The sequence below is a fragment of the Actinomyces lilanjuaniae genome (assembly GCF_003606385.1).
GTDB lineage: Bacteria > Actinomycetota > Actinomycetes > Actinomycetales > Actinomycetaceae > Actinomyces > Actinomyces lilanjuaniae.
Window position 1 is genome coordinate 802,604 of the sequence record NZ_CP032514.1, and the last position, 230,686, is coordinate 1,033,289.

The 230,686-nt window shown below is 69.7% G+C and carries 172 protein-coding genes, 3 tRNA genes, 20 pseudogenes and 1 riboswitch (1 of these 196 only partly in view); of the genes and pseudogenes, 92 read left to right on the forward strand and 103 right to left on the reverse strand.

Annotation, left to right across the window (positions count from 1 at the left end):
- Positions 1 to 105 precede the first annotated feature (105 nt).
- Both D5R93_RS03520 and D5R93_RS03525 read right to left on the reverse strand, forming a co-directional pair.
- The gene (locus D5R93_RS03520) at positions 106 to 405 is read right to left on the reverse strand and encodes an Rv3235 family protein (protein WP_119835956.1); all 300 of its coding nucleotides are present in this window, start codon (positions 403 to 405) and stop codon (positions 106 to 108) included.
- 493 nt (positions 406 to 898) lie between these two features.
- Positions 899 to 1,657 carry a LysM peptidoglycan-binding domain-containing protein gene (locus tag D5R93_RS03525; protein WP_120203846.1) on the reverse strand — a complete coding sequence of 253 codons (759 nt, stop codon included), beginning with the start codon at positions 1,655 to 1,657 and terminating at the stop codon, positions 899 to 901.
- 180 nt (positions 1,658 to 1,837) lie between these two features.
- On the opposite strand from D5R93_RS03525, the gene D5R93_RS03530 reads away from it, so the two are divergent.
- The gene (locus tag D5R93_RS03530) at positions 1,838 to 2,377 is read left to right on the forward strand and encodes a Fis family transcriptional regulator (protein WP_119835901.1); all 540 of its coding nucleotides are present in this window, start codon (positions 1,838 to 1,840) and stop codon (positions 2,375 to 2,377) included.
- Positions 2,378 to 3,380: 1,003 nt separating this feature from the next.
- Here D5R93_RS03530 and D5R93_RS03535 read toward each other — a convergent pair.
- Positions 3,381 to 3,620: a helix-turn-helix domain-containing protein gene (locus tag D5R93_RS03535; RefSeq protein ID WP_119835900.1), complete on the reverse strand. Its 240-nt coding sequence runs from the start codon at positions 3,618 to 3,620 to the stop codon at positions 3,381 to 3,383.
- 349 nt (positions 3,621 to 3,969) lie between these two features.
- On the opposite strand from D5R93_RS03535, the gene D5R93_RS03540 reads away from it, so the two are divergent.
- From D5R93_RS03540 to D5R93_RS03550, 3 genes are read left to right on the forward strand one after another with little or no spacing between them, the layout of a single operon-like run.
- Entirely contained in the window at positions 3,970 to 4,440 is a 471-nt protein-coding gene (locus tag D5R93_RS03540; protein ID WP_243106920.1) for a hypothetical protein, read from the forward strand.
- A complete protein-coding gene (locus D5R93_RS03545; protein WP_205570088.1) occupies positions 4,437 to 6,281 on the forward strand; it encodes a CpaE/TadZ family protein in 1,845 nt (614 codons plus the stop codon). The genes D5R93_RS03540 and D5R93_RS03545 overlap by 4 nt, the downstream gene beginning before the upstream one ends.
- Positions 6,282 to 6,325: 44 nt before the next feature.
- On the forward strand, positions 6,326 to 6,796 hold the full coding sequence (locus tag D5R93_RS03550) for a DUF6912 family protein (protein WP_119835899.1): 471 nt from the start codon (positions 6,326 to 6,328) through the stop codon (positions 6,794 to 6,796).
- 37 nt (positions 6,797 to 6,833) lie between these two features.
- Here D5R93_RS03550 and D5R93_RS14470 read toward each other — a convergent pair whose 3' ends face one another.
- From D5R93_RS14470 to D5R93_RS03570, 4 genes are all read right to left on the reverse strand, one after another.
- Entirely contained in the window at positions 6,834 to 10,172 is a 3,339-nt protein-coding gene (locus D5R93_RS14470) for an AAA family ATPase (protein WP_120203848.1), read from the reverse strand.
- A complete protein-coding gene (locus D5R93_RS03560; RefSeq protein ID WP_120203851.1) occupies positions 10,169 to 11,521 on the reverse strand; it encodes a metallophosphoesterase family protein in 1,353 nt (450 codons plus the stop codon). The genes D5R93_RS14470 and D5R93_RS03560 overlap by 4 nt, the downstream gene beginning before the upstream one ends.
- 143 nt (positions 11,522 to 11,664) lie before the next feature.
- On the reverse strand, positions 11,665 to 12,504 hold the full coding sequence (locus D5R93_RS03565) for an undecaprenyl-diphosphate phosphatase (protein WP_119835896.1): 840 nt from the start codon (positions 12,502 to 12,504) through the stop codon (positions 11,665 to 11,667).
- 176 nt (positions 12,505 to 12,680) lie between these two features.
- Complete coding sequence (locus D5R93_RS03570) at positions 12,681 to 13,535, reverse strand: inositol monophosphatase family protein (RefSeq protein WP_120203853.1); 855 nt, start codon at positions 13,533 to 13,535, stop codon at positions 12,681 to 12,683.
- 356 nt (positions 13,536 to 13,891) lie between these two features.
- Between D5R93_RS03570 and D5R93_RS14475 the strand changes: the two genes are divergently transcribed.
- The 3 genes from D5R93_RS14475 to D5R93_RS03585 all read left to right on the forward strand — a co-directional run bounded on the left by D5R93_RS14475 (position 13,892) and on the right by D5R93_RS03585 (position 16,413).
- Positions 13,892 to 14,608, forward strand: coding sequence for a TetR/AcrR family transcriptional regulator (locus tag D5R93_RS14475; protein WP_120203856.1), 717 nt, complete (start codon positions 13,892 to 13,894; stop codon positions 14,606 to 14,608).
- A gap of 94 nt (positions 14,609 to 14,702) precedes the next feature.
- A complete protein-coding gene (locus D5R93_RS03580) occupies positions 14,703 to 15,248 on the forward strand; it encodes an NAD(P)H-dependent oxidoreductase (protein WP_119835954.1) in 546 nt (181 codons plus the stop codon).
- A 208-nt stretch (positions 15,249 to 15,456) separates the two neighbouring features.
- The gene (locus D5R93_RS03585) at positions 15,457 to 16,413 is read left to right on the forward strand and encodes a hypothetical protein (protein WP_119835894.1); all 957 of its coding nucleotides are present in this window, start codon (positions 15,457 to 15,459) and stop codon (positions 16,411 to 16,413) included.
- A 107-nt stretch (positions 16,414 to 16,520) separates the two neighbouring features.
- Here D5R93_RS03585 and D5R93_RS03590 read toward each other — a convergent pair whose 3' ends face one another.
- The 9 genes and pseudogenes from D5R93_RS03590 to D5R93_RS03630 all read right to left on the reverse strand — a co-directional run bounded on the left by D5R93_RS03590 (position 16,521) and on the right by D5R93_RS03630 (position 31,274).
- Positions 16,521 to 17,543 carry a zinc-dependent alcohol dehydrogenase family protein gene (locus D5R93_RS03590; protein ID WP_119835953.1) on the reverse strand — a complete coding sequence of 341 codons (1,023 nt, stop codon included), beginning with the start codon at positions 17,541 to 17,543 and terminating at the stop codon, positions 16,521 to 16,523.
- 336 nt (positions 17,544 to 17,879) lie between these two features.
- Positions 17,880 to 19,148: pseudogene (moeB, locus tag D5R93_RS14930) on the reverse strand (molybdopterin-synthase adenylyltransferase MoeB); the annotation flags it as partial.
- 87 nt (positions 19,149 to 19,235) lie between these two features.
- The gene (locus D5R93_RS03600) at positions 19,236 to 21,518 is read right to left on the reverse strand and encodes an ABC transporter permease (RefSeq protein WP_243106921.1); all 2,283 of its coding nucleotides are present in this window, start codon (positions 21,516 to 21,518) and stop codon (positions 19,236 to 19,238) included.
- A 116-nt stretch (positions 21,519 to 21,634) separates the two neighbouring features.
- Positions 21,635 to 22,696, reverse strand: coding sequence for a molybdate ABC transporter substrate-binding protein (gene modA, locus D5R93_RS03605; protein WP_243106922.1), 1,062 nt, complete (start codon positions 22,694 to 22,696; stop codon positions 21,635 to 21,637).
- Positions 22,689 to 23,474 (reverse strand): respiratory nitrate reductase subunit gamma, encoded by a 786-nt coding sequence (narI, locus tag D5R93_RS03610; protein ID WP_119835891.1) that lies wholly within the window; start codon positions 23,472 to 23,474, stop codon positions 22,689 to 22,691. Before narI ends, modA begins: the two co-directional genes overlap by 8 nt.
- Positions 23,471 to 24,268, reverse strand: a complete 798-nt coding sequence (gene narJ / locus D5R93_RS03615) for a nitrate reductase molybdenum cofactor assembly chaperone (protein WP_119835890.1) — start codon at positions 24,266 to 24,268, stop codon at positions 23,471 to 23,473. The genes narI and narJ overlap by 4 nt, the downstream gene beginning before the upstream one ends.
- 1 nt (position 24,269) lies before the next feature.
- A complete protein-coding gene (gene narH, locus D5R93_RS03620; protein WP_120203862.1) occupies positions 24,270 to 25,979 on the reverse strand; it encodes a nitrate reductase subunit beta in 1,710 nt (569 codons plus the stop codon).
- Positions 25,979 to 29,825 (reverse strand): annotated as a pseudogene (locus tag D5R93_RS14480) (nitrate reductase subunit alpha). The gene narH and the pseudogene D5R93_RS14480 overlap by 1 nt, the downstream one beginning before the upstream one ends.
- A gap of 111 nt (positions 29,826 to 29,936) precedes the next feature.
- Positions 29,937 to 31,274, reverse strand: coding sequence for an MFS transporter (locus D5R93_RS03630; RefSeq protein WP_119835887.1), 1,338 nt, complete (start codon positions 31,272 to 31,274; stop codon positions 29,937 to 29,939).
- A 499-nt stretch (positions 31,275 to 31,773) separates the two neighbouring features.
- Between D5R93_RS03630 and D5R93_RS03635 the strand changes: the two genes are divergently transcribed.
- The 3 genes from D5R93_RS03635 to D5R93_RS13895 all read left to right on the forward strand — a co-directional run bounded on the left by D5R93_RS03635 (position 31,774) and on the right by D5R93_RS13895 (position 33,715).
- Complete coding sequence (locus D5R93_RS03635; RefSeq protein WP_423243327.1) at positions 31,774 to 32,277, forward strand: MogA/MoaB family molybdenum cofactor biosynthesis protein; 504 nt, start codon at positions 31,774 to 31,776, stop codon at positions 32,275 to 32,277.
- Positions 32,278 to 32,534: 257 nt separating this feature from the next.
- Positions 32,535 to 33,128: an MFS transporter gene (locus D5R93_RS13890; protein ID WP_243106923.1), complete on the forward strand. Its 594-nt coding sequence runs from the start codon at positions 32,535 to 32,537 to the stop codon at positions 33,126 to 33,128.
- The gene (locus D5R93_RS13895; protein ID WP_243106924.1) at positions 33,125 to 33,715 is read left to right on the forward strand and encodes an MFS transporter; all 591 of its coding nucleotides are present in this window, start codon (positions 33,125 to 33,127) and stop codon (positions 33,713 to 33,715) included. Before D5R93_RS13890 ends, D5R93_RS13895 begins: the two co-directional genes overlap by 4 nt.
- Here the strand turns inward: D5R93_RS13895 and mobA are convergent.
- From mobA to D5R93_RS14935, 3 genes and pseudogenes are all read right to left on the reverse strand, one after another.
- Positions 33,620 to 34,534, reverse strand: coding sequence for a molybdenum cofactor guanylyltransferase (gene mobA, locus D5R93_RS03645; protein WP_120203868.1), 915 nt, complete (start codon positions 34,532 to 34,534; stop codon positions 33,620 to 33,622). The genes D5R93_RS13895 and mobA overlap by 96 nt on opposite strands.
- 82 nt (positions 34,535 to 34,616) lie before the next feature.
- Positions 34,617 to 35,129 (reverse strand): annotated as a pseudogene (gene moaC / locus D5R93_RS03650) (cyclic pyranopterin monophosphate synthase MoaC); the annotation flags it as partial.
- A 984-nt stretch (positions 35,130 to 36,113) separates the two neighbouring features.
- Positions 36,114 to 37,214, reverse strand: a pseudogene (locus D5R93_RS14935) (molybdopterin molybdotransferase MoeA); the annotation flags it as partial.
- Between D5R93_RS14935 and D5R93_RS03660 the strand changes: the two are divergent.
- The gene (locus tag D5R93_RS03660; protein ID WP_182911345.1) at positions 37,111 to 37,587 is read left to right on the forward strand and encodes a molybdenum cofactor biosynthesis protein MoaE; all 477 of its coding nucleotides are present in this window, start codon (positions 37,111 to 37,113) and stop codon (positions 37,585 to 37,587) included. The pseudogene D5R93_RS14935 and the gene D5R93_RS03660 sit on opposite strands and share 104 nt — an antisense overlap.
- Positions 37,588 to 37,624: 37 nt before the next feature.
- Here the strand turns inward: D5R93_RS03660 and D5R93_RS03665 are convergent, their stop codons facing one another.
- The 4 genes from D5R93_RS03665 to D5R93_RS03680 form a co-directional block, all read right to left on the reverse strand.
- Positions 37,625 to 38,446 (reverse strand): carboxymuconolactone decarboxylase family protein, encoded by an 822-nt coding sequence (locus D5R93_RS03665; RefSeq protein ID WP_120203871.1) that lies wholly within the window; start codon positions 38,444 to 38,446, stop codon positions 37,625 to 37,627.
- 144 nt (positions 38,447 to 38,590) lie between these two features.
- Entirely contained in the window at positions 38,591 to 38,878 is a 288-nt protein-coding gene (locus tag D5R93_RS03670) for a MoaD/ThiS family protein (protein ID WP_119835881.1), read from the reverse strand.
- A gap of 157 nt (positions 38,879 to 39,035) precedes the next feature.
- Positions 39,036 to 40,223, reverse strand: a complete 1,188-nt coding sequence (gene moaA, locus D5R93_RS03675) for a GTP 3',8-cyclase MoaA (RefSeq protein WP_120203873.1) — start codon at positions 40,221 to 40,223, stop codon at positions 39,036 to 39,038.
- A gap of 4 nt (positions 40,224 to 40,227) precedes the next feature.
- The gene (locus tag D5R93_RS03680) at positions 40,228 to 40,530 is read right to left on the reverse strand and encodes a DUF2249 domain-containing protein (protein WP_120203876.1); all 303 of its coding nucleotides are present in this window, start codon (positions 40,528 to 40,530) and stop codon (positions 40,228 to 40,230) included.
- A 181-nt stretch (positions 40,531 to 40,711) separates the two neighbouring features.
- Between D5R93_RS03680 and D5R93_RS03685 the strand changes: the two genes are divergently transcribed.
- A complete protein-coding gene (locus D5R93_RS03685; RefSeq protein WP_243106925.1) occupies positions 40,712 to 41,989 on the forward strand; it encodes a hypothetical protein in 1,278 nt (425 codons plus the stop codon).
- A gap of 48 nt (positions 41,990 to 42,037) precedes the next feature.
- Positions 42,038 to 43,771: a multicopper oxidase domain-containing protein gene (locus D5R93_RS03690; RefSeq protein WP_120203879.1), complete on the forward strand. Its 1,734-nt coding sequence runs from the start codon at positions 42,038 to 42,040 to the stop codon at positions 43,769 to 43,771.
- A gap of 133 nt (positions 43,772 to 43,904) precedes the next feature.
- Here the strand turns inward: D5R93_RS03690 and D5R93_RS03695 are convergent, their stop codons facing one another.
- The 5 genes and pseudogenes from D5R93_RS03695 to D5R93_RS03715 all read right to left on the reverse strand — a co-directional run bounded on the left by D5R93_RS03695 (position 43,905) and on the right by D5R93_RS03715 (position 50,583).
- Positions 43,905 to 44,639 (reverse strand): helix-turn-helix transcriptional regulator, encoded by a 735-nt coding sequence (locus tag D5R93_RS03695; RefSeq protein ID WP_119835877.1) that lies wholly within the window; start codon positions 44,637 to 44,639, stop codon positions 43,905 to 43,907.
- A gap of 516 nt (positions 44,640 to 45,155) precedes the next feature.
- Positions 45,156 to 46,250, reverse strand: a complete 1,095-nt coding sequence (gene rsgA / locus D5R93_RS03700) for a ribosome small subunit-dependent GTPase A (RefSeq protein ID WP_119835876.1) — start codon at positions 46,248 to 46,250, stop codon at positions 45,156 to 45,158.
- Complete coding sequence (aroA, locus tag D5R93_RS03705) at positions 46,250 to 47,803, reverse strand: 3-phosphoshikimate 1-carboxyvinyltransferase (RefSeq protein WP_120203881.1); 1,554 nt, start codon at positions 47,801 to 47,803, stop codon at positions 46,250 to 46,252. The genes rsgA and aroA overlap by 1 nt, the downstream gene beginning before the upstream one ends.
- A gap of 4 nt (positions 47,804 to 47,807) precedes the next feature.
- Positions 47,808 to 50,036 carry an NADP-dependent isocitrate dehydrogenase gene (locus D5R93_RS03710; protein WP_279221385.1) on the reverse strand — a complete coding sequence of 743 codons (2,229 nt, stop codon included), beginning with the start codon at positions 50,034 to 50,036 and terminating at the stop codon, positions 47,808 to 47,810.
- 69 nt (positions 50,037 to 50,105) lie between these two features.
- Positions 50,106 to 50,583 (reverse strand): annotated as a pseudogene (locus D5R93_RS03715) (DoxX family membrane protein).
- Between the two features lie 1,874 nt (positions 50,584 to 52,457).
- Here D5R93_RS03715 and D5R93_RS03720 point away from each other — a divergent pair.
- The 3 genes and pseudogenes from D5R93_RS03720 to D5R93_RS14940 all read left to right on the forward strand — a co-directional run bounded on the left by D5R93_RS03720 (position 52,458) and on the right by D5R93_RS14940 (position 53,761).
- A complete protein-coding gene (locus D5R93_RS03720) occupies positions 52,458 to 53,132 on the forward strand; it encodes a sigma-70 family RNA polymerase sigma factor (protein ID WP_120205781.1) in 675 nt (224 codons plus the stop codon).
- Between the two features lie 20 nt (positions 53,133 to 53,152).
- Positions 53,153 to 53,539: pseudogene (rsrA, locus tag D5R93_RS03725) on the forward strand (mycothiol system anti-sigma-R factor); the annotation flags it as partial.
- Between the two features lie 147 nt (positions 53,540 to 53,686).
- The gene (locus D5R93_RS14940) at positions 53,687 to 53,761 is read left to right on the forward strand and encodes a 50S ribosomal protein bL37 (RefSeq protein ID WP_396027229.1); all 75 of its coding nucleotides are present in this window, start codon (positions 53,687 to 53,689) and stop codon (positions 53,759 to 53,761) included.
- 179 nt (positions 53,762 to 53,940) lie between these two features.
- Here D5R93_RS14940 and D5R93_RS03730 read toward each other — a convergent pair whose 3' ends face one another.
- The 6 genes and pseudogenes from D5R93_RS03730 to D5R93_RS14945 form a co-directional block, all read right to left on the reverse strand.
- Complete coding sequence (locus tag D5R93_RS03730; protein WP_119835872.1) at positions 53,941 to 54,912, reverse strand: carbohydrate ABC transporter permease; 972 nt, start codon at positions 54,910 to 54,912, stop codon at positions 53,941 to 53,943.
- 1 nt (position 54,913) lies between these two features.
- Complete coding sequence (locus D5R93_RS03735) at positions 54,914 to 55,885, reverse strand: carbohydrate ABC transporter permease (RefSeq protein ID WP_205570089.1); 972 nt, start codon at positions 55,883 to 55,885, stop codon at positions 54,914 to 54,916.
- Positions 55,882 to 57,219 (reverse strand): ABC transporter substrate-binding protein, encoded by a 1,338-nt coding sequence (locus D5R93_RS03740; RefSeq protein WP_120203886.1) that lies wholly within the window; start codon positions 57,217 to 57,219, stop codon positions 55,882 to 55,884. The genes D5R93_RS03735 and D5R93_RS03740 overlap by 4 nt, the downstream gene beginning before the upstream one ends.
- Positions 57,220 to 57,462: 243 nt before the next feature.
- Positions 57,463 to 58,050, reverse strand: a complete 588-nt coding sequence (locus D5R93_RS03745; protein ID WP_119835870.1) for a GDSL-type esterase/lipase family protein — start codon at positions 58,048 to 58,050, stop codon at positions 57,463 to 57,465.
- A gap of 61 nt (positions 58,051 to 58,111) precedes the next feature.
- The gene (locus D5R93_RS03750; protein ID WP_423243328.1) at positions 58,112 to 61,771 is read right to left on the reverse strand and encodes a multifunctional oxoglutarate decarboxylase/oxoglutarate dehydrogenase thiamine pyrophosphate-binding subunit/dihydrolipoyllysine-residue succinyltransferase subunit; all 3,660 of its coding nucleotides are present in this window, start codon (positions 61,769 to 61,771) and stop codon (positions 58,112 to 58,114) included.
- A gap of 295 nt (positions 61,772 to 62,066) precedes the next feature.
- A pseudogene (locus D5R93_RS14945) lies at positions 62,067 to 62,570 on the reverse strand (hypothetical protein); the annotation flags it as partial.
- Here D5R93_RS14945 and D5R93_RS03755 point away from each other — a divergent pair.
- From D5R93_RS03755 to D5R93_RS03770, 4 genes are all read left to right on the forward strand, one after another.
- Entirely contained in the window at positions 62,554 to 63,957 is a 1,404-nt protein-coding gene (locus tag D5R93_RS03755; RefSeq protein ID WP_182911344.1) for a hemolysin family protein, read from the forward strand. The pseudogene D5R93_RS14945 and the gene D5R93_RS03755 sit on opposite strands and share 17 nt — an antisense overlap.
- Positions 63,954 to 65,078 (forward strand): hemolysin family protein, encoded by a 1,125-nt coding sequence (locus D5R93_RS03760; protein ID WP_120203889.1) that lies wholly within the window; start codon positions 63,954 to 63,956, stop codon positions 65,076 to 65,078. The genes D5R93_RS03755 and D5R93_RS03760 overlap by 4 nt, the downstream gene beginning before the upstream one ends.
- 1,101 nt (positions 65,079 to 66,179) lie before the next feature.
- Positions 66,180 to 67,538, forward strand: a complete 1,359-nt coding sequence (locus D5R93_RS03765; RefSeq protein ID WP_243106926.1) for a M23 family metallopeptidase — start codon at positions 66,180 to 66,182, stop codon at positions 67,536 to 67,538.
- 67 nt (positions 67,539 to 67,605) lie between these two features.
- Positions 67,606 to 68,379, forward strand: coding sequence for a glycerophosphodiester phosphodiesterase family protein (locus D5R93_RS03770; protein ID WP_182911343.1), 774 nt, complete (start codon positions 67,606 to 67,608; stop codon positions 68,377 to 68,379).
- A gap of 57 nt (positions 68,380 to 68,436) precedes the next feature.
- On the opposite strand, the gene D5R93_RS03775 is transcribed toward D5R93_RS03770, so the two are convergent.
- A tRNA-Arg gene (locus D5R93_RS03775) sits at positions 68,437 to 68,512 on the reverse strand.
- Positions 68,513 to 68,691: 179 nt separating this feature from the next.
- On the reverse strand, positions 68,692 to 70,188 hold the full coding sequence (locus tag D5R93_RS03780; protein WP_119835867.1) for an Nramp family divalent metal transporter: 1,497 nt from the start codon (positions 70,186 to 70,188) through the stop codon (positions 68,692 to 68,694).
- A 158-nt stretch (positions 70,189 to 70,346) separates the two neighbouring features.
- On the opposite strand from D5R93_RS03780, the gene argS reads away from it, so the two are divergent.
- The 19 genes and pseudogenes from argS (at position 70,347) to D5R93_RS03870 (ending at position 93,894) form a co-directional block, all read left to right on the forward strand.
- The gene (argS, locus tag D5R93_RS03785; RefSeq protein ID WP_120203891.1) at positions 70,347 to 72,023 is read left to right on the forward strand and encodes an arginine--tRNA ligase; all 1,677 of its coding nucleotides are present in this window, start codon (positions 70,347 to 70,349) and stop codon (positions 72,021 to 72,023) included.
- A 124-nt stretch (positions 72,024 to 72,147) separates the two neighbouring features.
- Positions 72,148 to 73,649: pseudogene (lysA, locus tag D5R93_RS03790) on the forward strand (diaminopimelate decarboxylase).
- A gap of 513 nt (positions 73,650 to 74,162) precedes the next feature.
- Positions 74,163 to 74,795 (forward strand): Ig-like domain-containing protein, encoded by a 633-nt coding sequence (locus tag D5R93_RS13900; RefSeq protein WP_243106927.1) that lies wholly within the window; start codon positions 74,163 to 74,165, stop codon positions 74,793 to 74,795.
- Positions 74,774 to 75,904: a DUF7926 domain-containing protein gene (locus D5R93_RS13905; protein ID WP_243106928.1), complete on the forward strand. Its 1,131-nt coding sequence runs from the start codon at positions 74,774 to 74,776 to the stop codon at positions 75,902 to 75,904. The genes D5R93_RS13900 and D5R93_RS13905 overlap by 22 nt, the downstream gene beginning before the upstream one ends.
- Positions 75,905 to 76,274: 370 nt before the next feature.
- On the forward strand, positions 76,275 to 77,636 hold the full coding sequence (locus tag D5R93_RS03800) for a homoserine dehydrogenase (RefSeq protein WP_182911341.1): 1,362 nt from the start codon (positions 76,275 to 76,277) through the stop codon (positions 77,634 to 77,636).
- 1 nt (position 77,637) lies between these two features.
- Positions 77,638 to 78,537 carry a homoserine kinase gene (gene thrB, locus D5R93_RS03805; protein WP_119835862.1) on the forward strand — a complete coding sequence of 300 codons (900 nt, stop codon included), beginning with the start codon at positions 77,638 to 77,640 and terminating at the stop codon, positions 78,535 to 78,537.
- Between the two features lie 136 nt (positions 78,538 to 78,673).
- Complete coding sequence (locus tag D5R93_RS03810) at positions 78,674 to 79,822, forward strand: CE1758 family FMN-dependent luciferase-like monooxygenase (protein WP_119835861.1); 1,149 nt, start codon at positions 78,674 to 78,676, stop codon at positions 79,820 to 79,822.
- A gap of 20 nt (positions 79,823 to 79,842) precedes the next feature.
- The gene (locus tag D5R93_RS14695; RefSeq protein ID WP_119835860.1) at positions 79,843 to 80,229 is read left to right on the forward strand and encodes a hypothetical protein; all 387 of its coding nucleotides are present in this window, start codon (positions 79,843 to 79,845) and stop codon (positions 80,227 to 80,229) included.
- A 312-nt stretch (positions 80,230 to 80,541) separates the two neighbouring features.
- Complete coding sequence (gene rho, locus D5R93_RS03820) at positions 80,542 to 82,698, forward strand: transcription termination factor Rho (protein WP_120203893.1); 2,157 nt, start codon at positions 80,542 to 80,544, stop codon at positions 82,696 to 82,698.
- A gap of 335 nt (positions 82,699 to 83,033) precedes the next feature.
- Positions 83,034 to 83,246: a 50S ribosomal protein L31 gene (gene rpmE / locus D5R93_RS03825; RefSeq protein WP_119835858.1), complete on the forward strand. Its 213-nt coding sequence runs from the start codon at positions 83,034 to 83,036 to the stop codon at positions 83,244 to 83,246.
- A gap of 174 nt (positions 83,247 to 83,420) precedes the next feature.
- Entirely contained in the window at positions 83,421 to 84,500 is a 1,080-nt protein-coding gene (gene prfA, locus D5R93_RS03830) for a peptide chain release factor 1 (protein ID WP_120203896.1), read from the forward strand.
- Between the two features lie 81 nt (positions 84,501 to 84,581).
- A complete protein-coding gene (locus D5R93_RS03835; RefSeq protein ID WP_243106929.1) occupies positions 84,582 to 85,571 on the forward strand; it encodes a N5-glutamine methyltransferase family protein in 990 nt (329 codons plus the stop codon).
- A 248-nt stretch (positions 85,572 to 85,819) separates the two neighbouring features.
- On the forward strand, positions 85,820 to 87,235 hold the full coding sequence (locus D5R93_RS03840) for a sugar porter family MFS transporter (protein ID WP_119835943.1): 1,416 nt from the start codon (positions 85,820 to 85,822) through the stop codon (positions 87,233 to 87,235).
- A gap of 129 nt (positions 87,236 to 87,364) precedes the next feature.
- A complete protein-coding gene (locus D5R93_RS03845; protein WP_119835856.1) occupies positions 87,365 to 88,534 on the forward strand; it encodes a Gfo/Idh/MocA family protein in 1,170 nt (389 codons plus the stop codon).
- 338 nt (positions 88,535 to 88,872) lie between these two features.
- The gene (locus D5R93_RS03850; RefSeq protein WP_120203898.1) at positions 88,873 to 89,976 is read left to right on the forward strand and encodes a LacI family DNA-binding transcriptional regulator; all 1,104 of its coding nucleotides are present in this window, start codon (positions 88,873 to 88,875) and stop codon (positions 89,974 to 89,976) included.
- Between the two features lie 190 nt (positions 89,977 to 90,166).
- Positions 90,167 to 91,072, forward strand: coding sequence for a TIM barrel protein (locus D5R93_RS03855; RefSeq protein ID WP_120203900.1), 906 nt, complete (start codon positions 90,167 to 90,169; stop codon positions 91,070 to 91,072).
- Positions 91,073 to 91,347: 275 nt separating this feature from the next.
- Positions 91,348 to 92,112: an NAD(P)H-binding protein gene (locus D5R93_RS03860; protein WP_162933812.1), complete on the forward strand. Its 765-nt coding sequence runs from the start codon at positions 91,348 to 91,350 to the stop codon at positions 92,110 to 92,112.
- 359 nt (positions 92,113 to 92,471) lie between these two features.
- Entirely contained in the window at positions 92,472 to 92,900 is a 429-nt protein-coding gene (locus tag D5R93_RS03865) for a nuclear transport factor 2 family protein (protein WP_119835852.1), read from the forward strand.
- A gap of 175 nt (positions 92,901 to 93,075) precedes the next feature.
- The gene (locus D5R93_RS03870) at positions 93,076 to 93,894 is read left to right on the forward strand and encodes a TrmH family RNA methyltransferase (protein WP_147392846.1); all 819 of its coding nucleotides are present in this window, start codon (positions 93,076 to 93,078) and stop codon (positions 93,892 to 93,894) included.
- Between the two features lie 11 nt (positions 93,895 to 93,905).
- On the opposite strand, the gene D5R93_RS03875 is transcribed toward D5R93_RS03870, so the two are convergent.
- The 4 genes from D5R93_RS03875 to D5R93_RS03890 all read right to left on the reverse strand — a co-directional run bounded on the left by D5R93_RS03875 (position 93,906) and on the right by D5R93_RS03890 (position 95,810).
- Positions 93,906 to 94,370, reverse strand: a complete 465-nt coding sequence (locus D5R93_RS03875; protein ID WP_120203905.1) for a MarR family winged helix-turn-helix transcriptional regulator — start codon at positions 94,368 to 94,370, stop codon at positions 93,906 to 93,908.
- Complete coding sequence (locus tag D5R93_RS03880) at positions 94,351 to 95,031, reverse strand: DJ-1/PfpI family protein (protein WP_120203907.1); 681 nt, start codon at positions 95,029 to 95,031, stop codon at positions 94,351 to 94,353. Before D5R93_RS03880 ends, D5R93_RS03875 begins: the two co-directional genes overlap by 20 nt.
- Positions 95,032 to 95,164: 133 nt before the next feature.
- Positions 95,165 to 95,515, reverse strand: coding sequence for a HepT-like ribonuclease domain-containing protein (locus tag D5R93_RS03885; protein ID WP_120203910.1), 351 nt, complete (start codon positions 95,513 to 95,515; stop codon positions 95,165 to 95,167).
- The gene (locus D5R93_RS03890; protein ID WP_119835847.1) at positions 95,505 to 95,810 is read right to left on the reverse strand and encodes a nucleotidyltransferase family protein; all 306 of its coding nucleotides are present in this window, start codon (positions 95,808 to 95,810) and stop codon (positions 95,505 to 95,507) included. Before D5R93_RS03890 ends, D5R93_RS03885 begins: the two co-directional genes overlap by 11 nt.
- Positions 95,811 to 96,028: 218 nt before the next feature.
- Between D5R93_RS03890 and D5R93_RS03895 the strand changes: the two genes are divergently transcribed.
- A complete protein-coding gene (locus tag D5R93_RS03895) occupies positions 96,029 to 99,244 on the forward strand; it encodes an ATP-dependent helicase (protein ID WP_120203912.1) in 3,216 nt (1,071 codons plus the stop codon).
- Here the strand turns inward: D5R93_RS03895 and D5R93_RS03900 are convergent.
- The 5 genes from D5R93_RS03900 to D5R93_RS03920 form a co-directional block, all read right to left on the reverse strand.
- Positions 99,220 to 99,819, reverse strand: coding sequence for a hypothetical protein (locus tag D5R93_RS03900; protein WP_119835845.1), 600 nt, complete (start codon positions 99,817 to 99,819; stop codon positions 99,220 to 99,222). The two genes, D5R93_RS03895 and D5R93_RS03900, sit on opposite strands and share 25 nt — an antisense overlap.
- A gap of 492 nt (positions 99,820 to 100,311) precedes the next feature.
- The gene (locus D5R93_RS03905; RefSeq protein ID WP_147392845.1) at positions 100,312 to 100,818 is read right to left on the reverse strand and encodes an ImmA/IrrE family metallo-endopeptidase; all 507 of its coding nucleotides are present in this window, start codon (positions 100,816 to 100,818) and stop codon (positions 100,312 to 100,314) included.
- 164 nt (positions 100,819 to 100,982) lie between these two features.
- Positions 100,983 to 103,076 carry a glycoside hydrolase family 84 protein gene (locus tag D5R93_RS03910; protein WP_120203915.1) on the reverse strand — a complete coding sequence of 698 codons (2,094 nt, stop codon included), beginning with the start codon at positions 103,074 to 103,076 and terminating at the stop codon, positions 100,983 to 100,985.
- A gap of 182 nt (positions 103,077 to 103,258) precedes the next feature.
- Complete coding sequence (locus D5R93_RS03915; protein WP_243106931.1) at positions 103,259 to 104,971, reverse strand: MDR family MFS transporter; 1,713 nt, start codon at positions 104,969 to 104,971, stop codon at positions 103,259 to 103,261.
- Positions 104,972 to 105,129: 158 nt separating this feature from the next.
- Positions 105,130 to 105,477 (reverse strand): hypothetical protein, encoded by a 348-nt coding sequence (locus D5R93_RS03920; protein ID WP_162933813.1) that lies wholly within the window; start codon positions 105,475 to 105,477, stop codon positions 105,130 to 105,132.
- A gap of 650 nt (positions 105,478 to 106,127) precedes the next feature.
- Here D5R93_RS03920 and D5R93_RS03930 point away from each other — a divergent pair.
- Positions 106,128 to 107,219, forward strand: coding sequence for a hypothetical protein (locus D5R93_RS03930; protein WP_120203922.1), 1,092 nt, complete (start codon positions 106,128 to 106,130; stop codon positions 107,217 to 107,219).
- 211 nt (positions 107,220 to 107,430) lie between these two features.
- On the opposite strand, the gene D5R93_RS03935 is transcribed toward D5R93_RS03930, so the two are convergent.
- On the reverse strand, positions 107,431 to 110,154 hold the full coding sequence (locus tag D5R93_RS03935; protein ID WP_243106932.1) for a glycoside hydrolase family 31 protein: 2,724 nt from the start codon (positions 110,152 to 110,154) through the stop codon (positions 107,431 to 107,433).
- Positions 110,155 to 110,480: 326 nt separating this feature from the next.
- Between D5R93_RS03935 and D5R93_RS13915 the strand changes: the two are divergent.
- Positions 110,481 to 112,404 (forward strand): annotated as a pseudogene (locus tag D5R93_RS13915) (alpha-glucosidase).
- Positions 112,405 to 112,880: 476 nt separating this feature from the next.
- On the opposite strand, the gene D5R93_RS03945 reads toward D5R93_RS13915, so the two are convergent.
- From D5R93_RS03945 to D5R93_RS14490, 8 genes and pseudogenes are all read right to left on the reverse strand, one after another.
- Positions 112,881 to 113,222, reverse strand: coding sequence for an ArsR/SmtB family transcription factor (locus D5R93_RS03945; RefSeq protein ID WP_243106933.1), 342 nt, complete (start codon positions 113,220 to 113,222; stop codon positions 112,881 to 112,883).
- A gap of 654 nt (positions 113,223 to 113,876) precedes the next feature.
- Positions 113,877 to 115,076, reverse strand: coding sequence for an MFS transporter (locus tag D5R93_RS03950; protein WP_120203927.1), 1,200 nt, complete (start codon positions 115,074 to 115,076; stop codon positions 113,877 to 113,879).
- Positions 115,077 to 115,116: 40 nt separating this feature from the next.
- Positions 115,117 to 115,611 (reverse strand): hypothetical protein, encoded by a 495-nt coding sequence (locus D5R93_RS13120; protein ID WP_162933816.1) that lies wholly within the window; start codon positions 115,609 to 115,611, stop codon positions 115,117 to 115,119.
- Entirely contained in the window at positions 115,608 to 116,834 is a 1,227-nt protein-coding gene (locus tag D5R93_RS13125) for a glycosyltransferase family protein (RefSeq protein ID WP_162933817.1), read from the reverse strand. Before D5R93_RS13125 ends, D5R93_RS13120 begins: the two co-directional genes overlap by 4 nt.
- A 10-nt stretch (positions 116,835 to 116,844) precedes the next feature.
- The gene (locus D5R93_RS03955; protein WP_162933818.1) at positions 116,845 to 117,555 is read right to left on the reverse strand and encodes a DapH/DapD/GlmU-related protein; all 711 of its coding nucleotides are present in this window, start codon (positions 117,553 to 117,555) and stop codon (positions 116,845 to 116,847) included.
- Positions 117,556 to 117,743: 188 nt separating this feature from the next.
- Positions 117,744 to 119,723, reverse strand: a complete 1,980-nt coding sequence (locus D5R93_RS03960) for a prenyltransferase/squalene oxidase repeat-containing protein (protein ID WP_120203932.1) — start codon at positions 119,721 to 119,723, stop codon at positions 117,744 to 117,746.
- A gap of 561 nt (positions 119,724 to 120,284) precedes the next feature.
- Positions 120,285 to 120,461, reverse strand: a complete 177-nt coding sequence (locus D5R93_RS14485) for an IS110 family transposase (RefSeq protein WP_162933819.1) — start codon at positions 120,459 to 120,461, stop codon at positions 120,285 to 120,287.
- Positions 120,458 to 120,682 (reverse strand): annotated as a pseudogene (locus D5R93_RS14490) (IS110 family transposase); the annotation flags it as partial. The gene D5R93_RS14485 and the pseudogene D5R93_RS14490, both read right to left, overlap by 4 nt.
- Positions 120,683 to 121,230: 548 nt before the next feature.
- On the opposite strand from D5R93_RS14490, the gene D5R93_RS03970 reads away from it, so the two are divergent.
- From D5R93_RS03970 to D5R93_RS03995, 6 genes are all read left to right on the forward strand, one after another.
- Positions 121,231 to 121,473, forward strand: a complete 243-nt coding sequence (locus tag D5R93_RS03970; protein WP_120203937.1) for an ATP-binding cassette domain-containing protein — start codon at positions 121,231 to 121,233, stop codon at positions 121,471 to 121,473.
- Between the two features lie 267 nt (positions 121,474 to 121,740).
- Complete coding sequence (locus tag D5R93_RS03975; protein ID WP_120203940.1) at positions 121,741 to 121,923, forward strand: hypothetical protein; 183 nt, start codon at positions 121,741 to 121,743, stop codon at positions 121,921 to 121,923.
- Complete coding sequence (locus D5R93_RS03980) at positions 121,920 to 122,678, forward strand: response regulator transcription factor (RefSeq protein ID WP_120203942.1); 759 nt, start codon at positions 121,920 to 121,922, stop codon at positions 122,676 to 122,678. The genes D5R93_RS03975 and D5R93_RS03980 overlap by 4 nt, the downstream gene beginning before the upstream one ends.
- A 135-nt stretch (positions 122,679 to 122,813) precedes the next feature.
- Positions 122,814 to 123,662 carry a DMT family transporter gene (locus D5R93_RS03985; RefSeq protein WP_243106934.1) on the forward strand — a complete coding sequence of 283 codons (849 nt, stop codon included), beginning with the start codon at positions 122,814 to 122,816 and terminating at the stop codon, positions 123,660 to 123,662.
- Positions 123,652 to 124,065: an NUDIX hydrolase gene (locus tag D5R93_RS03990; RefSeq protein ID WP_120203946.1), complete on the forward strand. Its 414-nt coding sequence runs from the start codon at positions 123,652 to 123,654 to the stop codon at positions 124,063 to 124,065. Before D5R93_RS03985 ends, D5R93_RS03990 begins: the two co-directional genes overlap by 11 nt.
- Positions 124,059 to 125,006 (forward strand): HAD family hydrolase, encoded by a 948-nt coding sequence (locus tag D5R93_RS03995; protein ID WP_120203949.1) that lies wholly within the window; start codon positions 124,059 to 124,061, stop codon positions 125,004 to 125,006. The genes D5R93_RS03990 and D5R93_RS03995 overlap by 7 nt, the downstream gene beginning before the upstream one ends.
- Before the next feature lie 119 nt (positions 125,007 to 125,125).
- Here the strand turns inward: D5R93_RS03995 and D5R93_RS14950 are convergent.
- Positions 125,126 to 127,467 (reverse strand): annotated as a pseudogene (locus tag D5R93_RS14950) (6-phosphofructokinase).
- Positions 127,468 to 128,120: 653 nt separating this feature from the next.
- On the opposite strand from D5R93_RS14950, the gene sucC reads away from it, so the two are divergent.
- The 4 genes from sucC (at position 128,121) to purN (ending at position 132,510) form a co-directional block, all read left to right on the forward strand.
- Complete coding sequence (gene sucC / locus D5R93_RS04005; RefSeq protein ID WP_120203952.1) at positions 128,121 to 129,356, forward strand: ADP-forming succinate--CoA ligase subunit beta; 1,236 nt, start codon at positions 128,121 to 128,123, stop codon at positions 129,354 to 129,356.
- Positions 129,353 to 130,291 (forward strand): succinate--CoA ligase subunit alpha, encoded by a 939-nt coding sequence (sucD, locus tag D5R93_RS04010; RefSeq protein WP_119835832.1) that lies wholly within the window; start codon positions 129,353 to 129,355, stop codon positions 130,289 to 130,291. Before sucC ends, sucD begins: the two co-directional genes overlap by 4 nt.
- The gene (locus D5R93_RS04015; protein ID WP_120203954.1) at positions 130,288 to 131,652 is read left to right on the forward strand and encodes a cell division protein PerM; all 1,365 of its coding nucleotides are present in this window, start codon (positions 130,288 to 130,290) and stop codon (positions 131,650 to 131,652) included. The genes sucD and D5R93_RS04015 overlap by 4 nt, the downstream gene beginning before the upstream one ends.
- 129 nt (positions 131,653 to 131,781) lie before the next feature.
- Entirely contained in the window at positions 131,782 to 132,510 is a 729-nt protein-coding gene (gene purN, locus D5R93_RS04020) for a phosphoribosylglycinamide formyltransferase (protein ID WP_243106935.1), read from the forward strand.
- A gap of 110 nt (positions 132,511 to 132,620) precedes the next feature.
- Here the strand turns inward: purN and D5R93_RS04025 are convergent, their stop codons facing one another.
- The 4 genes from D5R93_RS04025 to D5R93_RS04035 are packed head-to-tail and all read right to left on the reverse strand — an operon-like array spanning position 132,621 to position 134,929.
- The gene (locus D5R93_RS04025; protein ID WP_162933822.1) at positions 132,621 to 133,904 is read right to left on the reverse strand and encodes a polymorphic toxin type 15 domain-containing protein; all 1,284 of its coding nucleotides are present in this window, start codon (positions 133,902 to 133,904) and stop codon (positions 132,621 to 132,623) included.
- Entirely contained in the window at positions 133,891 to 134,115 is a 225-nt protein-coding gene (locus tag D5R93_RS14505) for a hypothetical protein (RefSeq protein ID WP_162933823.1), read from the reverse strand. Before D5R93_RS14505 ends, D5R93_RS04025 begins: the two co-directional genes overlap by 14 nt.
- Positions 134,112 to 134,594, reverse strand: coding sequence for a T6SS immunity protein Tdi1 domain-containing protein (locus D5R93_RS04030; protein WP_120203959.1), 483 nt, complete (start codon positions 134,592 to 134,594; stop codon positions 134,112 to 134,114). The genes D5R93_RS14505 and D5R93_RS04030 overlap by 4 nt, the downstream gene beginning before the upstream one ends.
- Complete coding sequence (locus D5R93_RS04035; protein WP_120203961.1) at positions 134,558 to 134,929, reverse strand: GAD-like domain-containing protein; 372 nt, start codon at positions 134,927 to 134,929, stop codon at positions 134,558 to 134,560. The genes D5R93_RS04030 and D5R93_RS04035 overlap by 37 nt, the downstream gene beginning before the upstream one ends.
- Before the next feature lie 178 nt (positions 134,930 to 135,107).
- Positions 135,108 to 135,196: riboswitch (ZMP/ZTP riboswitch) on the forward strand.
- Positions 135,197 to 135,221: 25 nt separating this feature from the next.
- Between D5R93_RS04035 and purH the strand changes: the two genes are divergently transcribed.
- The 3 genes from purH to D5R93_RS04050 all read left to right on the forward strand — a co-directional run bounded on the left by purH (position 135,222) and on the right by D5R93_RS04050 (position 138,942).
- Positions 135,222 to 137,009: a bifunctional phosphoribosylaminoimidazolecarboxamide formyltransferase/IMP cyclohydrolase gene (gene purH / locus D5R93_RS04040; RefSeq protein ID WP_205570091.1), complete on the forward strand. Its 1,788-nt coding sequence runs from the start codon at positions 135,222 to 135,224 to the stop codon at positions 137,007 to 137,009.
- A 53-nt stretch (positions 137,010 to 137,062) separates the two neighbouring features.
- Positions 137,063 to 137,362 carry a DUF3017 domain-containing protein gene (locus tag D5R93_RS04045; RefSeq protein ID WP_119835828.1) on the forward strand — a complete coding sequence of 100 codons (300 nt, stop codon included), beginning with the start codon at positions 137,063 to 137,065 and terminating at the stop codon, positions 137,360 to 137,362.
- 173 nt (positions 137,363 to 137,535) lie between these two features.
- Positions 137,536 to 138,942, forward strand: coding sequence for a dicarboxylate/amino acid:cation symporter (locus D5R93_RS04050; protein WP_119835827.1), 1,407 nt, complete (start codon positions 137,536 to 137,538; stop codon positions 138,940 to 138,942).
- A 69-nt stretch (positions 138,943 to 139,011) separates the two neighbouring features.
- Here D5R93_RS04050 and D5R93_RS04055 read toward each other — a convergent pair whose 3' ends face one another.
- Positions 139,012 to 140,988: an ATP-binding cassette domain-containing protein gene (locus tag D5R93_RS04055; RefSeq protein ID WP_341466843.1), complete on the reverse strand. Its 1,977-nt coding sequence runs from the start codon at positions 140,986 to 140,988 to the stop codon at positions 139,012 to 139,014.
- Positions 140,985 to 142,748: an ATP-binding cassette domain-containing protein gene (locus tag D5R93_RS04060; RefSeq protein ID WP_120203964.1), complete on the reverse strand. Its 1,764-nt coding sequence runs from the start codon at positions 142,746 to 142,748 to the stop codon at positions 140,985 to 140,987. The genes D5R93_RS04055 and D5R93_RS04060 overlap by 4 nt, the downstream gene beginning before the upstream one ends.
- Positions 142,749 to 143,101: 353 nt before the next feature.
- Between D5R93_RS04060 and D5R93_RS04065 the strand changes: the two genes are divergently transcribed.
- Complete coding sequence (locus D5R93_RS04065; protein ID WP_119835825.1) at positions 143,102 to 144,088, forward strand: malate dehydrogenase; 987 nt, start codon at positions 143,102 to 143,104, stop codon at positions 144,086 to 144,088.
- Positions 144,089 to 144,740: 652 nt separating this feature from the next.
- Here D5R93_RS04065 and D5R93_RS04075 read toward each other — a convergent pair.
- Positions 144,741 to 146,255 carry a coiled-coil domain-containing protein gene (locus D5R93_RS04075; protein WP_243107031.1) on the reverse strand — a complete coding sequence of 505 codons (1,515 nt, stop codon included), beginning with the start codon at positions 146,253 to 146,255 and terminating at the stop codon, positions 144,741 to 144,743.
- Between the two features lie 329 nt (positions 146,256 to 146,584).
- Here D5R93_RS04075 and D5R93_RS04080 point away from each other — a divergent pair, with 329 nt between their 5' ends.
- The 3 genes from D5R93_RS04080 to D5R93_RS04090 all read left to right on the forward strand — a co-directional run bounded on the left by D5R93_RS04080 (position 146,585) and on the right by D5R93_RS04090 (position 150,931).
- Positions 146,585 to 148,753: a hypothetical protein gene (locus tag D5R93_RS04080; protein ID WP_162933824.1), complete on the forward strand. Its 2,169-nt coding sequence runs from the start codon at positions 146,585 to 146,587 to the stop codon at positions 148,751 to 148,753.
- Complete coding sequence (locus D5R93_RS04085) at positions 148,750 to 149,769, forward strand: DUF8094 domain-containing protein (protein WP_120203969.1); 1,020 nt, start codon at positions 148,750 to 148,752, stop codon at positions 149,767 to 149,769. The genes D5R93_RS04080 and D5R93_RS04085 overlap by 4 nt, the downstream gene beginning before the upstream one ends.
- A 172-nt stretch (positions 149,770 to 149,941) precedes the next feature.
- Positions 149,942 to 150,931 carry a tetratricopeptide repeat protein gene (locus tag D5R93_RS04090; RefSeq protein WP_120203971.1) on the forward strand — a complete coding sequence of 330 codons (990 nt, stop codon included), beginning with the start codon at positions 149,942 to 149,944 and terminating at the stop codon, positions 150,929 to 150,931.
- Positions 150,932 to 151,086: 155 nt separating this feature from the next.
- On the opposite strand, the gene D5R93_RS04095 is transcribed toward D5R93_RS04090, so the two are convergent.
- The 3 genes from D5R93_RS04095 to D5R93_RS04100 all read right to left on the reverse strand — a co-directional run bounded on the left by D5R93_RS04095 (position 151,087) and on the right by D5R93_RS04100 (position 154,855).
- Complete coding sequence (locus D5R93_RS04095; RefSeq protein WP_162933825.1) at positions 151,087 to 151,296, reverse strand: hypothetical protein; 210 nt, start codon at positions 151,294 to 151,296, stop codon at positions 151,087 to 151,089.
- 52 nt (positions 151,297 to 151,348) lie between these two features.
- Entirely contained in the window at positions 151,349 to 151,918 is a 570-nt protein-coding gene (locus D5R93_RS13145; RefSeq protein WP_162933826.1) for a hypothetical protein, read from the reverse strand.
- Positions 151,919 to 152,488: 570 nt separating this feature from the next.
- Positions 152,489 to 154,855, reverse strand: coding sequence for a glycogen/starch/alpha-glucan phosphorylase (locus tag D5R93_RS04100; RefSeq protein ID WP_119835819.1), 2,367 nt, complete (start codon positions 154,853 to 154,855; stop codon positions 152,489 to 152,491).
- A 518-nt stretch (positions 154,856 to 155,373) separates the two neighbouring features.
- Between D5R93_RS04100 and D5R93_RS04105 the strand changes: the two genes are divergently transcribed.
- The 7 genes and pseudogenes from D5R93_RS04105 to deoC all read left to right on the forward strand — a co-directional run bounded on the left by D5R93_RS04105 (position 155,374) and on the right by deoC (position 163,308).
- On the forward strand, positions 155,374 to 156,252 hold the full coding sequence (locus D5R93_RS04105; protein WP_243106936.1) for a BMP family lipoprotein: 879 nt from the start codon (positions 155,374 to 155,376) through the stop codon (positions 156,250 to 156,252).
- A gap of 75 nt (positions 156,253 to 156,327) precedes the next feature.
- Positions 156,328 to 157,992 (forward strand): ABC transporter ATP-binding protein, encoded by a 1,665-nt coding sequence (locus D5R93_RS04110; RefSeq protein WP_120203976.1) that lies wholly within the window; start codon positions 156,328 to 156,330, stop codon positions 157,990 to 157,992.
- A complete protein-coding gene (locus D5R93_RS04115; RefSeq protein ID WP_243106937.1) occupies positions 157,989 to 159,290 on the forward strand; it encodes an ABC transporter permease in 1,302 nt (433 codons plus the stop codon). Before D5R93_RS04110 ends, D5R93_RS04115 begins: the two co-directional genes overlap by 4 nt.
- A gap of 3 nt (positions 159,291 to 159,293) precedes the next feature.
- Complete coding sequence (locus D5R93_RS04120; RefSeq protein ID WP_119835816.1) at positions 159,294 to 160,580, forward strand: ABC transporter permease; 1,287 nt, start codon at positions 159,294 to 159,296, stop codon at positions 160,578 to 160,580.
- Positions 160,581 to 160,621: 41 nt separating this feature from the next.
- Positions 160,622 to 161,029 (forward strand): annotated as a pseudogene (locus tag D5R93_RS04125) (cytidine deaminase); the annotation flags it as partial.
- Positions 161,030 to 161,148: 119 nt separating this feature from the next.
- Positions 161,149 to 162,511, forward strand: a pseudogene (locus D5R93_RS04130) (thymidine phosphorylase).
- 77 nt (positions 162,512 to 162,588) lie between these two features.
- A complete protein-coding gene (gene deoC, locus D5R93_RS04135) occupies positions 162,589 to 163,308 on the forward strand; it encodes a deoxyribose-phosphate aldolase (RefSeq protein ID WP_119835814.1) in 720 nt (239 codons plus the stop codon).
- Positions 163,309 to 163,451: 143 nt separating this feature from the next.
- On the opposite strand, the gene D5R93_RS04140 is transcribed toward deoC, so the two are convergent.
- A complete protein-coding gene (locus D5R93_RS04140) occupies positions 163,452 to 165,176 on the reverse strand; it encodes a phospho-sugar mutase (RefSeq protein WP_120203979.1) in 1,725 nt (574 codons plus the stop codon).
- Positions 165,177 to 165,402: 226 nt separating this feature from the next.
- On the opposite strand from D5R93_RS04140, the gene D5R93_RS04145 reads away from it, so the two are divergent.
- Together D5R93_RS04145 and D5R93_RS04150 are read left to right on the forward strand one after the other, a co-directional pair.
- On the forward strand, positions 165,403 to 166,212 hold the full coding sequence (locus D5R93_RS04145) for an LOG family protein (protein ID WP_119835812.1): 810 nt from the start codon (positions 165,403 to 165,405) through the stop codon (positions 166,210 to 166,212).
- A gap of 14 nt (positions 166,213 to 166,226) precedes the next feature.
- Positions 166,227 to 166,394 carry a DUF3117 domain-containing protein gene (locus D5R93_RS04150; protein ID WP_119835811.1) on the forward strand — a complete coding sequence of 56 codons (168 nt, stop codon included), beginning with the start codon at positions 166,227 to 166,229 and terminating at the stop codon, positions 166,392 to 166,394.
- 166 nt (positions 166,395 to 166,560) lie between these two features.
- Here the strand turns inward: D5R93_RS04150 and D5R93_RS04155 are convergent, their stop codons facing one another.
- Positions 166,561 to 167,196: an O-methyltransferase gene (locus D5R93_RS04155; protein WP_119835810.1), complete on the reverse strand. Its 636-nt coding sequence runs from the start codon at positions 167,194 to 167,196 to the stop codon at positions 166,561 to 166,563.
- A 197-nt stretch (positions 167,197 to 167,393) separates the two neighbouring features.
- On the opposite strand from D5R93_RS04155, the gene D5R93_RS04160 reads away from it, so the two are divergent.
- On the forward strand, positions 167,394 to 168,248 hold the full coding sequence (locus tag D5R93_RS04160) for a twin-arginine translocase TatA/TatE family subunit (RefSeq protein WP_119835809.1): 855 nt from the start codon (positions 167,394 to 167,396) through the stop codon (positions 168,246 to 168,248).
- 76 nt (positions 168,249 to 168,324) lie between these two features.
- Here the strand turns inward: D5R93_RS04160 and D5R93_RS04165 are convergent, their stop codons facing one another.
- The 3 genes and pseudogenes from D5R93_RS04165 to D5R93_RS04175 all read right to left on the reverse strand — a co-directional run bounded on the left by D5R93_RS04165 (position 168,325) and on the right by D5R93_RS04175 (position 171,419).
- Entirely contained in the window at positions 168,325 to 169,470 is a 1,146-nt protein-coding gene (locus tag D5R93_RS04165) for an Mrp/NBP35 family ATP-binding protein (RefSeq protein WP_119835808.1), read from the reverse strand.
- Between the two features lie 9 nt (positions 169,471 to 169,479).
- Positions 169,480 to 170,136 (reverse strand): DUF1003 domain-containing protein, encoded by a 657-nt coding sequence (locus tag D5R93_RS04170; protein ID WP_119835807.1) that lies wholly within the window; start codon positions 170,134 to 170,136, stop codon positions 169,480 to 169,482.
- Positions 170,129 to 171,419: pseudogene (locus D5R93_RS04175) on the reverse strand (magnesium transporter MgtE N-terminal domain-containing protein). Before D5R93_RS04175 ends, D5R93_RS04170 begins: the two are co-directional and overlap by 8 nt.
- A 78-nt stretch (positions 171,420 to 171,497) precedes the next feature.
- Here D5R93_RS04175 and D5R93_RS04180 point away from each other — a divergent pair.
- Both D5R93_RS04180 and D5R93_RS04185 read left to right on the forward strand, forming a co-directional pair.
- Positions 171,498 to 172,334, forward strand: a complete 837-nt coding sequence (locus D5R93_RS04180) for a YflT domain-containing protein (RefSeq protein ID WP_243106938.1) — start codon at positions 171,498 to 171,500, stop codon at positions 172,332 to 172,334.
- A gap of 3 nt (positions 172,335 to 172,337) precedes the next feature.
- Complete coding sequence (locus tag D5R93_RS04185) at positions 172,338 to 173,192, forward strand: sugar phosphate isomerase/epimerase family protein (RefSeq protein ID WP_119835805.1); 855 nt, start codon at positions 172,338 to 172,340, stop codon at positions 173,190 to 173,192.
- A gap of 61 nt (positions 173,193 to 173,253) precedes the next feature.
- Here D5R93_RS04185 and D5R93_RS04190 read toward each other — a convergent pair whose 3' ends face one another.
- From D5R93_RS04190 to D5R93_RS04205, 4 genes are all read right to left on the reverse strand, one after another.
- Complete coding sequence (locus D5R93_RS04190; RefSeq protein WP_396027225.1) at positions 173,254 to 174,378, reverse strand: cation diffusion facilitator family transporter; 1,125 nt, start codon at positions 174,376 to 174,378, stop codon at positions 173,254 to 173,256.
- Complete coding sequence (locus D5R93_RS04195) at positions 174,375 to 174,788, reverse strand: ArsR/SmtB family transcription factor (RefSeq protein WP_119835804.1); 414 nt, start codon at positions 174,786 to 174,788, stop codon at positions 174,375 to 174,377. The genes D5R93_RS04190 and D5R93_RS04195 overlap by 4 nt, the downstream gene beginning before the upstream one ends.
- Before the next feature lie 117 nt (positions 174,789 to 174,905).
- Positions 174,906 to 176,576 carry an aminopeptidase P family protein gene (locus D5R93_RS04200; RefSeq protein ID WP_120203982.1) on the reverse strand — a complete coding sequence of 557 codons (1,671 nt, stop codon included), beginning with the start codon at positions 176,574 to 176,576 and terminating at the stop codon, positions 174,906 to 174,908.
- 87 nt (positions 176,577 to 176,663) lie between these two features.
- Complete coding sequence (locus D5R93_RS04205) at positions 176,664 to 177,812, reverse strand: Gfo/Idh/MocA family protein (RefSeq protein ID WP_119835802.1); 1,149 nt, start codon at positions 177,810 to 177,812, stop codon at positions 176,664 to 176,666.
- Positions 177,813 to 177,949: 137 nt separating this feature from the next.
- Between D5R93_RS04205 and D5R93_RS04210 the strand changes: the two genes are divergently transcribed.
- Positions 177,950 to 178,795, forward strand: coding sequence for a PHP domain-containing protein (locus D5R93_RS04210; protein ID WP_119835801.1), 846 nt, complete (start codon positions 177,950 to 177,952; stop codon positions 178,793 to 178,795).
- Positions 178,796 to 178,875: 80 nt separating this feature from the next.
- Here the strand turns inward: D5R93_RS04210 and D5R93_RS04215 are convergent, their stop codons facing one another.
- Positions 178,876 to 180,765, reverse strand: a complete 1,890-nt coding sequence (locus D5R93_RS04215; protein ID WP_396027224.1) for a DEAD/DEAH box helicase — start codon at positions 180,763 to 180,765, stop codon at positions 178,876 to 178,878.
- 339 nt (positions 180,766 to 181,104) lie between these two features.
- On the opposite strand from D5R93_RS04215, the gene D5R93_RS04220 reads away from it, so the two are divergent.
- Positions 181,105 to 181,824 (forward strand): ferritin-like fold-containing protein, encoded by a 720-nt coding sequence (locus tag D5R93_RS04220; protein WP_119835800.1) that lies wholly within the window; start codon positions 181,105 to 181,107, stop codon positions 181,822 to 181,824.
- A gap of 91 nt (positions 181,825 to 181,915) precedes the next feature.
- Here D5R93_RS04220 and D5R93_RS04225 read toward each other — a convergent pair whose 3' ends face one another.
- Positions 181,916 to 182,131, reverse strand: coding sequence for a DUF3107 domain-containing protein (locus tag D5R93_RS04225; protein WP_119835799.1), 216 nt, complete (start codon positions 182,129 to 182,131; stop codon positions 181,916 to 181,918).
- Positions 182,132 to 182,480: 349 nt separating this feature from the next.
- On the opposite strand from D5R93_RS04225, the pseudogene D5R93_RS13935 reads away from it, so the two are divergent.
- The 3 genes and pseudogenes from D5R93_RS13935 to D5R93_RS04235 all read left to right on the forward strand — a co-directional run.
- A pseudogene (locus D5R93_RS13935) lies at positions 182,481 to 183,206 on the forward strand (AAA family ATPase); the annotation flags it as partial.
- Positions 183,207 to 185,001: 1,795 nt separating this feature from the next.
- The gene (locus D5R93_RS13940) at positions 185,002 to 186,003 is read left to right on the forward strand and encodes a RecB family exonuclease (RefSeq protein ID WP_243106939.1); all 1,002 of its coding nucleotides are present in this window, start codon (positions 185,002 to 185,004) and stop codon (positions 186,001 to 186,003) included.
- A 242-nt stretch (positions 186,004 to 186,245) separates the two neighbouring features.
- Positions 186,246 to 189,506 carry an ATP-dependent helicase gene (locus D5R93_RS04235; protein ID WP_243106940.1) on the forward strand — a complete coding sequence of 1,087 codons (3,261 nt, stop codon included), beginning with the start codon at positions 186,246 to 186,248 and terminating at the stop codon, positions 189,504 to 189,506.
- A 120-nt stretch (positions 189,507 to 189,626) separates the two neighbouring features.
- Here the strand turns inward: D5R93_RS04235 and D5R93_RS04240 are convergent.
- From D5R93_RS04240 to D5R93_RS04250, 3 genes and pseudogenes are all read right to left on the reverse strand, one after another.
- Positions 189,627 to 190,229: pseudogene (locus D5R93_RS04240) on the reverse strand (DUF2625 family protein); the annotation flags it as partial.
- A gap of 180 nt (positions 190,230 to 190,409) precedes the next feature.
- Positions 190,410 to 191,402: a phosphotransferase gene (locus tag D5R93_RS04245; RefSeq protein ID WP_423243316.1), complete on the reverse strand. Its 993-nt coding sequence runs from the start codon at positions 191,400 to 191,402 to the stop codon at positions 190,410 to 190,412.
- 343 nt (positions 191,403 to 191,745) lie between these two features.
- On the reverse strand, positions 191,746 to 192,360 hold the full coding sequence (locus tag D5R93_RS04250) for a DNA-3-methyladenine glycosylase I (protein ID WP_205570092.1): 615 nt from the start codon (positions 192,358 to 192,360) through the stop codon (positions 191,746 to 191,748).
- A gap of 473 nt (positions 192,361 to 192,833) precedes the next feature.
- Between D5R93_RS04250 and D5R93_RS04255 the strand changes: the two genes are divergently transcribed.
- The 7 genes from D5R93_RS04255 (at position 192,834) to D5R93_RS04285 (ending at position 197,904) form a co-directional block, all read left to right on the forward strand.
- Entirely contained in the window at positions 192,834 to 194,087 is a 1,254-nt protein-coding gene (locus D5R93_RS04255; protein ID WP_119835795.1) for a TadA family conjugal transfer-associated ATPase, read from the forward strand.
- Positions 194,087 to 194,938 (forward strand): type II secretion system F family protein, encoded by an 852-nt coding sequence (locus D5R93_RS04260; protein WP_119835794.1) that lies wholly within the window; start codon positions 194,087 to 194,089, stop codon positions 194,936 to 194,938. Before D5R93_RS04255 ends, D5R93_RS04260 begins: the two co-directional genes overlap by 1 nt.
- Positions 194,935 to 195,870: a type II secretion system F family protein gene (locus D5R93_RS04265; RefSeq protein WP_119835793.1), complete on the forward strand. Its 936-nt coding sequence runs from the start codon at positions 194,935 to 194,937 to the stop codon at positions 195,868 to 195,870. The genes D5R93_RS04260 and D5R93_RS04265 overlap by 4 nt, the downstream gene beginning before the upstream one ends.
- Before the next feature lie 172 nt (positions 195,871 to 196,042).
- Positions 196,043 to 196,252, forward strand: a complete 210-nt coding sequence (locus D5R93_RS04270; RefSeq protein WP_119835792.1) for a hypothetical protein — start codon at positions 196,043 to 196,045, stop codon at positions 196,250 to 196,252.
- 88 nt (positions 196,253 to 196,340) lie between these two features.
- On the forward strand, positions 196,341 to 196,715 hold the full coding sequence (locus D5R93_RS04275) for a TadE/TadG family type IV pilus assembly protein (RefSeq protein ID WP_243106941.1): 375 nt from the start codon (positions 196,341 to 196,343) through the stop codon (positions 196,713 to 196,715).
- Positions 196,712 to 197,263 (forward strand): hypothetical protein, encoded by a 552-nt coding sequence (locus D5R93_RS04280; protein WP_243106942.1) that lies wholly within the window; start codon positions 196,712 to 196,714, stop codon positions 197,261 to 197,263. Before D5R93_RS04275 ends, D5R93_RS04280 begins: the two co-directional genes overlap by 4 nt.
- A complete protein-coding gene (locus D5R93_RS04285; RefSeq protein WP_341466844.1) occupies positions 197,263 to 197,904 on the forward strand; it encodes a glycosyltransferase in 642 nt (213 codons plus the stop codon). Before D5R93_RS04280 ends, D5R93_RS04285 begins: the two co-directional genes overlap by 1 nt.
- 266 nt (positions 197,905 to 198,170) lie before the next feature.
- On the opposite strand, the gene D5R93_RS13150 is transcribed toward D5R93_RS04285, so the two are convergent.
- Positions 198,171 to 198,377 carry a hypothetical protein gene (locus D5R93_RS13150; protein WP_162933828.1) on the reverse strand — a complete coding sequence of 69 codons (207 nt, stop codon included), beginning with the start codon at positions 198,375 to 198,377 and terminating at the stop codon, positions 198,171 to 198,173.
- Between D5R93_RS13150 and prfB the strand changes: the two genes are divergently transcribed.
- Positions 198,370 to 199,491, forward strand: coding sequence for a peptide chain release factor 2 (prfB, locus tag D5R93_RS04290; RefSeq protein WP_119835789.1), 1,122 nt, complete (start codon positions 198,370 to 198,372; stop codon positions 199,489 to 199,491). The genes D5R93_RS13150 and prfB overlap by 8 nt on opposite strands.
- Before the next feature lie 31 nt (positions 199,492 to 199,522).
- Here prfB and D5R93_RS04295 read toward each other — a convergent pair whose 3' ends face one another.
- From D5R93_RS04295 to D5R93_RS04310, 5 genes are all read right to left on the reverse strand, one after another.
- Complete coding sequence (locus D5R93_RS04295) at positions 199,523 to 200,551, reverse strand: MFS transporter (protein ID WP_205570093.1); 1,029 nt, start codon at positions 200,549 to 200,551, stop codon at positions 199,523 to 199,525.
- Positions 200,548 to 200,772 carry a hypothetical protein gene (locus tag D5R93_RS13505; protein ID WP_205570094.1) on the reverse strand — a complete coding sequence of 75 codons (225 nt, stop codon included), beginning with the start codon at positions 200,770 to 200,772 and terminating at the stop codon, positions 200,548 to 200,550. The genes D5R93_RS04295 and D5R93_RS13505 overlap by 4 nt, the downstream gene beginning before the upstream one ends.
- Positions 200,773 to 200,944: 172 nt before the next feature.
- A complete protein-coding gene (locus D5R93_RS04300) occupies positions 200,945 to 201,766 on the reverse strand; it encodes a DeoR/GlpR family DNA-binding transcription regulator (RefSeq protein ID WP_119835787.1) in 822 nt (273 codons plus the stop codon).
- Positions 201,720 to 202,691, reverse strand: a complete 972-nt coding sequence (locus D5R93_RS04305) for a ribokinase (protein WP_119835786.1) — start codon at positions 202,689 to 202,691, stop codon at positions 201,720 to 201,722. Before D5R93_RS04305 ends, D5R93_RS04300 begins: the two co-directional genes overlap by 47 nt.
- A gap of 33 nt (positions 202,692 to 202,724) precedes the next feature.
- Positions 202,725 to 203,657 (reverse strand): sugar phosphate isomerase/epimerase family protein, encoded by a 933-nt coding sequence (locus tag D5R93_RS04310; RefSeq protein ID WP_119835785.1) that lies wholly within the window; start codon positions 203,655 to 203,657, stop codon positions 202,725 to 202,727.
- Positions 203,658 to 204,096: 439 nt separating this feature from the next.
- On the opposite strand from D5R93_RS04310, the gene ettA reads away from it, so the two are divergent.
- Positions 204,097 to 205,779, forward strand: coding sequence for an energy-dependent translational throttle protein EttA (ettA, locus tag D5R93_RS04315; protein ID WP_119835784.1), 1,683 nt, complete (start codon positions 204,097 to 204,099; stop codon positions 205,777 to 205,779).
- A gap of 58 nt (positions 205,780 to 205,837) precedes the next feature.
- On the opposite strand, the gene D5R93_RS13155 is transcribed toward ettA, so the two are convergent.
- The 4 genes from D5R93_RS13155 to ptsP form a co-directional block, all read right to left on the reverse strand.
- Positions 205,838 to 205,990, reverse strand: a complete 153-nt coding sequence (locus tag D5R93_RS13155; protein ID WP_162933829.1) for a hypothetical protein — start codon at positions 205,988 to 205,990, stop codon at positions 205,838 to 205,840.
- A gap of 641 nt (positions 205,991 to 206,631) precedes the next feature.
- Positions 206,632 to 207,081, reverse strand: a complete 450-nt coding sequence (locus D5R93_RS04325; RefSeq protein ID WP_120203996.1) for a P-loop NTPase family protein — start codon at positions 207,079 to 207,081, stop codon at positions 206,632 to 206,634.
- Between the two features lie 374 nt (positions 207,082 to 207,455).
- Positions 207,456 to 208,454 carry an acyl-CoA thioesterase gene (locus D5R93_RS04330; RefSeq protein WP_119835781.1) on the reverse strand — a complete coding sequence of 333 codons (999 nt, stop codon included), beginning with the start codon at positions 208,452 to 208,454 and terminating at the stop codon, positions 207,456 to 207,458.
- Entirely contained in the window at positions 208,451 to 210,145 is a 1,695-nt protein-coding gene (ptsP, locus tag D5R93_RS04335) for a phosphoenolpyruvate--protein phosphotransferase (protein ID WP_119835780.1), read from the reverse strand. Before ptsP ends, D5R93_RS04330 begins: the two co-directional genes overlap by 4 nt.
- Before the next feature lie 227 nt (positions 210,146 to 210,372).
- On the opposite strand from ptsP, the gene D5R93_RS04340 reads away from it, so the two are divergent.
- Together D5R93_RS04340 and malQ are read left to right on the forward strand one after the other, a co-directional pair.
- On the forward strand, positions 210,373 to 210,600 hold the full coding sequence (locus D5R93_RS04340) for a PTS sugar transporter subunit IIB (protein ID WP_119835779.1): 228 nt from the start codon (positions 210,373 to 210,375) through the stop codon (positions 210,598 to 210,600).
- A gap of 248 nt (positions 210,601 to 210,848) precedes the next feature.
- A pseudogene (gene malQ, locus D5R93_RS04345) lies at positions 210,849 to 213,090 on the forward strand (4-alpha-glucanotransferase).
- Positions 213,091 to 213,127: 37 nt separating this feature from the next.
- On the opposite strand, the pseudogene pepN reads toward malQ, so the two are convergent.
- From pepN to D5R93_RS04370, 5 genes and pseudogenes are all read right to left on the reverse strand, one after another.
- Positions 213,128 to 215,760: pseudogene (pepN, locus tag D5R93_RS04350) on the reverse strand (aminopeptidase N).
- A 273-nt stretch (positions 215,761 to 216,033) separates the two neighbouring features.
- Positions 216,034 to 217,176, reverse strand: coding sequence for an LCP family protein (locus tag D5R93_RS04355; protein ID WP_120203999.1), 1,143 nt, complete (start codon positions 217,174 to 217,176; stop codon positions 216,034 to 216,036).
- A gap of 42 nt (positions 217,177 to 217,218) precedes the next feature.
- Positions 217,219 to 218,004: a hypothetical protein gene (locus D5R93_RS04360; RefSeq protein WP_120204002.1), complete on the reverse strand. Its 786-nt coding sequence runs from the start codon at positions 218,002 to 218,004 to the stop codon at positions 217,219 to 217,221.
- Between the two features lie 8 nt (positions 218,005 to 218,012).
- Positions 218,013 to 218,231 carry a hypothetical protein gene (locus tag D5R93_RS04365; RefSeq protein WP_120204004.1) on the reverse strand — a complete coding sequence of 73 codons (219 nt, stop codon included), beginning with the start codon at positions 218,229 to 218,231 and terminating at the stop codon, positions 218,013 to 218,015.
- Between the two features lie 310 nt (positions 218,232 to 218,541).
- Entirely contained in the window at positions 218,542 to 220,539 is a 1,998-nt protein-coding gene (locus D5R93_RS04370) for a M13 family metallopeptidase (protein WP_243106943.1), read from the reverse strand.
- A 284-nt stretch (positions 220,540 to 220,823) separates the two neighbouring features.
- Here D5R93_RS04370 and D5R93_RS04375 point away from each other — a divergent pair, with 284 nt between their 5' ends.
- A complete protein-coding gene (locus D5R93_RS04375) occupies positions 220,824 to 221,348 on the forward strand; it encodes a ribose-5-phosphate isomerase (RefSeq protein ID WP_120204009.1) in 525 nt (174 codons plus the stop codon).
- A 3-nt stretch (positions 221,349 to 221,351) separates the two neighbouring features.
- A pseudogene (locus tag D5R93_RS04380) lies at positions 221,352 to 222,406 on the forward strand (Fpg/Nei family DNA glycosylase).
- Between the two features lie 38 nt (positions 222,407 to 222,444).
- On the opposite strand, the pseudogene cysE reads toward D5R93_RS04380, so the two are convergent.
- From cysE to D5R93_RS04395, 3 genes and pseudogenes are all read right to left on the reverse strand, one after another.
- Positions 222,445 to 223,019: pseudogene (gene cysE / locus D5R93_RS04385) on the reverse strand (serine O-acetyltransferase).
- Between the two features lie 115 nt (positions 223,020 to 223,134).
- Positions 223,135 to 224,064 carry a cysteine synthase A gene (gene cysK, locus D5R93_RS04390; RefSeq protein WP_119835770.1) on the reverse strand — a complete coding sequence of 310 codons (930 nt, stop codon included), beginning with the start codon at positions 224,062 to 224,064 and terminating at the stop codon, positions 223,135 to 223,137.
- Between the two features lie 706 nt (positions 224,065 to 224,770).
- Positions 224,771 to 225,631 (reverse strand): IMPACT family protein, encoded by an 861-nt coding sequence (locus tag D5R93_RS04395; protein WP_341466845.1) that lies wholly within the window; start codon positions 225,629 to 225,631, stop codon positions 224,771 to 224,773.
- Positions 225,632 to 226,182: 551 nt separating this feature from the next.
- On the opposite strand from D5R93_RS04395, the gene D5R93_RS04400 reads away from it, so the two are divergent.
- Both D5R93_RS04400 and D5R93_RS04405 read left to right on the forward strand, forming a co-directional pair.
- Positions 226,183 to 227,307, forward strand: a complete 1,125-nt coding sequence (locus D5R93_RS04400; protein ID WP_120204014.1) for a radical SAM protein — start codon at positions 226,183 to 226,185, stop codon at positions 227,305 to 227,307.
- The gene (locus D5R93_RS04405; RefSeq protein WP_120204017.1) at positions 227,304 to 228,422 is read left to right on the forward strand and encodes a methyltransferase; all 1,119 of its coding nucleotides are present in this window, start codon (positions 227,304 to 227,306) and stop codon (positions 228,420 to 228,422) included. The genes D5R93_RS04400 and D5R93_RS04405 overlap by 4 nt, the downstream gene beginning before the upstream one ends.
- Before the next feature lie 163 nt (positions 228,423 to 228,585).
- On the opposite strand, the gene D5R93_RS13945 is transcribed toward D5R93_RS04405, so the two are convergent.
- From D5R93_RS13945 to rpmF, 6 genes are all read right to left on the reverse strand, one after another.
- Positions 228,586 to 228,840 carry a toxin gene (locus tag D5R93_RS13945; protein ID WP_120204020.1) on the reverse strand — a complete coding sequence of 85 codons (255 nt, stop codon included), beginning with the start codon at positions 228,838 to 228,840 and terminating at the stop codon, positions 228,586 to 228,588.
- Positions 228,833 to 229,102, reverse strand: coding sequence for a ribbon-helix-helix protein, CopG family (locus tag D5R93_RS04415; RefSeq protein WP_120204022.1), 270 nt, complete (start codon positions 229,100 to 229,102; stop codon positions 228,833 to 228,835). The genes D5R93_RS13945 and D5R93_RS04415 overlap by 8 nt, the downstream gene beginning before the upstream one ends.
- 45 nt (positions 229,103 to 229,147) lie before the next feature.
- Positions 229,148 to 229,384 (reverse strand): hypothetical protein, encoded by a 237-nt coding sequence (locus D5R93_RS04420; RefSeq protein ID WP_162933830.1) that lies wholly within the window; start codon positions 229,382 to 229,384, stop codon positions 229,148 to 229,150.
- Between the two features lie 82 nt (positions 229,385 to 229,466).
- Positions 229,467 to 229,542, reverse strand: a tRNA-Pro gene (locus D5R93_RS04425).
- A 50-nt stretch (positions 229,543 to 229,592) separates the two neighbouring features.
- Positions 229,593 to 229,663 (reverse strand) — tRNA-Gly (locus D5R93_RS04430).
- A 30-nt stretch (positions 229,664 to 229,693) separates the two neighbouring features.
- Entirely contained in the window at positions 229,694 to 229,858 is a 165-nt protein-coding gene (gene rpmF / locus D5R93_RS04435; RefSeq protein ID WP_119835768.1) for a 50S ribosomal protein L32, read from the reverse strand.
- 535 nt (positions 229,859 to 230,393) lie between these two features.
- On the opposite strand from rpmF, the gene D5R93_RS04440 reads away from it, so the two are divergent.
- Positions 230,394 to 230,686, forward strand: the 5' portion of a protein-coding gene (locus D5R93_RS04440) for an SdpI family protein (RefSeq protein ID WP_120204026.1). The gene runs 118 nt beyond the window's last position; the window shows 293 of its 411 coding nt (coding positions 1-293); its start codon is at positions 230,394 to 230,396; its stop codon lies off the right edge, out of view.

The following is a 230,686-nucleotide window of genomic DNA, read 5'->3' on the forward strand; positions in this document are numbered from 1 at the left end:
TAGTGTCTGCGAAGGCGCGGTGGTCGGCTGCCTGCCGGGGTGGGGCCTCGGCTCCTCGTGACCCTGTGCGCAGGTCCTCTGCACGTGGGTGCCGGGGTGGGGTGCTCACGCGATCTCCAGGTTGGTCAGCACCCACTGGCCGTGCAGCGGCTCCAGGCGGGCGGCGGCGGCCCGGACCCGCTCCCCGTCCTCGATCAGGACCGTGGCCTCGCAGGCGCCGTGCAGCGTCGCCTGGGTGCGCACGGAACGGGTCCTTGGCCTGGCTCTGCGCCTGCCTGGCCCCAGGACCCGGGAGGCCAGTCCTGCGCGGCGCGACAGGGCGCGGAACAGGGCGGGGGTGGTCCATCGGGCCAGGTGGTCGACGGGGCGTGAGCCCATGAGGACCTCTGCGGCGGCGGTGACCACGGTAGCCGCGGTGCGTGCGGGGAGGGTGGAGGCTGTTGCTGGGGCGCCCCGGTCGTGCCCGGGTGGGGCGGCGGCGCCGGGGCGTGCGCGACACCGTCGGTACCGTGCTCGCCGCAGTACGCATAGTGGTGGTCTCCGGGGGCAGGCGGGGGCTAAAGCTGAGCAGGTCTCCCGCGCGCGTGCCCCGGGTGGTACCTGGGGGCGGGGTGCTGGCTACAGTCCCTGGGGCCGGCCGGTGGCGGGACGTCCCGGGGTGGGGCGGGTCGGGCGCGGGTGAGTGCTGGTGCGAGGGCCGGAGGGGCCGACGGCATCGGCCTTCCTGGCGGTTGTGGCGGTGTCGGTGGCCATGGCTGCCTGCTCTCTGGTCAGTGGTGGGTGGGCCGGTCTGCTACCCGCCCGGCGCTGTCCGGGATCGGGCGAGAGCCGGAGCGGCGTCGGGGCGGTGGGGTCAAGGCTGTGGGGCTGGTCCTGCTGGGGCTAGAAGGATGAGCGGCTAGGGAGGTGAGGGGCGGGTGTCCTGTCCCTCCTGTGGTACCTGGGTCGTAGCGGTCCACTCCGGCAGTGTCAGGGTGGTACCGGGGCGGAGGACTGCGGGGTCGGGGCCGATAACCTCCCGGTTGGCCTCGTAGAGCGCGGGCCAGGCGGCGGAGATGTCCTCGGCGCTGCTGCCTGCGGGGAGGCTGTGCACGGTGACGGACCACAGTGACTCCCCCGGCGTGACGGTATGGCTGCGCGGCGGCGACCCTGGTGGCTCCGCCGGCTCCTGCGGGGTGCTGCCGACCTCCTGTGGTCGGGGATCGGTGGGCTCCGGAGTGGTGGAAGCGGGGGTCTCCTGGGTCGCGGAGGATGCGGGCCTCCAGCCCAGGTCGTTCGGTGGCGGGTCGGGCTCGGCGGCCAGGGCGGGCGCTGTGCTGAGGCCTGCCACCACCGCGCCCACAGCGACTCGTCTGACAAGGGGCGCGCCCCAGCGCTGAAGAAGCCGCGACGCTACGTCGCTGGCGGGGTGCCCTCGCCCCCCGGCGCCCGGCAGGGCCGCCAGAGCCGCTGCTGCCGACACGGCGTGCCACAGCGCCCCGGCTGCTCCGGCCCCGCTGGCAAGAGCGACGACGGCGCTGGTGAGCTGGCTGCCTCCCCACAGGGAGAGAGGAGTCTCTTCCAGGGTGCGTACAGAGCTGAGTAGTGCCACGCATAGGGCTGCTGTCAGCGCTGCGGACGCTACCGCCAGGACCGTCAGACCGGTTCGTTGAGTCATGGCACCTCTCTAGGTCATTAGATGATGTTTGATGATGTTAGATATACATCGCTGCGACTGGCCTGTCAATAACCTGTGTGTGAGGTGCGCTCGTGGTGGAGTAGCTGGTGGGGAGATCTGGTGGGATTGCGGTGTGTGCCGTTACCTGCCGGGCGCGACCGCCTGTGGTGGGCTTGGGGTGTGGACTGGGAGTCGATGCTGGCTGACCTGGAGAGCCGCTTTGAGGCGGAGAGGCGCACTGAGCTGGCTGTCCACAGTGCCGAGCTGGCGGAGGCGGAGACGGCGGCTGTTACTGCTGCCGACCGGCTCCGAGGCGCGGTGGGCAGGGCTGTGCGCCTGCGCACCCGTAGCGGCCTGCCTGTGGACGGCGTCGTGCGCCGGGCCGGTTCCGCCTATGCCGTGGTAGACGAGGGGCAGGGGCTCCAGGCAGTGGTGCCCGTGGACGGGCTGGCCACGATGGCTCCCCTGCCCCGGCCCGCGCCTCCTGAGGTCCGGCGACTGCCCACCCTGGGCTCCCTACTGCGCGAGATCGCCCGGCGTGGTGTCCGGGTGCGCCTGTACACCAGCGCCGGGGAGGTGGTTGGTCGGCTGGTGCGCGTGGGTGCCGACCACGTCGATGTCGCCCTCGACCCGGAGGGGGCTGGGCGGCCGGGGTACGCTGCGGGAGCGCTCGTCACCACCGTCATGCTCTCGGCCGTGGAGATCCTCCGCAGCCGTTGACGGCTCTTGCGGCTCTGTGCTCGCGCGGTACCCATGAGGTCCTGCCCGTACGTCATGAGTCTGGTCGCCCTGGTGCCGGTGGTGGTGTGGAGTCTGTGCAGGTGGGCTTGGCTCTGCCGTTCTCCTGGCTGTGCCGTCCCGGCAGTTAGTCGACTGGTCTCCTGGCGCGCTTGGTCATATGGGATCTATCACGTCTTTGGGTGTGGGGTGCAGGGTGTGTTCGGGCGGTTCCATCTTGGCGAGATCTGCGGGAAGTGGGCTGGTGCCGATCACGCTGGAAAGGAACTTGTTGATCTGAGCCAAATCTGTGCCATCCTGGCTGTCCTGCGCCCTCGCCTGTCTGGCGATGGTGGCTATGTCGTCTGGTGCGCTGAGGGGAACGGAATCCGCGCCATCCTGTCTCGCCCCGGGTGCGTGAGCCTGGCGTCGCAGGACCAGGCCGACCCTACCGCCGTCGGTGTCTCGTCCCGGGTGCGTGAGCCTGGCTGGCGCTGATCACCCTGAGCGCGACGATTTCCACCTGCGCGCAAATCGCGCTAAATAGGCTCGCGCTGCTCCACCGTACCTGGAACAGCTGCTACAGATACATACGAGGGCGATGCATACGCGGACCTTGGGTGGGAGGTTTGGCGGGAGGTTGGGCGAGGCCCTCCTGGGCGTAGCAGCGGAACTTGACCGCCTCACGGTTCTGCGTGGCGATGGTGTCCTGATGGGTGCCAGGCGGTCGACGATTGCTGTCGAAATATTGGCGAGTGCTGCCTGGTGCCAGCGTCCGGCGACTACAGCGTTCGACGACTACAGCGTCCGGCGAGTACTGCGTGTGCACCGTGCCTGGGGTGGTGCTGACCGGTGCCGGGCGGCCTGGGCGGCGAAGGTGGTGGGTGGTTCCGGCGGGTGCTGGGGGCCAGGTGCGTGGGCGCCTGGCACTGGGCGCGCCAGGTGCAGGTTCCGCGCCCGGGCGGTCAGGTGGGATTCAGGAGTGGGAGTCGGGAGCAGGAGGTGGTCAGGCCCTCTGGTCCGCGTCCTCGTCCTCGCTGAGTGTCCCTGCGGCGACCATGGCGCGGGTGGAGGCCAGCTGGCGCTGGATGTAGTCCTCCAGGGCCTGGTCCTCGATCCGCCACAGCCTGCGCGCTCCTACCTGGATGGCGGGCAGGTCGCCGGAGCGGATGAGGGCGCGCACTCCCTGGGCGGAGAGCTGGAGTTGCTCGGCGACGTCGGCGATGGTGAGGAAGCGTGCGCTCATGAAGTGATGATCTCACTCTCGCGCCCAGGACGCCATCATCGAATAGTTCTGTGGATAACCTTGCTTTATTGGCGTGTGTCGAGGATGATCTTACGCGACCAAGGAGGATGCCATGACGCCGCCCCGCCCTCAGTCCCACCATGTACCCCACCGCGCGGGCACCCAGCGCCGCGCCCCGACAGCCCCTGGCGCCGTCCTGCCTGGAAGGACCCGCGGCTCTCCGGCGGCATCGCCCTCATCGGTGCCGCTGTCGCCCTGGGGCCTGGGCGGTTGACGCGGCGGCAGACACCACGCAGGTATACGTCCTCAGCCAGGACGTGCCTCCGGGTACCGACCTGGAGGTGGAGGGGTGCTCACCACCGTGGCGGCCCACCCGGGGACCCAGGCCTACGTCGAGGTCGGTGACCTGCCCCAGGGCGCGGTGGCCACGCGCTCCCTCAGCCGCGGCGAGCTGCTGCCACGCCAGGCCGTGGGCTCCAGTGAGGACCTGGAGCTGCGTCGGGTGGTCCTGGAGGTGGCCACGCCCCTGACCACGGGCACGGGACCCGGCGACGAGGTGGATCTGTGGCTCCTGCCGGACGACACCCGGGGGCAGTCCGCCTCCCAGGAGTCCCAGGAGGAGCAGTCGGCCCAGGCAGAGGAGGTCGCCACAGGCCTGGTGGTCGTCGAGGTCACCGAGGCCTCGGCAGCCATGGTCGGGCTGCCCGGTACCAGCGTGGAGGTGGCCGTTCCCGACTCTGTGCTGGCCTCGGTACTGACCTCGGTGGGCCAGGGCAGGTCACTGGCCCTGGTTCCAGCGGGCCAGGAGCCGGTGCGGTGAGCACGCCGCGCGCCGGCGTCCTCCTGGCCCTCAGTGGTGAGGACGCTGAGATCGTGCGGGCGCTGGACCAGGCGGGCAGCGGGCTGAGCGTGGTGCGCCGCTGCGCCGACCTGCCCGAGCTGCTGTCGGCGGGCATGGCAGGGCTGGCCTCCCTCGTCGTCCTGGACACCGGCTTCGAGGAGATCGACCGCACCGTCCTCGACAGGCTGGGCCGGGCAGGCCTGAGCGGCCTCCTGCTGGTCGAGCCGGGTGAGCAGGAGCGCTGGCGCAGCGTGGGCTGGCTCGTGGAGCGCCGTGACGCCCCCGCTACACAGGTGCGTGGCCTGCTCCAGGACCTGGCCCGCTCACGTGCCGGGCAGCCCGAGCAGCCTGGCCGAGCTGAGCAGCCTGGCCAGGCTGGTCAGCTCCAGGACCACTGGCCTGCACAGGCGGGCGAGGCGGTGCAGGGGGCTGGAGCGCCTCTCGTCGCGGGTTCCTCGTCCACCCCCGGCTCCCGGCTCTCGTCCCTGCCACCGGGGCTGCACTCGCCCGCACCCGCCCCGGGAGGACCTGGAGCCGCGTCGGGCGTCCCGGAGGAGGTCCCCTGGTCACCGCAGGCGCCCGTGGCGGGGTCGGGCGGTGAGGGGGTGCCTCCCGGTGAGGCCCTGGGCAGGCTCGCTGTCGTATGGGGGACCCACGGCGCCCCCGGGCGCTCCACGGTGGCGGCCTCCCTGGCGCACGGGCTGGCCAGCGCCGGAGGAGCAGTCCTTGCCGACGCCGACGTGGAGGCCCCCTGCCTGGTCCAGCTCCTGGGCATGCCAGACGACTCCTCGGCGCTGGCAGGTGCTGCCCGCCTGGCCACCCACGGCAGGCTGGACGCAGAGTCCTTCAGCAGGTTCCTGGCGTCGGCGGGCACCAACCTCCACCTTCTGGCCGGGCTGGGTCGTGCCGGGCGGTGGCGTGAGCTGCCTGCGGCCTCCATGACCGAGGTGTGGCTCCAGTGCCGCCGGGCCGCCGCCTGGACCGTGGTAGACGTGTCCGGCGGTCCCCTTGAGGACGAGACCGACGGCTTCACCTTCGAGCCGGGGCGCTCGGCGGTCGCCTGCGACCTTGTGTCGGCGGCCGACGTCGTGGTCGTCGTGGGGGCGGCCGACCCGGTCGGGGTCAGGCGGCTCGTCCAGCTCCTGGCCGACCTGGACACCGTCACCACCACGGGGACCAGGACGGAGGTCGTGGTCAACCGGGTCCGGGCCTCCGCCGCCGGACCCGCTCCTCACCGGGCTGTTCGTGAGGCTGTGGAGCGCTACGGGGGCGTGAGCCGGGTCGTGCTGCTCCCTGAGGACGCGGCCGCTGCTGACAGGGCGTTGCTTGAGGGGCGCAGCGTCCTGGACGCCGCCCCCACCAGTGCCCTGGGACGGGCGTTAGCCGATTTGGTGGACCGGGTGGACCCGCGTGCGGGCGCAGCCGCTCGTGCGCGGGGGCAGTCGCAGGGCCGGGGGCCGCGCAGGCTGTGGGCAGCGCTGCGAGCCCGGCAGGGGCAGGTGCCGGGGTGGCAGAGGACCCGCCAGGAGCCACGAGCGCGGGCACGACGACGACCCGCAGCGATGGTGAGCCAGTGGGAGGCACCTCCTCCTGATCCGACAAGCCCGCCGGAGCCGACAAGCCCTCTTGGGCCACCACACCCGCCTGAGCCGCCGCCACCACCCCTCCAGCCGGGACCGCCGCCTCCGCCCCCGCCTGAGCCGCCCGGGACGCTGCCGGTGGCCGAGGACCTCTCCGGGTCCTCAGGGCCACCCGGTGGGCAGCTGGTCAGGGATGCGCAGGCCTCCCTGGAGCGTCGTCGAGGACGCCACCGCCGCTGACGGTACCGTTCCCGGCCCGGTACCGCCTCAGGCACACTAGGGGCATGCGTGTCTTCCTTCCCGCCACCGCGACGGACCTGCGGGCCGAGTCTCTCAGCCCCCGCCTGGCCCACGCCGCCACCCCCACCCTGGCCCGGGCACTGCCGGAGGAGGACCAGGAGGGCCTGGAGGTCGCAGCCTCCCTGTGCGCGGCGGACGCCTCCCTGCTCCTGCTGGCCCAGCCCGGTGCGGCCCGCCACGCAGACCGGCGCGTGGTCATTGCCGCCGACGCCGCCGACGATACTGTGCGCGAGCTGGACCCCGGCCAGGACGTGCTCCCGGGGACGGTGGAGGTCACGGTCGCGGTCGACTGGCAGGACGTGGCCGCGATCTTTGTCGACGACGCCCAGGCGCAGGCTGACGTGCGGGCCGCTCGACACGGCGACGAGGAGGCCTTTGAGCGCGCCGCGCAGGCGGACCTCCTGTGGTACGACGTCACCGAGCGCGACCACCTGGCTGACGACCTCGGTGCCTGAGCGCATAGGTGCCACCTGGCGGGCTGCCTCACCGACCTCACCGCACGACCCTCAGCGTGGACCCGCCGGAGGGCGAGCGGCGCACCTGAACCTGGTCGGCGACCTGGTGGCGCAGCTCCTCGACATGGGAGACGATGCCCACGGTCCTGCCCCCGGCGCGCAGACGCTCCACCTGGGCCATGACAGCCTGGAGCGTCTCCGGGTCCAGGCTGCCGAAGCCCTCGTCGATGAACAGCGTGTCCAGGGTGGTACCCCCTGACTCTGCGGCGACGACGTCGGCCAGTGCCAGCGCCAGGGCCAGGGAGACGTAGAACGTCTCCCCGCCCGACAGAGTCCGAGGGTCGCGACGGTGCTCGCCCGCCAGGTGGTCGGTGACAGCCAGCCCCAGCCCCCTGCGGCGGGAGCGCGAGCCGGTCTCCTCCGCGACCCGGACCAGCTCGTAGCGGCCGGAGGACATCTGTGCCAGCCGCTCGTTAGCGAAGACGAGGACTTCCTCGAAGCGGGTCTGGAGCACCCAGGTGGCCAGCGGGGTTGCCTGGGGGTTGTCCCCCCTGGCCAGCCTGGCGACCTGGCGCAGGGGGGCGTGATGGCGCAGCGCCTCCTGGTAGGCGCGGGCCGCGGACTCCACCCCCTGGCAGCCGCGCTCCAGGTGGGCGCGGGCCTCCTGCCTCCTGGCGTGGTGGTCTGCAGCCTCCTGGTGGCGGGCCTGCGCGAGCCGGAGGAGCCGACCGGCCTCCTGCGGGTCGGCCTCCTCGGCACCGGTGAGGGTGGCGACCTGCGGGTCAGCCAGCCCCGCCCTCACACGCTCCCGCTGCGCGTGAGCGTCACGCACCCTGGTGGCCAGGGCCTGGCGGGCACCGGGGTCCAGGAGGGCCAGCCGGACCTCCTGGGTGGTGGTAAAGCCCTCCTCCTCCAGGGCCTCCACCAGCTCCTCACCAGCCTGCGCGGCTGTCTCCAGCGCGACCTGCGCCTGCCTGACCGTCAGGGAGGCGGTCTCCGCGGCCTCGGCCTGCGCCAGAACGGCTGCGGCCCTGGCCGCCACGCTCGGCCAGGAGCCGCGGGCCTGCTCGTAGGAGCTCCTGTCCTGCTCCAGCTGGCTGCGGTCGGCCTCCAGCCTGCTGCGTGAGGCGGTCAGGGCGGTGCGCGCACGGTCGTGCTCGCTGCGCAGGCGCTGGCTGGCGGCGTCGAAGTCGGCCAGGCGCGACGCGGCGACCTGGGCCTGGCCTGCCAGGACACGGGCCTCCTCCAGGGCCTGGCGGGCCTCCTCCAGGCGGGTCTGCGCCTCCTGCAGGCTCAGGCCCGCCGTGGCCTGGCGGGTCTCCTCCAGACGGTCCTGGCAGGTCCTGACCAGCTGACGGGCCTCCACCAGGTTGCTGTCCGCCTGGTCCTGGTAGGCCTCGGCCTCCTCGACCTGCTCGCGCGTGGTGCCCTGGTCAGCACCTGGCGCGGGGTCCGGGTGGTCCAGGGAGCCACAGACCGGGCAGGGGGTGTCCTGCCTGAGCTCGGCCGCCAGCGCCCCCGCAGCCGAGGCGATCCACCGCACCCGGGTGTCCTGGACCCGGGCGGCGGCCTGCAGGGCCGCCTGACTCGCCGTGGCCAGGGCCTGGTTGTGGTGGTCCAGCCGGGCCTCCAGCCGAGGGAGGTCGCTCACCGCCTGGTACTGCTCCTGGCACAGGCTGTAGCGGTGCTCCAGCTCAGTGAGGCGGCTGCGGGCGTCGCGGGTGGCCTCAAGATCCTCGACCAGGGCTGAGCGCTGCTCCGGGTGACCGGCCAGGGCCTTGGCCTGGTCGGTGAGCTCGCGCTCCTGGCGGGCAAGGTCGTGGCAGCGCTCCTGGAGGTCCAGCTCGCGTGCCGTGAGGTCGGCCTCCTGGGCGGCCAGCGCCTCCAGGTGACCGTGCTCCTGGCGCAGCCGGTGGGCACGCCGGTCCACGGCCCGGGTGCTCAGGGCGGTCTCCTCCGGGCCGGTGCCGGTGCTTGCGGGGGCTGAGGTGCTCAGCGCGCGGAGGCGACGTCGTGCCTCGCGGCGCACGGGTTCCAGGAGGGCGTCCAGCGTCTCCCCTCCGGCCTCCTCCACGGCCCCCGCCGGTATCTCCTCCACGGCCTCCACGGCCTTGCCCGGGCTGGGGGCCTGACCCGTGCCGGGCTGCGCCCCCGCCTCCTCCAGGGCGCTGACGGCGGTGGACGCCCTGGCTCGGGCGGCCTCGGTCGAGCGCAGCACCGCGACGACGCGGTCAGCCCTGGCAGCGTCCTCCAGATGCCTGGCAGCCTCCGCGTCCTGGTCGGCACGCTCGTCAAGGGCCTGCTGGTCGGCCAGGAGGGCACGGCGGCGCTCCAGACGCTCGTGGAGGCTGCGCGCCTCCTCGTACCTGTGCTGGGCCTGCTGCAGCTCCTCCTGGGCCGTCTGCGCCGTGCTTGCGGCCAGGTCGACCACCTGGAGGGACAGCGTGCGCAGCCTGGCGGTCACGTGGCACAGTGCCTCAGGATCGGGCTCGGCCGCGGCGAGCGCGGCCTCCAGCTCCTCTGCCAGCGCACCGGCCCAGGCTGCGTGGGCTGCCGGAGGCTCGGGCGCAGCCTCCCCGGTGGTGGGGGCTGCGACTGGGCAGGTCCCGGCTGTCGACGCCTCCGCCGGCCCTTGTGCTGATCCCTGGTCTGCTGATCCCTGTGTCGGCTGTGGAGCCTGCGGGGTACTGAGGAGTGGCTCCAGCCCCAGGGCTAGCGTGCGGCCCTGGGCCCGCAGGGCGGTGGCAGCCTCCTCCACCGCCCTGGTCCCCGCCCTGGAGGCCTCGGCCAGATGGGACTGGAGGGAGTCGTACACGCCGGTGCCGAAGACGTCCTGGAGAAGCTCCTGGCGCTGCGAGGAGTCGGCACGCAGGAATCGGGCGAACTTTCCCTGCGGCAGGACGACGGTCTGGGTCAGCTGCTCCCGGCTCAGTCCCACGACACGCCTGATCTCCGCGTCTGCCTCGCCGACACGGGTCACGGGCTCCTCCACGGGCTGGCCCTGTGGGTGGGCGAGGCGCCACAGCCTGACGGTCCCGTGCTCGGTGGTGGTGCCCTGCCCTCGCTTCTTGGGCCGCTCGTAGCCGGGGGTGCGACGTATGCGGTACACGCCTGCGGTGGTGGAGATGACGAGCTCGACGGCGCTGCCCGCCTGCGGGGGCAGGAGGGTGGAGCGTATCCGCTGCCTGGAGGAGTCGGAGGTGTCCGCCACGTCACCGTAGAGGGCGAAGACGATGGCGTCGATGACAGTGGACTTGCCCGAGCCCGTGGGACCGGTCAGCAGGAAGCGCCCCGAGTCGCTGAAGGCGTCAAAGTCGATGGTCTCGGTACCTGCGTAGGGTCCGATCCCGGTCATGGTCAGGTGGTGGATCCTCACGAGCCGCTCCGCTGCTGGGCCAGGACGGCCTCGTAGGCGTGCCACACGGCGGAGCGCTCGGCCTGGTCCGGGGGGCGGCCGCCTACGTCGGTGAGAAATCTGGTGGCCACCTCCACAGGGTCCGCGGCGGCGGTGACACCCACCTGCTCTCGCAGCCCGGGTGCGGGAGCCTCGTGGTGGAAGGCCAGCAGCCCGGGGAAGCGGGTCCGCAGGGTCGCCAGGGCGCCGGGCGGGCGCTCCCCCCGCAGAACGACGCGCACCCACGAGTCCGTCCCGGTGGCGTCCTGGGTGGCGGGGGAGAGGAGCTCGTCCATCGTGCCCTCCACGGTGCGGACGTGGTGGCGGACCGGGACGGGGACGCGCTCCAGGGCGGTGACACCGCGCGGGCCGACGTCGAGCAGCACCGAGGACTTGGCGGCGTCGGCCTCCTCAAAGGACAGGGCCAGCGGGGAGCCGGGGTAGACCAGGCGCGGTCCCGGCCCCGCCGCCCCGGGGGCGGGAGATACCTCCTGGGGGCGGTGCAGGTGCCCCAGGGCCACGTAGTCGATGCCGCCGCAGGCCTGGGCCAGCGGCGAGCCGCCTGCAGTGGTGAAGACCTGCGCGGGTACTGCGTCCACGCCCCCCACCCGGATGTCCCGCTCGGACTCGCTGGCCCGGCCGCCCACGACGAAGGTGTGGGCCATGACCAGGCTGGGCAGACGCCGCGAGCGGGCCGAACGCGTGCGCTCCAGGTCGGCTGCGACCAGGCGAAGCGCGGCGCTGACGACGGCCTCGTGGGAGCGGGGCAGGAGCGGGGGGCCGTCGGCAGCCGCTGCGGTGTCCCGACCACTTCCCTCCTCAGGACTGGCCTGGCCCGGCTCCTGGAAGGGGCCACGGGCGTCCTGCCTGCCCGGGCGCTCGCCCAGGAGCTCAGCCAGCACAGGCGGCAGTGACTGCCGGGCGGCGTCGGGGTCCAGGTAGGGCAGGGCGTGCACCACCGCCGCCTCGTGGCCCTGCGCGTCGGGCAGGACGACGCCGCGGCCCACGTCCGTGGCACGGGCACGGATAAGGAGGTGGTCGGTCATGAGGTCGGCGGCGAAGCCCAGGCGACGGGCCGAGTCGTGGTTGCCGGGTATGAGGACGACCCGGGTGATCTCGGTCAGGCGACGCAGCGCCTCATCCAGGAGGCTGACGGCGGCTGCGGGCGGCAGGGCGCGGTCGTAGACGTCCCCGGCCACGAGCACGGCGTCCACGAGCTCCTCTCGCGCCAGCGTCACCAGGTGGTCGATGAAGGCGGCGTGGTCGTCGTCAAGCACCTGGCCGTGGAAGCTGCGCCCCAGGTGCCAGTCCGAGGTGTGGAGGATCCGCATGACGGCACCCTCTCACAGGGTGCCGACACCAGTGGGCAGCGCGCGGGGGCCGGGCAGGAGGGGCGTGCCGCCCCGGGGCAGGTTCGACCCGTAGGCGGCCTGGTGCGAGGCGTCCTGCGGACAGGCCTGTGGGGTCAGGCCTGTCAGGCGGCGACGACGCCGGTGCCCACCAGGACCATGATGACCGCCCCGAGGGCCACGCGGTAGATGATGAAGGAAGTGAACTTGTTGGAGGAGACGAACTTCAGCAGCCAGGCGATAGTGGCGTAGGCCACCACGCCGGACACGAGCGTGGCAATGAGGGTGGCGCTCCACCCGATGCTGGAGTGGCCGATCTCGCCCGCTGCCGTCACCGCCTCCAGCAGCCCGGCGGCCACCAGGGCAGGTATCCCCATGAAGAAGGACAGCCTCGTAGCCGTCACCCGGTCAAAGCCCAGCAGCAGGCCTGCCGAGATGGTCGCGCCCGAGCGGGAGATACCGGGGAAGACGGGAGCCAGGGCCTGGAAGACGCCGATGGTCAGGGCGTCTCGGATGCCCACCTGCCGCATCCCCTTGCTGAGGTTCCTCTGCCGGTCCGCCAGCCACATGACGCCTGACCAGACGATGAGTGCCCCGGCGATGATCCACAGGGAGCGGGCCGTGACCTCGATAAAGGGCCGCAGGACCAGGCCCGCCACCGCAACGGGAAGCGTGCCCAGGATGATTCCCCATCCCAGCGTGTAGTCGGGGTTGCTGCGGGCGCTGCTGTCCCTCAGGCCCTGCAGCCAGGCCGCCACGATTCGCACGATGTCGTCCCAGAAGTAGATGATCGCGGCGATAATTGCGCCGATCTGGATGACCGCCGTGAAGGCGGTCATTCCTACCGAGTCAATGTCGTATCCGAGAAGCCGCTCCACAATATTGAGGTGGCCGGTGGAGGATACCGGAAGGAACTCGGTGACACCCTCGACGATGCCGAGGATGATGGCGTGCAGCCAGTTCACGGGGACTCCCTGGGTCAGTTGGGTTGGTTGTATGGCAGAGGCAGGCTACCGGGAGAGCCGTAGCTGCCCTATCCTCCTGGATGTGGATCCCACCTCAGCCGGTCCCCCGTCAGCAGGCCCCGGCCAGTCGACAGGCAGGTGGTCGGCGGCTGGCCGGCAGGCCGTCGGTCAGCTCGTCAGTCGGTCAGCGTGCCCAGGTACTGCGTGGCAGCCGGGTGCAGAAGCGTGTTGGAGGCCAGGGCGCTGCCCCCGAAGGGGCCGGCCTGCCCCTCCAGCGAGGTGAAGGTGCCCCCGGCCTCGGTGACGATTGGGACCAGGGCGGCCATGTCGTAGAGCTCCAGCTCCGGCTCGGCGGCCAGGTCCACTGCTCCCTCGGCCAGCAGCATGTAGGACCAGAAGTCCCCGTAGGCGCGGCTGCGCCAGCAGGACTGGATAAGCGCCAGCATGCCACGCAGGCGCCCGGTGCCGGCCCACCCGGACAGGGAGGAGTAGGACAGGGAGGCGTCCGTGAGCTCGGCGACCCGCGAGACCTGGAGACGGCGCGCCGAGCTCAGGGACCGGCCGGTCCAGGCGCCCCCGTCCGTCGTGGCCCACCAGCGTCGGCCCAGTGCCGGCGCCGACACCAGTCCGACGACGACCTGTCCCTCCTCCACCAGCGCGATCAGCGTGGCCCACACCGGTACCCCGCGCACAAAGTTCTTGGTCCCGTCGATCGGGTCCACCACCCACTGGCGCGCCGTACTGCCGGTACTGCCGGTACTGCCCGTGGTCGGCATCTCCTCGCCCAGGACCGAGTCGCGCCCGCGGGCACGTGACAGCCGTTCGCGGATGGCGCGCTCCGCCTCGCGGTCGGCCTCGGTCACCGGGGTCAGGTCGGGTTTTGTCTCGACGGTGAAATCACGAGCATCGAAGCGTGCCTGGGTCAGCCGGTCCACCTGGTCGGTGATCGTGTGAGCCAGGCGCAGGTCGTCACGCCAGCGGCGCCTGGTCTCCGGGGACGCGGGACGTGAGGTGGCGGAGGTCTCGCTCATGACACCACGGTAGCGGCTCAGCGGACGCTCGCCAGGGTCCTCGCTGGTGCTCGTCGGCTCGTGGCGTGATGTCGCGGGCGTCGGCGCGGGCTGTTTGCAGGCCCTCCACTATTTGTGAATACCCGCAAACTATTGTTGTCTGGCTCGTTGTTTAAGACGGGGCTGTCGGGTGGTGCAGCGGCACGGAAAGTGTCGTGTCCACGATAACGTGTGCGTAAGAGCGGGCGGTAGAAGAAGAGGGTGCGAGATCGGGTCTGCTGCTGGTGCCTGGTCGGGCGTGGCTGGACGCGTAGGAGATAGGCGGAGCCCGGGGATTCGATTTGGCATTCGTGTTACGCCATCGTTACTGTATGCGTATGACACACCATGCGGGGAACAGCGAGCCCGTAGGCGGGTTCACGCGGGACGATGTCGTCGCTGCCGCGCTGGACATAGGGATCGACACCTTCACCCTAGGAAAGGTGGCCAGGCGTCTCGGGGTGCGTCCAAGTGACCTCAGGCGCGCGGTCAGCTCGCGGGAGGACCTGGTGAGCGCCTGCCTGGAGCGGGTCACCTCGGATCTGCGCCTGCCCCGGGCCGGCCTGGCCTGGCCTGACTACCTCCGCCACCTGGCGGACGCGCTGTGGGCGGTCTTGGAGCGGCACCCGGGCCTGGACCACACGCTTGTCGACCTGCCCTGGGCCTACCTTCCGTTTGTCCCGGTGGCAAAGAAGTCCCACGCGGCGCTGGTGGCCGGGGGGCTGGGTCCTCACGAGGCCTACCTTGGCCTGGACTACCTAGTCGCCACCGTGCTGACGGCGCACCGGCGCGCCTCGGCGATGCGTGCCCCGGTGGAGGACGTCGCCGGAGCCCAGGAGGGGCTGCGCGGGGTCGACGTCGCCACTAGGATGTGGGACGAGCGCTTCGGCCAGCCTGGCGCCTCCTTCGGCACGGAGGTGCGCGACTCCTCCTCGCCGGGCGGCGGGGCGACACGGACGTCCCTCTACGTCCGGAGGACTCCTGGCTGGAGGGCGGCGCTCTCCAGGACCAGGTGGAGGTCCTCATCGAGGGGTTGCGCGCGCTCGGGCAGGTGACGGCGGGCGCGTCCGCCGCGACCACCCACTCGGGGCGTCCTCCCGCGGCTACTCCACCCAGCAGACCCAGCAGACCCGAGGAACGGAGAACCCTGTGAAAACCCTAGTTCTTGTCTTCCACCCCCACATGGAGAGCTCGCGGGTCAACAAGGCCCTGGCCGACAGGGCGGAGTCCGCCGGGGAGAACGTGACGGTGCGCTACGTCTACGACCTCTACCCGGACTTCAAGATCGACGTCGCCGCTGAGCAGGCTGCGCTGCAGGACGCCGACCGCATTGTCCTGCAGTTTCCCATGTACTGGTTCTCCAGCCCCGCGCTGCTCAAGCAGTGGGAGGACGACGTCCTCACCTACGGCTGGGCCTACGGGGAGGAGGGGACGGCTCTGCACGGAAAGGAGCTCCTGCTTGCCGTCAGCCCCGGTGGCAGCGCCTACGGGCGCGAGGCGGCCCACTCCTACACGCTTCACGAGCTTCTGCGCCCCTTCCAGGGCTCGGCGCGGGTCATCGGCACCAGGTACGCGGTTCCGTTCCTGACGGTGGGGGCGCTGGAGATCAGCGACGCAGCCCTGGCTCAGCGGGCCGAGGAGTACGCCGCCACACTCGTGGCGGACCGGCTCCCGACGCTGGACACCTTCGGCTGAGGGTCGTCGTGGCAGTGGTGCCCAGCGCCCTGACGAGACGGGTTCCCTGCCTTGTCAGGGCGCTCCTGTGTCCGCGCCTGCCCGGCTGTGCGACAGGTCGTGGGAAGTGCGGTGTCTCAGTAGGAGGAATTCGGCGGGACGCACTATATTACGGCACAGTAACGTCATGGTGAGGTGGCCGGACCGGTCCACCGGAACAGGAGCAGCAATGTGCAGCACACCGCGTTCGGAGACGCTTGGTGACCGCGTCGCAGGTGTTGTGGATCCGGGGGTCGAGGGCGTCTACGCCCGCCACCTTGACCACGTGGTCGACGCGGCAGACACTTTTCTCGGACCGTGGCACGGCTACGACGCGCTCAGCGTTGTCACGGAGGTGGACGGCGACGGCTCGGCGCGTACTACGGTGGCCTTCCGCGGCGGGGAGGGCTGGCAGGACCCGGAGGAGGTCCGGGCCTGCCGGGGCCGGGGCAGGGAGGACATCACGCGCTTCCTGCAGGAGGTCAACGGGACTACCAGCCTTCTCCTGGCCTCCAGGCTCAGGTCGGCGGGAATGCTGCCCAACCGGGTGAGCAGCCTGGTCCTCTTCCGGCTGGGGTACCGTGAGTCGCAGTGGGACTATGGGCCCCTTCTGGATCCCGCGGACAGCGAGTACCAGAAGCGCAACTGGAGTCTGGAGGACAGGTGCCGTGTGGCTGACACCCTCTGGTCGGACTACCTGGAGGCGTGGTCCGGCTGGTGGCGGAGATTCCTGGACGGGGCCACCTGCTGCGAGGCCGTCACCTACGTGCATATGGGACGCGGCACCCACAATGCTACGACGCGCTTTATCTGTGATGACTACTGGGTCATGAACCACAGTGAGGCCTACGCTCACCGCAGCAGTGGGGTGGAGGGCTCCGGAGAGATGGCTGGCTTCCAGGACCTCATGGAAGCCTCCTGGGACGTGGCCGACCAGCACGACCTGGGGGTGGTGCGCCGGGCGTTGGAGAACGTGGGGCGCGTGCCCTGCGACGTCGTCGTGCGCTACGACCCCGCGACCGGCAGCCTCAGCGAGGAGTGGCTGGCGCCGGACGGGGGCCTCAGCGGTGCCAGGATTGTCGGCTCGCGCTTTGAGCGGTGGCTGTCCGACCACGGCTACGTCCGGTATCAGGAGGGGTTGGCCTGAGTGCCCCACGAGCGGTCTGCGTGCAGGGCAGAGGCGTGCCCCCGGCGTGCGTCCTCAGACGCCGCCGGGGGCACGGTCGCGGTTGTGGCTGTTGCCGGCGCCCAGGCTCAGGGCCGCAGGAGTACCTTGATAGCGCGGCGCTCGTCCATGGCCCGGTACCCCTCGGCGGCCTCCTCCAGGGGGATGCGCATGGTGAAGACCTTGCCCGGGTTGATCTCGCCAGACAGGATGCGGTCGATGAGGTCGGGCAGGAAGCGGCGTACCGGGGCTGGCCCGCCTAGCAGGCTGACCTCGGCGAAGAACAGTTGCTCGCCGGGCAGTGCCACGCCGTGGGCCACGCCCACGTAGCCGACGTGCCCGCCGGGACGCGTGGAGGCGATCGCCTGCATCATGGACTCCTGGGTCCCCACAGCCTCGACCACGCCGTGGGCACCGTAGCCGCCGGTGAGCTCCTTGACCTTGGTGGCCCCTTCCTCGCCGCGCTCGGCGATGACGACGTCGGCGCCGAACTCACGAGCCAGCTCGGCGCGGTCCTCGTGGCGGGAGAAGGCGATGATCTTCTCCGCGCCCAGGGCCTTGGCGGCCAGGACCGCGCTCAGGCCCACGGCACCGTCGCCGACCACGGCGATGGTGCGGCCCGGCCCAGCGTTGGCGGCCACGGCTCCGAACCACCCGGTTCCCAGGACGTCGGAGGCGGCTAGAAGGGAGGCGATGACGTCCTCGTCCTGGGGCCTGCCCCCGGGCACGGTCACCAGCGTCCCGTCGGCCAGGGGCACACGGGTGTACTGGGCCTGGGTGTCGCCCATGAAGCCACCGTTGGCGCAACGAGACTGGAAGCCGTCGGCACAGATCTCGCAGGTGTTGTCGCTCAGGCAGAAGGAGCCCACGACGAAGTCGCCGACCTTGACGCTGCTGACGGCTGAGCCGGTCTCGACGACGGTGCCCACGTACTCGTGCCCCATGGGCCGGGGCTCGGTGACCTCGTCCACGCCGCGGTAGGGCCACAGGTCGGAGCCGCAGATGCAGGCTGCCTCCAGCCTGATGACGGCATCGGTGGGTTCCACGACGCGGGGGACCTCACGGTCCTCCACCCGCACGTCGCGGGTGCCGTGCATGACCACACCACGCATGGTGGTGGGAAGAGGCTGCTGTGTGGTGGTCACAAGGACTCCTTTCTTGACGGCTGGTCCCTGCTGCTCCTCCACCATAGACCCGCGCGGATGCCGGAGAAAGGCTCTGACAGGGCCTCCCGGCCCCGCGTGTCCGGGCCCCACCCTGGGTGCACTAGTACCGCCGCCCGTACTGGGCACCTAGCACGCTACCTCCTACACGGCTTCCTTCTCATGGACTCAGGCACCGGAAACGTCATAGGACAACACGGCACCGTGTTGTCCTATGACGTTTCCGGTGCCTGAGGTGGGTTTACGCGATCCTTATCCCTATCCCTAGTGCCTCCTACGCTCCCTCCAGGCGCGCGCACCGCCTTCCAGGCTGGCCAGCCTGCCCGTGAAGCCAGCGGCCCGCAGCATCTCGACCGCCCTGGCAGAGCGGGTTCCGGCAGCGCACACCACCACCGTAAGCCGTTCGGTGTCAAGCTCGTCCATGTGCTCAACCACCTCATTCAGGGGGATGTGCCGGGCGCCCGGCAGGGGAGCGCCCGGAAGGGGCTCCATGACCGTCTCCACCTCCTCACGCACGTCCAGGACGGTCACGGTCTCTCCCTGGCCACGGTGCTCCTCCAGCCACTCGGGCGTCACCGTGGGCACAGGCCGGGGTGCAGGCCCGGCAGGGGCGTGGGCGGCCTCCTACCTATGGCTGCGTGGGCTGCCGTGGACGGCGCGGCGGGCGGGGTACCAGGTACGGGGCAGGCTGGCTCGGGCTGGCCACCCGCCGGGCTAGCTAGCCTGGGCTGTGCAGAGCAGGCGGTAGGCGCGGACGTGGGGGAGGTAGCGGCCGGTGCCGAGGAGCTGTCCCCGCAGGTGGGGCACTGCGGGTTCCGCGACACCGGCACCTCCCGGATCTGCCCGCCCCAGGTGTCCACCACCAGGAGCCGCCCGATCAGCGGCCGGGCCCCGCCGACGACGAGCTTGAGGGCCTCGGCGGCCTGCATAGCCCCGATGATCCCCGGCAGCACGCCCAGGACGCCGGCCTCGGCGCAGGAGGGTACCGAGCCCGGTAGCGGGGGAGCCGGGTGCAGGCAGCGGTAGCAGGGGCCGTGGCGGGAGTCAAAGACCGCGACCTGCCCGTGGGAGCGCAGCACCGCCCCGTGCACCAGAGGCAGCCCGAGCATGGCGGCGGCGTCGTTGAGCACGTAGCGGGCGGCAAAGCTGTCCGTGCCGTCGATGACCACGTCCCACCCGCGCAGCACCTCCACGGCGTTGGAGGCGGTGACCCGCTCCCGGTAGGTGCGGACCTCCACATCAGGGTTGAGCGCGCAGAGAGCCTCGGCCGCCGAGTCCACCTTGAGACGGCCCACACCGGCGGTGGTGTGGATGACCTGGCGCTGGAGGTTGCTCACGTCGACCTTGTCGTCGTCCACCACCCCAGGTGCCCGGTCCCAGCCGCAGCCAGGTAGAGGGCCGCGGGCGAGCCCAGGCCCCGGCTCCTACCAGGAGGATCCTCGCGGCCCGGATGCGCTGCTGGCCTGCCACCCCGACCTCGGGGACCAGGGCGTTGCGGTGGTAACGGACCAGCTCGTCGCGGCTCAGCGGTGCCAGCCGGTCGTCGCCGACCACCGGGGCCGCAGCGGTGGGGTGGTGGAGTCAGGCGGGCGAGCCGGTACGGACAGCCGGTCGGGACTAGGGGTCATGGTTGTCTGCTCCTCATGTCTGCTCTCGGTCCGAGGAGGGCGAAGGTCGTGAGGGCCTTGAGGGCTGTGTCCCGACAGTGCGCGGGACCTGCGGAAGCTCGGCGGCGGGAGCCCGGCGGGGCACGATACGCACCTCGACCGCCTTGACCACCGCCCACAGCTCCTGGTCGGCCTCGATTCCTAGGTCGGTCACGGCCCCTGCTGTCACGGTGGCTCTCAGCCGCTGGCCCGCAGCGACCTCGACCTGCACCTCCACCAGGGCGCCGACACGCTCCAGGCTCCTCACCGTCCCGGCCAGCACGTTACGAGGGCTGCCCTGGGGGGCGTTGCGGTAGAGGGCGACCGCGTCGGGCGGTACGAGGGCCGTACCCGGTAGGCCCGGCTGGAAGCCCTCGATCGCCTCCTCGGGTCGTCCGTGGACGATGGTGCGAGGGCCGTGTCCGGGCCACTGTCCAGACCCCTGCTCGGACCTCTGCTCAGCGGTCCACTCTGCTGTGGCAGCAGCATGGACGGCACCTGTACGAGAAGTCGGCTCGCTGTCCGGTACCGTGGCTGGATGTGTGGCTGGACCAGCACTCAGCTCCACCGCCGGGGCCTGCGGCGACCCCGCCAGGGTCCCGGTCAGCACTGCCGTGCCGGTCAGGCGCGCGGTGAAGTCGGAACCAGGACACGACAGCACATGGTCCGTCTCACCTGTCTCAACCACCCGCCCCTGCTCCAGGACGACGACAGTGTCGGCCAGCGCTGCGACGTCCACGACGTCGTGGGTCACCAGGAGCACAGTCAGGCCCTCCTCCCGCGCGCGTCGGGACACCAGGTGGCGCAGCTCCTGGCGGGCGGATACGTCCAGGGAGGCTGTCGGCTCGTCCAGGATGAGGACCCGCGGCCGGATGGCCAGTGCACGGGCCAGGGCCACCCGGGCCGCCTGCCCGCCGGAGAGAGTCCCGCACGGGCGGTCGGCCAGGTGGGCCGCACCGACGGCGGCGAGCTCGGAGCGGGCCAGGCTGCGAGCCTCGCCGCGCGGCAGCCCCCGGCAGCGGGGGCCGAAGGCCACGTTGTCCAGCACGCACATGTGGGGGAACAGCGTCGGCGCCTGGCCGAGCAGCGCTACCTCCCGGCGCCCCGCAGCCACGAAGTCCTCGGGCCCGTCCAGGATCCTGCCGCCCAGGGACACTCTTCCGGCCGTGGCGTCCAGCAGCCCGGCGGCCACGGCGCACACCGTGGACTTACCTGAGCCGTTGGGACCCAGGAGTGCCGTGACTCTCCCGGCGGGCGCGAGCAGGTTGACGACGACGTCGCGCTCAGGGGAGGAGAAGACCACCTCCAGGTCCTCCCCGCGGCTGGTTGAGACGCCGGAGCCGGGACCGGGGCCGACGGTGGTGCTGCGGGTGGCGGCGGGACAGGTGCCGTTGCTGTCAGGGGTGCTGCGGGTGGCGTCAGAGGTGGCGGTGCTGGTACTGATGGGGGCGTCGCACGGGTCAGGCCTCTCAGCGCCTGGGGGTGGCCAGGTGCGGGTTGCCCGGGCTCCTGCGCCTGGGCAGGCGGCTGCGAGCAGGCGGTCCCAGCGCAGGGTGGTCGCGCCCACCACCGCGAAGGACACGGCGATGAGGAGCACCGCCAGGGCCAGGGCCGTGGGGGTGTCGCTCTCCCGGGCCAGGTAGATGGCCAGGGGCATGGTGCGTGTGACCCCCTCCCGGGACCCGGCGAAGGCGAGGGTTGCCCCGAACTCGCCCAGGCTGCGCCCCAGGGCCAGCGCGGTGCCCCGGGCCAGCGCCGGTGCCACCAGGGGCAGGGTGATGCTCAGCAGGACCCGCCAGGGCCCGGCCCCCAGGGTGCGTGCCACCGTCTCCGGCCGGGTGTCGCGGGTGCGCAGCGCCGCCTCCAGGGTTACCACCAGGTAGGGCAGGGAGACGAACACCTGGGCGATGACCACCGCCGTCGTGGAGAAGGCGACACCCACCCCCCAGGCCTCCAGCCGCGCGCCCAGCAGGCCACGCCGTCCCAGGGTAGACAGCAGGGCGATCCCGGCTACCACCGGCGGCATGGTCATGGGTAGGACCGCCAGCACCCGGGCCAGGCGCACCCCCGGCCACTGCCGGGCCAGCACCAGGGCCAGAGGCACTCCCAGCACCACGCAGGCCGCGGTGGAGGCCAGGCAGGTGCGCAGGGACAGCAGCAGGGCGCTACGGGCGCTGTCGGAGGCGAGCAGGTGCGGCAGCTGGCCCCAGCTGACCCGGCTGCCTAGGCCCAGCAGGGGCAGGGAGAGGGCGCAGGCGCCTGCCAGCGCCAGGAGCACGACGATGGTAGGCAGGGGGGTGCGACCCGTGCGGGGGCGCCGGGGGAGGAGGCGACGGGGGCCGGTGCCTGGTCGGTGGTCGGGAGCCGCTTGTGCCCGCCGGAGGAGAGGGCTCACTACTGCCCGGCTGGTGAGGACTCGGAGGAAGCGGGTGGGGCTGTCCCCGGGGCGGCCTGGGAGGTGCCAGCGGGCGGGGAGGCCTCGGTGCTGGCAGTGGTGCTGGAAGTGTCCCCGGGGCTGGCGGAGGCTCCGGGGGCGTCGGACTCCCCGGACCCGGCTGGCTCCTCAGGGCTGCTGTTCCCGGGTGCCCCGAACCCGTAGTCAGCCAGGACGGCTTGTCCCTCCTCTCCCGTGACGGCGTCGATGAAGACCTGGGCGGCCTGCGGGTTGGAGGTCTGTGAGGTGGTGGCGACGGGGTAGTGGTTGACGACCCCGTTGTCGGGGACGTCGAGGCGCTCCACGCCGACGGCCGCGGCGGCGTCGGTGGCGTAGACGATGCCCGCCTCGGCCTCACCGCTCTCCACCTTGCCGCGCACGTCGGTGACCTTCTGCTCCTGCGAGACCGGGTCCAGGGTCACGCCCAGGGCCTCGGCCAGCCTGACGGTGGCCTCCCCGCAGGGGACCTCGGGGGCGCAGACCACCAGGTCAGCCCCATCCAGGGAGGAGTCCAGGCCGGTGACGTCCGCCGGGTTGCCCTCCGGGACGATGAGGGCAAGCACATTGGTGGCGAACTCGGTGGGCTCACCCACCAGGGACTGGGAGACGGCGTCCTCCATGGTGGTGGTGCTGGCGGTGGCCAGGACGTCGGCGGGAGCGCCTTGGGCCAGGGAGGCTACCAGGTCCTGGGAGCCCTGGAAGTCGAAAGTGAGAGTCAGGCCCGGGTTGTCCTCCTCCACCGCGGCTCCGATCTCCTCGAAGGCCTCCTGGAGGGAGGCGGCAGCCAGGACGGTCAGCTCTGCGGAGGCGGCGGTCGCGGAGGATCCTGTCTGGGTAGCCGTGTCCGTGGCTGCCTGGGGTCCCTCGGCGGGTCCTGCACAGGCGGCCAGCAAGACAGTGGCGAGGTAGGCGGCGGCCAGCCGGATCGTGGCTGCCACAGCCGCTGGGCGGGCGGTGCGGGCCGTGGCGCGCACGGTAGCGTGGACGGGTTGGGAGGCTGGGCTCATGGAGACCTCAGGCACCCTGGGAGGGGGCGATGTCGTTGGCCCCCTGGTTGCCCGTGCCCTGAGTGCGCACTAGTGCCCAGCCCCGGCGCTGGGAGGGCGTGGCGGTAGCCTCACGGGAGCGGTAGACCACGTAGGGGCGGGTCGTGTAGCCCACGGGTGCTGACACCGCGTGGACCAGGCGGGTGAAGGGCCAGATTGCCAGCAGCAGGAGGCCAGCCACCACGTGGAGCTTGAAGGACAGGGGGACCTCTGCCATGAGAGCCGGCTGGGGCTGGAAGACCAGCACCGAGCGCAGCCAGGGGCTGATTGTCTCCCGGTAGTTGTAGCCGTGGGCGTCCAGGAGCTGGTTGGTTACTGTGGCGAAGGTGCCCAGGAGCACCGGGACGGTGAGGAAGCAGTACATGACGACGTCGTTGCGGGTGGTGGCCAGACGTACGGACCTGACCACTACCCGGCGGTAGATGAGGCCCACGAGCCCCAGGATCGTCAGTACCGCCGCTAAGGTGCCCAGGTAGGTGGCGCCCAGGTGGTAGACGTGCTGGCTCACCCCCACCGCCTCGGTCCAGGAGCTGGGCACCATGAGGCCCACCAGGTGGCCGCCGATAATCATGAGGAAGCCCAGGTGGAAGACGGGGGAGGCTAGGCGCAGTATCCGCGACTCGTTCCACTGGGAGGACCGTGAGGTCCACCCGAACTGGTCGGTCCGCCAGCGCCAGACCATGCCCGCCACCAGGAGGACCAGGCAGGCGTAGGGCAGCGCCACCCACACGAGGTTCTGCTCGACCGGGCTCATGTCAGGACCTCCTGGCGGGGTGATCGTGTACGCGGGGAGTGGGGTCCGGTGTCGGCCTCGGCGGCGGGGTAGGACACCGGCAGGGTGGGGAAGGGGAGCATATCCGTGACACCGACGGTCTCCGTGGGCGGCCCGGCCGCGACCAGGGCCTGCACCCGGGCGGCGGTGGCCTCGTCAACGGGAGGCAGCGTCATGGACACCGCCTCCACCAGGTCGGCGTAGGGGGAGCCGATGTCCGTCAGGGCCGAGCGCAGCACCTCAATGCCCTCGCGGTGGGCGGACAGGAGGACCTGGGCCACCTCGTCGTTGCTGCGGGCGCTGAGCTCCAGGACCACGGGCAGGTAGTCGGGCAGCTCCTCACCCGACGTACCGGCCATCTCGTAGCCCGTGGCTGCCAGCGCCTGCTTGAAGGCCAGGATGGCCGCGCCCCGGTGACGGGTGTCGCCCACCGCGTAGTAGGTCAGGTACAGGCAGCAGCGGCGACGGCGGTCAAAGGTCTCTACGTAGTGCTCTGCCATGGTGCGCTCGCCGTGGCGGCGGGCAGTGTCCACGAAGCGCCTCAGGGGGGCAGCCACGGCCTGGGGCACCGCCTCCGGGCTGCTCGCCAGGGCAGCCTCCACGGCGTCCAGACGCTGGCTGAGCGCCCCCTCCTGCGGGTAGTCCAGGAGGAGGGAGGCGGCCATGTGGACGATGGAACGCCCGGTGGCGTCCAGCGCGACCACCGGCGGGGGCTGGAGCACCCGGGGGGCACGGACGAAGGGGGCCGCACCTGCTGTGCCACCTCTGCCCGCCATGTCAGGACTCCCCGCCCGGCGTCGTCGGCGCTGCTGCGCTTGCGCCCGGCGCCGCAGACACACCTGCGGCGGTGCCCGTGGCGGGGACGTCGGTGCCGATTGGCCGGGGCACGCCCACCGGGGAGGTGCCCGGGCCTGCGGCGGGGACCGGCTCCCTCCTGATGGTGGGCACAGGTAGAGTCACCCTGGTAGCCCCGGACGCGCCGTGGAAGGAGGCGACGTCGGAGCCGCAGCCTGCGGGAGCACCCTCGCCCAGCAGCAGGCGCACGTCGTGGTCCGCGCCCTCCACCCCGGCCATGCCCCGGGGCACCTCCGGCTTGGCAGTAGGGATGACGTAGCGGTCGTCGTACTTGGCGATGGCCAGCAGCCGGTACATGGACTCCAGGCGCTGGGCATCCAGGCCCACGCTGGTGGCGATGGCCGGGTCCGGCTCGCGGTCTAGGCGGACCTCGCGCATGTGGGAGCGCATGGCGGCCAGGCGCCGTAGCACCAGCTCCACCGTGTTGGTCTCACCCGCCGTGAACAGACCTGCCAGGTACTCCAGAGGGATACGCATCTCGGAGACGGCGGTCAGCAGGACCTTGTGGTCCTCCCCGTCCAGGCCTGCCGCTGCTACCTCGTCCACAATGGGGGACAGGGGCGGGATGTACCAGACCATAGGCATGGTCCGGTACTCCGGATGCAGGGGCAGGGCTACCTCGTAGGTGTCGATAAGGTCCCACACGGGGGAGGCCTGGGCGGCCTCGATCCAGCTGTCGGGAACACCCTGTGCCCGGGCCCCGGCCACGACCTGCGGGTCGTGGGGGTCCAGCAGGATCTCCCGCTGGGCGGCGTAGAGGTCCTGGGGGTCCTTGACGGCGGCCGCCTGGGAGACCCGGTCGGCGTCGTAGAGGAGGACGCCCAGGTAGCGCAGGCGCCCCACGCAGGTCTCGGAGCACACCGTGGGCTCGCCTATCTCCAGGCGCGGGTAGCACAGGGTGCACTTCTCCGCCTTGCCGGTGGCGTGGTTGAAGTAGACCTTCTTGTAGGGGCAGGCTGACACGCACATGCGCCACCCGCGGCAGGCGTCCTGGTCTACCAGGACGATGCCGTCCTCGGTGCGCTTGTACATGGCGCCGGAGGGGCAGGCCGCCACGCAGGTGGGGTTGAGGCAGTGCTCGCAGATGCGCGGCAGGTAGAACATGAAGGCGGACTCGATGTCCGTGCGCACCTTGGTGCTCATGCCGGCCAGGACCGGGTCCTCCGACAGCGTCTCGGTGGAGCCGCCCAGGTCGTCGTCCCAGTTGGGTCCCCACTCGATGGTGGGGATGTACTCGCCCGTCAGCTGGGAGCGGGCCCGGGCCACCGGGACGGTGGGGGAGTCCTTGGGGGCCGACAGCAGGCGGTCGTACTCGTAGGTCCAGGGCTCGTAGTAGTCCTCGACCGTGGGCATGTCCGGGTTGGCGAAGATCTGGGCCAGCCGACGCAGACGACCCCCGGAGCGCGGCCGCAGGCGCCCGCTGGCGGTGCGCTCCCAGCCGCCGCGCCACCGGTCCTGGTCCTCCCAGCCGCGGGGGTAGCCCACGCCCGGCCGGGTCTCCACGTTGTTGAACCACATGTACTCAGTGCCCTCGCGGTTGGTCCAGGCCTGCTTGCAGGTTACCGAGCAGGTGTGGCAGCCGATGCACTTGTCAAGGTTCATCACCATCGCGATCTGGGCCATGACCTTCATCAGAACGTCACCTCCTGGTTGCTGCGACGACGGATGAGGGTGACCTCATCGCGGTTGTTGCCCGTGGGGCCGATGTAGTTGAAGGCGTAGGCGAGCTGGCCGTAGCCCCCGGCAAAGTGGCTGGGCTTGAGCACGATGCGGGTCAGGGAGTTGTGGGTGCCTCCGCGCCTGCCGCTGCGCTCGGTCAGGGGCGTGTTCATGGTGCGTTCCTGGGCGTGGTGCATGAACACCATGCCCTCGGGGATGCGGTGGGACACGACGGCGCGCGCGGCCACGATGCCGTTGCGGTTGTAGGCCTCGACCCACTCGTTGTCCCGCACCCCGATCTTGTCCGCGTCCTGAGGACTCATCCAGATGGTCTGGCCGCCGCGTCCCAGGGTGAGCATGTGGAGGTTGTCGAAGTACTGGGAGTGGATCGCCCACTTGTTGTGGGCGGTGATGTAGCGCACCGCCACCTGGGCGGTGCCCTCCTGGCTGGTGCCCACTGTGCCGGGAGGGGTCTCTCCGTAGAGGGCGTGGAAGTCCAGGGGCGGGCGGAAGACGGGCAGGGACTCGCCCATGTCGCGCATCCAGTCGTGATCCAGGTAGTAGTGCATGCGCCCAGTCAGGGTGTGCCAGGGCTTGGCGTGCTCCACGTTGACCACGAATGCCGAGTAGCGCCTACCCCCGTGCTCAGAGCCGGACCACTCCGGGGAGGTGATGACTCCCTGCGGCTTGGTGCGGGTGTCCTCAAAGGAGATGATCTTGGCGGCCTCCTCCGCGCTGAGCCCGACCATCTCGGTGCCGGTGCGGGTGGACAGGTCCTGCCACCCCTGGGTGGCGATGCGCCCGTTGGCCGTGCCCGACAGGGTCAGGATGGCGTCGGCCGCCCGGATGTCGGTGTCGAGGAGGGGGCGGCCTGCTGCCTGGCCCGAGGAGGAGGTCCCGTGGTTGCGGGCTAGGCGCTCCACCTCGGGGCCGGGCTTGAGCATGATGCCCTTGCAGGGCAGCCCCAGCCTCTCCGCCAGCGGCCCCAGCGTGTCGAACTTGGCCCGGATCTGGGTGTAGTCGCGCTCGACGGGGACCAGCTTGGGCATGGTCACCCCGGGAACCCACTCGCGGGGCAGGCCGGAGACATCGCCGTGCGCCATGGTCAGGGCGTCGGGGGTGTCGTGGTTGAGCGGGGCGGCCACGACGTCGGTCTGGGTGCCCAGGTAGCGCGGCGCCCAGGCGGAGATGAGCCCGGCCAGGTCCTGGAAGATCTGGAAGTCTGTGCGTGCCTCCCACGGCGGGTCGATGGCGGCGTTGAAGGAGTGCACGAAGGGGTGCATGTCCGTGGAGGAGATGTCGTGCTTCTCGTACCAGGTGGCGGCAGGAAGGACGACGTCGGAGTGCAGCGTGGAGGAGGTGTTGCGGAAGTCTGAGGTCCACAGCAGGTCCAGCTTGCCCGTGGGTGCCTCCTCCCGCCAGGTCACCGAGACAGGGCGGTCCTCGGGGCGGTCTCGGCGGCGTTCACGTCGTTGTCGGCTCCCAGCATGTGGCGCATGAAGAACTCGGTGCCCTTGGCCGAGCTGCCCAGCAGGTTGGTGCGCCAGTTGCACACGATGCGGGGGAAGTTCTCCGGGCGTCAGGGTCCTCGCAGGCGAAGCGCAGGGTGCCCGCCTGGAGCTCCTTGACGACGTAGTCGGCGGGGTCCATGCCCTCGGCCGCCGCCTGCTGGCCCAGCAGCAGGGGAGAGCGGCTGAAGGTGGGGTAGGACGGGGTCCAGCCGCGCTTCATGGCCTCCACCATGGTGTCGGTGGTGGTCTTGCCCGCCATGGTGCCCGGCCCCAGGGGGGAGGCCAGTCGCTCGGCGGAGGTGGAGTCGTAGCGCCACTGGTCTGTGGTGAGGTACCAGAATCCCGTGGAGATCATCTGCCGGGCTGGGCGGTGCCAGTCCAGGGCGAAGGCGTACTGCTGGAAGCCGCAGATGGGGCGGACCTTCTCCTGCCCCACGTAGTGGGCCCAGCCGCCGCCGTTGACGCCCTGGGTGGCACACATGGAGGTCAGTGCCAGGATGGTGCGGTAGATCTGGTCTGCGTGGTAGTAGTGGTTGATGCCCGCGCCCATGAGGACCTGAGATCGTCCGCCCGACTCGACGGCGTTGAGGGCGAAGTCCCGGGCCACCCTGATCATGGCTGGTCCGGGCACGCCGGTGACCTCGCTGGCCCACGCCGGGGTGGCCGGGACGGTGGCGTCCTGGTAGCCCTCGGGCCACTGGCCGGGTAGGCCGGGGCGTGCCACCGCGTACTGGGCCAGCAGCAGGTCGTAGACCGTGGTCACCAGCCGGTCGCCCACCCGGGCGACGGGGACGCCACGGCGCACGACCCCTCCGCCCACGCTTCCCTGGGGAGTCTGCGAGCCCGGCAGGTCGAAGCGGGGCAGGAGCACCTCGGCTGCCTGCACCGGGAGGTGCGCGGCAGAGGCCGGGTCAGACCCGTCGGCGGGCGGTGCGGACGTCCCGGTCCCGGTGGCACCGGGCTCGTGGAGGTCCAGGATGCTCATGACCGGGTCCACCCCGTCCATGAGCAGGTTCCACCGGCCCTCGCCCTCGGGGGTGAAGCGGTCCGCCAGGGTCCCGCCTGGGTCGGCCGGGCCGCGCTGACGGTCCCACACCAGGGGGCGGAACTCGTTCTTCGGTGCGCCCTGGGCCACGCCCTCCACGTCTGAGGCGGTGAGGAACCGCCCGGGCACCAGGCCGGTGCCGTCAGGTGAGGCCTCCAGGGTGATGAGGAAGGGTGAGTCGGTGTGGCGGCGCATGTAGTCCAGGAAGAAGGGCTCGCGCCTGCCCACGTGGAACTCGGAGAGGATGACGTGTCCCATGGCCTGGGCCAGGGCGCCGTCGGTTCCCGGCGCCACCCGCAGCCACTGGTCGGCGAACTTGGTGTTGTCGGCGTAGTCGGGGGAGACGGCCACGACCTTCTGGCCGTGGTAGCGGGCCTCGGTCATGAAGTGGGCGTCGGGGGTGCGGGTCAGGGGCAGGTTGGAGCCCCACATGATGAGGTACTGGGAGTTGTACCAGTCCCCGGCCTCGGGCACGTCGGTCTGGTCACCGAAGACCTGGGGGGAGGCCGGCGGCAGGTCGGCGTACCAGTCGTAGAAGGAGAGCATGGTGGCGCCGATGAGTTCGTGGAGGCGGGCCCCGGCACCGTAGGACACCTGGGACATCGCGGGGATGACGGAGAACCCGGCGATACGGTCCGGCCCCCAGGTACGGATGGTGTGGACGTAGGCGGCGGCCACGATCTCCATGGCCTCCTCCCAGCTCACCCGCACCATGCCGCCCTTACCGCGGGCTGACTTGTAGGCCCGGGCCGTGTCCTCCTCGCCGGTGACCTGTGCCCAGGCGGCCACGGCGTCGCCGTCATTGGCGGCCTTGGCGGCACGGAAGGAGTCCAGCAGGACGCTGCGCACGTAGGGGTAGCGGATGCGGGTGGGGGAGTAGGTGTACCAGGAGAACGCCGCCCCGCGCGGGCAGCCCCGGGGCTCGTACTCGGGCATGTCCGGGCCGGTGGTGGGGTAGTCGGTGGCCTGCTTCTCCCAGGTGATGACCCCGTCGGAGACATAGACCTCCCAGGCGCACGACCCGGTGCAGTTGACCCCGTGGGTAGAGCGGACCATCCGGTCGTGACTCCACCGGTGCCGGTAGAAGGTGTCGGCGTCGCGCCCGCCCTCCAGGAACAGCCTGCGGGCGTCGGCCGAGGGCTGTCCCCGGCGCAGGTAGGAGCCCAGGGCGAACAGTCCGGGGACGTTCTCGACCTGGGTGCCGGGTCCGGGGACGGTGGGACGGTTGTCCTGGGGGCTGCCTGCGGGGCGGGTGATGGTCATTGCTGCTCCTGGGTGCGTCTGTCGTGCTCGTGGCTGCTGCGGGCTGACCTGTGCCCGGCTGGTAGCCCCGGCGGCCGCGCCACGAGCCTGGCTGCGGCCGTGGGCGGGTGGTCACCCGGGGCGCTTGGCTCCCGGCCTGGCATAGCGGACCCAGGTGATGACGGCGCACACCACGCAGAAGACGGAGCAGCACCAGAAGAAGGTGGCAGCGGGCAGCACGGACAGCGCCACCCCGACCAGGAAGGGGCCCAGGGCGGCGACCGCTGCCGTAAACCCGATGGCACCACCCGCCTGGCGGCGGGGCATGATCATAGGCATCTGCTTGAAGGTGGAGGCGTTGCCGACCCCGGCGAAGAAGAACATGGCAAGCATCCCCCACAGGAAGGGGGTGAAGTCGCTGGGGTGGTCCGGGCTGGTCAGCTGGACCGCGCAGAAGGCCATGGTGGCGGCCATCCCGACAGCGGAGACCAGGGTCCACACCGCACCGCCGAAGCGATCACACAGCGGTCCCCAGGCAAACCGGAGGAAGGAGCCGATGAGGGTGCCCAGGAACGCGTAGGAGGCGCCCGCCGGCAGCTGCGAAGCGGGGAAGGAGTCGGCCAGCGGGGAGCTGGCGCCGAAGCTGTTGTTGATGATGAGCGCCGTCTGGGCGGCGAACCCGGAGAACAGTCCGAAGGTCATGATGTAGATGACGGTCATGAGCCAGGTGTCGATGTTGCCGAAGACGTCGAGCTGCTGACGGATGTTGGCCTTGACGGGCACGTCCTTGAGGTAGGTGAAGGCCAGGAAGGCGGCCAGCAGCGACCAGGGCAGGAAGAAGACGGTGGCGTTGACCACCATGGGGGCGTCGTCGTCGAAGGGCTGGACCCAGGTCAGGCCGAAGAGGCTGGCGCTCATGAGGAAGGGAGCGGCCAGCTGGATGACGCTCATGCCCATGTTTCCCAGGCCGCCCTGAAGCCCCAGGGCGGTGCCGGACAGCCTCTTGGGGAAGAAGAATCCGGTGGAGGGCATGTAGCCGGAGAAGGTGGCGGCGCCGATGCCGCAGGTGAAGGCCAGCCCCAGCAGCACCGGGAAGGAGGTGGAAGGGTTCTGGACGGCGAAGAACCAGCCCAGCATGGGCAGGACGTAGAGCAGAGAAGATGCCCCCACCATCATGCGGGTGCCGATGGTGGCCGGCAGGAACATGTAGACCAGGCGCAGGAACCCGCAGGACAGCCCCGGCATGGAGGTCAGCCAGTACAGCTGTTCCCGGGACAGGTCGAAGCCGACCTCGCCCAGCCGTGGAGCGATGGCGCTGGGGAGAAACCAGACCGTGAAGCCCAGCATGAGGGAGAAGGTGGTGATGGCCAGCGTGCGCCAGGCGATGGTGGCCGACCAGCGGCTCGGGTCCTCGGGGTCCCAGTCGGTGAGGACCCGGCCCGGTGTGTCGGCGACGGTGGATGTAGGCATCGTGCTCCTGGGGGTGGTGTCGGGCGGGTGGTCCTGCTGGCCTGCTGCCGGGACGCGTGACCGACGACGTCGACGTGCCACGCAAGTCTGCCCGGATCGGTGCAGGTCGCACCACGAAAGCCACTTTTTCATAGAATAGCAAGGAAAAACGAGGCTCAGCCGACGAGGCGCGGCTAGTTATTGCGTCAACGTGATGTCCCGCAAATCGGGGAGCGGGTCAGGCGGGAGGCGCGGAGGGCCGAGGTCGTGGGCCGGGAGTGGTGGTGCCGGGAGGCGGTGGCTACCGTTGGGTGCCATGAGCGACCCCCGTGCCGACTACGTATCTGACCGGGTGCCCGACCAGGTACCCGGTCAGGTTTCCGACCAGGCGTCCCCGGCCTGCGGACGTGCTCCTGCCTCCCCTACCGTCGCTGCATCGGATGTCGCTGTGTCCGATGTCGCTGCGTCGGGTTCGGTGTCGGCTCCTGCGTCGCCTTCTGGGCCTGCTGGGTCACGCGGGGTGCGCACCCTGTCGGAGCCGGTGAGGGGCGCCGTGGTCACGGTGTCGGACCGCTGCGTGAGCGGGGAGCGCCAGGACGTCTCGGGCCCGCTGGCGGCCGAGCTCCTGGGTCGGCACGGCGTGGTAGTGGACGAGGTCGTCGTGGTGCCCGACGGCGTGGACAGCGTCCGCGAGGCGATCACCGACGCGCTCGCCTCGGGCGCGCGCGTGGTGCTGACCACCGGAGGCACCGGGGTCATGCCGCGCGACCTCACCCCGGAGGCCACCGCGCCGCTGCTGGCCACCCGCCTGGAGGGGGTCGAGGCACAGGTGCGCGCCCACGGGCTGGCCAGCACCCCGCTGGCCGGCCTGTCGCGCGGAATGGTGGGGGTCACCTCCCGTGAGGCCGACGGCGCCCTGGTAGTCAACGCCCCGGGGTCGCGCGGCGGGGTCAGGGACACCGTCGCCGTTATCGGTCCCCTGGTGCCCCACGTCCTGGACCAGCTCGGCGGCGGGGACCACTGAGGGCGTCGGGCGTGCCGGGTGCCCCGGGTCTCCCGCAAGGCTCCCCGTCTGCCGTGGTTGTTGTGCCGCAGCAGCACACCGCCGCTGCCTGAGTTCCGGAGCGGTGGCGGCTACTGAAAGCAATGACCGTCATCGCCACTAGTCGCAGATGACACGACGCGGTCCTGGAGCCTGTTGAGCTCCGGTGACCCCGACGCGCGGGCCGCGCACAGGCCAATACGGAGTCCCTTCTACAGACCAATACGGAGTCCCTTCTCATGAAGAGTCATAATCCTGCCCTGGAACTACAGGGCACCTCTGCCACCAGCGCGCTTGTCGTGGGGTCGATAGCCCTGTTCACGGACATGCTCGTGGTAGGCCTTGCCGTCCCGGTGCTCCCGCTGCTGCCCTCGGTGCTGGACGCCGGCCCGGCAGCCACAGGAGTCCTGTTCGCCTCCTACGCCGTGGCGATGGTCATGGCGACCTTTGCCGCCGGACGCGCCGTGGACCGCTACGGCCCCAGGAGCCCGCTACTGGTCGGCCTTGTCGGACTGGCGGCCGCCACCCTGCTCTTTGCCGTAGGCGGCCCTTACTGGCTCCTCCTCGTCGCACGGTTCTGCCAGGGGATCGCGGGGGGAATGTCCTGGGTCGCCTCGCTGTCCCTGATCGCGGCCACAACTCCCATGGACAGGCGCGGCCAGGCCATGGGGACCGCGCTGTCGACAATCACCCTCGGTGTCCTCGTCGGCCCGGTCCTGGCCGGGTTCATGGTGGAGCACCTCAGTACCGCCTCCCCTTCCTGCTCGCGGCCTGCGTGGCCTGCCTGGACGGGGTGCTGCGCGTCGTCCTGGTCAAGGACTCCCCACGCGTGAGCGACGACGCCGCAGGTCCGCTCGCCGTCCTGAGAGTCCCCGGCTCTGTGCCAGTCACGGTGGCCATCCTCGTGGGGGCCGCGGTCCTGTCCAGCCTGGAACCGGTTCTCCCCGTCCACCTCGGCACCAGCGCCCTCAGCGTCGGCCTGCTGTTCGCCCTGGCCTCGCTGGCCGGAGTCATCGCCAACCCGGTGGTCGGCTCCTGCGTCGGCACGGTGTCCGCCCGGCTGCTGACCGCGCTTGGACTGGCTGCCGTGGTTGCTGCGCTTGTCACCGTCGGTGTCGCCACCGAGCTGTGGCTCACAGGCGTGGGGATGGTCTTTCTGGGCCTGTCCTCCGCACTCCTCCTCGTCCCTGCCACGGCGCTGGTCGTTGACCAGGGCTACGCCGCAAGACCGCCGACGCTTGGCGGCTCCTTCGCCCTGTACAACCTCGCCTACGCTGGCGGGATGGCTGTCGGCCCGCTGCTCACCGGCTTCGGAGTACAGCGGCTAGGTTTTACGCCGGCCCTCGTGGCTGCCGCGGTCGCGCTCGCGGTCCTGGGCGGCGCCTCTGTGTCCAGGCTGCCCTCGGGCGTCACGCGGTGACGTCTGCTGGTCCCAGGCGCGGACTTCCTCCCAGGTGTCCAGGTCGTGGGCGGCCCGGGGGTGCCGCCTCAGCGGCACGGCCCGGATGTCCATCCTGCCCAGGGCGCGGCGCACGGCCGTGTCCCGCAGCGCCGTCCCGCCCGGGGCGACGGCCTGCTCCAGCGCACCGGTGTGGTAGACCCCCAGGAGGTACTGGACGTAGCCGTCCTGGAGCGCGCACGCGCCCTGAGCAGCTGCCTGCGGCCGACCGGGCTCGTCGGCGGTGCCGTCGGGGCTGGTCGCGGTCTCCGTGCAGGCGCGGAGGAGCTCGGGCAGCGCCCGCCAGCCCTGTGGCGCGTCACAGGTGAGGACGGCGGTCAGCGGCGCTGGTCCGCCCGGTCCGGTTGCGGGCAGGTCCGCGCAGGTCCTTGCTGCCTGGTGGCCCTTGTCAGCCCGGGGTGGTCGTGCGCGGCTCAGCCTGGCCAGGCCCGCAGCGACGCCGGCCACCGGGCCACCCAGGGGAGGGTCCTCCAGGGCACGCAGCACGCCCTGAGGCAGGGCCACCGTCTGCGGGGCGACGACGCACACCAGTCCCATCGGCACACCGTCGTGGCGCAGCTGGTCCAGGCCGCGCAGGACGTGGTCGAGCAGGCGGGCGCCTCGTGCCACGACGTCGGGCTTGGAGGCCCCGCCCAGGCGCCGCCCCGTGCCCCCGGCCAGGACCACGGCGTCGAGCGTGGGAGCGCTCCCGAGGCAGCCGACGGCCTCACTCCCGACCTGTGTGCCGACAGCCTGCGGAGGGACCCCGGGCTGGCGCCCGGTAGGCTCAGGACCTGCCACAGTGCCTGTCCTGCTTTTCCTGGCTGATCCGGCTGCTGCCAGTGTCTTCTGTGTCCTGTGTGCCGCCGGTGTCGTCTGCGCTGGCGGGACGGCTCCAGTCTCCTGAGCGGCCCCCGGACTTGGCCACGACCCTGGCGTCGCGCAGCGCCACGTCGCGGTCCACGCCCTTGACCATGTCCACCACCGCCAGCCCGGCCACGGTGACGGCGGTCAGGGCCTCCATCTCCACCCCCGTACGGTCGGCAGTGCGTACCGTGGCCTCCACGCGGACCCCCTCCTTGATGACCTTCAGGTCCACCTGGCAGCCGTGGACCCCGATGACATGGGCCAGGGGGAGCAGGTCGGGCACCTTCTTGGCGGCGGCGATCCCGGCCACGCGGGCCACGGCCAGCACGTCACCCTTGGGGACGCTGCCCGTGCGCAGCGCCTGGACCACCGGCGCCGAGCAGGTCACGAGGGCGGTGGCCCGGGCCTGCCGGACGCTGGGCGCCTTACCGGTGACGTCAACCATGCGTGCCGCGCCTGCCTCGTCCAGGTGGGTGAGGACGACCTGCCGACTGCCCCGGGGGTCCTGACTGCCCTCAGGACTGGGGATGTCGGCGTGGGGTGCCAGGCTGCCGCCCTGGGGCACTGCTCCGGGTGGCGTGGGGGCAGGTGGCACGCTGTCGGCCTGGTTCCGGGGCAGGTCTGCACGGGTAGGGGCGGCAGGAGTCGGCAGGGGTAGGAGCTCCAGCTCGTCACCCACGGCGACCTCGGTGACCCCGGCGGCGTCGGCCTCCACCACCGCCAGCGCCTGGGCGGCGGGCAACGAGGCGACCAGGTGGGAGCCCGACCCCAGCCTGTGGGTGGGCGCGACCCAGGCCGTCCCGCTCGTTGCGGGGGCCTGCCGCGTGTCTGCCCAGCCAGCCTGCTCCGGTCGGCGCGCCCGGTCAGGGGTGGTCTCCCGCGGCGGTGAGGATGCTGCAGCCGGGGGTGGCGCCACCAGCTGCACCGGGACGTACTGGCGCCGACCCCGCGGTGTCGTCCAGCTGGTGGCCGCCCGCGCCCGTCCTGGCAGGACCGTGACACGGGCGGCACCAGCCTGCGTGCCCGGGGGGTCGGCGGGCTCGGAGGCTGCTCCGTGGCCTGCCGGGCCGGGGGCGGCGCTGTCACCTGGTGGCGGGCTGTCCCGCTCTGCGGGTCGGCCGCTGTCGTAGCCCCCCAGCCGGGCCAGGACCGGGACCACTAGCGTGGTGAAGGAGACTAGGACGCTGACGGGGTTGCCCGGCAGGCACACCAGTGGCACCTCCCGGCCGTCCTCAGCGCGCACCCACCCGTGCCCCTGCGGCTTGCCCGGCTGCATCGCCACCGCGCTGCGGCGTAGGCGCACTGGGGCCGGGGCTGGCGGAACCAGGTCGGTCTCCAGGCGGCTCGGGGGAGGGCTACCTGGGGTCGGCCCTGCGGGGGCCGACCCGTCCGCCGCCGGGCCGCTGCGGCCTGCCCCCGTAGTGTCCGGCGCACTGTCCAGGGTACTCAGGGGGTCGAAGGCCCCGGCGGAGACGCCGCCGGAGGTGACCACCAGGTCCGCGTGGCACGCGACGCGGCGCAGGTGGCCGACCAGCTCCTCGGCGTCGTCGCCGCTACGGGTGGTACTGGTGCACCGGGCGCCGTGCTCGGCCACCAGACCCTCTAGCAGCAGCCCGTTGGAGTCAGGCACCGTGCCCGCAGCCAGCTCCCGACCGACGTCGCACAGCTCGGCTCCGGTGGAGACCACGGCGACACGCACCTGCGGGACCACGCTGACGCTGCCCAGGCCAACCGAGGCCAGGGCGGCCACCCCGGTCGCGGACAGGACGGTGCCCGCTGCCAGCACCGGGGCCCCAGTGGTGACATCCTCCCCGGCCTGGCGCACGTTGGCACCTGCAGCCACGGCTGCGCGGATCTCCACCGCCCCGGGCAGAGGGCGGGGACCGGGGGCCTGGTCGGTGTCCTCTACCCTGACCACCGCGTCCGCGCCGTCGGGCAGCACGGCACCGGTCATGATCCGCTGGGCGGTCCCGGGCTCCAGGGGCGGGGGTACGGTACCCGCCGGGACGTCGCCCGCGACCGGCAGCCGCACGGGGGAGCCTGCCCGGGCGCCAACGGTGTCACCGGCGCGTACCGCGTAGCCGTCCATGGCGGAGTTCCTCCACGGCGGCACCGGGAGCCGGGCCGTGACGTCGCGGGCCAGGACGCGCCCGTGGGCACGGTGCAGCGCCACCTCCACAGGCGCCAGGGGGGTGAGGTCCTCCAGCACCTGTGCCAGGTACTCCTCGGGGCGAGCATCGGCATACGGGCCTCCTTCCGTGAGGGCTCGCGCGGAGGCTCCGCGCAGGTGAGGGTTGGACGCGGCGTCATTGTCCCCCGGTTGTCCCCCGGCGCGGCCGCGCCGGGGGCTGCGGCGGCCGCCGCTGGTTCCTCTGGTCCTTCCCGAGGTCTCCCCACGCTCTCCCCGCCCCGCAGGACAGCCTCCCGGCCCGCAGGCCGGGGTGGTGCCAGCGGGTAGCCTTGGGGCTGCTGCCAGGCAGGGGCAGGACGGGAGGCGATGGAGGATCGTGATGACCGCTTGCGAGCAGAGCCCTGGGCCGTGTGCCGCCGCACCCGGTGGGAGCCGGGCGCGCGTGGTGCGAGCCGAGGTCACCACGGCTCCAGTCAGTGTCACCGACCTGGCGGACCTGGTTGAGGACCCCGCCGCCGGAGCCCTCGTCACCTTCACCGGTGTGATACGCAACCACGACGGCGGCCGCGGGGTCACCGGGATCCACTACGCCTGCCACCCCACGGCCGGGGACGTCATCGCCCGGATCGCCACCGAGGCAGGGGTGCGCCACAGCGTGCGCGCCCTGGCGGTCGTCCACCGTGTCGGGGACCTGGTGGTGGGTGACACCGCGCTCGCCGTGGCAGTCAGCGCCGACCACCGCGGACCCGCCTTCGCGGCCCTCAGCGAGCTGGTCGAGGAGGTCAAGAGGAGCCTCCCGGTGTGGAAGCACCAGCGCTTCGCCGACGGGACCGCCCAGTGGAGCAACCTGGGCTGAGGAGGCAGGACAGTCAGGACAGTACTGTGGCTTATTACTACCCTCGACAACCTGGGCTGCCCGCGACCGCTGAGGGAACCTCCTGCTCGGCCAGCACTGCCCGCAGCTGGGTGAGGGCGTTAAGAGCCGCGGGGAAGCCAGCATAGACGGCCATCTGGATGATGATCTCGATGAGTTCCCCGGTGGTTCCGTCAACGTTGAGGTAGCCCTGCATGTGAATACGCAGCTGCGGTGCACACGTACCCAGAGCAGTACAGGCGGCGACGGTGACAAGTTCACGCAGTCGTAGGGACAGCCCCGGCCGGGCATAGACGTCACCAAAGGAGTACTCGACGATAAAGCGCCCGAGGTCGGGGGCGATGTCGGCCAGGGAGTTGATGACTGCCGTGCCACCTGTGCCGTCAATCCTCTCCAGGAGCGTTGAGCCTGTGTCAAAGCGGGACAGGGCGTCAGTCTGGTGGTGCGTGGGCGTGGGGACGACGCCTTGATCCGCGAAGACGTCTCGCGCTGCCGACACCGCATTGAGAGCGGCTGGGAACCCGGCGTAGACAGTAAGCTGTATCAGGGACTCGATAATATGCTCCGGGGCGCAGCCGACGTTGAGCGCGCCCCTGATGTGGAACCGGAGTTGACTGGGAGCGTTGCCCAGGGCTGCGAGGGCGGCGACGGTGGCGAGCTGACGCTCCGGCCGGGAGAGGCCGGGACGGTCGAGCACGTCGGCGTAGCAGAACTCGACGGCCAGCCGCTCAAGATCCGGGCAGAAAGCGGCAAGGTCGTCCAGGACCGAGCCTCCGGGGTCGTTCTCGATCTCCGAGAGAACGTTTCTGCCGCGCTCGTACCTGCTTCTCTCCTGAGACATGCGCCCACATTACGCCACATCTTCACGGCGCAGCCAGCCGTAGTGCTGGAGCAGCTGCGCGTAACGACTGCCGCAGCCAGCGCCCTAAAGATGTGCAGCAACAGGGCGAGGGGCCTGGCTGCCTCCACCGTGACAAGCGGCGGCTCACCCGCCCGCAAAGGGAGGCAGGACGTCAACGGCGTCCCCGTCCGCCAGGGGCGTGAGCGCGTCCGCAGGGGTGGACAGGGAGTTGACCAGGTAGCTGGACACCGAGACCACCTGCGCCATAGCCAGGCTCCTGCCAGCCAGCGCCTCGCGCAGCCCGGCCAGGGTCGTTCCAGCGGGGACCTCCAGGTGCTCCTCCATGCACCCGGCCGCGTCGGCGGCTGCTGCGAAGTAGCGCAGCGTCAGGGTGACAGCGTCGGCAGCAGGGTCAGAAGAGGGGGTGGTCATCAGGGCTCCGTAGGGTGAGACGTCGTGGGTCGTGACATCCTAGCCGCGGCACAGGATCAGCACTCAGAGCCCGGGGAAGAAGCCGCGTCTCCAGGCCTGAGACTCCGCCAGCGGACGGGAGAGGGTCTGCCAGTCAGGTTGCCTGTCCACCGGGCGGCTACCCGCCGATAGCCGACATGGTCCTCAGCGGGCGGGCAAAGCCTCCTGACCTGTCACTGGTCCCTGTCCTGCGGCCGGTCCCTGCCTCGGTCGTGTCGGGCGTGCTGGAGGTGCCGTCCGCTGCCGGGCTCACCGTGTCTGACCCATGAGCCCTCGGCTTGAGCCACATGGCGCCTGCCCAGATACGGATCAGCTCGTCGTCGTCGGCGCCGGCGCGTAGCGGGCCACGCAGGTCGGTCTCCTGGGAGGAGAACAGGCACGGCATGACCCTGCCGTCGGCCGTGACCCGGGTGCGGTCGCAGTCCTGGCAGAAGGGCGCGGTGACAGAGGCGATGATCCCTACGTCCCCCGCCGGGTGGCCCGCCCCTGCGGCCACGTGCCACAGGGCGGCCGGACGGCTCCCTGGGCGCCCCTGCTCGGTCAGCTCGAATCCTGCTCCGCGCAGGGCTGCCAGGACCTCCTCCGCGCTGACGACGCCGTCTGCCCGCCAGGAGCCCTGCGGCCCCAGCGGCATATGCTCGATGAACCGCAGCTGCCACCCTCGGCGCAGGCACTCGCGCAGCAGCCGGGGCGCCTGCTCCTCCACGGTGCCTGGCAGCGCCACTGCGTTGACCTTGAGTGGGGACAGCCCGGCGGCCTGTGCCGCCTCGGCCCCAGCCAGGACGTCGTCCAGCCGGTCCCGGCGGGTCAGCTCGGCGTAGCCCCGGGGGTCCAGGGTGTCAATGGAGATGTTGACCCGGTCCAGACCAGCCTGCCTCAGGGCGGCGGCACGTCGGTGCAGGCCCAGCCCGTTGGTGGTCAGGGCGATGTCGGGCCTGGTCCCTCGGCTGGTCCGCAGTCCGGATAGTGCCCCCACGATGGCCTCCAGGTCGCGGCGCATGAGGGGCTCGCCCCCGGTCAGACGGATCCGTTCCACTCCCAGGCGCTCCACGGCCAGCTGCCCCAGACGGGTGATCTCCTCCGTGGTCAGCAGGAGCGGGCCGGGCAGCCATTCCAGGCCCTCGGCAGGCATACAGTAGGTGCACCGCAGGTTGCAGCGGTCGGTGACCGACAGCCTCAGGTCGCGCACCGTGCGCCCGTAGCGGTCGGTCAGGCGCTCCGGCACGCCGTCAGGCAGGAGGGGGCGTGGACGCACGACGGGCACGGGCAGCGCGACCCGGGATGCCGCCACCCGGTGGTGCGCCATCCTGTCAGGCTGTGCGCAGGATCTCGACGCGGGCATAGCCCTCGCTCTGCTCCAGCACCGTGTACTGGAAGGTGACAGGTAGCTCGTCAAGCTGGTTGAGCAGCGGGGTGGGCATGTGTGGGGCGATGAGGTCGAAGCCCTCGCCCACCTGCAGGGAGGAGGCGGCGCCGATGACGGCGGGGTGGCGCAGCCGGTGCGGGATCGTACGCACGTCCAGAGCCAGGCGCTCGGCGTGCTCCGCGCACCCGCAGGAGTTGCCTGAGGAGGTGGTCTCGGTGACGGGGATGAGGTTGGGAGGCTGGCTCATGGCGGTGTTCTCTCCTTGCTGCGTGCGGCCGCCTTGTGTGGCGGCACTCGCGAGCCTACTCCCGGTCCGGGGCGGAGGGGACCCTGGGCCCAGGTGCGCGCGAGCCGTCCCAGGTCGGGACGGTCCTCACGCCTGTGTCTGACGATTGCGCGCACGGGCAGGCGCCCACTACGGTAAGGCGGTGAACGTCGCAGGGGTGTCGGCAGGGCGGTCCGGAGGCGCCAGGCGCAGTGCTGGGGCCTCTCGCCGTACCACCCAGGTACGTCGCAACGCTGTCGTCGTGGCCTGGCTGGTCACCGCTGCCGCCCTCACCGGGCTCACTGTCATCGGCCCGCTGGCCCGGCTGGGGACCTGGCTGCCGCTGCACGCCCTGCTCCTGGGCGGGATCGGTTCGGCGATCACCACCTGGTCCGCCCACTTTGCCGACACTCTCCTGCACCGCCCTGCCCTGGGCGGCGCCGCCCTGCTGGACGCGCGCCTGTGCGCCCACACTGTTGGCACGGTCGTGGTCCTGACTGGCGTGACCATCGGCCGGGCTGAGGTCACCGTGGTCGGGGTCGCCGTCATCATGGCTCAGGCCCTGACCGGGGTGGTGGCTATCGGGGTGCAGTACCGCCGCGCCGTCGCCGCGAGGATGGCCCCCCTGGCTATGCACTACGCCGTGGCCCTGGTGCTCCTGGCCCTTGGGGCCGCTCTGGGATACCTCACCTCCTGGGCCGACACCACGGGCAGGGCAGACCTGGCCGACGTCTTCTACCTGGCACACACCATCACCATGGTCCTGGGGTTTGTCGGGACCACCGTGCTGGGCACCTTGACGGTGCTGTGGCCCACTATGCTGCGCACCAGGATGGAGCCGGAGGCAGCCCGCTGGGCGCACCGCGGCCTGCCGTTCCTGGTGGTGGGGACGGTGCTGATGGCTGGTTGCGGGGCGTGGCGGCCGCTGGCACTGTCCGGTGTCCTGGTCTACGTTGCCGGGGCCTGCGGGGTGGTGGTCCCCGCATTCAAGACGGCGCTGCGCGTCCCCCCGACTTCCTTTGCCACCGCCTCGGCGGCGGCAGCGATCTCCTGGCTGCTAGGGTGCATCGGCTTCATCGGTCTGGGGACCTACCTGGCCGACGACCTCGCTGCCGCCCGCGAGACCATCCACGTGGTCCGCCTGGCCCTGGGCGCAGGCTTCGCCCTCCAGGTCCTGGTGGCCGCCCTGAGCTACCTCACCCCGGTCATGCTCGGCGGCGGCCCCGCGATGGCGCGGAGGACCAACGCAGTCATGAACCGCTTCGCCTCCTACCGGGTCACGGCGGCTAACACAGGCCTCCTGCTGGCGGTGGTCGCCCTCCTCCCCTGGGAGGTGCGCCTGGCTGGTGGCGTCCTGGCAGGAGCGGTCACCGCCTACCTGCTCGCTGGGATGGGCCGCTGCCTGTGGCTGGTAGCGGGGCGAGGCTCTCGTAGGAATTAGGGGGAGGCTGACCGTGAGGCCCGACACTACCCAGGACAGGAGCTGACCATGACGCATCGCAGCTCACCGGCCGTCGACAGTCCCGGTGATCCTCAGCATCCGCAGGACGAGACGCAGCCGGGGCTGCCCACGCCCGCGTCCGACGAGGTGGCGCCGGACGAGCCTGAGCAGGCTGTAGCGTCGCCGGACGACGGGGCGTCGCAGGAGGGCGAGGGCGGCCCCGCTGACTCTGACGGTCCTGACGCCCCGGCCCGTCGCAGTGCGGTCACGGCGGGGACTCTCCCCGCTGTGGGCAGGGGAGCCCGCCTGTCTGCCCGGGCGGCAGGCTCCGGCAAGGACTCGGCGGCCGGTGCCGGGGGGCGTCGTGGTGAGCACGGTGCGGGGTCCTCCGGCCGACGTGGTGCTCTGCTCGGTCTGCTGACGGCCTGTGCCGCCGTCGCAGCAGGAGGCGCGGCAGCGGTCTACCGCTCCCGCCGCGCCAGCAGCCCGGGCCGCGACGGCAGCGCACCTGTCTCTGCGAGGAGCTCCACGGGCAACACGGTGGAGGCTACCGTCGCCGTGGAGGGGATGCGCTTCGTCCCCGATACGGTTGACGTGGCAGTAGGGGACCGTCTCCTCATCACCCTGGACAACACCGGGGATATGGTCCACGACCTGGTCCTGGAGACCGGGGCCACGACCGGGCGGGTACCTGCTGGCCAGTCCGCCGTCCTGGACGCCGGGGTCATCACCTCCGACACGCAGGGGTGGTGCTCTGTCGCCGGCCACCGGGCGCAGGGCATGGTATTTCATGTCACAGTAGGATCTTCCGCAGCCGCTCCCGACGCCTCTGACTCCCAGGACAGCAGCCAGGCCCCGGGCGTCGGCGCAGAGCCCGACGCCGTCGCGGACTACGAGGCCGACCTGCCTGAGGACTTCACCGCCTTCGACGCCGTCCTGCCCGCAGCGCCCGCAGACCCTGCGGGGCCGGTAACCCACCGTCACACCTTCACCGTGACTGAGAAGGTCATGGCGGTCGGCGGCGGCGTCACCCAGGCGCGCATGACCTTCAACGGCCAGGTTCCCGGCCCCGTGCTGCGCGGCAGCGTTGGCGACACCTTTGAGATCACCCTGGTCAACGACGGCACGATGAGCCACTCTATCGACTTCCACGCCGGGATCACCCCACCCGACGACGCCATGCGCTCCATCGCCCCCGGGGAGTCCCTGGTCTACACCTTCACCGCGCAGCACTCGGGCATATGGCTCTACCACTGCTCGACGGCTCCCATGAGCCTGCACCTGGCCTCCGGAATGCACGGCGTCGTCATCATCGACCCGCCCGGTCTGGGGCAGGTGGACCGTGAGTTCGTCATCGTCCAGTCCGAGCTGTACCTGGGGCCGGAGGGGGGAGAGACCAGCAGTGCCAAGGTCTCCGCCAAGACCCCGGACCTTATGTCCTTCAACGGGGTGGCCTTCCAGTACACCCACCAGCCTCTTCAGGCCAGGGTCGGACAGCGGCTGCGCTTCTGGGTGCTTGACGCCGGACCGTCCCTGCCCAGCTCCTTCCACATTGTCGGGCTCCAGTTCGACCAGGTGTTCCTTGAGGGCGCGTGGACGCTCGGTGGTCCCAGCCGCATCGGTGCCCAGTGGGCCGCAGGCTCCCAGGCCCTGGGGCTGCACCCGGCCCAGGGAGGGTTCGTGGAGTGTGTTCCCGCCGAGCCGGGCCACTATGTGATGGTCACCCACTCCTTCGCAGACATGGAGAAGGGGGCCAGGGGTGTGCTGCACGTAACCGAGTAGCCGGTGGTGTCTCCCTGGCAGTCCTCATGGGGAGGGCAGGCGCCGCGGCGCCTGCCCTCCCCCATGACCGGTCCAGCCGGTGTCATCGTGTGTGGTCAGTATCTGTGGAGAGCCTGGTGCTCCGGTCGAGCGCTCAGGCCTCAGCGTTCTTGGCCGCGAGCACGTTGGCCCGCAGGTGGCAGCCGTCCCCGGCGAAGGGGATGACGCGGATCCGCTCCGGCACGGTGTTGGGGTCCCTGTCGGAGGGCTCGTCGTCCAGGTCGGCCACGGCGCGAAGGAAGCCCTCATGCATGGTGCACAGGAGAGAGTGAGGCGTGTGGCCCTGGGTCACCAGCGGACAGGAGCGCAGCACGATGTCGTCACCGTTGACCTCCGGGGCGAAGCCCATCATGGCCAGGTGAGGCAGGAGCGCGGTCATGCGCTCCTTGACGGTGTTGCCTGCTGCGGTGGCCGTCTCCAGGACCACAGGAGTGTGCTCGGCCCAGAGCCTGCCGATCTCCAGTGCCATGGCGCGGGCGTCCTCCCGGCTGTCGAGAGTCTGGGCGATGGAGTCCAGGAGGTGCACGTAGGACTCGACAACCTGACGCGGGTCCGGGGCTGTGGAGGAGTAGCGCAGGGCGGGCCGTCCCCGCTTGCCCGTGGGGCGTGTGGACACGGCGATGAAGCCGGCGGCAGCGAGCGCGTCGAGATGCTCGCGGACCGTGTTGTGGTGGAGGTTGAGGGCGTCCGCGATCTGGACCGCGGTCATGGGCTCGGCAGAGGCCTCGACGATCTCAAGAACGCGCCGACGCGCGGCGGACAGGTCGGCGCGCGCGGACAGGTCGTTGAGTGCCGGGCGGGGCAGCGATGTCAGACTGCTGTTGTGCATGGCAGGAGAATAACGCGCCTTTGGTTGTGGAAACGACCAAAGAGACTTAGTAGCTGAACCTTGCAATGGACCTGTTATTCCTATGCAGGTACGTTGCGGGGTATGGCGGACGCTCCCGTGAAGGCCGCTTTTCTCTGGTATCGCTGGGCAAGATGGGAGTGTAGTCGCCTCTCCCAAGGGTGGTTGCCCATCGGCTCGATGGTGCTGAGGGCCGTCTAACTGTGACACAGGGGGAGTAGTGATTTTTGACACGCAATGGCGTGGTGTGGGACGGAAGGCCCGGGAATGAGGTGTATGGGGAGCTGGTCGACGACCCGTCGTCGACACGGTGGTCGGCCTGGTGCCCGCCCGTGTCCCGACGTATCCAGGGCCGGGCCTCGCAGCTGCTGGAGGGGCGCGGGTACTGGAAGGCTGCTGCGGTCCCGGGGGATACCGGGCGCCGGGCTGGTGTCCTGCAGTCGGCGCCCAGGCTGATCCGGGCTTGCCCGGGTCTTAGGAGGCGGGCGCTAGGACGTGCTAGGACCTCGTCGGGTCCTGCGCCTGGAGGGAGGGCACCAGCAGACGACGGAAGGAGCCCACGCGGAAGCGGCGCTGCACCGCTGTCGCTGGCTTGGGTACCTCGTCGCAGGCCGGGGGTAGCGCCGACGCGGTCGGCTCCTGGGACGCCCAGGTGTCCAGGGCGCAGTCCCGGGCGCCTTCCAGGTGCGTGCAGCCGCGCGGGCACTGCTGTGCTGCTGCTGCCAGATCGGGGAAGGCGCGAAGCAGGTCGTCGGCCTCGACGTGCGAGACCCCGAAGGACCGCACCCCCGGGGTGTCGATGACCCACCCGCCTCCCGGCAGCTCCAGGGCCTGCAGGCTTGTAGAGGTGTGGCGTCCCCGCCCGGTCACCTCGTTGACGTCTCCGGTGGCCCGGCCCGCGCCAGGCACCAGGGCGTTGACCAGGGTGGACTTGCCGACCCCTGAGTGCCCGGCCAGGACCGAGACCCGCCCGGCCAGGGCCTGGCGCACCGCCCCCACGCCCCCGTCGGGGTACAGGTGCGTGGTCAGCGTGGTGAGCCCAAGTGGGTGGTAGGTGTCCAGCAAGGGGCTGGGGTCTGCCAGGTCTGTCTTGGTCAGGACCAGGAGCGGCTCCATGTCGGCCTCGTAGGCGGCCACGAGGTAGCGGTCGATCATGCGAGGACGCGGCTGCGGGCGAGCCACGGAGACAACGACCACCAGCAGGTCGGCGTTGGCTACCACGGGACGCTCGCTGCCCGCGGCCTCCCCGTCCTCGGTGCTGCGACGCAGAAGGGTGCGGCGCTCCTCCACCCGGACCATGCGAGCCAGGCTGCCCGCCCGCCCGGACACGTCACCGACCACGGCCACACGGTCGCCGACCACCACCTTGCCCCGCCCCAGCTCGCGAGCCTTCATCGCCGTCACGTCTCCGCTGCCGTCCAGGGTCAGACCGCGCTCTTCCAGGCGGATGCGGTAGTGCCCCCGGTCGATGCGGGTGACCATGCCCAGGTGGGCGTCGGCGTGCGCGGGGCGCTGCTTGGTGCGTGGGCGCGAGCCCCTGCCCGGGCGCACACGCACCCGAGGGTCGTCAGTACCGGTGTCCCTGCGCGCCATCAGTCCTGGGCGTCCCGGGCAGTCCTGGCACCGGCGCCACCCGTGTCCCGGTGCCCCTCGCCGCGAGGCTCCCCCTGGTCCCTGCGGTGCCCCTCACAGCCTCTACGGCCTGTGCTGTCGAGCATGGCTTGCCACATCCCGGCAAAGCCCGGCAGGGTCTTGGAGGTGCACTCCACGTCGTCAACCTCTACGCCCGGCACGGCCAGGCCCACGACGGCGGCAAAGGTCGCCATCCGGTGGTCGGCGTAGCTGTGCAGCCGGGCGGCGTGCAGGCGGGCGGGGCGGATGACCAGGCCGTCGTCCGTCTCCTGGGCGTCACCCCCCAGGCGGCGGATCTCGGTGGCAAGGGCGGCCAGACGGTCCGTCTCGTGGCCGCGCAGGTGGGCGATGCCGGTGAGCCTGCTGCCGCGCCCCTGGTGGGCGGCCACCGCAGCCAGCGCGGCGACTGTGGGAGCCAGCTCCCCCACGTCGTAGAGGTCGGCGTCGATGCCGTGTACCTGCCCGCTCCCGTGCACGGAGAGCACAGGGAGCACTTGACCGCCGACGGGGCTGGCGGCCAGGGCGACGCTGCCACCCATGCGTGGCAGCAGGGTGCGCCAGGCGTCTCCAGCCTGGGTGGTCGACGACGGCCAGCCCAGCACCCGCACCGTGCCACCCGCTACGAGGGCGGCGGCCAGGAAGGGGCCCGCGTTGGACAGGTCCGGCTCGATGGAGAGCCTGCCGCCGACGGGCCGCCCGGGGAGGACTCGCCAGGTCGCCCCCGGGCCGGGCGTGTCCGGCTCCTCCACCGTCACGCCACGCTGCCGCAGCGACTCCACCGTCATCCGCACGTGCGCCATGGAGGGGACGCTCCCTGTGGTGGTGACCTCCAGCCCACCGGGTAGCAGGGGTGCCACCAGGAGCAGGGCGGAGAGGAGCTGGGAGGAGCTGGAGGCGTCCACCTTCACCCGGTGAGGCTGCCCGAGGGCCGGGCTAGGCCTACCCGTCCCGGGGCGCAGGAGGCGGTCGGCGTCCGGCTTTATGCGCACCGGCAGGAACCCCGGACGTCCCAGGTAGGTGACCGTGGCCCCTAGGGTGGACAGGACCTCCAGGAGAGGCGCCATCGGGCGCAAGCGCGCTGCCGGGTCCCCGTCGAGCACGACCGGGGCGTCGGCCAGCACCGCCAGGGCCGGGACGAACCGCATGACCGTGCCTGCCAGGCCGCAGTCCACGCTCCCCCCGGGCGCTACGTGGAGCGGCAGGGACGACGGCGTGACCCGCAGGCGGGTGCCAGCGCCCGTGTCAGCCGTTGCGGGGAGTGCCTCGGCGTCGGTGGCAGTGGCATCAGCGACCTCGGTGATGCCGGCACCCAGGGTGCGCAGGGCGCCAGTCATGAGGTCGGTGTCACGCGAGCGCAGCACACCGGTCAATGTGGTGGGCTCGCGGGCCGCTGCGGCGAGCACGAGGGCCCGCGCGGTCAGCGACTTTGAGCCGGGCAGACTCACAGCCGCGTCCAGCAGCCCGGAGGCGGTGGGGGCAGGCCACCAGGAGCTGGCCTCGGGGAGTGTCTCCATCGTGTCAGAGCGCGTCGACAATAGCGTTGAGCGTCGTGCTGGGGCGCATGACCGCGTCGGCGGCCTGGGGGCCGGGGCGATAGTAGCCTCCGATGTCGGCAGGTGAGCCCTGGACGGCTACGAGTTCGGCCTGGATCGTCTCGATGTCGGCCTCCAGCCGGGCGGCTACGGGGGCGAAGACCTCAGCCAGGGTGGTGTCGGCAGCCTGGGCGGCCAGCTCGCGCGCCCAGTACAGGGCCAGCCAGGCGTGGGAGCCCCTGTTGTCGGTACCTCCCAGGTGGCGCGACGGCGAGCGGCCCTCCTCCAGCAGCGTGGTCGTGGCCGTGTCCAGGGCGTCAGCCAGCACCGTGGCCCGGGGGCTCCCGCCGACCTCGGCCACGTGGCGCAGAGCCTCGGCCAGGGCCAGGAACTCGCCCAGGGAGTCCCAGCGCAGGTAGTTCTCCTCCAGCAGCTGGCGTACGTGCCTGGGGGCCGAGCCCCCTGCGCCCGTCTCGTAGAGGCCGCCGCCGTTCATCAGCGGCACTACCGAGAGCATCTTGGCGCTGGTACCCAGCTCCAGGATGGGGAACAGGTCGGTGAGGTAGTCGCGTAGCACGTTGCCGGTTACCGAGATGGTGTCCTTGCCGCGCCGGGCACGTTCCAGTGACAGGCGTGTGGCTGCCACCGGGTCCAGGACCCGTACGTCCAGGCCCAGGGTGTCCTCCTGGGCCAGGTAGCGCTCCACCAGGTCGGCTAGGACGGCGTCGTGGCTGCGGGCGGGGTCCAGCCAGAACACGGCAGGCGCGCCGGTGGCCCGGGCGCGGGCCACAGCCAGGCGTACCCAGTCGCGTACGGGGGCGTCCTGGGTGGTGCAGGCCCGCCAGATGTCACCGGCGGCCACCTCGTGGGACAGCAGCACGGTACCGGCGGGGGAGCCGGTGCCCTCCGCGACCACCACCTCCACGGTGCCGGGCCGGTCGATGAGGAAGGTCTTGTCGTGGGAGCCGTACTCCTCGGCCTTGCGGGCCATGAGGCCGACGTTGGGCACTGAGCCCATGGTGGTCGGGTCCAGGGCGCCGTTGGCCTTGCAGTCCTCGATGACGGCGGCGTAGACACCGGCATAGGAGGAGTCGGGAATGACGGCCAGGGTGTCGTCCGGCTGCCCGTCCGGTCCCCACAGGCGCCCCCCGTTCCTGATCATGGCGGGCATGGAGGCGTCGACGATGACGTCGCTGGGCACGTGCAGGTTGGTCACCCCGCGGTCGGAGTCCACCATGGAGATCCGCGGGCCGGCGGCAAGCTCTGTCTCGACGGCGGAGCGGATCTCCTCGCCCTGGGGGAGGGTGTTCAGGCCGGTCAGGACGGCTGCCAGGCCGTCCTCAGCGCGCAGCCCTGCCGCCGCCAGCACCTCCCCGTAGGCGGCGAACACGCCGGGCAGCGCCGCGCGCACGGCGTGGCCGAAGATGAGGGGGTCGGACACCTTCATCATGGTGGCCTTGAGGTGAAGGGACAGGAGCACGTCGTCGTCCTTGGCGGCGGTGACCTGCCGGGCCAGAAAGTCGTCCAGGGCGGTGGCTGACATGAAAGTGGCGTCCAGGACCTCCCCGGCGGTCACCGGCAGGGGCTCGCGCAGCACCACCGGCTCTCCGCCGTCGGCCGGGCGCAGGCGGATCACTACGGCCCCTGCCTCGGGCACGACCACGGTGCGCTCGTTGTGGCGGAAGTCTCCGGAGTCCATGGTGGCCACGCGGGTCCGTGAGTCGGGGGACCAGGCCCCCATGGAGTGGGGGTGGGAGCGGGCGTAGGCCTTGACCGCGGCCGGTGCCCGCCGGTCGGAGTTGCCCTCGCGCAGGACGGGGTTGACGGCGCTGCCCTTGACGGCGTCGTAGGCGGCGCGCGAGCGGTGCTGGGCTGCGGTAGCGGGGGAGTCCGGGTAGTCGGGGACGTCGTGGCCCTGGGCCTGGAGCTCGGCGATGGCGGCCTTGAGCTGGGGCAGGGACGCGGAGATGTTAGGGAGCTTGATGATGGTGGCCTGCGGGGAGCGGGTCAGGGCGCCCAGGGCTGCCAGGTCGTCATCAACCAGACCGAAGGCCGCCAGGATCCTCCCGGCCAGGGAGATGTCGGCCGTGTCCACCTCAATGCCGGCACGGCCCAGGAAGCCGCGCACGACAGGAAGGAGGGAGCGGGTCGCCAGCATGGGCGCCTCGTCGGTCAGGGTGTAGACGATACGCGGCTTGTCGGATGTCTCAGGCACAGGTACTCCCTCACGATTCGGGCGGGGCCTGCGAGGGCCCCATGTCTGGTCCAGTGTGGTGGGCAGAGACTAGCTGGTCTGCGTTGCCGCCCTGGCCGCCTTGCTCCGGTGGTGGGCGCTGCGCAGCCTCCAGGCCAGGGAGGGCTTCCCCTGGCGGTCCACAGTGGCTAGTACCAGGCCTGCACCCACGGCTGCCCCGCGCAGCAGCCCGGAGACGCTGTCCCTGCGCTCGGCCGGGTCGTGGGCCGTCCACACCGGGTAGTTGACCAGCGTCAGCGGAGTGTTGACCACCGCGAGGACGGCGGCACTGGTACGTGGTGCCCTGCCTGAGGCCAGCCCGAGGCCGGCTAGCAGGCTGGCTGCCCCGACAGGCGGGTCAGCAGCCGGGTGTCGGAGGTCAGGAGGGGCGGGAGTCCGGCCCGCTCCAGGGTGGGGCGACTTTCTCAAATTTCTCCACATGCCGTTGGGGACGGGTGACGGCGTCAATCCCGTCGGCGATGAAGGGGGCGGCAAGCATTGGTCGGACGAGGGCGCGTAGAAGGTTCATGACACCATCTTGACCCACCTGGCGGCTGTGGGCCAGGACTCAGGTGAGGTGCCGTGCCCCTGTAGTCTGGGGTAGCGGGACCCGCAGGGGCTGCCGTTTGCCCCAGGCACTCAGTACACCGGGTGGCTGGGACCTGCAGGGGCTGCTGGGCGGCAGCGGGCCGGATGCGATGCGGGCCAGGTGGGAGCAAGCCAGACGCGGTGCGGGTCGGGTGTGAGCGGGCCGGACGTGATGCGCAGAGCTCAGCGTGCTGCGGCGAGTCTGGTGCACGCTCCTGCGTGCGCGTTCTCGTCCCGGAGCGCTGTTCTCTCCCAGGAGCACCAGCCTGGCAGACAGTTCAGGTCGGCTCCGACCCACGAATGCCCATCACGCCCAGCCAGCCACACCCCGTGCACACGCCTTGGGCCAGTGCGCCCGCCCTGGGTAGCCACCCACAATGGCACGCGCAGCACATCCCCGCAGACCACACTAGGCTCGCCGGAGAACCCTTGCCGGAGACCGCTGGAGCCACGACAGCCCGCCCCCACCCCTGGCCCGAGTCCCGCCCCCACCCCTGGCCCGGGTCCCGCCCTCACCCCTGGCCCGGGTTTTGCACGTCCGTCTGGTGGTGCGGTTGTGGGCAGCCAGGCGCCGGCTGCGGGCCTGGTGGCACGCTCACCTTTTTGGGCCCGAGGCGGAAACCGCCTGATTCCGCAGGTCCTGCCTTTGCATGTGACCTGAGGTCTGGGCTCCCATGTGCGTTGAGCACCTCAACGCACATGGGAACCGATCAGGCCAGCTGCCCTGACCCGCAAAACGGCGCGGTCCCGCGGACGCGAATAAAAATGGAGCAAGGTGAGCGTGCCATTCATGACTCTGGCAGCGTGGGCTCTTCCTGGGCGCTCACGCCTAGGCCTGGTGTGGTCGTTGATGCGGGGCTTAGCGCAGGAGTTGCGGTGCAGGGCTTGGTGCGGGTGCTGCCCCGCGGCTCCCTGATCCCTGACGGCTCCCTTTCCTGGCGGGCGGTTCGGCCGAGGCGCATGGCTGTTGGCGCGCGAGCGTGAGGCATGTCTCTGTATTGCCTGATTCCAGGCGGGTAGGAGCAGTGCAAGCCGTGCCTCACGGGGTCTTCCGCAGGGGCCTGCCGCGAGCGGACGCCCAGACGGGCTGGTTGTGGTCCGTGGAGATTGCTCTCATCCAGGCCCGTCGCGAGCGGACGCCCAGACTGGTGCGGGCCAGCCTCGCGGGGTTTGCCGGATGTTCGGGCGGGTTTGCGAGACTTTGCAGGGGCTGCCACGGACTCGGCTCCCGTTGGGGCGCTCTAGCCCGGCGTGACCTGTGCCAGCCTACCTGGCACGGATCCCGCAGAGGCAGACTTACTCACACGAACTACCCCGCCCCGATCTGAGAATATGGCAAACAGCACACTTCCGGGCCTCCTCTTGTGGACTGGCAGGCTGGGCGGCCCAGGCTGCGGGCCCGGCTGCTGCGGGCCCGGCTGCTGGGTGGTCGGCTTGTGGATGGTCTGGGCCGTGGCGGTGGGCGGGTTCCGGCCGCAAGGGATGGGCTGGCTGCTGGCAGGGTGTCAGCCTCCTCGGGTGAGCAGGCCCGGGCTGCCAGGAACGGGCTCCGCGCAGCCGGGTGAGCCTCGTCGTTGCTGTGGCAGTCCCCGTGGGACCTCGCGGCCCGGCCCGGGTGGGGTTGTGGCCTGGCCTCGCTGTGCCCTTACAGCCTGAGGTGAGCCGGGAATGAAACCGGTTTCCTCTCCTGTTGTCCTGGTCGTGACGCTTCTCAGTACGCTGTCGGCCCCTGGGGGTCTCGCCCGGGCGGCCAGGGAGCAAGATGCCGGCGCTGTCTACGGCAGCGCACACGCAGGCGGGCTAGGCTCGTGGGTGATGACGGAGACCGACGACCCTGCAGACACCACCCTGGACGAGGGGAGGAGCACGGAGGCGGCGGTGCCGCCTGGCCGTGCTCCCGCCGATGAGGACGACGAGGCCCGTGCCGCCCGCTTCGAGGCCGAGGCCCTGCCCTATCTGGACCAGCTCTACGGCGCTGCCCTGCGGATGACCCGCCACAGGGCTGACGCCGAGGACCTGGTCCAGGACACCTATGCCAAGGCTTTTGGCTCCTTCCACCAGTACCGGCCCGGCACCAACCTCAAAGCCTGGCTGTACCGGATCCTCACCAACACCTTCATCAACTCCTACCGCAAGAAGCAGCGTGAGCCGCTCCAGTCCGACGCCGACGCCGTGGAGGACTGGCAGCTGCACCGGGCTGCCTCCCACGACTCCGTCGGACTGCCCAGTGCCGAGAACCTAGCCCTGGAGGAGCTGCCTGACGAGGAGATCAAGGCTGCCTTGGGCGAGCTCAGCGAGGAGCGCCGTCTGGCCGTCTACCTGGCTGACGTGGAAGGCTTTGCCTACAAGGAGATAGCCGAGATCATGGACACACCGATCGGGACCGTCATGTCCCGCCTGTACCGGGGTCGGCGCCAGCTGCGTGGGCTGCTGGCCGACCATGCCCGCTCCCTGGGCTACATCACTTCGGACGGGGAGGAGGGGCAATGACACCTGACAGGTCCGACGACATGACGCCCGAACGTGGCGCTGATGCGACACCGGAGCCGCCTGACTGCTCCTGCAGCGAGGCGCGCGCCCATCTTGAGGCATTTCTGGACCAGGAGTGCTCCCAGGACCTGACTCAGCGACTTGCTCAGCACGTGGCCGCCTGCGACCACTGCTCCCGCCTGGCGGACGCGCAGACCCACCTGCGTGCGATCCTGCGCTCGCGCTGCGCGGAGGAGGCTCCTCCCGAGCTGCGCGCCCGGGTCCTGGGGCGGCTGTCCCTGATCCGGGCGGCCAGTGCCACCGGTGACACCAGTGTTGCCAGTGTTACCGGCGTAACCAGCGTTACCAGCACTGTCAGGGACTCGGTGACCACGTCGGCCGGTATCACCAGTGTCAGCGCGTCCAGGGCCACCGGGGTCGCGGCCAGGGTCGTGGAGACTCGCTCCGCAGCCACGGGGCTGGTAGGCGGGTCGGTGATGTGGCAGGATTACCGCCGTTCCACGCCCCCTGGCGGGGCGGTGTTGTGAGCCAGCAGCAACTACGAGGAGGCAGGCATGAGCAAGCGCGGTCGTAAGCGTCGTGCACGGGCCAAGAGCGGTGCCAACCACGGCAAGCGTCCTAACACCTGAGCCGTGCTGCGCCTGTGCGCGTTACGGAGGACAGTGGGGGAGCCGACCAGCCACCGCGGTGGCTGGTCGGCTCCCCCACTGTCCGGGGACTGTCGGGAGTTACCGACGGCTGTTGGCGTTGCTGACGGGGACTGCTGGGGATGTCGGCCTGCTTGTAGGCTCTGGCTTCTTCCTGTCAGCTACTCCTTGACAGCCCCCTCGGTCAAGCCTCCCCTCCAGAAGCGCTGGAGCACCAGCATGAGGACGGCCAGGGGGATGACGCTGAGCAGCGCCCCGCCGACCGTGAGCTGGTAGAACTCGGGCAGCCGGTCGGTCTGGGACAGCCATGTGTTCAGGCCCAGGGTCACGGGGTAGAGGCGCTCGTCGGCCAGCATGATGAGCGGCAGGAAGTAGTTGTTCCAGATCGCGACGAACTGGAAGAGGAAGACAGTCACCAGGGCCGGTGCCATCTGCCGCAGCGCGATGCGATGGAAGATTGTCAGTTCGCCAGCCCCGTCTATCCGCCCGGCCTCGATGAGTGAGGTCGACACTGCGGCGTCGGCGTAGATCCGGCACAGGAACAGGCCGAAGGGGGAGACGACCGCCGGTATGAGGACGGCCAGGTAGGTGTTAGTGATCCCGATTCGAGAGAATACGAGGAACAGGGGCAGGGCCGTGGCTGTTCCCGGGACCAGGACCCCTCCCATGACCATCCCGAGCAGGAGGTTCCTGCCCCGGAACCTGTAGGTGGACAGCGCGTAGCCTGCTGCGGCCGCGATATAGGTGGCCAGCAGCGCCCCGGCCCCGGAGTAGAGCAGCGAGTTGAGGAACCAGCGGGGGAAGATCGAGTCGTTGGACGCCAGGACTAGCCGGATGTTCTCCCACAGGACGAAGGTGTCACCGAACCAGAAGCCGTTGGTGGCGAACAGGTCGTCACTAGTCTTTGTGGCGTTGACCACCACCCACAGCACCGGGATGAGGAAGTAGAGGGAGACCACCAGCAGGACACTGGTGACGAAGAAGGTGGTGGAGCCACGAGTGCCTGCTTGACGGTTGTGAGGGCTCCTGCTGCGTAGACGGGTGCCCACCGCGCGTGCGTGTGGGGCGGGCCCGCTGGTGTCCCGGCTGTCCGGCTCGTCCGGAGTAGTGCCCGGGGTCCTGCCTGGGGACATGTCACTGCCCCCTTCGCCTGGTGGTGGCCGTGAGGAAGACGAAGGACAGCGTGAACGCGGTTAGCGCGATGATGACCGCCTCTGCCGCAGCCACCCCGTAGTCGTTGTACTGGAACGCCCAGGTGTAGGCCGAGTAGTTGGGCGTGTACTCGGTGTCGACCGCCGGGGTGATCGTGGCCAGTACCTGGGGCTCGGCGAAGAGCTGGAGCGTGCCGATGATGGAGAACACGATGGTCAGCAGCAGCGCCGGGCGGATGAGCGGGATCTGAATCGAGGCGGCGATGCGTAGCGGCCCCGCTCCGTCCACCTTGGCCGCCTCGTAGACGTCGGAGGGGATCGCCTTGAGCTGGGCGATGATGATGAGCATGTTGTAGCCGGTGTAGGCCCAGGTGACGATGTTGGCGATGGACCACAGGACGTTGCCCTCGGCCAGGAACTCGTACTGGATTCCCACGACCTCCAGGGCGTCTACCACCGGGGACAGGCCCGGGATGTAGAGGAAGGACCACAGGATGGTGGCGATGACGCCGGGCACCCCGTAGGGCATGAAGTACAGGGCTCGGAAGAGCCCCGGCCACCGGGCCGAGGCGGACTCCAGCAGCAGGGCCAGGACCGTGGCCGCGGCGATCATGACGCTGACCTGGACGACGCCGAAGAGCAGCACGCGGCCGATCGACTGGGTGAAGCCCGCGTTGCCCAACGCCGTGGCGTAGTTGTCCAGGCCCGCGAAGACCTGCGTGGTCCCCTCCTGCCCGTAGGTTCCTGCGTAGCGGGTACGGGTGAAGGACTGGACCAGGGCCACGAGGATCGGAATGACAAAGGTCATCAGGAACAGGAGCATGAAGGGGGCCACCAGCAGGTAAGGGGCTAGCGTGCGGTTCCTGAGGCGTCTTCGCCCCGGTCCTGTTCCCGATCCTGGTGGGCTGGCTCTCAGCGGCTCAGGTGGCGTTGCTGGTGTGCGTGCTGTGCTCACTGCTGCGCCTCCCTGGCTGCCAGGCCCTTCCTACGGAAGGCTTGGACGATCTGGGACTGACTGGTGGCTAGGGAGTCCACCAGGGCGGTCCCCTCGCTCAGCTTGCGACGCATGCCGTCGGCAACGATGTTGATGGACTGCTGGCACAGGGGCGGCCACGCCCACTCCAGGTTCTGCTCCTGGGCCATAGGCACCATGACCTCGGTGTTGTAGCTCTGGCCGGAGAAGAACTCGCTGGGACCCTCGCGGGGGGTGCCGATGTGGTCTGCTGCTGGTGACCAGCCGATGCCGCAGGTGGTGATCAGGGCGTCTATGGCCTGGGGATCGGTGTGCAGCCAGACCACGAAGTCCAGGGCCTCGGCGGGGTGCTGGGAGCCTGCCATGACGGCTGCCGTCGATCCGCCCGAGTAGCTGGAGCCGAACCCGTCCTCCCAGCGGGGCATGGGAGCAACCCGGAACTTCCCGGCGCCTCCTGGTACGGACTCGATGAGGGCGTCGGCCCACGAGCCGTTGGTGTGGGTGGCCAGCGTCCCTGCCCCCATGGCGGACAGCCAGGGTGAGGTGAAGGGGCCGAAGGCGGTGGAGACCAGCCCCTCGTCGATCGCGGTGTCCCAGAACTCGGCTACCCGCACAGTGGCCTCGTCGGTGAGGTTGACGACCCACCCGTCCTCCTGGGGGACGAACCACCTGGCGCCTGCCTGCTGGCAGAAGGTCGCCAGGATGTTGCCGTCACCCACGTTGAGGACGTCCATGAACGTGTCGGGCCTGGCGTCCTTGAGGGCGCGGGCCGTCTCCGCCCACTCCTGCCAGGTGGCGGGTGGCGCTGCCCCCACCTCCTCCAGGACGTCGGCGCGGTAGAACAGGGCCACCGGCCCGGTGTCCTGGGGTACGCCGTAGACGCCGTCGGCAATGTCGACGTAGTTCCACGCCGCCGGGTCGAAGCTGGCGCGGGCCTCGCGCGCGCCGTAGAGGGAGAGGTCGACCAGGTCGTCGGCCAGGAGGAACTCCGGGATCATGCGCATCTCTACCTGTCCGACGTCCGGGCCGCCGCCCGCTGCCAGGGCCGAGTAGAGCTTCTGGTAGCCACCCGACGTCGAGGAGGGGATCCAGGTGACCTGGACGCTCACGTCCGGGTTGACCTGGGAGTAGAGGTCGGCGACTTTCTGCAGGTCCTTGAGCCAGGACCAGTAGGTCAGCGTCACCCTGCCCGGGCAGGGGGACGGTAGGGAGGTGCTCGCGTCCTGACGGGTGGGTGAGCAGGACCCCAGGGCTATGGAGGCCGCAGCGCCTGCGCCCAGGGTAAGGGCGGCGCGACGTGAGACCGAGGTGCGCATGACTGCTCCTCGTCTGCTTCTCCTCGTTGAGAAGCCGTTGGGAACCGGGTCCCCTGGCAGGATTGTGGCCGTAGTGGCAGGGCTGCCAGGCAGAGATGTGAATCCCTGTCAGCAACGATACATCCTTGTGAGGGCGTGTGGGAAGCCCCTCTTACGGGCAGGGGCGAGGACCGGGCGGTCTGGTTGCCAGGGGTTCCTCAGCGGTGCGGCCCCGCCTGCCCGGCCTCAGGGGCTGTAGGTCGCTTAAGGTCGCCCGGTACTCAGCCACTCGTACCAGCCTCGATGGAGGACCAGCCAGGCCAGGAGGCCGTAGCCGGCCTGGCCCGGGTGCGAGCCCCCGGCCGCGGTGACGTCGGTGTTCCACTGCTCGTGGTTGCGCAGGGGCTCGAAGGTGTCCACGTAGGGGACCTGCCGACGCTGGCACACCTCGGAGGCGGCTGTGGACAGGCGGGAGGTGGCGTCCGGGTCGGCCTGTGCCAGGGGCGGGGGCCCCACGACGAAGCACCGCCGCTGCTCCGAGGCCGCCGCGTCCAGGATGTTGGCCAGGGCCAGGCGCGAGCGCGCGTAGGACACACCCGCGATGACGTCAGCCACGCCCAGGCCGATGACCAGCCGGTTGCGTCCGTTGGGAGCTGAGCGGCGAGCCACTTCTGCCTGCCACCGCTCGGCCAGCTGCGCTGTCGTCTCACCGGGGACGGCAAGAGTCGTCCATAGGATCGGGACCTCCCGGGGCGTGCGCGCCATCACCCGCCCGGTCCATCCCAGGGCGCGGCCGTCCCCGTAGCCAGCGACCAGCTCGTCACCGATGAAGCTCAGCCTCGTGTCCTCCACGACGCGCCCCTCCCTGACGTCCTCGTCTCAACTGCCGTCTCAGTGCCGTGCCGTCTGCCTGTCAGCGGGCGAAAGCCGCCTCGACCAGCTCGGTCTGCTGCTGCCTGTGGACGCCTGCCGTACCCACGGCAGGGGCGGCGGCCTCCGGCCGGGAGACCAGGCGCGGGAGCACGCCACCGGTGAGCTCGGTGGGCAGGTGGAGCGCCAGGTAGGGCCACGCCCCCTGGTTAGCGGGCTCGTCCTGGACCCACACCAGCTCCGCCCCGGCAAAGGGAGCCAGGGCCGCGGCCACGGCGTCGGTCTCCAGTGGGTAGACCTGCTCCAGGCGCACGATGGCGGTACGCCTGTCGCCAGTGGCCTCCCGGTGGGCGAGCAGGTCGTAGTAGACCCTGCCCGAGCACAGCAGTACCCGGTCCACCTGCGAGGTGCCCCCGGTGCTGGCGCTGGGCGCGCCCTGCTGCGGGGACCGGGCTGCCTGCCCCTCACCTGCTGGCCCCGGCTGGCCGAGCAGCCCCGGGTCGGTCTCGCCGATGACCGGCTGGAACCGTCCAGAGGTGAAGTCCTCCACGGGTGAGGTCGCCGCCTTGAGCCGCAGCAGCTGCTTGGGGGTGAAGACGACCAGGGGACGGCGGGGGCGGCGGTAGGCGTGCTCTCGCAGTAGGTGGAAGTGGTTGGCGGGGGTCGAGGGCTGGGTCACCCACATGTTGTCCTGCGCGCACATCTGCAGGTAGCGCTCCATGCGCGCCGAGGAGTGGTCCGGCCCCTGCCCCTCCTGGCCGTGGGGCAGCAGCATGACCAGCCCGCAGCGCTGCCCCCACTTCTGCGCGGCCGAGGCGACGTACTCGTCGATGACGCTCTGGGCGCCGTTGGCGAAGTCGCCGAACTGGGCCTCCCACAGGGTCAGACCCTCGGGCCGCTCCACCGAGTAGCCGTACTCGAAGGCCAGGGCGGCGTACTCGCTGAGCAGGGAGTCGTAGACCTCAAAGGGGGCCTGGTCCGGGGTCAGGAAGTTCAGAGGCGTCCACTCCGTGCCGGAGCTGTAGTCGTGCAGGACGGCGTGACGCTGGGAGAAGGTGGCGCGCCGAGCGTCCTCGCCCGCCAGGCGCACCGGCACGCCTTCCATGAGGAGGCTGCCCAGGGCGAGCAGCTCGCCCAGCCCCCAGTCGATGCCGCCTGACCGGGTGGCGTCCTGGCGCCGTGACAGCATGCCGGACAGGCGAGGGTGGATGGTGAAGGACTCCGGCCAGGCCACCTGGGCGTCCCCGATGCGCTCGACGACGTCGCGTGGCACCGCCGAGCTCCAGCCGATCATCATGCCCGTCCCCGCCTGCTGGGAGGTGGGCACCTCCAGGGAGGAGCGGGGCAGGCCGACGGTGGTGGGGTCGGCCTGGTCCTGCGACTCCGCCGAGGCCAGGTCGGTGGCGGCCTGCTGGGAGGGCTCGCCCCTGGTGCGCGCCTCGGACAGGATCCGCTCCAGCTCAGCGTGGTAGGCGGCGCTGACCTGCTCCGCCTCCTGGCGGGTGATGTCGCCCCGGCCCACGAGGTTGGCGGTGTAGACCTCCCGTGTGGAGGCCAGGGAGTCGATAAGGCGGTACATGACCGGCTGGGTCATAGAGGGGTCGTCGCCCTCGTTGTGACCGCGCCTGCGGTAGCAGACAAGGTCAATGACGACGTCCTTGTGGAAGGTCCGCCGGTAGCTGTAGGCCATGTGGGCCACGCGGGCCACCGTCTCGGGGTCGTCGGCGTTGACGTGGAAGATCGGTACCTGCAGGCCCTTGGCCAGGTCAGTGGGGTAGGTGGTGGAACGGGCCGAGGCGGCTCCGGTGGTGAAGCCGATCTGGTTGTTGACGATGACGTGGATCGTCCCCCCGGTGCGGTAGGCGGGCAGCTGGCTCATGTTGAGGGTCTCGTAGACGACGCCCTGGCCTGCGAAGGCGGCGTCTCCGTGCACGAGCACCGGTATGACCGTGTAGCCCTTCTCGCCCAGGCCGATACGGTCCTGCTTGGCGCGCACGATCCCCTCCACCACGCCGTCGACGGTCTCCAGGTGGGAGGGGTTGGCAGCCAGGGAGACGCGGGTGGAGACCCCGTCGGTGCCGGTGAACACGCCCTCGGTGCCCAGGTGGTACTTCACGTCCCCGGTACCTGCGCCCTCAATGACGCCGTTGCCGTCGAACTCGTCGAAGACCTGGCTGTAGGACTTGCCCGCGATGCTGGTCAGGACGTTGAGGCGCCCCCGGTGGGCCATACCGATGACTACCTCGTCCAGGCCGTCGTGGGCGCAGGAGTCCAGGAGGCGGTCGAGCAGGACGATGAGGGACTCCCCGCCCTCCAGGCTGAAGCGCTTCTGGCCCACGTACTTGGTCTGCAGGAAGGTCTCGAAGGCCTCGGCCTGCTCCAGCTTGGTAAGGATCCGGCGGCGCTCGGCGGCGTCGATCTCTCGTCGGCCTCCCTCCAGGCGCTCCTGCCACCAGGCGCGCTGGGCGGGGTCCTGGATGTGCATGTACTCGATCCCTACTGTGCCGCAGTAGGTGTCACGCAGCATGTCCAGGATCGTACGCAGGGTGGCCCGGTCCCGGCCTCCCAGGCCCCCGGTGGGGAAGGTCCGGTCCAGGTCCCACAGGCTCAGACCGTAGGAGACGATGTCCAGGTCAGGGTGGCGGCGTAGCCGGTAGGTCAGCGGGTCGGTGTCGGCGGCCAGGTGGCCGCGCTGACGGAAGGCGTGGATGAGCTCGGCCACGCGGGCGTGCTTACCGGTCTCGTGCTCGGGGTCGTAGGTGGTGTCGCGTGCCCAGCGCACCGGCTCGTGCGGGATGCGCAGGGACTCTAGTGCCCGCTCCCAGAAGCCGTCCAGCCCCAGGAGCTTGTGCTCCACCAGGCGCAGGAGCTCCCCGGAGGAGGCTCCCTGGATGACCCGGTGGTCGTAGGTAGAGGTGAGGGTGAGGGTGCGGCCGACGCCGTGGCGGGCCAGGGTCTCGGCGCTGGCTCCGGCGAAGGCCGCCGGGTAGTCCATGGAGCCCACGCCTACGATGAGGCCCTGGCCCGCCATGAGGCGGGGCACGGAGTGCAGGGTGCCGATCGTGCCCGGGTTGGTCAGGCTCACCGTGGTGCCCTGGAAGTCTGCGGGGCTCAGGGCGTTGTCCCGTGCTCGGCGTACCAGGTCCTCGTAGGCGGAGACGAAGCTGGCCAGGTCCATGAGGTCAGCCTGCTTGACGCAGGGCACCAGCAGCCGACGCTGGCCCTGCGGGCCGGGGACGTCGACGGCCAGGCCGAGCCCCACGTGCGCGGGAGTGCGCAGGCAGGGCCGCCCCGCCTCGTCGGTGGTGTAGGAGACGTTCATCTCCGGCATCTGGGCCAGCGACTCCACAAGCGCCCAGCCGATGAGGTGGGTGAAGGACACCTTGCCGCCGCGGGTTCGGGCCAGGTGCGCGTTGATGATGGAGCGGTTCTCGACAAGGACCTTGGCGGGGACCGCCCGTGCGGAGGTGGCGGTGGGCACCGACAGGGAGTCCTCCATGTTCCTGGCGGTGCGGGCAGCCGCCCCCTTGAGACGGGTGCTGGTGGCGCTTGTGGCACTGCTGGCACGAGCACCGTCGGCGTCGTGGCCTGTGCCGTCTATGCTGCTGGCAGCGTCGCTGGTGCTGTCTGCGCCGACGTCTCCGCCGCCGGTGCTGCCGCTGCCTGCCCCGGCCTCCAGGTCGCGGGCCTGCTGGCGGGACAGGCGCCGGGCGTAGGGGGAGGTCGGGGGGCAGTGTCGGAGGGCGGGGCAGGGGGTAGGTCGGAGCGGCTAACGTCCTGGACCGCAGAGGCCTGCTGCCCCGAGGCGGGAAGGGCGTGCGGGGCGGTGATGGTGGCCCGGCGGGCGGCGTCGTGGGGGACGCGACGGACTGCCCTGGCTGCGCGGTCGGCAGCGCTGTCGCGGTCGTGCCCGGGGCGGAGCCCACGACCTGGTGCCGACCCGCCTGCGGGTCGGTCTCGAACAGCTCACGCCACTGGGGGCTTACCGAGGACGGGTCGGCGGCCCAGGAGGCCCGCATCTCCTCCACCATCCACTCGTTGGCGCCGAATCCTGCGGCTCCTGTGGCGCGGTCCTGCGTTGGCACGGCATCTCCTTGTCGGCGGTGGCGGTCCAGGCCTGCTACCGCGCCGTCCTCCGGCCCGGCGCCCCTGGCCGGAGGACGGCGCGCACGGCGCTGGTGGAGAGCCGGTGCCTGGGACCTGGTACATGAGGAGTGGCACAGACTGGTACCACACAGCATGCTACAAGCGGCTCCCGGCATGTGGGGGCGGCACGCAGGGGCTGGGTGCAGGGCGGCAGCGCAGGGCCTGTGGACGGTCGGCCTGACGGCCCGGCTGCCTCCCTCGGTGGTAGCGTGCGCCTTACTATGCGCCGACACGCTCGCCGGGTACGCGGACGTCTGTCTCGCCCGCACCCTGATCCTGACCACTGCTGTCCCCGCTACCTTTCGCGGTGCCCCGTCAGCACCTGCACGGGAGGCCGTGGTGAGTGACTGGCTCATGATCCTTGTCGGCGTCCTGCTCACGCTTGGGACGGCCCTGTTCGTGGCCGGGGAGTTCTCCCTGGTGTCACTGGACCCCTCCACGGTGGAGACCCGGGCAGCCTCCGGCGGGCGTCGGGAGGCTGCTGTCCGTAGGGCGCTCAGCCGGTTGTCCACTCTCCTGTCCGGGGCGCAGGTGGGGATCACCCTGACCACGGTCCTGCTGGGGTACACGATGCAGGCTGCCCTGGCCAGGCTTCTGTCGGAGGTCATGAGCGGGTGGCTGGTGCAGTCGGTGGCGGTGGGCGCTGCCGCAGCCGTCTCACTGGTGGTGGTCAACGCCTTCTCCATGGTCGTGGGCGAGCTCATCCCCAAGAACGCCACCCTGGCCGATCCCATGCGCGCTGCCGCCCTGGTAGCGCCCTTCCTCATAGGCTTCTCCCTGCTGCTGCGACCGGTCATCGTCGTCCTCAACGACACCGCTAACCTGGTGCTGCGCACGATGGGGATCACCCCGGCTGAGGAGATCAGCGGCACCCGGTCGGCCTCGGAGCTGGCTGCCCTGGTGCGTCACAGCGCGCGGGAGGGCACTCTCGACTCCACGACGGCCACCCTGCTGACCAGGTCGATCGGCGTGGGGGCGCTGACCGCTGTCGACGTCATGACCGACCGGGGACGCCTCCACACCCTGGAGTCCGGGGCCACCGCGGAGGACGTGGTCCACCTGGCCCGCGCTACCGGGCACTCCCGTTTCCCGGTGACCGGGCAGGACGTGGACGACATCCTCGGGATCGCCCACCTGCGCCGTGCCGTCGCTGTCCCCTACGCCAGGCGCGCCGAGGTCCCGGTGGTCTCCGCCTCTCTCATGGCGGTCGCGCCACGAGTGCCTGAGACGATGCCCCTGGCGGACCTGCTTGTCGAGCTGCGGGCACAGGGGTCGCAGATGGCGGTCGTGGTCGACGAGTACGGTGGGACCGCCGGGGTGGTCACCCTGGAGGACGCCGTGGAGGAGGTGGTCGGGGACGTCACTGACGAGCACGACCCCCGTCGCTCCGGCGTCCACCTGGACCCAGCGGGCAGCTGGGTGGTGCCCGGCTGGATGCGTCCTGACGAGCTGGCCTCCCGCACAGGCGTCACGGTGCCTGACGACGGCCCCTACGAGACCCTGGGCGGCCTGGTCATGACCGAGCTGGGCCGCATCCCCCAGGTCGGGGACCGTGTCAGCCTGCCTCGGGCGGTCCTGGTCGTGGACGCCATGGAGGACCGCCGTGTCGTCCGGCTGCGGGCTCGCGGTGTCGGTTCTGAGGCAGAGGGGGGAGACTCAGGTGCGGTCGGAGGGCCGACTGGACCTGCCACTGGGCCGGGGACCGCCGACAGGCCTCGACACGGCGGGGAGGGCCTGCGATGAGCACCCCCGCCGCCCTGCTGGTCACAGCCGTGCTCCTGGTCGGCAACGCCTTCTTCGTCGGGGCGGAGTTCGCGGTGACCTCGGCACGCCGCAGCCAGCTCGAGCCCCTGGCTGAGGCGGGTGACACCAGGGCCGTGACGGCGCTGTGGGCACTGCGCCACGTCTCACGCATGCTGGCTACCGCGCAGCTGGGGGTGACCCTGTGCTCCACGGGCCTTGGCGTGGTGGCCGAGCCTGCCATCGCCCACGCGATCGAGCCCTGGCTGGCCCGTCACGGCGCGGGTCAGGCTGGTACCCACGCGGTGGCGGTGCTCATCGCTTTGGTGATCGTGGTCTACCTGCACGTGGTGGCGGGTGAGATGGTGCCCAAGAACATCTCGATCTCCTCCCCGGAGAAGGCGGTGCGGTGGCTGGCTCCGCCCCTGGTACGCGTGGCCACGGTCCTTGGTCCCGTCGTCTCCGGTCTCAACGGCCTGGCCAACGGGGTGCTGCGTCTGCTGGGTATTGAGCCCAGGGAGGAGGTCGCGGCAGCCTTTAACGCCCAGGAGGTGGCCTCCATCGTGGAGCGCTCCACCGCCGAGGGCGTGCTGGAGGACGCCACCGGGCTGCTGAGTGGGGCGCTGGAGTTCTCCGAGGAGACGGCGGGAAGCGTCATGGTGCCGGTGGGGGACCTGGTCACCCTGCCCCTGGACTGCACGCCTGAGGACGTGGAGGCGGCGGTGGCCTCTACAGGCTATTCCCGGTTCCCTCTCGTGGCTGACGTCGCCAGGGCCGAGCGGCCGGGGCAGAAGGGTGTCCGTGAGGTACCAGCTGTCACCGGCTACCTGCACCTCAAGGACGTTCTTGACGCCGACGGCGAGGAGCGCACGCGTCCCGTCCCAGCCTGGCGGGCGCGCGCCCTGGTCCCTGTACGTGCCCACGACGAGATTGAGACGGCGCTGGCGGCCATGCAGCGCACCGGTGCCCACCTGGGACGCGTGGAGGACGCGGCGGGTCAGGTGCTGGGGGTGGTCTTCCTGGAGGACATCCTTGAGGAGCTGGTGGGTGAGGTCAACGATGCCATGCAGCGCAGCGGAGCCCGGTCGGCGGCCGGGCACGACCAGGGTGTGGATACACCGTGATGTGACACGTATCTTGGCGTGATCGGGCTGCCTGGCTATTCTTCTAGAAGACATGCTCCGGTCAACGTCGTATCGTTACCCGGGTTAGCGGATTGGGGACGCTCCCGTGAGGAGCCCTGACCCGGTCCAGATCATCGTGCGAGCAGCCTTGGGAGGCACTAGCGTGAGCTCACAGCCCCTGAGCCGACGGCAGCGTCGTGAGGCTGAGCGCGCCGCAGAGGCCGCTCGCGCCCGGTCTGACGCCCCGGCCCAGAGGCAGGGTGGCGGCACGTCGGGGCATCGGCTTACGGAGGCCGAGGCCGCCAGCGTCCTGCTCGGCGGGCAGGGTGCTCCAGAACCGGGAGCGTACCGTAGGCGTGACCCCCAGTCCGCTTCCGGGACGGTCTCCCCGACAGCGACCACCCGGCAGGCGGGGGACGCAGCGCCTCCGCTGAGCCGTATGGAGCGAAGGCGGCAGGCGGCACCGCACCAATCGGTGCCGCCGACGAGCATCACGACACCAGAGGCCTCCGCCGCCGCCTCATCTGCGACGTCTGGCTCTTCCTCTTCTCCTCTTTCCACGCCCTCCGCCTCTGTGCCCCCCACGGCCTCCGTGGCACCTGCCGGGCCTGCTGGCCACGGCTCCGCTGCACCGCCCGGGGCGTGCGCTCCCAGGAGCCGGGGCAGACCCGTCGCTCCCGGCGTCAGCGCCCGGGCCGGGACCAGGCACCGACGCCGTCGGCGCCCGTAGCCCGGGAGACGGCCGGGGAGGCAGCCCAGGAGCCCTTGTCCCGTGCTGCGGCTTCTGGCGGGTACTCTCCGTCTGGAGAGGCTGCCCCGGCGGCTCAGTCCGGGGGGCGGAGGCGTCTGCAAAGCTCCGAGGCCGTGCAGGTCCCACCTGACCCAGTCACTTCCCCCGCCGCACCATCGCGGTCCCGGGGTGCTGAGGTGCCCTCGCCCGCAGGGACCTGGCCTCCGTCCTCATCCGGAGCGGAGCCCGCCGCCCTGCACCAGTCGGGCCTGCCTGGCGTATCTGCTCCTGAGCGCAGCGTTGCCGAGCGCGATGTTCCCGAGCGTAGGCGGACACGGCGGTCCCAGCGGTCCGGGACCCGGGTCGCAGGTGTGGCGCCGTCTGCCCAGCCTGCTTCCAGGCAGGCGGTCCCAGAAGGCTCAGGGGGCCGGGGAGGGCGCTCCCGGGAGACAGGAGACCAGGCTCCCGATGAGGCCGTTGTCTCCTCGGTGCCCACCGTGACGCTGAGCACCGGCTCGCTGACTGGTACCCCTCCAGGTGCCGCTACAGTCCCGGCAGGGGCCGAGCTGCCCACACCGTTGCCGGTAGGCCTGCCCGGTGCCGCTGCGCAGCCTGTGGGGCAGCCGGTGCCTGCTGACATGCTGGCCGTGTCTGCACAGTCGGCCTCGCAGCCGACCTCGCGGTCGGCCTCGGCGCAGGTCGCGGAACCTGCCGGGTCCGGGAAGGATGCGAGACCGGCTCCGCGCGAGCTTCGCTTCTCCCCGGAGGTACGCGAGCGCCGCAGCGCTGACACCTTGCAGGTTCCGGAGGTGCGTCGGGTTCGGCGTGCTCGGCAGACGGGACGGGAGGCGTCCGCAGACGCGGACACTGCCCGCGACGAGGACGGTCCGGGGACGGAGGCCTCACAGTCCCCCCGGCCCTCGGCACGCCGCCGGGGTGCCGGTGTGGTGGGGCGCAGCGCGGTTCTCAGTGTCCTGGCCGTGGCGACGGTGGTTGCGCCCCTGAGTGGCTACCTGACCAACGCGGCACTGGCCTCGACCCGGTCCTCCTCCCAGCCGGATGACTCCTCCCAGGAGGCGACTGATCGCGCCTCCTCCGTGGCTGCCGCCGTCCTAGGATCGGACGCTGACTGGGACGAGGACACTGACGACCAGCTGTCCAACGTGCCTGACGCCGCCACACTGGCTCGTATCCGTGAGGCCTACCAGAACGCGGTCCAGACCTGCTCCTCTGAGACAGGTGCCTCAGGAGACACGGCTGCCTTCAACGCGACACCGGAGCTCTTCTACCCGATGCTGCCGGGCAGCTACGAGATCTCCTCAGTGTACGGCTACCGCATCCACCCCACCCTAGGCGTCCTGAAGCTGCACGCTGGGCAGGACATGGCCGCGCCGGTGGGCACGGCCATCTACGCCGCGGCTGAGGGGACGGTGACCACCGCAGGAATGGTGGACGGCACGGGTACGGTCACCATCAAGCATGAGATCGACGGCGAGGTCTGGTACACCAGCTACCTTCACATGTACGAGGACGGTATCTACGTCGAGGAGGGGGACACGGTCTCTGCGGGTGACCTGATTGCCGGGGTCGGTAACACGGGCCGGTCCTCGGGTGCGCACCTCCACTTCGAGGTGCGTACTGCTGACGACTACTCCGACGACTCCACTGTCGACCCCTGGGAGTGGCTTGAGAAGCACGGGGCTGTTGAGCTGACGACCGACTGCGCCTGACAGAGCCGGACAGCGCCGGGCAGACGGGTAGAGGCGGGTCGGCCGCATGAGAGAGGAAGGGGACGACATGGCTACCAAGAGGGCTGTGAGCGGCCGCCCGCGAGTGATCCCCCACCGTGGTGGTAGCCGGGAGGTCCCGGAGAACACCTGGAGCGCGGTGGAGCACGTGAGGAGGCTGGGGCTGGAATGGATGGAGACGGACCTGCGTCTGAGCGCGGACGGCGTGCCTGTTCTTTGTCATGACGCGGATCTGCAGCGCCTGGCTGCCGACCCTCGCCAGGTCCGGGAGGTGATGTGGGCAGAGCTTGCCGACCTGGATGCCGGTGACGCTCGCGGGCTTGTCTGCCTGCCTGATCTCCTGGCTGCGCACCCGGACCTGCGTCTCAACATGGACCTCAAGGAGTCCGACGTCGTCCAGCCCGCTCTGCAGGCCGTGCGCGACGCCGACGCTCTGGACCGTGTCCGCTTCGCCTCCTTCTCCGCGCGGCGCCTGGCGGTGCTGCGACGTCAGGAGCCCAGGGCCACCACCTCGCTGGGAAGGGTCGACGTCGTCGGTCTCATGCTGCTGAGTGAGGCCTCGGTGCCGCTGCCGCACACCCGGTGGGGCTGGACCCGTGGTCGGGTGGACGCGGTCCAGGTACCTCTGACCTATCGGGGAGTGACTGTGGTGACTCCCCGCCTCGTTGCCGCAGCGCACAGGATGGGGCTGGAGGTGCATGTGTGGACCGTAGACCTCCCGGAGCAGATGCGTCGTCTGGCCAGGCTCAATGTGGACGCGATCATGACCGACGTGCCCACTTTGGCCCAGGAGGTCCTGGCCGAGAAGAGCAGGTGGAGGTGAGGGCAGGAAGTCCGAGGTGCCCCTGCCTCGGGGACGACAGCGCCCACGGTGGTGGTGTGGTGCCCCGGACAGGATTCGAACCTGCGGCCTTCTGCTCCGGAGGCAGACGCTCTATCCACTGAGCTACCGGGGCACGGCAGGAAACTGTACCAGGCTGTCCGCAGATCCGGAAAAGAGAGACGCGTCTCTGGCTGGTCACCTGAGGTCTCGCCAGACCTCAGCGGTCTCTGGCCTCTGTGGTCTCTGGCCTCTGGCCTCTGTGGTCTCTGGCCTCTGGCCTCTGTCGTGGTGCCCTGTGGCTGCATGCGGCTGTCAGGCCTGCCCGGAGAGCGTCAGGGAGACCAGGGCCAGGTTGAGCGCGACGATAAGCGCCGCTGCGGCCCTGGCCGACCAGCGCAGTGGCGCGCTGTCACGCCACTGGCCCATGACCCGTGCCGAGCCGGTCAGCCGCATGAGCGGGACCACGGCCAGGGGAATCCCGAAGGAGAGCACCACCTGGCTGAGCACCAGCGCCCAGGTCGGCTCGGCACCGACTGCGATGATGACCAGGGCGGGGACAAGCGTGACTCCTCGGCGCAGCAGCAGGGGGACTCGTGTGTGCAGCAGCCCCGCCATGATCTCTGAGCCCGCGTAGGCCCCTACCGAGGTCGAGGCCAGCCCCGAGGCCAGCAGTCCGATGGCGAAGACCGTCCCGACCGCGGGTCCTAGGCTTGCGGTGATGGCTGCGTGCGCCCCCTCGATAGTGTCTGTGCCTCGCGCACCGGCCAGTGCGGAGGCAGCCAGGAGCAGCAGCGCGATGTTGACGGCGCCGGCCACGATCAGGGCCCAGACCACGTCCACCCGGGTAGCGTGAAGGAGACGTGAGGTGCTCCCGGGGCCCGTGGTCGCGGTTGGCGCAGTACACGCGGCATACACGGTCTTGCCGGGGCCTGGGTGCTCCTGCGGCGCCCCCGACGTGCTCGTGGCGCCGACGGCCTGCGACGCCTCTCCGGCTGCCGACAGCTCATGGTTGTGGTCACGCACCAGGGAGGAGTGCAGGTATATGGCGTGAGGCATGACGGTGGCCCCCAGCATGGAGGCTGCTACCAGGAGGCTGCCGGTCCCCTCCAGGCGGGGCACAAGACCGGCGAGGGTGCCGCCCCAGTCGGGGGGAGCCACGACGAGGCCGCCGAGGAACCCGATGGTCACCACGATCAGCAGCGTCACGACGACACCCTCGAAGGTCCGCTGGCTGCGCCGCTCCTGGAGGGCGAGCAGCGCCATTGAGGCTACTCCTACGATGAGTCCACCGGTCAGCAGGGGGAGCCCGAGCAGCAGGTTCAAGGCGATGGCGCCCCCGATGACCTCGGCCAGGTCGGTAGCGGCGGCGACCAGCTCGGCCTGTGCCCAGTAGGCCAGGCGTGCGGGGCGGCCCAGGCGCTCTCCCAGGACCTGGGGCAGTGAGCGTCCGGTGACGATCCCCAGCTTGGCGGACTGGTACTGGATGAGCACAGCCATGGCGTTGGCAGCCACGAGCACCCACACCAGGAGGTAGCCGTAACGGGCTCCGGCGGTGATGTTTGCCGCGACGTTTCCAGGGTCCACGTACGCCACGGCCGCGACGAAGGCAGGCCCCAGGAGGGCCAGCAGCCGGTGCCGCGGGGGTCGCGGGTGGGAGGCAGCGTGACGTGCCGCGATCTGCGCAACGGGGTCGTCGAGCGGGGCACCTGTCGTGGCCCCGTGCTCCGGGCGGGTGCGGGTAGGTGCGCTGGCGCCGTCGAGGGGTGGTGGGGTGGCAGAAGGCGGGGCGGTACCAGGGTTGCTGCTCATAGGACCTCGTGGAGCGGGCTTGGGACAAGAAAACTTCGGACAGCCGAAATCTTAGTCCGTCCGTGGCGTTCGGTCGACTCCGGTCGACGGGTTGGGCCAGCTCCTGCCGAGCCCTGTCGCGGGGTGAGGTGCGACCGACTGCCTGTACGCTTGCGCGCGTGACCCCTGAAGAGCTCGCAGCAGCAGTCCGTACCGTCCTGACGCAGGCCGTCGCCGACGGCTCCCTGAGCCTGCCTGAGGACGAGGTCCCCCAGCCGCGCGTCGAGCGACCCCGCAGCCGGGACCACGGGGACTGGTCCACCAACGTGGCCATGCAGCTGGCCAAGAAGGCGAGGACCACTCCCCGCGCGCTGGCCGAGCTGCTGGCAGGCCGACTCGCTGACGTCGCGGGCGTGGCCCGCGTGGAGGTCGCGGGACCGGGGTTCCTCAATATTCGCCTGGACGCCGCCAGCGCCGGCGTCCTGGCTCGTACGATCGTGGAGGCCGGGTCCGCCTACGGCCGCAACGAGACCCTGGCAAGCCAGCACGTCAACCTGGAGTACGTCTCAGCCAACCCGACTGGCCCTGTCCATCTGGGCGGGGCACGCTGGGCCGCCGTCGGGGACTCCCTGGCCCGCGTCCTGGCCGCGTGCGGCGCCACCGTGACCCGTGAGTACTACTTCAACGACCATGGCGCCCAGATCGACCGCTTCGCCGAGTCCCTACTGGCCTGCGCCAGGGGGCAGGAGATTCCCGAGGATGGCTACGGTGGCTCCTATGTCGGCGAGATCGCCGCCCAGGTGGTGCGCGCCGAGGTGGCTGAGGGACGTCCTGACCCTGCGACCCTGCCTGACGGGGAGGCGGCCGAGGTGTTCCGCTCCCGCGGCGTGGCGCTGATGTTTGAGTCTATCAAGGCCGAGCTCCACGCCTTCCGCAGCGATTTCGACGTCTTCTTCCACGAGGACTCTCTCCACACCTCAGGTGCAGTGGATCGTGCCATCGGTCGGCTGCGTGAGCGCGGCGTCATTGAGGACCGTGACGGCGCCACCTGGCTGCGCACCACCGACTTCGGCGACGACAAGGACCGGGTGCTCATCAAGTCCAACGGCCAGCCCGCCTACTTTGCCGCGGACGTGGCCTACTACCTGGACAAGCGTGCACGTGGGGCCGACTGCTGCATCTTCCTCCTCGGCGCGGACCACCACGGCTACGTCGGGCGCATGATGGCCATGTGCGCTGCCTACGGGGACGAGGCAGGCACCAACATGCAGATCCTCATCGGCCAGATGGTCAACCTGGTCAGGAACGGCCAGCCGGTGCGCATGTCCAAGCGGGCGGGCACTATCGTCACCCTGGAGGACCTGGTCGAGGCCGTGGGTGTGGACGCCGCTCGCTATGCGCTGGCCCGGTCCTCCATGGACTCCATGATCGACATCGACCTGGACCTGCTGGCCTCCTCCTCCTCAGACAACCCGGTCTACTACGTCCAGTACGCCCACGCCCGGACCCGCAGCGTGGCTCGCAACGCCGCCGAGCACGGGGTGAGCCGGGAGGCGGGCTTCGACCCGGCCGCGCTGGGCACCCGGGCTGACGCCGACCTGCTGGGTGTCCTGGCCCAGTACCCGGCCACCGTGGTCCAGGCGGCCTCCCTGCGCGAGCAGCACCGGGTGGCCCGGTACCTGGAGTCCCTGGCGGCTGCCTACCACGCCTGGTACGGGGCCACGCGCGTGACCCCTCGCGGGCAGGACCCGGTGGACTCCGGGCACGTCGCCCGCCTGTGGCTCAACGACGCCGTCACCCAGGTGCTGGCTAACGGGCTGGAGCTGTTGGGGGTCAGTGCCCCGGAGCGCATGTAGGGCCGACCGAGGCTGTGACGTCGGCCGCCTCCTCGGCCCCGGTGCGCCACCGTCAAGCCCGGTGGTCCCTGTCCCTGCTCGTCCGTCCCCGCTCGTAGCCGCTCAACGGCCCCAAGGAGTCTTGATGTCCTCTGCCTGCGCCCCGTTTCCTGCCGTCCCCGCCTCCTCCCAGGTCCCCGTCGGCGAGGCCCCCCTGGGCGCGCTGGTGTGTCCCGAGCCGCAGGAGCGTCCCGACCTGTGGCCAACCACGGCGCAGCGCACCTCCGTGGGTGAGCTGGCCCTGGGTGGTCTGCGAGTCAGTGAGATCCTGGACCAGGCTCTCTCTCCGGTCTTCGTCCTGGATCGCTGTGACCTGCGTGGTCGTGCTGCTACCTGGAGTGCTGCCATGGCCGAGGAGTTCTGGCCCGGCTACGGCATGTCCGGAGGGGAGGCGTTCTACGCGGCCAAGGCCTTCCTCAGCACTGGGGTGGGGCGTGTCGTCCTGGAGGAGGGGATGGGCATCGACACCGCCTCGCGCGGTGAGCTGGCGGTGGGTCTGGACGCCCTGCGGGCGGTCGAGGGGACGGGTCCGTGACGGCGGCACGGCGGCTGGGCCTGCACGGCAACGGCAAGACGCAGGAGGAGGTCTCCGCCGCCGTCTACCACCGCGTGGGGCACCTGGTCATCGACTCGCCTGAGGAGGTCGGCTACGCCGTCGCTGCGGTGCGTCACTGGCGGGAGAGCGGGCACTACGGCCCCCGGGAGCGGGGCGGGGTCATGGTGCGTCTGACCACAGGCATCCACGCCGGAGGCCACGAGTACGTCTCCACAGCCCACGAGGACCAGAAGTTCGGCCTGTCCGTGTCAAGCGGTGAGGCGCTCCGGGTGGTAGAGGCGGTCGCAGCAACCGAGGAGCTGGAGCTGGTCGGCCTGCACTCCCACATCGGGTCCCAGATCATGGACCTGGCCGGCTTCAGGCAGGCGGTCGCCGTGGTCCTGCGCCTGCGTCATGAGGTCGCCGCCAGCACCGGGGTGCTGTGCCCCGAGGTTGACCTGGGCGGCGGCTACGGTATCGCCTACACCGGTAACGACCCCGTGGCGCCCTCGCCCGCTGTCGTGGCCAGGACGCTGGCCCAGGCCGTGCGCCAGACCTGTGCCGAGATGGGCGACTCCGTCCCTCGGGTCTCGGTTGAGCCGGGCCGCAGCGTCATCGGCCCTGCCATGGTCACCCTCTACACGGTGACCGGGACCAAGCGTGTCGAGCTGGAAGCGGGTACCAGTCGGCTCTACGTGAGCGTGGACGGGGGCATGAGCGACAACATCCGGCCCGCGCTGTACGGCTCGGCTTATACCGCGCTGCTGGCCAGTCGGCTGCCGGAGCCAGGGGCAGGGCTGGTGCGCTCCCGCGTCGTGGGCAAGCACTGCGAGAGCGGTGACGTGGTGGTGCGTGACGTGGACCTTCCGGCCGACATCAGGGTCGGGGACGTGCTGGCGGTGCCTGCGACCGGGGCCTACGGCCGTTCCATGGCTAGCAGCTACAACCTGTTCACCCGTCCGGGCGTCGCCTGGGTGGAGGGAGGCCGTCAGGGCTGGGTGCTGCGCCCTGAGACGCTGGAGGACCTGCGTGGGCTGGAGGGGGACCTGTAGAGGACCCGCAAGAAAGCGGGGCAGTCTGGACCTGGTGTCGCCCCTGTATTGTCTGGGGATGCTCTGAAAATAGAGTGACCGACCTAGAGGTCCTTTATTGTTTGGTTTCTAAATAGGGTTGGCCGGGTAGGCTGCTGCAGGGTCCCCGGTGCGCGGAGACTGTTGTCGGCGGTGGCGCCAAGGCTGGTCGACACTCCTGCTGGGACTGGTTTTGCGCCGAGGGCCGTCGGAACGGGAACGGTCTTTCCAGTCGCTGACGATTTCCTGTGAGTATCTAAACTCTTCCTGAATCAACAGAAAAAGGCGGACGCGGTCGCTCCTTGTGACAAGGTGGTTACAATCATTGCGGACATGTCGCGGACGGTGCGCCAGCGGGCGTGCTGCGCTCCTGCGATGAGTGGAGAAGTGACTCCCTCCGTCCTGTGTCCTCAACCCTTTGAACTCGGAGACCTTATGAACACAGTGTCAACGGGCATCGCGTCTCGCCGTGCCCTCGCAGGAGGAGCGGTTGCCGTGCTGGTTGCCGCTCTCGCCCTGGCCCTGGCCGTGGTCACCCCACTGGCCTCCTCCGCTCAGGCCGAGGAGAGCACGGGGATCACCGTCAGCAACATGAGCCTGACCCGCGTCAACGGCAACAACGAGCCGCAGGAGGGAGCGCTGCTCTACTACGACAACGCCCGCCTGACCTTCGACTGGGACGCCTCGGGCGCGGACCTCCAGCCCGGCGACTCCTTCACGATCGACCTGGGAACCTACTTCGAGAACCTTCAGCGGTCTGAGTCACTGCCCATGTCGGTCAGCCACGACGGTGCCGACGTGGAGGTCGGTACCTGCGAGCTTACGACCAAGACCATCGTGTGCACCTTCTCCGAGCAGGTCACCCAGCTACGCTCCGCAGGATTCCACGGGTTCAGGGCCAGGGGCCGCTCTGCTGGCGATCACGGAGACGACCACCTCGGCGACGGCCGACATCACCGCCAACGGCACCGCCTCGGTGGACCTGCCTGGCGGGGAGGCATCGGGACCGGCCCGGGCTACGGCGACTGGGAGATCGACAAGTGGGCCTCCAGCTTCTACAACGACTACTCCGAGCTGACCTGGGGGTCAATTTCGGTTCCAACTACGTGGCTGACCAGCTGGGCCTGACCCTGGACGGGCAGACGCGCCAGACCGTGACCTTCACCGATGAGCTTGGTGCCGGCTCCACCTTCTCCACCGACATGAGCCGCTGGACCCTGGCGCTGAAGTACCTCAAGAACGACTCTGCCGGGGGCGGTGGCTCGGTGCTCACGCGCGCGGACGGTACTGACGACAGCACGCAGCGCGGGGACTTCGACATGGACGTGTCCCTGTCCTCCGACGGTCGTACCGCCACGATCTCGATCACCGGCCCCTTCGAGGCTGACGCCGACTACGCCATGGAGTACCCGGTCTCCTTCGACGGCGGCCAGGCGACCCAGGGGGTCTCCTACACCAACTCCGTGCTCCTGGACGGCACCGCTGCCGGTGACACCGAGACACGCTCCTACGTCCAGTACTTTGACATCTCCGTCGAGATGGAGCGGGGCTTCGGCGCCTTTAACATCACCAAGACGATCGAGGGCGACGTCCCGTTCACTGCTGAGGGCTCCATCTTCGTGGTGGACGTCGCCTACGAGCTCCCGGCCCCGGCCAGCTCCTACTCCGGGTGGAGCGCTCCCGAGGGCGACGCCCCCTCCGGCGAGGAGCGCTCAGGGACCACGTCGATGACGGTGACAGTCGGGGAAAGAACCCAGTTTGACGGGACCTTCCCGGCAGGGACCACCGTTACCCTGAGCGAGCACACCTCCGATGCCACCACTGATCACGCTGGCTACACCTGGGCCGCGCCCGTGTTCGTGGTGGAGGGGGAGGAGACGGACACCTTCACTATCGGTGACCAGGTCTCTACCAGCGTCTCGCTGATTAACACTGTGGTGTCCCAGGAGGACTCCTCCACGATTACCCCGGCACCGGCTGACGACGGGGCCCAGCCGCATCCAGAAGCCAGTGCCACCTCCGAGGGCTCCGAGCCTCCGGCGGGCGGCGGTGAGGACGGTGAGGGCCACAACGCCACCGCAGAGGCTGACCCGGCGCCCGCCACACAGGCGGCGCCCCCCTCCGGGGGAGGCCAGAGCCTGGCCCGTACTGGTGCGAACGTAGCCGCGTTCCTGGCTCTTATCGGAGCGAGTATCGGTGGCGGAACCCTGCTGCTGGCACGTCGGCGGCGGTCCTGAGACCAGGACGCCTTCCCTGGTCTGACCTAGGCGACGGGCCTGGACAGGCGGCCCCGGCAGCGAGACCTCGCTGCCGGGGGCCGCCTTCGTGCGTCAGCGGGTCCTTCCGCCCGGGGCTTTCCTGCGGGACCTGGACCTGGCACGGTGAGCCTGTTCTGCGGCCGACAGCACGTCCTGGACGGGTGAGTCGGCTGCCTGACTGGTGCTCACCAGGCCCTCACGCGCCTATGCTGTGCCGGGCGGAGCTCGTGGAACCGCGCTCCGCCCGGTGCGGGTCATGGCTGCTGCAAGCCGCTGCGACCACCGTGGCTGCCGTGGCGGCACGGAAGCACGACAAGGCAAGACGACACGACAAGGCAGGATGGCAGAGGTGGAACAGGTGACCTCCCAGGCAGGGCGCACTCTCACTGTTGGTGTCCTGGGAGCCGGCACCGTGGGGACACAGGTGATCCGGCTCCTGGCTGAGCAGGCTGACGACTTCACGGTCCGCTCCGGTGCGCGGCTGGAGGTGACAGGCGTGGCCGTGCGTGACACGCGAGCCCGACGTGATCCCGCGGTCCCTCGCGACCTGCTCACTGACGACGCCACTGCCGTGGCAACCAGCAACGACATCGTCATCGAGCTCATCGGCGGTATCGAGCCTGCCCGCACCCTCATCCTGGCCGCCCTCAAGTCCGGGGCCAGCGTCATCACTGGTAACAAGGCGCTTATCGCTGCACACGGCCCGCAGCTCTACGCGGCCGCGGCGGCTGCGGGCACCGACTTCTACTACGAGGCTGCTGTCGCCGGTGCTGTCCCTGTGGTCTACGCGCTGCGCGAGTCCATGGCGGGGGACCGGGTGACCAGCGTGCTCGGCATCGTCAACGGCACCACCAACTACATCCTGGACGAGATGACCACCAAGGGTCTCTCCTTTGCCGACGCCCTGGCCACGGCCCAGGAGCTGGGCTACGCCGAGGCGGACCCGACGGCTGACGTCGACGGCCTGGACGCGGCTGCCAAGTGCGCCATCATCGCCTCCCTGGCCTTCCACACCCGGGTGGGCCTGGACGACGTCACCGTCGAGGGGATCCGGGACATCACCGCCGAGGACATCCGAGAGGCCCATGCCTCGGGCTGCGAGGTCAAGCTCCTGGCGGTCGCCCAGCGCCTGGGGCCGGGTGCCGGGAGCGGCAGCCAGGGCGTCAGCACTACCGGGGATACTGGCGGTACCTCTGGTATCTCTGTGCGCGTCCATCCCGCCCTCGTGCCGACCGACCACCCCCTGGCCAGTGTCCACGGGGCCTTCAACGCGGTCCTGGTGGAGGCTGAGAGCGCTGGCCGTCTCATGTTCTACGGGCAGGGCGCCGGCGGCGCGCCGACGGCCTCAGCGGTCCTGTCCGACGTCGTCGCCGCGGCCGCGCACCGGGTCTACGGCGGCCAGGCGCCGCGCGAGTCCAGCTACGCGGCGCTGCCGGTCCTGGGGCCGGAGGCGGCCGTCACCCGCTACCAGGTCCAGCTGCTCGTCGACGACGCTCCTGGCTCGCTCGCCGTCATGGCCAGCGTCTTTGCCGACAACGGCGTCTCCATCAACTCTGTGCGCCAGAGCGCCTACGTGGGGCAGGAGCGCGCCGTGGTCACGATCGTCACCCACCCGGCTGCCGTGCGGTACCTGGATGCCGCTGTTGATGGGCTCAGGCGCTGCGACCGTGTGGTAGAGGTCGTCTCCGTGCGACGTGTCGAGGGTGACTGAGGTGCGTCTGGCCCACGAGCGTGCCGCCGTGCGTGTCCCGGCGACGACGGCGAACATGGGGCCGGGCTTTGACTCCTTCGGCATGGCCTTCACCTACTACGACGAGGTCGAGGTCCGCGCCGTCACCGGTGCGACCCGCGTGCGTGTGGAGGGCGTGGGGGCGGGCAGTGTGCCTGAGGGGGACGACAACCTGGTGGTGCGCGCCCTGCGCGCGGGCCTGGACGCGGCTGGCGCTGCGCAGGCAGGGTTCGAGATGCGCTGCGTCAATCGGATCCCCCACGGAGGCGGCATGGGCTCCTCGGCCAGTGCCGTGGTAGCGGGGCTCGTGCTGGCCCGCGGCCTGCTCTCCGACCCCCGGGCGCTTGATGACAGCGCTGTCTTCTCCCTGGCCACCGAGTTCGAGGGGCACCCCGACAACGTGGCCCCTGCGGTCTTCGGCGGAGCAACGGTCGCCTGGACGCAGGAGGACGGAGCCCCGCGTGCGGCGCCGATGCCCGTGGACGCCTCGCTGCCGGTGAGCCTGGTGGTTCCGCCCTTGGCCACGCGCCTGTCCACTCGGCAGGCCCGCAAGGTGCTGCCGGAGTTCGTGCCCCGGGCTGACGCCCTGTTCAACACCTCCCGGGCGGCGGTGCTCATGCTGGCCCTGGCGGGGCGTCCGGACCTGCTGCTGGCGGGAACCGAGGACCGGCTCCACCAGGAGTACCGCCGCAGCGTGCTGCCTTCTTCCATGGAGGTCATGGACTCCCTGAGGCAGCAGGGCTACCCGGCGGTCATCTCTGGGGCGGGGCCTACCGTCCTGGTGCTGTCCCGCCTGGAAGGGGACGCGCGTGCCGCTCTTGAGCGGCAGGGCTGGACCCTGCTCACCCCCGGCATCGACATGGAGGGGGCCAGGCTGGTCTAGGGGTCGTCCTGCGCTGCCTCTGCGGCGTAACAGGTAAGAGACCTGGCGTGTGAGGAACGTCCTCAGTCCTAGTGGTTGATTGTTAAACTAGAAGACTCCTATGCTCCACTCCGGATCTTGAGGGAGAGGAGCCCTTATGCAGTTCGGTGTCTTCACCGTCGGCGACATCGTCACCGACCCTGCGACCGGGCAGGCGCCCAGCGAGCACCAGCGCATTAGGAACACCGTGGAGATGGCGGTGGCCAGCGAGCAGCTGGGCCTGGACTTCTTCGGGACCGGGGAGCACCACAACCCGCCCTTCGTCCCCTCCAGCCCCGTGGCCCTCCTGGCCCACGTCGCCGCCCGGACCCAGCGGCTTCTGCTGACCACCTCCACGACGCTCATCACCACCAACGACCCGGTACGTATCGCCGAGGAGTACGCCTACCTCCAGCACCTGGCCGACGGGCGTGTGGACCTGATGATGGGGCGGGGCAACACCGGGCCCGTCTACCCGTGGTTCGGCCAGGACATCCGCAAGGGCATCTCCCTGGCGGTGGAGCACTACGACCTCCTGCGCCAGCTGTGGCGCGAGACCAACGTGGACTGGGAGGGGGAGTTCCGCACGCCCCTGACGGACTTCACCTCCATGCCACGCCCGCTCGACGGCGTACCGCCGTTTGTCTGGCACGCCTCGATCCGCTCGCCGCAGATCGCCGAGCAGGCCGCCTACTACGGAGACGGCTTTCTGCACAACAACATCTTCTGGCCCATCGACCACGTCAGGAAGATGGTCGAGCTCTACCGTGAGCGCTTCGCCCACTACGGTCACGGCACCCCCGAGCAGGCGGTCGTGGGGCTGGGTGGGCAGCTCTTCGTGGCCGAGACCCGGACCAAGGCGGTGGAACGCTTCGAGCCCTACTTCCGCAACAGCTACGTGTACCAGGGGGCCGACCTGGAGGAGATGGTCCGGCACACGCCGCTGGCCGTGGGTACCGCGCAGCAGGTGGTGGACAAGTACCTGACCTACCGTGACCAGGTCGGTGACTACCAGCGCCAGGCCTTCATCATCGACATGGGAGGTATGCCCCATGCCGAGGTCATGCGGCAGCTGGAGGTCCTGGGGACCACGGTTGTCCCGGCTCTCAGGGCCGAGCTGGAGGGCTCCCGGCCCGCAGGTGTCCCGGAGGCTCCGCTGCACCCGCGCCACCGGGCGCTCCTGGAGGGCGGCGAGCCCCCGGCGGAGGAGCCCTTTGCCCTGGTCGGCGACTTCGACCCGCTGACCGGCCGAAAGGTGAGGATCTGACGTGGGTAGGGATCGCAGACGTGGATAGCGTGGCTGATGACGCCTACGACCGCGCCCAGATGGGACGCCTGATCAGGCTCGTGGCTGTTAACGCAGGCCTGGGGGCGCCGTCGACCTCGGCGGTGCTGGCTGAGCGGCTCACTGAGGCCTCTGTTCACCGACCTCAAGGCCCAGCCGGTGACGCTGTCGGTCTTCGCTGCCAGCGAGGACTTCGGGGCGTCCTGGGGGCGCAGGCCGCTTCTGAGCACCGCGAGGTACCACTGGGGGACAGGGGCGAGCGTGCCAGCGCGCAGATGGCCCGGCGCCTGCTGGCGCTGCTGGTACTTCTGCCAGGGCAGTGGCTGGCCGGACCGTGGGGCTGGCCCGGTGGTCGGCTGGACGGCTGCTTGCGGTCTACGGGATCGTGAGGGACGCCTGGTGTCGTCGGCGCGGAGCGCTCCCGCCACCAGGAGATGATCTACATTACGATGTATTCTGTGGTGCGGCGCGGTAGTGTGTACCTGCCCACGGTGGCGAGGCGCAGTGGCCCTACGGTGCCGTGCTGCTATGATGCGGCTGTCGGCCGCTCGGACTGCACCGTGCCGTCGGCTGCACGACCCCTGTTCATGAGGCACTGCTTCAGGAGGAAACCGGGCGTGCGGGCTCTCTCCGTGGATGTCTGAGGAGAGGCCGTAGGTGAACGCCTCCCCGCGTCGCTCCATCACACCGTAAGGACACTCGTGACCGAGACCTCGACCGCCCAGCCCTCGCTTTCCACGATGCGACTGGCTGAGCTTCAACAGCTTGCTGGCCAGATGGGCCTCAAGGGCATCTCTCGTATGCGCAAGAGTGAGCTTGTCGCTGCCATCCGTGAGGTAGACGGCTCCCTCGACCCCGCAGACGCTCCTCCTGCTCGGCGCGGGTCCCGGCGGGCCGCCGACAGGCCTGCTGCCGCGGCGGCAGAACCCGGCCCTGCGCAGGACCCTGGTACTCCAGAGCCCCAGGGTGCGGCTGAGGGTGACCAGGCGCAGGCCCCCAGGGGCACGCGCTCACGACGTCGTCGTGCGTCTTCCGCCTCCCAGGCTGGTGGGGCGACCTCCTCGGAGGCCGCCCCGGCCCTCGACCTGGGGCTTGACGCGCCAGGCGGGCCTGGTGCCGACACCCCTGACACCGACTCCGGTGCCGGTGCTGAGGGCAGCGCCAGCACGCAGGAGGTCGCTCCTGGTCGTCCCGAGCGGGGCGGACGCCCTGGGCGAGGGGGCCGGGACTCGGTCGACAGGCGGGAGAAGGCGCCTGTCGGTGACGACGGCGACGGCTCGTCGGAGTCTGCCGGGTGGGAGCCCCGCTCACGTGAGTCCCGGCGAGGTCGGCGTCGGGTCCAGGCTGCTGCGGGCTCGCCCGAGATCGCCCAGCGCACTGAGCTCTCTGGCGGCGAGGCCCGTGACCCCGAGGGCCACCGTGACGCCAAGGCCGCGCTGATGCGGGACCTGGCTGACGCCACGGGTACCTCCGTGGTCGACTCCGACCGTGGTCGGCGCTCCCGTGAGGAGGGCGGGGACGGCTATGACGAGGACCGGGGGGGACGGCGCCGTCGTGGCCGCAAGCGCGGCCGGGACCGGGACGGCCGCGACAGCCGCGACGGCGGTGAGGGGACCGGGCGCCAGGCCAGGACCCAGCCCCGGGAGGAGGAGGTCCTCCTGCCCGTGGCAGGCATCCTGGATGTCACCGACAACCAGCACGCCTACCTGCGGACCTCGGGCTACCTGTCCGGGCCCAAGGACGTCTACGTCCCTGGCCACCTCATCAAGGACAGCGGCCTGCGCGCTGGGGACGCCGTGACTGGGTGGGTACGTGAGGGAGGGGAGACCTCTGGCTTCGCGTCCGGCGGGCGGGGTAACCGCCGCCAGGGTCGTGCGGGTCGTGTCAAGTACAACCCGCTGGTGAGCGTGGACACCGTCAACGGTATGGACTCCGAGCGCTCCAAGCGGCGCCCTGACTTCTCCAAGCTCACCCCGCTCTACCCCCAGGAGCAGCTGCGCCTGGAGACCACGCCGAAGGCGCTGACCCCGCGCGTCATCGACCTGGTCTCACCGATCGGCAAGGGCCAGCGCGGCCTCATCGTCTCCCCGCCCAAGGCAGGCAAGACCATTGTCCTCCAGCAGATCGCCAACGCGATCAGCGTCAACAACCCGGAGGCCCACCTCATGGTCGTCCTGGTGGACGAGCGTCCGGAGGAGGTCACCGACATGCAGCGTACGGTCAAGGGCGAGGTCATCGCCTCTACCTTCGACCGCCCGGCGTCAGACCACACGACCGTGGCTGAGCTGGCTATCGAGCGGGCCAAGCGTCTGGTTGAGCTGGGCCAGGACGTTGTCGTGCTCCTGGACTCCATCACCCGCCTGGGCCGGGCCTACAACCTGGCCGCTCCCGCCTCGGGGCGGATTCTCTCCGGTGGCGTGGACGCCTCCGCCCTCTACCCGCCCAAGCGCTTCTTCGGTGCTGCCCGCAACATTGAGAACGGCGGGTCCTTGACCATCCTGGCGACAGCCCTGGTAGATACCGGCTCCAGGATGGACGAGGTCATCTTTGAGGAGTTCAAGGGCACGGGCAACATGGAGCTGCGCCTGTCCCGCCAGCTGGCGGAGAAGCGGATCTTTCCGGCCGTGGACGTGGCTGCCTCCTCCACCCGCCGCGAGGAGCTGCTCATCGATCCCGCCCAGCTCAAGATCATGTGGAGGCTGCGTCGGCTGTTCACCGGGCTGGAGCAGCAGCAGGCCCTGGAGCTGGTGCTGTCCAAGCTCAAGGACACCCAGTCCAACGCCGAGTTCCTCATGGTCATCTCCAAGACGACACCGAGCGGCACCTCGCTGGCCGACGCCGACGCTGACGCAGACTGACTCCACTCTTGACTCCACTCTGCCCTGGGACCCCCTGCGGCTGCCGCGAGGCGTCGGTTTGGGCACTGGGGCCTCGACGTGCCCGCACGAGGCCCTCTTCGCGACGTCCCGTCGTGGTCGTCGCGGAGGGGGCCTCCTGCGCTGTGTGTGCGTTGTGCTGCTGGAAGCAGGCAGGCCACGGCTGACCGTCCCTAAGGTGTGGTGCCCGTTCTCACTTTCTGCCACGGGCCCGCGCATTGCCTCGCCTCACGCGTGGTGGCACAATTACCGCGGCCTCCGGTTCACCCGCGTGTCCACGTGGGACCCGGGACCCTCTGAGAGCTTGAGGAGACGCTATGAAGCAGGGGATCCACCCCGACTACGTGGCCACCACCGTCACGTGCACCTGTGGCAACACCTTTGAGACTCGTTCCACTGTCACCAGCGGAGAGATCCGTGTGGACGTGTGCTCGGCCTGCCACCCCTTCTACACCGGTAAGCAGAAGATCCTGGACACCGGTGGCCGTGTGGCCCGTTTCGAGGCCCGTTACGGCAAGCGCAAGAAGTAGCTGACTGGCACGACGCCGACGGAGGCTCCGGTGGGCCGCCGTCGGCGTCGTGCGTTGCTACTGGCCCCTCCCGTGCTGCGGCTGTGAGCCGCCATCGTGGCTCAGCGCTCCCGGGTCAGGGCACGGGACGGCGGGACCCAGAGATCGCACGCCCAGAAGCACCCTGGAGGACCTATGAGCGACGACTTTACCCCGGTTCTGCCCCTGCTGGAGGAGTACGCCGCGATCGAGGCCGAGATGGCCCTGGCGGCGTCAGATCCGGGAGCCATGAGGCGGCTGGGACGCCGCTACGCCGAGCTGGGCCGGGTGGTGGCTGCCTACCGGGCCTGGGAGCGGGCCAGCGCGGATCTCGCCGACGCCGTTGAGCTGGCTGCCGAGGACGCGGACTTCGCCGCCGAGGTCCCCTCCCTGAAGGAGGCTTGTGACGCCGCCGCCAGCCGCCTACGCGAGGTCATGGCTCCCCGTGACCCTGACGACGCCCGCGACGTCATCATCGAGGTCAAGGCGGGTGAGGGCGGTGAGGAGTCGGCTCTCTTCGCCTCCGACCTGGCCCGCATGTACACCCGTTACGCCGAGCGCCAGGGCTGGGCCGTGGAGGTCATGAGTGCCACGGAGTCTGACCTGGGCGGTTACAAGGACCTTCGTCTGGCGGTCAAGTCCCGGGGCGCGGTGGAGCCGGCACAGGGGGTGTGGGCGCACCTGAAGTACGAGGGCGGTGTCCACCGCGTTCAGCGCGTGCCCGTCACCGAGTCCCAGGGACGTATCCACACCTCCGCCGCCGGGGTGCTGGTCATGCCTGAGGCCGACGACCCCGGTGAGCTGGAGATCGACCCGGCCGACCTTCGCATCGACGTCTTCCGCTCCTCCGGCCCGGGCGGGCAGTCGGTCAACACCACCGACTCCGCGGTGCGCCTCACCCACCTGCCCACCGGCATCGTGGTGTCCATGCAGAACGAGAAGTCCCAGCTGCAGAACAAGGAGGCGGCCATGCGCGTCCTGCGTGCCCGCCTGCTGGCCGAGCGGGCTGCTGCGGCCGAGGCCGAGGCCAGTGCCGCCCGGCGCTCCCAGGTGCGCACCGTGGACCGCAGCGAGCGCATCCGCACCTACAACTTCCCCGAGAACCGGATCGCCGACCACCGCACCGGCTACAAGGCCTACAACCTTGACGCGGTGCTCGACGGCGACCTGGGACCCGTCATCGCATCCGCGCTCGCCGTCGACGAGGCCGCCCGGTTGGCTGCTGCCGGCGAGTAGTGAGGGTTGTGGTACCTCGCACGAGGAAAGGGGCCGGGATGCCTGCCCTCAGGCCCCTCGGGATCTCACGGGGGCACGACCATGAGCGTGCTTGACCGCTACGCGCTGCGCCGAGCTGTGCGTGAGGCGGGGGGCAGGTTAGCGCGCGCCGGAGTGGCATCGCCCGCAACGGATGCCCGGCTCATCGCCGAGCACCTCCTGGGCCGTCCGCTCGCGCTGGCCGAGGGTGCCGGTGACGGCTTCGTGGAGCGCTACGCGGTGCTGGTCGAGCGTCGCGCCGCCCGGGAGCCGCTCCAGCACGTCCTGGGCGTCATGTGGTTCTGCGGCCTGGAGCTGGTCAGCCGTCCCGGCGTGTTCATCGTGCGCCCTGAGACGGAGGTGGTCGTGGCTGCCGCGATCGACGCCCTGCGGGCACCGTCCCGGGGGATATCGGGGCCTGAGGCCGAGGCCGACGGCTTGGGGGTGGGCGACGGGCTCCCGCGGGCTGACAGTCCCCCAGCGGCTGGCAGGTCCCAGACGGGATCCTCGGTGACGCCCCTCCCGACGGTCTCGCCAGCCGCACCGCTGGTGGTTGACCTGTGCACCGGATCCGGGGCGGTTGCCGCCGCCGTGGCCACGGAGGTACCCAGGGCCCGGGTGGTTGCCGTCGAGCTGGAGGCGGCTGCCGTGGAGCTGGCGCGCGAGAACTGCGAACGGCTCGTCCCGGGCCGGATCACGGTGGTCCACGCCGACGCAACTGACCCCGCCACGCTGTCCAGGCTGGACGGGAGGGTGGACGTGGTGGTGGCCAACCCGCCCTACGTGCCCGCTGGCGCGGTCGAGGACGTCGAGACCGGCAGGTATGAGCCGAGCACGGCCCTGTACGGTGGGGGAGACGACGGGTTGGCCGTACCGCGTGCCGTCGTCGCCCGAGCCGAGGTGCTGCTGCGCGGGGGCGGGGTGCTGGTCATGGAGCACGACCCGGGCCAGTCGGCTGCGCTGTGTCAGGCGGCGCTGGGTGCGGGCTTTCGACAGGCAGCTACCGGCCAGGATCTCGCTGGCCGGGACCGCTACCTGCGGGCGGTGCGGTAGCGCCCGCAGGTAGCGAGGTGTCCGGGGTGTCAGGTGCCCACACGAGAGCAAGCGGTAGAGCTCTCCGGTACCCGGAAGCCGTGTTGGGGCCGTGTCACGACGTCTGGCGGCACCTGCGATGGGGCGTTGACAGCCGAACGAGAGGCGATGCATACTGGAACCACATGGTTAGCACGTGACAACCATGGTGACTTCGCTCATCAACGGGGATGGCTATGACGACACACACCACACCGCCCGCTACCACCATGGACCAGGCCCATGCCAGGGCGGTCAGACGCAGACTCAACACCGTGACGATCGTCGTTACCTTTGGTGCGCTCGCCTTTGGCTACGACACGGGCGTCATCTCCGGCGCCCTGCCCTTCATGACCCTGCCGACCGACGCCGGCGGACTGGACCTCACGCCCACCACCGAGGGGCTGGTGACCTCCTCCCTCCTCCTGGGCGCAGCCTTCGGTGCGATCATCGGCGGGCGGCTGTCCGACCGCTACGGACGCCGCCACAACGTCCTCATGCTGGCCTTCGTGTTCTTTGTCGGGGCACTGGGGTGCGCCCTGGCGCCCACCGTGCCCGTCATGGTCGGGTGCCGCATGGTGCTGGGATTCGCCGTCGGCGGTGCCTCCGCAACGGTCCCCATGTTCATCGGTGAGCTCGCGCCCGCGTCCCGGCGCGGCCAGCTGGTCTCACGCAACGAGCTGATGATCGTCACCGGCCAGCTCATCGCCTACACCTCCAACGCGGTGATCGGCTTCGTCGCCGAGGGCGCCCACGCCTGGCGCATCATGCTCGGCCTGGCCACCGTGCCCGCCGTGGCGCTGTGGGTCGGCGTGCTCCTCGTTCCCGAGTCCCCCCGCTGGCTGGTCTCCCAGGGGCGCAGGGACGAGGCCCTGGAGGTGCTGCGCCAGCTGCGTGTGGAGGATCCCGCACCCGAGGTGGCCGAGATATCCGAGGTCGTGGAGAAGACCGCCAGGCTCCAGCGCAACTCCTGGCAGCACCTGACCGTGCCCTGGATCCGGCGCATCACCCTCATCGGAGTCGGCTTCGGGGTGGTCATCCAGCTCACCGGGGTCAACTCCATCATGTACTTCGCCCCGACGGTGCTCATGAGCACCGGTATGGGGACCCAGGCCTCGCTCGTGGCCACGATCGCCAACGGGGTCGTCTCTGTGGTGGCTGTGGCTACCGGCATCGCGGTCATCGGGCGCTCCAGCCGCCGGACGATGCTGCGCATCGGCATGGTGGGCCTGGTCATGTCCCAGGTCTTCCTGGGGCTGGCCTCCCTCCTGCCTGAGGCCCCGTGGCGCGGCTACATCATCCTCGCCCTCATGCTCTGCTTCCTGTGGTTCATGCAGATGTTCTGCGCGATCTGCTTCTGGCTCATGATGGCCGAGATCTTCCCGCTGAGGGTGCGCGGGGTGGCCATGGGGATCGCGGTGTTCTGCCAGTGGATCTCCAACGCCGTGGTCACCCTGTGCTTCCCGATCCTCCTGGACGCGATCGGCATGCGGACCTTCTTCATCTTCGCGGCCGTCAACTTTGTCATCCTCCTGTGGGAGCAGAGGTATCTGCCCGAGACCAGGGGGAAGTCCCTGGAGTACCTGGAGGAGGAGCTCGCCTCCGGTGCCGACGGCCGGGCCGTGGGCCCAGGGGCTGTCGGCTGACCCTGGGCCCGCCGGCGGACCCACCACTTTGGCCGCTCCTGCTTTTCTCGCCGCTCCTGACCCTTGAGGCTCCAGACACTTGACGCTTTGACATTGCCACACCCTCACCACCTGAAAGGAACAACCACCATGTCTCGTGACCTGCACATCGCCGTCGTCGGTGCCGGCTTCGCCGGCCAGGGCCACGCCTTCGGATTCCGTAACGCCCAGATGCTGCCTGCGCTCGAGGGCGTCAACGTCATCATGGACACCCTCGTCGAGCCCAGCACAGCACTGGCGGAGTCCGTCGCAGCCAGGTACGGCTTTGCCAGGACCGCCTCCTGTGTCGAGGAGATCCTTGAGCGCCCCGAGATCGAGGCTGTGTCCCTGGCCCTGCCCAACAACGCCTACATTGGCGTCGTCCCACGGCTGCTGGAGGCTGGAAAGCACGTCTTCTGCGAGAAGCCGCTGGGCCTGAGCACGGCAGAGGCCCGGGAGATGACTCGCGCCGCCCAGGAGGCGGGCGTGGTCACCTCCGTGGGCTTCTGCCGCCGCCGCGTCCCTGCCCTGGCCGCCCTGGCCCAGGTCGTCGCCGAGGGCGGCATCGGTACGGTCCACTCCTTCCGCGCCAGCTACTTCGCCGACTACGCCGCCGACCCGCAGGCTCCTCGCACCTGGCGCTTCCAGCGCGATATCGCCGGTGGCGGCGCTGTTGCTGACATTGGCGCCCACATCATCGACACCGTGCGCTTCCTCCTGGGCGAGGTGGCCGAGGTCACCTCGGCCACGCTGGAGACCGTCATTACCGAGCGGCCGCTGCCCACCGGGGGTACCGGTCACAACCAGGGGGCCTCCCTCACTGAGACCGGCGCCGTGGAGAACGACGACAACGCAGTGGTGTCCCTGCGTATGAACAGTGGTGCTGTCGGGTCGGTCAACCTCTCGCGTATCGCCACAGGCATCACCGACGTCTTCGCGATCGAGGTGTACGGGAGCAAGGGGTGGGCGAAGTTCGAGTCCCCGCACTCTGACGAGCTCTACCTCTGCCAGCCTGAGCAGTCCGCCCCTGGCTTCGACGGCCCTCGCCAGATCATCGCCGGACCTGCTTTCCCCTATTTCAGTGACGTGGCCTGCATGCCCGGCCGCGGCGTGGGGACCGGGTACGGTGAGAACCTCGTGGGGGAGATCCAGGAGTTTGTCGCCGCTGTCGTGGGCAGGGGCGAGGTCACAGTGCCCTTTGCCGAGGCGATCCCCACGATGGCGATTATTGAGGCGGCTGAGGAGTCGGCGCGTACGCGGACGCCTGTCACGCCCAGGTGAGCAGGGCGGCTACCCGGCTCTCGGGGCTGAGTGGTGCCGGGCTGCCAGGCAGGCGCCTGCCCGTGAGCACTGCGGTCACGTGACCGCAGACGAGTGCTGGCGCCTGTGTCCCGCGGCCGAGGTGCTGCTGGAGCAGGCGCCGGTAAGGGGTCAGGGGCGGTCCCTGGCGGGACCGCCCTGACGCGGCGTGGCTAGGGACGGTGGACCGTCTTGCTGGAGGGGCTGGACTACCGGAGGGACTGTGAGTCCTCCTGCTGTGCGCAGCAGGCGCTGGGCCGGGGTGCACAGTGTCTACGATACGATCCGTGCGCTACCTCAACCGCGCGGAAGGAGCGCCCATGGCCAGACGACGGGTGACGCAGGCGGACCTCGCCCGGCACGCCGGGGTCTCACGCTCCCTCGTCTCCCGGGTGCTGCAGGGGCTGGACAAGGTCAGCGAGGACAAGCGCCAGCGGGTCCTGGCGGCGGTGCAGGAGCTGGGCTACGTTGACAACGGGCTCGCCACGGCGCTGGCTGGCAACCGGCGCAGCAGGCTGGTCGGCTTCCTGCCGCAGGAGCTGTCCAACGCCCTGTTCGTCGAGGTCTACGACAGTCTCAGGGCCGAGCTCCGGGGGCACGGCTTCCAGCTGGTCATCGTCGAGGGATCCCTGGACGCCGAGGAGGAGGACGCCCGGCTGCGCCAGCTGGTCTCCTACTCACCTGACTGCGTCGTCGTGGCAGGGTACGCGGGCTCGACCAACGCGCTGACCGCGGCGGTGCACTCCATCCCGATCGTCTCGGTCACCCGCCGCATCTCCGAGGCCGGTGTGCGCTCGGTCTACAGCGACGACCGGACCGGGGCGATGCTGGCCACCCGCCACCTCCTCGAGCTCGGGCACGCCCGTATCGCTCACCTCCAGCTGCCCCCGGGGATCCCCTACGAGGAGCGTGCCGCTGGGTACATGACCGCCATGGAGCGCGCTGGGCTGGCGCCGTGGGTCATCACGCCGGAGGCGCAGACGCGTGGGGCCGCCTACGAGGCGGTCAGCACCCTGGTGAACGGCGGCGAGATTCCTACGGCGCTGTTCTGCGGCTCCGACCACATGGCGCTGGGGGTGCTCGACGCGCTGCGTGACCACGGGGTAGACGTGCCCGGGGCGGTCTCCGTGGTCGGCTATGACGACCAGCCCCTGGCGCGCCTGGCCGGGCTGACCACGGTGGACCAGGGCGCAGCCGAGCAGGGGAGGATCTCCGGGGCCTTCGTGCGTGCGCTTCTTGAGGCTCAGGACTCCTCCCAGGGCGCTGGGCGCGAGGGTGGTGAGGGTGACGAGGACGTGCTGTCCCAGGGGAGCCAGCGAGGGCTGGGCCTGGGAGGCGGGGCCTTCAGGACCACCCCTGTCCAGCAGGTTCTTGCGCCGACCCTCAGCGTGCGTTCCACGACGGCGCCACCGCGCCGGGGCTGATCGCGGAGGCCTCCTAAGGAGGAGTGGGCGTGCAGCCGCTGTGAGTGGGAACTGACAGGCTGTACGGGCTCTCTGTGGTGCAGGGTTGCCAGGGTACGGGAGGTGCGCTATGGTTGTCACGTGACCACACAATGATCGTCCTGTGAGGCCTCGCCTCGTCGACGACCTGACCTCAAGAACGGAGACAACGATGTCCTCGATCGTCACCCGCGCCCGCCTGGGCTCCGCCCCTGACTCATGGGGAGTGTGGATGCCTGACAGTCCCCTTCAGACCACCAGCACCCGCTACCTCGACGAGATCGCCCAGGCCGGCTACCGCTACATGGAGCTTGGTCCCTACGGGTTTCTGCCCTCTGACCCGGCCCGGCTGGCCGACGAGCTTGCCCAGCGTGACCTCAGGGTCTCAGCCGGGACAGTCGGTGGCGCCTTCCACCGTGCGGAGGAGCTGAGTGCCATCACCAAGGACGCCTTGGACGTGGCCCGCCTGGCTGCCGCCGTCGGCGCAACCTACCTGGTACTGCTGCCCGCGATGTACCGCGACCTGCTCTCCGGTGAGCTCGTCGAGGGCAGGCAGTTGGACGAGGACGGGTTCGCCCAGCTGGTGAGGGCCACAGAGGAGGTCGCCCGGGTCGTCAGGGAGGAGACCGGGCTGCGCTCCGTGTTCCACCCGCATGCCGACTCCCACGTGGAGACCCAGCAGCAGACCTACAAGTGGCTGGAGGCCACGGACCCGCAGGTCGTGGGCCTGTGCCTGGACACCGGCCATATCGAGTACTGCGGCGGCGACTCCGCCGAGATCATCCGTCGCTACCCGCAGCGCGTGGAGTACATTCATTTCAAGCAGGTTGACCCGGCCAAGATGTCGGTGGTGCGCGACAAGGACCTGGGCTTCTACGACGCGGTCCAGCTCGGCGCGATCTGTGAGCCCCCGGGTGGCGTGCCCACGGCAGAGTCCATCACTCGTGAGATGTGGCGCCTGGACCCGGAGATCTTCGTGATCGTGGAGCAGGACATGTATCCCTGCCACCCTGACGCCCCCTTCCCGATCGCCTTGCGTACCGCCTCCTACCTGCGTGGCGCCAGGCTCGCCCGCTGACCACGGCGGCCGTGGTGGCGGGCGCGGTGAGACCGTGGGTCGTCAGCCGTGCCGGGGGTACACGCAGCGGGGGTGCGGGAGGGCCTGGATCCTGGCTCCTGGAGGTGGGAGGCTCAGCAAGGAACCCAACCAGGCTGCCCTGCATCGAGGTCCTCGGAGGTCTGCCGCGCCAGGTCTTCCGTGTCTTCCGTCCTCGGGGCAGTAGCCGTGTGCAGGGCTCGAGCGACCGGCTGCGGCCACGCCGTCAGCAGACCTACCTCAAGGAGAGAAGGACTATGACAACCGTTCTCATCATTGGAGCCACCGGCCAGGTGGGCCGGGTTGTTGTCGAGGAGGCGCTCGCTCGCGAGGCCACGGTGCGTGCCCAGACCCGCAGCGCCTCTCGCGCCCGTCGTCGGCTGCCTCGGGGCGCGGAGGTCGTCGAGGCCTCGCCGAGTGATGTCGATGCCCTGTGCCCAGTGCTGACCGGGGCGGATGCTGTCGTCCTCACCCACGGCACCGACTCTGACGGGAGGGGCGGCGCCACCTTCTACGACGTGGTGCGCGCCGTCATCGACGCGCTGGACGCACTGGGACAGCCCACCACCCACGTCAGCCTCATGACCACCATGAACGCCTCACACTCCGCGACGGTGACCGGGTATGAGTTTGTGGAGTGGAAGCGGCGGGCCGAGCGCCTGCTGCGGGCCAGCGGCCTGTCCTACACGATCGTGCGCCCCGGCTGGTTCGACTACCAGGGGTCCGGGGACCGCAGGATCGACCTGCGCCAGGGTGACCTGGTCACGGGCCAGCCCGGGGTGGACCGCCACCACATCGCCCAGGTGCTCCTGGAGGGGGCACTCAACCCCTCCGGCTCCCGCCGCACGGTGGAGGTCTTCAGCGCCTCCGGCTCCCCGGTCACCGACTTTGAGGCGCTGCTAGCCGCCACGCGCGCTGACGAGCCGGGCTCCCTGGACGGCGTGCTGGACACCAACAACGTGGCGCTGACCGAGGAGCCCGCCCGCGTCCAGGAGGATGTCGCCCGGCTGGCTGGCAGGTGAGCGTGAACGGCGCGGCTGGTTAAGGAGGTCGTCGCCGTGCGGCAGGGACTGGTGCAAGGGGCGGCCGAGAGCGTCGCTCCACCACTCTGCCCAGCCGCTGGGCAGGCGGCAGGGTGGTGACCCGGGCGCGAGGGACGTCGCCTGAGGCCCACGTGGTCGGGGCAATGTGTCACCGTGGTGACCCAGGCGCGAGGGACGCCGCCCTGCCAGCACCCAGACCGGGGCTGACGGCTGGAAGAGCGGGCGCAGGGCTGGCAGCAGGAAGGGAGCCTGCCGGAGGAGATATGGGCGCGACCATATTCTCAAGATTGTCAAGATTGTCAAGATTGTCAAGATTATCAAGACAGCAAAGGAACACCATGACAACACCGTTGGAGCACAAGGACGCAATCCGCGAGGTCATCGACCGCTTTGCCGCCCTGGAGGTGGACGTCTCCGAGCAGGCCAAGCTGTTCACGCCGGACGCGCACGTCGTCGTCTATGCCGCTGACGGCTCCGTCATGATGGAGTTCGACGGTGCGGACACGCTCGTCGAGCGCTTTGGCGCGGCCATGGCGGGGGTCAAGACCGCCTACCACATCAATGGGCAGCAGGTGATCACTGTTGACGGGGGCACCGCTACTGATGTCCACTACGGCAAGGCCCTGCTGGTCCAGGAGGTTGACGGCAAGGATGTGCTGACTGACCACTCCATCCGCTACACCGACACCCTGGTGCTCCGTGACGGGAAGTGGCTCATCAGCCGCCGCGAGCAGCACTTCGTGATCAGCGAGACCCGGGCACTTTGAGGCGGGTGCCGGTCAGAGCCGTCTCGGGACACTGGGTGCTCCGGGAGAAGGTGCCGGAGAAGGCGCGCGCCTACACGTAACCTGTTTGCTGCCCGTCAGCCGCCTGTCGGCTGCCCCTCACAGTGGCGCTGCTGGCTGGCACCACCGACCGCCCGCGTCCAGGAGGACCGAGACCGTGACCGACTACGCGACCCTCACCGACCGCTCCGCGCCACAGGCCCAGCGCATCGCCGACCTGGCGAAGGCGTCGGTGTCACCCGGCAAGTCAGTCCTCATCGAGGACGAGGAGCCCCTTCTGGCCGCCCTGGGCGCGGGGCTGCGGTTCCTGGGCGTCTACGTCCTGGACTCCGTGGAGCCGCCGCGCGGGGTTGTCGAGTCCTGCGAGCAGGCTGGTGTCCCCGTGACCGTCATGAGCGCTGCCCTGGCCACCGAGCTCTTCAGGTCGGACAAGCGCCCGGACGTGTTCGGCGTAGCGCGGGTGCCCCCGCCTCCGGGCATCGAGCGGCTCCAGGCGCCCGGCCGTGACGTCCTCATCCTCGACGGCGTTCGGATCGTGGGTAACATCGGCGCGATCGTGCGCAGCGCCTACGCCTTCGGGGCTGCGGGCGTGGTGCTAGTGGACTCCGGTCTGCGCAGCATCACCGATCGTCGGCTGATCCGGGCCAGCCGCGGCTACGTGTTCTCGCTGCCGGTGGCCCTCATGACGTGGGAGGAGGTCTCCGAGCTGGTCAACCAGGCCGGGATGGACGTCGTGCTGCTGGACACCGCCGGTGGTACGGGGCTTGACCAGGTGGCCGCACGCAGCGCTCCGCAGGCCCTGCTGCTCGGTGCCGAGACGGTGGGAGCCTCCGAGCAGGCGCGCCACCTGGCTGCCACGACCGTCTCCATCCCCATGAATGAGGCCGTGGAGTCCCTCAACGTCTCAGTGACGGCAGGGGTGCTGCTGCACGCCCGCTCCGGATACAACCTTGCCAGGATGCGTGGGGAGTCCTGACAGGAGCGCGCTCAGCCGTTGTCCTCACGGTACCGACGGGATGCTGCGGTGATCTGGCGCACCAGGTCGAGCGCGAGGTGCAGATCCTCCTCGCCGACCTCGGCACCGACGGCGTCGGCCCACGCGTGCTGCTCGGCGGCGAGCGCCTGGACAGCCTCGCGCCCACGGCCGGTGAGCACGAGGAGGTTCTGACCACGTCGGGCGGGGTTGGGCTGCCAGGTTGCCCAGCCCTGGGCCACCACGTCGTTGGCTACCCGCTGGACGCTCTGGCGCGACAGGCCCAGGCCTACGCGGCGGGCGACCTGGGCGACGCTCAGCGGCTCCTCCAGCACCGCACCCAGGACACGCCAGCGGGCTGGCGTCAGCTCGTGGTGCGCGGTCATCATGGCTGCTGCGGCGAGGAGTTCTCCGCCCAGTTCGAAGACCGGCAGGACCAGCTCTGTCAGTGCGTCTCCCTCAGGACTCCTGCCAGGCACGGGTCACCTCCGCCAACTCCTCGTAGTGACGTGCGTCCCCGGTGAGGTAGAGGCGCTCCCAGGCGTCGGCGACTGCGGTGGGTAGCACGCCACTGACCCGCGTGACCTCGGCGGTGAAGGGAACTGCGTGGATGCCGGAGGCGGTGGTGACCCCCTGGTCGGTGACCACAGGGGTCTCCACGTGGCGTGGGCTGCCACGGTAGCCGCTGGCCTCCAGGTACCCCTTGCTGTTGGAGGTGTGGGAGCGCGTGTCGAGGACCCCGTGGCGTGCCAGGAGGAAGGTGCCGCCACAGATGGCGGCGACGGAGACGCCGCGCTCCAGCAGGTCCTGGACGGCTGCGGTGAGCCGCTCGTGCCCCTGGGCGTAGGTCTCCCCGCCCGGGACCACCAGGGCGGCAAGACGGCCCTCCTCCGCCAGGGTGGTGAGCTCGCTGAGATCTGCGGACGGCGTGATGGGCAGACCTCCCAGGGAGGTCACCGGCTCCAGGCCGTCACCGACGAGCAGCAGGCGGAAGCGGCCGGGGCGGATGCTCTCCGCGGTGGTGACCTGGGTGGTCAGGTAGGCGTACTCCCAGTCCGCCATGGTGTCAGTGGTGTACAGGGCGATGACGCGTGAGGTGACGTGTGAGGACTGGGTAGTCAGAGCGGTCCGTTCAGGCATGCTGGGACCGTACTGGCATTGACAGCATACTGTCAAAGGGTGGCTGACCTGCCTCAGGCCGGTGCGGTCCCGGGCTGCCTGCCAGCTCATGACCTCGTGCGTCCAAACCGGGAGAGGAGTGGCGGTGGTGTGCTCAGCCGTCGCTGCTGGCGGGGAGCAACGCCTCGATCTGTGGCAGCAGGGTCGGAACCTTTCGTGTCCCCGCCTCGTAGACGAGTCGGGCGTCAACGGTCCCGTACTCGTGCGCAAGAATGTTCCGCATCCCGACTATGCGGCTCACATCCCGGATCTGCGCTGCTATCCGCGGATCCGTTCGGCGTACCCGGTTGAGTGACTCGCCGAGTATCTCAAGCTGACGCTCAACTGTGGAGCGCCGCATCGCGTCCTGGGTGAACTGGTCCCAGCTGACACCGTCAAGGAACGTGATCACCGACTGGGCTGCCTCGGCAGCCTCCCACAGGTAGGCGGCGCTCTCATGACGCATAGACGTCCTCCGCTGTAGCCAGGACCGACTCCCGGAAGTAGGGGTTTCGCAGGGAGTCTGTCGTCACGAGATCCACAGGACGGCCTGCAACGTGCTCCAGGGCCTCCTGCAGACCGAAGAAGTCCTCGAAGCGACTGTCTCGGTCCTCCTGGAAATCGACGAGGAAGTCGAGGTCGCTGGTGGTCGGGTCGAAGGTCCCGGTCACGGCTGAGCCAAAGATCCTGAGCCGCGCCACACCGAAACGCCTACAGGCATCCCTGATGGCATCCGGATCGGCTGCAGCGGCAACAGTCATGGCTCAATTCTCTCAGAAGACTCCGCGCAAAGGTGCGGGACAGGCTCGGGGCAGGGCCAGGTCCTCCTGGACAGGTACGTCCGTGGGCCCGACGAGGTGCGTCGCCCGTGCGAGCGCTCACGGGGTCCTCATGCTGCCCAAGTGCTCTGCGGCGCTGGCCTCGCCCGCGCGAGTGCCGGTGGGCCGCTGGGTAGCACGTGGCCTAGGCTTGGCCTGCCATGACTCACGCGACGAACGCCCTCTTCGGCAACCTGTCCATGCCCGGGACAAGCCGCACCTCCCCGCCCGCCGAGGCCGCCCTGCCCTCCCTGGCTACCTTTGACGACGACTCCTGGGCCGACGTGGAGCCCCCCGACGAGGAGGACCTGGAGCCGGGGGAGGGGGGACCGCAGGACTGGGTGCGCGAGGACCTACCCGGCGGGGCCCGTGGCACGGGGACTGGGGAGTACCCCGTCAGGACTCGGGGCGCAGGCCCTGTTGCCGACCACGGCGGGGAGCCTGCCGAGGACCGTGGCACCGCGCCCCTCTCCTGGGAAGAGCGCCAGGCGGTCACGGCGGGCCTCGTGGCCCGCGCCCAGGCGGACGCGTCAGCAGCCCGCGCCCAGGCCGAGTGGTCTGAGCGGGCTGAGGCCGACCTGGCAGCGGCTGCTGCCACGGGGGGCGCAGAAGGGCTGGTGCGCCCCGGTGCGGGCAGCGCTGGGGGCGCGACGGCCGGCCGGGAGCCAGTGGGCGCCGTCGGCACCGTGCGCACGGGGTACGCGGGGCACACGGGGGCGCCACGCGTGCCCTGGGGGGTCACCGTGGCCGACCCCGCCAGCCTGGTCGAGGGACTCAACCCCGCCCAGGCGCAGGCGGTCACGCACTCGGGCTCTCCGCTGCTTATTATCGCCGGGGCCGGCTCGGGCAAGACCCGCGTGCTCACCCACCGTGTGGCCCACCTCATCGCCACCGGTCGGGCGCGTCCCGGGGAGATCCTGGCGATCACCTTCACCAACAAGGCCGCCGCCGAGATGCGTGAGCGGGTCACCGCCCTGGTGGGACCTGCGGGGGAGCGCATGTGGGTGTCCACCTTCCACTCCGCCTGCGTGCGTATCCTGCGCCGCAGCCACGAGGCGGCCGGCCTGCGCTCGACCTTCTCTGTCTATGACGCCGCAGACTCCACCCGCCTGATCACCCTCATCGTGCGGGAGCTGGGCATCGACCCCAAGCGCTTCACCCCCAAGACCTTTGCCCACCGCATCTCCGACCTGAAGAACGAGCTGGTCACCCCCGAGGAGCTCGCCCGCACGGCCCAACCCACCAACCCGATGGAGCGCCACCTGGTAGAGGTCTACCAGGCCTACGCCCAGCGCCTGGCGGCGGCCAACGCCCTGGACTTCGACGACATCATCATGCGTACCGTCGCCCTCCTCCAGACCCAGCCCGCCGTGGCCGAGGCCTATCGGCGTCGCTTCCGCCACGTGCTGGTGGACGAGTACCAGGACACCAACCACGCCCAGTACGTGCTGGTGCGTGAGCTGGTCGGCGGCCCGGGCACCTCCGGGGAGGGCTCGCCCCTGCCGGCGGGCGAGCTGACGGTGGTGGGCGACTCCGACCAGTCCATCTACGCCTTCCGTGGTGCCACGATCCGTAACATCGAGGAGTTCGAGCAGGACTACCCCAGCGCGCGCACGATCCTGCTGGAGCAGAACTACCGCTCCACCCAGAACATCCTGACCGCAGCCAACACGGTCATCTCCCGCAACAGCGGCCGCCGTCCTAAGAACCTGTGGACCAGCTCCGGCGACGGCGCACCTGTGACCGGGTATGTGGCCGACTCCGAGCACGACGAGGCCCGCTGGGTCAGCCAGGAGATCGACCGACTGGCTGACGAGCACGGCGTGCGGCCAGCGGAGGTGGCCGTCTTCTACCGCACCAACGCCCAGTCCCGCGCCCTGGAGGAGGTCTTCGTCCGCTCCGGACAGCCCTACAAGGTCGTCGGGGGTACCCGTTTCTACGAGCGGCGCGAAGTCAAGGACGCCATCGCCTACCTGCGCGCCGTGGACAACCCCGACGACGACGTCAACCTGCGCCGCATCCTCAACGTCCCCAGGCGGGGCCTGGGGGACAAGGCGGAGGCGGCCCTGGCTGAGCACGCCTCCCGCCACGCGGTGTCCTTCGGCCGGGCCGTTGCCGACGCCGCCGGCGTGCCGCGTGAGGATCCCGCCCGGCAGGGCGATGACGAGCCGCCGGTTGTGGAAGGCCTGACGACTCGCGCCCGCAACCAGGTGCGTGGCTTCCACGAGCTGCTGGTCTCCCTGCGCCAGATGCTGGGCGAGGGGCAGGGGGTGGCCGAGGTGCTTGACTCGGCCCTGGACGCCTCCGGCTACCTGGCTGAGCTGCGAGCCAGTGACGACCCTCAGGACGCCACCCGGGTGGAGAACCTGGCTGAGCTGCACTCGGTGGCCTCCGACTTCCAGGCTGCCAACCCGACAGGAACCCTGGCGGACTTCCTGGAGCGAGTCTCCCTGGTGTCCGACTCCGACCAGCTCCCCGACGCGGACGAGGCAGGCACAGGAGGCCTCCCGGAAGGGCAGGTGACTCTCATGACCGTACACACTGCCAAGGGGCTGGAGTTCCCGGTGGTCTTTGTCACTGGCATGGAGGACGGCACCTTCCCTCACGTCCGCTCCCTGAGCGAGGAGGCCGACCTGGCTGAGGAGCGCCGCCTGGCCTACGTGGCGCTGACTCGTGCGCGCGAGCGGCTCTACCTTACCCGTGCTGCCGTGCGCAGTGCCTGGGGGACGACTCAGGCCATGCCTGCCTCCCGGTTCCTGGACGACCTTCCGGCCGAGGTCGTGGACTGGAGGAGACTGGCCTCGGACACCGTGGCGTTGTACAGCGACAGCACTGGCTGGGGCTCCAGCTGGGGAGAGGGCGGCTACGGCTCCGGCCGCCGTGGCGCTCGTGGGGGTCCGGGAAGACGGGCAGGTGCCGACCGTGGCGGGGAGCCCGGGGAGAGTCCTGCCCACCCTGACGAGGACGACTTCGCGCCCCCGGTCGGTTCGGGGAACCGCCGTACCGGGCGTCTGGGACGGGTGGAGACAGCCAAGGACCGCGCCGAGGCCCGCCGGGCTGAGCGGGCGGCTAGGCGTGGTCGGCCGACTCGTCTGGACGGCAGCCCAGGCCGTCCTCGGGGCCGCTCAGGGCAGCAGGAGAGAGGTCGCGTGGGCGCCGGTGACGAGGCAGGGCGGTCTCAGGACGAGGCGCTGCCAGCAGCAGTAGCCGGCCTGCGGGTGGGCGACCAGGTTCGTCACGACTCCTACGGGATCGGGACCGTGGTTGGTCTGGAGGGCGCGGGCCGCTCCCTGACAGCCCGGGTGGAGTTCACCGTCGCCGGGGCGGTGACGACCAAGCGCCTGATGCTGCGCTACGCACCTGTGGCCAGGGTCTGAGTGGTCTGATCGCAGGACAGAGCCCTGCCGTGAGCGGGGGAGGGCCTGGGCCTCAGCGGGGTGGGAGGGTCTACAGGGTCTACGGGGCCAACAGGGTCTACGGGACCAGTCGTGCGTCGGTGGGTGGTTCCGGGGGTGGTGGGGTGCTGTGCGCGGTACCTGGCCCAGGCGGCCCGGAGCTGGGCCGCGGTGACCTCGTCACGCCAGAGGTCCTCCCTCTCCAGCCAGTGCACAAGGTCTGCCACCTGGTCGGGAGTCGGCGTGTCCTCGCCGTCCTGGAGGATCTGGGTGGCGGTCTCGGTGTCGACGTAGGTGGAGACCATGTCGCACTCTCCGTCAAGGATCGTCAGGAGCGCCGGGGCGGGAAGGTCCGTGCGCCGGGAGTAGGTGTGCCAGGCGTGGGCGAGGGCGGTGGTCAGTGTCCAGGGGTCCTGGGAGGGGCCGTGAAGAGCCAGGTGGTTCCTGCCGGTCAGGTGGTCAGCAATCGCCTGACGCTCTTCCCGGGTGGCACCTGCCCCGGTGAGAAGGTCGTCAACAAGGTGCGCCGCGTGGGCAAGATCGTGGTGACTGCTCATGTGCTCAGTAGCTCCAAGGTGTGTGGTGTCAGTGGCAGGTAGGACCTCAGTCGTCGTGCGGTGAGGGGCTGGTGGGTAGGGGCAGGCGGGTCGGCGGGCGTGGTGAGTGTCGCTGTGTGGGCTGTGTTACCTCCTTTGCGAGGAGGCGCCCCAGGTTCGGCGTCGCGCCTGGGTCGGCTCGGGACGCACTGAGGAGGCGCTGCTGACTTCATCATCTCGATGATGTCACAGCAGTAGAAATATTTCCATTCCCAACGAACGAGTGTCGGGTAGCAGCTCCAGGCGGGCATAGTGCCTGCTGGTGGTCCCAGGCCTCTGGCTCCACCGCCTGGATGCTGCCCACGCGGGGACTGCTGCCCCGCCGCACCCCGCCTGCTGCGCTCGGCTCTGAGCTGGTGCGGCGGCCTGGACGTGAGCAGGCCTCGTTACGGGCGTGACGTCGCGGCAACCTGGGCAGGCGGTTTCTGCGTGCCCAGGCAGGGGGTCGCAGGACTACCGGTTGGCTCCCGCCCTGCCGACGAGGAAGCTGAGGACGGTCGAGTTGCGGTTACGTCGGTAGACCTCGAACATCATGCGCATGGCGGTGATCTCGGCGCGCCGCTCCCGTACGCTGCCAAACGTGGTCCGGCAGCTCGCCGTGGTGTGCTCGGCACAGATGTCACCGTGCAGGACGTGGGCGAGCTCGTGCAGGATCGTCTGGGTACGGTTGAGCGGTGACAGCCGGGAGTCGTAGTAGACCATGGCCGTGGCGCCCACGGACACGGTCACGCCGTTGACCTCGGCGCTCTGTAGCTCGCTGGGGATCGGGTTGAGCACGACGTTCATGCCGCAGGCCCGGCCCACGGCGTCCGCCAGGTTCTCCATGGACAGGACCTCCGGCCACACGAGCCTGTCCAGCGCGTCCTCCTGCTCCTCCACGCGTCCGGCGTCCCCAGTGCTGTCACTGCTGGTTGCCCGCATGAGCAGCATGCGCGCTAGCCTGCTTGTCAAGGTAGGCATCAGCACTCCTTGTGGGTGGGAGGAATGAGTACCGCCTGGGGCAATCTCCTACGGGTACCGGCATTGTCGCTGCTACGTCCCGGATGCTATCTGATAAAACGGCTGAGCGAAAGCGAGGGGAGGAGCTGGCACCACGGGGCTGACCTGCTCCCTGGGGCGCGCGGCTAGCGAGCCTGCCAGGCGGCAGCGGCGTAGTCTACCAGCTCGCTGAGCGCGGTCTCGCCGAGCTGGGGCACTACGGCGTCCTCGACCACGCTCGTCCCCTTCAGCGAGGCAACACGGGGCTGCTCCGCCCGGGAGACGGCCTGGTCCATGGTCGTGCTGGCCGCCTGAGCGGTGGCAGTGTCCTCGGTACGCAGTGCCATGAGGAGGTCCACGGCAGCGAGCCCGGCCTCGGCCCAGTCGGACGTCGCCTCGACCCAGGGGCTGACGTCGTCATAGAAGCCCCTCTCCTCCATGGAGGCCAGGGTCGTGGGCGCGTCACGCAGCAGTGCCAGGCGGGAGCGCAGCCGGGCGGCGCTGTCGCCCAGCGCGGTGTCGTCATCGGTGTCCAGCGCCTGCGTGACGGCGTTGACCTCCTCCCAGGTCTCGGTCGCCTCCCAGGCGGCAAACTCCCACGGCCTGTGGACGTCGATGAAGGCCTGCGCCGTCTCCCAGACCGGGCCCGAGTCCTCGCCGACGAGGTCGGCGACCGCGGTGTCACGCGCTGCCTGGGGGTCGTGCGCCGTGGGGTTCCAGGAGTAGCTGGCGTACTCGGCCAGCGCCAGCCGGGAGGCGTAGGGCTGGATCATGGGGTTGGTGGTGATCCCGGTGACGGCACTCGCCAGGGTGGTGTCGCGGGCGGGCACGGCTCCCAGGAAGAGGCGGGACTGGTTGTCCCCGTCGTTGGCGGGGAAGTTGTCCCACACCACCAGGCTGGTGGTGTCGTAGTTGCGGGCGGCCTGGGCGGCCTGCTGGGTGGTCAGGTTGTCGGTGACCACGGCCTCCCCGGTCCACTGGACCTGCACGGCGTCGTCGAGGGCCTGGCCGAAGGCGGTGGTGTAGGCCGTGGCCTGTGTTCCCGTGTATTCGGTCGGGACTGTCCACAGGTCCGGGAGGCCGTTGGCCTCGACGTAGTCGGTCTGGATATGGTTGAGGAGGTGGGCCTGTGCGGTAGCCAGCGCGACGGAGGGGTCAGGGTCGGTGAAGACCTCCCGGTCCGCCTCGCACTCCAGGGACTGTGGCGTGTCGTCCAGGGCCAGGTAGAAGCTGTCCACCCCCGCCTCGCCCAGCTGGTCGAAGACGGCCTCCACAGCCGTGAGGTCGTCCTGGGAGGAGTAGCAGATGTCCTCGCCGGGGGACAGGGCCACCACAAGCTCCACGTGACGGGAGCGAGCGTGCTGCACCAGCTCTGCCAGGCGGTCCAGCTCCTCGTCGGGGTAGGGCTCGCGCCACTGGTCACGCAGGTAGACGTCGTCCTTGGGGGCGTAGACGTAGGTGTTCATCCGCCACCGAGCCATGTAGTCCAGGGCGTCCAGCCGGGCCTCGTGGCTCCAGGGGATCCCGTAGAACCCTTCCACCACGCCTCGCACGTCCATCGCAGGCTCGTCGGTGGCCTGGATCCCGGCCACGACACCGTCCTGGGTGACCTCTCCCAGGGTCCTGGCGGCGTAGAAGAGCCCGTCGGGACCGCCGCCCAGGACCACGACGGTGGGAAGCCCGTCAGCAGCGGTCGTGGTGGCCAGCAGGTAGCCCTCCTCGTGCTCGGGCACTGCCCTGTCTCCCTCAAGGTAGCCGGAGGCGTCAGGACCGGCGGTCCCCACTACGACCCGGGCTGCGGGGGAGGCGCCCGCTGGGGCTGAGGCCTCGGAGTCCGCGACAGCCGGGCTTTCTGGAGTACCTGGGGTGCTCAGCGTGCCGCCGGAGCCGGTGACCAGCTCCCGCACCAACGTGACGGCGTCTGCTGCGTCACCGTCCGCTGTGTCCGCGTCTGCTGCGTCACCGACAGTGACGAGCTCTACGGCGCCGGTCAGGTCCACCTGCGGGCCCTCCCAGGTGAGGGACTGGGGCGCGGGGTACAGGGCCGGGGTGGTGACGTTGGTGCCGCTGTCGCTACTGCTGGTGCCCGCAGCGTCCCCGGGGGCACTGGTACCCCTGGTCTCCCCTGCCTGTGACGGTGAGACTGGGAGAAGAGTGCTCAGGGTAAGGGTCGCAGCGGCCAGGAGGGCCGTGGCAGCAGTTCTGTGACGCCAGTGGGAACCATTACCGCGCAGATACATGCCGCCTATTATGGGTTCGGAGGTCGTGTCATGGTAGGTGATCTGCGACGCGGTGGTTCGGTGATGATCTCGTGCTCTGCCTGCCAGGCAGCAGACTGCGACGGGACAGCGCCCCGGAAGAGGCCGCTGTACGTCCCGCCCGTTCAGGGCGGCAGGGCTGGAGCCTGTCCGGCGCTCCTGGGTCACGCCTCGGGCGTTCTCTGACCTGCCTCAGGCTGCGTCTCGTCTCCGGTCAGGGGCACATCCCCGGCCAGGGGCGTCGGGTCGGCGGTGAGCGCCTTCTCCAGCTCACGCTGCTCCAGGCCGGTTCTGGCTGACAAGGGGATCGCCTCGAAGCCCAGGGCGACCAGGGCGGACAGCAGGAGCACCGGGACCAGAGCCAGCACTACGGGGGACAGGCTGTCCACGTAGGCGCTGACGACACTGGCGTGCACCGCCGGACCCAGCTCCCTGACCGCCTGCGGGGTCAGGCTGGAGGAGTCCTGGGAGCTGAGCCCCGCTGCGGTCAGGGCGGAGGTGAGCCGGGAGGTGAAGACGACGCCGACGATCGTGTTGCCCAGGGAGACCCCGATCTCGCGGAAGAAGTTGTTGGCGCTGGTGGCGGTGCCCAGGACGGAGGCGGGCAGCGCGTTCTGGATGACCAGGACGATCAGCTGGAAGAACAGGCCTATGCCTAGGCTGAGGACAAATACTCCCGCGCACATCCACCACAGCGGCGTCGCCTGGTTGGCCAGGCCGATGACAGCCATCCCCGCCGCACCCAGGAGGCTGCCCACGACCGGGTAGAGCCGGTAGCGGCCCGTGCGGGTGACCAGCGCGCCCGACAGCATGGAGCCCATCACCATCCCCGCGGCCCCGGGCACCAGCAGCAGGCCGGAGGCGGAGGCGGAGACACCGTAGACCATCTGCAGGTAGGTGGGCAGGTACCCGTTGATACCGAACAGGCAGCCCAGGGCTAGGACTGAGACAACCGTGGCGACCGCGAAGGTCCGGTTGGTGAGGATGGAGGGGGGCATGATCGGCTCGGCGGCGCGCCTCTCCACCGGGAGGAGCGCGCCCCAGGCCAGGAGGGTCAGCAGACCCAGCCCCAGGATCACCGGGCTGCTCCACGGGTAGAGGGCACCTCCCCAGGTAGCGATGAGCACGGTGCCGACCGCCCCGGTGTTGGCCAGGGCCAGGCCCAGCCAGTCGATACGCACGCGTACGTGGCGGCGCGGCAGCTGCAGGTTCAGCGCGACCAGGACCCAGGCGGCGGTACCGAAGGGGAGGAAGAACCAGAAGACCCACCGCCAGCTCAGGACGTCGGTGAGCCATCCGCCCAGCAGCGGCCCCAGGATCGAGGCCAGGCCGAACATGGCACCCAGCGGGGCCGTGTAGGTGGCACGTACCCGCGGCGGGATGAGGTCCCCGGTGATGGCCTGGGAGGAGATGATGAGCCCGCCCCCGCCCAGCCCCTGGAGGAACCGGAAGGCGACGAACATCTCCATGCTCGTCGATGTGCCGCACAGTGCCGAGCCGCCCACGAACAGGGCGATGGCCACCAGGTAGAGGGGCTTGCGCCCTATGGTGTCGCCGAGCCTGCCGTAGACGGGCATCGCTACCGTCTGGGCCAGGGTGTAGGCGGTGATGGCCCAGGACATGCGCGAGACCCCGCCTAGGTCTCCCACGATGGTGGGCAGGGCGGTGGCCACCACGGTCTGGTACATGGCGGACAGGAACATCACCAGCATGAGGCAGCCATAGACCACCCAGAAGCGTCGGTCCGGGCGGAAGGTCATGCCCTGTGTCGTGCCAGCCTGGCCGGTTGTACTGGCTCCGCTAGCGGGCTCCGCTGAGGCCTGCGCGGCTCCCGCTGGGGCGGAGCCGCTCGTGGCTGGTTCTGACTGGTCTGCCATTTCTCTCCTGGACTGGATGACGCCGGGCGGGGCGTCGTCCAGCCATTCTGCCACCCGGTTGTTTGGGCGGTGAATCGGGGACGGATGAGGCGTCTGGCACGTCGGTGGCTGCACGGTCACAGAGGCTGGCGGGGGCTTTCCCCGTAGGCTGCTTCCACCTACTTCACGTGGTCCATGACGATCGCACGGTGGGTGCGCACGATCTCGGTGAGGGCGTCGATGGCGGTGTGCCCGCTGGGCAGGGCGGAGCCGAACCCGGTGCGTCCCACGACGCGGGTAGTGTCGATATCGACCTCCAGAGTGGCGGCGGGCCGCTCGTCGTTGGCCAGGTAGAGGTTGTAGATGTCGCTGCGGGCGCGGCCGTCGGTGCTGTTGTCCGGGAACACGATGACCATGGCGCTCATCGAGTCGATCGTGCCCTGCCACAGGTGGCTGGGCTCCTTGGAGGGTTGGGTGGTGTCCGCCGGGCTCCGGGTGTCCTGGAGGGGGGTGATGGTCAGTGGCATGGTGTTCTCCGTGGGGGTCGTGTCGTGGCTGTCGGCTCGTTGGGTCCGCGTCGTGGAAGTCGTGGGGGTGTTGTCGGGGCGCGCGACCGTCAGCGGTGGTGGGTGGTGCTAACGCGCGTGGCTGAACCCGCTTGTGCCGGTGCCCAGTTCCCGCCCTGCAGGCTGTAGCGGCTGACGCTCCCGCATGGGGATGCTGTGGCTGCTGAGGTCGGCTGGGACCGAGGTCCGCCGGAGCGAGGGAGGTGCATGCTGCCGCAGTGGTGGGCGGCGCGCTGCGGACGGCTGCCACGGCGCAGGTCCGGGGAAGGAGGAAGCGGGGTATGCCGCAATAGGCGAAACAGGGAGTTCCCGGGCGCCGGCAGGCCGTCCTGCGCCGCAGAGACGGGCGTGGCGGGCGCAACTCAGAGATGTCACGTGGTCTCAGCCTCCTCCGGCAGGAGGGCGGCGGATACCGTGTGTCGTCTACCAACGCACCGGACACCGCCTGCCGTCTGCCGACGCAGGGGTACAAGTCCTGACTCGTTGTTCTTTCGTTACTCTACTACCTGGGCTGTGCCGGACGTGCCACGCAGGAGCGGCATGCCGTGGGCACATTCTGCCGGGCCGTGCCAGGCCGGGCTGGACAAGGGACAAGGAAAGGACCTGACAGGGTGTCTATACCGTTCGACGTTGGTTCCTGGGGACTGTTCTGCGGCCAGGACCTCAGGCAGCTGGTGCTCGTTGACGACCAGCCCTGCGGGCCTGTCTCGGCGCGCAAGGTCTCCCGCTCCCTGACGCGTCGGCTGCTTCTGGATGAGGGGCGGGTGGCCCGAGCCGCCCAGGACGCCAAGCATGTCCGCGAGGAGGTCTCGCATGCCGGGACCCAGTGGGTCGTCAGGCTGCACCCGGTAGGCTCGCCCCGCTCAGCCAGGACTGTTGGTGTGCTGGCGGGAGTCTTCCCCGCCGAGGCTAGTATTCCTGACCTCCCTCTGGTGGGCTCGTGGGAGTGGGAGATCGAGCGGGACGAGGACGGTGAGCCCACCCCGCGCAGACGTACCTACTGGGACCGTAACCTCTTTCTCATCTACGACGTCGACCCGGGTGCGGCCCAGCAGCAGCGGGGCTACTGGGAGGTGGGTGAGTGGGCCAACGAGCTGGTCGACCAGGCGGACCAGATGCGGGTCAACCGCTCAATCCGGGACGGGATTCGTGACGGGCTGCCAGGCACGGCGGGTGTGTACAGGTATCTCACCTACCATGTAGTGACAGGCTACGGCTCGCCCGTACGGGGAAGGCGCCACCTGCGCTCGGTCGGCACGGCCGCTCCGGTTGCTCCCAATGACGACAAGATCGTTCTGCTGGGTTTGAGCTATGAGGTGCCTGAGACTTTCCGCGACATGGCTTTTGAGCAGGACGACAGTGCGGCCCGGGTTGACGACGTGCTGCACGGGGTCATGGGGCTGGCCAGGGAGCCGATGGCGGTCGTCGATGCGATGACACTCGATGTTCTCATGACGTCACCGTCGTGGCGGCGGGAGCGTCTCGGCTACGTCGGGGGCCTCAGGGGGCTCGTTGACGGTTCGCCGGAGGACCTGGTGGAGCTGCACGCCCTGATGGCGGAGGCGGTGGGCAGCACAGAGCCCACCCGTGCTGTGCGGGTCAGGCTGCGCAGGACGAACGGCTCGGTCCAGGAGGTCAGTATCACCGCCACTGGTGTCCCGGGAACCCGGCACCGTGACGTCGTTGTCCGCCTGGACTCTTAAGGCGTAGCTTAGGCGCGCGTCTTCAGGCCGCTGTGCCTGGGCTGAGTGCGACGAGCACAGGTAAGGTCGCGGAAGGCCGGAGAGCCCTGGGCCTCGTCGGCAGGCCGGGGTGCACGGGGGCAGAGCACGGCACGGTCTGCGGCCAACTCCATGGGGCCAGATGCGCTGACGGTGTTCGCCTGGTGCTCGCTCACACCTTACAGCACCTCAGCTACAGCACCTCAGCGACCGCGCTGCGCAGGGAGTCGGGCAGGCCCACGGCCTCCAGCTCGGCCAGCAGCGCGGCCCCGCTCAGCCCCCGCTGCACCGCCGCCCAGGAGCGGTCCTTGACCTCGTAGGGCAGCTGTGCCGCCTCCAGTAGGTTGTAGACCTCCTGAGGCCAGGGTGCCGGAGCCTGTACGGCGTCGGCTAGCACCACCTCCACGCCGTCAACCAGCTCCTGGGCGCTCAGCCAGCCCAGGTCCACCTCAGTGCCCGCGCCCAGGGTGAAGCCGTCGGCCTCGACCTGCCTCACGGGCAGCCCCGAGGACTCTAAGGGCTTGGAGGGCTTTGAAAGTCCTGTGAGCCCTGTGGGCTCGGCAGGGCCGGGGGTGTGGCCTTGTGCGTGCCGCAGTACCGCCCCCGAGCAGGAGCCCGCTAGAAGCCGCAGCCTCAGGTGCCGTGCCTGCGGCACCACGTGGGCGGCTCCCTCAAGCCGGACACGCACGACAGCCCGCCCCTGGTGACCTGTCGTAGCACCCGCTGTCACCTGGGTGCCCGGCTCCTTGCAGTCCGTCGCCTGGCTGCCCGGCCACTCCAGCTCGATCACCGTGCGGGCCACGGCTTGCGGCCCGGGAGCCGCTGAGCCGTCGTCCTCCTCCAGGACGGTGCTACCGTCGGCACCGGGGAGGACCACCAGCTCCAGCTCGCGCGGATTGTGGGACGCGGGTTCGTCCACGCTGCCTGCCAGAGGGATGACGCTGCCCGCACGCGCCAGGACTACGGTGCGCTCCAGAGGCCTGGAAAGGACGAGCCTGCGCCCGCTACCCTCACCGGCTGGGGTGGTTGCGTCATAACGGCGTCCCGTGGGCAGGTCGTACCACACACCCTCCGGTAGCCAGGCAGGCTCACGTCCCAGGCCCGTCACGGGGTCCAGGGGGCTGGTGAACGGGACAACCAGCAGGTCCCCGAAGAGGAAGGTCTGACGGAGCTCGTAGGCACCCGCCTGGTCCGGGTAGTCGTGGTAGAGGGGGCGTACCGGGCCAACGCCCTCGACCACCGAGCGCCTGGCCCAGGTGTAGAGGTAGGGGACCAGACGGTGGCGCAGCCGCAGGTAGGCGCCCATGGTGGCGCGCGCGTCGCGGCGGTAGCGCCACGGCTCCTTGGAGTTGAACTCCGAGGAGGTGGAGTGCAGTCGGTTGACCGGGGAGAAGCAGCCCAGCTGGACCCAGCGGGCGGCCATGTCGTCGTCGCGCTGGCCCAGCATGTGCCCGCCGATGTCGTTGGACCACCAGTAGTAGCCGATGTTGGCTGCCGTCGCGGTGAACTCCGGCTGGAAGCGCAGGGAGTCCCAGGTGGCGACCGTGTCCCCGGAGAAGCCGACCGGTGTGCGGTGGCTGGAGGGGTCGGCATAGCGGGAGAAGGTGACCGGGCGGCGCCCCTGACGGCCGGAGTCGAGGTAGTGGACGTGGTTGAGCATCCACAGGGGGTCCAGCCCGGGGAGGGTCGTGGTACCTCCCTGCTGCCAGTCTAACCACCAGAAGTCCACGCCCTGCTCCTCCAGGGGGTGGTGCACCTGCTCCAGGTAGGCTCGTACGAAGTCACGGTCCGCGATGCTGAAGGGGACGTCCTCCCCGGCCGCCGGGTCCAGGCCCAGGTCGTGGCACACCGCCTGGTAGGCCTCCTCGTGGCGGCGCACGCCCTGGGCCGGGTGGACGTTGAGGGTGACCAGCATCCCGCGCTGGTGCAGGGCCTCCAGGAAGGAGCGGGGGTCCGGGAAGAGGTCGTGGTTCCAGGTGTAGCCCGTCCACCCCGTGCCGATCGCCGGATCGATGTCAACCAGGTGCCAGTCCATGTCGATGACGGCCACGGAGAAGGGCAGGCCCTCGGCAGCAAAGCGGTCCATGAGCGCCAGGTACTCCTCGGCGCTGTAGGCATGGTAGCGGCTCCACCAGTTGCCCAGCAGCGCCCGGGGGATGAGCGGGCTGGGACCGGTGAGGCGGAAGAAGTCGTTCAGGGCGGCACGGTAGTCCTGGGCGTAGCCAAAGAGGTAGAGGTCCTGGGATGCCTGGGCTGCCTGGTGGAGCTCCTGGGCAGTGCCCTGAAAGCCGCTGCGGGAGCTGCTGAGGTGGGTGTTGTGGGGGTCGTCGGCGGAACCCTCCCGGGGGACGCCGCTGCTGTCCCCGCCCTCGGTGCCGCAGCCTGAGGCGCGGGGCTCGACCCACTCGTCGTGGGTCAGAAGCAGGGAGGCGGAGTCGTCCAGCACCGCGATCCCGGTCAGGGACAGCAGGCCCGGGTCCAGGGCCGCGCGCCCGTCAACCTCGTCAAGGGTGCGGGTGGTGCCGCCCAGGTTGGTCGGGAAGGTTTCCGCAGGGTCCCAGGTGTCACCGTGGTACCAGGCGCCGCCGTGGGGCGCGGCGCTGGCCCGGCGCAGACGCACGTTGAGCCCGGAGCGGGTGAAGCCCAGGGAGGGCACGTGGGTGAGGTGGAGGTGCTCGGTGACGACCTCCACCCGGTCCGGCCCGGTCATGACACGGAAGGCGGGCGGCTCACCCAGGTCGCGGGTGGTGACGAGCTGGGTGGCGGCATCGGTGAAGGCCCCGGTGGGGGAGTACTCCATGCGGATGAGTCGGCTGGTGAGCACCGTGAACCGGTAGGTAGGGCCGGTCACCAGGGCCTGCGGACGGGCCGGGGCCGGGCGCGGGGTGCTGGGGCCGCGCGACAGCGGAGAGGTCATGGCAGAAGGGTCGCACCTCGGGGTGCGCGGCGCGCCCCGAGGGCGCGAGGCCAGACCTCTTGAGGGGCGCTACGTACAGCGGGACGCGCGGCGCACCCCGAGGGCGCACAGGGCGTGCAAGCGGGGGTGCAGGGCGTCCAAGGTGTGTGAGGCGCACGTCCTTGGTGGCTGCTCGCAGGACGTAACCGCAGGAACATGAGAGTCGGCCGGTTACACGGCCAGGTTCGAAGGCTGAAGACGTGCAGCAAGTCTGGCAGAATCGGCTGTCCGTCGGGCTGGCCCAGCGCCCTCAGCCCTGCCCTCTCCACCGTTGTAGAAGGACCCCCATGAGCCTCACCGTCCCGCCCCTGGTCGTCTCCGCCCGGCACGTCGGCACCGAGAAGGACTGGTGGCGCCGCGCCGTCGTCTACCAGGTCTACCCGCGCTCCTTCCAGGACACCAACGGCGACGGGTACGGCGACATCCCGGGCATCACCTCCCGCCTGGACTACCTGGACACCCTGGGCGTGGACGTGGTCTGGCTCAGCCCCGTCTACCGCTCCCCGCAGGACGACAACGGCTACGACATCTCCGACTACCGCGACATCGACCCCCTGTTCGGGACCCTGGAGGACCTGGACACCCTCATCGCGGGCCTCCACCAGCGGGGCATGCGCCTGGTCATGGACCTGGTGGTCAACCACACCAGCGACGAGCACGAGTGGTTCCGCGACAGCCGGTCCTCACTTGCCTCGGCCCGGCGCGACTGGTACATCTGGCGGTCTGCCCGCCAGGTGGAGGGGCTGGAGCCGGGGCAGCCCGGTACCGAGCCCACCAACTGGGGCTCGGCCTTCTCCGGGTCCGCCTGGGCCTGGGACGAGGCCAGCGGTGAGTTCTACCTCCACCTGTTCTCCCCGAAGCAGCCTGACCTCAACTGGGAGAACCCGCAGGTCCGCCGGGCTGTCTACGACATGGTGACCTGGTGGCTGGACCGGGGCGTGGACGGCTTCCGCATGGACGTCATCAACCTGGTCTCCAAGACCTACCCGCTGGCCGACGCCCCTCGGGGTGAGGGGCAGCTCTACGGCTCGGGCTGGCTGCTGCGGCCAACGGTCCGCGTATCCACGAGTTCCTGGCGGAGATGAGCCGGGAGGTCTTTGCCCCCAGGCCGGGACACGTCATCACGGTGGGGGAGATGCCTGGGTGGACCGTGAGCAGGCGCGGCTCTACACCGGGCCCGGGCGTGGTGAGCTGGACATGGTCTTCCAGTTCGAGCACATGGGCCTGGCCGAGGGAAGCGGCGGCAAGTTCGACCCGGTACCGGTGGACCTGGTGGCTCTCAGGCGCAACCTGGCCTCTTGGCAGGAGGGGCTGGCTCCGCAGGCCGTGGCAGAAGGTGGCGGTGCCGGGACGGCAGCGGGCGCTGCCCCCGCATCGGGGCACCTGGTAGAGACCGGCTGGAACTCCCTGTACTGGGACAACCACGACCAGCCGCGCGCCGTCTCCCGGTTCGGTGACGACGACCCGGCCTGGCGAGAGCTGTCCGCCAAGACCCTGGCCAGCATCCTCCACGCTCACCGGGGCACGCCCTACGTCTACCAGGGCGAGGAGCTGGGAATGGTCAACACCGTCCTGGAGCGGATTGAGGACTACCGGGACCTGGAGTCGGTCAACTACTTCCACGAGCGGGTTGGCGTGGGGGAGGACCCGGCCGCGCTGCTGTTGGCGATGCGTGTCAGCTCGCGGGACAACGCCCGCACCCCGGTGCAGTGGTCCGACGCCGAACACGCCGGGTTCACCACCGGCCTGCCGTGGATGCCGGTGACTCCGGGGTACCGGGAGGTCAACGCCGCCGCCCAGGTCGGGGTGGCGGGGTCGGTCTTCGAGCACTACCGGGCACTCATCGCCCTGCGTCACGACGACGAGGTACTGGCCCTGGGGACCTTCCGCCTGCTGGCTGCCGACCACCCCACCGCCTGGGTGGTGCTGCGCGAGCTGGAGACGCGGACCGGGCGTGAGCAGCTCTTGCTCATCGCCCAGTGCGCGCGTGAGGAGCTGGTGCTTGGCTCGGGTGAGGAGGAGCCGGGCGACGGCGGGACGGGCGGCCTGTGGGAGGCGCTGGCCGCCGAGGGCCTGGACGCGGGGGAGTGGTCGGGTGCCCGGCGGCTGCTGCAGGCCGCGGATCCGGCTGTCCAGCCCTCGTCCGGCCACGTGGGGGCGCCGCCCTGCCTGGGCGGCTGGGACTCGGTGCTGCTGCGGCGGTGGGTCTGAGGGGAGTCAGGCGCTGATCGCCGGGGCGCGACTGTACGAGGGCTTCGCAAAACACCACTGTGCTTATGGTCTTGTGAGGGCTTGATATAGCCAATGCTGACAGGCGAAAAAGGGGACAGGATTCCTTGAAGGCGTTGTAGGCTCGTGAGAGGAGTTGTTCAGGAATTCCCCGCGTAGAAGAGCAGGGTTATTCCACGACCTGTCATGGTACTCTGTCAGCCAGAATCAGGATCACGTCAGCGCAGGCCAGTCAAGGTGACGGCTTTGTAAGCAGAGGACGATTCCCGTTGGTGGGGTGGAGCTACAACCGCCGGGTACGGCGAGGACGACAGCCGCAGATTGTTCATCAGCCCCCGACATGAGGTACTCCTGCTGCGCCATGGTAGTGCTGGAGTACATGGACTCGCCACAAGGATTTTCTTGGAATTGTCCGCATGTTGTCGAACGCCGAAGACGGTGAGCAGATGTGCCGGTTCTCAGTTAGTTATTTGGGCATCAGGTTCCGAGACATCGACAGACTCCCGCCACGTGCCCTCACCAGGGGGGAGTCCCACTGAGAGCAGGAGACCTGGGAAAAGGGTCTCTATCACGCCGTCACGGCGGGTGACGCGGCGATGTTTTCCGACAACCTCGGTGTGCATAAGGCCAGACTCTCGAAGAACCCTGAAGTGATAGGACATCGTTGACTTAGCTACGTCATACATGTTACTCAGGTCACCGCAGAACTGCGGCCCATCGGAAGCGATCCGCTGGAGGATATCCCGCCGAATCGGGTCTGACAGCGCGCCGAGCACCCGATCAAGCTCGATGTCACCCACGGTAGGGTGATGCAGCCGCTCTCTGCCCACGACCCGTCCCTTCTGGTCTCTCGCTCGTACAACTGCAGACCCATCTTACCGGACTCTTGACGCCGTAGCACCTTTTGTGTGCGTAGTTTCCGGCGGGTATGCCGGGGAAGGCGCATGGCAGCCTCGCGTAAAAATAGGATCCGCGAGGCATACCGTGGTCTGCATGGGTACCACCGACCTACGTGAACCTCTCGTGGTGAATTAGTCAACTGATCGGTACGATGCCACGGGACGGCGGTAGCGCTTGCTACCCGACTGCCAAACTGGGCGCATACCTGCCTCCCTGTTCCTGGGAGGCATCGCAATCTGCTTGACCGGCGGAACGTTGTGCGTCTTGAACTCGGTAATTTGGCATATGTAGGGTTTGCTGCCTGGTACATCGGAGACCTGTTCTTGATGCATAGAACAGGAGGATTGCCCAGGATGGGAGGTAATGACGTGGTGCCACCTGTAGCTGCACCCAAAAGACCTACCGCAGGCTGTAAGAGTACCGGGAAAATAAGTGCCAGCAATAACAGGTGCTAAGGCCATAGTTCTACGCAATTACAAAGACGTATACTTCAATGAGAAAAGGCGGCGGTGAATGTTGCGTGATGCACATATGGTTTGGACTACTCACCATAGTTACTGAATAGACCTAGCGTCCGTTCTAAATGCACCGCCGAGAGCGTAGACGCCAAGGGAGGCGGTGTAGGCGACAACGGTAAATACAGCGACACCGCTGTACCCGGAAAACTGTGTCAGCAGGTGTCCGCCGACGGCACCTCCGATGGTCGTTCCCGCATACATGGCTGCGTTTGCTAAAGAAGACACGGTGCCTCGAGCGAGGTCCGTATGGCTTTGGAGTTCGCTCATGAGCACAGGGAAGAGAAAACCGCCGACGAGCATGCCCAGCGCGAGAACAGCGATTGCGATCCACATGGTGTGGACGAAGGCAGTCAGGAGATAAATTGCTCCAAGAGCGATGATTCCAAGCAACAGCGACCGCTGCTGTCCAAGGTGTGAGACCAGGCGCGAGCCGGTTAGTGACCCGATAGCATTACCGAGCCCGATAACGATCATGGCAGCACCGATCATGGTTTGAGTGGCCCCGAAGTCCCTAGAAAACCAGGAGCCTATGAAAGAGAGCGCGGCAAAATTTCCGGTTTGGAACAACAGGTAGGCCGAGAGTGAGAGCATAAGCGGTCGAGAACGGACAACATACGCATATGGAGTGAATAAGCCTCCCTTCGTTGCACTGGCCGGTCGCACATTCGGGAACCTTGTATAGAGAAGGATCCAGAGCAAGGCGCCTGCAGTAGCAATAGCGAAGAAGGAAACTCTCCATCCGAGCGAGGACAGGAAGGACGCGATAGGAATTCCAGCCACCTGAGCAATAGCAAGGCCCGCTGTTGCGTACCCCATCGTCTTCACTATTGAAGAGGGGACTACCAGCACCGGAATCGACGCCCAAATCTGTGGAGTTACAAAAGCGGCTGCAATACCTGTGAGAAGGCGTGCGGTGAAGAGTGACCAGAAGTCCCAAGCACCTCCGCAGGCTGCAGTGAGTAACGTGAATCCAATCAATCCGGACAAAAGCACTTTTCTCCGGTCTAGTCTGTCTGATACCGGTCCTGCTATGAGCGCGAACAGTGCGTATCCGAGAGCGTACGCCGAGACGAGCCATCCTGATTGCGACACGGTTACGCTAAACTCTCGCTGCAGAAGCGGTAGCAGAGGCGCAGTAAGGAAGGTGTCCGTGCCAATGACAAAAAGAGTGGCGAAAGAAATGAGGCGTACTGTCGGTTCAGACGCCGTTCTTGGGGAGATATTTTCCGTAGTCATTGTTACTCTCTAGTCCCACTGAAAAATCTGTGATGTATGACTATACATTTGAGGAGTCGGCAGGGATATTGTTGATGGGTGCCACAAGAGGGGAGAACAGTTCCCTTATGTAGATTAGGCTGGAACTTATGGCGGTTGCGACAACATATTCCTTGAACGCCTGGTGATACTGTTCATCAACTCCGGCGGCGAGGATCTCACGATGTTGCGGCGTGTGTGCACCACGTAGTTGCAGGCCTAGCGGTAGCGGACTATCCGAACTCCATACCGCAGCGTCCGGCGGATACAACACGATGTTGGTCGATAGGACGCGGTTTCCCGATAACAGTTGGGAGCGACGGAGCCTCACCACTTTGTGTGAGCCAAGATGAATCCTCTCAGTAGCGAACTCCTCGGGTTCGAGAACCCGATCTCCGTTGACAACAAGTCGGACCTCAGTCCCGGTGATAGCTTGTAAACACCGGGTTGTTGACCCATCGTTTGTGAGCAGAACCCTAGTTACTACTGGTAATGTACTTAGGTCGATGGTAGTCATGGTGTAACCTGAGAAATCATCTTAGCGGCGGTTAAGGTTGCACGACCGCCCGAAGGTGTGAGCGTAGCAAAAGCTTTTGCACAACGGTCTGCCAGTTGACCCGTTACAGCATCTTTCAGCAGACTATGAAGAGCGTCAGGACTAGGCTCGACTAACGTAGGGAAGCCCAGCGCTTCAAGACGGCGTAACGATTCGATCTCATGATATTCTCCCCGTCCACCAAGAACAAATATTGTCGGAACTCTGAGCGCGGCGACTTCCGTCACGGTGATCCACCCTGGTTGTGCGATCAAGGCAGTGGCGCAAGTGAGTAATGGCATCCAGTCTGGGATGTAGTTAAGGGTGTGTACACCCTCCTCTGCGGGGGGAGTAGTTCCACGGCCAATAAGAATCATTTCGGCATCAGAATGGCTCTTACGAAGATGTGCGAATGCATGCAGGTATGTCCGAATAGCTTTCTGTTTGTTCTCTATGAACATTGACATACCGCCGACAGACGCCACAAGAAGCGGGCCGGTACTGAGACCTAGTTCATGGCGAAGTTGCTCTTGATTCACGTTCTTAGGTGCTGGTCTAGTCATAGGCCCAACGAAATGCACATTCGGCTCATTCAGTTGTGAGTATAAAGCAGTGCCGACATCGAGATCAGGTAATGGGGGTTTATCTGTCAGAACGAGTGAAGAATTTCTTATAATCCAATCGAATATGATGCTCAGAGTTGGTCTTGCGCGACTGATCTCTGTGTCGTTGACGATGAAACCTGCCTCACGAAAGTCGTCATTGCTGATTTGAGCGAGAGAGAAGTCATACCGCTCAGTTATCAGCACATGCCGATATTGTCCTATAACAGACGCCACGCTGGCCGTAAGGTTGTAGTCGGAGACAACTATAGCCGGATTAATTTCCTTGAAGTAGGCTAAATAATCAATTATCTTTGACCCGTTAAGGAATGTTGGCGCAAGGTATCCGCTAATATAGTGTTCTTGATCCAGGATTTTATCTAGGTGACTGCTATGAGCATGGCTTATCACGTCGTTCTCGGTCGAAATTACTTTTACACCTGCGCTTTCAAACAGGGGCGCGAAAACGTCCTGCATCGACCCAAGAAGTACGACTATCTCTCTTTCCGGGCACACGGAGCGAAGCTCGCTAGCCAATGCAAGTGCCCGCATATTGTGTCCACTTCCAGTGGCATTTGGAACCATCAGAATGGGTTTTGACATGAACTTTTCCTTATATGATCGAGTGTGATACATCGCCTGGGGCGACGTCGTGGACAACAATGTGGTCTGCTTGGACAAGAGCGTCGTCGCTGATATTCAGCGGTCCTACCAGTGTGGCGCCAGACTCGATAGTCACGCCCGTACCAATCCGCACTGGTGTCGTGATGCGCGGCAGGCTCAGAGCGCTGTAGTCGTGTCCAGAAGTCAGGATTGTTACTTCTGCTCCAATGGTGGAGTAGTTTCCGATATCTAATCCACCAGATGCTTCGAGAATGCACTCACTACCGATTGTGACATCGGTTCCAATTCGGATGCCGCCGTGTGGAGTGTCTGCCGTGGGACGGCCCATTAGCACGCTGCCAGCTGCGACTCTGAGTCCAGCTCCACCGTTGATGTGCGCATCATTGAGTGCGCCTGCTTCAATTTTAGCATCCGGGGGCCAAGCGGCCTTGTATAAGTCGGTCCGACGAGACACGGTATCAATCGTTTTCCTAATACCTAGACTTGCAGTACTGTCATTAATTATTCTGGGTATATGTCGGGTTGCGGGTTTTCCGAGAGCAATTGTTTGCGCTGGTATGTCGGCGGTCACATGGGCGCCAGCGCCGATGATGGCACCTTCGCTCACATGAACACCCGAATCAATGTGCGCGCTCGCGCCTACCCATGCTCCTTCTCCGATAATCGCTCCCGCTCCGATCCGAGATCTGCTTGCGATCATGGCCGAATTATGGATAGTGGCTCCGTCTATCAGGCAGCGGTATCCCACGAAGACGTTGTTGCCGAGGCGAGAGTTTGTGACCATGCTGAATGCCCGGACCCAAGTATAGTTTCCTAGAACTGATCCACTCAGACATGTGCCGGGCTCGGGCACTGCGTTCACCGCTATGGAGTACGTTTCCAGTGTGGTCATGTTAGCATCAACGCCCATGTCCGATCTAGTGATTCGTTGAGCATGTGCAGCGCCTGCACCGCGATAAATCCCTCGTCTGTGGTTTCAGAGGTCCCGTTTGCGTGCCTACCGAACCCGCCGTCTGCTTCTTGGCGGCTCAGGATGTATCTTCGACAGCGGTCGACATCCGGCACGGGCATTCCGAGCACGTAAAGGCCGGCAATTGCGTGGTAGGAGCCTACGAAACTGACGGTTGCGTCTCTGCGGTACCGGAAACCGCCTCCAGGGTCCTGTAGAGAATTCAAGTATGTGATGGTCTGTGGGACGTGCTCGGGCTCTGCCCCGAGTGCGAGCAGGGAACCGATTGCCCGGAATGTTGCGAATGCATCCGATATCCTTCCCGGCCGCTGTCCATAGCCTCCATCATCATTGCGGCAACTGCGTAAAAAACCGGTTAACCTATAACTATCCTTTGGCTCGGCGTGGAGTGCAACTAAGGCTAAAACTGCTAGATTGGTATGCCAGATATCTTCTACTACTCCGGGGTAGTTACCGAAGCCGCCAGAATGTTGTTGGGCGGAACGCAGGAAGTGGGCAGTTTTGTCCACGGCCCCGAAATCGGCTCTCGCAATGAGACCAGAGAGCACGGCACAGTAGGTTGTGAATACCTCTGACGGGAGACCAGGGCGTTCGGCAAACCCGCCATCAGGGTTGCGGCAGGCGATAAGACATTGACTGATCCATTTTGCGTCGGGCAGAGGGCGGCCCAGTACCGTGAGGTCTGAGAGTACGTGCAGCATTGAGAACGTCTGTGCGCTTGTATCTGCTCGGAACCCCAATGGTGCTGCGTACGGCGTCAGTCCGTACCCGGTGCCGCTTCGGGTCCTTTCGAGCCAGTTCAGATAGGCGTCTAGATTTAATCTCGGCGTTGGTGTCGTGCCTCTGGGTACTGGTGGGCGTCGTGCGTCGAAATCTATCAGTTGGATCGATTGCCCTGGGGGTGGCTCGGCGGTGTGTTCCTTTGAGGCAGCGGTGCCCGCCCATAGCGCGCATATCTGCGTGTAGGCGTGCTTATTCTGAGTGGGTACGTAGGTGCTGTTGCCGACACTGTATCCGCTTACCGAGCGGGGTGGGACCATCACTAGCCTATCTAGCGGTACAGTCGGATCAGTCGGGGTGGAGAACCAACTTCCTTGGCCGTAGTTGACGCCGCCTGTGGGATCATGCAGGGATGATAGAGTTTCGCGAGCCGTTTCGCGCAGGATGTCTGCGCCATTGCTGGTAAACCCTTGAAGCGCCACCAAAAGCAGGGCCTGGTCAGAGGCAAGCACCGCTGGGAACGGTGAGAAGTCGCCACGAGCAAATGCGGCTTCCGACAGTACTGAGACGCGGTTATTGCGGTCGAGGCGACTCCATATTCCTGGGTGCCAGGCAGTAGGAATAACTGTGTTATGCAGCATCGTGACGATAACTTCTGCGCGATGAAGCCATCTGTTACCTACTTCACTGTGACTCGCGAGAGAACGGCAAGCCATGAGTGCCCACGAGAGGTCATGCGTCGAGGCCCCTAAAGATTTTACTGGTGTTCCCGCAGCATCTACGCGGTCCCAGAACTGCACTCCATCCCAGAACATTTCAATCGCTTCGATTGGGATGTTGCTGCCAGCGCGGACTGCCAGAAGTACACCTGCTGAGGCAGTAGCGAGTCGGCGTTCACTGATCAGGACTTCACCGGTCCGAGTAAAGTTCTCTGCCCATGCGACAGCTGCCAGTTTGTCCAGGATGCTCCTGGCTTTCCGGGTGTCGTTGTTCAGGGCTAGTGCACCTAAAGCCCATACTACGGTATCGAAGCCGTTCATTGCTTCTCCGAGAGGGTGGATGGCGCCGGTCACATCGAGTAGTGACGGGGGTGTCTCATCGTTGCTTGCGACAACAAAGCGTTCTAGTGCCCGCCGGGCCATATCCTGAAGATCCGGCTTGCCCGTCTCTGCGGCCACGAAGGCAAGCAGACCCGCGTCAAGTAACCGCTGTTCAGCGGTTACGGCATTAGCGCCGTCTGCTGACTTCGCGGCGGTTAGGCAGGGTTCCTTGGCGCTGAACTTGCGCAGGAACCACTCGTCAAGGGGGGGGTGCGCATGCTGCTCCTAAGTTCGATGTTCGACGAACCAAGTATTAACACTGAGGCCACGCTTCGTCAAGTTAACTAGATCACAGGAAGTCCTCCTGGCGGGGGTGCCTCTGTGTGGTGTGTCAACCTGCGGTTGGGCTGTGTTCGGGTTGTGTGTCGCGGGTCCATGGCGTACGGGGCTGGACTGTGGTGGTAGGCCAGGGTGATAAGTTGTCTCGCCAGTTGGGCTACCGCCTCGGCAACTCGGGTGCCGACTACCACCATGCGCTGGGCCTCGAGCTCGCCTACCCAGGTGGAGCGGCGGCGGGAGCCGTGGTCCTTGAGCCTGGCGTCGGTCCTTGTGCGGCCCGCCTTGCGCAGGGAGGCGGGGTGGGTTAGGCGGCATGCCCTCCAGGACGGCGTCGTGCGTGAGCCACTTGCTCAGCACCTGCTAGGAAGCGGGATGGACCTGGGTGTACAGGCCCCGGACCCGATTGGCGGCCTGGTTGATCTTCCGGGCAAGGTCCCGGTCAATAGCGGGCAGCATGCGCAAGGCGGTAGCATCCTCCTCCGAGGTACTGATGGACTTGAGCGTGTGGGGCACCGTGCGGGCTGCGCTGGCGATCACCTCCGCGTCCCTCGCCTCGGTCTTGGCGCTACCCGGGTCGGGATGGTGACCCAGCGCATCAACAGGCCGGGCAGGTAGCCTACGGTGACGCCCGTGGCCTGGGTGACCGTCACTGCCAGACTGCCGATGGTGCCGCGCTGGTTCACCGCCACCAGCATCCGGCTGTGGCTGCTGAGCCGTTCGTATACTTCGCGCTGCCGACTCTCGTCGTTGGGCAGGGCACTGTCGAGGAGGCTCCTCCCGTCTGCGGTTAGGGCTGTGACCCGGTGCTCGGTCTTGCCACGTCAATGCCGATGAACACGTCTGTGTCATCGGCTCGCATCCAGCTCGTCTTTCCGTTTTCTCGGTGTGGGACCAGCCAACAGGCTCCGGCCCTGCACCCACGTCACAAAAGGGCTCGAAGGGCCGTCGGTCCGTCCCTGCTGATCAGCTGTTACCGGCAGCCCTGCAGCGGCCGGTAACAGCACTCAGGATCATTATAACGACAAGGACAAGACATCATGTCGACCGACAACAAGGTAACGGGTGGTCGGCTGCACGCCTCCGATAGCTGACATTGATCAACTGTTCTACGTAGCGTCGTGTGCCTACGCTGTTTCCGGGATCGGCCAGACAGATAGTGAGACAGCATGCAGAGGTGGCCGGTCCCAGAAGCGAAAGGAGAACAGTCATGGCAGGTGAGCGCGGTGTCCGGGGCGCCGGTACCTGGGTCGAGTTCCGGGGCTGACCGCGTGGGTCGCGCTCTCGTCCTGGAGCTCGACGGTGTCTCCTGGCGCTTCGGGGGCGGGTCCTCGGCCTGTTGGGACCCAACGGTGCGGGCAAGATCACGCTGCTGTCGATCGCGGGCTGCGTCCTGGCTCCGGCGTTGGGTCGGGTTGCCGTTATGGGGGAGCGGGTGAGCGACACCGCCACCGCCCGTCGTGCCAGGGGCTCGATCGGGTTCCTGCCGCAGAACCCGTCCTGGGTGCCGTCGTTCACCTGCCGTGAGACGTTGAGTACGCAGCCTGGCTGAAGTCCGTACCGAGACAGCAGCGGCGACAGCGGGCGGACGAGGCTGTGGAGCAGGTGGGAATGGACGTTCAGCACAGCCAGAGGATTGAGGTACCGGTCTGGAGGAATGGCGCAGCGTGTCAGCCTGGCCTGGGTGGCAGCCTCCTGGAGAAGGGGTACATGTCGGTGGTGACGGCTGGCGGCGCACCTGGTGAGGCGCCCCGGGCTCTGGCGCGGGCTGTTCTACCTCCCTGGCAGAAGGAGGTCGGGCGGCAGGGGGTGACCGGGTATGACGACTCCGCTCCGTATCGAGGCCAGGCGCTCCCAGATCCTGTGGCTGGCGCCGGTACTGGCTGGTACCCACATCGCTCTTACTGCGGCAGACCTGGGTGTGTGGCGCATGTCGTGCCCCATGGCCGTCCTGTACGCAGCTGTTACGCTGGCGAGACACGATGAGAGGGAACTGCGATGACCGGAGGAAGAGATACAGCCAGGCCCTTGCGGGTGCTTGTCGTTGGTGCCGAGTCCCCCTCGTCCCGTGTCCTGGAGACCGGCCTGGGAGGGGACCCCCGCTTTGAGGTGGTGGACCACGTCAGCGACGGGGGCCAGGCGCTAGGAGCCCTGTCTGAGTGGGCCGTGGACCTGGTCCTGCTGGACTGGGACAGCACCGACCTGGGTGCTACGGCAGTGCTGGAGAGCCTGCAGCACTCAGACAATGGCGTACGCGCGGCTGTCATGACCGCATACAGGAGCGAGGCGGTCCTCCAGGATGCGGTCGAGGCGGGTGTCGTGGCCTTCGTGGACAAGAACATGGGCTGGTCCCCTCGCCTGGGCGACCAGCTCCTGCGGGCGGCGGAGGGCCAGGTGGTGCTGTCTGACTGGCCTGGCGACCTCCTTGAGGCACTTGTCCAGGACCCACGGGAGAGGGAGGATGGCAGCGACGGTGAGACAGGTGGTAGCAGCGACACGGGTGGCAGTGATACAGGCGGTCACGGGTCTGGTGATGCGGGGTCCGGGGGTGGCGACGTCAGCAGCACCGCCACCGCGATACCTTCTCGTCTGGTCCCGGTCTACCAGGGGATCCTGGACGGACTGACCAACCGGGGGATCGCCCGCCGCACCGGGCTCAGCGAGGGCACTGTGCGCATCTACGTCTCCGAGCTGCTCACCCTGCTGGGCTGCCAGTCGCGCACAGAGGTCGTCATCCACGGCCTTGGGCGCCTCTGAGCACCTCTGGCCCTATTATTCTTGTGTCTGGGTGGAGCGGCGTCCCGTGGAAGGGGTTGCTGCAACGTTTTGTCGCGACCTAGAGGAGCTGGTCGGATGCCGGGTCTGTTAGATGATCGATATGTCCGGGGTGCGGTGATCGTGTTGGGCGGGGTCTTGCTCATGTCCTTTGACGCCGCCCTTATCCGGGCCGTGGGCCTGCCGGCCGGGGTGCTGTCGCTGTGGCGCGGGGTGCTGATATGCGCTGCCATGGTGCTGGCAGCGTCCCTTTGCCATGCTGGTGGCGCAAGGCAGCGCTGGCACAACGAGTGGGCTGCCTGGGGCAACGGGCTGATGTTCGGGGTGGCGTCGGTGGCCTTTGTGTACTCTATCGAGAGCACCTCCGCCGCCAACACGCTTTTTATCATGGCGACCATGCCGGTGTGGTCGGCAGTCCTGGGGCGGGTGTTTCTGCGGACTAGTATTGATCGGCCGACAGTTTTGGCGATCATGGTGTCGCTCGTCGGCATGACGATCATCTTCGCCTCACAGCTCTCCAGTGCCGCTGGTCGGGGGGAGCTGCTGGCCCTGCTGGCTGCGGTGTCGATGAGCGGCGGCTTCGTGTTCTCCTCGCGACGCCGGTCCAGCCCGTTTCTCACCACAGCGGTCGGCGGGGCGCTGTGCGCGCTCACCGCTGCCGTCCTCCTGCGCGGGGTGGAGGTTCCCGCCCTGGGATCATGGCTGCCCCTGGTCGCTGAGGGATTCGTGGTCATGCCAGTCGGCCTGGTCTGCCTGTCCGTGGGACCGAGGCTTCTGCCCGTGCACCATGTGGCGATCTTTGTACTGGCAGAGACGGTGCTGGGGCCAGTGTGGGTGTGGATGTTCTTCCACGAGAATCCCGGGCCGGCCTCGCTCGTGGGTGGGGCGGTGGTCATCGGGGCGATCGTCAGTCTGAACATGTACTATATTCGCCTTTCGAGGAAGGAAAGAGTAGGTGCGGTCTGACGCGGAGGAGGGACAGCCTCTTGTTAAGTGCGCTGCGGCCATCGTCCGTGACGACCGTGTGCTGCTTATCCGCAAGCGTGGCACGACCGCCCTTATATCTCCCGGGGGTAAGTTGGAGGCAGGGGAGTCCCACCTCGACTGCCTTCGTCGCGAGCTCTCCGAGGAACTGGGCGCCTCGCTGGCGTCGGCCACCTACTTCGGCACCTACGAGGACGTCTCTGTCTTCGACCAGGGCAGGTCGATCACCATTGTCGTCTATATATGCGATATCGCCGGTGACCCGCAGCCCCACTCTGAGATTGAGGCGCTGGAGTGGCTGCCCGTGACCTGTCTGCCTGGCGGCGAGTCCACCTTTCAGCGTCGGGTCATCCCCGATATCGCGAGAGCGAGCGGCCGGTGCTGACCAGTCCGGTGGGCCTGGTGACGGACCTGGACGGTACCGTCGTCTTCGACGGGGTCGCAGACCCCCAGCTACCCTCCTTTCTCAGGCGTGTCTCGCAACGTGGGGACGTCTCCGTCATCGTGGCGACGTCACGGGCGCCCAGGGGCGTGGCCGAGGTGCTGGGAGACGCCGTGACCTGCCTGGACGGTATGGCTTGTTTCAACGGTGCACTCCTGCGCCTGGGGAGTGAGGAGCGGCGCCACTGCATGAGGAGGCAGCATGTGCGTGCCGTCGTGGATGCAGCGTTCCGTATCGGTGTGCCTGCCTACGTGGACCAGGGACACTCCTTCACAGTGCTTACGCCACCGGGTCGCGAGAAGGGGCTGGGCTCGGGGCTGGAGCACATGCGGGACTACCTGGACGGCCGGTGGTGCGCCGACCCGGCCCAGGTGCCGGTCGACGACGTGCTCAAGGTGACGGTCGTCAGCCGGGGGCTGGCCGATTCGGAGGGTGCCGTGCCCGGTTGGGGGGCTGGCGCCGCAGAGGGCGCAGGCGTCCTCCAGGCCCTGTTGGGTCTTCGTCTTGACGGTGTCACTGCCTACCCGCACGAGGACGGCGTGGTCGATGTCTGTGCGGCAGGGGTGGACAAGAGCATCTGCATGAGGCTGCTGCCCGGTGGCGAGGCGCTGGCCGCCACGAGCTCTACGGCCATCAACGAGGGCACAGACGTCGCGGGGGAGCCTGCAACCACCGCTCACACGGCCGCTTTGCTGCCACAGGCTGTCTCCACGTGGGTGGCGGCAGGCAACGACGTCAACGACGTGGCGATGATCCGTGCGGCAGACGTCGGTATCACCGTCGGGGACGGCCTGGAGGGGGTCAGGGCGAGGAGGCAGACGGTCCGCGTCCCCTCGCGCCCCGGTGCGGTGGTGTCCGTCCTGGAGCGGATGCTGGGCCTGTAGCGGCACCAGGGGCGGTCTGCTGGCGGGGACACCAGCACAGCCCGCGCCCACCCGTGCCCACCACTGTGTGTGCGTAAGCCGCTGTATACACGCCCGTGCCCTTCCGAGGGCCGCCTTGTCTACCCCTGGGCCGCCTGGTCCGCAGCCTGGCCGAAGTCGGGCACCTGCTCCGGGCCCAGCACTCCCTCATGGATGCTGACCAGCTCGATCGCCGGGCGCAGGCCCGTCCACCACTGGTGGAGCGGGCGGCGGTTGTCCTGGTCGAGCTCGTCGGTCATGCGCTCCAGGGGGCGGTGGTCCACCTTGCCCCCTATAAGGCCGATGTAGGAGGCGCCTGCGGTGCCGCCCCCCAGTTCGGCAGCCAGCAGCTCCAGGGCGGCGGCCACCAGCTTGGTGGCCATGATGCGGTCAAAGGGCGTGGGGTTGCCCCCCTGCTGGAGGTGGCCGATGACGGCCTCGCGCACGTCGTAGAGGCCCTGCCCCTCCTCGGTGAAGATCCGGGCCAGCACGCCGGTGGTGTAGTTGGCGCTAGCCCGCTCGTTGCGCACCACCAGGTAGAGGCTGCGCCCGGAGCGGAAGGAGTCCACCATCCGTGCCGAGTCCTGTGCCAGCTGGCTGAGGGTCAGCCCGTCCTCGTGCAGGTAGACCTGCTCGGCCCCGGCCGCCAGTCCGGACATGAGCGCCAGGTAGCCGCACCTGCGGCCCATGACCTCGGCCACGAAGCAGCGGTGGGAGGCGGCCGCGGAGAGCTTGACGGCGTCCAGGGCCGCCACCGCGTTGTTCAGCGCCGTGTCCGTGCCGATGCTCAGCTCGGAACCGGGCAGGTTGTTGTCGATGGAGGCGGGCACGCACACGATCGGGATCTGAAAGGCGGGGTAGCGGGTCCGTTCGGTCACCAGCCGGTGCGCGGCCAGGTAGGCGTTGAAGCCCCCGATCACCAGGAGGGCGTCGATCTCGTGGGACTCGATGGCCCGGCCCAGGGCGTAGAGCTGCTCCACGGTGGGCACCTCGCGACGCGTCCCCAGCTGGGCGCCGCCGTCACCGACCCATCCCTCCACGTCGGCCCAGGTGAGCTCGCGCACGTTGCCGTCCAGGAGCCCCGGGAACCCGCCAAAGATCCCCAGCATGGTGAAGCTGTGGTCCAGGCCTAGGCGCACGGCCGCCCGAGCCGCCGTGTTCATTCCCGGCGCCAGGCCTCCCGCGTGGATGATCGCCACCCGGCTGGGGCGCTCACCCCGCCCCGGCCTGCTGACCCCGCCCGGCAGCGTCTGGTGCGGGGCGTGGGCGTCGGGGGCGTGGAGGTCGGGGCGTGGACGTCGGGGGCGTGGACGTCGGGGGCGTGGACATGGTCTCGAACACCTTCAGCATGGAGGCAAAGCTTGATCCCCGGGCCTCCACGGCCGCCTCGTAGTCCTGGGCGCGCACCAGGTCCTTGACCGCCCGGGTGGCCTTGACCTGCTCCATCATGGGCAGGCGGCGGATACGGTTGTGGCGCTCGGCGATAATGACCGGCTCGGCACCGGCATCCATGGTCACCAGCTCGCGGGCGGCGGCGCACCCCAGCAGGGTGGACATCCACCGGTCGTAGGCGCTGGGGCGGCCACCGCGCTGGACGTGGCCCAGGATCGTCACCCGGGCGTCCTCGCCCAGGCGGTCGGCCAGGACCTGCTTGACGTCGTCGGCCGTGATCCGGTTGCCTGAGCGGTCCGTGGCGCCCTCGGCCACGATGACCATGGACTCGCGGCGCCCGGCGTCGCGCCCCGCCTGGAGCTTGGCGCACATGTCGGCCTCCCACCCCTGCCCCGGGGGCAGCTCGGGGACGAGCACGTAGTCGCATCCCCCGGCCACAGCGGCCATGAGAGCCAGGTAGCCGCAGTGGCGCCCCATGACCTCCACGATGAAGGTGCGCTGGTGGGAGGCGGCGGTGGAGGAGATGTCGTCAATGGCCTCCAGGATGCGGTGCAGGGCGGAGTCGGTGCCGATGGTCATGTCGGCACCCACCAGGTCGTTGTCGATGGAGCCCACGATCCCGGCCACCATGAGCACCGGGTGGGCCTGTGCCGTCTCTGCGGTGATCTCACCGCGCTCCACCAGGTCGGCCAGCAGGGCGGGCCAGTTGGTGCGGAACTCGTCGGTGCCGGTCAGGGAGCCGTCCCCGCCGATAACCACCAGGCGGTCAATGCCGTGCTCCAGCAGGTTGCGCGCGGCGTCACGCTGGCCCTCCCACTCGCGGAACTCCGCTGAGCGGGCGGTGCCGATGACGGTGCCCCCGCGCTGGAGGACCGAGCCCACCGAGTCCCAGCCCAGAGGCCTGATGCCCTCGCCCCGGCCACGGCGCCCGCCCAGCCCTCCATGACGGCGTAGGGCTGGGCGCCCAGGCGGATGGCGGTGCGCACCACGGCGCGCACCGCCGCGTTCATGCCCTGGGCGTCGCCCCGGAGGTGAGGACTCCGATGCGCAGGGGCTCCTGGCTGGTGTGTGCAGGGGAGCCGGAGGTGGTCCCTGGCTCAGCGGGGACCGGGGTGGGGAGAGGCTGCTGGCAGGAGCAGGAGTGGCAGGTGTGACAGGCATGGTGGACAAGGTCCTTCTGCGAGTGGGTCGTGTGCGTGACTGGTGGGCGCTATGTATAGCTGGTGCCTATTCTGCCCCAGGTGGTGGCCTGAGTCATCAGCGGTGAGCCCGGTTCCTCCCAGCACCCTGGGGACCCTGGTCGTGTGCTCGTGCATGACCACGGACCCTGCCCAGGCGCCGGCTGCTGCCCCGGTCCCTGAATCTGGCTCTGTCTAGACACGGTGGGCAGGAGTAACGGCTAGAATCGTGGGGTGAGGCACGTGGCTGGTCGGCACCTGACCGGTACCTGGCTGGTGGTCGGCTGGTATCGGGTCGGCGGTGACGGCACTGACCGCGCGTCGGTCTCGGCGAGCCGGTGCCGGCTGGCTGTGCCACCTGCTGTCGGCGAGTCGCCGGGGCGACGGCCACCATAGTCAGTCATAGTCAAGTCAGTCATTGTCGGTGACACGTCAGGGGCGCCTGTCAGCACGCCCGACGAGACCGCAACGATCGAAGAGACCGCAGAGACCACTCGGAGACACCGGAGAGGTAAGGACCAGCCGCATGGATCTGTACGAGTACCAGGCTAGGGGACTGTTCGGTTCCCACGGCGTCCCGGTTCCCGGCGGGGTCGTCGCCACCACGGCGGACCAGGCGGAGACTGCCGCCCGTGACCTCCTGGGGGAGGGGGGCGGCCTCGTCGTGGTCAAGGCCCAGGTCAAGACCGGTGGGAGGGGTAAGGCCGGGGGCGTCAGGCTCGCCCGCAGTCCGGCCGAGGCCCGCTCCCACGCCGAGGCGATCCTGGGCATGGACATCAAGGGGCACGTGGTGGGCAGCGTCCTGGTCTCCCAGGGTGTTGACATCGCTGAGGAGTACTACGTCTCCATCCTCCTGGACCGCGCTCGCCGCCAGTACCTGGCCATGTGCTCGCGCGAGGGCGGCATGGAGATCGAGACCCTGGCCCGGGAGCGTCCCCAGGCCCTGGCGCAGGTGCCGGTTGATCCCCTGGAGGGGCTGACCCCGCAGGTAGCCGACAGGATCGTGGAGGCAGCGGGACCCTTCCCCGGGGAAGTCGCCGCCCAGGTGGCCCTGACCATCACCCGTCTGTGGGAGGTCCTCACCGCCGAGGACGCGACGCTGGTCGAGGTCAATCCCCTGGTGCTGACCCCTCAGGGGGAGGTCCTCGCTGTGGACGGCAAGGTCACCTTGGACGACAACGCCCGTTTCCGCCACCCCGGCCACGCCGACCTGGCCGACGTCGGTGCGCGCGACCCGCTGGAGGACAGGGCCAGGCAGGCGGGCCTCAGCTATGTGCGTCTGGACGGCCAGGTCGGCGTGCTGGGCAACGGTGCCGGGCTGGTCATGGCCACCCTCGACGTCGTCGCCGCGGCCGGGGCGAGGCACGGAGGCATGCGGCCGGCGAACTTCCTGGACCTAGGAGGTGGTTCCTCCGCACAGGCTATGGCTGCCGGCCTGGAGGTGGTCGCCTCCGACCCCCAGGTGCGTGCCATCCTCGTCAACGTCTTCGGGGGCATCACCTCCTGCGACACGGTGGCCGAGGGCATCGTGTCGGCCGTGGAGACCCTGGGCGGGCTGCCCAAGCCGGTGGTAGTGCGCCTAGACGGCAACAACGCGCCTCTGGCGCACCAGATCCTGGAGGAGGCCGCCATCGACGGCGTCACGGTGGCAGGGACCATGGACGGGGCCGCCGACCTCGTCGCCGCTGTTGCCGAGCAGAGTGCCGGGCAGGCTGCGGCCGCGCCTGCCGGGAGGACCCGAGCCGAGGAGGCCAAGCGATGAGCATCTTCCTGACTGAGGCCGACCGTGTCGTCGTCCAGGGCATGACCGGCTCCGAGGGGCGTCGGCACACGGCCCGCATGATCAGCGCGGGCACCAGGGTGGTCGCCGGGGTCAACCCGCGCAAGGCGGGCACCACCGTCGCCTTCGACGTGGCGCCTGTCGGCCCCGGGGCGGGGCGTGTGGTCGCCGGGACGCTCGAGGTCCCTGTCCTGGGCAGCGTCGCCGAGGCCCGGGCCTCCACCGGCGCGGAGGTTAGCGTGGTGTTCGTACCTCCCGCCGCCGCCAAGGACGCCGTGACCGAGGCCGTGGACGCCGGGGTGCGTCTGGTGGTCGTCATCACCGAGGGGATCCCCGTGGCCGACGCCACCTGGATGTGCGCCTACGCCCGGTCCAGGGGGGTTCAGGTCATCGGCCCCAACTGTCCCGGTATCATCTCCCCCGGCCGCTCCAACGTCGGTATTACCCCGCCCGACATCACCGGCCCCGGCCCTGTGGGCCTGGTCTCCAAGTCGGGCACCCTGACCTACCAGCTCATGCACGAGCTGCGGGACCTGGGCTTTACCACCTGCATCGGTATCGGCGGGGACCCGGTGGTCGGCACCACCCACATTGACGCCCTGGAGGCCTTCGAGGCGGACCCGGACACCAAGCTGGTCGTTATGATCGGGGAGATCGGCGGGGACGCGGAGGAGCGCGCCGCCGACTACATCAGCCGGTCCATGACCACCCCGGTCGTCGCCTACGTCGCAGGCTTCACCGCCCCTGAGGGGCGGACCATGGGGCACGCCGGCGCTATTGTCTCCGGCTCCTCGGGGACGGCGCAGGCCAAGAAGATCGCTCTAGAGGCTGCGGGCGTGCGGGTGGGCGAGACACCCAGCCAGACCGCTCAGGTCGCCAGAGACCTCTACCGCCAGATGCTGGGCGAGCAGGCGTGAGCCCCCGGCGCCTGCGTCCTGATGACTGGGGCTGGGCACTGCGCGCCGGGGTCGAGTCGGCGGCGCTGGGGTGGGTCCTGGTCGTTCTCCTCACCGTCCTGGTTTTCCTGGCGACCTCCAGCCTGGACGCCACCGCCGCCCTGACCACCGGTGACGCCCTGCGTACCGGAACGGCCCTGTGGAGCCTGGGCTTCGGGGGGTCTCTGGGCTTGTCCCAGGCGGACAGCGGCGTCCTCAGCCTGCCCCTGACGGGTCTGACCTTGGCGCAGGCCGCCTGGACGTGGAGCTGTGTGCGCCGGGCCGACCTGCGCGGTCCCGTCTCCGGTGCGTGGACCGTCGTGTCGGCGGCGGTCGTGGCCGGGCTGGCCAGCCTGGCGGGACCACCGGGCTCGCGCACCTGGCCCGCCGTCCTGGGACTGACTGCTCTAACTGCCGTGGTGGTGGCGGTCCAGCTGCAGCGGCGTGGTCGGGGGTCTCAGAGGCTGTCCGCCTGGTGGGACCGCCGCCCCCACTGGGTCTCCCCGGGCCTGTCCCTGGCACGGGGCGCGGCGGTTGCCCTGGCTGTCCTCACTGCCGCGGTCCTGGTGGTGGCGCTGGTCTCCGGTGCCGGGCGGGCCTCACGCCTGCACGACACGCTGGCTGGCGGCGGGATCGTGTCCACCGTCGGGCTGCTCGTCCTGCAGGCAGGCTGGCTGCCGACGGCGGGTGTGTGGGCCTGCTCCTGGCTGGTGGGCTCCGGCTTCTCCGTGGGGACAGGCAGCATGTTCTCCCCGGAACGGGTCGCCGCCGGTCCTGTCCCATCGCTGCCCCTGCTGGGGCTGCTGCCCACGGCACCGGTGGGGAGGGTGGGGCTCTACCTGCCACTGGTAGTCACGGTGGCGGCCATGGTGGTCGCCTGGAGACGGCGGCACGTCCTCAGCGCCCTGCGGGTCAGGTACGCGGTAGCGGCCTCCCTGCTGGCCGGGACGGTTCTCGCCCTGACCACGGGGGTGGCGTGCCTGGCCGCCTCCGGCTCGGTGGGGCCCGGTCGCATGGTCGACGTCGGTCCGCAGACCGGCTACACCGTCCTGCTGGTCTTTCTGGAGGTCTCCGTGGGCCTGGGGGCTACTGCGGTGCTGACACACCCCTACACCCGGACCTGGGCTACCGAGGCGGTGTCGGGGACCACCCAGGCGGCCAGCGACGCGCGCCACCGGGTGGAGGCGCGTCTGGGGTCGGCCGTGGGCTCCGGACGGTACCGGCACGCTGCCCATCCGTCCGCACCGTCCCGTGATCACGGGCGGCAGGAACGGACCCCTCAGACGGAGACGGCCGTCGGGGAGCCCGGGGAGCCGGGCAGCGGCTCCGGCTCCCCGGAGTAGGCAGGGGTGAGGCGGGGACCGAGCGCGTGTACAGGTACTGCACCGCCCCATCAGTTCCGCCGGGGCGAGCAGGGGCCGTGCCTGGGCGGGAGCGGGCGCAGGAGGTTGCCTGGCGGATACACTGCTGCGGTGGGAACCAGGATGGCACCGTCGGCGACGCCCGCGGCGGCAGAGTCTGAGGCGGCAGCACCAGGCACAGTCTGTGACAGGACCGGTCCTGTGCTACGGCGTGCCCGGCTGGTGGTCCTGGTGTCGGGAGCAGGCTCCAACCTCCTGGCGCTGCTGGAGGCCTGCGAGGAGCCCTCCTACGGCGCCCAGGTAGTGGCGGTGCTTGCTGACCGCGCCTGTGCCGGGTTCGATCACGCCGCCCGGGCGGGCGTGCCTGCCCAGGTGGTGGCGCCCGGAGACTTTCCCGACCGGCCCCACTGGGACCAGGCCCTGGTGCGTGCCGTGACCGCCTGGGAGCCGGACCTGGTGGTGTGCGCGGGCTTCATGCGCCTGCTGGGTCCCGGCTTCCTGGAGCGCCTTCCCGGTCGTGTCGTCAACACCCACCCCTCGCTGCTGCCAGACTTCCCCGGCGCTCACGCCGTCCGCGACACGCTTGCCGCCGGTGCTGACCGTTCCGGCGCCACCCTGTTCTGGGTGGACGAGGGGGTGGACACCGGTGAGCACATTGCCCAGGTGGAGGTGGAGGTCCTGCCCGGGGACACCGAGGCGACCCTCACCCAGCGGATCAAGGCGGCCGAGACCCCCCAGCTGGTGGCGCAGGTAGGGCGCCTGGCGCGTGAGATGGTGCGGGGAGAAGGTCTCCAGGGAGCAGGCGCCGGGGCCGACCCGGAGGTTGCCCAGGACGTCTAGGGCCAGTGACGGCAGATCGTGGGGTGTCCGCTCATCCGGCTCACCGCCCACGGGCAGGGCGGCCGGTTGTTGTGGTGGGTGCGGGTGTGGGGTCGGTGGGTTTTATCGGCTTAGGCCTCGGTTGCGTCTGCGGTTTCTGGTGGGGGTCTGGCGTGGGGTGGGGGGCTGCTGGGTCCTCTGGGTGGCTCGGGCCTTGATGTCGGCCAGGACCTCCTCGGGGTGATCTTGTGGCCCGGCCTGCCTGCCCGGGAGGGCTGGCCTGTGGCGGGTCCTGTCTGGGGCTGGGCCTGTGCTGGTGGTGTTCGTGCGGCGGTGGTGGGCGGGTGGGGGAAGGAGGCCTCGCGCAGGCTGGCGGTGCGGGCGGGGCCGGTCCCGGCGGGTGCCTCCCGCGCGGCCCGGGGCTGGCGGGTGGTGCGGGGCTGGGAGGGCTGCTGGACGCGGGCGGTGATCCTGGCCAGGACCTCCTCGCGGGTCAGCGGCCGCGACGGCTGGCCCGGCCTGTCCGTCTGGGGCGGCTGGCCCGTCTGGGGTGGTGGTACGCGCACGGCGGCGGTAGGCGGGTGGGGGAAGGAGGCCTCGCGCAGGCTGGTGGTGCGGGCAGGGTCGGCTCCGGTGGGTGCCCCGGGCTGGTCCTGGCCGGGCTGCTGGCCCCGGGTGTCCTGGCGGGTCTGGCCGTGTCCCTGCTCCTGCGCGGGTGGTGGGTGCCAGGGTGGGTGGCCTGCGGCGAGGGTGGCGGCGACGTGGGCGGGTGTCCAGGGTGGCCCCCGGGGGCTGGTGGCGCTCACCTGGGCCTGGGTGCGGGGCTCGAGCACTGTCTGGCCGTGGCGCAGGTCCTGGGCCAGGTCGGGGGAGTCTGCCAGCACCGCGCGCACCAGCAGGCGCACCCGCGCCCGCTGCTGCGGGGGGACCTGGAGGGCGGCCTGCTCCAGGACCGCGGACACGGGAGGCTGCTGGCCGCCGATGGAGGAGTTGACCGCCCCGTGGCCCAGGGAGGGCCAGCCCTCGGCGGTGGTGGCGGGGCCGCCTGGCCCCGCCAGGAGCTGGTCGGACTCGTGGAGCACCACCAGCGCCCGGTCCACATCCCGCGTCGCGGCCCGCGCGTCCTCCCGGGAGAACTGGTGCACATCCCGCAGGTCGCCCACGACCTCCTTCATGAACTCCTTGCGCCTATTCCTGGTTGCCTTGGAGGTGGGCTGGCGTCCCTGTGCCCGGTAGGTGCGGATGCCCTCCAGCAGCCTCTCCACGGACAGCAGGGACAGGGCGCTGAGTTGGCGGTCCAGCTGGCGGGTGAACTCGGAGGCCAGCTCCTGGGTGGCGGGCTGGTGGCCGGTGTGGAAGAACACCTCCACCGGCGTGGCCGAGTGCCATGCCAGCGGGCTGTCAGGCGCCGCCACCGACCCCTCCCACACCAGCACCCCTGCCCACCGGCCCGCCCTGGGGTGAACATGTCCCCAGCCACCAGCGAGGCACCAGGCCCAGGAGCCCCGCCCCCGTGGCCAGGGGCCTGGCCACCACCACCGGGCACGCCGCCAGGGGCGGCGGGACCAGCGGCGGGGCGGTGGGGCTCCCGCGCCTGCGCGACCAGCGCCACCGCCTGGGCGTCACGACCCCGCCCCCGGGCCACCGGGACCACCGGCGCCCTCACCCGGCGTGCCCCCGGGGCCACCAGAACCGCCCGGGCCGTCTGCGGCGATGGTGGCGGCGGCCTGCGCGGCGGCGGCGGAGAAGTCCTGCTCCAGGACGTGGTCCTGGGCCTGGGCCAGAAAAGTAAGGTGCGCGACCGCGTCCTCGATACCGACCTGGTCCAGGCTGACCCGCCCGGTGAGGCAGTAGGCCGGGGTCAGCCCGTAGACCTGGTCGGCCCCCAGGACCCCCAGGTTGTCTATGGCCCAGTCGGCCACCAGCACCCCGGTGTCGTCGTCGTCCAGGATGTCCTCCGAGGGGGAGGTCAGGGTGGTGGCCCCCATGCGCTCACGCATCACCGGGTCCGACATCCTGGCCGCCTTGCCCGCGTGGGGGCGGAGCCACCCCATCACCGGGGTAACAGTCAGCGCGGGGCCGGAGACCTCCCCCCACAGCTCCATGTCACCCGTCGCGGAGCGGGCCAGGCACCACCACCGCTGGTGGGGAAGGGCACCTCCGTGCCCTCCAGCCACGCCTGGACCACCGGCGCCCACCGGAAGGGGTCAGTGAACCACCACCGCCCCTGCCCGAACCCCTCGAAGCCGAAGCGCTCCCACAGGTGCAGCACCGAGGCCGGAAGCACCCCACCAAAGTAGCCCACGTGCTCCTCCGTGACAGGGGCACCCACACCCATCGGCGCGTACCCCTCCTCCACCAGGTCGTCCATGTTCGCGTCCACCCACTCCGGCGTGGCGTGCAGCCACCCCTGGTACCACTCCTGCTCACTCATCCGCATAACCCAACCGTAACCTTCACCACACCACCACCACAACCCCCAGGCACAAGACCCACCCCAGGCACCCCCAGACAGGGGCACCCCCACACGACCCACGCCCCGCTAGGCGCCAGGACCACGGCACCGTGTTATGACCCGGTTCCGGACCTGTGCTGAGAGGTGGTGAGCAGGTACAGTGTGTGGTGGCCGTAACTGGCGAGGGTGGGCCACCACCGGGGAGCGGCCTGGTCCGTCGTGGAGGGGACGTCGTCCGCCTGGGCGTCCCGCCAGCCCCTGCCCCAGGAGCGCCCCCGTGAGCACCCAGGCCCCCACCACTTCTGCCACCACCGCCCCGATCCCGACCGGCCCTGATTCCAGCCCGGTGCGGGCGGACGACCCCGACCTGCTACCCGTGCGCCGTGCCCTGGTCTCGGTCTACGACAAGACCGGTCTCGCCGACCTGGCGACCTGCCTGGTGAAGGCCGGTGTCGAGATCGTCTCCACGGGCTCCACCGCTGCCGCTATCGTCGAGGCAGGCCTGCCCGTCACCCCGGTGGAGGAGGTGACGGGCTTCCCGGAGTGCTTGGAGGGACGGGTCAAGACCCTCCACCCCCGGATTCACGCAGGCATCCTCGCTGACCGGCGCAAGCCTGACCACCTGGCCCAGCTGGAAGACCTCGACGTCACCCCCGTCGACCTGGTGGTGGTCAACCTCTACCCCTTCATCGACACGGTGGAGCGCGGCGCACCCTTTGACGCCTGCGTCGAGCAGATCGACATCGGCGGGCCTGCCATGGTGCGCGCCGCAGCCAAGAACCACCCCGGGGTGGCCGTGGTGACTGACCCGGGACGCTACGCCGAGGTCGCCCAGGCGCTCACCGCCGGGGGATTCACCCGCTCCCAGCGCCGCAGCCTGGCTGCTGCCGCTTTTGCCCACACCGCAGCCTACGACGCCGCCGTCGCCACCTGGATGTCTACCCAGGTCCAGCAGGACCAGCGGGAGGAGGACAGCCCTGGGAGAGCTGAGTCTGCTGAGACAGCTGTGGCCGGGGACGGCGGGCACGCGCAGGCGCGCGCGGCCCTGCCCGCCTACATCGGGGCGGGCTATGAGCGCCTGTCCTTGCTGCGCTACGGGGAGAACCCCCACCAGGAGGCCGCGGTCTACCGGGCGCCGGGGGCTCGCGGCGGGGTCGCTGGTGCCCGCCAGCTGCACGGTAAGGCCATGAGCTTCAACAACTACACCGACACCGACGCGGCCCTGCGTGCCGCCTGGGACCACGGCCAGCAGGTGTGCGTAGCCGTGGTCAAGCACGCCAACCCATGCGGGATCGCCGTGTCGGCCTACGGCGACGTGGCTCAGGCCCACCGCCGTGCCCACGCCTGCGACCCCGTGTCTGCCTACGGAGGGGTCATCGCCACCAACGCCACGGTCACGGCAGCGATGGCCCAGCAGGTGCGTCCTGTCTTCACGGAGGTTGTGGCCGCCCCTGCCTTCACCGACGAGGCGGTGGAGATCCTGTCCGCCAAGAAGAACCTGCGCCTGCTCGTCGTCGAGCCCCCGCAGAGGGAGGGCTACGAGATCAGGCAGGTCTCCGGCGGTGCCGTGGTCCAGCACCGCGACGTCCTGGACGCCCCGGGCGACGACCCCTCCTCGTGGACCCTCGTGGCGGGCGAGCCGGCTGGCGACGCCGTCATGGACGACCTCCTCTTCGCCTGGCGCGCGGTACGGTCCGTACGCTCCAACGCCGTGCTCCTGGCTCGCGGCGGTGCCACTGTCGGGGTCGGCATGGGCCAGGTCAACCGGGTTGACTCCTGCAGGCTGGCCGTGGAGCGCGCCAACACCCTGGGACAGGGCGGGCAGGAGGTCCCGGGCGCAGGCGCTGAGGGTGCTCCAGGCGCTGCCCCCGAGCGGGCGCGGGGGTCCGTGGCCGCCTCCGACGCCTTCTTCCCCTTTGCCGACGGCCTCCAGGTGCTCCTGGACGCCGGGGTACGTGCCGTCGTCCAGCCGGGAGGCTCGATCCGGGACCAGGAGGTCATTGAGGCGGCCCAGACGGCAGGAGTGACGATGTACCTCACCGGTGCCCGCCACTTCTCCCACTGACTCTGCCCTGCTCTCCCATGGCCTCCACCGGGGCGCAGCCGTAGACTGCAGTCGTGGCACAGCAGGAGCATCTCAGGCAGGTTGGGCACAAGGAGCCCTACAGCACCGTCGGGGTAGTGCTGGTGGCCCTGGGACTGGCCGTCGTACCCGTGCTGACCCTCCTAGGGCAGCGGCTCCTGGCGGTCCTGTGGCTGGCTGTGGGGATCCTGGTCCTGGCGCTGGTGCGTCTGCGGCGCCCTGAGGGCAGCTGGCTGGCAGCCCGGGGGCGTGTCTTCGACGTGGCCTTTGGCACGATCCTGGCCGGGGCGCTGCTTGCCTTGGCCCAGTACGTGAACCTTCCCCGCCTTCTGTGACCTCTTCTTCAACTGCCTACGTCCTGTGACGCAGCCCGCGCTCACGGCCGGGCGGATCACGCAGTGAGCGGACCACCTTGTGGGCGTGAGGTGCCGCAACCTCTTCGGTGTGGCAGTCTGCCCCCGTCACTGACGGCCCGACCGTCCTCCCTGCCCTACCGGAAGGTCCTCACATGTCTGAGCCCACTCCCGCCCGCTCTGGTGAGTCCCGAGAGCCGGGGCGCGAGAGCAGGAACCTGCTGACCAGGGGAGGCATCCTGGTCTGGGTCCTTCTTGCCATCATCCTGGCTCTGCTGCTGGGCTCTGCCACGGTTGGTGGCCGACACCTGGTCCCGGCCCAGGTCGGCAACGTCTTCGTCACCTTCTCCGACCTGTTCAGCCAGTTCCTGAGCTTCTCTATCCCCCTTATCATCATCGGCCTGGTCACCCCGGCCATCGCCGACCTGGGGCGTGGCGCGGGCCGGTGGCTGGGGGTTACCGCCGCCCTAGCCTACGGCTCCACACTCTTCGCGGGGTTCCTCACCTACCTGGTCTGCGCCGCCGCGCTGCCCTCCGTCCTGCGGCGAGGCTCGCTGGACCAGGTCGAGGAGCCCGGAAGCGCCCTGTCCAGCTACTTCACCGTGGAGATGCCGCCGGCGGTGGAGGTCATGACTGCGCTGCTGCTGTCCTTTGTCATCGGGATCGGCCTGTCCATGGTGCCCCGGGGCGTGCTGCGCAAGGGCTTTATCGAGTTCCGCGCGATCATCACCCGGCTCATTGAGCGGATCATCGTGCCGCTGCTGCCGCTGCATATCTTTGGTATCTTCCTCAACCTCACCTACACCGGAGAGGTGTGGGACATCGTGAGCACCCTGCTGCGTGTGGTCGTCGTCGTGCTCCTCCTTGAGGTGGCCATCCTGGGCACCCAGTTCCTCGTCGCCGGTGCTGTCAGCCGCAGGAACCCGCTGAGCGCCCTGGTCACCATGCTTCCCGCCTACCTCACCGCCCTGGGCACGGCCTCCTCGGCTGCGACCATCCCCGTGACGCTACGCCAGGTGCGCCGCAACGGCGTGTCGGACGCCGTCGCGTCCTTCACGGTCCCGCTGTGCGCCACGATCCACCTGGCGGGCTCGACATCCAAGATCTTTGCCTTCGCCTACGCGATCGTCCTGACCCAGGACATCGAGGTCTCCGTTGCCCAGTGGGCGGGGTTCATCTTCATGCTGGGCATCACCATGGTGGCGGCCCCGGGTGTCCCCGGGGGCGCCATCATGGCTGCCACGGGACTACTGTCCTCCATGCTTGGCTTCAACGAGGAGCAGGTGGCGCTGATGATCGCCACCTACATCGCCTTGGACTCCTTTGGCACGGCCACCAATGTCACCGGTGACGGCGCGATCGCCCTGCTGGTCAACCGCCTGGCGGGCGGGCGCATCGGGGCCGAGGCGGACCCTGCCAACGCCCGGGAGCTGTCCTTCGACGGGATGGCCTACCTGGACAAGGTCAGCGTGGAGGGCGTTGTCAGCCCCGAGGAGCTGGAGGCCTCCGCCCGCGTGCACAGTCCCGCCCAGGCGGTGGACGCTGCCGCTGGGGGTGAGTAGCTCCTCACCGGCGGTCCGTAGTCAGCGGCCTCGGTAACCTCGAACCTGGCTAACCTCGGGCCAACCTGGCTAACCTCGGGCCAACAGAGTGCGCAGCGGCCCGTCCACCTCCAGCAGCACCGAGGGGGAGCCCTCCTGGACGACCTTTCCGGCGTCCAGCACGACGACGTGGTCCGCCTGTACCGACTGGCGCACCTGGTGGGTAATCTCCACGACTGTCGCCTCAGGAAGGTAGCGGCGTATGCCCGCCCGGACCCGGGCCTGTGTCTGCGGGTCCAGGTGTGAGGACAGCTCGTCGAGCACGAGCAGGTTCGGGCGGGCTAGAAGCGCCCGGGCCAGGGCAAGCCGCTGCCGCTGGCCACCCGAGAGGGTCTCACCACGCTCACCCACAAGAGTGTCGTAGCCGTGGGGGAGGGCCTCGACCTCCTCGTGGACGCCAGCCGCCCGGCAGGCCTCGCGGACCTCCTCGTCGCTGGCTGAGGGGGCGGCCAGGCGCACGTTGTCGGCCACGCAGGCGCGAAACAAGTGGGCGTGCTGGGGGACCAGCGCCACCTCCTGGTACAGGGAGTCTGTGCGCAGGTCACGCACGTCGATGCCGTCAATAAGAACGCGCCCGGTCTGGGCGCTTCCCGGGCCCAAGGGCTCGCAGCGCAGGACCAGCATGGCCAGGGTCGACTTGCCCGAGCCAGAGGCTCCGACCACGCAGGTCCACCTCCCGGCCCTGGCTCTCAGGCTGACGTCGTTGAGTGCGGGGGCTGCTGCGGGGGCTGCGCGGGACATGCGGCCTGCGTCAGCTGTGGGTGCGGCGCGGCCGGGCAGGACGCTGCCACCTAGGCTGCCGGAGCCGCTGGTGCTGTCCAGGGCAGCGCAGGCAGCAGGGTAGGTGTAGCTCACCCCCTGCCACAGGACCTCGTGTGAGATGCCGCTGCTGAGCTCCCGGGTACCGTCGTGGCGCTCGACGGGGGCGTGGACCACCTCCCAGACCCGCTCGGCGGAGGCAAGAGCGGGAGCCAGCGCGCTGACGAGCGCCTCGGCCCCCTGTGCTGTCCCGGACAGCCGCAGGACCGCGGCTGCGGCTGCGGCCAGGGCCGGGACGCTGACGGAGCCGGAATCGACGTTACCGGCTCCTGCAGCCACGACGACCACCGGGGCGGCGAGGCCCAGCACCTGGCTGGCACCCCGCCTCAGCGAGGCCCACGTGGTGGAGGGCCGCAGGGCGGAGGCGACGTTCGCGTCCAGGGCCGCCAGCTGTTCCAGGCGCTGCCGCTCACGGCCGTAGCCGACGATGTCGCCCATGGCCTGGACGGTGTCCTTGACATGGTGGGTGAGTGCGGCCCGCTGCCGGGAGGCCGCCCGTGAGGCCCGCACCGAGGCCCTGGCTCCCAGGGCAGGGACCAGGACTAGCTGGGCAGCCAGGAGAGGCAGGACCGCCAGGGCGACCACCCACGACGTCGTCGCACTGACGACGACCAGCACGGCTGCAGGAACGACGAGTGCCGACACCGCGGGAGCGAGCGTGTGGGCGAAGAAGACCTCGATACGGTCGATGTCCTTGGTGGCGCGGGCCAGCAGGTCGCCAGAGCGCGATCCTGCGGACAGTCGGGGCGCGCGGGGCAGGAGGGCGCGGAAAAGCTCCGCCCGCAGCAGCTCCAGTGCCCTGAAGGCCACAAGGTGCCCGAGGAACTGCTCCGCGTAGCGCAGCGCAGCCTTGAGCAGGGCCAGGACGGCCATGGCGGACACGATCGCCCATGCTGACCGCAGGGCTCCAGGTGCACCGGTGCGCGACAGGTGCACGGCCGCGTCAGCGACGGCGTAGGCGCCTAGGGCCAGCAGGGCGGCGCCTGCCAGGAGGCTGACGACCCGGCACACGACGGACCCCAGTAACGGCCGCAGGACGGGGCGGGTCACCTCCAGGAGCCAGCGCAGCAGGACCCGTTGCCCGGGCGGCCGCAGGCTGCTGGTGCCCCGGGCAGCCCCGGCTGGGCTGGCTGCGCTCGGTGGACGCGCTGGACCTGTCGGAGCTGTCAGACTCACGGGGTCTCTCACCGGGTCTCCTCCTGTGCCTGCTGGGGCCTGCCTCCGGTGACGACGAGGACCCGGTCTGCCCCGGCCACGGCGCCCTCGCGGTGCGTTACCGTCACGACCGCACGCCCCGGCGCCATTGTCTCCACGGCCGCCATGATCGCAGCCTCGCTGGCGAGGTCCACGTGGCTGGTGGGCTCGTCAAGGAGGAGGACGGGGCGGTCCGCCAGGACCGCACGGGCTAGTGAGACGCGCTGGGCCTGGCCGCCCGACAGCCCCAGGCCCCCCTCACCGACCTGGGTCGCCAGGCCTGAGGGCATGCGGGCCACCTCCTCGGCGAGCCCCACCTCCTCCAGCGCCCGCCACATCTGCGAGGGGGTGGCGTCAGGTCTGGCCAGCTGCAGGTTGTCCGCGATCGTCCCGGTGAGCAGCCAGGTCGTCTGGGCCACCCGGGCCGAGGCCTGCCGCACCTGCTCCTGGGTGGAGGCCTCCAGCCTGGTCCCGTGGACCACCACGGTCCCCGCGCTGGGAAGCAGGTCCCCGGCCAGCACGGCCAGCAGGGTGGACTTACCTGCGCCCGAGGGGCCGACCACAGCCACGTGCTCTCCGGCTGAGACGACCAGGTCGGCGTCGTGCAGGACCGGCTCGGTGTCCCAGACCGCCTCCACGCCCCGCAGGAGGATCTCCGCCTCAGGATCGTCGTTGGCCTCGCGCGCAGCAGTGGGCTCGTCACCGGTCCCACCCGCAGCAGGCTCGCGCGTGCAGGTGGCGGGATCGGCCGGTACGGCCCGCCTGAGGCCCCCTGCTGGCCGGGAGAGGATCGCGCGCAGGGACCGCTGGTTGGCCCGGCCGGTCAGGCCGACGTAGAAGAAGGCCCCGACGTGGTCCAGCGGCTCCAGGAGCGCGTAGGAGGTCAGGACGACGGCCAGGGCGTCTCCCGTCCCCAGCGCCCCGGAGGCGAGCCTGCTCAGGGCCAGCGCCGTGGCCGTGGTGACAAGGAGCAGGGAGAAGAGGCCGTCGGTGACCAGGATGACGAGCTGGTTGCCCGCCAAGAGCTGCATGAGGGAGCGCCGGTTGGCCTCCCCGGTGGCGGCCAGCCGTTGGCTGGTGCGCCGTGCCGCCCGGGACAGGGTCAGGGTGGTCAGGCCCTGGATCGCGTCAAGGTAGTCGGCGGCAAGACGCAGCCGGGCGTCGCGGGAGCCGGAGGAGGAGGTTCTCAGCCGGCTGTGGGCCAGGGCGATGACGGCAGGGGTCAGGACCACCATGGCGGCCAGGACCAGGGAGACGATCGTGTCCACCGCCAGGGCCAGTTCGGTGAGGACCAGGAGCGGGGCCAGGAGGGAGGCTGCCGCCGGGGCGAGGAAGGTCTGCCGGTACCGGGCGACGCGCTGTGCGCCGTCAGTCAGTAGGGACACGGTGGCGCCGCTGCGGTCCTCAGCCGTACGAGCCGGACCCAGACGGAGCAGGTGCCCCAGGACCAGCTGGCGCAGGTGGGCCTCCTCGGTGGTGGCGCTGGAGCGGGTCACGTGCTCGGCGCCAGCCCGCAGCCCACCCGCCAGTGCCGCAGCAGTGAGGGCCTGGGACACCAGGTGGGACCAGACTGTGCCATCGAGCAGGGCTCCCAGCGCCCAGCCTGTGGAGATGAGCGCCCAGCCTGTGGCCAGCGAGGCCAGGAGGGACAGGAGGAGGGAGACTACATAGGCATGCCTGCCAGCGGGTGAGGAGATGGGCGGACCCGGGGAGCCCGGGCGGGGCAGGCGTGGCAGGAGGCGGGCAGCAGGCATGACGATCCTGGGGGGAGGCGGAACTGTGGGGCGAGGCGGTGAGGCGGTGAGGCGGTGACGGGTGGTGTGGAGCGGCTCGGTAGGAGACGTACTACCAGGGCTCACGATAGAACGAGGGGAGCGCGGGTGCGGGCTGGGAGCGCCCTGTCTTCCCAGGCGGTCGGGGACAAGCAGGCAGTGGGTCCCGGCGTTCCCCCTCGCGGGGACCCCGGTTCGTCCCAGGGGCCGGAACAGGTGGTGACAGTCACGAAACGCCTGGACTGAGGTGTCCAGGCCTGCGCGACGTCATAGCGTTGGCTCAGCAGGACTGCTGCCTGCGGTTCGAGCCGACACACGTCTCAAAGGAGTCCTTGATGGCCAACGCCCCCGTCAACATCACCGTCACCGGTGCGGCCGGCAACATCGGCTACGCGCTGCTCTTCCGTATCGCCTCCGGCGCCCTGCTGGGCCCGGAGCAGCGTGTCAACCTCCGTCTGCTGGAGATCCCCCAGGCTGTCCAGGCCGCTGAGGGCACCGCTATGGAGCTCTTCGACGCCGCCTTCCCCACCCTGGGGTCCGTCGACATCTTCGACGACCCCAAGGCTGCCTTCGAGGGTGCCAACATCGCGTTCCTCGTCGGCTCCATGCCTCGCAAGGCCGGGATGGAGCGTTCCGACCTGCTCTCCGCCAACGGCGGGATCTTCGGCCCCCAGGGCGAGGCCCTCAACGCAGGCGCGGCTGACGACATCAAGGTCCTGGTAGTAGGAAACCCTGCCAACACCAACGCCCTCATCGCCGCCTCGCACGCCCCGGACATCCCCTCGTCCCGGTTCACCGCCATGACCCGCCTGGACCACAACCGCGCCCTCGCTCAGCTGGCGACCAGGGCGGGTGTCCACGTCACCGACATCGACAAGGTCACGGTGTGGGGCAACCACTCCACGACCCAGTACCCCGACCTCACCCAGGCCACCATCAAGGGGGCGCCCATCCCGGAGATCCTGGCTGACCGCGCCTGGGTGGAGGAGGACTTCATCCCCACCGTGGCCAAGCGGGGCGCGGCCATCATCGCCGCCCGGGGAGCATCTTCTGCCGCCTCTGCCGCCTCTGCCGCCATCGACCACGTCCACGACTGGGTCCTGGGAACCTCGGGCTCCTGGACCTCTGCCGCGGTGATGTCTGACGGCTCCTACGGGGTCCCTGAGGGCATCATCTCCTCTTTCCCCTGCACCTCCTCCGGCGGGGAGTGGACAATCGTGGAGGGCCTGGAGATCGACGACTTCTCCCGGAGCCGTATCGACGCCTCAGCGGCCGAGCTGGTTGAGGAGAAGGACGCCGTGGCGGGAATGGGCCTTATCTGACACCACCTGGCACCATGCCTGACACGGGATCTGACACACGGCAGCCTGAGGTGCTTCGGCGCGGTCCTGTGTCAGCCTGTGTGGCAGGTCCTGTGCTAGATCTTGGTCCATGGCACGCCGCAGCTCTAAGCGTCCCTACGGGCGCGACCACGTTCCGCTGGACATGACTCGTCTCTCCTCGCTCCCGCGTAGGCAGACAGGCCCTGGCGGAGCCGAGTTCACCGTGCGCCACGTACGAGGAGGGGACAAGTCCTACACGTGCCCCGGCTGCCACCATCAGGTCCCGGCGGGAACGCCTCACGTGGTGGCCTGGCCCAGCCAGTCGCTCTTCGGAGCGGAGCGGGGCCTGGAGGAGCGTCGGCACTGGCACACGTCCTGCTGGCAGCGTGGGCTGTGGTAGCGCAGGGCGGCACAGGCGCATAAGAAGCAGTGCGAGCGTTAAGGAGATCCTGGCCTTCCCAGCACGTGACATGGGGGCGCTGGCAGCACCCGTACGGTGCCGTCGACGCCCCCATGTCGCACCCCCTCCCGGCACAGCCGGAGGTGGGCCGCCTAGCGTCGGCTTCTGCGCCGGGGGAGGACCCGGGCCGTTCTGGCGTCTGTCGTGCTCCCTGCCCTCGGCCGCCCTGCGAGTGTTCCCGCTCGGAGGCGCTTACAGAACCGGTAGCTGCTGCGGTCTCAGGCTCCTCACTGTCCCTGTCCCGGCACTGTCCTGGGCAGCGCTGCCCGCGACAGTCCTAGCCCCAGAGGAGGACTCGTCTGCCTCGGCGGTGTCGGTGGTAGTGGCAGCGATTTCGGGGTCGGCGTCGTCGTGGCTGCTCGCGACCTCGCCGTTGGCCTCACCGTTGGCCTCACTGTCGTCGTGCGCCGTCGTCCCCGCAGAGGTCTCCCGGGAGACCAGGGCGGGGGCCTGGGGCAGGGAGCCGCCCAGGACGCCGCGCATCTCAGCCAGGTAGGTGGACACGGAGTCACGCTGACGCTCGAGCTCCTCAAGCTGCCGACTGGCGACGGTGGCGGTGACGTCGGCCTCCGCGCGGGCGTCGGCGACGATCTGCTCCGCCTCCAGGCGGGCCTGGGCGATAGTCTCCTCAGCCTTGGCCAGTGCCTCCTCCTGCCGGGCGCGGGTCTCCGCGTCGGTACGGGCGCGTACCTCCTCCGCCCGGGACAGGGCCTCCTGCAAGCGGGTCTCCGCATCCTGGGCCTGCGCCTGGGCCTGCTCCTGCATCTCCTGGATGCGCTCCCTGGTGGCGTCGTGGGCGTCAGAGTCCTCCTGCGCGGCCGCCTCGTGGGCGGCCGCAATCTCCAGGGTCGCCTGCTGCCTGAGCTCGGTGGCCTCCGCGCGGGCCGCCGCGGCCTCGTCGGCTGCGGTGCGCCGCAGGGTCTCCGACTCGGTGCGCGCGGAGGTGAGGATCTCCTCGGCCTCACGGCGCGCCTTGCCCAGGGTCAGCTCCGCCTCCTGCTTGGCGTCGGAGACGATCTCCTCGGCGGTAGCAGCCGAGGAGGTCCGCAGCTCGTCGGCCTCGGCGAGCGCGGCGTCGCGCTGGGTCGTGGCGTCGCGCTCGGAGGAGATGGCGATCTCAGCCGCCTGCTTACGGGCCTGGGACAGGATGAGGGCTGCCTCGCGCTCTGCGGAGGCCCGTAGCTCGGTGGCGGCCGACTCCGAGTCAGCAGTGATCTGGGCCGCCTTGCGCTCCGCGGCGGCGACCAGCTCGCGGGAGCGGGCGTCAGCGTTGGCCAGGGTGGTGGAGGCCTCGGTCTCGGAGCGGGAGCGCAGCTCGCTGGCCTCACGGCGGGCCTCAGCCAGCATCGTGGCAGCCTCGGAGGCGCTGCGCTCCGACAGGTTCTTGGCGTTGGTGCGGGTCCGTGTCAGCAGCGCGTCCGCCTCGGCGTTGGCCTTGGACAGGACCGAGGCGCTCTGCTCCTCCGCGCTGCGGAGCAGCTGCTCGATCCGGGAGCCCAGGCCCGCGTAGGTGGGCTTGTCCGACTCCCGGAGCCGACGCTGCGCGTCCGCCAGCTCCCCCGCAAGGGTCATTGCTCTCTGGTCCAGGCTGGCGACCTCGCGGCGGGCGTCAGCCAGCTGGCGGTTCAGGGTGTCGATACGCTGGTCAACCTGGGCGCGGTCATAGCCGCGCATGGTGATGGCGAACTCGCTGAGCTCCTCGGGCACGTCTTTCTCCTCCTGCCGGGCGGTCAGGGTCACCGCCACACCTCCAAGCGTAGCGAGGCGACGGCTCGACGTGCAGACCCATCGGAGACGACGTGCAGGCGCAGCGGGGCTACCTGTACCTGGTGCCCAGGCCGCTTCGCTCAGCGCGTGGATTCCTGTGATCTTGCCGGGTCCTACCAGCGTCGCGGCAGCGGTCGTGCGATTCTGTTCCTCTGCTGGCGCCCGGGTGCGCTGGCAGCGGCTGAGGACCTGCGGGAGAGCCCCGTGGGCCTGAAGGTCCGCGTCCGTGTCCGCGAGCAGAGGAGATCCACGTCGTGAGGCGACGTATCGTGAGCGTGATCGTGACCGTCCTCGGACTGGTGGCCATCGCCCTGGCGGTGTGCTCCGCCACCATCTGGAGGCCCAGTCCGACGGTCGAGGCCACCCTGGCCAGCAGCCCGACCCAGCCCTACCTGGTCACCGAGCCCGGGGTCCTGGGGACTGTCAGCTCTGAGGTCACGGTAGAGGCGAGCGCGCCGGGTGACTCTGAGGTCACGGTGATCGTCGCCCGGGCGGCTGACGTCCAGGCCTGGCTTGACGAGGACCCCTACGTGTCGGTGACCGGGCTGGCAGAGGGCTCCGAGACCCTGGAGTCCACCGACGTGACTGAGGTGTGCGGCGACGAGGCCTCCTCCCAGGACGCTGACCAGACCGCAGAGCCGACCCAGGGGGCCAGTGCGGATGCCTCCGCGCAGGCCTCGGTGCAGGAGTCAGGCTGCGTCCCCCGGGAGGCGACCGGTAGCAACCCGGTGGGCTCCGACCTGTGGATCGACGAGCACACAGGGACCTCCAGCGTCAGCTTTACCTACTCGGCCACCAACGCGCACAACGTCATCCTCGCGGTGACGGACGGCCAGGAGGCGGCGCCGACGCTGACCCTGAGCTGGCCGCGCACCGTGTCCACACCCTGGTACTTCTACGCGGGGCTCGTGGTAGGCGGGCTGCTGGTCCTGGTTGGTGTCTTCCTGTTCCTCATCGACATCCAGATGCGCCACGCCGACAGGCGACGTCGCTCCCAGGCGGCTGAGAAGGCCGCGCGGATCGCGGTTGCGGACGAGGTGACCACGGCCGGGCTGCCCCGCCTCGATGACCCCAGCCGCAAGCTGACCCGCCGCGAGCAGCGTGACAAGGAGAGGGCTGAGGCCGCTGGGCTGGAGTGGGTCGACCCGCGTACCGGGCGCGTCCACGTCAACGGTGTTGAGGTCCCCGACGTGCCGGGAGCCCAGGAGGCCTGGGGGGCGCAGGACGCCGGGCAGCCAAGTGAGCAGCCTGGTGACGCGGCGGGCCTGCCCGGGGTACCTGGGTCGACAGAGGCGGTCTCTGGGTACTGGGACGGCCAGGCCTGGGGTGGCCAGGCCGTTGCCGGGGTCGATGAGGTCGCAGGTGGCGCGTCCGTGGGTAGCGGTGAGGAGACCGTGGTTGTCCCCGCCGTCCCAGACGCTGGCTCGGCCGACGTCGCTGGTGCTGGCCCGGACCTTGACCCAGTTGGTGCCCCTGACGCGGAGGTGGACGTCGAGGCGGAGGCTGAGACAGGCCCCTGGACCTCCTCGACCTCCCGCTTCGCCCCGCCAGGGGCAGGAGCCTTCCAGCCCGCGCCGGGGGCTGCGGTGCCTGCGTCTGGTGAGGAGGCGGGCGGGGAGGCGGCTGACGTATCCGCCTTCACCTTTGACCCGGCGGCAGTCCCCGGGGCTGTTCCCCCGCAGGCCCCGCAGTCCCAGGACGCTGTAGGGCCGGTGACCCAGGAGGACGCTCCCCAGGCATGGGGCCAGGCGGTGCAGGACAGTGCCCCTGAGCCGTGGAAGCAGGCGGTCCCGGGCCAGGAGCCTGTGTCACCTCCGATGCCGGCTACGGTGCCCGACCTACCGCAGGACCAGCGTCAGGAGCAGGAGTACCAGGGTCAGCAGGAACCCGGACAGGTACCCGGGCAGCCGCAGACATGGGACTGGTCGCCTGAGCCGGGTATGTGGGGCTGGCCGGGACGGGAGGGCAGTGGCTCCCAGGTGTCGCAGGTGCCGCAGGATCCCCAGGTGTCGCAGGACTCGTACGTACCGCCGTACGGCCAGCCCCAGCAGTCCCAGGTGTCCTACGGTCAGCCGCCGCGCGAGCTCAGCCTTCCTGAGCCTTCCCCCGAGCAGCAGGCTGGCTGGGGTCCGGAGCCCGTGACCCAGGAGTGGCAGCCGCAGGGTGAGGGGGCACTGCCGGGAGCCCAGCCCTGGCAGCTCTCGTCCCTGGGGACAGGGCAGCAGGCTGGGCCTGACGCTGCCTCTGGTCAGGTCGTCCCCGAGACTGGCCCTGGTCGACCTGAGGCCCGGGCGATGAAGGCGCCGCTTCCGAGCATGACGGGTCCCCAGGCTGAGGCTGAGGACCCTGCAGTGACCGCCGAGGTCGCAGCGGTCCAGGCCGAGCCCGTCGCGCCCTCCTCCGACGAGGCGGCGCCCAACCACGAGGAGCAAGCATGAGTACCAGCCGTCGTGCCCTACTGACAGGTGGTGCGGCCTCCGCCGTCGCCCTTGCCCTGGCCGCCTGCGGGCAGGACCAGCCGGCGGTGACCCCGGAGGTAACTGAGAGCGCCGTGGCCGAGTCGGTGCTGAGCGCCGAGAGGCTGACTGAGGTGCTGGAGCGCATCAAGAAAGGTATGGACGCCGCGGACAAGGAGAAGAACCCCGATCTCCTGTCCGGCTACGTCAATGGCCCCGGGGTCAGGGTCCGTCAGGCCCAGTACTCCCTGGCCACCGCCACCGAGGACGACTCCCAGGTCCACGTCCTCCCGGCTACGACGAGCCAGACGAGCTCGGCTGGGGTCACCCTGGACTTCCCGCGCGTGGCGATCAACGTCACCGACGCCTCTGATGACGTCGCCCCCTACCTCATGGCCCTGCAGCAGGACACGGCGCGGGACAACTTCCAGCTGTGGGCCTGGGTGCAGCTGTTTGCCGGGGCCGAGGTACCTCCTATCGCCTCTCTTGCCGGCGGCTCCGAGCAGGTGGTCGCCGACAGCGACGGCCTGGTGTCCACGCCGCAGGAGGTCCTAGACTCCTACGTGGGCGCCCTCAACGACCCTGACGGCGAGGACGGGAAGGCCTGGGCGGACGACGCCCTCCGCCAGAAGGTGGAGGCGGACCGCGCCATCGACCTCGGTGAGGTGGGCGAGGTCTCGGTGTCCGCCTCGGCAGGCAGCGACGGCTTCCTGGGACTGCGTACTGACGACGAGGGAGCCATCGTGGTGACCACCCTGTCCTACACGACCACGCTGAGACGGACAGTGGACGGTTCGGAGGTGACGTTGCAGGGTCCTGTGGCGTCCATGGTGGAGGACCCCTCGGTGATCGGGACCGTGACCGCTACCTACGAGGCCGTGGTGGCCTTCGCCATCCCCGTTGAGGGCTCTGACAGCAGTCCTGTGGCCCTGGGTGCCGAGGCGGTCCTGGCGAAGGTGGAGCGTGACGACGACCAGGCTCCCGCTGCCCAGGACTAGTCACGTCCAGGTGAGGCAGGAGGGGGCTCCCGCTTGGCCCTGAGCGGAGATCTGCCCGGGCACAGGCCCGGGCAGCGTCACGGTGACACAATAGTCCGGGCTGCGCGCAGGAGCGCGCGTCCCTGTCAGTAGTCGGGCACAGTCGGGCGCTGCCCGGGGAAGGCTGTCATCCATGTCCATGTTCGGTGCTGTCGACCTGTCCAGCCTGGTCCCTTCCGGCGGCTCATCCGGGGCACCCGCCCCAGGAGCCTCAGGGTCTGGGAGTGCAGCGGGCCCCGCAGCCGCAGGCCGGTCCCCGGGGCAGCCTGGTGCCACCGAGGCTGGCGGGGGACTGCCTCTGCCGCTGGTCGTTGACGTCGATGCCTCCACCCTGCGTGAGACGGCTGAGCTCAGCACCCGGGTCCCGGTGGTCGTCGTGCTGCACACGCCACGCAGCCAGGCCTCCTCCGACCTGGCCGCCCTGCTGGCGCGTCTGGCCGAGGACTACGCGGGTCGGTTCCAGGTGGCCCGGGTGGACGTGGACGCCGCCCCTGAAGTCGCCCAGGCCTTCCAGGCCCAGGCGGTCCCGGCTGTCCTCGCCCTGCTGGCCGGCCAGCCGGTGCCCCTGCTCCAGGGCGGTGCCACCGAGCCCCAGCTGCGTGGCGTGCTGGACCAGGTGCTGGAGGTGGCTGCGGCAAACGGCGTTACCGGGACCATTGCCGTCAGCCCTGATGCCTCGGGGGCCGACCAGGCACCTGCCGAGGCTGAGGAGACCGAGGTGGAAAAAGCCGCCCGGGAGGCTATCGAGGCCGGGGACTTCGCGGCGGCGGAGGAGGTCTACACCCACGCTATCAACCAGAACCCGGCTGACGACAGCCTCAAGGCCGCCCGTAGCCAGGTGCGGCTGCTAGCCCGCATGGACGGCCAGGACCCGCAGGCCCTCCTGGCTGCTGCCGACGCTACTCCCCAGGACCTCCAGGCCGTCCTGGCCGGTGCGGACGCGGCCCTGGCCCTGGGCGACGTCAACGCCGCCTTGGGGCGTGTCCTGGAGGCGGTGCGCTCCCATACCGGTGAGGAGCGGGAGGAGGCCCGCCTGCGTGCCCTGGAGCTCTTTGAGGTCATTGGTGCCACCACCCCGGAGGTCGCCCGCGCCCGCCGCATGCTGGCCAGCCTCTTGTACTGAGAGCCGCTGAGTGCTGCGGGGCTGAGACTGAGTCCCTGCCCGACACCGGTCCCTGCCCAAGGCGCGGTCGTGGCGATCCTGCCTGCGGCGGGCTAGGCCCTACCTAGGGCCCGGGTCCAGAGGCCTGTGTCTGCTGGGATCTGCCCCCAGGAAGGTCAGTGTTCCTGGTCGCTGGGCAGGTCCTGGTCGTCCTGACTGCTGCGTCGGCCTGTGCGCAGAACCGCCTCTCCGCCGAGGGCGCCTGCCACGAGGAGGAGGATCAGGACCAGGTAGAGGACGGTGACTGGCGTCGCGGTGTCCCCGACCAGGGCGGAGGCCTGCAGGACGCCGCTCACGGCGAGGCCGACGACGCAGGGAAGGCGCATGCGCCTGAGGAACCTGTTCACCGGCACCCCCGGGACCCACGCTTGATCTCGCTTACTGTGAGCCAGTAGTGGACTTTGATGCAGTTTCCATGACTGTAGTAGCTAGCTGCGTGCGCGGCCCAGTTGCCCTCAATAGCGGCTCCAATAGCAGCAGGGCCCCGACTCCAAGTGCAGCAGCAATACTATATAGCTCAGCCCACGTGGCTCCTTCCCATGAGAGCGAGTCGGTCTCGGCCCGGTTGAGTACCCACCCAGTTCGAGTCCATATCTCAAAGGAGACGATGTCGCCGGTCAGGTCATTCGGCCTCCCTGCCTGACCGCTTTCATCTCGACTAAGAGTGTAGCGATGGCTGCTACCGTCAACGGTGTCGGAGAAGGAAACGACTGCCTGCTTCCCATCGTCACTATACTCGACCGTGGGCTCGGTAAACCTGGCAATGTAGTCTAGCGCGGCCTGCAGGGTCTCCTGCTTGTCATGAGCGTTCTCGGTGCCGACGTCTACGCTGGTGGGTGGCGATGTTGGTTGGGCTGTTGCTGTGGCGGCACTGGCGAGCAACAGGGCTGTGCAGGCGGCTGCCGACAGCCTGGTGACCAGGCTGTGCCTCATGGTGATGGTTTTCATGGTGGTGGCTTCCTACTAAGACTGGACGTTGTCTGGTGGCGTATCTTGTAGGCCGGTATCCCGGAAATGCTGTGAGCCCTCGCTTTGTCCCGTGGTAGACAACCTGCACTGCCATAGTGCTTTCTCCTGCTGTGGTATGTCAACGGTCTCAGGTTCCCTTAAGGCGGGTGGACCCGTCGATGAAAGGTTTCAGTGGTGAGATTCTCCCGTGTGCGCTGAAGCGGCTCGGAGGTGTCTAGCATTCATGAGGCGCAGCAGGGGGCGGATGTCTGCGGTAAGAGCCGAAGAAGACGGAATACTTGGTAGAAGTCTGTGAGGAAGTTTCTGGGAGCAAACTTGCTGAGTGTCTTCTGGTAGTGGCGGCCTCAATCCGCTGCGTGAGCGGGCGTGGCCCCGGTCCCGACGCGTGCGGGCCGGGCAGGCGTCCCTGAACGCCCAGCCCGGCGGAGACGACGAGGCAACAAAGAAGAGGCAACGGAAACGTCAGAGGACAACACGGTACCGTGTTGTCCTCTGACGTTTCCGTTGCCTGAGGTTGCGTGAGCGGGCGCGGCCCCGGCCGCCCAGTGCTTAGTCCACCGGCGTGGGCTCGATCTTCCACACCTCGCGGGCGTAGTCCTGGATGGTGCGGTCGGAGGAGAAACGGCCCGAGCGGGTGATGTTGACCCAGGCGCGGCGCTGCCAGGCCCTCTGGTCGGCGTGGTCGGCAGCCATGGCGTCCTTCTTCTCGCGGTAGGCGGCAAAGTCGCCCAGCACGTAGTAGACGTCGGCGGGCTCGTAGGAGGGCTCCAGGAGGCTGCGGCGCAGGTCGGCGAACCATCCGGACCCGTTGTCGTCCAGGGTCCCGTCGGTGAAGGCGTCCAGCACGCGCTTAAGGCCGGGGACGTTCTCGTAGTGCCACACCGGGTCGTAGGTCTGGCGCAGGGCGGGCAGCTCGTCCTCGGTGGCGCCGAAGATGTAGGCGTTGTCCTCGCCCACGGCCTCCAGGATCTCCACGTTGGCACCGTCCAGGGTGCCCAGGGTCAGGGCGCCGTTCATCATGAACTTCATGTTGGAGGTCCCGGAGGCCTCCTTGCCTGCGGTGGAGATCTGTTCGGAGACGTCGGCCGCCGGGATGATGTGCTCGGCGGGGGAGACGTTGTAGTTGTGGATGAAGACCACCTTGAGGGTCTGGGAGACCACCGGGTCGTTGTTGACCAGCTCGGCCACGGCATTGACCAGCTTGATGACGCCCTTGGCCCGGATGTAGCCGGGGGCGGCCTTGGCGCCGAAGATGAAGACCCGCTTGGGGACCTCCAGGCCGGGGTCCTGCTTCATGCGGAAGTACAGGTCCAGGATGTAGATGGCGTTGAGCAGCTGGCGCTTGTACTCGTGCAGGCGCTTGATCTGGACGTCAAAGATCGCCTCAGGGTCGATCTCCACGCCCTCGCGGCTGGCTACCCAGGCGGCGAAGTCGGCCTTGTTGGCCTGCTTGACCTCGCCCAGGCGGTCGTAGACCGACTCGTCAACGGCGTCGGTGTAGTCCGCCAGCACAGTGAGGTCCTTGACCCAGGCGTCGGAGCCGGTGACCTCGTCCAGGAGGTCCGCCAGGCGGGGGTTGCACTGGCGCAGCCAGCGGCGCGGGGTCACCCCGTTGGTCTTGTTGTTGAAGCGCTCGGGCCAGATGTCGTGCCACTCACCCAGGGTCTCGCGCTTGATGATCTCGGTGTGCAGAGCAGCCACGCCGTTGATGGAGTAGGAGGCGTAGCAGGCGATCCAGGCCATGCGTACCGAGCCGCCAGCCAGAGGGGCCATGTAGTCGATCCTGCCCTGGTCCAGGCCGCGGCTGGCCATCTCCAGGCGGAAGCGGCGGTCGATCTCCCGGACGATCTCGGCGATGCGCGGGAACAGCCGGTCGAAGATGGACATCTCCCAGGTCTCCAGGGCCTCCGCAAGAACCGTGTGGTTGGTGTAGGCGAAGGTCCGGGTCACCACGTCCCAGGCCTGCTCCCAGGAGAGGTGGTGGACGTCCATGAGCTGGCGCATGAGCTCGGGGATGGCCAGGACCGGGTGGGTGTCGTTGAGCTGGATGGAGTTGTAGTCGGCAAAGCCGGTCAGGTCCTCGCCGTGCTGGTCTACGTAGTTGTCCACGATCTGCTGGAGGGAGGCTGAGCAGAAGAAGTACTGCTGGCGCACCCGCAGGACCTTGCCCTCGTAGGTGGTGTCGTTGGGGTAGAGGACTCGGGAGATGTCGGCGATATGCTCGCGCTCGACGATGGCGTCGGTGAAGCGCTGGGAGTTGAAGGCCTCGTAGTCGAACTCCTCCACCGGCTCAGCCTTCCACAGGCGCAGCGTGCCCACGTTCCTGGTCCCGTAGCCGGTGACAGGCATGTCGTAGGGGATGGCGCGCACGGTCATGTCCTGATAGCGGACCAGGCGCTGGGCCTCCTCGCGTCGGATGACGAAGGGGTAGCCATCCTCCATCCACGGGTCGGGGTGCTCGGTCTGGAAGCCGTCCTCGAACAGCTGCTTGAACAGGCCGTAGCGGTAGAGGATGCCGAAGCCCCACACCGGCAGGTCCAGGGTGGCGCAGGAGTCCAGGAAGCAGGCGGCCAGGCGTCCCAGCCCGCCGTTGCCCAGGGCGGCGTCGGGCTCCTGCTCCAGGACCTGGGAGAGGTCCTGGCCGAAGGCGCCCACCGCCTCGCGCGCCTGGTCCACCAGCCCCAGGTTGGTGAGGTTGTTGAGCAGCGCCCGTCCCATGAGGAACTCCGCGGAGAGGTAGTGCTCCATGCGTCCGGCGCGGTACTTCTGCTGGGTGGCGTACCAGTCGTCCGCGATCGCGTCGACGACGGCGGCGGACAGTCCCTGCCAGACCTCCATGGGGGTGGCGGCGTCGGCGGGACGACCGGAGACGGCGCGCACCTGGGCGGGCACACTCGTGACCAGGTTCTGAGTCATTGCTTCTTTCCTCGTCGGGGCACATGGACCAGCAGCCGCGCACAGGCGGCGGCAACGCCTAGAAGCCTACCGCGCCAGGCGGCCCCAGCGGCCGGGAGGGCGTGTGACGAAGCGCTGAACGGGGCCGTACCGCCCCGGTGCGGGCGTACCTGGGGGGCGGCTGGCGGAGGTCGGCTGGGGCTGCCCAGACCCGCAGGGCTGCGCAGACGGCCTGCGTCGTTTCCTTGGCTGTCACCGTGAGCGCAGTATCCTTGTACGGGTACGGGCGGTGTGGCTCGTGCTCCCCGAAATCCTGCTACGGAGGTCCCGATGAAGAAGACCCGTCCTACGCTGGCGCTCGGCCTGCTTGCCTCTCTGGTCCTGACCGCCTGCGGCGCCGCCCCGGACGAGGGCGCCTCCGGTGGCGGGGCGGCCAGCGACTTCACCGCGTGCATAGTCTCTGACGAGGGCGGCTTTGACGACCAGTCGTTCAACCAGTCCGCAAAGGAGGGGCTGGACCGGGCCAAGGAGGAGCTGGGGTGGCGACCATCGCGGTGGAGTCGGAGGGGTCCGCAGACTACTCCACCAATATCGACTCCCTCGTCCAGCAGGACTGCGACCTCATCATCGGTGCGGGCTTCAACCTGGACGTGGACCTGGCGACAGCCGCGCAGGCCAACCCGGACATGAACTTCGCTCTCGTTGACTCCACCTTCTCTGACACCCAGGGCGAGCCGGTGGAGCTGGACAATGCCAAGCCGCTCATCTTCAACACGGCTGCGGCCGCCTACCTGGCTGGCTACGCCGCGGCGGGCGTGAGCAGCACGGGCATCGTGGCCACCTACGGCGGGATGCAGATCCCTACGGTGGAGATCTTTATGGAGGGCTTCGCCAGGGGCGTGGAGAGGTACAACGAGGACAACGACGCCTCGGTCACCGTCCTGGGCTGGGACCCGGACAGCCCCAGCACCGGTTCCTTCGTCGGTGACTTCTCGAACACCCAGGAGGGCCAGTCCCTGACTGAGCAGTTCCTCTCCCAGGACGCCGACGTCATCATGCCGGTGGCCGGCCCCGTGGGGCTGGGCACCCTGTCCACGGTCAAGGCCTCCTCTGGCGACCAGGCGGTGGTATGGGTGGACGCTGACGGCTACGAGTCCACCAGTTCCGGTGACCTGATCCTGACCTCGGTGGTCAAGGAGATCGGTATCGCCGTCTACAACACCGTCCAGGAGGCCACCGAGGGCAGCTTCTCCTCCCAGCCCTACATCGGGACCCTGGAGAACGAGGGGGTGTCCCTGGCGCCCTTCCACGACTACGACTCCCAGGTCCCCGACCAGGTCAAGACCAGGATCGAGGAGCTGCGCCAGCAGATCATCGACGGCTCCCTGGACGTGTCCACCCCCTACGACCCGTCCTGACCCTGCCGTGCAGCGCCCTGTCGACTGCCCCGCCGACGGCGTCCTGACGCCTCCCCGACCGGAAGCGAGTCCCGCGTGAAGCTCGAGCTGCGTGGTGTCACCAAGACCTTCGGGCCTGTCGTGGCCAACGACCGTATCGACCTGACCATCGAGCCCGGGCAGGTCCACGCCCTCCTGGGGGAGAACGGCGCGGGTAAGTCCACGCTCATGAACGTCCTCTACGGGCTCTACCAGCCCGACGGCGGTCAGGTCCTCATTGATGACGTGCCTGTGACCTTCTCCGGGCCCCGGGACGCCGTGGCCGCGGGGATCGGTATGGTCCACCAGCACTTCATGCTCGTCCCGGTGTTCACGGTGGCGGAGTCGGTGGCCCTGGGCGACGAGCCCACCGGGCCGGCGGGGGTCATCGACACCGCTGCTGCCGCTTCCAGGGTCACTCAGATATCGCAGCGCTTCGGGTTCGACGTGGACCCGCATGCCCGTATCGAGGACCTGCCGGTGGGCGTCCAGCAGCGTGTGGAGATCATCAAGGCGCTGTCCCGCGACGCCCGGGTGCTCATCCTGGACGAGCCCACTGCGGTGCTCACCCCGCAGGAGACCGACGAGCTCATGGTCGTCATGCGGGGACTGAGGGACTCCGGGACCTCGATCGTCTTCATCACCCACAAGCTCCGGGAGGTGCGTGAGGTCGCTGACGCTATCACCGTCATCCGGCGGGGGCGGGTCGTCGGTACCGCCGAGCCCACCACCTCTGCCGCCGAGCTGGCCAGCCTCATGGTGGGCCACGACGTGTCCCTGACAGTGGACAAGGACCCCGCTGACCCCGGGGACGACGGCCTCGTCCTGGAGGACCTCACCCTGCTGGACCAGGACGGCGGTGCCGTGCTTGAGGAGGTGACCCTGCACGTGCGGTCCGGCGAGATCCTCGGCGTGGCGGGGGTCCAGGGCAACGGGCAGACCGAGCTCGGCGAGGTAGTCCTGGGTCTGCGCGCGCCTGCAGCGGGGCGTGTGCTCCTGGGAGGCCGTGACGTCACCGGCCACAGCGTGCGTCAGCGGCTGCACGACGGCCTGGGGTTCGTTCCCGAGGACCGCTCGCGCGACGGCGTGGTCGCTGACCTCTCCGTGGCTGAGAACATGGTCCTGGACCGTTACGACGACCCATCCCTGGGACGGAGGCACTCCCTGTCTCCCGCACTGCTGCGCCGCAACGCCGAGAGGCTGCGCGAGGAGTTCGACGTGCGGGTCGGCGAGGTCGGCGACCCCATCTCCACCCTCTCCGGCGGTAACCAGCAGAAGACCGTCCTGGCCCGCGAGCTGTCCCGCCCCCTCACGGCGCTCCTGGCCTCCCAGCCCACCCGGGGCCTGGACGTCGGCTCTATCGAGTTCGTCCACCAGCGGCTCGTCGCTGAGCGTGACGCGGGGACGGCCGTGCTTATCATCTCTTCCGAGCTGGACGAGATCTACGCCCTGTCCGACCGTATCGCGGTCATGTACCGCGGCCGGGTGACCGGCGTGGTCACCCCGGACACGCCGCGCGAGGTGCTGGGGCTCATGATGGCGGGCGCGTCCCCCTCCCAGGCGGGTGCCCAGGAGGACCCCGGCCAGGGGGAGCCGGGTGCGCACGTCCCCGAGGATGCCCCCGAGGATGCTGAGACGACCAAGACACGGACCGGTATCAAGACTGAGATGAGGACAGATGAAAAGACGGACAAGGGGACAGAGAGGAGCCAGGAGCAGTGACAGCGGTCCCAGCCACTCCGGCCACCCCCGGTGGCCCGCTCCCTGACCCGTCCGGCGAGCCGTCCGCGGACTCGTCCGCCAACCCGCCCCGCCCCGGGGTCCTGCGGCGGGTGGCGGAGTCCACGGCGTTGGCGGGAGTCCTCGCCGTCGTGTCGGCCATGATCGTGGGCTCGGTCCTCATCCTTGTCGCCGACGAGGAGGTGCGCACCACCGCCGGCTACTTCCTCGCCCGTCCCGGCGACTTCCTTGGTGCTGCGGGCTCCAGCCTGGTCGAGGCCTACACCTCCCTCCTGCGCGGCTCGGTCCTCGACTGGAGGGCGACCACGGCCACGCGTATGGTGCGCCCCCTCACTGAGACGCTGACCAACGCCACCCCCCTCATCATTGCGGGCCTGGGGATGTCGGTCGCCTTTCGCGCGGGCCTGTTCAACATCGGAGGCCAGGGACAGGTCGTCCTGGGCGGGATCCTGGCTACCTACGTAGGTATCACCTGGGAGCTGCCCGTCGTCGTCCACCTGCCGCTGGCTGTGCTCGCCGCTGTCCTGGGCGGGTTCGTGTGGGGCGGTCTCGCAGGCCTGCTCAAGGCCCGGACCGGAGCCAACGAGGTGATTGTCACCATCATGCTCAACTCCGTGGCGGGGTACCTGCTGGCCCAGCTGCTTACGACCACCGTCTTTATCGGCGAGAGCGGTAGCAACCCCAAGTCCCTCTACCTGGCCGGGTCCTCTCACTACCCGCTTCTGCTGGGAGACTCCTTCCGCCTCCACGCGGGCTTTCTTGTCGCCCTGCTGGCCGCAGGGAGCGTGTGGTGGCTCATGGAGCGCTCGCGGCTGGGCTTCCAGCTGCGGGCTGTCGGCCTTAACGCCCAGGCGGCCCGCACCGCCGGGATGAACGTGTCCCGGGTGACCGCCGTGGCCATGATGGTCTCCGGCGCCTTGTGCGGCCTGGCCGCTACTGCCCCGGTCCTGGGCACACAGAGGTACCTGGGGCTGTCCGTGGCGGGGACTATCGGCTTTGACGCCATCACCGTGGCTCTCCTGGGACGGTCCACCCCGCTGGGCACCGTCCTGGCGGGCCTGCTCTTCGGGGCGCTGAGCGCCGGTGGCACCACGATGCAGGCAGCCACGGGCACACCGGTCGATATCGTCCTGGTCCTGCAGTCCACCATCGTGCTGTTCATTGCTGCGCCCTCCCTGGTACGCGCCCTCTACCGGCTGCCCGCCCGGGGCTCGTGGACGCGCCAGCAGGACACCGCTGCGGCTGCGGGCACCCCGGCCCCGACCAGCAGGGAGGCCTGAGCCATGACTACTGCCTCACCCGTCCTCAGCTCTGCCGCTCCCAGAAGTGTGGCGACCACGGTCGCTCGGGAGTCCGTGGAGCTCAAGATCCCGGTCGCCGGAGTCGTGGTGACGGTTCTCCAGGTGCTCATGACGCTGTCTGCCCACGGGTCGACACGCTTCGCCCTGGCGACCCGTTCCGACCTCCTGGCGCTTCCCGTCATCACCGTCCCGGCGCGTGCCACGATCCTGGCGCTGGCGGTTCCTGCCGTGGTTGCCACGGGCTGGGCATGGTGGCGCTCCTGGCGGCGCGAGGGGGTCGGTGCGGGGGCGGTGACCATCCTGGGGGCGGCCTTTGTCCTGGCCTTCCTGACCTGGGCAGGCGCCGGCCGGGACACCCTCGTGCCGATGGTGACCATCCTGTCGTCGACGCTGGCACTCAGCGTCCCCCTGGTCTTCGGCAGCCTCGCTGGCGTCATCGGTGAGCGGTCCGGCACTATCAACATCGCTATCGAGGGCCAGCTGCTGGGCGGGGCCTTCCTGGGGGCCGTGGTCGCCTCTGCAGCCTCCAGCCCCTGGGCCGGGCTGGTCGCCGCCCCTGCGGCGGGCGTGCTTGTCTCCCTCCTGCTGGCCCTGTTCGGGCTGCGCTACCGGGTCAATCAGATCGTCGTGGGGGTGGTGCTCAACGTCCTGGTCCTGGGACTGACCGGCTTCCTGTTCTCCACGGTTCTCTCTCGCGACCCCGGTCTCAACCAGCCGCTGCGTCTGCCAGTCATCTCGGTTCCCGGCCTGGCCCAGGTGCCCGTCATCGGGCCGGTCCTCTTCCGCCAGACTATCCTCGTCTACCTCATGTACGCAGCGGTGGCCTTCTTCTCCTTCATGCTGTTCCGCTCCCGGTGGGGCCTGCGGATGCGTGCGTGCGGGGAGCACCCCAAGGCCGCTGACACGGTAGGCATCAACGTCATGCGCACCCGGGTGGCCAACCTGGTGCTCGCAGGTGCCCTAGCAGGCCTGGGCGGTGCCTTCTTCACCGTGGGCAGCGGCCTGTCCTTCACCAAGGACATGGCGGCGGGCAACGGCTATATCGCCCTGGCGGCCATGATCCTGGGCGGGTGGCGCCCTCTGGGATCTCTTGGCGCAGCGCTGCTCTTCGGCTTTGCCACCTCCGTGGGGCAGACCCTGTCCGTAGTGGGCAGTCCTGTCCCCGCTAACATCATCCTCATGATTCCCTACGTCGTGACAATTCTGGCCGTGTCCGGGTTCGTGGGAAGGGTCCGCGCCCCCGCCGCAGAGGGGGTGCCCTACCCGTGACCTTCTCCGTTGAGGACCGTAGCGCTGTGTCTCCGCCTTCGGTGACTCCTGCTGACGTGGACGGGGCTGCCTGGCAGGCGCTGTACATGCTGGCTGTAGAGGCCATGGAGCAGGCCTACGCTCCCTACTCACGCTTCAAGGTGGGGGCTGCGGCCCTGGTGGACGACTCCCGCACCGTCAGCGGCTGCAACGTGGAGAACGCCTCCTACGGGGCCACGCTGTGCGCCGAGTGCGGCCTGGTCTCCGAGCTGGTCCGCTCCGGGGGAGGCCTGCTGGTGGCTGTGGTGTGCGTGGACGCTCACCACCAGCCCTGCGCTCCCTGCGGACGCTGTCGCCAGCTGCTCAGCGAGCACGCGGCCCCGGGGCTCTTGCTGGCCATGCCCTCCGGGATCATGACCATTGAGGAGATCCTGCCCGACCAGTTTACCGGCTCCGACATCGCTCGTGTCACCGCGGTACCGGGCACTGCGGGTGCGCAGCGTCGGAGTGCAGGTGACCTGGGTGCGTCTAGGGGCGGCTTGGTCCTGCCAGGTGACGTGGGAGCCGCTCCTGGCCAGGAGGCCGACGTATGAGCAACCTGACCGGGCCCGGCGACGCCGAGGAGCCTTTCGACGCCGTTGACGTCATCGCGGCCAAGCGGGACGGGTACCGGCTCAGCGACGCCCAGATCGACTGGGTGGTGGACGCCTATACCCGTGGCGTGGTGGCCGAGGAACAGATGAGCGCCCTGGCTATGGCCGTCTACCTGCGGGGGATGGCACCTGCCGAGACTGCCCGGTGGACCCGGGCCATGATCCGCTCCGGGGAGCGTATGGACTTCTCCAGCCTGGGGCGCCTCACGGTGGACAAGCACTCCACCGGGGGCGTGGGGGACAAGATCACCCTCCCGCTGGCCCCGCTGGTGGCGTCCTTTGGGGTGGCCGTCCCCCAGCTGTCAGGACGCGGCCTGGGGCACACCGGGGGTACCTTGGACAAGTTGGAGTCGATCCCCGGCTGGAGGGCCGACCTGAGCCGCGACGAGATCATGTCCGCCCTCGGACCCGGGGACCCGGTGCGGTGGTCTGCGCGGCCGGGCCGGGCCTGGCTCCCGCTGACAGGCGTCTCTACGCGCTGCGCGACACGACTGCCACCGTCTCCTGCCTCCCCTCATCGCCTCCTCGATCATGTCCAAGAAGATCGCCGAGGGGACCGGTGCTCTCGTCCTGGACGTCAAGGTCGGCAGCGGCGCCTTCATGAAGGAGCGGGACCAGGCGCGTGAGCTGGCCCGCACCATGGTGCACCTGGGCCGGGATGCGGGGGTGAGGACCCGGGCAGTGCTCACCGACATGTCCACGCCGTTGGGACTGACTGTCGGTAACGCCCTGGAGGTCGCGGAGGCGGTGGAGGTACTGGCTGGTGGCGGGCCGAGTGACGTCGTGGACCTGACCCTCGCCCTGGCGGGCCACATGCTCGACGCGGTTGGCAGGCCGGTGGAGGAGCACCTGCTGCGCCAGGCACTGACGGGTGGGCGCGCCATGGACGTGTGGCGGCACATGGTGCGCCGTCAGGGAGGCGATCCGGACGCACCCCTGCCTCGCGCCCCGCACACGCAGGTCGTTCCCGCTCCGGCCAGCGGTGTGCTCACCCGGCTGGACGCCCTGGCGGTGGGGGTGGCGGCCTGGCGCCTGGGAGCCGGGCGTGCCCGGAAGGAGGATTCTGTCCAGGCAGTGGCGGGGGTGCGGTTGCACGCCAAGCCGGGTGACGTCGTGAACCGGGGTCAGCCCCTGTTGAGCCTCCACACGGCCACGCCCGGGCGTGTGGACCGGGCGCTCCAGGCCCTGGGGGACGGTATCGTCGTCTCACCGGCTGACTCTCGTGAGGCGGTCCAGGCACGTGCCCGTCGTGAGGCTGGCGTGGTGCTGGAGGTAGTCACACAGGGACAGGCGGGGTGAGCGGAAGGCAGCTGCGCGGCTCTCGTCTGGGTGGGCACCCGGGCAGGGGCTGCACAGAGGAAAGGACAGGGAACCACATGAGTCATGCCGCTGGTAGCGAGCCGACGCCGCTTGCGGGTACGTGGCGTGCGCAGCCTGCTTCCACACCCACCCGGGCTGAGGCCGCCGCTGTCATCGACCACACTCTTCTGCGGCCCGAGGCCACGGCAGACCAGGTCGCCGAGCTCGTCGCCCAGGCGGCTAGGCTGGGCACCTACTGCGTGTGCGTGTCCCCTAGCCAGCTGCCCGTGGCTGTTCCTGGGGGGCTGCGGGTGGCCACTGTCTGCGGCTTCCCCTCAGGCGCCCACACGACCGCCGTCAAGGCCGCCGAAGCCCGTGAGGCCGTGGACAGGGGCGCTCACGAGGTCGATATGGTCCTGGACCTCGCGCAGGTCAAGGAGCACGACTACAACGCCGTGGAGTCGGAGGTCCGCGCGGTCAAGGAGGCCGTGGGTGACAGCCTCCTCAAGGTTATTATCGAGTCCGCCGCGCTGAGTGACGAGGAGGTCGTCGCCGTGTGCCGGGCCAGCGAACGGGCAGGAGCGGACTACGTCAAGACCTCCACCGGCTTCCACCCTGCCGGAGGCGCCTCGACGCACGCAGTGGCTCTCATGCGCGCCACGGTGGGGGAGCGTCTGGGCGTCAAGGCCTCCGGTGGCATCCGCACGGCACAGGACGCGGTGGCGATGCTCAGGGCTGGTGCCTCACGCCTGGGAGTGTCGGCGACCGTCTCGGTGCTGGAAGGGCTGGAGGACTGAGCAGGGGCTGGCGTGGACGGCACGGACTAGTGCCCGGGCAGGGCCGACCTGTCGGGCGGCCCTGCCTTCCCCTGCCCCAGTAAGTATGTGTAAGTATGTCCCGCACGTGCCCGACGAGCAGTCGCACGACGTGACGGAGGCACTCAGCCGAGCCCGAGCACGCTGCGGAGGTCCTCCTTGATGGACTCCAGGCGGGCTGCGGCGGCCTTGCGGGTCCCGGGGACCGACTCCTTGCCGACCGGCATGATCACCTCGCAGTAGCACTTGAGCTTGGGCTCGGTGCCTGAGGGGCGGATGACAACCCGGTCGTCCGCCGCCGTGGTCCATACCAGCCCGTCGGTGGCGGGCAGCCGTCCTCCTGCGCCGTCGGGCTTGCCGTCCCTGAGGTCGACGGCTGTGGTCACCAGTGAGCCGGCCAGCCTCACGGGTGCCCCGTCCCGGCGCAGCCTCTCCATGGCCTCGGTGATGCGGGAGGTGTCGTCCACCCTGATGGTCAGCGGGCTGGTGGCGTGCAGCCCGTGCTCACGGGCCAGGCGGTCGAGCAGGTCAATGACCGAGCGGCCCTGCTGCTTGAGGACGGAGACCAGCACCGCGACACGCACAGCCGCGGAGATCCCGTCCTTGTCCCGGACTGCGGCCGGGTCCACGCAGTAGCCCAGTGCCTCCTCGTAGCCGTAGACCAGGTTGGGTACCCGACTGATCCACTTGAAGCCTGTCAGGGTCTGCTGGTAGGCCAGCCCGTGGGTCTGGGCGATGCGGCGCAGCAGGCGGGAGGAGACGACCGAGCTGGCCAGCACCCCGTTGCCGGCGAAGGCCGCGAGCTCGGCCGCCTGCTCACCCAGCAGCGCCCCCACCTCGTCCCCGCTCAGCTGGCGCCAGCCCCCTGTCGCGAAGGGGTCTGGCACGGCCACGCAGCAGCGGTCGGCGTCCGGGTCGTTGGCGATCACCAGGTCCGCGCCCTGGGAGCGAGCCAGGGCGACAGCCCGGTCCAGGGCACCTGGCTCCTCAGGGTTGGGGAAGTCCAGGGTCGGGAAGTCCGGGTCGGGCTCCCACTGCTCGGCGACCCTGACCACGTCCTCGAACCCGACGCGGGCCAGTGCCTCCTGGCAGGTGTGTCCTCCTACCCCGTGAAGAGGGGTCAGGACGATCTTCAGCGGTGCGGCGGCACCCATATGGGCAGCCTGGGCGGCCCGCTCCACGTAGTCCTCACGCACTGCCTGCCCCACAGCCTCCCACCCCGTCTGTGGCATGGGGACGGAGGCCAGGGGGCCTACTGCGCTGATCGCCGCAGCGATGTCGGCGTCGTGAGGCGGCACGATCTGGGCGCCCTGACCCCAGCCGGAGACCGTCCGCCCACCCAGGTAGACCTTGTAGCCGTTGTCCTGGGGCGGGTTGTGGGAGGCGGTGACCATCACTGCGGCGTCAGCCTCGAGGTGGCGCAGGGCGAAGGCCAGGACCGGGGTGGGGCAGTGGTCCTCGAAGAGGAGGGCACGGCCTGCGGCCCCGGTGACGACGGAGGCTGTGTCGCGGGCGAACTGCTTGGAGCCCTTGCGGGCGTCGTAGCCGATGACGACGGTGAAGCCCTCACCGACCACGGAGCGCAGGTAGGCGGACAGTCCCGCTGCCGCCCGGATGACCACGGCTCGGTTCATCCGGTTGGGGCCAGGTCCGAGGCGCCCGCGCAGACCAGCGGTACCAAAGGCGAGAGGGGCGGCGAAGGCGTCTGCCAGCTCGGCGGTGGCTTCGGGGTCACCGTCATGATGGGCGCGCAGCAGGCGGGAGAGCTCGGCAGCGGTGGCAGGGTCCGGATCCTCGTCGATCCAGGAGGCGACTGCGGTGTCGAGAGTCGGCTCAGCAGGCTGGGTCATGGCGGCGACGCTACCGTGGGGGAGTGGGCAGAAAGCGGCACTATGACACCAATCGCCGGTGTTTCCAGACACAGGGTGGTGACCTACGACCTGTCTCCAGGTTCTGCCGTGGGGGACACGCCGACCCGTCGGTGCGGTGGGGCGGGCGCGTGACCTGCGCAGACGTGGTGTCCGGGCCTGGCAGTGGAACCGACGGCCTGGGCGTGGCTGGGGGAGGATGGGCAGCATGAGTGACCGACAGACCTACCGCCGGGGACCGGTGCTGCTGCGCGGCACCCAGATTCCCCACCAGACCACCGACGCACGTCTTTTGGACCAGCGTGGTGACAGCGACTGGCTCCACGCCGACCCCTGGCGGGTCATGCGTATCCAGGCCGAGTTCGTCGAGGGCTTTGGTGCCCTGGCTGAGCTGGGGCCGGCTGTCAGCGTCTTCGGCTCGGCGCGCACCCTGGCCAGTGACCCCGCCTACGCGGTGGCTGAGCAGGTGGGTGCGGGCCTGGCCCGCAGCGGGTACGCGGTGGTCACTGGCGGTGGACCGGGGATGATGGAGGCAGCGAACAAGGGCTGCCACGAGGCCGGAGGTACCTCCGTGGGGCTGGGCATCGAGCTGCCGCATGAGCAGGGGATGAACGAGTACGTGGACCTAGGGGTCAACTTCCGCTACTTCTTTGCCCGTAAGACGATGTTCGTCAAGTACTCTGACGGCTTTGTCGTCATGCCAGGCGGGATGGGGACTCTGGACGAGCTCTTCGAGTCCCTCACCCTGGTCCAGACCCAGAAGATCTCCTCCTTCCCTATCGTGCTGGTGGACTCGGGATACTGGTCAGGCCTCTTGGAGTGGATCCGCTCCACCATGGTGGAGCGGGGCACGATCTCACCTCAGGACCCCCAGCTGGTGCACGTGGTCGACACCGCCGAGGAGGCCGTGAGCTACGTGGTCGCCGCGAGTGTTAGGGCGCACGGATCATCATATGGGCATCTTTATGATGGCGTAGACTTATCGAGGTCGCGCAACAATGAGTCCGCGCCGCACTGACGAAAGGTGATCACATGGCTGCTATGAAGCCCCGGACCGGTGACGGCCCTCTTGAGGTCGTCAAGGAAGGTCGTGCCATCATCATGCGAGTTCCCCTGGAGGGTGGCGGGCGCCTAGTCCTGGAGGTCACGGCCGACGAGGTCAGGCAGATGCGCGAGGCTCTCGCCAACGCGAAGATCTGAGAGATCTGAGACCGCGGGCCTGTGCGGGATCGCCTCGGGTCAGCACAGGGCTGTGGGACGCCGTGGGATGGCGCCACGGAGTAGGACCGGGTCTGTCAGGGGCCCGGTCCGCATGCTTTGTCACCTATGCGTACCTTGCCGTCCGTGTACCCGTGTCGTGGCAGCCTCAGGCCTGCCTGACGGATACCAGGAGGCCGTCGCCCACCGGGAGCAGGGTGGTGAGCAGCAGCGGGGAGTTACGCAGCGCCTTGCCGAGCTCGCGAGCGGCCACCGTGGTGGCGTCTCGGCGTGCCGGGTCGGCGACATGGTCGTGCCACAGCGCCCGGGTCACGGCCAGCACCCCGCCGGTACGCAGCATGCGCAGCGCGTAGTCAGCCAGGTCGACAGCGTCGCGCGGCTCGACGTCAAGGACCACCATGTCGTAGCTGCGTGCTGCCATCCGGGGCATGACGTCGGAGGCTCGTCCCTGGATGACGCGAGTGCGTGACGCGGGAAAGCCGGCGAGGTCGAAGGAGCGCCGGGCCTGCCGCTGCAGCTCGGCTTCCACGTCGATCGTCGTCAGGACGCCGTCGGCCCCCATCCCGCCCAGGAGCCACAGCCCGGACACACCGGTTCCCGTGCCGACCTCCGCCACGGACTTGGCCCCGACGGAGGCAGCCAGCACGCGCAGCGCAGCACCGGTGCCCGAGGAGACGGGGGCGATGCCCAGCTCCAGGCTCCGCATCCGGGCCTGGGCGATGGCGTCGTCCTCCAGGGGAAAGTCCTCCGTGTAGGACCAGCTCAGTGTCTTGTCCGCACTCACTGTGACCCTCTTCCAGCCGCCGACCGTGGGGCGTAGCCGCCCAGGCCGTATTGTCCCAGGAACCGGGAGGGATGAGGGGATCCGCCACATGCTTGCCCTACCTCGCCCGGTCCGGCGGGGTGGGGCACTAGGGCGTCCTGGGCCGTTCTCACCCGTCCGGGACCGGTGCTGACGTAGGCCTCCCTATACTAGGCGGCGTGTTCGGCATCTCTGGCTCCGAGTTCTTCGTCCTTATCCTGGTGGCGGTGATCGTGGTGGGCCCCCAGCGCCTGCCCGAGTACGCGCGCACGCTGACCCGGATGGTGCGTCGGCTGCGGCTGTACCTGGACAACGCCCGTGCGCAGATCGCCGAGGAGGTGGGGCCCGAGCTCGCTGACCTGGACCTGTCCGACTTCGACCCCCGACAGTACGACCCCCGCAGGATCGTGCGTGACGCCCTGAGCGAGGATATCAACGCTATTCGGGAGGACCTGACCCACCCGTTCCGGTCGGTGGCCCAGACAGCCAGGGAGGGCTCGGCCGCTGCGGCCCAGGCGGTCAACGAGGCGGTACGTGCGGACCAGGGCCGTTCCCTGAGCAGGCAGGTCAGCGAGAAGATCAGTGAGACGAGGGCACAGGCGGCTGCGGCGGTCGCTGCTGAGAACGGTACGGAGGACGCGCAGGAGGATACTTTCCCGGGTGCAGGCGACGTCTCCCTGGACCCCGACATCCTGGGCTCCGGCGTCCTGGACGCGGTCACCGAGCCGGGCGTCGGGCCTGGTGCTGCTGACGACGACCCGGCCGACGCAAGTCCAACCCAGATCGACCCGGCTGCCGAGGACCCGGCCGAGGCGGTACCTGACCCGCAGAACCAGGGCTCAGGCCAGCAGCCGACGACAGTGCCCTCAACCCTGGTGTCCGCTGCCACGCACGGCACCTCCCGGGACAGCCTGCCCGCAGGTACCGGTGCTGGGGGCGGGCGCCCCCTGTCCCCGCGGGAGATCGTGCGTGCTGCCAACGAGGCTGCCCGTACCCGCGCCGAGGCGGCAGCGGTGGTCCTGGAGGACGCCTGAGCCGCCTGAGCCCGTGCCGCCCGCAGCAGCCAGTAGTGTCGCCGCCAACCGGGGCACAAGCCTGGGAGCGGGCTCGTCACCTCACAGGCGTGACCCCCAGGCTCATGCCTGACAGGCCCCGCGCCCGGTGGGTGAGGCGCTGAGCCACCGCGGCCAGCTCAAGAGCCGCGGGGGAGTCGGCCAGCGGCCTGCCGTTATTGGCTGACGTCGCAGGGACGCCTGTGTCAGAGCCTTCGCGCAGGCGGATGTCCAGGGGCAGCTGGGCCAGGAGCGGGACCTCGTAGCCCAGGGTCTCGCTCAGGGAGGTTGAGACGATCTGGCCCCCACCGGATCCGAAGATCTCCAGCCTGGACCCGTCGGGCTGGGGCATGTAGGACATGTTCTCCACCACGCCCACGACCCGCTGGTGGGTCTGGGCCGCGATCAGCCCGGTGCGCTCGGCGACCTCGGCCGCGGCAGTCTGGGGCGTGGTCACGACCAGGATCTCTGCGTTGGGCAGGAGCTGGGCGACCGAGATCGTGACGTCACCGGTCCCTGGAGGGAGGTCGAGCAGCAGGACGTCCAGGTCCCCCCAGTAGACGTCGGTGAGGAACTGCTGGACGGCACGGTGCAGCATCGGCCCGCGCCACACCACCGGCTGGCGTTCCTCCACGAACATGCCGATCGAGATCACCTTTACGCCGTGGGCGGTCACGGGCACGATCATGCCGTCCAGCTGGGTAGGAACCTGGCTGACCCCGAGCATGCGCGGGATGGAGAAGCCGTAGATGTCGGCGTCGACCACAGCCACGCTGAGCCCCTGGGAGGCCATGGCCGCAGCCAGGTTCGCCGTGACCGAGGACTTGCCGACCCCGCCCTTGCCGGAGGTGACGGCGTAGACCCGGGTCAGGTTCCCCGGCTGGGTGAAAGGGATGACCGGCTCTGCTGCGCCCCCGCGCAGGCGTCGGCGCAGCTCGGCGCGCTGTTCGTCGTTCATCACTCCCATGGTGACGGACACGCTGGTCACGCCCTCGACCTGGCTCACCTCCCGCTGGGTGTCCCCGGTAATGGTGTCCTTGAGCGGGCAGCCCGCCACGGTCAGCAGCACGCCGACGGACACGGCCCCGTCGTCACCGACCTCGACGGAGGACACCATCCCCAGGTCGGTGATGGGGCGGCGCAGCTCGGGGTCGTTGACACGGCTGAGGGCCTCAAGGACGGCTTCCTGTGTGGGTGCGGGCATATCACTATCCTAGGGCTGCGGGGAAGGGCTGTTGGTGTGGCGAGTAGCACGTTCCTGGTCCCGCTCGGGGAGCTCCTTCCCCGTGTCCTGGTCAGTCCGGGACGGGGGCGCAGGTGCTGCCGGGGACTGGCTGGCAGCCTCGGAGTCGGGGGACTCGGAGAGCTCGGCGCGGGTGCGGCGCTCCTCGGCGAGGATCTCACGTAGCATGTCGCGCAGCTCGGAACGCACGAAGTCGCGCGTGGCCACCTCGTTCATGGCCAGCCGCAGGGAGGCGATCTCCCGGGTGAGGTACTCGGTGTCCTCCAGGTTGCGCTCAGCGCGCTGGCGGTCCTGCTGGGCAGTGACCCGGTCGCGGTCGTCCTGGCGGTTCTGGGCCAGCAGGATCAGGGGGGCGGAGTAGGAGGCCTGCAGGGAGAGCATAAGAGTCAGGGCCGTGAACCCCAGGGAGGCCCGGTCGAACTGGAGCCTCTCCGGTCCCCAGGTGTTCCACCCCAGCCACAGCGCCACGAACACCGTCAGCCAGATGAGGAAGGCTGGGGTGCCGGAGAAGCGGGCGATGGCCTCGGAGACGCGGCCTGCCACGTCGGACTGGGAGGCCCTGCCCGGGCTGCGGCGCAGCCAGCGTGAGCGCTTGCGGGTCAGGGGTGTGTCCAGCGGCTCAGGCATTGGCGCTCCTCTCGATCATCTCGTCGGTGACCGCCTCGTCGGCCTCGCGCCAGTCATCGGGCATGAGGTGGTCCAGGACGTCGTCGACGCTCACCGCGCCCAGGAGACGGCCGGCGTCGTCAACCACGGGCAGGGCGGTCAGGTTGTAGGTGGCCAGGAGACGCGTGACTGTGCCGATGGAGTCCTGGGCGTGGACGGAGTCCACGTGGGTGTCCAGCACGGAGCCCACCATCTTCTGGGGCCTTTCCCGCAGCGCCCGCTGGATGTGTACCAGACCCAGGAGCCTGCCGGCGGGGACTCCAGGGGCGGGCGGCACACGAAGGCGACCGCCGCCAGCGCCGGGGTGATCTCCGCCTTGCGCGCCTGAGCGAGGAAGGTTGCCACCGTGGCCTCGGGGGCAGGATGATCGGCTCGGTGGTCATGAGGCCTCCGGCAGTGTAGTCGTCGTAGGCCATGAGACGGCGCACGTCCCTGGCCTCCTCCGGCTCCATGAGGCTCAGCAGTTCCGTCGCCTTGGGCTGGGGCAGCTGGGCCACCAGGTCGGCGGCGTCGTCGGGCTGCATGGCGTCCAGGACGTCAGCGGCCCGCGCGGCGTCCAGGCTGGAGAGCATGGCTACCGCGGCCTCGTCGCCGAGCTCCTCCAGGGCGTCGGCTAGGCGCTCGTCACTGAGCTCGGCCACGACGCGGGACTGGCTGGCCTGCGGCAGGTCCCGCAGGGCGTCGGCCAGGTCGGCGGGCTTGAGGTCCTCCATGGTGGCCAGCAGGGCGGTGGCCTCCTGCTGGGCCGCGCTGCCGGCCAGGCCCGCGACCTCCTCGGGGCGCACGGTGAGGCTCTCCCCACGGCGCAGGCCCAAGGGGCCGCTGGAACCGCGCTGGACGAACAGGCGGGTCACCGTCCAGTCCATGCTCTGGTCCTGCTCGATGGCCACGTCACGTACCGTGACGGTGCCCGAGCCGTCCCTGAGGGTCACGACCCTGTCCAGGAGCTCGCCGACTACAAGGGTCTCGACGTTGCGCTGGTGGAAGCGGCGAATGTTCATCAGGCCGGTGGTGATGACTGCACCGGGTTCGATTGCCGTGACGCGTGACAGGGGCAGGAAGACACGGCGCCGTGAGGCGACCTCGGTGACCAGGCCGACGGCGCGGGGGTTGCCGCGCGCCTCCAGCAGGACCACGACGTCGCGCACCTTGCCGACTGCGTCCCCCAGTGGGTCGAAGACAGAGGTGCCGATCAGCCTGGCGATAAAGACTCTGCTGGGTGCACGTGTCCTGGTGTTCTCCACAAGCCAATACTATGCGCCCTGGGCGTTGGCACGGCCGCGCGCGGGGTGCGGCGGCCGGGAGCGTGCAACCATGTGCCCATGAGCGTGAACCTGACTCCGTCCCCTGCCCTGGCTACCTCTGGTGGGGCAGTCATGCCGCGCGGGGAGGAGATCGCCTCCTTTGCGACCTACGCCGAGGCCCAGCACGCTGTGGACGCGCTGTCCGACGAGGGTTTTCCCGTGCAGTACCTGGCGATTGTCGGGACGGACCTGCGGCAGGTGGAGCGGATTACCGGGCGCATGAGCTGGGGCAGGGCTATCGCCTCCGGCGCCGGGTCCGGCCTGTGGATCGGTATCTTCTTCGGTGTCATGATGCAGCTGTTCAACCCTTCGAACTCGGGCATCCCGCTGGTGGCCTGTGTCCTTATGGGAGTGGTGTGGGGCATCCTCTTTCAGGTTATCAGCTATGCCCTGACTCGGGGTCGGCGTGACTTCACCTCTATCAGTCAAGTCATCGCCTCGCGCTACTCTATCATCGCTGCCCAGGACGCCAGGGAGGCCGCCCGGGCTCTGGCTCACGTGCCTGGCAATCTCACCCGTGGCGGTGAGGCTGCGCGCCGCGCCGAGGACCGCCGCCGGGCCAGGGAGGCGAACAGGGGGCCGACCGCCTTCGGCTCACGTCCCGACGAGCAGCCTCGTTACGGGGTGCGGCTGCCCCAGGGGGCGGACGGCCTCCCGGTGCAGGACACCGCAGCGCGTGAGGCAGTGCGTGAGCCGGTGGCTCAGGACCCCGAGGGTGGGGACCCGGGTGCCGGGGCCGCCGGTGAGGCAGGGCAGGTGGGGCCGCACGTCGGGCAGCCCGACCGTCAGGACCAGCCTGGCCAGCCAGGTCAGTCGGGGCACTACGAGCAGTACGACGTGAAGGACGAGGACTGAGCGGTGGGGGTGCCTGTCGGCCTGTCGACGGCCTCGGTGTATCCTCCCAGCGCCCCCGCCGCCTTCGCTATGGCGGCTGCCCTGGGCTTTGACGGCGTGGAGGTCATGGTCTGGAGCGAGAAGGCCACCCAGGACGCCCGCACCCTGGCGGGGCTGTCGCAGGACTACGGCCAGCCGGTCCTGGCGGTCCACGCCCCGACCCTGCTGGTGACACGCAGCGTGTTCGGGGTCGATCCCTGGGACAAGATCGACCGCTCCGTGGAGCTGGCCCACTACCTGGGGGCGCCCACGGTGGTGCTCCACCCCCCGTTCTTCTGGCAGACCCGCTACGCCCGTTCCTTCGTGGCCGGGGTGGCCCAGCGGGAGGCCACCACCGGTATCTACCTGGCGGTGGAGAACATGTTCACCTGGCGCCCGCGAAACGCCCACTCCACAAGGGACTTCCAGGCCTACTCACCCACCTGGGACCCGGTGGGGCAGGGGTACCGCTCCGTGACCCTGGACATCTCCCACGCGGCCACTTCCGGGTCTGACGCCCTGGCCATGGCCCGGGCGCTGGGACCCACCCTGCGCCACCTCCACCTGACTGACGGTGTCCCCGGACCGCTGGACGACCACCTCCTGCCCGGGCAGGGCGACCAGGACTGCGCGGGCGTCTTGGCCCACCTGGCGGCCACGGGCTTCCAGGCCCGAGGAGGGCAGGTGGTGGTCGAGGTCAAGACCGGCAGCATGAGCCCGGACCAGAGGCGTGAGGGGCTGGCCAGCGCCCTGGCATTTGCGCGCGAGCACCTGGAGGGCAGGGGCGGGGACGTGCACGTGCCCGAGCCCACCCGCAGGCGCTACCGTCGGGAGAGGTGAGTCAGGGACGCCCACCGTGAGCCGGGGCTGCAAGGACCGAGGGCGTCCGGTGTCGCTACCTCTAGTGTCCCAGGTGCTCGTGGTCGCGGTGCCGGGCGGGCTCGACCTGGAAGGTCGCGTGCTCGATGCGCACGGGGAAGTGGCTGGTGACGCACTCCTGGAGGGAGTGGAGGATCTGCTCGGCGTGCCCGTCGCGCAGGCACTGGTCCCTGACCACGACGTGCGCCGTCAGCACCGCCAGCCCGGAGGCCACCGTCCAGACGTGCAGGTCGTGGACCTCCTCGACGTGCTCCACCGAGCGCAGGTGGCCGCGGACCTCGGCCAGGTCGAGCTCGGAGGGGGCCTGCTCCATGAGGACGCTGCCCGTGGCGCGCAGCAGGGCGGCCGCCCGGGGGACGATGAGCGCCACGATGACCAGGGAGGCGACCGCGTCCGCACCGGTCCATCCCGTGGTCGCCACGACGAGAGCGGCCACGATGACTCCGAGGCTGCCCAGGGTGTCGTTGGCCACCTCCAGGAAGGCGGCACGCATGTTGAGGCTGTCCTCCCGCCCCCGTGCCAGGACGCACAGCGACACCAGGTTGGCCGCCAGCCCGACGACTCCCATGACCAGCATGCCCGGGGCCTCGACCTGCGCGCCGCCGAGGAGCGCCCCCAGCGCCCGCACGCCGACGAGGACGCCGACGACAGCGAGCATGCCTGCCTGGAGCCCCGCGCCCAGGACCTCTGCACGCCGTAGCCCCCAGGTGGAGCGCTCGGTGCGGGGCCGGGTGGACAGGTGCGCGGCGACCAGGGCCATGACCAGGCCTGCGGTGTCGGTCAGCATGTGCCCGGCGTCGGCCAGCAGCGCCAGGGACCCGGTGAGGTGGGCGGTGACGATCTCGGCGACCAGGACAGTGGTGGTCAGCCCCAGGGCGATAGCGAGCCGTCCCCGGGAGGCGCCCGCAGCATGGTCGTGGTGGTTGGCGGCGTGGTGGCTGCCGTGGCTGGTGTCGTGGCCAGCGTCCTCGGGGCGGCTGCTGTGGCGGCCGGACGGGAGGTCCGAGCGGCAGGGGGCGTCCTGGTGGTGGAAGCGGGCTCCCGGGGCTGTCCCGGTCGTCGGCCCAGGCGACTGCTCAGGACCGGGCACAGGCGTCTTCTCCGGAGTCCGCTGGGGAGAAGTCTCGGGGGTTCTCTCAGGAGTCACGGTGCCTCCTGGACAGCATCCATGGCGCCTACGGTGTCCGTGGTGCCTGCAGTGCCTGTGGTCTTCTGGGCGGCGGTCGTGGAGCGGTGGAGCGCTGCGGCGGTGACCAGCAGCGCGGCGAGCTCGTCGGGGTGCTCCAGGGTGCTGACGTGCGCCCGTCCGTGGGTGTGGGTCGAGATCAGCCCCGCAGCCCGCAGGACGGCTAGGTGCTGGGAGACCGTCGACTGGGCCAGGCCCAGGTGCTGGGCGAGCTCGCCCACCCGGTGCTCTCCTCCACGCAGGTGGCTCAAGATGGCCAGGCGGGTCGGGTCGCCCAGCGTGGACAGGAGGACCGCCAGGTCAGCCACGGCGTGGACGGCTGCCTCGTCATTGGTGACGTCGGTAGGAAGCAGGCCATGAACAATCGTCATATGCCGATGATATCGGTGAGCGGCGAAGCAATGTCAAGGGTGGGCCGGGTGGGGCCTGGCCTGAGAGGGCTCTCGCGGCGGCTCCTGAGGAGGCCCGCCACTGCCACCTACCTCGGCCTATTCCCCCAGGAGGGTGCTCACCCACTCTTCCACCTCTATCACGGTGCGGGGGATGCCTGCGGTCAGAGACGCCACCCGGCCGTCCTCACACACCACCACGTCGTCCTCGATACGCACCCCGGTGCCGCGCAGCTCGGGTGGGACCAGCAGGTCGTCGGAGCGGAAGTACAGCCCCGGCTCGATGGTGAAGCACATCCCCGGCTCCAGCACAGCGTCCACGGAGGTCTCACGCCGGGCCTGGGCGCAGTCGTGGACATCCAGGCCCAGGTGGTGACTGGTGCCGTGCACCATCCAGCGGCGGTGGTACTGGCCCTCAGGCGCCAGGGAGTCCTGGGCGGTGACTCCCTTGGGAAGCAGGCCCCACTGCTCTAGGCGGTCGGCGATCACTTCCATGGCGGCGGCGTGGACGTCCCTGAATCGGCATCCTGGCTCACTGGCCCGGGCGAAGGCGGCGTCGGCGGCGTCCAGCACGGCCTGGTAGACACGGCGCTGCGGCTCGGTGAAGCGGCCGTCCACGGGGATGGTGCGGGTGACGTCGGCGGTGTAGAGGGAGTCCACCTCCACCCCGGCGTCCACCAGGACGAGGTCCCCGGGGCGCACCGGGCCGTCGTTGGTGATCCAGTGCAGGGTGTTGGCGTGGTCCCCCGCCGCCGCGATGGTGTCGTAGCCCAGGCCGTTGCCCTCCTCCCGCGCTCGGGCGGCAAAGGCTCCCTCCAGGACGCGCTCGCCCCGCCAGTGCCTCGTGGCCCTGGGCAGTGAGCGGATGAGGTCCTCCAGCCCCGTCCTGGTGGCCTCCACCGCGGCCCGGAGCTGGCTGACCTCCCAGGTGTCCTTGCGCAGCCTCAGCTCACTGGCGGCCTCGGCGAGGCGGTCGTCGAGCTCCTGGGCCTCCTGGCCCCCGGGCAGCCCGGCGGCATGGCGGGTCGTAGCGACCAGGGCGGTGACGGCCGGGTCCGCCTCGGCGATCACCCGCAGCCGTACCGGGCCTGCGTCCCTGGCCAGGGCCTCGCCCAGGGCGTCGATGGGGGCACAGCGGATACCGGTGGCTGCCTCCACCTCCTCCAGGGACGGCCGGGCACCGACCCACAGCTCCCCGTAGCGCGCGCTGGCGTAGAACTCCTCCGAGCTGCGGGAGGCGCGGGGGCGAAAGTACAGGACCGCCTCGTGGGTGGCGGCGGTCTGGGCGCCTGGTCGGGCGCCCTCTGCCTGGGCTAAGACGTGGGAGCCTGCCAGGGGGTCCAGGACCAGCACAGCGTCCGGCTCGAAGTCCGTCCCGGTGCCGACCAGGTGGGCGAAGGCGCTGTGGGGGCGGAACCGGTAGTCGCAGTCGTTGTTGCGCACCTGGAGGCTCCCGGCGGGCAGGACCAGCCGCTCGCCCGGGAAGAGCTGGCCCAGGCGGTGCCTGCGCGCCGCGGCCCAGGGGGCGGAGGGCAGGGCATCGGGCAGCTCGTGGGACCTGGGCCCCCACCCGGAGGCGATGAAGTCACGGAAGGCCTGGTTGTCCGGTCGGCGGGAGCGGTTGTCCCCGCGCTGGGCCAGGGGCTGGGAGGCCTCGGGGCGGGAGCTGCCGTCTACGGCGGCACCGGTGCCGTTGTGGGAAGCCTGCCCGGACGGGTTCGCAGGGGCGGGGGTCGTCGCGGAAGCCGGAGGCGGGGAGGTGTCCGTCATGCCCCCATAATGCCACCACGATGCTACGGAGATCATCGAGGAGGACGGTGAGGGGCCGGGGGAGGACGGCTACGGCGGCCAGGCGTGCTAGCGGGGCTGGCCGCACTCGTCGGCGGGGAACCGCACCCCGACCTGGGCGCGGGCCTGGGCAAGGACGTCCACGGCGGCGATGGAGGCGTAGACAGGGTGCAGGCTGGAGCCTCTGGCACCGGAGCGCACCAGTCGGCACACCTCGGCGAGTTCGTAGCCCAGCGCGGGACCGTGCCGGTCCACGGACAGGTCCTGACGGGCCTGGGGTCCGGCACCCCTGCTGCCGTTCCTGGCCGCGCCCCTGTCACCCTCCCCACTGAGGTCACTGGCCGCCGGCCCGCGCAGCTCGATGCGCCGGGGCCACTGGCAGTCGTCCATGACCAGTGCGTCCTGTTCGGAGGCGATGAAGGAGCCGGCCCCGGCTGGCGAGGTCTTGGAGTGGGTGCACACGACCTCCAGGCCGCTACTCTCGCCGTGGTCGTAGGTAAGGACCACCGTTCCGTGGGAGTCGGCGCCGGAGTCCAGGAGGTGGCCTGTGGCGGTGACCCGGTCCGGTGTACCGAACAGGTGGATAGCCAGGCTGACGGGGTAGACCGCCAGGTCCATGAGGGAGCCCCCACCCGCTGCCGGGTCGAAGGCGGGCGGGTTCTTCCCGGCCCGGTAGGCGTCCAGCCGGGAGGAGCGCTGCTCCTTGACCAGTACCGCGCGACGCAGCCGTCCCATGCGGGGCAGGGTCTCTCGTAGCCTGGCCACGCCCGGCTCGTGGGCCGACAGCCAGGCCTCCATGAGGAAGCGGTCCGCCTCCCGTGCCGCCTGAGCCATTGCCTGGGCCTGTGCGACTGTCAGCGCGAAGGGCTTTTCCACCAGGACGTGGAACCCCGCCTCCAGGGCGGTGATCGTGTGCTCGGCGTGGAAGGAGTTGGGGGAGCCCACGTAGATCACGTCCACCGGCTGCGTGCTGTCGGGCCCGTGGGCCTGGAGCATCTGTGTCAGGCTGGCGTAGGAGGAGTCCACGCCGTGCTCCCGGGCGAAGGCGGCGGCGCGCTCGGCCCGGGCGGAGGTTACCGCCACGATCTGCGCACCGGGTTCCTGGGCGACTGCCTCGGCGAACCACCGGGCGATGAACCCGGCACCGACGACACCGAAGCGCACCGGGGCCTGCTGCGGGTCGGCTGACGGGAGGTCTGGGGCTGGGGAGGCAACCATGGGAGAAGTCTTCCACCGTCTCCCGGCGGCGTGGGGGTCTCAGGTCCCCCTGGCCTGCGCCGACCGGTCATGACCCGGCCCTGGGCCGCTGCGCGGGGCCACAGGATCCGTGGCTCGGGTCTGCCTAGACTGGCTGGGTGCGTATTGACCCCCACACCCACTCGACCTGCTCCGACGGGACCGACTCGCCGGAGCAGCTCATGGAGGCTGCCGCTGCGGCAGGTCTTGACGTCGTCGGCCTCACCGACCATGACACCACCGCCGGGTGGGCGCAGGCGGCGCAGGCCGTGGCTCGCACGGGCGTGGTGCTGCTGCGGGGCACGGAGGTCTCCTGCGCCAGCGAGGGGGTGACTCTCCACCTGCTGGCCTACCTGCACCGCGAGGACGACCCGGCCCTGTCCTCCGCCCTGCGGCGCTCCCGCCAGTCACGGGGGCTGCGTGCCCGGAGGATGGTTGAGCTTCTGGGCGAGGACTACCCCGTGACCTGGCAGGACGTGCTGGAGCAGTGCGGTGAGGACACCGTCGTGGGGCGTCCCCACATCGCTGACGCGCTCGTGGCCTGCGGGGCTTTTCCTGACCGGTCCGCAGCCTTTGCCGGACCGCTGGCTACCGGCTCGCCCTACTACGTGCCGCACTGGGCGCTGGACGCCGTCGAGGCCTGCCAGATGGTCAGGGCGGCGGGGGGTGTGCCGGTGGCGGCGCATCCTCGTGCGCTCTCCCGGCAGCGTCGTCTGGTCCCCGACCAGACTTTCGCCGCGATGGCGGAGGCAGGCCTGGCCGCCCTGGAGGTGAACCACCGCGACCACGGCCCCGGGCAGCGGGAGGAGACCCGCGCCCTTGCTCGGCGCCTGGGGCTGGGTACCAGCGGTGCCTCGGACTACCACGGAACCGGCAAGCCCAACCGGCTGGGGGAGAACCTCATGCCTCCTGAGCTCCTGGAGCAGGTGGTCGACGAGGGGGCACTGCCCCTGGTCCGGCCCTGAGCATGGCCGGGCCCTGAGAGAGGCCGGGCCAGGTGACCGATGGTGCACCTAGCCCGGAAGGCGGGGCCTCAGGCTGTCAGTCAGCGCCCGGGAACGGGGCGGCCGCCGCGTGTGCGCCGACGGGTGCGCCTGCGCCGCGGCGTCCCGGCGGCCTGTCCTGCCTGCGCACGCTCGGTCCCGGTGCTTCCACCGGAGCCTGCCGGGGAGCCGGAGCCAGCCTCGGCTTGGGGCGGCTGGCCCGGGTCCCCGGCAGGTCTACCGCCCAGGCCACCGCGACCTGCGGCGTGCGCGCTGCTCTCCTGCCCGTTGCGGCGTGCCCGGCCGCGCCGGGCCCGGCCGTCCTGCCCCGCGCGGCTGTCGGAGTGGCCTCGAGAGCCCCTGCGGCCACGGTCTCGCTGCCTGCTGTCACCCCTGTCCTCGCGTGCCCGTCTTCCGGTCTCGCCGAGGTCCTCGATCTCCTCCGCACCCAGCCCGGCCAGGGTGCGCTGGTCACGCGGCAGGCTGCCGGTGACCTCCCGGGGCACGGACAGGTCGGTGTAGAGGTGGTCGCTGGTGTGGTAGGTCTCCACGGGCTCCTGGACCGGCAGGCCCAGCGCCTTGGCGATAAGGCGCCAGCGGGGCACGTCGTCCCAGTCGACGAAGGTCACGGCGGTGCCCGAGCCCCCGGCTCGCCCGGTACGCCCGATGCGGTGAACGTAGATCTTCTCGTCCTCGGGGCACTGGTAGTTGACCACGTGGGTGACGTCGTCCACGTCGATACCGCGTGCCGCCACGTCGGTGGCCACCAGCACGTCCACCTTGCCCTTGCGGAAGGCTCGCAGCGCCTGCTCGCGCGCGCCCTGACCCAGGTCGCCGTGGAGAGCGGCGGTGGCGAAGCCGCGTGAGGCCAGGTCCTCGGCCACGCGGGCGGCCGTCCGCTTGGTCCGGGCAAAGACGATGGTGCGGCCCCGATCCCGGGCCTGGAGGATCCGGGCCATGACCTCCACCTTGTTCAGGGCGTGGGTGCGGTAGACCACCTGCTGGACCGTCTGGACGGTCATCCCGTCGTCTCCGGGGTCCTGGGCACGCACGTGGGTGGGCCTGGTCATGTATCGCCTGGCCAGGGCCACCACGGCGCCGGGCATCGTGGCGGAGAACAGCATGGTGTGGCGGTCCGCCCGGGTGCGTGACAGGATCTTCTCCACGTCTGGCAGGAAGCCCAGGTCTAGCATCTCGTCGGCCTCGTCCAGGACGACGGTGGTGACGTGGGCCAGGTCCAGCACTCCGCGGTCCATGAGGTCGATGAGTCGGCCCGGCGTGCCCACCACGACCTCGGCGCCCTTCTCCACGGCCTCGATCTGAGGCTCGTAGGCGCGGCCGCCGTAGACCTGGATGATGCGCACGGTGCGCCTGGCGGCAGCGGTAGCCAGCTCCTCGGCCACCTGCTTGGCCAGCTCACGGGTGGGCAGGACGACCAGTGCCTGGGGAGAGCCCGAGGCCGGGTCCTCGTCCCACCCCTCCTCACCGGGGCCCAGGGTGTCCATGAGCAGCGGGATGCCGAAGCCGAGGGTCTTGCCCGTACCGGTCTTGGCCTGGCCGATGATGTCCTGTCCCTTGAGGGCGATGGGCAGGGTCAGGGCCTGGATCGGGAAAGGGTGGGTGATGCCCTTGTCCGTCAGGGCGTCGCAGATCTCAGGCTCCACCCCTAGGTCCGCGAAGGTCCTGCGGGCCGCGGCCTCCGTGCCTGCCTGCGTGTCCTCGCCGTCGGTGACGTCCGGGACGGACTCCTCCAGGACCGGCGCGTGGGCGCCGATCGTCTCAATGATCCCAGTGACGCCGGTCTGCCCGGTAGTCCCAGCGGTCCCGGCCGTGATGCTGTCGGCGGGTGCTGAGGCCTGGGCCGCAGCCTGCGCGGTCAGGGGCTCCACGGTGTCATCCGTGGCGTCGTCTACGGTGCTGTCCACGGCGGCTGTGCGGTTCTCGTCGGTCACAAGTGTCCTTGTCTCGGCGTACTATCTGTGCTGTCTGGCTGTACTGTCTATCGGTACTGTCTCGTATCGGTACTGTCTCGGTGTGCGTGGTCGGGCTGCGTCCCACGCGGTGAGTACGGCGGGTGAGCACGGTGGCCGTGGCGGCAGGCGACAGGCTTGGCTACAGGAGGACCGAGCAGCCGACAGACGTCAGCCAGGGTAGCCGGAAACCTGCACGGTTTCGCTGCGACGGCCACGATGCTCCAGGTGTCGTGTCTGATGTCACGTGGCAGCGCGGGCTGATGGGAAGCCAGCCCGTCCCGGGCTGCCTGGCGGCCCTGCCTCCTCTACCCTGTGCTCATGACTGACACTCCGAGCGGGAGCGGGACGCCTGGCGGGGCGTCGGGTGAGGTGCGGGACGAGGCCGGGGTACCTGGAGCTTTCCGCCCGTCCGCCCATATTCAGGTGGGTCTGCACGAGCTCAGCGTGGTTGGGGTGGTCGCCTTCTCGCGCACCGTCGCGTGCGTGCGCTACGCCAAGGACGCCGACAGGGCGCCTCGGATGGAGTCACGGGTGGCGCTGATGCGGATGAGTGCCCGGGCGGCCGCGTCCTTCGATCGTGTCGTGGAGCTGGCTGCCGCCCACGGGGTGGAGGTCTACGGGGCCGTGGAACGCTTCGTGGGCGTGCTCGGGGACCTCGACGAGCGGCTACGGCCTCTGGACTGGTCCGAGCGGCTGGTCAAGACCTACCTCTGCCTGGGGCTGCTCGTGGACTTCGGTATGGCACTGTGCGACAGCCTGCCCGAGCCCCTGGGCTCCGGCCTCATCGACGAGCTGGCCCAGGACCCGGTCGGAACCTACGCCTCCGCAGAGCTGGACGCTGCTATCGCTGGCGACCCGCAGCTGGCTGCAAGGCTGGGACTGTGGGGGCGCCGGGTGGTGGGCGAGGAGATCGGCACTCTCCAGCGCCTGCTGGCCCAGGTCCCCGAGCTGCTGGGAGACACCGGGGCGGAGCAGATGCACGCGGTCCTGTCCCAGGGTGCCGTCTCCCGCATGAGGGGCCTGGGGCTGCGGGTGTGACGGTGACGACACGAAGGACGTGGCCGGAGACCAGTTGCGCCCACAAGCCTCCTGGTCTGGGCTCTGGGGCGTTTCTTGGGGCGTTCCGGGGTCAGATACCGAATCCCACACGGCGGGGCTCGGACTCCCCGAGCTCGACGTAGGCCAGGGAGCCTGCGGGGACGAAGACCTTGCGGCCGCGGTCGTCGGTCAGGGTCACGGGCTCGGTGGTGGCTTTGGCCACAGCCTCCAGCACCTCGTCATGGGAGGCGGAGGTCTCCAGGGAGAGCTCGCGGCTGGAGTGCTTGATACCGATGGTGACCTGCATGATGCTCCTCAGGTGCTGGTAGGTCCTGGTGGGGCGGGGTCCGTGTGCGCCGACGGTGTCGGCACCGCTGGGCTACGGCTCGCTCCTGAGGGAATCCTACGGGGTGGGTAGCCTGCACACCTGGCCCGGACCCCGGGTACTGGGCCTTCTCCTGGGCATTTTCGCCTCACGCGGACACCTGCCCTCTACATCGCTTCTTCGGGTCGCCCCCTGCGGTCGTGCCCCTGCGAATCATGTCGGTACTCCGTGATGGGATGTTCCCATGCCAGCCCAGCCCGACCGCCTCCGCCTGCTGCCTCCGCTGCCGCAACCGGGTCTGCCTGCGCTGGACGCCTCCGGCCAGGCCGTCATGGAGCACGTGGCGGGCGGGGACAACGTGGTGGTGCTGGGTGCCCCGGGGACCGGCAAGACCACCCTCGCCCTGTCGGTGCTGGTGCGGGCGGTGGCCGCCGGGCGTGACGCGCTCTTGCTCGCCCCCACCCGCTCCCGGGCCGACGCGCTGCGGTCACGGGCCGCTCACCTGCTGGGCGGAGGCCACGGTGACGGGACGGTCCGGGTGCGCACGCCGACCTCCCTGGCGCTGTCCGTCCTGACCACCTCGCTGACCCGGCGGGCGGACCCCCTGCCTGCGCCCGTCCTGCTGGCCGGGGCGGAGGAGGACGCGGCCCTGGCCCCCATGGTCACCGCTATCAGCTGGCCCGGGCTGCCCCCGCAGGCAGTGGGGTCCCGGGCCTTCCGCTCCGAGCTGCGCAACCTGCTGGCCCGCTGCGGTGAGCTCGGTGTCAGCGCCGAGGTCCTGTCCCGGCTGGGCCAGGACCTGGGGGTGGCGTTGTGGCAGCCCGCCTCTCGCCTCCTGCACGTCTGGGATGCCCAGGGACGGCCCAGCCCCCAGCGCCGTGCTGAGGTGCGCAAGATGGACCCGGTACGTCTGCAGGACCGTGCCGGTGAGGCGCTGGAGACCTGGGACCTGGACGGCGTCACCGAGCCCCGTCCCGTTCCTGACCTGGTCGTCGTGGACGACTACCAGGACTGCACTGCTGCTACCGCCCGCTTCCTGGGCGCCCTGGCCCGCCCTGACGCTCGGGGGCGCCGCGCCCAGGTGGTGGTCCTGGGAGACCCCGACGTCGCCGTGGAGACCTTCCGCGGTGGCTCGCCCAGCCTCTTGGTGGAGGCGCAGGACCGGTCCGGGCTGGCCGCGCGGCGCCTGGTGCTGCGCACCCTCCACCGTGGTACGCCCACCCTGGCCAGCCTGTGGCAGGACCAGGCCTCCCGGCTGCCGGTGACCGGCACGGGCCGGCACCGACGTCCTGACCTGCCTGCCCTCCAGGCCACTCTGCCTGATCTGCTTCCTGACCCGCCCGAGGGGCCAAGGGACTGCTGCCCGACCGCCCGGGAGCCATCCCCCTCCGGGGTGACGGCACTGGTGGCCTCCTCTCCCGCCCAGGAGGCCGCGCACCTGGCTCGCACGCTGAGGGAGGAGCATGTCAAGTACGGTACCGCCTGGGAGCAGATGGCCGTCGTCGTCCGCTCCGCGCAGCAGGCGGACACCATGGGGCGTGAGCTGCGGCGTCGTGGGGTCCCGGTGGGCTCCTCCACCCCTGCTGTGCTCCTGAGGGAGGAGTCGGCCGTCGCCGCCCTGCTCGCCACCGTCCGGGCGGGACTGGATGGCAGGCTGGGAGCCGGTGACGTCCTCGCGGACCGCGCCGCTGCCCTGGACCTGCTCACCGGGCCTCTGGTGGGCCTGACCGCGCTCGACCTGCGGCGTCTGCGCAGGCACCTGCTCCAGGGGCGGCCCGGGGACGGGACGGACCGCGAGATCCTGCGTCTCCTGGCCAGCCCGGACTCCGCCCGGCAGGTTGCCCAGGAGCTGGCCGGGACTACCCTGTCCGCCCAGGCCGGGCTCCTCGTCGTCGCTTCTGAGGTCGTGGCCGCGGTCAGCGGCGTCGTTGCCGGAACAGATGCTGGGACAGAAGATGAGTCCGACAGCGGGCACGTAGGCGAGACCGACAGCGATTCTGGGAATGACCCTGGTAGAGAGCCCGGTGGTGACCCTGGCGGTAAGCCTCGCAGAGTCGTTGGTGTTGAGGACCTGCTGTGGGCCGTCTGGTCCGCCTCCGGTCGGGCCGAGATATGGCGGTCTGCCGCCCTGCGCCCCTCGGGCCCGCCCGGCAGTCCCGAGGCGGCAGTGGCCCAGGCTGCCGAGCACGACCTGGACGTGGTGACAGCCTTGTTCAAGCGGGCGGAGGTGTGGAGCGAGCGCAACCCGGGTGCCCCGGCTCAGGAGTTCCTGTCCGAGCTGTCTGCCGAGGTCCTGCCCTCCGACTCCGTGGCTCCCCAGGGAGTCCGTCCCGGGGGCGTGGCCGTCTTGACCCCGGCGGCTGCAGCGGGGCGGCAGTGGGAGGTGGTCGCGGTGGCTGGCCTGGTGCGCGACTCCTGGCCCGATCTGCGGTTACGGGACTCCCTGACCCGTTCCGGGCTGCTGGTCGACGTGGTCACGGGTCGTCTGCCTCTGGACGGGCAAGGGAGGTCAGTAGGCCAGGAGGACCCGATAGGTGCGCGCCACCAGGTGCGTGCCGACGAGCGCCGCATGCTCCTGTGCTCCCTGACCAGGGCGTCGCGGCGTCTGATAGTCACGGCGGTCTCCGATGCCGACCACGTCCCCTCGTCCTTCTTCCTGGAGGTGGCCCGGGCGGCAGGCTCCGACCTGGGGGACAGCCCTGACGGCCCACGTCCTGCTGAGGACGTGGGGGACCTGACTCTGCGGGGCCTGGTCGCCGAGCTGCGACGGGCTGCTACCGTGGGAAACCTAGAGGGGGCCAGTCCTGAGGAGCGCTCACGGGCCGACCAGGCCGCTCGGCTGCTGGCCGCGCTTGCCGGAGCCGGGGTGGAGGAGGCCTCCCCGGCCACCTGGGCGGGTCTGGGGACACCCACCTGCGAGACCCCCTCGTCGAGCCGGGGGAGGTTGTCCAGGTCAGCCCTCCGACGTCGAGTCCCTCACCGCCTGCCCTCTGCGGTGGTTCCTCAGCCGACAGGGCGGGCGGCCCGGCGCGAGCGCGGCACAGACGCTGGGCACCCTCATCCACCACCTCGCCGAGCAGGCCCAGCGCAGGAACCTGCGAGGCCAGGCCTTGACGGAGCTGACCGAGGGAGTCCTTGAGGAGCTGGGCTACCCCGACACCTGGCTGGGTGGCCTGGCTGCCCAGCGCGTGCGCGACATGGTGGGCAGGCTGGACACCTACCTGTCCGGCGTGCCCGGACAGGTAGGTGTGGAGAGGAGCGTGGACGTGCGTGTCGACCTGCCTGCCTCCCTCGGATCGCCCGACCCGGGGGAGGCAGGCGACTCGGAGGAGGTGTCGGTCCCTGTCCGCCTGCTCGGCCGGATCGACCGGGTCGAGTACCTGGACACCGCGCACCCTGGTACCGACCTTCCTGGCACGGGACACGCTGGAGCCCAGGACTGCTCAGATGTTCCGCACGCCCCTCTGCCCAGGGTTGACGGGACCCGGGTGCGGGTCATGGACCTCAAGACCGGGGCGGTGGTGCCCGGCGACGCCGCGCGCCACCCCCAGCTGGCCAGCTACCGGCTCGCCCTGGAGGCACTCGGCTACGACGTGGTCGGGGCCGGGCTGGTGATGCTGGGCAGGACGCCGACGCGTCGGGACGGCGGTGTGGTGGTCTCCCCGCGCGGCGCGGCCCTGGCGCCCAGCCCCGACCCCGACGACGGCCAGGACTGGGCCTCCGACCTGGTGGCCCGGGCAGCCGTGGCGGCCTCCGGCTCCGTCCTGCAGGCGCGCAGCGGCGGGCACTGCCAGTGGTGCGCCGTGAAGGACTCCTGTCCGGCCCGTCCCGAGGGACGGAGGTCCTGGCAGTGACTGGCAGAGCGACGGTGAGGAGCGCCCCGGCGGGCAGCCCGCAGGAGGATCGGCTCTGGACCCGGAGGGAACCGTCGGCCCGCAGCGAGCAGGAGAGCCGCAGCGGCCCGGTGCCCTTGGCCCGGAGGAGCTGGCCCAGGTCCTGGACCTGCCCGCGCCCACCCCCAGCAGTCCCGGGTGATCACCCACCCCTGACCCCGGTGCTGGTCGTGGCCGGGGCCGGCAGCGGTAAGACTGCCACCATGACCCAGCGGGTGGTCTACCTGGTGGCCCGCGGCCAGGTACGTCCTGACCAGGTGCTGGGTCTGACCTTTACCCGCAAGGCCACCGCCGAGCTGGCCGGACGGCTGTCCATCCGTCTGGAGCAGTTAGCCTCGCGCGGGCTCGGTGCCCACGGCGACGACCCCGAGCCCACCGTGACCACCTACAATGCCTTTGCCGGCTCCCTGGTGCGCGACTACGGCCTGAGGGTCGGAGCCGACCCCGACTCCATCCTGGTCACTGACGCCCGCGCCTGGCAGATCGCCTCCTCCCTTCTGGAGGCCCGCACCAGCCCGCTACCGGTGGAGCGGCTGGCCTCGGCCACCCGGGTCCTGCTGCGTCTGGACGCGGCCCTGTCGGAGAACCTGCTGACTGTGGAGCAGGCTGCGGAGCAGATGGAGGACCTCACTGGGCTCCTTGAAGGCCTGGCGGAGGTGCGCGGGCTCAAGTCGGCTCTCGGAGAGGCTGCCTCCCGTGGCAGGGACCGGCTGGGGATGCTGGAGGCCGTGGCCGACTACCGGGAGTACAAGCGCCGCCACGGCCTGGTCAGCTTTGGGGACCAGGTCGCGCTGGCCTGTCGGATCGCCCAGGAGTCCCCTGAGGTCGTGGCCCAGGTCCGGGCGCGGTTTCCCGCCGTCGTCCTGGACGAGTTCCAGGACACCTCCGTGGCCCAGATCCGGCTCTTGTCCGCCCTTTTCCGCGACGGTGGCGTGACGGCCGTGGGCGATCCGAACCAGGCAATCTACGGATGGCGCGGAGCCTCGGCAGCAGCGCTGGACTCCTTCCACCCGGCCTTCAACCCCGAGGGCTGGGCCAAGGTCCAGGCAGGTGCCAGCCCGGACCAGGCGGCCCCCGTGCTCCCGCTGTCCATCGCCTGGCGCAATGACCTGGCCATCCTGGACGCGGCCAATACCGTCTCCGCCCCGCTGCGTGCCGCCAGTAACCAGCCCGGTGACGCGCAGGTGTCCCACGTTCCCGTAGAGCCCCTGAGCCCACGGCCCGGTGAGAGCGCCCCGGGACTGGTCACGGCGGCCTACTTGTCCGACTCCCTGGCAGAGGCGCACGCCGTTGCCGACTTCATGGTGCAGCGCTGGCACCCCCAGGCCCAGCTGGCGGTCCTGGCCCGGGTGCGCTCCGCCTTCCCGGTCATTGCCGAGGCCCTGGAGGCTCGCGGTGTGCCTTACCAGGTCGTGGGCCTAGGGGGCATGCTTACCCTCCCTGAGGTCGCCGACATGCGCTCTGTCATCACCGTGGCCGCCGACCCCGAGCGCGGCGACCGCCTCATGCGGCTCCTCACAGGCGCGGGCCTGGGCGCCGGCGACCTGCGGGCGCTGGCCGACAGCGCCCGCTTCCTGGCCCGGGGGGGCCGTGGTACCCCTCCAGACCGCGGTCCCGGGCACGCAGGAGGGGAGCCCGGGGAGGGTGCCCGCTCACCGGGCAGCCAGCCCCTCCTGGCCGAGGCACTTGAGGCCGTCGCGCGCCGGGCTGACGCCGAGGGCGTTGTCGTCCCCCCACCTGGCATGACACCTGCGGGCGCCCAGGCCTGTGACCGGGTGGCCCGCGCCGTGCGCCGTGTCCGTGCGGCGCTGTCCCTGCCCCTGCCGGAGGTCGTCGAGGCCGCCGAGCGCGCCCTGGACCTGGACATCGAGGTGGCCGCCAGGGTTGCCAACCCCCTGGGGGCGCGGGCCGTGGACGCCTTCCGGGCCGCCGCGCTCAGCTATGTCGAGGACACGCAGGCCCCCACGGTGGCCGGCTTCCTCCAGTGGCTGGACGTGGCACAGGAGGAGGAGGACGGCCTGGAAGCGCCTCAGACCGACCCGCAGCCCGGAGCTGTCCAGGTCCTCACGATCCACGCCTCCAAGGGGCTGGAGTGGGACTGCGTCGCGGTCGTGGGCATGAGCGAGGGAACCTTTCCCGGCTACGCCGCCAGGCCCCAGGAGGACCTGTCGGTAGCGGAGTGGTCCTGGATGACCAGGGTCGGGGAGCTTCCCTACCCCCTGCGGGCCGACGCCGCTACCCTGCCTCCCTTTGACCTGGCGGCCTACGACTCCTCGGCCGTGGGCAAGGAGGAGGTCGAGGAGGTCAAGGAGGCACTCTTGCGCTACAGGCTGGCGCTGGGACGCCACACCCTGGCTGAGGAGCGTCGTCTGGCCTACGTGGCCCTGACCCGGGCCCGTCACGACATCCTACTGACCGGTAGCCACCTGTCCGGGAGGAGCAGGACCCCGCGTCCCCGGTCCCGCTACCTGGCCGAGCTGGTACGCCGTGACCTGGTCACGCCCTACGGGGAGGGGCTGACCGAGGCGGATCCTCAGGCCGTCAACCCGCTCCTGGAGCGGGTGGTCACCGCCCCGTGGCCCCAGACCCACCCCGAGGACCCCGTGGCCCGGGCGCGACGCGCGGCCGCACAGGCTGTGCGCCAGGCGGGCTCGACGCGCCCCGGGGCACTGGTGGCCCAGGCGCCTGCGAGCTCATCCTCCCGTAGGGTCTTCCCTAGCGTGGGCGACGCCGCCGCGCAGGCGGAGGACCGGGTGGGGGAGGATCCTGTCGTGACGCGGTGGTGGCAGGAGGCGCGGCTTCTCCTGGCCGAGCGGGACCAGGTGGCTGGCGCACCGCCCGGTGTGCGTCTTCCGGCCCACCTCGCCGCCACCAGCCTGGACCGGCTCAGGCACGAGCCGGAAACCTTCGCCCTGGACCTGCGCAGACCCCTGCCTGCCCAGCCGCAGGCGGCAGGACGCCTGGGCACCGTCTTCCACGAGATGGTCTCCCGTCAGCTGGCCGCGCGCGGCAGCCTGCTGAGCCTGGAGGAGGTCGGTGCTCCCCGCACGCTCAGCGACGAGGACCGGGTCCAGGTGGAGCGCTGGCTGGCCACTGTCCAGGAGCTGCCGCTGTTGGAGGGATACGTGCTGGCCGCCTCCGAGGCCGCCCTGGAGCTCACGGTGGCAGGAACCACCCTGCGGTGCCGTATCGACGCCGTCTTCAGGCGCAGCACCGGGCCCGAGTGGCTTGTCGTCGACTGGAAGACAGGGAGCCGACGCGTGGCAGCGGACCAGCTCAGCGTCTACGTCCACGCGTGGGCACAGTCGCAGGGCGTGAGCGTGGAGCGCGTGCGAGCCGCCTACGTCTACGTCCAGGACGGCAGCGTCGAGGAGCTGGCGGCTGCCGACCTGCTGGGCCTGGACCAGATCGCAGCAGCCCTGTCCCTTGGCGACGGGGAGCCTGGCGGCGGGCAGGCTGGCTGAGCGCCGCGCGGGCTGGCAACCAGCTGGGCGGCGCTCAGGCTGGCTGCAGGATGGGGCGACCCTGGCTCCAGCCAGCGTACTGAGCCAGGCCCCGGCACCTGTGCCAGCCCCAGCCGTAGCTTAGCTACCTGCCCGCGGGTGGGCTGACTCCTCCAGGAAGGCGACGAGCTTGTCGAAGGGCACAGGCTTGCGCCGTGTCAGGCTGATATTGCGCCCCTCGCGGGAGAACAGAGGGGGCTGGGTGCTCAGCGCCTGGTTCAGGCGCAACGCACCGATCTCCTGCTCCCACCCTCGCCACCGCCAGGAGGCGTAGAAGCTCTCGCTACCGCCGTCGATGGCCCAGCGCACGAAGGCACCGTGACTCATACCTGTACCCCTCCAGTGCAGCGTGTCCGGGCCGAAGTAGCAGACTTGGCCGTGACCGACCCCCAGACCTCCGGCGTCGATGGCGAAGCGCCCGCCAAAGGCGTCGTGACCCACGACCAGGACACCTCTGCGGGACCTGCTGGCGGTCAGGACGTCTGGCAGCGACCCGCTGCCAGCGGCGAGGATCCGTAGACGGCCGTGGTCGACCAGGATTCCGCCGCAGTGGTGGAGGAGCGCCCCCAGCGTGGAGCTCTCGGTCAGGCCCAGACGGGCTGCGATGTCACGACCCCGCTTCGTGGTGGAGGGGAGGATGGCCAGATGGGCAGGGCTGGCGTCCACGGCACTGGTGATGTCCTCCCAGACCGAGCTCCCCCGACAGGCACGTCGCTGCCCCTGCTCATGACCGTCCTGCGTGTGCTGTGCTCTTCACTGACATAGTCACAACCATAGGTACTGACCTTATTCGTTCGTCACTGGCTCATCAGGCGGTTGGAACCGCCTTCTCTCACGGCATAGGGGAGTGTGCGGACCGGCTCTCTAGTCCTTCTGCGAGTCCACGGGGACCATGGTGACTGGGCTGGTGGAGGCATCCGGGTCGGCGCCTTGCCTCTCTCCCGGCACCGGGGCCAGCCGGGGGGTCGTCGGCTCGACAAGCGGCTCGTCCCCAACCTGGGCGGCCAGGTCCCTGAGCATATCCACCGCGTCTGCCACCACGGAAGGGTCCCCGACACGTGTTCCGTGCAGCAGCCACCGGGCCAGGCTCAGCTCGCTGACGAGTTCGGCCCTGTCACGCAGGTGCTTGTCAACGCCCTCGCTGCGGGCCACGTCGTAGGCGTCCTCGATGGAGCTCAGGCAGTCTACCGGGACCGTGGAGTAGACCCAGGCCATGTCCTCCGCCGGGTCTCCCACGTGCGCCTGGGTCCACCCCCGCAGCCCGACGACGCTGCCCCCCGCAGCCAGGATGTTCTCCTCCGCCAGGTCCCCGTGGACGACCGTGGGACGGAACCGCCACAACGCTGTCTCCTCCAGCGCCTCCTCCCACCTGCTTAGGAGTGCCGGAGGCACCTTGCCCGTGGCAGCCGCGTCGTCCAGGACAGCCAGCCAACGCTCCCGCACCTCCTCTGCGTCGTAGACGGGCATGCCGGACTCCGACACCACCGAGGTCGGGATCTCGTGCAGCTCGCCCAGGGCCTTGCCCAGGCCTGCTGATAGCCCTGGCCCGGGACGTAGGGAGGGAATCTGGACGGGGCGGCCCTCAATGTGGGAGCGGACCTGCACGTGCGCCTCGTCGCTGCGCAGCGACCCGGCTGCGCGTGAGACGTCGAAGGACACCAGACCGGAGTCTGCCACCTTTCCGACGCGGCGCAGGATCTCCGCCTCTGCCTCCAAAGCCGCTCCGGCGGCGGCGTCAAGTGCCTCCATGACCTCCCAGTGGCGGCCCCTGGTATCGATGACGCCCACTACCTGAAGCACGGAGGTACGGGTCTGGGGCAGGGCCAGGCGTGCAGGATGAAGGCTCGGGACCGCCACGGTGGCCAAGGCCGCCAGCGCCAGTGCCGAGCGGGGGGCGGCAGGACGTGCCCGGGCGGGGGAGAGGCGGGGAGTCGTGGGTCCTGGCGCCCCCCGTGGTCTTCCTGACGCTCTTGATGTTTCCAGTGGTGACAGTGTTTCCAGGCTTGTTTCCAGGGTTGCTAGTGCTCTTGGTGCTTTCGGTGCTCGCAGTGGCCTCACCGGACCCGGGGACGGGTGCGGCGTCCTCTGGGGCGTCTGGTGACTGCGGAGGCTCAGGCATGCCCCAACCGTAGGCGACAGCCCGCGTACTCACGGCCCGCCGCGCCCGTGCGCCACCGGCTGGGGCAGGAAGAGCCGTGTGTCAGTGCGGACGGCGGTGCGAGCCGACCACGTGGTCGTTGACGATGCCTATCGCCTGCATGAGGGCATAGACGGTGGTAGGGCCGACAAACCGGAACCCGCGGCGGCGCAGCTCCTTGGCGCAGGCCTCCGACTCCGGCGAGGTGCTCGGGACCTCTTCGCCGCTGAGCGGTCGGTGAGGCTGGGACGGACGGTAGGACCACACCAGGGCGCTCAGGCCGCCCTCGGTGCGCAGCTCCAGCACCGCTGCCGCGTTGGAGACCACGGCCTCGATCTTGCGACGGTTGCGCACGATACCCGGGTCGGCCGCCAGACGATCGACATCTGAGCTGTCAAAAGCAGCCACTTTCTCCGGGTCAAAGTTGTGGAACACCTCCCGGAAGTGCGGTCGCTTGCGCAGGATGACCACCCAGCTCAGCCCCGCCTGGAACCCCTCCAGGCTCAGGCGCTCAAACACTCCCGACTCGTCGTGGACCTCATTGCCCCACTCGTGGTCGTAGTAGTCCTGCTCCAGCTGGCTGGCTGCCGCCCACGTGGGCCGGACCAGGCCGTCGGCCCCGACCACCAGGCCGCCGGGCAGCGAGACCCTGCCCTCGTTGCCATCGTGCGCACTCACGCCGGGAAGTCTATACAGAACTGGCCCGGAGCCGCCCGCTCCGGCCTCGTCGAGCCTGTGCGCACCCGCCGTGCACCGCCTGCGCCCGCCCGAGCGGCAGGGAGGGGGCGAGGAGCGTGGCGCGCGCCGAGTGCCGTCGCGTGCTCACCCGGGTGGGGGCTCCGGGTCGCCCGGAGCCGGCTCTGTGCCCGCCTCCTGCTCCTGCCGGGCGTGCCCACGGATCAGTGCATGGTGGGACAATTATTTTCCACAAGCCGGGATAAAGAGTGGTGCCCTGGGTGCTGATGATCTATTGTCTGCTGGTGACGGCGACGCCGTGCCCGTACTGGCTGTGCTGGCTGCGCTGCAAGCGCTGTGCCGGGGTGGGCTGCGTGACCCGTCGCCGGGGCGGCCTGCCCGGCCCGCTGTCCCCGGACAGACCAGGCTCGGGCACGGGCTCGGGCACAAGCCTGGACAGAGAGGCTGAGACACCCATGGACGCTGCTGACCTCCTGCTGACCGAGATCCGCGAGCTCGTCCGCACCCGCGGCGTCGACCCGGCCAGGGATACCGCGAGGCTGGACGGCCTCGTGTCCGAGGCCTGCGCCGACTACCTGCGCCGGGCCGACGCAGGTCTTGTCCCGCCCCTGGTCGACCCGGATGCGGCCCGGGCGCGTGCCGTGGACCGCCTGGCTGGGCTGGGGCCGCTCCAGGGCTACCTTGACGACGACTCCGTGGAGGAGATCTGGGTCAACGCCCCGGGGCGGGTGTTCGTGGCCCGCTCGGGCAGGCCGGAGCTGACCACGACGATCCTGGACGGCGAGGAGCTCCACGTCCTGGTGGAGCGGATGCTGCGCCCTTCGGGGCGCCGCCTGGACCTGTCGGCCCCTTTCGTGGACTCCCAGCTGCCCGGGGGAGAGCGCCTCCACGTCGTCATCCCCCCGATCACCTCCCGGCACTGGGCCGTCAACATCCGTAAGCACGGGGCCAGGGTGTGGCGGGTCTCGGACCTGGTCCGGCTAGGGTCCCTGACCAACCAGGCGGCCGCCTTCCTCGACGCCTCCGTCCGGGCCGGGCTCAACATCCTGGTCTCCGGAGCCACCCAGGCCGGCAAGACCACCATGGTACGGGCGCTGGCTGGTGCGATCCCGGCAGGGCAGCGGGTCATCACCTGTGAGGAGGTCTTCGAGCTGGCCCTGGGCAACAGGGACTGTGTGGCCATGCAGACCCGGCCCGCCAGCCTGGAGGGGACGGGGGAGATCACCCTGCGCCGCCTGGTCAAGGAGGCACTGCGCATGCGTCCCGACCGGCTGCTGGTCGGCGAGGTCCGCGAGGCGGAGGCCCTGGACCTGCTCATCGCCATGAACTCCGGGCTTCCCTCCATGTGCACGATCCACGCCAACTCGGCCCGTGAGGCGGTCGTCAAGCTGTGCACACTGCCCCTGCTGGCCGGGGACAACGTCTCCAGCGGCTTCGTGCTGCCTACGGTGGCCTCCGCCGTGGACCTGGTGGTGCACCTGGACCTGGACACCCGAGGGCGGCGCACGGTGCGGGAGGTGGCTGGCCTGTCCGGACGGGTGGAGAACGGCGTCGTCGAGCTGTCCGACATCTATCACCGTGACGCCCAGGGAGTCCTGGTGCGAGGGCCGGGGGCGCCCGCCAACCAGCAGCGCTACGCCCGGGAGGGGATCGACCTCTCCTCTCTCCTGGCTCCTGGGGTCCCCTCCGTGACGGGGGCACGGTCCTGATGGGGGCGGTCGCGGGACTCATGGCGGGCGTGGGCGTGGTGCTGGTGTGGCTGTCCTGCACCTCCGAGGTCCCCCGGTGGCGCTCACGACGGTCCCAGCACCTGGCGGACCTGCTGGTCCAGGCGGGTGCGGGGCGCACCAGCCCCGCCACCTTCCTGGTCGGCAGCCTGGTCCTGGGCGCCACCGTCGGCCTGGCATTCCTGGGGGCCTCCCGGGCCTGGCCGGTCGCGGTGGCCTTCGCGGTCATCAGCTCGGCCGCGCCGACGGTGCTGGTCTCCGCGCGTGCCCGCTCCCGGAGGGCCAGGCTGCGCGAGACCTGGCCGGAGGCGGTGGACACCCTCGTGTCCGCGGTGGGGGCGGGCATGAGCCTGCCCGAGGCACTGGCCAACCTGGGGCAGCGAGGCCCTGAGGCGGTGCGGCCCCAGTTCCAGGCTTTTGCCGCCGACTACGCGGCTACGGCCCGCTTCACCCACTGCCTGGACCTGCTCAAGGCCCGCTTTGCCGACCCGGTGGCGGACCGGATTGTGGAGGCCCTGCGTCTGGCCCACGAGGTGGGTGGAACGGACCTGGGGGCGCTCCTGCGCTCGCTGTCGCGCATGCTGCGTGAGGACATGCGCACCCGTGGTGAGCTGGAGGCCCGTCAGTCGTGGACCGTCAACGGTGCCCGGGTCGCCGTGGCAGCCCCGTGGCTTGTCCTGGCCCTGCTGTCGACCCGGACCCAGGCAGCGGCGGCCTACGCCACCTCGGCTGGGGCGATGGTGCTCCTGGTCGGGGGGCTGGTGTCGGTCCTGGCCTATCGGCTCATGCTGAGGCTGGGACGCCTGCCGGAGGAGGAGAGGACACTGCGATGAGCCACCTTCTGCTTGGGTGCGTGTCCGGGGCGCTGGCTGGCGCAGGCGCCCTGTACGTCCTGAGCGCCTGCGGGCGCAGGACCCCCACCCTCATGGCGAGGCTGGAGCCCTACGTGCACCAGCGGCCAGCGACCTCAGGACTGCTGCGTCCCGCTGCCTACCACGACGGCCGGGGCCAGACGGTCAGCGCCGTCCTGCTGGGCCGACTCGTCGGTCTCAGCGGCGTGATGGAGTCACTGGGGTCCTCCTCGGCCTCGGTGCGCGCGCGCCTTGCTCGCAGCGGCTCCACCCTCACTGTGGAGCAGCTGCGCCTCCAGCAACTGGTGTGGGCGTGTGCCGGGCTCGTCGCCACGGTAGGGGCGGGTGTCCTCCTGGCCCTGACCCGTCCGGTCAGCGTCCCCGCGCTCCTGGTGCTGGCCCTCCTGGCCTGCGTGGGCGGGGCCGCTGCGCGCGACTGGTGGTTGTCTCAGGCGGTGGAGCGCAGACGTCGTCGTATCGAGGCCCAGCTGCCCGACGTCGTCGAGCTGCTGGCCCTGGCTGTCGGTGCAGGCCAGGGACCTGTCTCCGCGATCGAGCGCGTGGTGGCCCTGGGGGAGGGGGACCTGGTCGAGGAGCTGGCTGACACCTTGTCGGACGTGCGCTCCGGGACTGTGGTGACCACGGCGCTGGAACGTCTGGAGGCGCGCGTTGGTTCGCTGCACGTCACCCGCTTGTGCGAGGCGGTCGCTGTCGCCCTGGAGCGGGGCACGCCTCTGGCACAGGTGCTGCGCTCCCAGGCCACGGACGTGCGTGAGGCGGCTCGGCGCAACCTGATGGAGGAGGGCGGCAAGCGGGAGATCGCCCAGATGGTTCCCGTGGTCTTCCTGGTCCTGCCGGTCACCGTCGCCTTCGCCCTGTTCCCCGGGGTGGCTGTCTTGAGGCTGGGCCTGTGAGGCGCCGCCACCGGCGCGAAGGGCGCCCAGGATGCCCACTGCCCCGCCGGTACCCGTCCCCGTCTCTGTTGCTCCCTGTGCATCCCCGTTTCTTCTCTGTTCCTCACTTTTCCTTGTTCCTCGCTTTTCCTTGTTCCTCACTGTCCCTGATCCTTGCGAGAGAGGAGCTCGTATGAGCAGCATCGTCCGTCTCCTGGCCAGGCGCCTTCTGATGAGAGGCCACGACCCGGGTCCCTGCGGCCCGGAGCGGGGCGACGTTCCCGGCTGGGTGCTGGTCACCCTCATGACTGCGGGGCTTGTCGTCGCGCTGTGGGCCGTGGCAGGACCGACCCTGACCCAGGTCTTTGTCGACGCGATCGGGCGGGTCACCGGTGCGGTCTGAGCCGTGTCGCTGCCTCCCGGCGTCTGCACGCTGTAGCGGCCCTCGACGGTGGGTCGGCTGCTGGCGGCCGGGCGAGAGCGGCTCGGCAGTGACCGACTTCGTCATGGTGGGCGCGCTCGTCCTGGCGGTGGCGGCCTCGTTGCTCCAGCTGGCCCTGGGGCTGCACGTGCGTAACGTTCTCACTGACGCCGCCGGGGAGGGAGCGCGGCGAGCGGCCCTGGTCGGCGGCACGCGGCAGGAGGCGGAGCAGCGGGTACGCAGCCTGGTGGACTCCGCCCTGGCGGAGGGCTACGTCCAGGAGGTCGCCATGACCCGTCACCAGGTCGATGACCTCGTGGTCGTGGAGGTGAGGGTGACGGCACCCCTGCCGCTCCTCGGCCTCGTGGGACCGGGAGGGGTGGTGGGCGTGACCGGGCACGCTGTTGACGAAGCCTCCCTCGTGGGAGCTGAGGAGCAGAGGTGAGCGCCCTGTACCCGTTGCGGCGCGCCGCAGGCTATCGGGGCGTCCCTGGAATCCGGGCCTCCTGCCTGTCGCAGTCCGTACAGCCTGGGCCACGGTCCGTGTCGCGGTGCGGGTCGCAGTCCCTGTCGCGGTCCCCAGCGGGGACGGCGGGGGAAGGCGGCAGCGCCTCGGTGGAGTTCATTGGCTGGACGGCGGTCATCGTGCTGCCGCTGGTCTACCTCCTGGTGGTGCTCGCCCAGGTGCAGGCGGCCTCCTTCGCCGTTGTCTCCGCCGCCGATGCGGCCAGCCGGGTCCTGGAGGTGGACGGCTCCTCGCAGGCGGTCGGCCGGGCGCGTGTCGCAGCCGGGCTGGCCCTGTCGGACCAGGGGATAGATGCCGACCCGGCTACGGCCCTGTCGCTGAGCTGCGTGTCCGACTGCTCTGAGCGGGTCGTGGTCACCGTGGAGGCCCGTGTGCCGCTGCCTGGCCTGGCGACGGTCGGCCTGGGCCGTGAGGCCGTGGCCGTGGAGGCCCGGCGCTCCGTCAGTCTTGCGGACCAGGAGGAGTAGTGCGCCCGACCCAGCCATTGAGAGTGCTGTCGCTGCGCCCGCACCGCCCGAGGACACCGCCGTGGATGCTGCTGGGAGTGCTGCCAGGTGTGCTGCCAGGGGTGGTGTCGCGGCGCCTGCGCGACCAGGAGCACGGGCAGGTCCTGGTCCTAGGGGTCGGGACCGTGGTGCTTGTCCTGGCGCTCCTGCTGGTCGGTACCTCAGCCACTGCTGTCTACCTCGACACCAAGACGCTGACCGCTCTGGCAGACTCCGCCGCTGCCGCCGGTGCCAGCGGTGTGGAGGAGACGTCCTACTACCAGGGTTACCGGGAAGGCAGCCAGAGGAGACACCGGGGCTCAGAAGATGAGGACGGCGAGGCATCCAGTGGCGCCGAGGGTAGCGCAGCGGCGGGGCAGGGGCCTGTCGTCATCACCACGGCGGGGGTGGAGGCTGCCGCCCGTGCTGACGTAGCGGCGCAGGCTGCGGTAGCCGGGCTGGACGGGGTGCAGGTTGTCACGGCTGAGGCGGTGGACGGCTCCCTGGCCGTGGTCACACTGAGGGCACGCACCCGTCCGCTCCTCCCGCCCTGGGGAATTCTTCCCGAGGCGGGACTGACTATCACGGCCACGGGGTCCGCGCGGGTGACCACGCAGCCCTAGCTGCCCTGGCCGCCTTGAGGCCCGCAGGCGTCACAGGCCGTGGGACGTCAGTGGGAGAAGGCGCAGGTGCGCGCAGTCCTCGCGAGACCTGCCGATTCCTTACAGGGGTGTCCTTATCCTCACAGCAGGACCGATTCCTCACAGGACGACTGGCACGCCAGCCATCTGTGGGAATCGGTGCGTCTTTGAGGAAGCGGTGGGTCTCGCGGAGCACTGTGGGCCCGGTCAGGGGCGGGAAGACCCCCAGCGGGCTCTCGCAACACGTCCTAGGACGTTTCCCGACCTCGCCGACTCCCGACCTCGCCGACCGTGAGGGAGGCGGAGCGTGTGCAGGAGGAGACGTTGTACCTCAGCGAGTCGCCTCGCACGCGTCTACCGGAGACGAGGACGCCGACCGGGACCTGCCCGTGGGCGGCCGAGGCAGCCTGCCCGGGGCGGGTAGGAGGGGTGCCGTAGACTTCCTCCGTGGCCACTGACTTCTCCTCCGAGATCGAACGACTTCGACACACCTACGCCTCTGTCGCCGCGGTCAGCGACCCTGAGGAGCTGCGCGCACGCATCGCGGACCTCTCCGAGCAGGCCTCCGCTCCCGACCTGTGGGACGACCCGGAGGCCGCCCAGGTGGTGACCTCCGCCCTGTCCCATGCCCAGGCCGACCTGGCTCGTGTGGAGAAGATGGGAGAGCGTATCGACGACCTGGAGGCCATGGTCGAGCTTGCCGGTGAGGAGCCGGGCCAGGACGCCGCGGAGATCCTCACAGAGGCGGAGGCGGACCTGGCCGCTATCAGCGCGGACCTGGCCGAGCTGGAGATCCGCACCCTGCTGTCGGGGGAGTACGACCAGCGTGACGCGGTGGTCACCATCCGCTCCGGGGCCGGAGGCGTGGACGCGGCGGATTTCGCCGAGATGCTGCTGCGCATGTACACCCGCTGGGCTGAGCGCCACGACTACGGCGTCAAGGTCCTCAACACCTCCTACGCGGAGGAGGCCGGTCTGAAGTCGGTGACCTTCGAGGTCCACGCCCCCTACGCCTACGGCACGCTCAGCGTGGAGGGCGGCACCCACCGCCTGGTGCGCATCAGCCCCTTCGACAACCAGGGCCGCCGCCAGACGTCCTTTGCCGCGGTGGAGGTCATCCCGCTCATCGAGTCTACCGACCACATCGACGTCCCCGAGTCAGATATCCGTGTGGACGTGTTCCGCTCCTCCGGACCCGGGGGCCAGAGCGTCAACACCACCGACTCTGCCGTGCGCATCACTCACCTGCCCACGGGCCTGGTGGTCTCCATGCAGGATGAGAAGTCCCAGATCCAGAACCGTGCTGCCGCCATGCGGGTCCTCCAGTCCCGCCTCCTGCTGCTCAAGCAGCAGGAGGAGGACGCCAGGAAGAAGGAGCTGGCCGGGGACGTCAAGGCTTCCTGGGGGGACCAGATGCGCTCCTACGTCCTCAACCCCTACCAGATGGTCAAGGACCTGAGGACCGGCTACGAGGTCGGCAACCCGGACTCCGTGTTCGACGGCGACATTGACGGCTTCGTTGACGCGGGTATCCGCTGGCGCAGGCAGCAGGAGCAGGGCGAGGGCTGACTGCGGCCGCGCGGCCGCGCTGGCTGTCCGTTCAGGCGGGCTGGGAGGGCTCTGGCGCGAGACTCATCTCGTTCCTCGTGCGTCCGGCCAGCTCGTCGGGGGTCTTGAGGAAGGGGGTCAGAACGGCGCTGAGGAGGTAGAAGCCCGCGTAGGTGAACAGGACCGCGCCCGCTCCGAAGCGGTCGAAGAGCAGGCCCGCGATGGCCGGGGCCGCGAAGGTGGACAGGCCGGCACCCAGGTTGAGGATCGACATCGCTGCTCCCTTGTTGTCGGGGGCCAGCATGGGGAACAGGGCCGACAGGGGGACGTACCCGGCCATGGTGACCCCGCACATGCAGATGATGACGGTCATCAGCGCGGGGTTGTGACCGATTACCTCAGGTGCGTAGTAGACGGCGACGAGCACAACGGCGTAGGCGACGCCCCCTACCCACTGGATCGTGTTGCGCCACCCGACCCGGTCGCCGACATAGCCGAAGAAGAGATTCGCGAAGATGGCGACGGTGAACACGGCTGACCACATGCGCAGCCACTCGGTGGTCGAGTAGCCGAAGGAGGCGAGGTAGATCGGCATGAATACGGCCAGTCCGTACTGGCCCAGTCCGTTGACCGTCTTGACCACGAGCCCGATCGAGATGCGGGGGCGACGCAGCAGGGTCACCGCCTTGAGCAGCTCGCCTGCGCTGAGGTCGTGGATCTCGTGGGCTGGGATCTGGTCGCGGTTGAGCATCACGGCGACGACGGTGCCGACCAGGACGAAGGCTAGACCGGTCCACAGGACACCGATGTGGCCGATGACGGGGATGGTGACCGATGAGTAGAAGGGGCCGATGACGCTCAGTCCCAGGGAGAACATGAACCAGAACCAGCCGACGGCCAGGCCACGGTTCCTCAGGGGGGCGCTGTAGTTGATCCAGGTCAGGAAGGAGTAGGCGAAGAGGGGGTAGCCGATCCCCCTGACGGCGTAGAACACAAGCATGACGGGCCAGTTGAGGGTGGGGACCCCGACCCCGATGAACCCGATGCTGCCGACCGTAAAGGCCACGGTCGCCGCAGTCATGACCCGACGGGGCCGAGGGTCTGGACCAGGACTCCGGACAGCCAGGCAGCGATCACCACGGTGACGCCGTAGACGGTGATGAGGGAGGCGGCGTCGGTCACGCTCACCCCACGATCCACGAGATAGGGGGATATCCAGCCCTGCTCCACGCCGTCACCGACCATGAACAGGGTCAGGCCGACGTATCCCAGAACAGGCTGGGGGTAGGCCGATCTTCTCAAGCATGATGCTCCTTCACCTCGTTGTGAGAGTGAACTGCTCGTGTCACGATGGTAGGAGCACATGACTGAAATTGTCAAGAAACGTCACTTCTTGTCATCTTGAGGCCTTGTGTCAGGCCCTCCCGTTGCGGGGCGTGGCAGCGCGGGCTGAGGCTCCGCCGCGACGGCGCCCTCAGCCCGTCCCGGCGTCCCCGGGTGCGACGCGTGCTTCCTCCCGGCGACGGCGGCTGGCCTGGCTGTCCTCCTCGGCCGCCTTCCCGGCGATGACGCGTCCCTTGGCTGCGGCCAGCAGCTCGTCGTCCTGGTCGCAGATGACGGTGCACTGGGACAGGTCGAAGGCGCGGCACAGGGCGGTGGCCCCGAGCTTGGTGTGGTCCACCAGCACGTAGGTCTCGCCGCTGTGCTCCTGGGCCAGCCGCTTCTTGTTGGCCTCACGCAGGTCGAAGGTCGTCACGCCTGCCCTGCGGCTACATCCGTTGGCCCCGATGAAGGCCTTGTCGAAGAACATGTCCTCCAGGACACGGTCCGTCAGCGCTCCGGCCACCGAGCCGGTGTCAGCGAGGTAGTCGCCGGGCAGCATCGTGACCTGGATCCGGGGGTCGAGCCGTAGCGCGAGCACATGGGTGTTGGAGGTCACGACGTGGACGCGGACATTCCTGAGGAGGGGCAGGACCTGCAGGGTCGTGGTCCCTGAGTCGACGTAGATCGTGTCGCGGTCCTCGACCAGATCAGCTGCCGCTGTGGCGATGGCCCGCTTCTCATGGATATTGATCAGCTCCTTGGCCGCCACCGGGAGCTCGGACATGCGCTCATTGAGCCGCACGGCACCCCCGCGCAGGGCGGTAAGCTCACCTGCGGTCTCCAGGGTACGCAGGTCTCGGCGGACGGTCGACGGGGAGGCTCCCGTCTGCGCGACCAGGTCGTCGATGTAGACGACACCGCTGGTCTCACGCAGCAGGGTGAGAATCGCCTCCCTGCGCTCGAACTGCTTCATCGGAAAGGTCCTTGTACCTCGGCATACTGGTCTGCGCGCCAGCCCCGGTGACAGTCCTCGCGGCGACGTGCGAGGCGAGTATCGCCGCACCGAGGTCGTCGCGTCCACCGTCGAGCGCGGCGGCGAACGCGCCGACGAAGGAGTCGCCGGCCCCGGTGGCGTCCACGACCTGGGCCGGAACCGCCGGGACGTGGTGGACCTCCCCGTTGACAGCGACGTGGCTACCACGCTCACCCAGCGTCATGATGACGCCGGGGGACAGGTGGCGCAGGGCCGTGACCGCCCGTGCGGTCTCCTGCGGGTCGTCCAGGTCAGTGATACGGGAGCCGAGGTAGTGCTGGGCCTCCTCCTCGTTGACCACGAGGTAGTCGCACTCGCGCATCATGGCCGGGTCGGCAGCACGTGCCGGGGCCGCGTTGTAGACCACCCGGGCGCCGTGGAGGCGGGCCAGGCGCACGGCCTGCACGTTGGACTCGGCCGGGATCTCGTTTTGCAGCACAACCACGGAGGCGGTACGGAAGAGGTCCTCCTGGCAGGTGACCCACTCGGGGTCCACGCGGGCGTTGGCCCCAGGCACGATCGTGGCGAAGACGTCGCCGTCGACAATGTGCTCCACGCCGACGCCGGTGTCCTCCTGCGCTGTGCGGACCCGGCACTCGATCCCCTCCTCACGCAGGTTCTCCAGGCAGGACCGGCCGCGCAGGTCCTGCCCGACAGCCCCGACGAGGCTGACCCGGGCACCCATCCTGCTGGCCTGGACCGCCTGGTTGGCGCCCTTGCCGCCAAAGGACTCCCTCAGGTGGTGCCCCACAAGGGTCTCGCCCCGTCGTGGCAGGCGGTCCTGGAAGACGATGAGGTCGTCGTTGATGCTGCCGACGACAAGAACACCGTCCTTGCCGCTGGCGGCCTGTGCTGGTGCGTCCATGGTTCCTCCTTCACGTCGTCGTGGGAGAGCGGGTCACGGTGACCCGCCGAGCAGGGCCAGGCGTAGGCCGTGCACGGCAATAGCGTCGTTGGATGCGGTGATCTCGCGGATACGGTCGACCCCGTAGGCCGTGATGCGCTCGACCAGGGTGTTCGTCGTCGCAATGTTGGCCTGCGCCTCCCGGGCCGGGTCCTCGCGGCGGGGGAAGGTGTCAAAGTAGATGACGCCGTCGTAGTCGTAGCGCAAGAGGTAGTAGAGGAGCTCAGCCGTCTCCCAGGGGTGGACCGAGGCGACCATGAGCCCGTCGTCGTGCGCGTTGTTGCCGTCGTTGAGGTGGACACCGAAGAGCCGGTCCTCGGCGAGCAGGAGGCTCGCCCCCTGGCCCGGGGCCTCACCCGCCATGAGCATGTGGGCGAAGTCCACGGTGGCGCCGACGCTGGGGCGTGCGATCCGGTCGAGCAGGTACAGGGTGGAGCCCAGGGAGGGGATCAGGGCGTGGACCCGCTCCTCGTAGGGCTTGTACTCGATGCTGAGCCTGACGTCCGGCGCGAAGTCCGCCAGGTCCTGGAAGGTGCTGATGATCAGCGCGGTGTCTGCCGCGTAGTCCTTCTGGAACGCGTAGTCGGTACCGTCGAAGCCCTGCCAGATGGTCACCAGGTCGCAGCCCAGCACCCGGGCCGCCTCGATGCCGTCGCGGGTGAGGTCGACGGCGCGCCGTCTCAGGGAGGGGTCCGGATTGGTGAGCTCGCCGTTGACGAAGTCGTCGCGATAGCGCATGGCCACGGAGTTGGTACGCAGGCCCAGCCGGTCAAGGAGGCTTCTCATCTCTACCGGGTCGAGCGTGTCGAAGTGTTCCGGGTAGTTGAGGTCAACGTCAGTGACACCTTTGATGCCGGCGACCGTTCGCAGGGCCGCCCTGACGTCTCCGTCAACGATGAAGGAGTTGAGCCGGGTCGCGTACCTCATGGAAGAAGGATACAAGTCGCGATCATTAGTGTCAAGTTGTGTCAGAATGAGTCATATTGAGGTGACAAAAAATGTCATACGGTGTGGCTGCGGTTAGCCCGGCTCCCAGGCTGGGCGACGTGGCGGCACGCACCTCCTCGCACCTGGCTGCGGCCCTGGCCTGGTCGGCCCTGGCCTCGCGGTGCGGCGCCCGCCGTCGCGTTGGAAAGTGGTGTGCCGAGAGGTCGCTCCTGGCCTCGCGGTGCGGCGGCCACGGGCCGAGGCTGGTTCCCGCAGGCGGTTATCGTGGGCCGTCTAACCTGGCTGCGTCGTCGCAGCGCGGGCGAGTCACCCGTACCCTTGGACGCGGTGCGCGCTGCCCGCCACAGCGGTGGCCCTGGACCAGGGCCTAGGCGTGCAAGGAACATACCCACTCCGTACCCACACGAAAGGTGTACTCGTGGCTGAGTTCGTCTACCAGATGATCAAGGCACGCAAGGCCCACGGTGACAAGGTCATCCTTGACGACGTCACCATGGCCTTCCTGCCCGGGGCCAAGATCGGCATGGTCGGTCCCAACGGGGCCGGGAAGTCTTCCATCCTCAAGATCATGGCCGGAATCGACCAGCCCTCCAACGGCGAGGCCCGGTTGTCCCCGGGCTACTCGGTGGGCATCCTTCTCCAGGAGCCCCCGCTTAACGAGGACAAGACGGTGCTGGGCAACGTGGAGGAGGGAGTTGCCCAGACCAAGGCCAGGCTCGACCGCTTTAACGAGATCTCGGAGGCCATGGCCGACCCCGACGCCGACTTTGATGCGCTCATGGCTGAGATGGGCGCCCTGCAGGACCAGCTTGACGCAGCGAACGCCTGGGACCTGGACTCCCAGCTGGAGCAGGCCATGGACGCGCTGCGCTGCCCGCCCCCGGACGCGCAGGTGAGGCACCTCTCTGGTGGTGAGCGCCGCCGGGTGGCCCTGTGCCGCCTGCTCCTGGAGGCCCCTGACCTTCTCCTCCTGGACGAGCCCACCAACCACCTGGACGCCGAGTCGGTCCTGTGGCTGGAGCAGCACCTGGCCGCCTACAAGGGTGCGGTCATCGCCGTGACCCACGACCGCTACTTCCTGGACCACGTGGCTCAGTGGATTGCCGAGGTGGACCGTGGTCGCCTCTACCCCTACGAGGGCAACTACTCCACCTACCTGGAGACCAAGGAGAAGCGTCTGGAGGTCCAGGGCAAGAAGGACGCTAAGCTGGCCAAGCGTCTGCGTGAGGAGCTGGAGTGGGTGCGCTCCTCGGCCAGGGGCCGCCAGGCCAAGTCCAAGGCCCGCCTGGCCCGCTACGAGGAGATGGCCGCTGAGGCTGAGCGCACCCGTAAGCTGGACTTTGAGGAGATCCAGATCCCGCCGGGCCCACGCCTGGGAAACCAGGTCCTGGAGGCCACCAACCTGTCCAAGGGCTTCGACGGGCGCACCCTGATCGAGGGGCTGTCCTTCACCCTGCCGCGCAACGGGATCGTGGGTGTGGTGGGACCCAACGGGGTGGGCAAGTCCACCCTGTTCAAGACCATCGTCGGCCTGGAGCCGCTGGACGGCGGCGAGCTCACGATCGGCCAGACCGTTAAGTTGTCCTACGTCGACCAGTCCCGCGCCGGCATTGATGCGGACAAGACGCTGTGGGAGGTCGTCTCCGACGGCCTGGACTACATCCAGGTCGGTAACGTGGAGATGCCCTCGCGAGCCTACGTGGCCTCTTTCGGGTTCAAGGGGGCGGACCAGCAGAAGCCCGCCGGGGTGCTCTCCGGCGGTGAGCGCAACCGGTTGAACCTGGCGCTGACTCTCAAGCAGGGGGGCAACCTTATCCTCCTGGACGAGCCCACCAACGACCTGGACGTGGAGACGCTGGGGTCCCTGGAGAACGCCCTGCTGGAGTTCCCTGGCTGCGCGGTGGTCATCACCCACGACCGCTGGTTCCTCGACCGTGTGGCCACCCACATCCTGGCCTGGGAGGGTACCGAGGAGGACCCGGCCCGCTGGTACTGGTTCGAGGGGAACTTCGCCTCCTACGAGGAGAACAAGGTGGCCCGCCTGGGTGCGGAGGCAGCCCGGCCCCACCGGGTCACCTACCGCAGGCTGACTCGCGGCTGAGGCGGGGCCGCGGCCCAGGCAACGGAAACGTCATAGGACAACGCGGCAGTTTGTTGTCCTATGACGTTTCCGTTGCCTGGGAGTGGCTGGGGCTGTCCTGTGCGACGCAGGCGGGACTGGTGCCCAACCATCTGGTCAGTGCCAGGCCCGCAGTAGCCAGGAAGAAGGGTGCTGCGAGGAGCTGGGGGACCAGCAGGTAGTGCAGCGCCATGACCCGGGGGCGGCTTGGCCACCTGTCCAGCGCGCCCGGGACGAGGACCTCCCCTTCGTTATCGCCTCCGAGCGGGAGCGCCGGGGAACCGGATGCCAGCGCTGCTGAGCCGCTCGGTGCAGCCTTGCCTCCGCCCGTGAGCGGACGTGCTCTCTGAGCGCCCCGTCGCAGCAGGCCCTGCCACGGGCAGGCACTCCTGTCCTCCTGGCCTCTGCCCAGGTCCCCTCCGGGGTCACCTGAGCCTTCCTTGAGAACCTGGGCCGCCTGGTCGGACTCCGTCCGCGCAGTCTGTGTACCGTCGGCTGTGTACCGTCGACCGTGTACCGTTGGCTGTGTGACTGAGCTGAGTCCGGTCGAGGCGTTCTTCCCCATCCTCCGTGCGGCGTGAGACGTAGGAGACCATGCCCGGTCGCCGCCAGAGGTCATCAGGCAAAGGCCACCAGGCTCAGACATAAAGGCTCTTTCGTACGGGTATCAGGGCTTTTATGGCTCTCTTGGCTCTTCCGGCTCTCCTGGCGGATGACGTCCTGCGCCCCTTGCTGCGCAGCAGCCGTGGGCAGTGGACGGGTTGAGGCGGCCCTGCCCTGGCCACGCGCTGACATGAGTCGCCTGAAAGGCGTGCAGGTCGCTGTGAGGGCTACTCAGTGAGCCAGGGAGTCGGCAAGCAAGGAGCTGAGCGTTCTCTCCAGTGCAGATTCTGTACCTTTCTGCGCCGTCTCATGCGGGACCAGGCAGACCCTCTGCCGGGTGCTGCTGGGCAGAGTGATGAGCGAGTGGTTGAGGTGTTCCTCCGGGCCCAGGGCGGAGACGAGCCCAGTGGTGCGGTGTCGGGTGACTCTGGCGCCCAGCACCTGCAGCCAGGCCGCGTAGGCCAGGGTCTCAGCTACCGTGAAGCGCCCCGGGAAGGTGGCCTTCTGGGGGCAGGGAGCCGATGTGGCGCCTACCGTACCGGGCTGAGAGCGGGTGTCGTGGCTGCCCGCACAGAGCCCGAGGAGAGGGGGCAGGCTGACGACGACCCGCAGCAGCGTGTACTTGCCGTTGCCGTTGGGTCCCGCCAGGGCAGCGACACCCCCTTGGCAGCGAAGGTCCACGTCCTCAAGTACCGGGTGACGTCACCGCAGGACTATGCTGGCTGACTCGACCTGGAGAGCAGGAGCTCAGCGGCCCCAGCTGACTACGCTGGCCCCAGCTCTGGCGTTGTTGGTTGCTGGTCGTGCTCTCAGTACTGTGAGTGGTCCTCACGCAAGGATCGTCGTTATCTAGCACACATAATACGCACGGATCATCACGGTGTCTCAGAGGCCTGCTATCGATGTCAGCTGCTGTCACGATGAGCGTCCACTGGCACGACAGCACGGGCGTGCGGCTAGGCCGGGCGCACCCTCAGGCAACAAAAACGTCGTAGGACAACACGGTGCCACGTTGTCCTACGACGTTTCTGTTGCCCGGGTACCCAACCGCACCGTCAGACCGTGGGAGCCTCCTCCGCTGGCTGTGTCGGCGCTGCTGGCTCCTCTGAGTCCTCCACCCGGATGGCCCAGCGTCCTGACCCCTGGGAGGAGGAGGTGGGCATGCGTACCATGCCCTCCTGGGCAATGGTGCACACCAGGCGGCCCATGGAGTCGAAGACCTGGGCGCGGGCCATGCCCCGACCCCCCTGGGAGGAGGGGGAGTCCTGGGCGTAGAGCAGCCAGTCGTTCATGTCCACGTCCCGGTGGAACCACTGAGCGTGGTCCAGCGTGGCCAGGCTCAGGCCCTCGCTGCGCCAGCTCAGCCCCTGGCTGCGCAGCACCGGCTCCAGCATGACCTGGTCGCACACATAGGTCAGCAGCGCCCGGTGCACCGTCTGCGAGGCATCGCCGGGGACTCGTCCGCGTGCCCTCATCCACAGGTGCTGGACACTGCTGGCCTGGCTGGCGGGCCTCAGGTACAGGTTCCCCTCCACGTGGCGCAGGTCAAAGGCGGCGGTGCGTCCCAGGAACTTGGCCACCGGGTGGTCGATGGTCCGGAAGATTTCCAGGGCGCTGGTCAGCTCCTCCGGCCCGGGGACCTGTGGTGGGCTAGCCTGAACTTCTTGTCCCTCCTGCTGCTCCTGGTAGGAGGAGATCATGGACAGGATCGCGACCCCGTCCTGACAGGCCGTGGTGCGGCGCTGAGAGAATGACCGCCCGTCGTGGAGGCGCTCCACGGCAAAGGTGATGTCCTTGTCCGGCTGGCCGCCACGCATGAAGTAGGCGTGGACCGAGTGCACCGCCCTGTCTGCGTCGCTGCCGTCAGGCACGGTGGCGGCTGCGGCCAGCAGCCCCTGGGCCACCACCTGCCCGCCGTACACACGGCCGGAGAGCTGGGGCAGGCTGCCCCCGGTGAAGACGTCCTCCCCGTTCCCGGCAGCAAGGGCGAGGACCCGGGTAACCGAGCCCAGGGGCTCCTCGGTGGCGCTAGGGACGGGGTAGGGGCGCGTCACAGAGCAAGCTCCTCCAGGACCGGGAGCCCGGAGCGCACGGCCGAGCGGGCTTCCTCGGCGGTGGGGCTGTCGATGGCCAGCTGCGCCAGGCGTTGACAGTCAGCGAAGTCCACGGACTTCAGGACCGCGTCGACGTCGGGCAGCGCGCGTGCCGTCATGGACAGACTGGCTACTCCCAGGCCCACCAGTACGACAGCCAGCGCCGGGTCCGCGGCGGCCTCGCCGCACACCCCGACAGGACGGCCGTGGGGGGCCGCGCCGTCGCAGGCCGACTTGATGAGGCGCAGGACCGCCGGCTGCCAGGCCGTGGACAGGTCGGCCAGGGAAGACAGCAGGCGGTCGGCGGCCATGACGTACTGGGTCAGGTCGTTAGTGCCGATCGAGGCGAACTCGGCGTGCTCGAACATCTTGTCCGCCATGATGGCCGCTGAGGGGACCTCGATCATCATGCCTGCTGTCCTCAGGCCGTAGGAGCGTGCCTTGTCCACGAAGGCCTGGGCCTCCTCAGCCGTGGAGATCATCGGGGCCATGACCCACACGTTGGCCTCGGTGTCCGCCTCTGCCCGGGCCAGGGCCTCCAGCTGGTGGTCCAGGACCTCGGGGTCGCGGCGGGAGGTCCGGTAGGCGCGCACCCCCAGGGCAGGGTTGGCCTCGGAGGCGTCGGTGAGGAAGGGCAGGGGCTTGTCCGCCCCGGCGTCCAGGGTGCGCACCACGACCTTCTTTCCGGGGAACGCCTCCAGGACGGCCTTGTAGGCCTCGACCTGCTGGTCGATGCTGGGCTCCTCGGGCTGGTCCAGGAAGCAGAACTCGGTGCGGAACAGGCCCACCCCCATGGCGTTGGCCTCGGCCGCGGAGCGAGCGCCGTCGCCGTCGCCGACGTTGGCCAGGAGCTGGACCTCGCGACCGTCGCGAGTGGCGCCGTCGCCGTGGAACTCCCGCACCCGGCTGGCCAGCTCGCGGGCGCGGCGCAGGGCGTCCTCCGACGGGTTGACGGTGATGGTGCCCTTGGTCCCGTCTACCAGGACGATGTCGCCCTCGGTCAAGGCATCGGTCACCTCGGCCCCGGCACCCACGATTGCCGGGATGCCCAGAGAACGGGCCAGGATCGCCGTGTGGGAGGTGGGACCGCCCTCGGAGGTAACGAAGGCGACGACCTTCTCCGGGTCCAGCAGGGCGGTGTCGGCGGGCGCGAGGTCCTCCGCTACCAGCACGAAGGGCTCGGGTCGGCGGGGGATGCCGGGCATGGGGGAGTCGGTGAGCACCGCGATGATCCGGTCGCGGACGTCGGCTACGTCGCGCGTGCGCTCGGCCATGTAGCCCCCTAGGGACTCCAGCATGGAGGCCAGCGTGCCGGCCGACTCCCACACCGCGCGCGCCGGGACCAGGCGTCGCTCGCGGATCATCGCCTGGGCCGAGGAGGTCAGGGTGGGGTCGGCCGCCATCTGGGCGGTCGTCTCAAGAAGGGTGCGGCCCTCTCCCTTGGCCTCGGCGGCCGACAGCTCCAAGCCCTTCTTGACGGTCAGGGCAGCAGCTGCGACACTGTCGCACGCCTCTTCCAGGTCGGCACCCGAGGGCAGGGTCTCGATCTCCGGCTCGGGGATCGAGGGGGCCATGCGGGCGACTGGCCCGGCGACCAGGCCCGGGCTCACGCCGATGCCTGTGAGGGTGGTGGTGTCGGTGGACGCTGTCATTGCGCTGCTCCTCATCGGAGACGGAACGGGATCGACGCACATTCTGCCTTGTCGAGGCCGGGCGCGAGGGCATTCCGCCAGGGGAAGAAAAGTATCTCGGTGCTCGGGCGCCCTGCGTGGCAGGCGGGGTGGGGGAGTCAGGGCTGGGATAAGGTTGGCTACAACCACGACAGGCCTCATCCGTCCAGGGCCCGTGCGTCTGAGCGGGGTGGGCGTTAGGAGCATTCATGAGTACCGCAGCGGACATCGTCGCCGGCCTTGGCGGGCAGGACAACATCACGGCCCTGGAGCCCTGTATCACGCGGCTGCGGGTGGAGGTCGTGGACCAGGAGAAGGTGGACGAGGAGGCGCTGCGCGCCTGCGGTGCCTTCGGGGTCGTGCGCTCCGGCCGGGTCGTGCAGGTGGTGGTCGGACCCTCCGCCGACGAGATCGCCGCGCAGATCGCGAGCCTGTGACTCGGGTCTTGCCCTGACGGCCCGTCTGACCGTTCGACAACCGCCCGACACCCGATGCCATCCCGATGCCGTCGTCGCGGGCTTACCGCTGGAGCGCGGCGCGCCCTGCGGCCCTAGCCTGGACCACAGGGCAGACTTGACGCTGCTGCCCCGTCCTTCCGGCGTCCCCTGCGTGGGCGCTGCAGCTCGTGCAGGAAGGATGCAAGGGAGCCCGTGCCAAGAACCAACCGCAAGGCTGACCCACACGTATGAACGAGCCCACCTCCCACCGAGCAGACGTCGCCCACGTCCACGAGCCCGCCTCTGAGCGTCTAAAGCAGCTTGCCGAGGCCCACGGGGTCTCGACCGAGTACTGGGACTACCACGGCCACCTCGCTTCGCCGTCGCGCGCCACCCTGGAGGCAGTTCTGGACGCGCTGGGGGTGAGGGCGCACACTGACCAGGAGATCGCACAGGCGCTCACGGAGCACGAGGTCGCCCCGTGGCGCCGCACGCTTCCTCCGGTGGTCGTGGTACGGGCCTCCCGCGCGACCACGGTCCCGGTCCACGTCCCCGACGGTGCCGCGGTCACCCTGAGTGTGCGGCTGGAGGACGGCCGGGTGCGCCCGCTGCAGCAGGTGGAGGACCTCACCCTGCCCAGGGAGGTGGACGGCACCATGCTTGGCCGCGCCTCTTTCTCCCTTCCGCGCGACCTCCCCTCGGATGGCACACGCTGGTGGCCCGGGTGGGCGGCACCCAGGACGGCTCTGCCGGGAGCGCCAGTACGGTGACCAGTACGGTGACCGCCCCCCTGGCGGTTACACCGGACCGCCTGGAGCTGCCCCGCTCGCTGGGCGAGCGCGGTTGGGGCGCCATGGCCCAGCTCTACTCGGTGCGCTCGCGCTCCTCCTGGGGGGTGGGCGACACCGACGACCTCACCGAGCTGGTCAGCTTCCTGGGGGACAAGGGAGCCGACTTCCTGCTCATCAACCCCCTGCACGCGGCCGAGCCTGTCAGCCCCATGACGCCGTCGCCCTACCTGCCGGTCACCCGGCGCTTTGTCAATCCGCTCTATATCCGGCCGGAGAACATCGTGGAGTTCTCTCGCCTGTCAGGACCACGCCGATCCCTGGTGCAGTGGGCCGTGGAGGAGGTCCGGGACTCCGACCTCAGCGCGGAGGCAATCGACCGCGACGCCTCCTGGAAGGCCAAGCGTGAGGCCCTGGAGGTCATCTTCGCCGCCGGGCGCTCCTACTCCCGCCAGCGTGACTTCGAGCGTTTCCGTGCCGAGGAGGGGGAGGGGCTGGAGCGCTTCGCGCTGTGGTGCGCCCTGACGGAGAAGTACGGCCCGCTGGCACAGTGGCCAGCTACCCTCCACGACGCCGACTCCGCCTTCGTCGCCAACGAGGCCCGCACGCTCACGGAGCGGATCGACTTCTACGCCTGGCTCCAGTGGGTCGTTGACGAGCAGCTCGCCCGTGCCCAGGAGGAGGCCAGGGCCTCCGGCATGGCCCTGGGTGTCATGAGCGACCTCGCTGTGGGTGTGCACGCCTACGGTGCTGACGTGTGGGCCGAGCCGGACGCCTTCGCCCGGGGGGTGACGGTCGGGGCGCCGCCGGACATGTACAACCAGCAGGGGCAAAACTGGTCTCAGCCGCCGTGGAGCCCCGCCTACCTGGCGGAGTCTGCCTACGCCCCCTGCGTGAGATGCTGCGCACGGTGCTGCGCCACTCCGGCGCGTTGCGTATCGACCACGTTATCGGGCTGTTCCGCCTGTGGTGGATCCCCGCGGGGATGGCGGCCAATCACGGGGCCTACGTCCGTTACGACCACGAGGCGATGATGGGCGTGGTCCTCCTGGAGGCCTACCGGGCCGGGGCCGTCATCATCGGGGAGGACCTGGGGACGGTGGAGCCGTGGGTGCGCGACTACCTGACCAGCCGCGGCGTGCTGGGTACTAGCGTGCTGTGGTTCGAGAAGCAGGGCGACGGGTGGCCGCTGCAGCCCCAGGATTACCGGCACCTGGCGCTGTCCACGGTCTCGACCCACGACCTTCCGCCCACAGCGGGCTACCTTGCTGACGAGCACGTCGAGCTGCGGGAGCGGCTGGGGCTGCTGACCCAGCCGGTGGACCAGGTGCGCACGGAGGCGCGCATCGAGCGTGACCGGATGCTGTCGCGTCTGCGTGAGCACGGGCTGCTGGGGAACCAGCCCACGGAGCGTGAGGTGATCGAGGCGCTCCACAGGTACGTGGTGCGTACCCCCTCCGTGCTGGTCGGCGTCGCGCTGACCGACGGTGTCGGGGAGCGCAGGGCGCAGAACCAGCCCGGTACGGACCAGGAGTACCCCAACTGGAAGATGCCGCTGGCCGACGGCTCCGGCGAGGTCGTCATGATCGAGGACCTCCCCGGTAACGTCCGCCTGTCGAGCTTGCTCGCCGCCGTCAGCAAGGAGCTCTCTGGGACCTCCGGGACCTCCGGGCCTTCCCACCTGTCGGTGCGTTCCCGCTGACGGCCCGTACGGCCGCTACCTGTCCGTTACTTCCCCGTCACTGCGCAGTCGCAGCAGTCTCAGCCGCCTGGGCGCGGGCTACCCTCACCGTGTCGTCCAGGTTCTCCTGCACGATCCGGCGCAGGGCGGCAGGGGCCTGTGGGTGGGAGTCCAGCCAGCTTCGCAGGGCGCCCTGGGGGTCCGAGCCCGCCTCCGTACCTTCCAGGGCCTCAGGGGACCTAAGGCCGACGGTGGCGCACGACCACAGCCCTGACAGCAGGTTCTCAGCCATGTGGAAGGTCCGGGACTCCCAGATCTGCTCGATCTGGGCGACGTAGTCCGTCACGAAGGGCAGGAGCAGGTCAGGGCGGCGCTCCACGTCGGTGAACCCGCGCAGGACACGGACCTGGGTCTCGTTAGGCATGGTGGTGTCCTCCACCAGCTCGCGCCACGTGCGCCTCTTGGCCTCGGGTGTGGGGATGCTGGCGCGGGCCTGGGCGGCGCGCTCGCGGCCGGTGGTGGTGACGTCACGGCGGGCCTCGGCGGCAATCTGCTCCTCGCCCCACCGGCCCGCTGCCACCAGTCCGGTCAACACCTCCCAGCGCAGGTCCTGGTCCATGGTCAGGCCGTCCAGGTGCCGGGTACCGTCCAGCAGCCCCTCCAGGACGTCGAGCTGGGAGGGGGCGACCGCGTGCGCGGCGACGGCGCGGACCAGCTGGAACTGCTTGTCGCTTCCCGGTGCGGCGGTCTCTACCAGGTCCAGGAGAGCCGTGGTGGTATGGAGGGCTGCCTGCTGACGGCGTGCAGGGGGAAGGTAGAGGGACAGGCAGGTGGCGAGGCGGCCCAGCAGCCCCTGGACGACCGAGGAGCTCTCTTCCACACGCAGCGCCTGAAGGGCGGCATCACGGTAGCGGGAGGCCGCGAGCTCGCCGTCGCGGACCATGTCCCAGGCGCAGGCCAGCAGCACCGAGCGTGGCAGGGAGGCGGTGAAGGCCTCCACGTGCTCCAGCCCCAGGGCCAGGGACCCGGCGTCCAGGCGGGTCTTGGCGTAGGTAAGGTCCTCGTCGTTGAGAAGAAGGACGTCTGGGCGGCGGGTGCCCACCAGGGCCGGTACCGGCGTAAGCTCGCCCTCCACGTCGAGCTCGACGCGTCCGGTCCGCTCTATCCGGGCGCTGTCCGGCCCGTCGCCTGTCCGCAGGCTGTAGGAGCCCAGGACCACGCGGTGCGGGCGCAGCGAAGCTGGTGAACCTGCAGGCACCTCCTGACGGACCGCCGCAGAGGTGATGACGTCGTCGTCGTCCACGGTGACCTCGGTGCGCAGGGTCGTGACCCCCGCCTCCTGGAGCCACACGCGCGTCCAGGCTGACAGGTCCCGGCCGGAGACGGCCTCCAGCTCGGCCAGCAGGTCAGCCAGCTCAGCGTTGTCGTAGGCGTGAGCCTGAAGGTACCTCGCGATGCCGGTGAAGAAGCTCTCGCGCCCGACGTAGCCGACCAGCGCCGCCAGGACCGAGGCGCCTTGGCGTAGGTGATGCCGTCGAAGTTGACCTCGACGTCGTGGAGGTCGGTGATCTCCGCCGCCACGGGGTGGGTCGAGCTGAGCTGGTCCTGGTTGTAGGCCCACCCCTTCTCCAGGGTCTGGAAGGTGGTCCACGCCTGGCTCCAGCGCGTGGTCTCGGCAGTGGCCAGGGTGGAGGTGTACTCGGCGAAGGACTCGTTGAGCCACAGGTCGTTCCACCACCTCATGGTCACTAGGTCGCCAAACCACATGTGCGCCAGCTCGTGGAGGATGGTCACGGCACGGCGCTCGACCCGGGCCTCCACGGGGCGGGAGCGGAACACGTAGTCGTCCCGGTGGGTCACGCACCCCGCGTTCTCCATCGCTCCGGCGTTGAACTCGGGGACGAAGACCTGGTCGTACTTGGGGAAGGGGTAGGCGGTCCCGAAGAGGTCCTCGTAGTAGGCCAGGCCCTTCCTGGTCAGCTCCAGAACCTCCTGGGCGTCCAGGTGCTCGGCCAGGCTGGCCCGGCAGTAGACGCCCAGGGGCACCTCCCGCCCGTCCGGTGCCGTGTAGACGTCGGTGACTCCCACGTAGGGGCCGGCCACGACGGCTGTCACGTAGGAGCTCAGTCGCTGGGTGGGGGCGAAGGCGAACCGGGAGGCCGCAGCGCCGTCCGCCCCGGTCGTGGCTGTGGGGGAGGGAGTGGGGGAGTTGGACAGGACGGTCCACTCCCGGGGCACGGTGACGGTGAAGGTGAAGGTGGCCTTGAGATCAGGCTGCTCGAAGACTGCGTAGACGCGCCGGGAGTCGGGGACCTCGAACTGGCTGTAGAGGTAGGTCTGTCCGTCGGCCGGGTCGGTGAAGCGGTGCAGCCCCTCACCGGTGTGCATGTAGGCGCAGTCGGCGGTGACCACCAGCTCGTTGGACTCCTCCAGGTTGTCCAGGGCGATACGTGAGTCGGCGTAGACCTCGGCCGGGTCCAGGACCCGGCCGTTGAGGCTGACAGAGCTGAGCTCGGTGGCGATGAGGTCGATGAAGGTCGACGATCCGGGGACGGCCGTGAAGCGCACGGTCGTGGAGGAGCGGAAGACCTTGTCTCCCGTGGTGAGGTCCAGGACGACGTCGTAGCTGTCGGTGGCGATGGTCGCGGCACGGGCGACGGCCTCGTCACGGGTCAGGTTCTGCCCTGGCATGGGTGCTCCTTGTGGTGGTGGGCGGATGTCGTGTGCGGCCGTGGCTGCGGCTGGGGACGTGGTCGGCGCGGGCGGCACGCTCACGCGTGGACGCGCGGCGAGGGGTCCCGGGGGTGATTGTCGCACTGTGGGGCAGCCAGGAGAAGCGTGGGAGGGGCTTCTGCGCGCCCGCTGACGTACCGGCCCGGAATCGCGAGACACGCCCCACGGAGTCGGTGAGGTCGGCAGGGCCTCGGCTGGCAGGGTCCCAGTCGGCAGGGCGAGGTCGCTAGCCTAGCGGGACCCCGTGGTGCACGAGCCGGGGGAGTGGCCGTGCTCGGCCAGGACCTCCATGGTCGTGTCGTCGGCGAAGGCCACGATGGAGACGTCGTTGCCCGGGCTGTCCTGGTTCTGGCCGGTGTCAGTCTCCAAGACCGGGACGTCAACTATCTCCAGCCCGTGGCTGGTCTGCGCACGGGTATCGTCGTGACGGGCGCCGCGGTCGTGACCTGTGTCGGGCGCCGAGGCAAGTGCGCGGGCCAGGGAGACCATGTCGGTGGTCCCTGTGCCCGTGTCGAGGGTCAGGTGGCTGGCCAGCTCATGGGCCAGCCGGTGGGCACCCCAGGGAGTACGCGTCTGCTCCCTGACCGCGCTCAGCGTCGCCGTCATGACGGACGTGATGTACTCGTTCCGACGACTCTTGCCCTCCTGCGGGCTCAGGGCGGTCCACGTCTGCCCCTGCAGCACCTCAGGATGACGGGACCGGACCAGGGCGAGGGCCTGGGAGCCGGAGAGCCGCTGTCTCCCGGCCGAAGGCAGGCTGAGACCGGTGTAGGAGTCCTTGACGGGCTCGGGCACCTCGACCTCCAGACCTCCCAGGGAGTCGATGACGGCGGCGAACTGGGCCATGTCGAGGACGACAAGGTGCGTGGTGGACACACCCAGGCCCCGGCACAGGAGGTCAACCGTTCTCTGGGCCCCGGAGAGGTAGCTGGTAGCCAGTCGCTCCATCGACCCGTCCGCGTCGAGCAGCACCAGGTCGCGCGGCAGCGTGAGTACCGTCAGGCCGCCCTGCCGGGGCTGGACAAGAGCCAGGACGTCGGCGCGGGACCCGGGTACCTCGCTGGCCGATCCGTAGTAGTCCGGTCCCTCGGGTACCGTCTCCCGGGAGTCCACACCGAGCACGAGCCAGGTTTGCTCGGGCTGCCTGTCCTGGGCCGAGTCCGGGGAGAGCGTGGCGGAGGGCACGGAGGTCGGCATAGTGACGTCGACCCGCTGCGGCCGTGAGGACAGGACGGCGACGTCAGCGCCCCCAGCGACCACCAGGACCAGCACAAGCAGGGTTGCGTACAGGCTGGCCCGTCGTCGGCGACGTGCAGGGGGGAGGGCGCCGTCAGGCGCCCTCCCCCCTGCACGCGAGTGGTGTGAGCGAGTCATCTTGCCATTGTGCCGCCTGTGCCGCTCCTGGGTGGGACGCGGCTACAGCGAGGCCTTGTGGCGACGGACGTAGAGTGCGCCTGCCCCGCTGAGGGCCAGGACGAGGGCGAGCCCGCCGACGAGCAGGGTGCTGGTGCCGGTGCGCGCCAGGCCTGAGGCGTCGGACTCGGCTGCGGCGCGGGTGGATCCCGCGGTCACGGAGACCGTGGGGCTCGTGCCCGACGCGGAGCGGTCCTCAGCCTGCTGCCCCTCAGCCGTCAGCTCGGTGGCGACAGCCCCCTGGTCAGGGTCCTCAGCCGCAGGGTCACCGGTACCGACGGCGTCGGAGTCGGTACCGTCCTCGCTGTCACTGATGACCGAGTAGGTACCGTCCGAGACCTGGATGAGCTTCCTGCTGGTGGCGTACTCCCCGTAGCGTGACCCGCTCAGGGCCAGCCGGTAGGTACCGTTGGCGACGTCGGAGGGAGCCGCCAGGGAGCCGTTGACACTGCCGTCGTCAGCGGCAGTGAGACTACCCAGTGAGGCAGCCCTCGCTCCGGTGTCGAGCGACTCCAGGTAGACCTCGACGGTCTCGCCCGGGGTGAAGCCGTTAGCCTCAATGGTGAAGACCTGGGAGCCGGCCTCACCCTTGATGTAGAAGGTTCCCGTGACCGGCGTGCTGTCCAGGGTGACGCCGTAGCGTGCGGTGCTGGTGGTCTCGCTGTAGGCCATGCAGGCAGCGGACACGGCCCAGCCGTCCGCGTCGACGTCACCGCCGCTGGTAGTAACCAGCGCGGCGACATCGAGAGTGGCGCTCCAGGTTCCGTCAGCCGCAGGGGTCACTGTCACCGCGCTGCTCAGGTCCTGGCTGCCCGGGGGAGCAGGGCGACGCTGACTGTCGCGTCCTGCCCGGTGCATCCGCTACCAGAGACGGTGTAGGACGTAGCTGATGGGTCGACGACCGCCTCTCCCCTCGCGCTGAAGTCGCTGGCTGCCCCGGCTGGAGTGGCCAGCAGAGAGGCGCCGACCAGCGCGGCTGTGGCGCTGGCAACAGCGAAGGGACGTCGAAGAGGCATCGTTCCTCCAAGGGTGGGATGAGGTAAGAGGGTGACGTTGTGATGTCACCGTGACACACCGAGACTAGCGTGAAGGTGACACTCCTGACAACTGCGGTCGTAACGAAAATGTGACCTCCTGATGAGAGGTCTGTCCCAAAAGAGGCGTGCCAGCGGGGTAGCGCCCCGTCCGGGCCGTCTCCCAGGAGCTCGTCCAGTACCAAGTCCTCACAGGTGACTGACGTGCCAGTCATCCTGTGAGGACTTGGTGCCCCTCGGTCTGGCTGGTCCTGACCGGCCGGGCCCCGGGGGCCACTACCATGGTGACGGGCTACCAGATAGTCACCCGTTCCTGCGGGTCCAGCCATAGGCGGTCCTGGGGGCCGACGTCGAAGGCCTCGTAGAAGGCGTCGACGTTGCGCACGATCCCGTTGCAGCGGAACTCTGACGGGGAGTGGGGGTCCACGGTGAGAAGCAGCTCGGCGTAGTCGTCGCGGTTCTTGCCCCGCCAGATCCTTGCCCAGGAGCAGAAGAAGCGCTGCAGCCCGGTCATGCCGTCGATGACTGGTGCCTGGTCCAGCGAGCCGACGCCGGTCTCGGCCAGCGCCAGGCGGTAGGCCTTGAGCGCGATCCCCAGGCCTCCCAGGTCTCCAATGTTCTCACCGATAGTCAGGGCACCGTTGACGTGAGGAACCTCCTCCACCGGGGTCCCCTCCCGCCGCGCGCGCTCCAGCAGCGCTGCGGGCACATAGGAGCTGTACTGGTCGATGAGGGCGCGGGTGCGCTGGGTGAAGGCCTCGCGGTCGGCCTCGCTCCACCAGTCGCTGACCCGCCCCGTCCCGTCGAAGGTTGAGCCCTGGTCGTCGAAGCCGTGCCCGATCTCGTGGCCGATGACCGCCCCGATGCCCGCGTAGTTGACAGCGTCGTCGGCGTCGGGGTCGAAGAAGGGAGGCTGGAGGATCGCTGCCGGGAAGACGATCTCGTTCATGGTCGGGTTGTAGTAGGCGTTGACCGTCTGTGGGGTCATATGCCACTCCTCGCGGTCCACGGGACCCTCCAGCTTGCGCAGCGCCCGGGCCGTGTCGGCGGCCTCGACGCTGCGCACCGAGGCGAGCAGGTCCCCCGGTGTCACCACGACGGCGGAGTAGTCCCGCCAGCGCACGGGGTAGCCGATCTTGGCGGTGAACTGGGAGAGCTTGTCCAGCGCCCGCTCCCGCGTGGCCTGGCTCATCCAGTCCAGGGAGGAGATCGACTGCCGGTAGGCCTCAATGAGACGGGCGACCAGCTCCTCTACCAGGGCCTTGTGCGAGGCGGGGAAGTGGCGCTGGACGTAGAGCTCCCCCAGGGCCTCACCCAGGCAGCCCTCCACCAGGCCTACCCCCCGCTTCCAGCGGGCGCGCAGCTCGTCGGTGCCCTGGAGAGTGCGCCCGTAGAAGCCGAAGTTCTCCTCAACAAAGGCGCGTGACATCAGTGCGGCCCGGCCGTGGACCACGTGCCAGGCGGCCCAGGCCTTGAGGGACACCAGGCTGGTGGCCTCCCAGGTTCCTGCGGCATGGGCGAGGTAGTCAGGCTGGCAGACGATTGCCTCCTGCAGGAAGGAGGTCTGCTCCACGTCGGCGGCCGCGGCCGCCTCCAGGACCCCGGCCTGCCACTGCTGCCACGGGAAGCCCGGGGCAGAGCCGACCAGGTCCGGCCACGAGGTCGGGTTGTTCATCTTCTCCACGTCTCGGCAGGTCACCCGGTCCCAGTGGCCCCGGGCCAGGGCCGTCTCCAGCTCCATGACCCTGCGGGCCAGGTCGGCGGCGCAGGTACCGTCGGCCCCCTCGGGGGCCAGGGCGGAGGGCAGCCCTGCCAGGTCAAGCATCCTGGCCACGTGCGCCACGTAGGACTCCCGCAGCCCCGCCTGGTCGTCCTCACGGTAGTAGGACTCATCGGGAAGCCCGATCCCTGCCTGGGAGACCCAGGTGGTGTAGCGCCCCGGATCGTTGAGGTCGTTGTCCACGCCCACGGAGACGACGCCGGTGAAGCCGCTGGGCAGCAGCCTGCCCAGCACCCGGGCCAGCTCCTCCTTGGTGTCGGCCGCCAGGACAGGGGCTATCTCGGGTTCTAGGACGCGGGCGCCCAGATCCTCCAGGTGATCCTCGTCCATGAAGGCCGCGTACAGGGCACCGATCCGCCCCGGCCCCGAGTCCAGGTCATGGCCCGCCGCCGCTGCCTCCTCCACGATCTGGCGGCACGCCTCCTCGGCAGCATCCCGAAGTTCGACAAAGGCGCCAGTGCCGGGGCGGTCGGCAGGAATCTGGGCCTGCGCCAGCCAGGTCCCGTTCACGTAGCGGAACAGGTCGTCCTGGGGCCGGGGCTCGGCAACGGCGTCGGTACCTGCGGGAGAGGAGGCACCCTGGCTCTGCCCCTGGGCGGCAGGAGCGTCGCCGGGGGTCTGGCCGGGGGCGTCGAGGGGAGGCTGGTCGAGCCCCTGGTCCCGGGAGGAAGAGGGGAACGAGGACGCGGGGACGAGGAGGAGTCGCTCATGCGCGCACGCTATCCTGGGGTGGCGCTCCGGTACGGGCCGTGTCTGCGGTGTAGAGGGGTGTTCGCGTGAGGCACAATCGTCTCATGCGCATCCACATCGCCTCCGACCACGCGGGCTTCGAGCTCAAGGCTGCCGTCCGCCAGCACCTGACCGCTCGTGGGCACGAGGTGGTTGACCACGGTGCCCACACTTTTGACCCCGACGACGACTACCCGGCCTTCTGCCTGGAGTGTGGTGAGGCCGTGGTTGCTGACGAGGGCAGCCTGGGGATCGTCCTGGGGGGCTCCGGCAACGGCGAGCAGATCGCTGCCAACAAGGTTGACGGTGTGCGAGCGGCTCTGGCGTGGTCCCTGGAGACCGCCAGGCTGGCCCGCCAGCACAACAACGCCAACGTTGTCGCCCTAGGAGGGCGGATGCACAGCCTGGACCAGGGGCTGGGGATCATTGACGCCTTCATCGCCGAGCCCTTCAGCGGCGACGAGCGCCACGCACGTCGTATCTCCCAGCTGGCGGACTACGAGGTGCGCGTCCACGGTGCCGCTGCCACCCCTGGTGCCGGAGGGGCTGGCGCTTCTGGTGGTGGTGCCGGTGTCTCGCCCGAGGACTGAGTCGTGCCGGAGGGACACACGATCCACCGTCTGGCGGCAGCCCTGGCCGAGCTCTATGGCGGGCAGCGCCTGAGGGCCTCCTCCCCGCAGGGCCGCTTCGCCGAGGGCGCCGCCAGGCTGGACGGACTCGTGCTCCTGGGCGCCCAGGCCCACGGAAAGCACCTGTTCGTGGCCCTCGCTCCCGTCCGGGACCTCCCTGTGGACCACGAGTCCGTCACCTGGCTGAGGGTCCACCTGGGCCTGTACGGCTCGTGGACCTTTGACGGGGACAGCAGCTTCACCGCCCCGCACGCCATCGGTGCTCCCCGGCGGCGCGTGGGGGAGCGGGGTGAGCACGCGCTCAGGGCGGGGGCGGCTCCGCCCTGAGCGGGCTGAGCGGTCACGTGCCCGGGGCCGGTGGCGAGGACAGCGACACGACTGGTGAGAGTGGCGAGAGTGACGGGGGCGGGGTCGGCGACAACGGCGGTGGCGGTGCTGTCGCCCCGGGCCGGTGGCACCCGCCAGTGCCTCGCGGGGCCGTGCGGCTGCGTCTGCAGGGGGACCACGGCGTGGCTGACCTGACGGGGCCAGCCGCCTGCGAGCTGCTGGACGGGGAGGGTGTGGCAGCGGTGCGCCGTCGCCTGGGCCCGGACCCTCTGCGCGCCGACGGGGACGTGGAGGCCTTCGTGGCGGCGGTACGCTCCAGGAGGCGCAGCATCGGGGAGCTTCTCATGGACCAGTCGGTCATCGCCGGGGCCGGCAACATCTTCCGTGCCGAGACGCTGTTCCGTGTCGGCGTCTCCCCGTTCCGGGCGGGCAGCCGGGTCAGCGAGGCCCGGCTGCACCGGATCTGGGAGGACCTGGGTCCGCTCATGGACTACGGGGTGGCCACCGGGTTCATTACCACGGTAGAGGTGGACGACGTCCCTGACCCTCTGCCTGAGGACGACCCGGAGGCTGGACGCTGGTACGTCTACCACCGCAGCGGCCGCTCCTGCCTGCGGTGCGCAGCCGTGGTGCGTGAGCGCGAGGTTGCTGGCCGTCGGCTGTTCTGGTGCCCGGTGTGCCAGGCTGCCTGACACGTCGGGCACAAGGGCGCAGGCCAGGTGCAGGACGGTCAGATGTAGATCGTGGGGTCGAGCATGAGCTCGGGGTCGGTGCGTGGGTCCCGGGCGCGCGCGGGTACGCCCACACCGACATGCTCGGCGGGCAGGTTCTTCACCAGGACCGCGTTGGCGCCGATCTTGGCCCCGTCCTCCACCGTCACCGGCCCCAGGACCTTGGCGCCCGCCCCGATCTGGACGTCATTGCCGATCGTGGGATGGCGTTTGCCGGGGTTCATGGAGACCCCGCCCAGAGTGACGCCATGGAACATGAGCACGTCGTCGCCGACCTCCGCGGTCTCCCCGATGACCACACCCATACCGTGGTCGATGAAGAAGCGGTTGCCGATCCGGGCGGCGGGGTGGATCTCGATGCCCGTGACGCCGCGGGCCACCTGGGACAGTGCCCGGGCGGCGAACCGGTGGCCGCGGTGCCAGAGCTTGTGGGCAGCGCGGTGCGCCCACAGGGCGTGGACCCCGGGTAGAGCAGGGCCACCTCGACGCTGGAGCGGGCAGCCGGGTCGCGGCGTCGCGCCGTGGCCAGGTCCTCGCGCGCCAGGTCTAGGAGGGGTCTGTTGGGGTCGTGCATGAGGTGCTCCTTGTCCGCGGCACCGCTCCAGCCAGGTAGGGCCTCGGGCGCCGTGAGGTGAGTGTCTGTGGCGCCCCACCCGAGGGCAGGGGCGCCACAGGGTCTGGTCTGGTCGTCAGTCGAGCAGGTCCTGGAAGAGGACGGTGCTCAGGTAGCGCTCGCCAGTGTCGGGCAGGACGGTGACGATGGTCTTGCCCTCCATCTCGGGCCGCTGGGCCAGCTGGACGGCAGCGGCCAGGGCCGCACCTGAGGAGATCCCCACGAGCAGGCCCTCCTCGGCGGCAGCGCGCCGGGCGTAGGTGATGGCCGCCTGGGACTCGACGTGCAGCAGCTCGTCCCAGATCTCCTGGTCGAGCACCTCCGGGATGATGTTGGGGCCGATGCCCTGGATCTTGTGCGGGGACCAGGACCCCTCACTGAGCAGTGGCGACTCGGCGGGCTCCACGCCGACCACCGTGACCTCCGGCTTCTCCTCGCGCAGCACCTGGCCCACGCCGGTCAGGGTGCCGCCGGTGCCGATGCCGGCCACGAAGACGTCCAGCTCGCCCCCGGTGGCCTCCAGGATCTCGCGGGCTGTGGTCTCGCGGTGGACCTGGGGGTTGGCCGGGTTGGCGAACTGGGAGGCCAGGATGGAGTTGGGGGTGGCTGCCTGGATCTCCTCCGCCCGCTTGACGGCTCCGGCGACACCGCCCTCGGTGGTGAGCACCAGCTCGGCGCCGAAGGCCCGCATGATGGCGCGGCGCTCCTTGGAGAAGGTCTCCGGCATCGTGATGACGACCCTGTAGCCCAGGGCGGCCCCCACCATGGCCAGGCCCACCCCGGTGTTGCCGGAGGTTGCCTCCACGATGGTGCCGCCGGGCTGGAGCTCTCCCGACCTCTCTGCGGCGCGCACGATGGACAGGGCGATGCGGTCCTTGACTGAGGAGGCTGGCTCGAAGGCCTCCACCTTGGCCAGGACCGTGGCCGGGGCGCCGTCGGTGACGCGGTTGATGCGGACCAGTGGGGTGTTGCCGACGAGGGCGGTGACGTCGTGAGCGTATGTCATGGGTGTTCCTTTGCTGGTACTGGGGTGGGACGTGCCGTCGGTGTCATGGTGGGCACCGGTTGGCGGTGCGGGGCTGGCCCAGGAGTGCGTTCCGGTCAGGGGCGCACGGGGGCAGCAGCCTGGGCGACGGTTCGCGGCCGTCAGGGAGGTCTGACGCAGGAGGGCTCCGAGAGGCTCACTGAGGGCTCCAGGAGGCCGAGGACGGCGGTGCCGTCTCCTGGTGCGAGCGCCGGGCATGCGCGCCGCGACGCGCGCACAGTCTTCGAGGCCTGGCGCCCTAGAGACACTGGCAGCAGGAGAGGGACATCACGCACATGACGGTGAGCGTCATCGTGGGGTCCTCCTCTCCCGGGTACGGCCTGGGCAGGTTGCCGCAGGCCTGTCTTAGTAGGTCCGGTGGGCTGACCAGCAGGCTGGCCCACCAGGCGTGCCAGCACGCAGGTGCCCTGGTGCCGTGGTTGGAGGAAGGCTAACCCGTCAGCCACCGGTGGCGTCAATCGGTACGGTGCTGTTGTGGGTGCTGTCAGGGATGTTTTCGCGGTGGGCGTGACGCGCGTGTCCGCCTCGTGGCACTTGTCCTGACCTTCCTGGCGTCTTCCCAGCGTTCTTTCCCGTCATTCCGTTCATTCCGTTCTTGTGTCCCTTTCCTGCGCTCCTGCGCCTCTTTCCCTGCTGATTCCCTGCTGACTTTCCCGCAGCCCTTGTGTCAGGTGCGGCCAGGGGGCTCCGGCACCTCGACCAGGCGGGTGCCTGCCGGGTGAAGCCGGGCCTGCCCGGAGCTGAGGGAGGCCAGCAGCGGACGCAGGGCGGCGGCCTGGGCGTCAGGGGTGGACACCGTGAGGACCACCTGGGTGGCCTCCCACGTCGTCTCCTCCACGGTGACGTCGGCAGCGGTGGCGCAGCCGCGCAGCCCCGCCTCCAGGTGGCCCGCCTGGGCCGGGGGCACGGTGAGCGTCCACAGGTGGCGGATGACCAGGCGGACCCGGGTGGCGGCAGACAGGGCCTGGGCGGCGGCCTCGGAGTAGGCGCGCACCAGGCCGCCGGTGCCCAGCAGGGTCCCGCCGAAGTACCTGGTCACCACGACCACGGTGCTCATCAGCCCGCTGGCGCGCAGCACCTCCAGCATGGGGCCGCCTGCGGTACCGGAGGGCTCCCCGTCGTCGCTGGAGCGCTCCACGGGCTGGGCGCCGTCAACGGCCACGATGAAGGCCGAGCAGTGGTGCCGGGCGTCGGGGTAGGTGGAGCGGGCCCGGGCGATGAAGGCCCGGGCGGCGTTCTCGGTATCAGCCCGCGCAGCCTGGGCCAGGAACCGGGAGCGGCGGACCTCCAGCTCGGTGACGGGCTGCTCGGCGCGGGCCAGGGTGAGGTAGCCGACGGGGGAGAGGCCGTCATGAGGCGGCAGGTGCTCCGGGCTCCGGGAGGAGGCGGAGGGCGGCAAGGTCGTTGACAGCGAGGCTGAGGGCGACGTCGGGGACATTGAGGATAGTGAGGATGTCGAGGACGTCGAGGGTGCTGTGGCCGCAGCCCGCCGGGACGCGTGACGGGTGCGGCGGGTGCTGCGGCTCATGGCCCCATGATGCGGCATGAGCGGGGCACTGGAGCCTGCAGGCGTGCGGGGCGGTGCGAGCACGTGGGGTACCAGTGTCCGGGAGCCGGGGCGTGCCTGCGCTGAGAGTGTCTTTGATCCTGCACTCAGTAATCTATTGGGAAGTTATGCCGATTTTCCCATAAAGAACGGGGTACGGGCGGAACAGGTGTTTTTGCCTGTCATAGCAGTGGATGCGTGCCATCTCCGACGTCGGCACATTTCTGGACGTGATGCCACTGACGTGGCTACTATGCCAGGTAGGTGCTGTCATGGTCGGTACCTGTGGTGGCGGGTCGGAGACGCCTCGGCAGCAAGGATCGGCTGCAAGGAGGCGTGCCGGGGTTCCGTCAAGTCCGCCATCGCTACCAGGGGCCTGCGGGAACGGGGTGACGACTTCTCCGTAGGGGCCGGGTGCGGCCGGTGCCAGCCTGGTCCACAGGTGTCTCCTCCAGGCGCACGACAAGCCGGACGACAGCACAGACCAGAGAGGGCACAGGCCCACGCAGACAGGCCCAGAGAAGGAGAACACAGTGACTACGGCAGTCACGGAGAATCAGGTCCAGGTCCAGGTCGTCCCTGACGGGGCGCCTATCGACGAGCTCGCTATCGCTACCACTGACAGGTGCCAGGCCAGGTGCGCCCACTGCCTGATGAAGTCCGGTCCGGAAAGGACCGAGGAGCTCTCCCTTGAGGAGATGGAGTCGTTTGTCAGCTACCTGCACGAGCAGCATGGTCTCCAGCTGGTCGTGTTCACCGGCGGGGAGTCCACCTTGCTCGGCGACACGCTGCTTGAGGCCATCGCCTGCTGCAGCGAGAGGGGAATCGGCACCAGGCTCGTGACGAACGCTATCTGGGCGCAGGACTATGACGCCGCCAGGGACTACCTGGTCACACTTCGCGAGTGCGGCCTCAACGAGCTGAACATCTCCACTGACGACTTCCACCTGGCGTGGATTCCGATTGACAACGTGCTGCGCGCGTGGAGCGCCGCCAAGGGCCTGGGGTTCACCTCGGTGCTGGTTGCGGTGTGCAGCGGTCCGCGCAGCAGGCTGACGCCTGACGGTCTGCGCGACCTCCTGGGCGAGGACGTGCCGGACGTGTACGACGAGCAGATGAACCGAACAATGCCGCAGCCCCAGGCCGACGGGACTGCCTACGCCATCTCGAACACGAAGGTCTCGCGCCTGGGCCGGGGCCGGGGCCTGCGCAGAGACTACCTGTCGGATCCCAGCGCCCGGGAGCCCGGCCACCTTGCCGGAGGGTGCGCCACCATGCTGAAGCCCGTGACCATGATGGGCGACGGCAGCGTCGGGGTGTGCTGCGGTGTGAACATTGAGGGAAACGAGATTCTCTCGCTGCGTGGTGCGGTTCCGGCCGAGGACGGTAGCGGTGGTCGACAGTACCACCTGACCACCGGGCCCCAGCAGGCCCTGGTGCTCGACGCCATCAGGCACCTGGGGCCTTCCTACCTGTACTCCCTGGCCACTGGAGCCACGCAGGAGCAGATCGAGGCCGAGTACTCCTCGATATGCGAGGTGTGCGAGACGCTGACCACCGACCGGCGCATGCTTGCGGAGATATACCGCCATCAGGACAAGATCCGTCTGGACGTGGAGGTGGCCAGGCTGGCGCACAGGATTGTTGAGCGGTCATGACTGCTGTGCGCTACTTCCACCCAGACAGGATCGGCAACGGTGCGGGGCGCCTGCTGTACCGGGCACTGACTGACAGCGGCTACATCGACGTCCTCTCCTCGTTGCTGCACCGGGACCAGCCCCAACGGGCACTGAGGGACCTGCTCACCGACCTGCCGGAGGAGCTGCAGGCCGCCTGCACTCTTCTTCAGCTCGGCGGGTCCGTGCCGGCCGGGGCGCTGCCTGGAAGGCTGTCGTCGGCGCTGGCGGGGCTGGAGCCTGCGGGGCTGGTCAGCACCGAGCACGGCATGCTCCGCCTGCGCGGGCTGTGCCTGTCGGTGCAGGACGGCCTGCTGTACTTCTCCGACCTGCCCGCCCGCCGCCAGAACCTGTACTACGGAACTGACTCCCTTGCCCTGGCCTCCCGGCTGCAGGTCTACCCCGGCCCTGACCGGAGGGTCCTGGACGTGTGTGCGGGTCCGGGGATCCAGGGACTACTGTCCTCCAGATCTGGTGCGTCAGTCACTTTCGTGGAGGCTAATCCGCTGGCACTGAGCCTGTGCCGGTGCAACGTGAGGCTCAACGGGTTGCAAGGGCAGGCGGAGTTCGTGGGACGCCCGGTGGAGGAGCTGCACGGTGACGGGAGGTACGACTATGTCTTTGCCAACCCTCCCTTGATCCCCGTGCCCGGGCCGGTGGACTACCCCTTTGTGGGCGACGGCGGGCCGGACGGGCTGGCGGTGACCAGGAAGATTCTCGCCACCGCTGTGCCGCTGCTTGCCGAGGGCGGACGGCTCACCACCATCGGGATGTCCTCCGGCAGCGGGCAGCACTCCGCGGTGGAGGGCCTGGTCCACCAGGCCTCGCAGGAGTGGGAGGGCCTCTCCTTGTGCCTGGTCCTTCTTGGGCAGATCGACCTGGGGGAAGGCTCGGCGTGGTTGCACAGCATGCGGGACTCCGTTGCCCTGTACGGAGGGCCGGACATGCCCGCTGAGGAGCTGCTGGAGCTCTACCGGGAGCACTGCGGCACCGCCGTCTACACCTACGCGCTGTCAGTCGTGAACAGCGGGGCGTCATCCACGACCATCATCGGGCCGGTTGACTCGACGTCGGGGCAGACGCGCTGGTGGGTCTAGACGGGTCCTCCGGCAGGACGGCAGGCAGGTGCTTCACCCAGCGCCAGGCACGCGCCCACCACGCCTCCTCGCCCTGCAAGGAGGCGCCAGCGGCACGGAAAGGACGGCGGGCGGGTCCGCCCGCTGGCCGCCTGCGTGCTTGCCCGGGGAGCTGAGGGGGCTGCTACAGGTCGTCGAGGTACTGGGGCCGGGCCTTCATGGCGTGGATGACCAGCTCGTAGCCGTCGTCGTAGACGAGGGTGACGAGCTCCAGGAGGCGACCAGCCGGGTCGACAGCGATCATGAGCCAGCGGCGCGGGTCGTCCTCGTCGTCAAGAGGGCGTGAGCTCAGCACGTGGGCGGCCGCGTAGCGGACAGCGTCGTCATCGAGCCGGTCACGGCGGTAGTGCCTGCGCGCTGAGGAGCGCAGGTCAGGCACTGCCCACCCACTGGCGCACGGCGGCCCGGACCGCGTCCGAGCGCGTGGCCAGGCCCTCGGCCTCGGCCCTGGCCGTCAGGGCCGCGAGGGTGGCCTCGTCGAGACGGACCGGCACGACCGTTCCGGGGCCTTGTCCCACCGGTGGGCGGCCACGGCGCGGCCTGGGCAGCCTCGACAGGTCGTACCCGGCCTCGGCCTCGTCGGCCCAGGCCTGGATCTGCTCGTCGCTCACGGTCCTGCCGCGCAGAAGGTGCTCACCCACACCAGTAGTGTATACGAAACCCTGGTGGGGGTGAGCCGCTGCCCGTCACGACCGGCCCTCCTCCCAGGCGGCCGCCGTCACGCCCACCCGGTGGGTCCCCCTCACCCCCGTGCTGGGGCCACGGCAGAACGCCTGGGCCACGACGATACCGGAGTGGTCGTCACTGAGCAGGCCCGCCCGGACCAGACCGTCCAGGAGCGCCTTGGTGACCGGGTAGGCGTTGGGCGGGTCCGCCCTGGATGGCCCCCGGGGGCAGAAGGTGACCACAAAGTCACCACACACGCAGGGAGTCACAACAGGCGGCCAGGCGCACCCGCGTAGTCCCAGCGAGAAAGGGTCGCCGCCCGGCTGGCGGCGACCCTGGTGGTCGGGCTGGCGGGACTTGAACCCACGACCCCTGCTCCCAAAGCAGGTGCGCTACCAAACTGCGCCACAGCCCGGGGTGAGCCGCCTGGTGCCGCAGTGTGCGCGGCGCCAGGCGGCTTCTCAGAGCGGGTGACGGGAATCGAACCCGCGCCATCTGCTTGGAAGGCAGAGGCTCTACCATTGAGCTACACCCGCAAGTGACGGGGCGCTGCCCCGCATGCCTCCTCAGTACTCGATGAGGCCGGTCCTGTAGGCCTTGGCCAGGCGGGACGGCACCGTGATGTCCCGTCCGTTGACCCGGATCGTCTGCAGCCGAGGAAGCTTGGCCTTCCACTGCGAGCGACGGTTGCGGGTGTTGCTACGGGACATCCTCCGCTTCGGCACTGCCATGAGCCCGCTCCTCTCCTGCTAGGGGATCGTCGATCCACTGACATCGGGACAGTCGGACACTATAACGGCTCCTGCGGAGGCAGTTCCACCCCGTGGCGGGCTCCAGACGTGTGACGTCCCTCCCGTCCGGGGCTGCCTCTGCTGCCGGGAGGTCGGCTCTGGCTGACGTACCCCTGTCAGGGTGCTCTCGGCCCAGGGGCCCTCTATGGAACTTCCAGGCATCATGTCAGGCCGTTCTGTGGTAATGCGTTTTCGCAGGTCACGAGGCCAACTGTGTGCCGAGGGGGATTGGCGTGGCTGTCGATGGCTTGTTGACCCCTTGCCAACGTCTTGGTGATGAGGTATATTATTGCGTGTGAGGCCTTGGTGAGGCTCCCGTTGGGCGTGGTGACGGTTGTCTGTGCCTGGGCCACCACGTCATCAGTGCCGCTGGCGTGGTGGCCAAGGTGGTGCCTGGAGCCCTTCCTTGGCTGGGGCTGGTGGTCTCGGCGAGTGCGCGGTAGGTCCGTGCACCTATCCTTGAAAGGAGAGAGTCGTGGGTGGTCTTGTGCGTGGTGAACTCCTTGGGGCGGGGTTGCTTGTTGCTGCATTCATCCCAGTTCTTCTGTGGATGTTTGTGGTGTGCAGGAGAGGCACTCTCCCGCGTAGTGGGATTGTTGGTATACGGACGTGGAACGTCCTCAAGTCGGAAAGAACCTGGACGGAGATACACAGGCGTTATGCAGTGATATTCCTGGTGGACGGACTGTTGCTCGGCGTAGCCGCGCTTCTATTTTTCCTTGGTGGCATGTCTTTTATTGAGCCTGAGGTAGTTGGAGGTCAGCTCGT

What these genes read in the sequence shown, in the direction of transcription:
- D5R93_RS03525 (WP_120203846.1), bottom strand. Translation starts at nt 1,657, where the DNA reads ATGACTCAACGAACCGGTCTGACGGTCCTGGCGGTAGCGTCCGCAGCG.
- D5R93_RS03535 (WP_119835900.1), bottom strand. Translation starts at nt 3,620, where the DNA reads ATGAGCGCACGCTTCCTCACCATCGCCGACGTCGCCGAGCAACTCCAG.
- D5R93_RS03550 (WP_119835899.1), top strand. Translation starts at nt 6,326, where the DNA reads ATGCGTGTCTTCCTTCCCGCCACCGCGACGGACCTGCGGGCCGAGTCT.
- D5R93_RS03560 (WP_120203851.1), bottom strand. Translation starts at nt 11,521, where the DNA reads ATGCGGATCCTCCACACCTCGGACTGGCACCTGGGGCGCAGCTTCCAC.
- D5R93_RS03570 (WP_120203853.1), bottom strand. Translation starts at nt 13,535, where the DNA reads ATGAGCGAGACCTCCGCCACCTCACGTCCCGCGTCCCCGGAGACCAGG.
- D5R93_RS14475 (WP_120203856.1), top strand. Translation starts at nt 13,892, where the DNA reads ATGACACACCATGCGGGGAACAGCGAGCCCGTAGGCGGGTTCACGCGG.
- D5R93_RS03585 (WP_119835894.1), top strand. Translation starts at nt 15,457, where the DNA reads ATGTGCAGCACACCGCGTTCGGAGACGCTTGGTGACCGCGTCGCAGGT.
- D5R93_RS03590 (WP_119835953.1), bottom strand. Translation starts at nt 17,543, where the DNA reads ATGCGTGGTGTGGTCATGCACGGCACCCGCGACGTGCGGGTGGAGGAC.
- narI (WP_119835891.1), bottom strand. Translation starts at nt 23,474, where the DNA reads ATGAGCCCGGTCGAGCAGAACCTCGTGTGGGTGGCGCTGCCCTACGCC.
- narJ (WP_119835890.1), bottom strand. Translation starts at nt 24,268, where the DNA reads ATGGCGGGCAGAGGTGGCACAGCAGGTGCGGCCCCCTTCGTCCGTGCC.
- narH (WP_120203862.1), bottom strand. Translation starts at nt 25,979, where the DNA reads ATGAAGGTCATGGCCCAGATCGCGATGGTGATGAACCTTGACAAGTGC.
- D5R93_RS03630 (WP_119835887.1), bottom strand. Translation starts at nt 31,274, where the DNA reads ATGCCTACATCCACCGTCGCCGACACACCGGGCCGGGTCCTCACCGAC.
- D5R93_RS13890 (WP_243106923.1), top strand. Translation starts at nt 32,535, where the DNA reads ATGAAGAGTCATAATCCTGCCCTGGAACTACAGGGCACCTCTGCCACC.
- D5R93_RS03660 (WP_182911345.1), top strand. Translation starts at nt 37,111, where the DNA reads ATGACCGCTTGCGAGCAGAGCCCTGGGCCGTGTGCCGCCGCACCCGGT.
- D5R93_RS03665 (WP_120203871.1), bottom strand. Translation starts at nt 38,446, where the DNA reads ATGTCTCAGGAGAGAAGCAGGTACGAGCGCGGCAGAAACGTTCTCTCG.
- D5R93_RS03670 (WP_119835881.1), bottom strand. Translation starts at nt 38,878, where the DNA reads ATGACCACCCCCTCTTCTGACCCTGCTGCCGACGCTGTCACCCTGACG.
- moaA (WP_120203873.1), bottom strand. Translation starts at nt 40,223, where the DNA reads ATGGCGCACCACCGGGTGGCGGCATCCCGGGTCGCGCTGCCCGTGCCC.
- D5R93_RS03680 (WP_120203876.1), bottom strand. Translation starts at nt 40,530, where the DNA reads ATGAGCCAGCCTCCCAACCTCATCCCCGTCACCGAGACCACCTCCTCA.
- D5R93_RS03690 (WP_120203879.1), top strand. Translation starts at nt 42,038, where the DNA reads ATGACGCATCGCAGCTCACCGGCCGTCGACAGTCCCGGTGATCCTCAG.
- D5R93_RS03695 (WP_119835877.1), bottom strand. Translation starts at nt 44,639, where the DNA reads ATGCACAACAGCAGTCTGACATCGCTGCCCCGCCCGGCACTCAACGAC.
- rsgA (WP_119835876.1), bottom strand. Translation starts at nt 46,250, where the DNA reads ATGGCGCGCAGGGACACCGGTACTGACGACCCTCGGGTGCGTGTGCGC.
- aroA (WP_120203881.1), bottom strand. Translation starts at nt 47,803, where the DNA reads ATGGAGACACTCCCCGAGGCCAGCTCCTGGTGGCCTGCCCCCACCGCC.
- D5R93_RS03720 (WP_120205781.1), top strand. Translation starts at nt 52,458, where the DNA reads ATGACGGAGACCGACGACCCTGCAGACACCACCCTGGACGAGGGGAGG.
- D5R93_RS03730 (WP_119835872.1), bottom strand. Translation starts at nt 54,912, where the DNA reads ATGTCCCCAGGCAGGACCCCGGGCACTACTCCGGACGAGCCGGACAGC.
- D5R93_RS03740 (WP_120203886.1), bottom strand. Translation starts at nt 57,219, where the DNA reads ATGCGCACCTCGGTCTCACGTCGCGCCGCCCTTACCCTGGGCGCAGGC.
- D5R93_RS03760 (WP_120203889.1), top strand. Translation starts at nt 63,954, where the DNA reads ATGAGCACCCCCGCCGCCCTGCTGGTCACAGCCGTGCTCCTGGTCGGC.
- D5R93_RS03770 (WP_182911343.1), top strand. Translation starts at nt 67,606, where the DNA reads ATGGCTACCAAGAGGGCTGTGAGCGGCCGCCCGCGAGTGATCCCCCAC.
- D5R93_RS03780 (WP_119835867.1), bottom strand. Translation starts at nt 70,188, where the DNA reads ATGAGCAGCAACCCTGGTACCGCCCCGCCTTCTGCCACCCCACCACCC.
- D5R93_RS03810 (WP_119835861.1), top strand. Translation starts at nt 78,674, where the DNA reads ATGCAGTTCGGTGTCTTCACCGTCGGCGACATCGTCACCGACCCTGCG.
- rpmE (WP_119835858.1), top strand. Translation starts at nt 83,034, where the DNA reads ATGAAGCAGGGGATCCACCCCGACTACGTGGCCACCACCGTCACGTGC.
- prfA (WP_120203896.1), top strand. Translation starts at nt 83,421, where the DNA reads ATGAGCGACGACTTTACCCCGGTTCTGCCCCTGCTGGAGGAGTACGCC.
- D5R93_RS03835 (WP_243106929.1), top strand. Translation starts at nt 84,582, where the DNA reads ATGAGCGTGCTTGACCGCTACGCGCTGCGCCGAGCTGTGCGTGAGGCG.
- D5R93_RS03840 (WP_119835943.1), top strand. Translation starts at nt 85,820, where the DNA reads ATGGACCAGGCCCATGCCAGGGCGGTCAGACGCAGACTCAACACCGTG.
- D5R93_RS03845 (WP_119835856.1), top strand. Translation starts at nt 87,365, where the DNA reads ATGTCTCGTGACCTGCACATCGCCGTCGTCGGTGCCGGCTTCGCCGGC.
- D5R93_RS03850 (WP_120203898.1), top strand. Translation starts at nt 88,873, where the DNA reads ATGGCCAGACGACGGGTGACGCAGGCGGACCTCGCCCGGCACGCCGGG.
- D5R93_RS03855 (WP_120203900.1), top strand. Translation starts at nt 90,167, where the DNA reads ATGTCCTCGATCGTCACCCGCGCCCGCCTGGGCTCCGCCCCTGACTCA.
- D5R93_RS03860 (WP_162933812.1), top strand. Translation starts at nt 91,348, where the DNA reads ATGACAACCGTTCTCATCATTGGAGCCACCGGCCAGGTGGGCCGGGTT.
- D5R93_RS03865 (WP_119835852.1), top strand. Translation starts at nt 92,472, where the DNA reads ATGACAACACCGTTGGAGCACAAGGACGCAATCCGCGAGGTCATCGAC.
- D5R93_RS03880 (WP_120203907.1), bottom strand. Translation starts at nt 95,031, where the DNA reads ATGCCTGAACGGACCGCTCTGACTACCCAGTCCTCACACGTCACCTCA.
- D5R93_RS03885 (WP_120203910.1), bottom strand. Translation starts at nt 95,515, where the DNA reads ATGCGTCATGAGAGCGCCGCCTACCTGTGGGAGGCTGCCGAGGCAGCC.
- D5R93_RS03890 (WP_119835847.1), bottom strand. Translation starts at nt 95,810, where the DNA reads ATGACTGTTGCCGCTGCAGCCGATCCGGATGCCATCAGGGATGCCTGT.
- D5R93_RS03895 (WP_120203912.1), top strand. Translation starts at nt 96,029, where the DNA reads ATGACTCACGCGACGAACGCCCTCTTCGGCAACCTGTCCATGCCCGGG.
- D5R93_RS03900 (WP_119835845.1), bottom strand. Translation starts at nt 99,819, where the DNA reads ATGAGCAGTCACCACGATCTTGCCCACGCGGCGCACCTTGTTGACGAC.
- D5R93_RS03905 (WP_147392845.1), bottom strand. Translation starts at nt 100,818, where the DNA reads ATGCCTACCTTGACAAGCAGGCTAGCGCGCATGCTGCTCATGCGGGCA.
- D5R93_RS03910 (WP_120203915.1), bottom strand. Translation starts at nt 103,076, where the DNA reads ATGTATCTGCGCGGTAATGGTTCCCACTGGCGTCACAGAACTGCTGCC.
- D5R93_RS03915 (WP_243106931.1), bottom strand. Translation starts at nt 104,971, where the DNA reads ATGGCAGACCAGTCAGAACCAGCCACGAGCGGCTCCGCCCCAGCGGGA.
- D5R93_RS03920 (WP_162933813.1), bottom strand. Translation starts at nt 105,477, where the DNA reads ATGCCACTGACCATCACCCCCCTCCAGGACACCCGGAGCCCGGCGGAC.
- D5R93_RS03935 (WP_243106932.1), bottom strand. Translation starts at nt 110,154, where the DNA reads ATGACCTCTCCGCTGTCGCGCGGCCCCAGCACCCCGCGCCCGGCCCCG.
- D5R93_RS03950 (WP_120203927.1), bottom strand. Translation starts at nt 115,076, where the DNA reads ATGACTACGGAAAATATCTCCCCAAGAACGGCGTCTGAACCGACAGTA.
- D5R93_RS13120 (WP_162933816.1), bottom strand. Translation starts at nt 115,611, where the DNA reads ATGACTACCATCGACCTAAGTACATTACCAGTAGTAACTAGGGTTCTG.
- D5R93_RS13125 (WP_162933817.1), bottom strand. Translation starts at nt 116,834, where the DNA reads ATGTCAAAACCCATTCTGATGGTTCCAAATGCCACTGGAAGTGGACAC.
- D5R93_RS03955 (WP_162933818.1), bottom strand. Translation starts at nt 117,555, where the DNA reads ATGATCGCAAGCAGATCTCGGATCGGAGCGGGAGCGATTATCGGAGAA.
- D5R93_RS03975 (WP_120203940.1), top strand. Translation starts at nt 121,741, where the DNA reads ATGACGACTCCGCTCCGTATCGAGGCCAGGCGCTCCCAGATCCTGTGG.
- D5R93_RS03980 (WP_120203942.1), top strand. Translation starts at nt 121,920, where the DNA reads ATGACCGGAGGAAGAGATACAGCCAGGCCCTTGCGGGTGCTTGTCGTT.
- sucC (WP_120203952.1), top strand. Translation starts at nt 128,121, where the DNA reads ATGGATCTGTACGAGTACCAGGCTAGGGGACTGTTCGGTTCCCACGGC.
- sucD (WP_119835832.1), top strand. Translation starts at nt 129,353, where the DNA reads ATGAGCATCTTCCTGACTGAGGCCGACCGTGTCGTCGTCCAGGGCATG.
- D5R93_RS04030 (WP_120203959.1), bottom strand. Translation starts at nt 134,594, where the DNA reads ATGGAGCTGTGGGGGGAGGTCTCCGGCCCCGCGCTGACTGTTACCCCG.
- D5R93_RS04035 (WP_120203961.1), bottom strand. Translation starts at nt 134,929, where the DNA reads ATGCGGATGAGTGAGCAGGAGTGGTACCAGGGGTGGCTGCACGCCACG.
- D5R93_RS04050 (WP_119835827.1), top strand. Translation starts at nt 137,536, where the DNA reads ATGTCTGAGCCCACTCCCGCCCGCTCTGGTGAGTCCCGAGAGCCGGGG.
- D5R93_RS04060 (WP_120203964.1), bottom strand. Translation starts at nt 142,748, where the DNA reads ATGCCTGCTGCCCGCCTCCTGCCACGCCTGCCCCGCCCGGGCTCCCCG.
- D5R93_RS04065 (WP_119835825.1), top strand. Translation starts at nt 143,102, where the DNA reads ATGGCCAACGCCCCCGTCAACATCACCGTCACCGGTGCGGCCGGCAAC.
- D5R93_RS04085 (WP_120203969.1), top strand. Translation starts at nt 148,750, where the DNA reads ATGAGTACCAGCCGTCGTGCCCTACTGACAGGTGGTGCGGCCTCCGCC.
- D5R93_RS04090 (WP_120203971.1), top strand. Translation starts at nt 149,942, where the DNA reads ATGTCCATGTTCGGTGCTGTCGACCTGTCCAGCCTGGTCCCTTCCGGC.
- D5R93_RS04095 (WP_162933825.1), bottom strand. Translation starts at nt 151,296, where the DNA reads ATGCGCCTTCCCTGCGTCGTCGGCCTCGCCGTGAGCGGCGTCCTGCAG.
- D5R93_RS13145 (WP_162933826.1), bottom strand. Translation starts at nt 151,918, where the DNA reads ATGAAAACCATCACCATGAGGCACAGCCTGGTCACCAGGCTGTCGGCA.
- D5R93_RS04100 (WP_119835819.1), bottom strand. Translation starts at nt 154,855, where the DNA reads ATGACTCAGAACCTGGTCACGAGTGTGCCCGCCCAGGTGCGCGCCGTC.
- D5R93_RS04120 (WP_119835816.1), top strand. Translation starts at nt 159,294, where the DNA reads ATGACTACTGCCTCACCCGTCCTCAGCTCTGCCGCTCCCAGAAGTGTG.
- deoC (WP_119835814.1), top strand. Translation starts at nt 162,589, where the DNA reads ATGAGTCATGCCGCTGGTAGCGAGCCGACGCCGCTTGCGGGTACGTGG.
- D5R93_RS04140 (WP_120203979.1), bottom strand. Translation starts at nt 165,176, where the DNA reads ATGACCCAGCCTGCTGAGCCGACTCTCGACACCGCAGTCGCCTCCTGG.
- D5R93_RS04145 (WP_119835812.1), top strand. Translation starts at nt 165,403, where the DNA reads ATGAGTGACCGACAGACCTACCGCCGGGGACCGGTGCTGCTGCGCGGC.
- D5R93_RS04150 (WP_119835811.1), top strand. Translation starts at nt 166,227, where the DNA reads ATGGCTGCTATGAAGCCCCGGACCGGTGACGGCCCTCTTGAGGTCGTC.
- D5R93_RS04165 (WP_119835808.1), bottom strand. Translation starts at nt 169,470, where the DNA reads ATGCCCGCACCCACACAGGAAGCCGTCCTTGAGGCCCTCAGCCGTGTC.
- D5R93_RS04170 (WP_119835807.1), bottom strand. Translation starts at nt 170,136, where the DNA reads ATGCCTGAGCCGCTGGACACACCCCTGACCCGCAAGCGCTCACGCTGG.
- D5R93_RS04180 (WP_243106938.1), top strand. Translation starts at nt 171,498, where the DNA reads ATGAGCGTGAACCTGACTCCGTCCCCTGCCCTGGCTACCTCTGGTGGG.
- D5R93_RS04195 (WP_119835804.1), bottom strand. Translation starts at nt 174,788, where the DNA reads ATGACGATTGTTCATGGCCTGCTTCCTACCGACGTCACCAATGACGAG.
- D5R93_RS04200 (WP_120203982.1), bottom strand. Translation starts at nt 176,576, where the DNA reads ATGACGGACACCTCCCCGCCTCCGGCTTCCGCGACGACCCCCGCCCCT.
- D5R93_RS04205 (WP_119835802.1), bottom strand. Translation starts at nt 177,812, where the DNA reads ATGGTTGCCTCCCCAGCCCCAGACCTCCCGTCAGCCGACCCGCAGCAG.
- D5R93_RS04220 (WP_119835800.1), top strand. Translation starts at nt 181,105, where the DNA reads ATGACTGACACTCCGAGCGGGAGCGGGACGCCTGGCGGGGCGTCGGGT.
- D5R93_RS04225 (WP_119835799.1), bottom strand. Translation starts at nt 182,131, where the DNA reads ATGCAGGTCACCATCGGTATCAAGCACTCCAGCCGCGAGCTCTCCCTG.
- D5R93_RS04235 (WP_243106940.1), top strand. Translation starts at nt 186,246, where the DNA reads ATGACCCAGCGGGTGGTCTACCTGGTGGCCCGCGGCCAGGTACGTCCT.
- D5R93_RS04255 (WP_119835795.1), top strand. Translation starts at nt 192,834, where the DNA reads ATGGACGCTGCTGACCTCCTGCTGACCGAGATCCGCGAGCTCGTCCGC.
- D5R93_RS04260 (WP_119835794.1), top strand. Translation starts at nt 194,087, where the DNA reads ATGGGGGCGGTCGCGGGACTCATGGCGGGCGTGGGCGTGGTGCTGGTG.
- D5R93_RS04265 (WP_119835793.1), top strand. Translation starts at nt 194,935, where the DNA reads ATGAGCCACCTTCTGCTTGGGTGCGTGTCCGGGGCGCTGGCTGGCGCA.
- D5R93_RS04270 (WP_119835792.1), top strand. Translation starts at nt 196,043, where the DNA reads ATGAGCAGCATCGTCCGTCTCCTGGCCAGGCGCCTTCTGATGAGAGGC.
- D5R93_RS04295 (WP_205570093.1), bottom strand. Translation starts at nt 200,551, where the DNA reads ATGACTGCGGCGACCGTGGCCTTTACGGTCGGCAGCATCGGGTTCATC.
- D5R93_RS04300 (WP_119835787.1), bottom strand. Translation starts at nt 201,766, where the DNA reads ATGAAGCAGTTCGAGCGCAGGGAGGCGATTCTCACCCTGCTGCGTGAG.
- D5R93_RS04305 (WP_119835786.1), bottom strand. Translation starts at nt 202,691, where the DNA reads ATGGACGCACCAGCACAGGCCGCCAGCGGCAAGGACGGTGTTCTTGTC.
- D5R93_RS04310 (WP_119835785.1), bottom strand. Translation starts at nt 203,657, where the DNA reads ATGAGGTACGCGACCCGGCTCAACTCCTTCATCGTTGACGGAGACGTC.
- D5R93_RS13155 (WP_162933829.1), bottom strand. Translation starts at nt 205,990, where the DNA reads ATGGCGCTGCACTACCTGCTGGTCCCCCAGCTCCTCGCAGCACCCTTC.
- ptsP (WP_119835780.1), bottom strand. Translation starts at nt 210,145, where the DNA reads ATGACAGCGTCCACCGACACCACCACCCTCACAGGCATCGGCGTGAGC.
- D5R93_RS04340 (WP_119835779.1), top strand. Translation starts at nt 210,373, where the DNA reads ATGAGTACCGCAGCGGACATCGTCGCCGGCCTTGGCGGGCAGGACAAC.
- D5R93_RS04355 (WP_120203999.1), bottom strand. Translation starts at nt 217,176, where the DNA reads ATGACTCGCTCACACCACTCGCGTGCAGGGGGGAGGGCGCCTGACGGC.
- D5R93_RS04365 (WP_120204004.1), bottom strand. Translation starts at nt 218,231, where the DNA reads ATGCCTCTTCGACGTCCCTTCGCTGTTGCCAGCGCCACAGCCGCGCTG.
- D5R93_RS04375 (WP_120204009.1), top strand. Translation starts at nt 220,824, where the DNA reads ATGCGCATCCACATCGCCTCCGACCACGCGGGCTTCGAGCTCAAGGCT.
- cysK (WP_119835770.1), bottom strand. Translation starts at nt 224,064, where the DNA reads ATGACATACGCTCACGACGTCACCGCCCTCGTCGGCAACACCCCACTG.
- D5R93_RS04395 (WP_341466845.1), bottom strand. Translation starts at nt 225,631, where the DNA reads ATGAGCCGCAGCACCCGCCGCACCCGTCACGCGTCCCGGCGGGCTGCG.
- D5R93_RS04405 (WP_120204017.1), top strand. Translation starts at nt 227,304, where the DNA reads ATGACTGCTGTGCGCTACTTCCACCCAGACAGGATCGGCAACGGTGCG.
- rpmF (WP_119835768.1), bottom strand. Translation starts at nt 229,858, where the DNA reads ATGGCAGTGCCGAAGCGGAGGATGTCCCGTAGCAACACCCGCAACCGT.